The sequence below is a fragment of the Shouchella oshimensis genome (genome assembly GCF_002019765.1).
Classification (GTDB): Bacteria; Bacillota; Bacilli; order Bacillales; family Bacillaceae_D; genus Shouchella; species Shouchella oshimensis.
The window spans coordinates 762079-992764 of record NZ_KV917380.1 but is presented as its reverse complement, the minus strand read 5'-3'; the positions used below and the strand labels follow the sequence as shown (position 1 = coordinate 992764).

The 230686-nt window shown below is 39.4% G+C and carries 221 protein-coding genes, 12 tRNA genes, 3 rRNA genes, 3 pseudogenes and 5 riboswitches (1 of these 244 cut by a window edge); of the genes and pseudogenes, 87 read left to right on the top strand and 152 right to left on the bottom strand.

Annotated elements, in window-relative coordinates; all coding sequences use genetic code 11:
• The first annotated feature begins 67 nt into the window (after window positions 1–67).
• The gene (locus BK583_RS20635; RefSeq protein WP_160319292.1) at window positions 68–211 is read left to right on the top strand and encodes a hypothetical protein; all 144 of its coding nucleotides are present in this window, start codon (window positions 68–70) and stop codon (window positions 209–211) included.
• A gap of 26 nt (window positions 212–237) precedes the next feature.
• Here BK583_RS20635 and BK583_RS04855 read toward each other — a convergent pair whose 3' ends face one another.
• A complete protein-coding gene (locus tag BK583_RS04855) occupies window positions 238–570 on the bottom strand; it encodes a hypothetical protein (protein ID WP_055736515.1) in 333 nt (110 codons plus the stop codon).
• Between the two features lie 77 nt (window positions 571–647).
• A complete protein-coding gene (locus BK583_RS04850; RefSeq protein WP_055736516.1) occupies window positions 648–1016 on the bottom strand; it encodes a hypothetical protein in 369 nt (122 codons plus the stop codon).
• A gap of 483 nt (window positions 1017–1499) precedes the next feature.
• On the opposite strand from BK583_RS04850, the gene BK583_RS04845 reads away from it, so the two are divergent.
• Window positions 1500–1694 (top strand): hypothetical protein, encoded by a 195-nt coding sequence (locus BK583_RS04845; protein WP_055736517.1) that lies wholly within the window; start codon window positions 1500–1502, stop codon window positions 1692–1694.
• A 556-nt stretch (window positions 1695–2250) separates the two neighbouring features.
• Here BK583_RS04845 and BK583_RS04835 read toward each other — a convergent pair.
• From BK583_RS04835 to BK583_RS04800, 7 genes are all read right to left on the bottom strand, one after another.
• Complete coding sequence (locus BK583_RS04835) at window positions 2251–3684, bottom strand: caspase family protein (RefSeq protein ID WP_055736519.1); 1434 nt, start codon at window positions 3682–3684, stop codon at window positions 2251–2253.
• A 479-nt stretch (window positions 3685–4163) separates the two neighbouring features.
• Window positions 4164–7505: a DEAD/DEAH box helicase family protein gene (locus BK583_RS04825; RefSeq protein ID WP_055736521.1), complete on the bottom strand. Its 3342-nt coding sequence runs from the start codon at window positions 7503–7505 to the stop codon at window positions 4164–4166.
• Between the two features lie 34 nt (window positions 7506–7539).
• The gene (locus tag BK583_RS04820) at window positions 7540–8715 is read right to left on the bottom strand and encodes a restriction endonuclease subunit S (RefSeq protein WP_055736522.1); all 1176 of its coding nucleotides are present in this window, start codon (window positions 8713–8715) and stop codon (window positions 7540–7542) included.
• A gap of 12 nt (window positions 8716–8727) precedes the next feature.
• A complete protein-coding gene (locus tag BK583_RS04815; protein WP_055736523.1) occupies window positions 8728–10215 on the bottom strand; it encodes a type I restriction-modification system subunit M in 1488 nt (495 codons plus the stop codon).
• A gap of 119 nt (window positions 10216–10334) precedes the next feature.
• Window positions 10335–12266: an N-6 DNA methylase gene (locus BK583_RS04810; RefSeq protein ID WP_055736524.1), complete on the bottom strand. Its 1932-nt coding sequence runs from the start codon at window positions 12264–12266 to the stop codon at window positions 10335–10337.
• Between the two features lie 68 nt (window positions 12267–12334).
• Entirely contained in the window at window positions 12335–12637 is a 303-nt protein-coding gene (locus BK583_RS04805) for a DUF2325 domain-containing protein (RefSeq protein ID WP_055736525.1), read from the bottom strand.
• A 16-nt stretch (window positions 12638–12653) separates the two neighbouring features.
• On the bottom strand, window positions 12654–13112 hold the full coding sequence (locus BK583_RS04800; protein ID WP_055736526.1) for a hypothetical protein: 459 nt from the start codon (window positions 13110–13112) through the stop codon (window positions 12654–12656).
• Window positions 13113–13512: 400 nt separating this feature from the next.
• Between BK583_RS04800 and BK583_RS20630 the strand changes: the two genes are divergently transcribed.
• The 9 genes and pseudogenes from BK583_RS20630 (at window position 13513) to BK583_RS04770 (ending at window position 20789) form a co-directional block, all read left to right on the top strand.
• Entirely contained in the window at window positions 13513–13674 is a 162-nt protein-coding gene (locus BK583_RS20630) for a hypothetical protein (RefSeq protein WP_160319293.1), read from the top strand.
• A gap of 61 nt (window positions 13675–13735) precedes the next feature.
• Complete coding sequence (locus tag BK583_RS20625; protein ID WP_160319294.1) at window positions 13736–13891, top strand: hypothetical protein; 156 nt, start codon at window positions 13736–13738, stop codon at window positions 13889–13891.
• 20 nt (window positions 13892–13911) lie between these two features.
• Window positions 13912–14269, top strand: a pseudogene (locus BK583_RS21380) (recombinase family protein); the annotation flags it as partial.
• On the top strand, window positions 14270–15265 hold the full coding sequence (locus BK583_RS04790) for a serine integrase family protein (protein WP_245804413.1): 996 nt from the start codon (window positions 14270–14272) through the stop codon (window positions 15263–15265).
• A complete protein-coding gene (locus BK583_RS04785) occupies window positions 15262–16776 on the top strand; it encodes a recombinase family protein (protein WP_055736529.1) in 1515 nt (504 codons plus the stop codon). Before BK583_RS04790 ends, BK583_RS04785 begins: the two co-directional genes overlap by 4 nt.
• 566 nt (window positions 16777–17342) lie before the next feature.
• A complete protein-coding gene (locus BK583_RS04780; RefSeq protein WP_055736530.1) occupies window positions 17343–17567 on the top strand; it encodes a helix-turn-helix domain-containing protein in 225 nt (74 codons plus the stop codon).
• Between the two features lie 78 nt (window positions 17568–17645).
• Window positions 17646–17960 (top strand): annotated as a pseudogene (locus BK583_RS21145) (Arm DNA-binding domain-containing protein); the annotation flags it as partial.
• Window positions 17946–18794, top strand: a complete 849-nt coding sequence (locus tag BK583_RS04775; RefSeq protein ID WP_236702407.1) for a tyrosine-type recombinase/integrase — start codon at window positions 17946–17948, stop codon at window positions 18792–18794. The pseudogene BK583_RS21145 and the gene BK583_RS04775, both read left to right, overlap by 15 nt.
• A gap of 783 nt (window positions 18795–19577) precedes the next feature.
• A complete protein-coding gene (locus tag BK583_RS04770) occupies window positions 19578–20789 on the top strand; it encodes a site-specific integrase (RefSeq protein ID WP_055736532.1) in 1212 nt (403 codons plus the stop codon).
• Window positions 20790–20861: 72 nt separating this feature from the next.
• Here the strand turns inward: BK583_RS04770 and groL are convergent, their stop codons facing one another.
• Window positions 20862–22502, bottom strand: coding sequence for a chaperonin GroEL (gene groL / locus BK583_RS04765; protein ID WP_055736533.1), 1641 nt, complete (start codon window positions 22500–22502; stop codon window positions 20862–20864).
• A gap of 51 nt (window positions 22503–22553) precedes the next feature.
• Window positions 22554–22838, bottom strand: a complete 285-nt coding sequence (gene groES / locus BK583_RS04760) for a co-chaperone GroES (protein ID WP_035395350.1) — start codon at window positions 22836–22838, stop codon at window positions 22554–22556.
• A 226-nt stretch (window positions 22839–23064) separates the two neighbouring features.
• On the opposite strand from groES, the gene BK583_RS04755 reads away from it, so the two are divergent.
• Both BK583_RS04755 and BK583_RS20415 read left to right on the top strand, forming a co-directional pair.
• Window positions 23065–23979 carry a CPBP family intramembrane glutamic endopeptidase gene (locus tag BK583_RS04755; RefSeq protein WP_236702408.1) on the top strand — a complete coding sequence of 305 codons (915 nt, stop codon included), beginning with the start codon at window positions 23065–23067 and terminating at the stop codon, window positions 23977–23979.
• The gene (locus tag BK583_RS20415; RefSeq protein ID WP_124742477.1) at window positions 23976–24149 is read left to right on the top strand and encodes a DUF4305 domain-containing protein; all 174 of its coding nucleotides are present in this window, start codon (window positions 23976–23978) and stop codon (window positions 24147–24149) included. The genes BK583_RS04755 and BK583_RS20415 overlap by 4 nt, the downstream gene beginning before the upstream one ends.
• Window positions 24150–24170: 21 nt before the next feature.
• On the opposite strand, the gene BK583_RS04750 is transcribed toward BK583_RS20415, so the two are convergent.
• From BK583_RS04750 to BK583_RS04700, 11 genes are all read right to left on the bottom strand, one after another.
• The gene (locus tag BK583_RS04750; RefSeq protein WP_055736534.1) at window positions 24171–25262 is read right to left on the bottom strand and encodes an iron-containing alcohol dehydrogenase family protein; all 1092 of its coding nucleotides are present in this window, start codon (window positions 25260–25262) and stop codon (window positions 24171–24173) included.
• Window positions 25259–26080, bottom strand: a complete 822-nt coding sequence (locus tag BK583_RS04745; protein ID WP_055736535.1) for a MetQ/NlpA family ABC transporter substrate-binding protein — start codon at window positions 26078–26080, stop codon at window positions 25259–25261. Before BK583_RS04745 ends, BK583_RS04750 begins: the two co-directional genes overlap by 4 nt.
• 21 nt (window positions 26081–26101) lie before the next feature.
• Complete coding sequence (locus BK583_RS04740; RefSeq protein ID WP_038482971.1) at window positions 26102–26770, bottom strand: methionine ABC transporter permease; 669 nt, start codon at window positions 26768–26770, stop codon at window positions 26102–26104.
• Window positions 26748–27773, bottom strand: a complete 1026-nt coding sequence (locus BK583_RS04735; protein ID WP_055736536.1) for a methionine ABC transporter ATP-binding protein — start codon at window positions 27771–27773, stop codon at window positions 26748–26750. Before BK583_RS04735 ends, BK583_RS04740 begins: the two co-directional genes overlap by 23 nt.
• 69 nt (window positions 27774–27842) lie before the next feature.
• Window positions 27843–27948: riboswitch (SAM riboswitch) on the bottom strand.
• 81 nt (window positions 27949–28029) lie between these two features.
• Entirely contained in the window at window positions 28030–28944 is a 915-nt protein-coding gene (locus BK583_RS04730) for a glycine betaine ABC transporter substrate-binding protein (RefSeq protein ID WP_055736537.1), read from the bottom strand.
• Window positions 28945–28955: 11 nt separating this feature from the next.
• The gene (locus BK583_RS04725) at window positions 28956–29720 is read right to left on the bottom strand and encodes an ABC transporter permease (protein WP_038482977.1); all 765 of its coding nucleotides are present in this window, start codon (window positions 29718–29720) and stop codon (window positions 28956–28958) included.
• Window positions 29717–30712 carry an ABC transporter ATP-binding protein gene (locus BK583_RS04720; RefSeq protein ID WP_055736538.1) on the bottom strand — a complete coding sequence of 332 codons (996 nt, stop codon included), beginning with the start codon at window positions 30710–30712 and terminating at the stop codon, window positions 29717–29719. The genes BK583_RS04725 and BK583_RS04720 overlap by 4 nt, the downstream gene beginning before the upstream one ends.
• 13 nt (window positions 30713–30725) lie before the next feature.
• The gene (locus BK583_RS04715; RefSeq protein ID WP_051667764.1) at window positions 30726–31337 is read right to left on the bottom strand and encodes an ABC transporter permease; all 612 of its coding nucleotides are present in this window, start codon (window positions 31335–31337) and stop codon (window positions 30726–30728) included.
• Window positions 31338–31471: 134 nt separating this feature from the next.
• Window positions 31472–32224, bottom strand: a complete 753-nt coding sequence (gene tatC / locus BK583_RS04710; RefSeq protein ID WP_095151175.1) for a twin-arginine translocase subunit TatC — start codon at window positions 32222–32224, stop codon at window positions 31472–31474.
• Between the two features lie 7 nt (window positions 32225–32231).
• The gene (gene tatA / locus BK583_RS04705) at window positions 32232–32420 is read right to left on the bottom strand and encodes a twin-arginine translocase TatA/TatE family subunit (protein WP_035395357.1); all 189 of its coding nucleotides are present in this window, start codon (window positions 32418–32420) and stop codon (window positions 32232–32234) included.
• Between the two features lie 15 nt (window positions 32421–32435).
• Window positions 32436–33071 (bottom strand): redox-sensing transcriptional repressor Rex, encoded by a 636-nt coding sequence (locus tag BK583_RS04700; protein WP_038482983.1) that lies wholly within the window; start codon window positions 33069–33071, stop codon window positions 32436–32438.
• A gap of 167 nt (window positions 33072–33238) precedes the next feature.
• On the opposite strand from BK583_RS04700, the gene BK583_RS04695 reads away from it, so the two are divergent.
• On the top strand, window positions 33239–35158 hold the full coding sequence (locus BK583_RS04695) for an ABC-F family ATP-binding cassette domain-containing protein (protein ID WP_055736539.1): 1920 nt from the start codon (window positions 33239–33241) through the stop codon (window positions 35156–35158).
• 40 nt (window positions 35159–35198) lie between these two features.
• On the opposite strand, the gene tsaD is transcribed toward BK583_RS04695, so the two are convergent.
• The 6 genes from tsaD to BK583_RS04665 all read right to left on the bottom strand — a co-directional run bounded on the left by tsaD (window position 35199) and on the right by BK583_RS04665 (window position 38936).
• Window positions 35199–36206: a tRNA (adenosine(37)-N6)-threonylcarbamoyltransferase complex transferase subunit TsaD gene (gene tsaD / locus BK583_RS04690; protein WP_055736540.1), complete on the bottom strand. Its 1008-nt coding sequence runs from the start codon at window positions 36204–36206 to the stop codon at window positions 35199–35201.
• Complete coding sequence (gene rimI, locus BK583_RS04685; protein ID WP_371836651.1) at window positions 36184–36672, bottom strand: ribosomal protein S18-alanine N-acetyltransferase; 489 nt, start codon at window positions 36670–36672, stop codon at window positions 36184–36186. Before rimI ends, tsaD begins: the two co-directional genes overlap by 23 nt.
• Window positions 36644–37357 (bottom strand): tRNA (adenosine(37)-N6)-threonylcarbamoyltransferase complex dimerization subunit type 1 TsaB, encoded by a 714-nt coding sequence (tsaB, locus tag BK583_RS04680; RefSeq protein ID WP_055736541.1) that lies wholly within the window; start codon window positions 37355–37357, stop codon window positions 36644–36646. Before tsaB ends, rimI begins: the two co-directional genes overlap by 29 nt.
• Complete coding sequence (gene tsaE / locus BK583_RS04675) at window positions 37335–37808, bottom strand: tRNA (adenosine(37)-N6)-threonylcarbamoyltransferase complex ATPase subunit type 1 TsaE (protein ID WP_055736542.1); 474 nt, start codon at window positions 37806–37808, stop codon at window positions 37335–37337. Before tsaE ends, tsaB begins: the two co-directional genes overlap by 23 nt.
• Before the next feature lie 15 nt (window positions 37809–37823).
• On the bottom strand, window positions 37824–38801 hold the full coding sequence (gene thiL, locus BK583_RS04670) for a thiamine-phosphate kinase (RefSeq protein WP_055736549.1): 978 nt from the start codon (window positions 38799–38801) through the stop codon (window positions 37824–37826).
• A gap of 61 nt (window positions 38802–38862) precedes the next feature.
• Window positions 38863–38936: transfer RNA gene (locus tag BK583_RS04665), tRNA-Met, on the bottom strand.
• 212 nt (window positions 38937–39148) lie between these two features.
• Between BK583_RS04665 and BK583_RS20620 the strand changes: the two genes are divergently transcribed.
• On the top strand, window positions 39149–39292 hold the full coding sequence (locus BK583_RS20620; RefSeq protein WP_158318548.1) for a hypothetical protein: 144 nt from the start codon (window positions 39149–39151) through the stop codon (window positions 39290–39292).
• Window positions 39293–39326: 34 nt separating this feature from the next.
• On the opposite strand, the gene BK583_RS04660 is transcribed toward BK583_RS20620, so the two are convergent.
• From BK583_RS04660 to BK583_RS04650, 3 genes are read right to left on the bottom strand one after another with little or no spacing between them, the layout of a single operon-like run.
• Window positions 39327–40466 (bottom strand): trans-sulfuration enzyme family protein, encoded by a 1140-nt coding sequence (locus tag BK583_RS04660; protein WP_055736543.1) that lies wholly within the window; start codon window positions 40464–40466, stop codon window positions 39327–39329.
• Window positions 40467–40487: 21 nt separating this feature from the next.
• Window positions 40488–40844, bottom strand: coding sequence for a fluoride efflux transporter FluC (locus BK583_RS04655; RefSeq protein ID WP_055736544.1), 357 nt, complete (start codon window positions 40842–40844; stop codon window positions 40488–40490).
• Window positions 40838–41215, bottom strand: coding sequence for a fluoride efflux transporter FluC (locus BK583_RS04650; RefSeq protein ID WP_055736545.1), 378 nt, complete (start codon window positions 41213–41215; stop codon window positions 40838–40840). Before BK583_RS04650 ends, BK583_RS04655 begins: the two co-directional genes overlap by 7 nt.
• Window positions 41216–41330: 115 nt before the next feature.
• Here BK583_RS04650 and BK583_RS04645 point away from each other — a divergent pair, with 115 nt between their 5' ends.
• Both BK583_RS04645 and BK583_RS04640 read left to right on the top strand, forming a co-directional pair.
• Complete coding sequence (locus tag BK583_RS04645; RefSeq protein WP_078440044.1) at window positions 41331–42041, top strand: MgtC/SapB family protein; 711 nt, start codon at window positions 41331–41333, stop codon at window positions 42039–42041.
• Between the two features lie 71 nt (window positions 42042–42112).
• A complete protein-coding gene (locus BK583_RS04640; protein WP_055736546.1) occupies window positions 42113–42739 on the top strand; it encodes a DedA family protein in 627 nt (208 codons plus the stop codon).
• 974 nt (window positions 42740–43713) lie between these two features.
• Here BK583_RS04640 and rrf read toward each other — a convergent pair.
• The 7 genes from rrf to BK583_RS04600 form a co-directional block, all read right to left on the bottom strand.
• A 5S ribosomal RNA gene (gene rrf, locus BK583_RS04630) occupies window positions 43714–43829 on the bottom strand.
• A 199-nt stretch (window positions 43830–44028) separates the two neighbouring features.
• Window positions 44029–46965 (bottom strand): 23S ribosomal RNA (locus BK583_RS04625).
• Between the two features lie 407 nt (window positions 46966–47372).
• A 16S ribosomal RNA gene (locus tag BK583_RS04620) occupies window positions 47373–48921 on the bottom strand.
• Together the 16S, 23S and 5S rRNA genes with 4 tRNA genes alongside form the textbook arrangement of a ribosomal RNA operon.
• A 231-nt stretch (window positions 48922–49152) precedes the next feature.
• A tRNA-Ile gene (locus tag BK583_RS04615) sits at window positions 49153–49229 on the bottom strand.
• 17 nt (window positions 49230–49246) lie between these two features.
• Window positions 49247–49320, bottom strand: a tRNA-Gly gene (locus BK583_RS04610).
• A gap of 31 nt (window positions 49321–49351) precedes the next feature.
• Window positions 49352–49425: transfer RNA gene (locus BK583_RS04605), tRNA-Pro, on the bottom strand.
• A gap of 3 nt (window positions 49426–49428) precedes the next feature.
• Window positions 49429–49505, bottom strand: a tRNA-Arg gene (locus tag BK583_RS04600).
• A 213-nt stretch (window positions 49506–49718) separates the two neighbouring features.
• On the opposite strand from BK583_RS04600, the gene BK583_RS04595 reads away from it, so the two are divergent.
• Entirely contained in the window at window positions 49719–50576 is an 858-nt protein-coding gene (locus BK583_RS04595; RefSeq protein WP_055736418.1) for a polysaccharide deacetylase family protein, read from the top strand.
• Window positions 50577–50580: 4 nt separating this feature from the next.
• On the opposite strand, the gene BK583_RS04590 is transcribed toward BK583_RS04595, so the two are convergent.
• The 4 genes from BK583_RS04590 to BK583_RS04575 form a co-directional block, all read right to left on the bottom strand.
• On the bottom strand, window positions 50581–50931 hold the full coding sequence (locus BK583_RS04590) for a YuzC family spore coat inner layer protein (RefSeq protein ID WP_055736419.1): 351 nt from the start codon (window positions 50929–50931) through the stop codon (window positions 50581–50583).
• A 59-nt stretch (window positions 50932–50990) separates the two neighbouring features.
• Window positions 50991–52082 carry an ABC transporter permease gene (locus tag BK583_RS04585; RefSeq protein ID WP_055736420.1) on the bottom strand — a complete coding sequence of 364 codons (1092 nt, stop codon included), beginning with the start codon at window positions 52080–52082 and terminating at the stop codon, window positions 50991–50993.
• Window positions 52079–52786: an ABC transporter ATP-binding protein gene (locus BK583_RS04580; RefSeq protein WP_055736421.1), complete on the bottom strand. Its 708-nt coding sequence runs from the start codon at window positions 52784–52786 to the stop codon at window positions 52079–52081. Before BK583_RS04580 ends, BK583_RS04585 begins: the two co-directional genes overlap by 4 nt.
• A gap of 300 nt (window positions 52787–53086) precedes the next feature.
• Window positions 53087–53809, bottom strand: coding sequence for an SDR family NAD(P)-dependent oxidoreductase (locus BK583_RS04575; RefSeq protein WP_055736422.1), 723 nt, complete (start codon window positions 53807–53809; stop codon window positions 53087–53089).
• A gap of 515 nt (window positions 53810–54324) precedes the next feature.
• Here BK583_RS04575 and BK583_RS04570 point away from each other — a divergent pair.
• On the top strand, window positions 54325–55206 hold the full coding sequence (locus BK583_RS04570; RefSeq protein WP_055736423.1) for a GNAT family N-acetyltransferase: 882 nt from the start codon (window positions 54325–54327) through the stop codon (window positions 55204–55206).
• 132 nt (window positions 55207–55338) lie between these two features.
• On the opposite strand, the gene BK583_RS04565 is transcribed toward BK583_RS04570, so the two are convergent.
• The 6 genes from BK583_RS04565 to BK583_RS04540 form a co-directional block, all read right to left on the bottom strand.
• Window positions 55339–56127: an SDR family NAD(P)-dependent oxidoreductase gene (locus tag BK583_RS04565; RefSeq protein ID WP_371836650.1), complete on the bottom strand. Its 789-nt coding sequence runs from the start codon at window positions 56125–56127 to the stop codon at window positions 55339–55341.
• A 45-nt stretch (window positions 56128–56172) separates the two neighbouring features.
• Window positions 56173–57171 carry a helix-turn-helix transcriptional regulator gene (locus BK583_RS04560; RefSeq protein WP_055736425.1) on the bottom strand — a complete coding sequence of 333 codons (999 nt, stop codon included), beginning with the start codon at window positions 57169–57171 and terminating at the stop codon, window positions 56173–56175.
• A gap of 354 nt (window positions 57172–57525) precedes the next feature.
• Window positions 57526–58491 (bottom strand): 2-hydroxyacid dehydrogenase, encoded by a 966-nt coding sequence (locus BK583_RS04555; RefSeq protein WP_055736426.1) that lies wholly within the window; start codon window positions 58489–58491, stop codon window positions 57526–57528.
• 313 nt (window positions 58492–58804) lie between these two features.
• Window positions 58805–59449, bottom strand: coding sequence for an RraA family protein (locus BK583_RS04550; RefSeq protein ID WP_055736427.1), 645 nt, complete (start codon window positions 59447–59449; stop codon window positions 58805–58807).
• Window positions 59450–59588: 139 nt separating this feature from the next.
• Window positions 59589–60458, bottom strand: coding sequence for an NAD(P)-dependent oxidoreductase (locus BK583_RS04545; RefSeq protein ID WP_055736428.1), 870 nt, complete (start codon window positions 60456–60458; stop codon window positions 59589–59591).
• Window positions 60459–60478: 20 nt separating this feature from the next.
• Window positions 60479–60751 carry a YciI family protein gene (locus tag BK583_RS04540; RefSeq protein ID WP_038483041.1) on the bottom strand — a complete coding sequence of 91 codons (273 nt, stop codon included), beginning with the start codon at window positions 60749–60751 and terminating at the stop codon, window positions 60479–60481.
• Window positions 60752–60927: 176 nt separating this feature from the next.
• Here BK583_RS04540 and BK583_RS04535 point away from each other — a divergent pair, with 176 nt between their 5' ends.
• Window positions 60928–61782 carry a MurR/RpiR family transcriptional regulator gene (locus tag BK583_RS04535; protein WP_055736429.1) on the top strand — a complete coding sequence of 285 codons (855 nt, stop codon included), beginning with the start codon at window positions 60928–60930 and terminating at the stop codon, window positions 61780–61782.
• 274 nt (window positions 61783–62056) lie between these two features.
• On the opposite strand, the gene BK583_RS04530 is transcribed toward BK583_RS04535, so the two are convergent.
• Window positions 62057–62452 (bottom strand): hypothetical protein, encoded by a 396-nt coding sequence (locus BK583_RS04530; protein WP_055736430.1) that lies wholly within the window; start codon window positions 62450–62452, stop codon window positions 62057–62059.
• A gap of 805 nt (window positions 62453–63257) precedes the next feature.
• On the opposite strand from BK583_RS04530, the gene BK583_RS04520 reads away from it, so the two are divergent.
• Together BK583_RS04520 and BK583_RS04515 are read left to right on the top strand one after the other, a co-directional pair.
• Entirely contained in the window at window positions 63258–64106 is an 849-nt protein-coding gene (locus BK583_RS04520) for a CPBP family intramembrane glutamic endopeptidase (RefSeq protein WP_078440041.1), read from the top strand.
• A 17-nt stretch (window positions 64107–64123) separates the two neighbouring features.
• The gene (locus tag BK583_RS04515) at window positions 64124–64729 is read left to right on the top strand and encodes a TetR/AcrR family transcriptional regulator (RefSeq protein WP_055736432.1); all 606 of its coding nucleotides are present in this window, start codon (window positions 64124–64126) and stop codon (window positions 64727–64729) included.
• Window positions 64730–65220: 491 nt separating this feature from the next.
• Here the strand turns inward: BK583_RS04515 and BK583_RS04510 are convergent, their stop codons facing one another.
• The 10 genes from BK583_RS04510 to BK583_RS04465 form a co-directional block, all read right to left on the bottom strand.
• Entirely contained in the window at window positions 65221–66171 is a 951-nt protein-coding gene (locus tag BK583_RS04510) for an Abi family protein (protein WP_055736908.1), read from the bottom strand.
• Between the two features lie 179 nt (window positions 66172–66350).
• On the bottom strand, window positions 66351–67286 hold the full coding sequence (locus BK583_RS04505; RefSeq protein WP_236702433.1) for a hypothetical protein: 936 nt from the start codon (window positions 67284–67286) through the stop codon (window positions 66351–66353).
• Between the two features lie 399 nt (window positions 67287–67685).
• Window positions 67686–67770, bottom strand: a tRNA-Leu gene (locus BK583_RS04500).
• A gap of 30 nt (window positions 67771–67800) precedes the next feature.
• Window positions 67801–67883 (bottom strand) — tRNA-Leu (locus tag BK583_RS04495).
• 21 nt (window positions 67884–67904) lie between these two features.
• Window positions 67905–67981: transfer RNA gene (locus BK583_RS04490), tRNA-Asp, on the bottom strand.
• Between the two features lie 10 nt (window positions 67982–67991).
• Window positions 67992–68067, bottom strand: a tRNA-Val gene (locus BK583_RS04485).
• A gap of 167 nt (window positions 68068–68234) precedes the next feature.
• Window positions 68235–68309, bottom strand: a tRNA-Glu gene (locus BK583_RS04480).
• Between the two features lie 11 nt (window positions 68310–68320).
• A tRNA-Ser gene (locus BK583_RS04475) sits at window positions 68321–68411 on the bottom strand.
• Between the two features lies 1 nt (window position 68412).
• Window positions 68413–68487 (bottom strand) — tRNA-Asn (locus BK583_RS04470).
• A 76-nt stretch (window positions 68488–68563) separates the two neighbouring features.
• The gene (locus BK583_RS04465; RefSeq protein WP_038483055.1) at window positions 68564–69010 is read right to left on the bottom strand and encodes a SprT family protein; all 447 of its coding nucleotides are present in this window, start codon (window positions 69008–69010) and stop codon (window positions 68564–68566) included.
• 80 nt (window positions 69011–69090) lie between these two features.
• On the opposite strand from BK583_RS04465, the gene cmpA reads away from it, so the two are divergent.
• Window positions 69091–69228, top strand: coding sequence for a cortex morphogenetic protein CmpA (gene cmpA, locus BK583_RS20410; RefSeq protein WP_095150667.1), 138 nt, complete (start codon window positions 69091–69093; stop codon window positions 69226–69228).
• 42 nt (window positions 69229–69270) lie between these two features.
• Here the strand turns inward: cmpA and BK583_RS04460 are convergent, their stop codons facing one another.
• From BK583_RS04460 to acpS, 13 genes are all read right to left on the bottom strand, one after another.
• The gene (locus BK583_RS04460; RefSeq protein ID WP_055736907.1) at window positions 69271–71424 is read right to left on the bottom strand and encodes a Tex family protein; all 2154 of its coding nucleotides are present in this window, start codon (window positions 71422–71424) and stop codon (window positions 69271–69273) included.
• Between the two features lie 72 nt (window positions 71425–71496).
• The gene (locus tag BK583_RS04455) at window positions 71497–72093 is read right to left on the bottom strand and encodes a PP2C family serine/threonine-protein phosphatase (RefSeq protein ID WP_055736906.1); all 597 of its coding nucleotides are present in this window, start codon (window positions 72091–72093) and stop codon (window positions 71497–71499) included.
• A complete protein-coding gene (gene sigB, locus BK583_RS04450) occupies window positions 72093–72878 on the bottom strand; it encodes an RNA polymerase sigma factor SigB (RefSeq protein WP_038483064.1) in 786 nt (261 codons plus the stop codon). The genes BK583_RS04455 and sigB overlap by 1 nt, the downstream gene beginning before the upstream one ends.
• Window positions 72844–73323, bottom strand: a complete 480-nt coding sequence (rsbW, locus tag BK583_RS04445; RefSeq protein ID WP_035398802.1) for an anti-sigma B factor RsbW — start codon at window positions 73321–73323, stop codon at window positions 72844–72846. The genes sigB and rsbW overlap by 35 nt, the downstream gene beginning before the upstream one ends.
• Window positions 73320–73646, bottom strand: coding sequence for an STAS domain-containing protein (locus tag BK583_RS04440; RefSeq protein ID WP_035398804.1), 327 nt, complete (start codon window positions 73644–73646; stop codon window positions 73320–73322). The genes rsbW and BK583_RS04440 overlap by 4 nt, the downstream gene beginning before the upstream one ends.
• A 66-nt stretch (window positions 73647–73712) precedes the next feature.
• The gene (locus BK583_RS04435) at window positions 73713–74729 is read right to left on the bottom strand and encodes a PP2C family protein-serine/threonine phosphatase (protein ID WP_038483067.1); all 1017 of its coding nucleotides are present in this window, start codon (window positions 74727–74729) and stop codon (window positions 73713–73715) included.
• A 12-nt stretch (window positions 74730–74741) separates the two neighbouring features.
• Window positions 74742–75158 (bottom strand): anti-sigma regulatory factor, encoded by a 417-nt coding sequence (locus tag BK583_RS04430; RefSeq protein WP_035398808.1) that lies wholly within the window; start codon window positions 75156–75158, stop codon window positions 74742–74744.
• 2 nt (window positions 75159–75160) lie between these two features.
• Window positions 75161–75517, bottom strand: a complete 357-nt coding sequence (locus BK583_RS04425) for an STAS domain-containing protein (protein WP_035398810.1) — start codon at window positions 75515–75517, stop codon at window positions 75161–75163.
• 18 nt (window positions 75518–75535) lie between these two features.
• Complete coding sequence (gene rsbRA / locus BK583_RS04420) at window positions 75536–76354, bottom strand: RsbT co-antagonist protein RsbRA (protein ID WP_038483070.1); 819 nt, start codon at window positions 76352–76354, stop codon at window positions 75536–75538.
• A 152-nt stretch (window positions 76355–76506) separates the two neighbouring features.
• Complete coding sequence (locus BK583_RS04415) at window positions 76507–76857, bottom strand: type II toxin-antitoxin system PemK/MazF family toxin (protein ID WP_035398813.1); 351 nt, start codon at window positions 76855–76857, stop codon at window positions 76507–76509.
• Window positions 76858–76860: 3 nt separating this feature from the next.
• Window positions 76861–77067: an antitoxin gene (locus BK583_RS21255; RefSeq protein ID WP_206698938.1), complete on the bottom strand. Its 207-nt coding sequence runs from the start codon at window positions 77065–77067 to the stop codon at window positions 76861–76863.
• A 297-nt stretch (window positions 77068–77364) separates the two neighbouring features.
• Window positions 77365–78387: a LolA family protein gene (locus tag BK583_RS04405; protein WP_051667622.1), complete on the bottom strand. Its 1023-nt coding sequence runs from the start codon at window positions 78385–78387 to the stop codon at window positions 77365–77367.
• 115 nt (window positions 78388–78502) lie between these two features.
• Entirely contained in the window at window positions 78503–78865 is a 363-nt protein-coding gene (acpS, locus tag BK583_RS04400; RefSeq protein WP_038483073.1) for a holo-ACP synthase, read from the bottom strand.
• Window positions 78866–78958: 93 nt separating this feature from the next.
• Between acpS and BK583_RS04395 the strand changes: the two genes are divergently transcribed.
• Both BK583_RS04395 and BK583_RS04390 read left to right on the top strand, forming a co-directional pair.
• Entirely contained in the window at window positions 78959–79711 is a 753-nt protein-coding gene (locus tag BK583_RS04395) for a rhomboid family intramembrane serine protease (RefSeq protein ID WP_055736905.1), read from the top strand.
• A 98-nt stretch (window positions 79712–79809) separates the two neighbouring features.
• Window positions 79810–80421, top strand: coding sequence for a YitT family protein (locus BK583_RS04390; RefSeq protein ID WP_236702432.1), 612 nt, complete (start codon window positions 79810–79812; stop codon window positions 80419–80421).
• Between the two features lie 162 nt (window positions 80422–80583).
• Here the strand turns inward: BK583_RS04390 and BK583_RS04385 are convergent, their stop codons facing one another.
• Window positions 80584–82503: an LTA synthase family protein gene (locus tag BK583_RS04385; RefSeq protein WP_038483078.1), complete on the bottom strand. Its 1920-nt coding sequence runs from the start codon at window positions 82501–82503 to the stop codon at window positions 80584–80586.
• Between the two features lie 142 nt (window positions 82504–82645).
• The gene (locus tag BK583_RS04380) at window positions 82646–83404 is read right to left on the bottom strand and encodes a M15 family metallopeptidase (RefSeq protein WP_038483081.1); all 759 of its coding nucleotides are present in this window, start codon (window positions 83402–83404) and stop codon (window positions 82646–82648) included.
• 270 nt (window positions 83405–83674) lie between these two features.
• On the opposite strand from BK583_RS04380, the gene BK583_RS04375 reads away from it, so the two are divergent.
• Window positions 83675–83983 (top strand): hypothetical protein, encoded by a 309-nt coding sequence (locus tag BK583_RS04375; protein WP_055736904.1) that lies wholly within the window; start codon window positions 83675–83677, stop codon window positions 83981–83983.
• Window positions 83984–84066: 83 nt separating this feature from the next.
• Entirely contained in the window at window positions 84067–84699 is a 633-nt protein-coding gene (locus BK583_RS04370) for a YesL family protein (protein WP_055736903.1), read from the top strand.
• A gap of 10 nt (window positions 84700–84709) precedes the next feature.
• Here the strand turns inward: BK583_RS04370 and BK583_RS04365 are convergent, their stop codons facing one another.
• The 6 genes from BK583_RS04365 to BK583_RS04340 all read right to left on the bottom strand — a co-directional run bounded on the left by BK583_RS04365 (window position 84710) and on the right by BK583_RS04340 (window position 90901).
• Entirely contained in the window at window positions 84710–85630 is a 921-nt protein-coding gene (locus BK583_RS04365) for an MBL fold metallo-hydrolase (protein ID WP_055736902.1), read from the bottom strand.
• A gap of 18 nt (window positions 85631–85648) precedes the next feature.
• A complete protein-coding gene (locus tag BK583_RS04360) occupies window positions 85649–86995 on the bottom strand; it encodes a dihydrolipoyl dehydrogenase family protein (RefSeq protein ID WP_055736901.1) in 1347 nt (448 codons plus the stop codon).
• Window positions 86996–87159: 164 nt separating this feature from the next.
• Window positions 87160–87897 carry a sugar phosphate isomerase/epimerase family protein gene (locus tag BK583_RS04355; RefSeq protein WP_055736900.1) on the bottom strand — a complete coding sequence of 246 codons (738 nt, stop codon included), beginning with the start codon at window positions 87895–87897 and terminating at the stop codon, window positions 87160–87162.
• Window positions 87898–87914: 17 nt separating this feature from the next.
• Window positions 87915–88952 carry a Gfo/Idh/MocA family protein gene (locus BK583_RS04350; protein WP_038483096.1) on the bottom strand — a complete coding sequence of 346 codons (1038 nt, stop codon included), beginning with the start codon at window positions 88950–88952 and terminating at the stop codon, window positions 87915–87917.
• Window positions 88953–88964: 12 nt separating this feature from the next.
• Window positions 88965–89933 carry a sugar phosphate isomerase/epimerase family protein gene (locus tag BK583_RS04345; protein ID WP_038483099.1) on the bottom strand — a complete coding sequence of 323 codons (969 nt, stop codon included), beginning with the start codon at window positions 89931–89933 and terminating at the stop codon, window positions 88965–88967.
• A gap of 125 nt (window positions 89934–90058) precedes the next feature.
• Window positions 90059–90901: an SDR family oxidoreductase gene (locus BK583_RS04340; protein ID WP_055736899.1), complete on the bottom strand. Its 843-nt coding sequence runs from the start codon at window positions 90899–90901 to the stop codon at window positions 90059–90061.
• 118 nt (window positions 90902–91019) lie between these two features.
• Between BK583_RS04340 and BK583_RS04335 the strand changes: the two genes are divergently transcribed.
• Window positions 91020–91880, top strand: coding sequence for a PRC-barrel domain-containing protein (locus BK583_RS04335; protein ID WP_051667625.1), 861 nt, complete (start codon window positions 91020–91022; stop codon window positions 91878–91880).
• Here BK583_RS04335 and BK583_RS04330 read toward each other — a convergent pair.
• The 7 genes from BK583_RS04330 to BK583_RS04300 are packed head-to-tail and all read right to left on the bottom strand — an operon-like array spanning window position 91877 to window position 97721.
• Entirely contained in the window at window positions 91877–92278 is a 402-nt protein-coding gene (locus BK583_RS04330) for a Na+/H+ antiporter subunit G (protein WP_055736898.1), read from the bottom strand. The two genes, BK583_RS04335 and BK583_RS04330, sit on opposite strands and share 4 nt — an antisense overlap.
• Window positions 92256–92540 (bottom strand): Na(+)/H(+) antiporter subunit F1, encoded by a 285-nt coding sequence (locus tag BK583_RS04325; RefSeq protein ID WP_038483107.1) that lies wholly within the window; start codon window positions 92538–92540, stop codon window positions 92256–92258. Before BK583_RS04325 ends, BK583_RS04330 begins: the two co-directional genes overlap by 23 nt.
• A complete protein-coding gene (locus BK583_RS04320; protein ID WP_055736897.1) occupies window positions 92540–93022 on the bottom strand; it encodes a Na+/H+ antiporter subunit E in 483 nt (160 codons plus the stop codon). Before BK583_RS04320 ends, BK583_RS04325 begins: the two co-directional genes overlap by 1 nt.
• Before the next feature lie 38 nt (window positions 93023–93060).
• Entirely contained in the window at window positions 93061–94548 is a 1488-nt protein-coding gene (locus tag BK583_RS04315; RefSeq protein ID WP_055736921.1) for a Na+/H+ antiporter subunit D, read from the bottom strand.
• On the bottom strand, window positions 94541–94885 hold the full coding sequence (locus BK583_RS04310; protein WP_038483113.1) for a Na(+)/H(+) antiporter subunit C: 345 nt from the start codon (window positions 94883–94885) through the stop codon (window positions 94541–94543). Before BK583_RS04310 ends, BK583_RS04315 begins: the two co-directional genes overlap by 8 nt.
• A 3-nt stretch (window positions 94886–94888) precedes the next feature.
• Window positions 94889–95311, bottom strand: coding sequence for a Na(+)/H(+) antiporter subunit B (locus tag BK583_RS04305; RefSeq protein WP_038483116.1), 423 nt, complete (start codon window positions 95309–95311; stop codon window positions 94889–94891).
• On the bottom strand, window positions 95298–97721 hold the full coding sequence (locus BK583_RS04300) for a Na+/H+ antiporter subunit A (protein ID WP_055736896.1): 2424 nt from the start codon (window positions 97719–97721) through the stop codon (window positions 95298–95300). The genes BK583_RS04305 and BK583_RS04300 overlap by 14 nt, the downstream gene beginning before the upstream one ends.
• A 611-nt stretch (window positions 97722–98332) precedes the next feature.
• Here BK583_RS04300 and BK583_RS04295 point away from each other — a divergent pair.
• Window positions 98333–99019 carry a universal stress protein gene (locus BK583_RS04295; protein ID WP_035394715.1) on the top strand — a complete coding sequence of 229 codons (687 nt, stop codon included), beginning with the start codon at window positions 98333–98335 and terminating at the stop codon, window positions 99017–99019.
• A 24-nt stretch (window positions 99020–99043) separates the two neighbouring features.
• On the opposite strand, the gene BK583_RS04290 is transcribed toward BK583_RS04295, so the two are convergent.
• Window positions 99044–99628: a nitroreductase family protein gene (locus BK583_RS04290; protein WP_055736895.1), complete on the bottom strand. Its 585-nt coding sequence runs from the start codon at window positions 99626–99628 to the stop codon at window positions 99044–99046.
• Between the two features lie 74 nt (window positions 99629–99702).
• Entirely contained in the window at window positions 99703–100536 is an 834-nt protein-coding gene (locus BK583_RS04285) for a VOC family protein (RefSeq protein WP_055736894.1), read from the bottom strand.
• 125 nt (window positions 100537–100661) lie between these two features.
• On the opposite strand from BK583_RS04285, the gene BK583_RS04280 reads away from it, so the two are divergent.
• Complete coding sequence (locus BK583_RS04280; RefSeq protein WP_038483126.1) at window positions 100662–101003, top strand: winged helix-turn-helix transcriptional regulator; 342 nt, start codon at window positions 100662–100664, stop codon at window positions 101001–101003.
• A gap of 32 nt (window positions 101004–101035) precedes the next feature.
• Here the strand turns inward: BK583_RS04280 and BK583_RS04275 are convergent, their stop codons facing one another.
• From BK583_RS04275 to dppA, 10 genes are read right to left on the bottom strand one after another with little or no spacing between them, the layout of a single operon-like run.
• Entirely contained in the window at window positions 101036–101392 is a 357-nt protein-coding gene (locus BK583_RS04275; protein ID WP_055736893.1) for a DoxX family protein, read from the bottom strand.
• A 12-nt stretch (window positions 101393–101404) separates the two neighbouring features.
• A complete protein-coding gene (locus tag BK583_RS04270; RefSeq protein ID WP_055736892.1) occupies window positions 101405–102556 on the bottom strand; it encodes a CapA family protein in 1152 nt (383 codons plus the stop codon).
• Between the two features lie 19 nt (window positions 102557–102575).
• Window positions 102576–103580 (bottom strand): ABC transporter ATP-binding protein, encoded by a 1005-nt coding sequence (locus BK583_RS04265; protein ID WP_055736920.1) that lies wholly within the window; start codon window positions 103578–103580, stop codon window positions 102576–102578.
• Complete coding sequence (locus tag BK583_RS04260; protein ID WP_055736891.1) at window positions 103580–104497, bottom strand: C40 family peptidase; 918 nt, start codon at window positions 104495–104497, stop codon at window positions 103580–103582. The genes BK583_RS04265 and BK583_RS04260 overlap by 1 nt, the downstream gene beginning before the upstream one ends.
• Window positions 104498–104503: 6 nt before the next feature.
• On the bottom strand, window positions 104504–105430 hold the full coding sequence (locus BK583_RS04255; protein ID WP_038483135.1) for a S66 peptidase family protein: 927 nt from the start codon (window positions 105428–105430) through the stop codon (window positions 104504–104506).
• 55 nt (window positions 105431–105485) lie between these two features.
• Complete coding sequence (locus BK583_RS04250) at window positions 105486–107120, bottom strand: peptide ABC transporter substrate-binding protein (RefSeq protein ID WP_038483138.1); 1635 nt, start codon at window positions 107118–107120, stop codon at window positions 105486–105488.
• Window positions 107121–107139: 19 nt separating this feature from the next.
• Window positions 107140–108135, bottom strand: coding sequence for an ABC transporter ATP-binding protein (locus tag BK583_RS04245; RefSeq protein WP_038483141.1), 996 nt, complete (start codon window positions 108133–108135; stop codon window positions 107140–107142).
• Window position 108136: 1 nt separating this feature from the next.
• Window positions 108137–109078 (bottom strand): ABC transporter permease, encoded by a 942-nt coding sequence (locus BK583_RS04240; protein WP_055736890.1) that lies wholly within the window; start codon window positions 109076–109078, stop codon window positions 108137–108139.
• The gene (locus BK583_RS04235) at window positions 109078–110001 is read right to left on the bottom strand and encodes an ABC transporter permease (RefSeq protein WP_055736889.1); all 924 of its coding nucleotides are present in this window, start codon (window positions 109999–110001) and stop codon (window positions 109078–109080) included. The genes BK583_RS04240 and BK583_RS04235 overlap by 1 nt, the downstream gene beginning before the upstream one ends.
• 15 nt (window positions 110002–110016) lie before the next feature.
• Window positions 110017–110835: a D-aminopeptidase DppA gene (dppA, locus tag BK583_RS04230; RefSeq protein ID WP_055736888.1), complete on the bottom strand. Its 819-nt coding sequence runs from the start codon at window positions 110833–110835 to the stop codon at window positions 110017–110019.
• Between the two features lie 278 nt (window positions 110836–111113).
• Here dppA and rarD point away from each other — a divergent pair, with 278 nt between their 5' ends.
• Window positions 111114–112025, top strand: coding sequence for an EamA family transporter RarD (gene rarD / locus BK583_RS04225; protein ID WP_055736887.1), 912 nt, complete (start codon window positions 111114–111116; stop codon window positions 112023–112025).
• Between the two features lie 54 nt (window positions 112026–112079).
• Entirely contained in the window at window positions 112080–113135 is a 1056-nt protein-coding gene (locus BK583_RS04220) for a lactonase family protein (protein ID WP_055736886.1), read from the top strand.
• 105 nt (window positions 113136–113240) lie between these two features.
• On the opposite strand, the gene ald is transcribed toward BK583_RS04220, so the two are convergent.
• The 5 genes from ald to BK583_RS04195 all read right to left on the bottom strand — a co-directional run bounded on the left by ald (window position 113241) and on the right by BK583_RS04195 (window position 119061).
• Window positions 113241–114365 carry an alanine dehydrogenase gene (gene ald / locus BK583_RS04215; RefSeq protein WP_055736885.1) on the bottom strand — a complete coding sequence of 375 codons (1125 nt, stop codon included), beginning with the start codon at window positions 114363–114365 and terminating at the stop codon, window positions 113241–113243.
• A gap of 131 nt (window positions 114366–114496) precedes the next feature.
• A complete protein-coding gene (locus tag BK583_RS04210) occupies window positions 114497–115648 on the bottom strand; it encodes a PucR family transcriptional regulator (RefSeq protein WP_055736884.1) in 1152 nt (383 codons plus the stop codon).
• A gap of 66 nt (window positions 115649–115714) precedes the next feature.
• Complete coding sequence (locus BK583_RS04205) at window positions 115715–117136, bottom strand: cryptochrome/photolyase family protein (RefSeq protein ID WP_055736883.1); 1422 nt, start codon at window positions 117134–117136, stop codon at window positions 115715–115717.
• Window positions 117137–117198: 62 nt separating this feature from the next.
• Window positions 117199–118026, bottom strand: a complete 828-nt coding sequence (locus tag BK583_RS04200; protein ID WP_055736882.1) for a sulfurtransferase — start codon at window positions 118024–118026, stop codon at window positions 117199–117201.
• Window positions 118027–118125: 99 nt separating this feature from the next.
• Complete coding sequence (locus tag BK583_RS04195; RefSeq protein ID WP_038483167.1) at window positions 118126–119061, bottom strand: ABC transporter substrate-binding protein; 936 nt, start codon at window positions 119059–119061, stop codon at window positions 118126–118128.
• Between the two features lie 167 nt (window positions 119062–119228).
• Between BK583_RS04195 and BK583_RS04190 the strand changes: the two genes are divergently transcribed.
• The 3 genes from BK583_RS04190 to BK583_RS04180 all read left to right on the top strand — a co-directional run bounded on the left by BK583_RS04190 (window position 119229) and on the right by BK583_RS04180 (window position 122663).
• A complete protein-coding gene (locus BK583_RS04190; RefSeq protein WP_038483170.1) occupies window positions 119229–120560 on the top strand; it encodes an APC family permease in 1332 nt (443 codons plus the stop codon).
• An 84-nt stretch (window positions 120561–120644) separates the two neighbouring features.
• The gene (locus tag BK583_RS04185; RefSeq protein WP_055736881.1) at window positions 120645–121268 is read left to right on the top strand and encodes a M15 family metallopeptidase; all 624 of its coding nucleotides are present in this window, start codon (window positions 120645–120647) and stop codon (window positions 121266–121268) included.
• 135 nt (window positions 121269–121403) lie between these two features.
• Window positions 121404–122663 carry a helix-turn-helix domain-containing protein gene (locus tag BK583_RS04180; RefSeq protein WP_055736880.1) on the top strand — a complete coding sequence of 420 codons (1260 nt, stop codon included), beginning with the start codon at window positions 121404–121406 and terminating at the stop codon, window positions 122661–122663.
• Window positions 122664–122936: 273 nt separating this feature from the next.
• On the opposite strand, the gene BK583_RS04175 is transcribed toward BK583_RS04180, so the two are convergent.
• Window positions 122937–124073 (bottom strand): S8 family peptidase, encoded by a 1137-nt coding sequence (locus tag BK583_RS04175; RefSeq protein ID WP_078440037.1) that lies wholly within the window; start codon window positions 124071–124073, stop codon window positions 122937–122939.
• Window positions 124074–124267: 194 nt separating this feature from the next.
• Here BK583_RS04175 and BK583_RS20615 point away from each other — a divergent pair, with 194 nt between their 5' ends.
• Window positions 124268–124417, top strand: a complete 150-nt coding sequence (locus BK583_RS20615; RefSeq protein WP_158318550.1) for a hypothetical protein — start codon at window positions 124268–124270, stop codon at window positions 124415–124417.
• Between the two features lie 109 nt (window positions 124418–124526).
• On the opposite strand, the gene hflX is transcribed toward BK583_RS20615, so the two are convergent.
• On the bottom strand, window positions 124527–125789 hold the full coding sequence (gene hflX / locus BK583_RS04170) for a GTPase HflX (protein ID WP_055736879.1): 1263 nt from the start codon (window positions 125787–125789) through the stop codon (window positions 124527–124529).
• A 226-nt stretch (window positions 125790–126015) separates the two neighbouring features.
• Window positions 126016–126909, bottom strand: coding sequence for an alpha/beta fold hydrolase (locus tag BK583_RS04165; protein ID WP_055736878.1), 894 nt, complete (start codon window positions 126907–126909; stop codon window positions 126016–126018).
• Between the two features lie 133 nt (window positions 126910–127042).
• A riboswitch (yybP-ykoY riboswitch) is annotated at window positions 127043–127216 on the top strand.
• A 41-nt stretch (window positions 127217–127257) separates the two neighbouring features.
• Here BK583_RS04165 and BK583_RS04160 point away from each other — a divergent pair.
• From BK583_RS04160 to BK583_RS04150, 3 genes are all read left to right on the top strand, one after another.
• Entirely contained in the window at window positions 127258–128070 is an 813-nt protein-coding gene (locus BK583_RS04160) for a TerC family protein (protein ID WP_055736877.1), read from the top strand.
• Between the two features lie 114 nt (window positions 128071–128184).
• A riboswitch (TPP riboswitch) is annotated at window positions 128185–128284 on the top strand.
• 59 nt (window positions 128285–128343) lie between these two features.
• A complete protein-coding gene (tenA, locus tag BK583_RS04155; protein WP_055736876.1) occupies window positions 128344–129030 on the top strand; it encodes a thiaminase II in 687 nt (228 codons plus the stop codon).
• A complete protein-coding gene (locus tag BK583_RS04150) occupies window positions 129027–129620 on the top strand; it encodes a hypothetical protein (RefSeq protein ID WP_055736875.1) in 594 nt (197 codons plus the stop codon). Before tenA (BK583_RS04155) ends, BK583_RS04150 begins: the two co-directional genes overlap by 4 nt.
• Window positions 129621–129830: 210 nt before the next feature.
• Here BK583_RS04150 and BK583_RS04145 read toward each other — a convergent pair whose 3' ends face one another.
• Genes BK583_RS04145 through BK583_RS04135 form a run of 3 tightly spaced genes read right to left on the bottom strand, consistent with a single transcriptional unit; the run spans window position 129831 to window position 133528 of the window.
• Window positions 129831–130538: a TasA family protein gene (locus tag BK583_RS04145; RefSeq protein WP_055736874.1), complete on the bottom strand. Its 708-nt coding sequence runs from the start codon at window positions 130536–130538 to the stop codon at window positions 129831–129833.
• A complete protein-coding gene (locus BK583_RS04140) occupies window positions 130519–131082 on the bottom strand; it encodes a signal peptidase I (protein WP_055736873.1) in 564 nt (187 codons plus the stop codon). Before BK583_RS04140 ends, BK583_RS04145 begins: the two co-directional genes overlap by 20 nt.
• A gap of 55 nt (window positions 131083–131137) precedes the next feature.
• A complete protein-coding gene (locus tag BK583_RS04135; protein ID WP_055736872.1) occupies window positions 131138–133528 on the bottom strand; it encodes a S8 family serine peptidase in 2391 nt (796 codons plus the stop codon).
• Window positions 133529–133947: 419 nt separating this feature from the next.
• On the opposite strand from BK583_RS04135, the gene BK583_RS04130 reads away from it, so the two are divergent.
• The 5 genes from BK583_RS04130 (at window position 133948) to phnE (BK583_RS04110) (ending at window position 139257) form a co-directional block, all read left to right on the top strand.
• On the top strand, window positions 133948–135459 hold the full coding sequence (locus BK583_RS04130; protein WP_055736919.1) for an AbgT family transporter: 1512 nt from the start codon (window positions 133948–133950) through the stop codon (window positions 135457–135459).
• Between the two features lie 433 nt (window positions 135460–135892).
• Window positions 135893–136789 carry a phosphate/phosphite/phosphonate ABC transporter substrate-binding protein gene (locus tag BK583_RS04125; protein ID WP_035394790.1) on the top strand — a complete coding sequence of 299 codons (897 nt, stop codon included), beginning with the start codon at window positions 135893–135895 and terminating at the stop codon, window positions 136787–136789.
• A 110-nt stretch (window positions 136790–136899) separates the two neighbouring features.
• Window positions 136900–137700: a phosphonate ABC transporter ATP-binding protein gene (gene phnC / locus BK583_RS04120; protein ID WP_038483200.1), complete on the top strand. Its 801-nt coding sequence runs from the start codon at window positions 136900–136902 to the stop codon at window positions 137698–137700.
• Window positions 137669–138457 (top strand): phosphonate ABC transporter, permease protein PhnE, encoded by a 789-nt coding sequence (phnE, locus tag BK583_RS04115; protein WP_035394744.1) that lies wholly within the window; start codon window positions 137669–137671, stop codon window positions 138455–138457. Before phnC ends, phnE (BK583_RS04115) begins: the two co-directional genes overlap by 32 nt.
• Window positions 138454–139257 carry a phosphonate ABC transporter, permease protein PhnE gene (gene phnE, locus BK583_RS04110; protein WP_055736871.1) on the top strand — a complete coding sequence of 268 codons (804 nt, stop codon included), beginning with the start codon at window positions 138454–138456 and terminating at the stop codon, window positions 139255–139257. Before phnE (BK583_RS04115) ends, phnE (BK583_RS04110) begins: the two co-directional genes overlap by 4 nt.
• A 53-nt stretch (window positions 139258–139310) precedes the next feature.
• On the opposite strand, the gene BK583_RS04105 is transcribed toward phnE (BK583_RS04110), so the two are convergent.
• Entirely contained in the window at window positions 139311–140318 is a 1008-nt protein-coding gene (locus BK583_RS04105) for a zinc-binding alcohol dehydrogenase family protein (protein WP_055736870.1), read from the bottom strand.
• A gap of 130 nt (window positions 140319–140448) precedes the next feature.
• On the opposite strand from BK583_RS04105, the gene BK583_RS04100 reads away from it, so the two are divergent.
• The gene (locus BK583_RS04100) at window positions 140449–141963 is read left to right on the top strand and encodes a CocE/NonD family hydrolase (RefSeq protein ID WP_055736869.1); all 1515 of its coding nucleotides are present in this window, start codon (window positions 140449–140451) and stop codon (window positions 141961–141963) included.
• 33 nt (window positions 141964–141996) lie between these two features.
• On the opposite strand, the gene BK583_RS04095 is transcribed toward BK583_RS04100, so the two are convergent.
• Window positions 141997–142644: a peptidylprolyl isomerase gene (locus BK583_RS04095; protein ID WP_055736868.1), complete on the bottom strand. Its 648-nt coding sequence runs from the start codon at window positions 142642–142644 to the stop codon at window positions 141997–141999.
• Window positions 142641–143396: a hypothetical protein gene (locus BK583_RS04090; protein ID WP_038483215.1), complete on the bottom strand. Its 756-nt coding sequence runs from the start codon at window positions 143394–143396 to the stop codon at window positions 142641–142643. The genes BK583_RS04095 and BK583_RS04090 overlap by 4 nt, the downstream gene beginning before the upstream one ends.
• Before the next feature lie 167 nt (window positions 143397–143563).
• Here BK583_RS04090 and BK583_RS04085 point away from each other — a divergent pair, with 167 nt between their 5' ends.
• Entirely contained in the window at window positions 143564–144622 is a 1059-nt protein-coding gene (locus BK583_RS04085; RefSeq protein WP_055736867.1) for a DUF3900 domain-containing protein, read from the top strand.
• Between the two features lie 140 nt (window positions 144623–144762).
• On the opposite strand, the gene BK583_RS04080 is transcribed toward BK583_RS04085, so the two are convergent.
• Window positions 144763–145215: a flavin reductase family protein gene (locus BK583_RS04080; protein ID WP_038483221.1), complete on the bottom strand. Its 453-nt coding sequence runs from the start codon at window positions 145213–145215 to the stop codon at window positions 144763–144765.
• Window positions 145216–145460: 245 nt separating this feature from the next.
• On the opposite strand from BK583_RS04080, the gene map reads away from it, so the two are divergent.
• Together map and BK583_RS04070 are read left to right on the top strand one after the other, a co-directional pair.
• Window positions 145461–146228, top strand: a complete 768-nt coding sequence (gene map, locus BK583_RS04075; protein ID WP_055736866.1) for a type I methionyl aminopeptidase — start codon at window positions 145461–145463, stop codon at window positions 146226–146228.
• 379 nt (window positions 146229–146607) lie between these two features.
• Window positions 146608–147681, top strand: coding sequence for a PstS family phosphate ABC transporter substrate-binding protein (locus BK583_RS04070; RefSeq protein ID WP_055736865.1), 1074 nt, complete (start codon window positions 146608–146610; stop codon window positions 147679–147681).
• A gap of 248 nt (window positions 147682–147929) precedes the next feature.
• Here the strand turns inward: BK583_RS04070 and BK583_RS04060 are convergent, their stop codons facing one another.
• The gene (locus BK583_RS04060) at window positions 147930–149219 is read right to left on the bottom strand and encodes an aspartate aminotransferase type Ic (protein WP_055736863.1); all 1290 of its coding nucleotides are present in this window, start codon (window positions 149217–149219) and stop codon (window positions 147930–147932) included.
• A gap of 272 nt (window positions 149220–149491) precedes the next feature.
• Between BK583_RS04060 and BK583_RS04055 the strand changes: the two genes are divergently transcribed.
• Window positions 149492–149998, top strand: coding sequence for a GNAT family N-acetyltransferase (locus tag BK583_RS04055; protein WP_038483229.1), 507 nt, complete (start codon window positions 149492–149494; stop codon window positions 149996–149998).
• Window positions 149999–150023: 25 nt separating this feature from the next.
• Here BK583_RS04055 and BK583_RS04050 read toward each other — a convergent pair whose 3' ends face one another.
• Entirely contained in the window at window positions 150024–150380 is a 357-nt protein-coding gene (locus BK583_RS04050; RefSeq protein WP_038483232.1) for a hypothetical protein, read from the bottom strand.
• Window positions 150381–150634: 254 nt separating this feature from the next.
• Between BK583_RS04050 and BK583_RS04045 the strand changes: the two genes are divergently transcribed.
• From BK583_RS04045 to fni, 4 genes are all read left to right on the top strand, one after another.
• Window positions 150635–151024, top strand: a complete 390-nt coding sequence (locus tag BK583_RS04045; protein WP_051667766.1) for a MarR family winged helix-turn-helix transcriptional regulator — start codon at window positions 150635–150637, stop codon at window positions 151022–151024.
• A gap of 150 nt (window positions 151025–151174) precedes the next feature.
• Window positions 151175–151846: a nitroreductase family protein gene (locus BK583_RS04040; protein WP_055736862.1), complete on the top strand. Its 672-nt coding sequence runs from the start codon at window positions 151175–151177 to the stop codon at window positions 151844–151846.
• Window positions 151847–151929: 83 nt separating this feature from the next.
• Window positions 151930–152097, top strand: a riboswitch (M-box (ykoK) riboswitch).
• 195 nt (window positions 152098–152292) lie between these two features.
• The gene (gene mgtE / locus BK583_RS04035; RefSeq protein ID WP_038483238.1) at window positions 152293–153663 is read left to right on the top strand and encodes a magnesium transporter; all 1371 of its coding nucleotides are present in this window, start codon (window positions 152293–152295) and stop codon (window positions 153661–153663) included.
• Between the two features lie 146 nt (window positions 153664–153809).
• Window positions 153810–154859: a type 2 isopentenyl-diphosphate Delta-isomerase gene (gene fni / locus BK583_RS04030; protein WP_038483240.1), complete on the top strand. Its 1050-nt coding sequence runs from the start codon at window positions 153810–153812 to the stop codon at window positions 154857–154859.
• Here the strand turns inward: fni and BK583_RS04025 are convergent.
• Entirely contained in the window at window positions 154856–156481 is a 1626-nt protein-coding gene (locus BK583_RS04025) for a YndJ family protein (RefSeq protein ID WP_055736861.1), read from the bottom strand. The two genes, fni and BK583_RS04025, sit on opposite strands and share 4 nt — an antisense overlap.
• Window positions 156481–157368, bottom strand: a complete 888-nt coding sequence (locus BK583_RS04020) for an AraC family transcriptional regulator (RefSeq protein ID WP_038483245.1) — start codon at window positions 157366–157368, stop codon at window positions 156481–156483. Before BK583_RS04020 ends, BK583_RS04025 begins: the two co-directional genes overlap by 1 nt.
• A gap of 157 nt (window positions 157369–157525) precedes the next feature.
• Between BK583_RS04020 and BK583_RS04015 the strand changes: the two genes are divergently transcribed.
• The 4 genes from BK583_RS04015 (at window position 157526) to BK583_RS04000 (ending at window position 160875) form a co-directional block, all read left to right on the top strand.
• Window positions 157526–158827 (top strand): alpha-glucosidase/alpha-galactosidase, encoded by a 1302-nt coding sequence (locus BK583_RS04015; RefSeq protein WP_055736860.1) that lies wholly within the window; start codon window positions 157526–157528, stop codon window positions 158825–158827.
• Window positions 158828–159028: 201 nt separating this feature from the next.
• On the top strand, window positions 159029–159790 hold the full coding sequence (locus BK583_RS04010; RefSeq protein WP_236702429.1) for an L-2-amino-thiazoline-4-carboxylic acid hydrolase: 762 nt from the start codon (window positions 159029–159031) through the stop codon (window positions 159788–159790).
• Between the two features lie 258 nt (window positions 159791–160048).
• The gene (locus BK583_RS04005; RefSeq protein ID WP_055736859.1) at window positions 160049–160627 is read left to right on the top strand and encodes a sigma-70 family RNA polymerase sigma factor; all 579 of its coding nucleotides are present in this window, start codon (window positions 160049–160051) and stop codon (window positions 160625–160627) included.
• On the top strand, window positions 160624–160875 hold the full coding sequence (locus BK583_RS04000; RefSeq protein ID WP_051667631.1) for a hypothetical protein: 252 nt from the start codon (window positions 160624–160626) through the stop codon (window positions 160873–160875). The genes BK583_RS04005 and BK583_RS04000 overlap by 4 nt, the downstream gene beginning before the upstream one ends.
• A gap of 40 nt (window positions 160876–160915) precedes the next feature.
• On the opposite strand, the gene BK583_RS03995 is transcribed toward BK583_RS04000, so the two are convergent.
• From BK583_RS03995 to pepT, 7 genes are all read right to left on the bottom strand, one after another.
• Window positions 160916–161797 (bottom strand): carbohydrate ABC transporter permease, encoded by an 882-nt coding sequence (locus BK583_RS03995; RefSeq protein ID WP_055736858.1) that lies wholly within the window; start codon window positions 161795–161797, stop codon window positions 160916–160918.
• A 15-nt stretch (window positions 161798–161812) separates the two neighbouring features.
• Window positions 161813–162697, bottom strand: a complete 885-nt coding sequence (locus BK583_RS03990) for an ABC transporter permease (RefSeq protein WP_139366231.1) — start codon at window positions 162695–162697, stop codon at window positions 161813–161815.
• 77 nt (window positions 162698–162774) lie between these two features.
• Complete coding sequence (locus BK583_RS03985; protein ID WP_055736856.1) at window positions 162775–163962, bottom strand: response regulator; 1188 nt, start codon at window positions 163960–163962, stop codon at window positions 162775–162777.
• Between the two features lie 4 nt (window positions 163963–163966).
• Window positions 163967–165688: a cache domain-containing sensor histidine kinase gene (locus BK583_RS03980; protein ID WP_055736855.1), complete on the bottom strand. Its 1722-nt coding sequence runs from the start codon at window positions 165686–165688 to the stop codon at window positions 163967–163969.
• A gap of 100 nt (window positions 165689–165788) precedes the next feature.
• The gene (locus BK583_RS03975) at window positions 165789–167459 is read right to left on the bottom strand and encodes an extracellular solute-binding protein (RefSeq protein ID WP_236702428.1); all 1671 of its coding nucleotides are present in this window, start codon (window positions 167457–167459) and stop codon (window positions 165789–165791) included.
• A 174-nt stretch (window positions 167460–167633) separates the two neighbouring features.
• Complete coding sequence (locus BK583_RS03970) at window positions 167634–168476, bottom strand: GNAT family N-acetyltransferase (RefSeq protein WP_055736854.1); 843 nt, start codon at window positions 168474–168476, stop codon at window positions 167634–167636.
• 19 nt (window positions 168477–168495) lie between these two features.
• Window positions 168496–169722 carry a peptidase T gene (gene pepT / locus BK583_RS03965; RefSeq protein WP_055736853.1) on the bottom strand — a complete coding sequence of 409 codons (1227 nt, stop codon included), beginning with the start codon at window positions 169720–169722 and terminating at the stop codon, window positions 168496–168498.
• Between the two features lie 159 nt (window positions 169723–169881).
• Between pepT and BK583_RS03960 the strand changes: the two genes are divergently transcribed.
• Window positions 169882–171390 carry a Na+/H+ antiporter NhaC family protein gene (locus tag BK583_RS03960; RefSeq protein WP_055736852.1) on the top strand — a complete coding sequence of 503 codons (1509 nt, stop codon included), beginning with the start codon at window positions 169882–169884 and terminating at the stop codon, window positions 171388–171390.
• A gap of 208 nt (window positions 171391–171598) precedes the next feature.
• Here the strand turns inward: BK583_RS03960 and BK583_RS03955 are convergent, their stop codons facing one another.
• Genes BK583_RS03955 through BK583_RS03945 form a run of 3 tightly spaced genes read right to left on the bottom strand, consistent with a single transcriptional unit; the run spans window position 171599 to window position 174685 of the window.
• Entirely contained in the window at window positions 171599–172486 is an 888-nt protein-coding gene (locus BK583_RS03955; RefSeq protein ID WP_078440033.1) for a carbohydrate ABC transporter permease, read from the bottom strand.
• Window positions 172467–173348 (bottom strand): carbohydrate ABC transporter permease, encoded by an 882-nt coding sequence (locus BK583_RS03950; RefSeq protein ID WP_038483274.1) that lies wholly within the window; start codon window positions 173346–173348, stop codon window positions 172467–172469. The genes BK583_RS03955 and BK583_RS03950 overlap by 20 nt, the downstream gene beginning before the upstream one ends.
• Before the next feature lie 59 nt (window positions 173349–173407).
• A complete protein-coding gene (locus tag BK583_RS03945) occupies window positions 173408–174685 on the bottom strand; it encodes an ABC transporter substrate-binding protein (protein WP_055736851.1) in 1278 nt (425 codons plus the stop codon).
• Window positions 174686–174885: 200 nt separating this feature from the next.
• Between BK583_RS03945 and BK583_RS03940 the strand changes: the two genes are divergently transcribed.
• Together BK583_RS03940 and BK583_RS03935 are read left to right on the top strand one after the other, a co-directional pair.
• On the top strand, window positions 174886–175782 hold the full coding sequence (locus BK583_RS03940; protein WP_038483280.1) for a helix-turn-helix transcriptional regulator: 897 nt from the start codon (window positions 174886–174888) through the stop codon (window positions 175780–175782).
• 186 nt (window positions 175783–175968) lie between these two features.
• On the top strand, window positions 175969–177030 hold the full coding sequence (locus BK583_RS03935; RefSeq protein WP_055736850.1) for an acyltransferase family protein: 1062 nt from the start codon (window positions 175969–175971) through the stop codon (window positions 177028–177030).
• A gap of 38 nt (window positions 177031–177068) precedes the next feature.
• Here the strand turns inward: BK583_RS03935 and tenA (BK583_RS03930) are convergent, their stop codons facing one another.
• On the bottom strand, window positions 177069–177740 hold the full coding sequence (gene tenA, locus BK583_RS03930) for a thiaminase II (protein WP_055736849.1): 672 nt from the start codon (window positions 177738–177740) through the stop codon (window positions 177069–177071).
• Between the two features lie 71 nt (window positions 177741–177811).
• A riboswitch (TPP riboswitch) is annotated at window positions 177812–177915 on the bottom strand.
• A 169-nt stretch (window positions 177916–178084) separates the two neighbouring features.
• On the opposite strand from tenA (BK583_RS03930), the gene BK583_RS03925 reads away from it, so the two are divergent.
• From BK583_RS03925 to BK583_RS20610, 3 genes are all read left to right on the top strand, one after another.
• Window positions 178085–179161: a metallophosphoesterase gene (locus BK583_RS03925; protein WP_055736848.1), complete on the top strand. Its 1077-nt coding sequence runs from the start codon at window positions 178085–178087 to the stop codon at window positions 179159–179161.
• Window positions 179162–179306: 145 nt separating this feature from the next.
• Window positions 179307–180401, top strand: a complete 1095-nt coding sequence (locus tag BK583_RS03920; protein WP_038483287.1) for a Rap family tetratricopeptide repeat protein — start codon at window positions 179307–179309, stop codon at window positions 180399–180401.
• Window positions 180398–180535: a hypothetical protein gene (locus tag BK583_RS20610; protein ID WP_158318551.1), complete on the top strand. Its 138-nt coding sequence runs from the start codon at window positions 180398–180400 to the stop codon at window positions 180533–180535. The genes BK583_RS03920 and BK583_RS20610 overlap by 4 nt, the downstream gene beginning before the upstream one ends.
• A gap of 86 nt (window positions 180536–180621) precedes the next feature.
• On the opposite strand, the gene BK583_RS03915 is transcribed toward BK583_RS20610, so the two are convergent.
• The 4 genes from BK583_RS03915 to BK583_RS03900 form a co-directional block, all read right to left on the bottom strand.
• Complete coding sequence (locus BK583_RS03915) at window positions 180622–182184, bottom strand: BCCT family transporter (protein WP_371836658.1); 1563 nt, start codon at window positions 182182–182184, stop codon at window positions 180622–180624.
• Window positions 182185–182392: 208 nt separating this feature from the next.
• Window positions 182393–183457, bottom strand: coding sequence for a dual-specificity RNA methyltransferase RlmN (gene rlmN / locus BK583_RS03910; protein ID WP_055736846.1), 1065 nt, complete (start codon window positions 183455–183457; stop codon window positions 182393–182395).
• Window positions 183458–183620: 163 nt separating this feature from the next.
• Window positions 183621–184562: an NAD(P)-dependent oxidoreductase gene (locus BK583_RS03905; protein ID WP_055736845.1), complete on the bottom strand. Its 942-nt coding sequence runs from the start codon at window positions 184560–184562 to the stop codon at window positions 183621–183623.
• A 16-nt stretch (window positions 184563–184578) separates the two neighbouring features.
• Window positions 184579–185235, bottom strand: coding sequence for an MOSC domain-containing protein (locus tag BK583_RS03900; RefSeq protein ID WP_055736844.1), 657 nt, complete (start codon window positions 185233–185235; stop codon window positions 184579–184581).
• A 295-nt stretch (window positions 185236–185530) separates the two neighbouring features.
• Between BK583_RS03900 and BK583_RS03895 the strand changes: the two genes are divergently transcribed.
• Genes BK583_RS03895 through BK583_RS03880 form a run of 4 tightly spaced genes read left to right on the top strand, consistent with a single transcriptional unit; the run spans window position 185531 to window position 189501 of the window.
• Window positions 185531–185989: an RNA polymerase sigma factor gene (locus tag BK583_RS03895; RefSeq protein ID WP_055736843.1), complete on the top strand. Its 459-nt coding sequence runs from the start codon at window positions 185531–185533 to the stop codon at window positions 185987–185989.
• Window positions 185986–187170, top strand: a complete 1185-nt coding sequence (locus BK583_RS03890) for a hypothetical protein (protein WP_055736842.1) — start codon at window positions 185986–185988, stop codon at window positions 187168–187170. The genes BK583_RS03895 and BK583_RS03890 overlap by 4 nt, the downstream gene beginning before the upstream one ends.
• A 14-nt stretch (window positions 187171–187184) precedes the next feature.
• Entirely contained in the window at window positions 187185–188537 is a 1353-nt protein-coding gene (locus BK583_RS03885) for an MFS transporter (protein WP_055736841.1), read from the top strand.
• Between the two features lie 49 nt (window positions 188538–188586).
• On the top strand, window positions 188587–189501 hold the full coding sequence (locus BK583_RS03880; RefSeq protein ID WP_055736840.1) for a ketopantoate reductase family protein: 915 nt from the start codon (window positions 188587–188589) through the stop codon (window positions 189499–189501).
• Window positions 189502–189539: 38 nt separating this feature from the next.
• Here BK583_RS03880 and BK583_RS03875 read toward each other — a convergent pair whose 3' ends face one another.
• The 4 genes from BK583_RS03875 to BK583_RS03860 all read right to left on the bottom strand — a co-directional run bounded on the left by BK583_RS03875 (window position 189540) and on the right by BK583_RS03860 (window position 194232).
• On the bottom strand, window positions 189540–190973 hold the full coding sequence (locus BK583_RS03875; protein WP_055736839.1) for a four-carbon acid sugar kinase family protein: 1434 nt from the start codon (window positions 190971–190973) through the stop codon (window positions 189540–189542).
• Complete coding sequence (garR, locus tag BK583_RS03870) at window positions 190970–191875, bottom strand: 2-hydroxy-3-oxopropionate reductase (protein ID WP_038483317.1); 906 nt, start codon at window positions 191873–191875, stop codon at window positions 190970–190972. The genes BK583_RS03875 and garR overlap by 4 nt, the downstream gene beginning before the upstream one ends.
• A 94-nt stretch (window positions 191876–191969) precedes the next feature.
• Window positions 191970–193334, bottom strand: coding sequence for a GntP family permease (locus tag BK583_RS03865; protein ID WP_055736838.1), 1365 nt, complete (start codon window positions 193332–193334; stop codon window positions 191970–191972).
• Window positions 193335–193386: 52 nt separating this feature from the next.
• Window positions 193387–194232, bottom strand: coding sequence for a MurR/RpiR family transcriptional regulator (locus BK583_RS03860; protein WP_055736837.1), 846 nt, complete (start codon window positions 194230–194232; stop codon window positions 193387–193389).
• Window positions 194233–194392: 160 nt separating this feature from the next.
• Here BK583_RS03860 and BK583_RS03855 point away from each other — a divergent pair, with 160 nt between their 5' ends.
• The 6 genes from BK583_RS03855 to BK583_RS03830 all read left to right on the top strand — a co-directional run bounded on the left by BK583_RS03855 (window position 194393) and on the right by BK583_RS03830 (window position 200616).
• Window positions 194393–195229, top strand: coding sequence for a class II fructose-bisphosphate aldolase (locus BK583_RS03855; RefSeq protein WP_055736836.1), 837 nt, complete (start codon window positions 194393–194395; stop codon window positions 195227–195229).
• A gap of 104 nt (window positions 195230–195333) precedes the next feature.
• Window positions 195334–196842 carry a spore germination protein gene (locus BK583_RS03850; protein ID WP_055736835.1) on the top strand — a complete coding sequence of 503 codons (1509 nt, stop codon included), beginning with the start codon at window positions 195334–195336 and terminating at the stop codon, window positions 196840–196842.
• A 25-nt stretch (window positions 196843–196867) separates the two neighbouring features.
• On the top strand, window positions 196868–198070 hold the full coding sequence (locus tag BK583_RS03845; RefSeq protein ID WP_055736834.1) for a Ger(x)C family spore germination protein: 1203 nt from the start codon (window positions 196868–196870) through the stop codon (window positions 198068–198070).
• Window positions 198067–198288 carry a hypothetical protein gene (locus BK583_RS03840; protein ID WP_055736833.1) on the top strand — a complete coding sequence of 74 codons (222 nt, stop codon included), beginning with the start codon at window positions 198067–198069 and terminating at the stop codon, window positions 198286–198288. Before BK583_RS03845 ends, BK583_RS03840 begins: the two co-directional genes overlap by 4 nt.
• Complete coding sequence (locus tag BK583_RS03835) at window positions 198285–199415, top strand: GerAB/ArcD/ProY family transporter (protein ID WP_055736832.1); 1131 nt, start codon at window positions 198285–198287, stop codon at window positions 199413–199415. The genes BK583_RS03840 and BK583_RS03835 overlap by 4 nt, the downstream gene beginning before the upstream one ends.
• A 16-nt stretch (window positions 199416–199431) precedes the next feature.
• Window positions 199432–200616, top strand: coding sequence for a GerAB/ArcD/ProY family transporter (locus tag BK583_RS03830; protein ID WP_055736831.1), 1185 nt, complete (start codon window positions 199432–199434; stop codon window positions 200614–200616).
• 260 nt (window positions 200617–200876) lie between these two features.
• On the opposite strand, the gene BK583_RS03825 is transcribed toward BK583_RS03830, so the two are convergent.
• The 5 genes from BK583_RS03825 to BK583_RS03805 form a co-directional block, all read right to left on the bottom strand.
• Window positions 200877–203462 carry an ABC transporter permease gene (locus tag BK583_RS03825; protein WP_055736830.1) on the bottom strand — a complete coding sequence of 862 codons (2586 nt, stop codon included), beginning with the start codon at window positions 203460–203462 and terminating at the stop codon, window positions 200877–200879.
• Window positions 203459–204142 carry an ABC transporter ATP-binding protein gene (locus tag BK583_RS03820; RefSeq protein WP_038483343.1) on the bottom strand — a complete coding sequence of 228 codons (684 nt, stop codon included), beginning with the start codon at window positions 204140–204142 and terminating at the stop codon, window positions 203459–203461. Before BK583_RS03820 ends, BK583_RS03825 begins: the two co-directional genes overlap by 4 nt.
• Before the next feature lie 65 nt (window positions 204143–204207).
• Complete coding sequence (locus BK583_RS03815; protein ID WP_055736829.1) at window positions 204208–205227, bottom strand: sensor histidine kinase; 1020 nt, start codon at window positions 205225–205227, stop codon at window positions 204208–204210.
• Window positions 205227–205910 carry a response regulator transcription factor gene (locus tag BK583_RS03810; protein ID WP_055736828.1) on the bottom strand — a complete coding sequence of 228 codons (684 nt, stop codon included), beginning with the start codon at window positions 205908–205910 and terminating at the stop codon, window positions 205227–205229. The genes BK583_RS03815 and BK583_RS03810 overlap by 1 nt, the downstream gene beginning before the upstream one ends.
• Window positions 205911–206015: 105 nt before the next feature.
• Entirely contained in the window at window positions 206016–207056 is a 1041-nt protein-coding gene (locus BK583_RS03805; protein ID WP_055736827.1) for a serine hydrolase domain-containing protein, read from the bottom strand.
• 104 nt (window positions 207057–207160) lie between these two features.
• On the opposite strand from BK583_RS03805, the gene BK583_RS03800 reads away from it, so the two are divergent.
• Window positions 207161–207658, top strand: coding sequence for a GNAT family N-acetyltransferase (locus BK583_RS03800; protein ID WP_055736826.1), 498 nt, complete (start codon window positions 207161–207163; stop codon window positions 207656–207658).
• Between the two features lie 118 nt (window positions 207659–207776).
• On the opposite strand, the gene BK583_RS03795 is transcribed toward BK583_RS03800, so the two are convergent.
• A complete protein-coding gene (locus BK583_RS03795; protein ID WP_236702436.1) occupies window positions 207777–208397 on the bottom strand; it encodes a TetR/AcrR family transcriptional regulator in 621 nt (206 codons plus the stop codon).
• Between the two features lie 171 nt (window positions 208398–208568).
• Here BK583_RS03795 and BK583_RS03790 point away from each other — a divergent pair, with 171 nt between their 5' ends.
• The 5 genes from BK583_RS03790 to BK583_RS03770 all read left to right on the top strand — a co-directional run bounded on the left by BK583_RS03790 (window position 208569) and on the right by BK583_RS03770 (window position 213149).
• Window positions 208569–210047 (top strand): MDR family MFS transporter, encoded by a 1479-nt coding sequence (locus BK583_RS03790; RefSeq protein WP_078440031.1) that lies wholly within the window; start codon window positions 208569–208571, stop codon window positions 210045–210047.
• A gap of 453 nt (window positions 210048–210500) precedes the next feature.
• Entirely contained in the window at window positions 210501–210944 is a 444-nt protein-coding gene (locus tag BK583_RS03785) for a VanZ family protein (protein WP_055736824.1), read from the top strand.
• 73 nt (window positions 210945–211017) lie between these two features.
• Entirely contained in the window at window positions 211018–211710 is a 693-nt protein-coding gene (locus BK583_RS03780) for a metallophosphoesterase family protein (RefSeq protein WP_055736823.1), read from the top strand.
• 281 nt (window positions 211711–211991) lie between these two features.
• Window positions 211992–212618, top strand: a complete 627-nt coding sequence (gene safA / locus BK583_RS03775; protein ID WP_038483363.1) for a SafA/ExsA family spore coat assembly protein — start codon at window positions 211992–211994, stop codon at window positions 212616–212618.
• Window positions 212619–212717: 99 nt separating this feature from the next.
• The gene (locus BK583_RS03770) at window positions 212718–213149 is read left to right on the top strand and encodes a hypothetical protein (RefSeq protein WP_055736822.1); all 432 of its coding nucleotides are present in this window, start codon (window positions 212718–212720) and stop codon (window positions 213147–213149) included.
• Between the two features lie 304 nt (window positions 213150–213453).
• Here the strand turns inward: BK583_RS03770 and BK583_RS03765 are convergent, their stop codons facing one another.
• On the bottom strand, window positions 213454–214188 hold the full coding sequence (locus tag BK583_RS03765; RefSeq protein ID WP_055736821.1) for a hypothetical protein: 735 nt from the start codon (window positions 214186–214188) through the stop codon (window positions 213454–213456).
• A 164-nt stretch (window positions 214189–214352) separates the two neighbouring features.
• Here BK583_RS03765 and BK583_RS03760 point away from each other — a divergent pair, with 164 nt between their 5' ends.
• The 3 genes from BK583_RS03760 (at window position 214353) to BK583_RS03750 (ending at window position 216489) form a co-directional block, all read left to right on the top strand.
• A complete protein-coding gene (locus BK583_RS03760; RefSeq protein WP_055736820.1) occupies window positions 214353–215168 on the top strand; it encodes an MBL fold metallo-hydrolase in 816 nt (271 codons plus the stop codon).
• Window positions 215169–215262: 94 nt separating this feature from the next.
• Window positions 215263–215760, top strand: a complete 498-nt coding sequence (locus BK583_RS03755) for a L,D-transpeptidase family protein (protein ID WP_055736819.1) — start codon at window positions 215263–215265, stop codon at window positions 215758–215760.
• Window positions 215761–215844: 84 nt separating this feature from the next.
• Window positions 215845–216489 (top strand): SGNH/GDSL hydrolase family protein, encoded by a 645-nt coding sequence (locus BK583_RS03750; protein WP_055736818.1) that lies wholly within the window; start codon window positions 215845–215847, stop codon window positions 216487–216489.
• 81 nt (window positions 216490–216570) lie between these two features.
• Here the strand turns inward: BK583_RS03750 and BK583_RS03745 are convergent, their stop codons facing one another.
• A complete protein-coding gene (locus tag BK583_RS03745; protein ID WP_038483380.1) occupies window positions 216571–217170 on the bottom strand; it encodes a hypothetical protein in 600 nt (199 codons plus the stop codon).
• A 282-nt stretch (window positions 217171–217452) separates the two neighbouring features.
• On the opposite strand from BK583_RS03745, the gene BK583_RS03740 reads away from it, so the two are divergent.
• Window positions 217453–217656, top strand: coding sequence for a cold-shock protein (locus BK583_RS03740; protein ID WP_035395033.1), 204 nt, complete (start codon window positions 217453–217455; stop codon window positions 217654–217656).
• Between the two features lie 45 nt (window positions 217657–217701).
• Here BK583_RS03740 and BK583_RS03735 read toward each other — a convergent pair whose 3' ends face one another.
• The 7 genes and pseudogenes from BK583_RS03735 to BK583_RS03700 all read right to left on the bottom strand — a co-directional run bounded on the left by BK583_RS03735 (window position 217702) and on the right by BK583_RS03700 (window position 225896).
• Window positions 217702–218469, bottom strand: a complete 768-nt coding sequence (locus BK583_RS03735) for a nucleotidyltransferase domain-containing protein (protein ID WP_055736817.1) — start codon at window positions 218467–218469, stop codon at window positions 217702–217704.
• Window positions 218470–218575: 106 nt separating this feature from the next.
• Entirely contained in the window at window positions 218576–218965 is a 390-nt protein-coding gene (locus BK583_RS21375) for a pentapeptide repeat-containing protein (RefSeq protein ID WP_055736816.1), read from the bottom strand.
• Window positions 218966–219994: 1029 nt separating this feature from the next.
• Window positions 219995–220516 (bottom strand): annotated as a pseudogene (locus tag BK583_RS21125) (peptidoglycan recognition protein family protein); the annotation flags it as partial.
• Between the two features lie 464 nt (window positions 220517–220980).
• On the bottom strand, window positions 220981–221205 hold the full coding sequence (locus BK583_RS03715) for a hypothetical protein (protein ID WP_055736814.1): 225 nt from the start codon (window positions 221203–221205) through the stop codon (window positions 220981–220983).
• Between the two features lie 142 nt (window positions 221206–221347).
• Entirely contained in the window at window positions 221348–222700 is a 1353-nt protein-coding gene (locus tag BK583_RS03710) for an amino acid permease (RefSeq protein ID WP_055736813.1), read from the bottom strand.
• A gap of 95 nt (window positions 222701–222795) precedes the next feature.
• Window positions 222796–223023 carry a hypothetical protein gene (locus BK583_RS03705; protein ID WP_055736812.1) on the bottom strand — a complete coding sequence of 76 codons (228 nt, stop codon included), beginning with the start codon at window positions 223021–223023 and terminating at the stop codon, window positions 222796–222798.
• 119 nt (window positions 223024–223142) lie between these two features.
• Window positions 223143–225896 (bottom strand): 5'-nucleotidase C-terminal domain-containing protein, encoded by a 2754-nt coding sequence (locus tag BK583_RS03700; RefSeq protein WP_055736811.1) that lies wholly within the window; start codon window positions 225894–225896, stop codon window positions 223143–223145.
• Window positions 225897–226355: 459 nt separating this feature from the next.
• Between BK583_RS03700 and BK583_RS03695 the strand changes: the two genes are divergently transcribed.
• The 4 genes from BK583_RS03695 to BK583_RS03680 form a co-directional block, all read left to right on the top strand.
• A complete protein-coding gene (locus BK583_RS03695; RefSeq protein WP_055736810.1) occupies window positions 226356–227579 on the top strand; it encodes a glycosyltransferase family 4 protein in 1224 nt (407 codons plus the stop codon).
• Entirely contained in the window at window positions 227576–228607 is a 1032-nt protein-coding gene (locus BK583_RS03690) for a glycosyltransferase family 4 protein (protein WP_055736809.1), read from the top strand. Before BK583_RS03695 ends, BK583_RS03690 begins: the two co-directional genes overlap by 4 nt.
• Window positions 228600–229631 carry a lysylphosphatidylglycerol synthase transmembrane domain-containing protein gene (locus BK583_RS03685; RefSeq protein ID WP_055736808.1) on the top strand — a complete coding sequence of 344 codons (1032 nt, stop codon included), beginning with the start codon at window positions 228600–228602 and terminating at the stop codon, window positions 229629–229631. Before BK583_RS03690 ends, BK583_RS03685 begins: the two co-directional genes overlap by 8 nt.
• Before the next feature lie 802 nt (window positions 229632–230433).
• A protein-coding gene (locus BK583_RS03680) for a lytic polysaccharide monooxygenase (RefSeq protein ID WP_055736915.1) crosses the window boundary here: on the top strand, window positions 230434–230686 show its beginning. It continues 539 nt past the right edge of the window; only the first 253 of its 792 coding nucleotides appear in the window; the start codon lies at window positions 230434–230436; the stop codon falls past the right edge of the window.

The following is a 230686-nucleotide window of genomic DNA, read 5'->3' as shown; positions in this document are numbered from 1 at the left end:
ATTAAAAGCCGCCTAATTGGTGGCTTTATCATTAATAAGTTTGGTGAATCAATCTAAGGGGTACTAAATGACTAATTACATACGATGTTCCCTCATGCACGATCGTGTAATGACCGGCTTTATTAAGCCCCCTTTAGACCTCGCTGAGAAGCAGGGTTTTATTATGTACATTAAAGAAATTACACTTGCAATAGTGCTGACAACAAATTAAAAAGCCATCCCTAAGGATGACTTATATTATACTAAAGACTTAATTATTTCTTTGATCTCTTCTAATTCACTTTTTGCTGCTGATAAATTATGACTCCTGCCATCCAAATCCCTAAAATTTAAGTAATCTTCAGCCGACTTAATGACAGTGTTTAAAAATGTATTTAATTCAATAACACCTTTATTCTCTTTTTCAATTGGAAGATCAATGCCTTGGTTAAAAAAAGCACTACTCCTTTTTACCGAGAAAAAGACTTTTTTATCTTTAATAGGCTGAATAAGTTTTATACCCAATTCTAGACCATTACTAAAATGCTCAGTAGTTCCTTCTTGACCATTTTCTAAAAATTCAAGTGTCATTCTTTTAACGGCTGGCTTAGAAGAAGGCGAAAACTATGGTGGTTTTGATTTTGTCATAGAGATGTCATTGGCTTCAATTATAAAGATATCATCTTCTTTATAATCAATTGTGACGGCGCTGGTTTTGATGATCCTACACCTGATTTCCGGTTAACTTCCGCGCACACCTTCTCGTATTCGGCTGCACTGATTCCTAATGACTTACGACGGTTGTCGTGCCCGTTACCATGCTTTTGAGCGATTACTTCGTCCGCCATTTGAGCGATGGTTTTCTTCGACGGCTTAGGAGCAGGTTTATTCTCAACGATAATTCCACCCGTTTTGGTATCGTTCGGAATCGTCACTTTCCCACCAAGATAAGCAATCGCCCCCTTAGCAATTGCCTCGCCTTGCGCTTTCAGTTTGTCATCATCACGCATAACAGCCACATCGTGGCGAGAGTCCATGAAACCACCTTCTGTAAGGATTGCGGGCATTCTTTTCTATGGAAAGAGTCGGTCATGAAGATATCGAAACAACAATGAAAGTTTATACACATGTTACTAACAAAATGAAAAAAGACGCCCCCACAAAAGTTACAAACCTTTACGGGAACATCCTCAAAAAATTTCTTCTTGAAAAATGTTAGTTTTATGTTCGTTTTTCAAGAAGAATCATCTTAAATTACCTCATAAACCCTATTAAATCAAGGTTTCAGGGGGATGATTTACATCATGCCGCCCCTAAGATGATAGTGTGTAACATCGTTAATGAGAGGTGCAAAAAGTGCGGTAAATCAACGTTTTAGATATTGCTTACTGTAACATCTTTAACGGCGATTTACCGTTTGTTATAGGATTGCGTTAGCAAAATGTTAGCAAACTTAGTGATGTGACTGTTACTAAACCTTAGAAATAAAAATATATAAATTATACTTGGAGGCTTTGAAAGTGGCTTTAATCCATTATATAAATAATAAATTAAAGAGGCAGTTTGAAGACATCCATCATCTTATAAAGAAACAACAAAAACTTCTTGAGGAAATAAATGAGGCAATAAATGAAAAGGATACTTACGAAATTGATTTAGAAACGACTGTTAGAAAACTAATTGAGCATGGCCTTTCCAAAGATGAAATTCTTTAAATTACAGGAATCCCTCCTCAAAGACTTGACGATATTGTTGCTGCAAGAAAATATTATAACATTCCATATATACTTAAATGGAGATGAAGCAGATGAATATGAGCGACTCCTTTGGGAGATTCACCATTCTAATAATATAGATGAATTAATTAATACGCTTAAAGAACAGCAGCGAATCAATTTTATACACAAAGTATTGCTTCGATATAAGGAGGAGTATGATAACCTTACTAAATCCATGGACAGTGACAACTATGAAGAACTTATCCTAAATTACATTGATCGAACAGGTAAGGATCATGATGCTAAAAGAACATATTTATCTTTAGTTCGCAGGTTTAGGAATGAAATAAAAAGAATGCGGGAGAAGGTGCTTATAAAGATTCCCTAGTAAAAGTATGTATTTATATATTGTTGGTATATCTGTATGTCAAAAATAAGACATCTACTTTTCTGAACTGAACCCCTTACAGTTAGACACTATCTAACTGTAAGGGGTTCAGTTCAATTTAAATAGGTGTCTTATCCTTAAATAAAAGTTTTCCTTAATATATATTTAAATCGAAATATTTATTTCTTCATTAATTTCAATTCTCTTAGGGTCAACATTGGAATAATACTTTGGACGATATCCTATAAGGTGAACGTTAGTAATTACTTCGTTATCCAATGTAAGTGAAAGAGTTTCAATTTTATCAATTGTGCCAGTTAAAATAAGAGACCCCACAATCATAACTCGTATTTTCTCAGGTGTGTATCCTTGGCTAGCCAAGCTCGAAATGATATTTGGTATCACTTGAATTTTTGCATTTGTAGAATGACTAATCATCGATTCCACTAAAGTGTCTCCATAACCAGATGGTAATTCCTTTTCACCGAATAGTATACGTCTAATACGCAACATGGCTATATCTTCCGCAGTAAGTGTTTTACCTATTCCTCCACCAACTGACATTTCAGAAAAGATTGAGTTATTGCTTTCTCCTGTCCCTTTTAGGTTTACAACAATGTATGTTCCTTCTCGTGTAGATTTGATGTCAATATTTTCAATGGATACAATATCTGCCTCATCTTTTATAGCAAAAGGATATCTATCCCTGCCTCTCATGCCCTTTAAAGCTTGTTCGATTTTTGAGTCGGGATTAATAAGCGTTATCTGATATTCACCTTTATTTTTGCTATAGAACTCATCGTAATCGGTAGTTAAAGGACCTAGCCAGAAACTTAATCCGGATGAATTTATATCTTGAGTCATATTTTCTTTTTCTACAGTCAGTTCGCTTCTATTTATTGTTCTTTTTAATAACAATGGTGCTCCGTTAAGAGTACTTTTAATTACAGGGTTCTGATCCGCAATTTCCTCATTCAACTTTTTACTGACAAAGGAATATAAGTTATATACATCAATGTCACCATTTCTATCGGCAGCTTCTCCCTCTAAACCTCTAATTAGATAATCGGTGAACGCTCCGTGTCCCGCTCTATCCGCAGCATATTCACTTGCTGTACATGCAGCAATAAGCACCTTTCCTGATCCTTTAACTTCTAATCCTCGATGCATTTCCTGTTGAACACTTCGAGTAATCGCTCCACTATGGCATGTATCAAAAAATGATAAAACTGTATTAGCTGCGGTCTGGTCAATCAGATCTCTTACTTCGGACATTTTTATCATTGATATATTCGGAGAATAGATATCTCCATCAAAAGGAACAAAGTACCCTTCATTATCTATAAATGCACCGTGTCCAGCCCAAAAAAGGAATAAAACATCAGTATTAACTGCACTTTCAAAGAAGGATTTTATGGCAGATAATAAAATAGTTCTTCTTGAAATAGAACCTTGAAAAACTTGTACATCTTGTTCCTTAAAAAAGGAAGGAGACTCTAAAAGAAGACGTTTAACCTCTAAGGCATCATTTACTGTATTAGGCAGACTATTCGCACTGTTATATTGATCTACAGCTATAATTAAAGCTTTATAAATCATTCTTTTACCACCTATCAGGAGATTTTATTTTTGGACCATGTTCCTTTTTATTTTTCCCATATGGTACTCATAGTTTTTATTCGCTTTATCTGATCCATTAATTAAGCGTAAATTATACTCAATTTTCCTTAGACTATAAACACTGACGATAGATTGGATAAATTAATTTCCTCATCTAGAAGCCCCATTAACATTTCTGCCTCCGACGAGTACAACATGACATCACTTAAAGATTTTCCATTAAAATGATATCCCCTTAATTCAAAAGCGTATTTTTTAAATTCTCCGCAAATGCTTTGACCTTTTCTGTTAAGCTTATTCATTTTTGGAGCATCATGTCCTTTTGCGTTTTTATCATATTTGAACTCAACTGCATCATAATCGCTATAGCAAAGGTCTAATGTTTTTTCCTCATCAGAATCTCTAGTAATCGCAATTATGACACTCTATCTTAAATCAGTAACTTAGGGGGTTACTACTCAAGAAATCCCCTCAGCATTTCGATTAATCATATCAATTATATCCAAAATCCCTTTGGCTTTTGGCAGTTGCTCTTTAAACACGACTGTTATTCCACCTAATGTTGTAAAAGGATCCTGTTGTAATGCTTGGCGCTCAAGAGTTCCGTTTTTCACTATATAATCAATAATTAACTCGACAAATTGAGTTTGTTGTAGATTTAAATTTTCTTCTGATAAGAATGTAGAGAATGCCTCAACAGCAGCTTTTCGGTCTAGTCCAACAATTTTCCGAACAAGTTTTGTTATTGGTGTATCACCAAAATCTTTTTCATACTGTTCTTTAGAGCCTAGTTCATTCCATAGAATCTGCTCTAAATACTCAACATCTTGTTTAGTTAATGGCTTATTATTACGAAGTTTATAGATTCCTAATGTGTCTTCATGTTGATGCTCTTTTAAATAGTGTTCGACCTTTTTACGATAGCTTTGAAGATCATTCACATTTAAAATCGACTCGTTTTCTCTTACTTCCATTACTTCATCTTTAAAATCAGTGTAATAAATTTTCTGTTGGGTACGCTCAATATAGCGAATTAAATCACGTAAGGCCTCACGTACTTTTTCTAAATCTGCTATCAAGGCTTCTTGCCAAAATTCACTGGTTCGCACTTCATTTATTACCTCTTTTTTGGCATCTACTGCTGGAATTGTCGCTAATTTAGAAAGTGCCTCTGCTGTATCAACAACTCGACGAATAGATTTAGTAGCATTGTTTGACTGCAATTGTGCCAATTCAATTGTTAACATTAATAAGTCAAAACGCTTGGCTAATTCATCATCATCAATTGGTGCTATTAACGGTGAAATATTTTCTTTTACTTCGTTTGTCTGAACAACAGATAATGCTTGCCAGTTGTCTGCATTTTGATACTTATGCACGTATTGCAAATATTGACGCACTCGGAAATTTTCATCGTTCAATGCACGTATATCAGCCAATATTTCTTTTATTAGCCCCTGACGGTATTCAGAATAGGACTGTACTTGATACTGAACATCTTGCAACTCACGAACAATATCCACCTTTGAGTTAAACAACTTTTCTGTAAGTGTTTGTGTGACTTTCGATTCTTCTCCTTTTTCATTAGCACGAAAGTACTCAAAGTTTCGTAAATAATCAAAAATCAAGAAATACTCTTTATCCATTCCCGGACCAAATAAATCCTCACATAAACGTGTACCGCGACCAACCATTTGCCAGAATTTCGTTTTAGAACGAACTTTTTTGAAGAAAACGAGATTCACAACTTCTGGTACATCAATTCCTGTATCCAGCATATCAACCGAAATCGAAATTTGTGGCATTTTATTTTTATCTGAAAAGTCATCAATCAACGTTTGGTAGTATTCCACACTGTAATCAATAACTTCTGCAAAGCTGCCACCGTATTCAGGGAATTTCAAATCGAAACGCTCTTTAATGGCTAGGGCGTGCTTATGATTTTTCGCAAAGATAATTGTCTTTCCTAGTTTATCGCCTCCTTCTACTTTGATGCCGTGTTCCATAACATCTTGCAAAACGTGATCGATTGTATTTTTATTAAAGACAAATTGATTTATCGCAGCACTGTCGATATCTTTTACCTGTGGCTCATCTTCAAAAATTTCATCAAATTCTTCTTGCTCTTCTTTTGATAAATCATCATAGCGAATCCCATCATCTAAAATCTTCAATATTGTCTCACGTGTGCGATAATCAACTAAATACTCGTCTTCTACTGCTTTTGACAGCTCATAGGCAAAAGTAGGTACGCCGTTTTCTAAATCAAAAATCGTATACGTGTTTTTATCCAGTTCATCCTTTGGTGTTGCGGTTAACCCAACAAGCATCCCATCAAAATAGTCAAAAATGCTTTTATACTTTTGATAAATCGAACGGTGGGATTCATCGATAATGATTAAATCGAAATGACCCACCGTAAATAAACGGTTGCCATCTTTACTTTTTACTTCATCAATCGCGTTCATCATAGTTGGATAGGTTGAAAAGATCATCCGCACATCTTCTGGATTTGACTTTTTCTCCAGCATGTTACTTAGCGATAAGTTCGGCAATAATGTGTTGAAGTTGCGGAATGCTTGTTTCACAAGTGATTTGCGATCTGCCAAGAAAAGTACATTTTTAATCCAATGATGTCCGGTTAATACGTCCACTAATGAAATCGCAGTACGTGTTTTACCACTTCCTGTCGCCATGACAAGTAATGCTTTACGCGCGTTATGACTGAATGCGTCACACACCGCTAATATCGCTTCTTTTTGATAGTAACGGTTTGTTATATCATCATTGATTTCAATATTAACCAATGGTTTCTTTAGCCGGCGGCGATCTATTATAAGTTGCAATTCATCTTGTGTATAAAATCCAGATGTACGTCGAGCAGAATAATCATCGTGCCAAATATGCGTTTCAAAGCCATTTGTATAATAGACGACTGGACGTATTTGTTGGGCTTGTTCAATGCAATCTGCATACAGCTTAGATTGCTGACGTCCAGCTTTCGCATCTCTTGATGTGCGTTTTGCTTCGACAACTGCTAACACTTTACCGTTTGTTCCAAGTAACACATAGTCAACAAAGCCTTCCCTCGTGTTATTTGGCATTCCTTGCACTGGATATTCCTCAAGCACATTTTTACCGATTTCCCAACCTGCTAATTTCAAGTCTAAATCAATATAGCGTTTCCGTGTTTCAAACTCTGATATTTCATCGACTTGGAACTGATACTCTTCCTGTTGCATAACTCGGTTCGCTGTTAACTGCTTACGAAGTTCTTCATTTTGTTTACGCAACTCTTCTAGACCCTGGTCTTTTGCACTTAGCTTTTCATATAAATCGTGAAGTTCTTCCGGCCGTTCACGCTTATACTCCGATGTATAAAGAAGAGATTCATTAAATTCTGGTGCTGTATATTCCTCTGCATAACAATAATCAATCCACGAAATAAATTGGTGTAAATTGTGTAATGATAGAACCGCTTCGTCTCGTGTAATTACAACATTTGTATGCACAGCTGCATTTCCTAGCTTTACAATATATTTCAACATCGGCAACAATTCTTCATCAATAATGGCTAGGAAATGTCGATCATGAATCAAGCTTGATAAATTATCTTGATATGGGATCTTAACATCTTGGTCAAACTGATAAACCCATTTCACCGCTAACTCCAGCGCGCGGCGAGATAGTATCGCACACGTCGCTGGACTAACTTGCATTGCTTTCTCTGCTTCAATACAAGCATTTGCAAAACTACTAAACGTTTGCTTCTCCTGCAAAAACCCGAAATTTGACATCATATCAACTCCTTTGCCAGATAGATTCACTCAACTCTTATTGTTGAAATAGTTCACCTTTGAAAGCTTTTTGAAGTAGGGAATTATACAGAACATTCACCTCTTCTTGTGAACTTATTAAATTCTGTTTCATTTGCTGGATTTGTATAAATTTCTTACTAAACAATTTTTGTTTTTCAATTGAGGGTAAATTGATTTCTACTCCTTTAAATTTTTGCATTGAAATATTTAACATAGATCCACTAGTACCAGTCGCATTTTTAGAAAATTTATTTCGGACTTTCTTAGTGTTTATAGCTGTATGAAAATATTCCGATGTAATTATTTCTTTACGCAGATTAATTTTCCAGAGTTTATCAGGTAAAATTAAATCTCTATAATCTTTGGGAACAATAGCTGAGGCTCCAACTAGCTCTCTTGTATTTGCTCGACTGAATAAGATATCGCCCTTTTGAGGATAAACCGCCTTTTTTATTTCTATATTTGGATTTAAAACTTTATATTCCTTGTCATTAAAGTATCCTTTTGTTACAGCACTTATCTTTAATACTGCTATTTCTTTTTCCTTTTTTGCACGTTCTTCTCCTGAAACACTCCAACCAGCCTCAATCGAATCTACAACTTGCTCTATACTCACTTTGGAAGAATCTTTATTATCTTGAAACATCTCTATAAAAACACTTTGAGTTAATTCATCTAATGATGAAATTTGAGATTGACGTTTAATAATTATTTTTCCAACGTGGTCGAACAACTCTACTAACTTCAATTGCATTACAAAACTAGGAACTGGGATAACAATTTCTTTTAAATATTTAAAATGTCGATTATACCCTGTGTTAGGAATCTTAATAAAGGATAAGTAATAGTAAATGTATTTTGTTGATACTTTTTCAGGCATCTTATTTTCTAATACTTTTACTCCGTCTGCTCCAATATGGAAACTATCGAGATCTATATATTTCAACACTCTAGTGTGATCACCAAATATTATCTTTTCCCCTTCAATTGGTTTTTCTAAATTTGAATATCCAGCAATCAACTCTTTTCCCTGATCAATGACAGGATATAGACCGACTTCCTCATAATTTGAACTAGGAATCTTTGTACCTGTTCTTGTCACATCTTTAAGTAATTCATCGAAGTGTATTAAAGCCCACTGATTTGATAAATTGAGAAGACTATTAGCATTTTGATACTTACTAAATTGCAATTTAATCTCTCCCTATTCAAGCATCTTTTTTAAATCTTTTAAGCCTAATTGAATTTGCTCTTCAATATCTTGTAATTGATTTATAATTTCTGAAGGTTCCCTATACTCAACTTCCTCATATTCACTCTCTTTATACTTATTAATCGATAAGTCATATCCTTGCTCGCGGATTTCATCAACTGTTACAAAGAATGATTTTTCTGTCCGTTTGCGTTCTGCTTCCCCTTGTAAAGTACCGAAACGAGCGATAATCTCCGGAATATCATTTTCATCGATTGGCGTACGATGATCGTTTAAAGAGAATCCGTCCGCTTTCATATCATAAAACCATACGTTATCTGTGCCACCTGTGCCTGTCTTAGTGAAAATGATGATCCCAGTCGATACCCCGGCATATGGTTTAAATACTCCACTCGGCATGGAGATAATAGCCTCTAACTTATTGTTATCAATAATTGCTTTCCGAATTGCTTTATGAGCATTCGAGCTACCGAATAAGACACCGTCTGGTACGATAACTGCCGCTCGTCCACCCGGTTTTAGGATACGTAAGAACAAGGATAAGAACAGCAACTCTGTCTTCTTTGTTTTAGCGATCTTTAATATATCATTCGATACAGATTCATAATCAAGTGAGCCTTTAAACGGTGGATTGGCTAACACTAATGTATATTTCTCCGCCTCTTTATTGTCCTCAGATAAAGAATCACGATATTCGATGTTTGGTGCATCTACTCCGTGAAGCATCATATTCATTGCGCCAATACGCAGCATCGTTGTATCCATATCATTTCCATAGAACATTTTTTGGTGAAAGTGTTCTTTTAAGCCTTCGACAAGGAATAAGTCGCTGTGGTTTTTACGTAAGTATTCACTTGCTGATACTAAGAAACCCGCCGATCCCATTGCTGGATCAATAATTGTATCTTCCGGTGTTGGTTTCATCAATTCTACAATCATATTGATAATGTGGCGTGGTGTACGGAACTGACCATTTGTTCCTGACGTTTGTAACTTTGATAGTAAATACTCGTAGATGTCTCCTTGTGTATCACGATCTTCCATTAGAATACTATCAAGTGCTGTAACAACCTTTTGCAGTGTTGCTGGTTTATTAATCATGAACGCAGCATCTTTCATGTATTTAGAGAACGCAGAATCTTCTTTTCCGCCTAATGTTTTAATAAATGGGAAGATGGTCGTAATAATCACTTGATGCATCTCTTCAGCAGGAAGTTGTTTAAATTGAGTCCACCGCATTTTTGGCCAATGCTCTTTTTGTATATCTGTAAAATCAGCTGGCATTTCAGAAAAAAACCCTGCATGTTTTAAGCCTAAAAAAGCTGCATCCTTTTCTTTACGCAATTCGCTTTCATCTAATCCTTTAATGAACAGCAAATAAGTTAATTGCTCAATATTTGTTAATGGATTTGTATTCCCCTCTGTCCAAAGCGTTGTCCAAATCCCGTCAATTTTATTTTTAATTTCACCTGTAATCATGCTTAAACCCCCAGATAATTTCCATATCCATTATACCTTTTAATGATTATTTATAAAGCCCCACTAATTGGGAGAGAGTCAGCTCATATACCTAATAGATGAGCTGACTTAGACACAATTTAATCTAATCCCTCAATCACATTTCCAATTCCCATTTTCGTATATGCATTTACTTTACCTTGTTTTAAGATTTCCTGAGCTTGCTGGAGTAACTGATAGTATTTTTGTTCAGCATCTTTAACAGTCTCGACTATTTCCTGTTGCTCTTTTATTGCGATATCCGGGAACTCAATATCCTCAATATCACTTGTTGTTAAAGCTTTAACTGTACCACCTTTTTGCATTCCCTCTATGAGAGCGATACCTACTGGGCTTTCGAGGAAAGCCTTAATATATTCAGGTATATAGGATTGGTTCATGATTCTAATTCTTATAAACATATTTGACAGAACAAGTGATTCATCAAGTTCGGGGACTATTGCTACTTTAAATGCTGTTCCGCGGCTTGCAATAATAATATCACCGCTTTGAACCATGTAGCGCTCCGCATTTTGAACAGGAATTTCTTGAATATGATCCAAGTTAATGGTGCTATTCTCAACATCCTTTAATTGAATAATCTTGTATCCTGTTTTCCCTTCCGTTACCTTGCTTTTGGGTGGCAAGTTTACTCCACGGGATAACTGAGCTATCTCTTTCAATGCTCTTTTATTTTCAACCTTGCTATCGTATAAGGCTTTATTAAATACTACATTTCCAAACTCAGATTCGACTGTATGGCTTGTAAAGTACTGATTAGGATTTAGGTTGTAATCGTTCTGTCTTATTTCTTGAAAGTCAGCAATCTTAGCATCTTCAGTGTCTTCTGTGAATAGTTCATACCGTGAAACAATTGCCTCAATATGCTTCTGTTCTAAGAAATTTTGAGATCGTCCCGTACTTGTATATTGGTCCTCGGCATTAATAAAGAGAACTTTTTGTTTCCTAACCGCCAACTTGTTTTTATTTAACACCAGCAAAATGGTTTGAACAGCAGTCGCAGGTAAGATTTTATTCGGCAATAATACAACAGTTTCAATGATATCTGCGTTTACAATATACTCTCTAAAGGCCTTTTCAGCATATGAACTTCTTGTCAGTACTCCAGCTGGAATAACTAATGTTGCTTTTCCATGTTCATTCAAAGATGCAACTGCGTGTTGCAAAAATGCTAAATCTCCGTGTATTTTACTTGTTTTGCCCATTCTTCCACTAAAACGACCATATGGGTCATAATCCATATACTCCAAATTATTTATTTTCAAGCCAAATGGCGGATTCATTACAATGTAATCAAATTTCTTCAAGTCACTTCCGTTATTAGTAAACGCAGGTGAAAATAATGTATCACCTTTAGCAATAATGAATCTCGATAAGTCAATGCCATTAACGATTGCATTCATATATGCAATCGCGACACTTGAATCCATAATCTCCTGACCGTACATAAAAATGTGATTACCAAACTTATTAGCCTCAATTAACGAACTAGCTATTCCTGCTGCACCGTCGTAAACTTCTCCGTTGGTAGGTTTGAGAATTTTAACCATTAATTGATTTAAACCTTGTGGCGTAATAACCGATTGGTATTTATCCTTCAAGAAAAAACTTTCCATTAAAGATTTAAAATATAGTCCTGTCAGTTTAAAATCTTGGAACTCATTTAAAGTTAAAGAGTAATTGTCAATAATCATTAAGCAGTGATATAGAATATGGTCACCTGTTTGGGCTAATGGAAAAGTATTTAAAATGTGAAGATCCGCTTTGTTTTCATTAGCAATTTGGTAAAATAAATCATCAATTTGTTTTCCAATTCCATAATTTGATAAACTGATTCTTTCCCAAGTTGTATCTGCTGGAATTTTTAATGAGTGTTTTTCATTTGTTAAAAGGAATTTTGCTGTAAAAATTTTACTAGCTACCTCATGATATTGATAAGATTGCCATTCACCTCTTAAACGATCACTTATTTCCATGCTAGCTTTACTTGCCTTTATCTCGATATTCTCCACAGTAACCACTCCTAAAAATGAATTTATATTATCAGAAAAAGGTATTTAAAGTTCCTTTTATTTTAGTTTTAATAAAAAGCCACATTATCGTGGACAGCTTGTACTACACCAGATATTCCTTTACTTCGCTGATAGACCACTTTAATACCTAAATCAGTGGCAACTTCTTTAACTGCATACATGGTTCCGTGAGATACAGCAGATAGTATTAATATAACACAATCTACATCCTTTAATAAATTCCCAAAGTAATTTTTAACACCTGTTCGTTTCATTCTCCCATCATGGTATTTAACTTCACAATCAAATGCTTTAAATTTTTTATTATATCCCTTTTGATTATCACCGCCGATGATAGCAATTTTCTTCATACTAATCACTCCATTTTTAAATTTCTAAGTCTTTTAGTACGCTCAAATAAGAAGTTATCTGTCGTTGCTTGCTCTTTAATAAATCAGCCAGCAATTTTATATCGTCTGGTGTTACTTTTGCCATTCTACTAATATTTTGTGTTCGTCTATTTCCGTTTCTGTTTTGATTGCTTTGGAGGATCGACTCAAGTTTTCTTAATTTACCTCTAGGTGTAACCCTGTAATTACTTAATCCCATAACAGATAATAGAGAATTAAATTTTTCAGCTTTCTTTTCATGGTTAATGAATTTTACAAAAGGTGCATGAAGTTCTCTCGGATCGACCTCTACAGATTCAACAACAAAACCAATTTCAAGCAGTACTTCTTTAAGACATTCTAAATTCCTTTTTTGATCCAGCACAATTAGATTACGTTGGTTAATTGTCCTAGTATTAACTCCGATATTTCTTTCCACTATAGTTTTATTGTTCATAATATTACCTCCAATAAAGTATTCTAAATTCCTTTTTCTAAAATAAATTAATCTCTGTAAGATATTTATATCATAATCAAAGATTCTTGTAAAGAGAATTATAAATTCTTTTTTAGTTATCTTAGATTCTTTTTATTAGGAAGGACCCATTTAGAGTGAAAATCTTAATATCTAAAAAAAATCTCTCCAAAGGTCTTAAAATGCTTACAAACCGAAGCTATATTGTATTCCGTAAATGGCCATTTGCATGAGTAATAAACAGAAAGGAGGACTTCCACGGTGGAGGACAAGGAAACCAAACCGAAAAAGGACTGGATGCAATCATATCTAGAGCATTGCGAAACGCTTGGGATCTCTAAAACTATCATAAAATTGTTTATCCATATGCAGGAACAAAAGTATGAACAAGATCATAAAGAAGCTGCAAGTACCTGGATATGAAACAAAAGTGACTATCGTGCCTCGTAAGAATACATCAGCAAAAGTTGAAAAGGTTCCTGATGGCATTCAATTATCACTTGATATAGAGATGGAATCAACTAAGCAAGGTCAAGAAAAGTAACGTATATATCATTCCCCTCCCGTCAATGATGATTAGCAAACACTAGATAGGAGGGAACCATATGACCGAGGAATTTCGAGTCGTTAAAGTCAGTTACTCAGAGGAACTATCATTGGACTCAGAGCTATGGTTCAAACGTTTTATTGAGAAGGCACTGTTGGACCATATCACAAAAGATGATTACAGACTTCGGGCTTTACTGATAAGTAAAAAATAAAATTCTGAAAGGACCATACCATGAATGAAAAAAATTTAACTGTCAAATATGGCCGTGTTAGCTCAGCTGCACAAAGTCTTGTGCTACAGCTTTCTGCGGCTAAAAGATACCTTGAAGCACAGGGCCTAACTGGAAATGAGGACTTTGTGATTGAATTATGTGATCATGACGTTTCAGCAACAAAGCTGAAAATGAAAGAAAGACCAAAGCTGATGGAATTAATCGGTCATTGCGTATAAGCGGGATCGCTTCGCTAGAAACTTTTATGAGTTTGTGGATATCACAAGGATTTTTATTAAATATAACGTGGAAGTTGTTTATACAGCGAGTAACGAACCTCCCTTTCGCAACAAGTTAGCGCTAGAGGCGTTTTATGGAATGTTCGGGCAGATGGAAGGCGAAAATATTCGAACTCGTACCAAAGATGCTCGAAAGCAATATCCATCAAGCATCTTTGGCTATAAGCGTATGAAAGACGAGAAACAAGTGTATTTTGTCGTGAATGAGGACAAGCGAGATTCTATTGTTTCACTCTTTAACGAATTTAGTAAGGTGAAAGACGAAGAACAATTTTTTGATTTTTTAATGGCTCGCCGTAAGGGGTTAAATCAACCTGAGAAACTCCTCCGAATTTTAAGCAATCCGTTTTATGCTGCCCATTACGAATCGAAAAATAGTTATCAACCAATGGCTCATGTACGACCTATGATCAGCCTGGAACTTTATCTGGCAGTCAAAACTCAAATAGATGCATTTCTAGCTTCTTATAAAGAAAAGCTTAATGAAGTTAGCAATCTTTTCATCATCACACCATTGTGTGGGAAATGCGGAAATGAAATGAAGCATCGTAAACAAAACGCTCTTGATGAAGGATACTTCGTTTGCAGCAACCGCCATAAAAGACTAATGATTACATCCGTGGAATTAAATGCTTCAGTTAAACAGACGATTCTTGTTCATGTTCAGTCTATTTCTGCCCAGTCAGCCAATAAGATAATGTCCAAACATATTACTACTGCAAAGAAACGGTTGGAAAATGAAAAGGATATTGTCAAATCCGAATATCTTGATACTTCACTTGCGCTATGCATACTTGACCCAAATAGTAAATCAACCATTTCGAAATACTTGGATCGTATTCAAATGGTAAAGGATAAATTCAATAAGTTAGGGCAGGATTTAGCCGCTTTACAACTTTTGAGTAATGAGGTTATGAGTATCGATAAGATTTTGTCTCAGCAATATCTTAGTTTCTCGCAGCAAGATATTCAACGATTTATGGAATTGCTTGTTCATGAAGTTCTTGTTCATGAAACTTGTATAAGTATTGACTTATTTCTTTCAGCATTTGCAATGGAACTGGATGCATCATGAGGAAAATCAAATCATCTTCTTATTTACGTTATTCAGACAAAAAACAAGATGGCAATCATTCTTTAGAAATTCAGCAAAGCCAAATTCAACTCTTGGCTGAAAGAGAAAATCTAGAGATTATAGCATGGCGTGCAGACAAAGCCACGAGCGCATTTCACAATAATGCCGGAAAACGTCACGGTATGCAGTTGATTCTTGAGGATATTGAAAATGGTGCTGAAGCTGTCTGTTCCTATGAAGAATCCAGAATTACCCGCAGTATCACTGACTTTTATAATGACGTCTATGTCCCTGTTAAGCAGCAGTATCCTTATGTGAAGTTCTTTAGTACTCAGTATGATGGCGAGTGGAATCCAAACGATCCCATTGTACAGGCGAAACTCGTTTTTGCTGCAGAGGAATCTGAAATAAAATCCATCAGGGCAAAAGATGCTCAAGTTAGTCTACTAGGTAAAAATCAACGGCCCGGCTCTCGTGTGCCTGTTGGCTACGACATGATTGATGGTGTCTTATATCCAAATGAAGATGCCCCAATTGTAGAATTAATCTTTTATCTTGCTAGTTTAGGACATTCTCAGGATGTAATAGCGGAGTATCTAAATAAATGCAAGACAACAACTAGGTTGATTAAAAATTGGAATAGCAGCACCATCGGTTACGTTTTATCCAACAGAGCTTACTCTGGTCATTTGGCTTGGAATGTTAGAACGAGCTATGAAATCAGTAAGCCGAAGTCTGAAGCGAATATTGATTTATTCAAACATTCTCATGACCCGATTGTCAGTCCGACCCTCGCTCATTTGGTAAAACAAATCAGCGAATTGAAAGCTCAGTACGGAACAATGAGTACACCATATTATCTTCGCTCAATTGTAAAATGCAAGAAATGCAATTCCTCTCTTCAAGCGAAAGATAATTCTCCAAAAGGTAAACGAGGTCAATATATGGTTTATCGTTGTGCGGAATGCAAGAAAGCTGTCTCAATCATTCCTATTCACGAAACAGTATTAAATGATTTACAACGTAAGTGGATGACACAGCTTTCAACCTTTGCAACAATTGCTAAAGAGCAACTCCTGAGCTGGTCTTCCAAGCTTCAAAAGGCAAAAGACAAGCTAAAGGGACTTCTAGAAAAATCGCTCTATAATGAGAAAATGCTTGCTTCAGATATAGCAACCAACACACTGTTGGCTGAAGCTTTTACAGTTTCGCAAAAGCATTTGCAAGGTGAAATTGCTTATATCAACGCAACGCTAGATGAAATCAGTCGGTTACTGGAAGATGACTTTCTTGCTGTATTTATGAAAGAAATGATTCAGAAAAGCTTTTATGACTTTGCAGATACAGAGTTGCGCGTCTTCTTCCTTATGTACTTTGATGAAGTCATCATTGATTTTGAAAAGAATAACTATACCCAGATCAGCTATCGTCTCTCTCCTTTTGTTTCATTAGAAGCGACCACTGGTCAGCTAACCGAAAAAATTGGTAAAAGAGAGAATTTGACTGGGTAAGAAACCGAAATTCTTTTCAATAAAAAATTCAAATGTCATCGTTTGTAGTTCCCTACTCTCAAAAACCCTTGATACCAACGCTTTTTGGGAGTAGCCTTTCGGTTTACTGACCATCGAAGAATACTTCGATGGTTAAAAAATCGAACGTTATATTTACTTTATGGTCAAAAAACCGAAACTTTAAACTGAATAAATCATATTTTTTTAAGAAAAAGTCTTCGAATATCAAAATGAGAAGATACAATGTATCTCGGGTAGGGAATATGAGTTTTATTGTGCTATATAGCAAGGATTGTTCTCAGCATCAGAGAGTTGAAACCCAAGAATAAAAATAGGCAAGATAAATATATCGTAATCCAACAAAAAGCGAATCCCGCAGAGATTACTTAGCCGCTTAAACAGTAGTCGACTCTCGACTCTGTAATTCTGCGGGATTTTTATTTAAAGGAAGGTTGAATTGATATTTGGATTATCACTTTTATTTTTGAATGTGAGTAAAAAAAGTTAATATTTTAGAATTTAGCCAGCGACTCAAGAAAACAAATTTTTATTGGGGGTTAATTAAAGTGGATAACACACAAAAATATACAAATTGGGATTTACTACCCGATACTTTGACAGCACTTCATATTTCGCACTTTCTTGGGATTTCCAGACGAAGAGTTTATGAATTATTTCAAATCCAAGTACAACAAGGTGGTATTCCTAATTTTCAAATTGGGGCATCGAAGAGAGTGGATAAGGCAGATTTTAAGCAGTGGATTACACAGAGAAAAGAGGAAACAAAGTAAACTTTGAATTAGAAAGGTCATTTCACAAAAAGAGGCTGCAAGTGTGATTCGAATAATTGTACTTGTGACAAAAAATGGGCATTTGTTATAGACATAGGAAAGAATCCGAAAACAGGAAAAAGACATCAAGAGACTAAGGGCGGTTTTAAGACAAAACAAGAAGCTGAAGCAGCAGCATCGGCTCTAATTACTGAAGTAAACCAAGGTACGTTCGTTAAAGAATCAGATATTCTATTCAAGGATTTTGCGAACAACTGGTTACCCCTTTACATTGAAAGAAATGGTCCCAAGCCTGGCACTATACGTTTAAGACAGTATGGTATCAATAAATTGTCGGCCTACTTTGCTCATTTAAAACTTAAAAACATTACAGAAGAAATGTATCAAGCAGCATTGAATGATTTAAAAGATCAAAAACTTGCTAGAAGCACAATTGAAGGTATTCATACTACTGGAAAACTGCTTTTTAAAATGACTGTGAATAAGAAAATGCTTAAAATAGATCCAACAGTAAATGCTTATATAAAAAAAGACAAGCAAAGCATTATTGATTCAGATGAAGAAGAACTCCCGAAATACTTTGAAAAAGAAGACCTTGCACTGTTCTTGGATACAGTCAGTGAAAAGGGGTTATATATGGATGACCTCATCTTCACTACGTTATCCTACACAGGTATGCGTGTAGGTGAAATAGTCGCACTCAAGTGGAAAGATGTAGATTTCGATAAACATACTATCCATATCACAAAAACGTACTATAATCCTAAAAACAATACCACTAAATATCAATTAGTTCCGCCCAAAACAAGAAAATCTCGGCGTAAAATCATGGTAGATGAATTGGTCATTGAAGCATTTAAGAAACATAAGGAGGAACAAGAAAAGATTATTACTCATTTGGGGAACTTCTACTCTGACAATGGATTTATTTTAGCTAATGTTAATCGGCATCCCGGTTACCCTATCTTAATTAAGGTTGTTGAAAGTAGAATGGCTAGGTTACTAAAGCTTGGTAAGTTAAATCCGAAACTTACCCCACACTCTCTGCGCCATACTCATACATCGCTTCTTGCCGAAGCCAAAGTCGGTATAGATGAGATTATGGATAGATTAGGTCATATTGATGATGAAGTGACTAGAAAAGTATATCTCCATGTAACTACTAAAATGAAGAAGGATGCTTCTGACAAATTTAGCAACTTAATGCGAGGCTTTAAAAAGTATTAACGCTGAAAGCAAAATGTTCGCATTTTGCTTTCATGCTACATAGAATTTCACACGTTTCTATCCCTAATAAGTATCTTGTCTCTGTTAAATGATTCTGTTTAATATATAGTTTTAAAAAACCATTTAGTGATTTCTGATCACTAACTAACGTATATTTATTTCTTTAACAAAGACTTGTTATAATATAAGGGAAAATAGATTGCTAAAGGTGGTGTCAACTGTGGTAAAGAGCAGGAATCCTAAAGAAAGAAAAATTCGCTTGGGTTGATAAATGGGCGAAAATGACAGGCGAACGGGCAAGAATTGATGCAAAGGTGAACGACACATATATAATTTACAATACCAAAAATGGATGGGTTAAAGAGTTTCCAAATGGCCAAATCGTTCCACTGGAAAATGAAGATGAAAATCAATGACCTATAAATTAAATGATGTATGTAATGTAGACAATGAAGTGGAAATTAAAAATATTATTTAACAAGCCTTTTATAAAAACATTCTACGTGGTCTTAAATATTATTAACGTTGAAACAGAAGAATGTTGGCATTTTCGCTTCACCTACATAGCATTATTATAGGCTCTTATCCCTCATAAATATCGTAAGCCTCTTTAAAAATCCCCTTCCCACAACCTAAGCGAATAATCCCTTTAAGAAATTTAAGTCCCAAGACACAGAATTTATTTTCTTGCTTCCTCTTGTCCTAACGAATTGTTCATTTTAAAAATGGTCATAATAAAAATTTAGTAACAAAATATTTAGGAAAGCGAGGACATTCAATGAAATGAAAGGACATTTTTACAGACGCGGCTGTACTTGCAAAAAGAAAAGTTGCACCTGTGGTTCCAAATGGGCTTTTGTCATTGATATCGGGATTGATCCAGTAACCGGAAAGCGAAAGCAAAAGACCAAAAGTGGTTTTCCAACCAAGAAGGAGGCAGAAGTAGCTGCAGCCGCTCTGATTCATGAACTAGAGCAAGGAATCTACATCGAAGAATCCTGTCAGACCTTTAGTGATTTTGCGAAAGAGTGGCTTCCTATCTACAGTAAAGCAAAAGATGTAAAACCCGGCACCATTCGTGTCCGCCTTCATGAAATCGGGAAATTGCTCCCTTACTTCGGTCAGTTAAAGTTAAAGGATATTACCCCTAAACGATATCAAGAAGCCTTAAATGATCTAAAGGACCGAGGATATTCGGACAGCACAAGAGAAGGGATTCATCGGACTGGCAGGATGATTTTCCGGAAGGCGTTAGAATATGAACTCATCAAAAAAGACCCAACGGAATTTGCTTATCTCAAAAAAGATAAGAAGACCATCGAACAGCTGGAGGAAGAAGAACTTCCAAAGTATCTGGAAAAAGAAGAACTTGCCCTTTTTTTAAAAACAGCCAAGGAACATGGTTTGGAACACGATTACTTGGTGTATCTGGTTCTTTCGTATACAGGAATTCGAGTGGGTGAATTGGTGGCGCTCAAGTGGAAGGATGTCGATTTCATAAACCACACAATCAGCATCACGAAAACGTATTACAATCCAAGCAACAACGCGCTTAAATATCAACTGGGTACTCCTAAGACAAGAAAATCACGAAGGAAAATCATTGTTGATGAAGGTGTCATCGATGCTTTTAAGGAGCATAAAAAGGTTCAAGATGAGGCAATCAAGCGATTAGGAGATGCTTACTATAACCAAGATTTTATTTTCGCCAAAATGCAAAGACAATACGGCTATCCAATCGTGATTAAGAACGTTCGGGATCGAATGAAAAGGCTGCTTGCTATCGCTGGTTTAAATGAAGATTTAACACCGCATAGTCTAAGGCACACACATACCTCACTTCTTGCCGAAGCTCGTGTATCGCTCGAACAAATCATGGATCGTCTCGGTCATACCGATGACCAGATTACGAAAAATGTATATCTCCACGTAACCCAAGAAATGAAAAAAGAAGCCTCCCAAAAGTTCAGTGAACTTATGAGAAGCCTCGATTAAAATCCTCAATGTTAGCATTACACTCTCATCTTACTCATAAACCCTATTAAATCAAGGTTTCAGGGGGATGATTTACATCATGCCGCCCATACCACCCATTCCGCCCATGCCGCCCATATCAGGCATGCCGCCGCCTTCGTTTTCCTCAGGCTTATCAGCGATTACAGCTTCTGTCGTTAAGAACATAGCTGATACGCTAGCTGCATTTTGCAAAGCAGAACGTGTTACTTTAACCGGATCAAGAATACCTGTTTCCACCATGTTTACATACTCGCCTGTTGCTGCGTTGTAACCAACACCTACCGCTTCAGACTTTAATTTTTCAACAATGATAGATCCTTCAAGACCAGCGTTGTGTGCAATTTGACGAACTGGCTCTTCTAATGCACGTAAAACGATATTCACACCAGTTGCTTCGTCTCCAGCTGCTTCAACCGCTTGAACTGCTTTAATCACGTTAATAAGAGCCGTACCACCACCAGCAACAATACCTTCTTCTACTGCTGCACGTGTAGAGTTCAACGCATCTTCAATACGTAGTTTACGCTCTTTCATTTCTGTTTCTGTTGCAGCTCCTACTTTAAGAACTGCTACACCGCCAGATAATTTAGCTAGGCGCTCTTGTAACTTTTCTTTGTCAAAATCAGAAGTTGTTTCTTCTACTTGACCTTTTAGCTGACCAACTCGAGCAGCGATTTGTTCTGGGTTTCCAGCACCTTCAACAATTGTTGTATTTTCTTTCGTTACAACAACTTTGTTGGCACGACCTAGAGAATCAATTGTTGCTGATTTAAGATCAAGTCCTAAATCTTCCGTAATGACTTCTCCACCCGTTAGAATCGCAATATCTTCAAGCATCGCTTTACGACGATCACCGAATCCAGGAGCTTTAACAGCTACTGCATTAAATGTGCCACGTAATTTGTTCACAACAAGTGTTGCTAACGCTTCACCTTCAACATCTTCAGCGATGATAAGGATCGGACGACTTTGCTGAACAACTTGCTCAAGAACTGGAAGTACTTCTTGAATGTTCGAGATTTTCTTATCTGTAATAAGAATATAAGGGTTATCAAGAACCGCTTCCATCTTATCTGAATCAGATACCATGTATGGTGATGCATAGCCACGATCGAACTGCATACCTTCTACTACTTCAAGCTCTGTAGAGAAACCTTTTGATTCTTCAATAGTAATAACGCCGTCGTTTCCTACACGCTCCATTGCTTCTGCAATGATTTGGCCTACTTCTTCGTCAGCTGAAGAAATCGCTGCTACTTGCGCAATTGACTCTTTGCTTTCAATTGGCTTTGAAATGCTAGCTAGCTCTTTTACTGCTGCTGCTGTTGCTTTTTCAATACCTTTACGAATGCCCATTGGGTTCGCACCGGATGTAACATTTTTAAGACCTTCACGAATCATGGCTTGAGCAAGAACTGTAGCAGTTGTCGTACCATCACCAGCAATATCGTTTGTTTTGCTTGCTACTTCTGCAACAAGTTTCGCACCCATATTTTCAAATGCATCTTCAAGCTCAATTTCTTTTGCAATCGTTACACCGTCATTTGTAATCAGTGGTGAACCGAATTTTTTTTCTAATACAACGTTACGACCCTTTGGTCCAAGCGTTACTTTTACAGCGTTCGCTAATGTATCTACACCTTTTAGCATTGAGCGACGTGCTTCTTCACTGAACTTAATATCTTTAGCCATTGTATCTGCCTCCTGTATGTTGGTTCGTATTTATTCGTTCTTTATTAGCTTTTAGCCAATGATTGCTAGAACATCGCTTTCGCGAAGAATAAGATAGTCCGTACCTTCATACTTTACTTCTGTACCTGCATATTTTGAGAAGATGATGGAATCGCCTTCTTTTACTTCAAGCGCTACTTTTTCACCGTTTTCTGTTACACGACCTGTACCTACAGCTACGACCTTGCCTTCTTGCGGCTTTTCTTGTGCAGAGTCAGGTAGTACAATCCCACTCGCTGTTTTTTCCTCTGATTGGATTTGCTCAATAATGATGCGATCTCCTAATGGTTTTAACAAGGAAAACACCCTCCTTTGAAGACGTATGTAGTGATTATTATTAGCACTCGTTTATGATGAGTGCTAACACATTTCCTATGATAATCATTCTGCTCGCGTTTTGCAAGAGGTAAGCCTGACTTTTTTTTGGACAGTTTCTTTAAAAAGAGTCTGTAAAGGAAAACGAATGCATAATATGGTATGATGAGTGGGAATTTAGACTGATCACGTGTAAAGGAGTTCGCTTGTGAATAAGATCTATTATAGTTTTGGAATATTGTTTTTCGTTATTATGCAAATTGCTGTAGCGTTTACGCTTGTCGTTGTCTTTCAAGGTGTTTTTACTATGAATAGCGGACTAACCATTCTTCTAGCTCTTCCATTGACCATTGCCATTGCGTTTCTAACGTCACGTATGGTTATTCGAAATACAGTAACGATGCGATATGCACTCGTTGTACTTGCCTATATTGTGATGCAAACCGGACTTGCTTTGGTTGCTTCAACACTACTTGCATCGATTTTCAACGTCACAAATCAAGCTCTTTTAATCGGTCTATCGTCCATACTCTCATTTACTGTCGGTCTTGTTGTCATTCTGCTGATTTTGCGTCGAGATGAACAGCTAGATGGTGGGTTAAGAGGACCAAAAATGAAAACAGGCGAAACCGTTGCTTGGTCCATTATTGGTATTTTTCTAGTATTCGGGACACAAATCGTTGCTGGTTTAATTCAGTCTCTGTTATTTGGCATTGATCAAGGCTCTGAGAATACAGCGGATTTAGTCGCGATTGCACAAGAATTTTTACCGTTCATTGTTGTTATTGCTGTTATCGGCCCGATCATAGAAGAACTGGTTTTCAGAAAAGCGATATTTGGCTGGCTATATCGCCGTACAAACTTTTTCGTTGCAGGGTTAATTAGTTCTCTTATTTTCGCTGTCATTCATTTTGATTTTGAACATATTCTCATTTACGGAGCAATGGGCTTTGCCTTCGCCTTCCTTTATGTGAAGACAAAACGAATCATTGTTCCAATTATCGCCCACATTGCGTTAAATTCATTTGTCGTTGTTGTTCAAGTACTCTTCATTGATCAAATTAATGAGTTTATGGACACGGCTACTTTCATCTTTACTAGGATTGGAATGATATTATTATGAGGTTCTATGGTTTCTTCTACATTCTACTTGCCTTTCTTTTTGTCTATTTAACGTATATTCAAGTAGAAGCAAATGGGTGGGGGATCTTCCCAGTGATACTGGCTTTTGTAGCGGCAGTCGATTTCTATCTTGGCTGGCAAGCACTTAGACGTCCTACCAAAGATAAATAACATGTAAAAACCGACCGGTTTCTAAACCGGTCGGTTTTTATTTATTTCTTCAATTTGATCGATTGCTTTTCGTACGTCACCCGCATTCATGACGCCTGGCATAACATGAATGGACTCTCCTTCCATCGTCGCTCTTTTACATACCGCGTTTAAATCAGCAGAACCTACGTTAATACCTAAATCGACTAACGATGTAGGTAACTCCACTTTGTAATAAAAAGGTATTAACTGTTCGATTTCGTTCCATTTTTTTTCTAAAGCAAGTTGGACAAGAATGCCATAAGCTACTTTATTTCCGTGTAGTACGTCGTGTGTTTCCTTTATTGCTGTTAAGCCATTATGGATAGAATGGGCGCCTGCAATACGTCCGTATTTGTCTCCAAACCCTCCGACCATGCCACCTAGCATAATGATTGCTTCCACTACTTTACAAAAAGCGCTTGATCCTTTTTTGTCTGCTAACGACTTTATGCTTTCTTCACTTTTTTCAAGTAATACAGACTGACAAAGCTGTGCAGCATAATACGAGATATCGAGTGCTGCACGCTTATCTGTAATGGCACGAAGCTGAACGTCTGCCTCGTACCATTTTGCGAGCGTATCCCCTATTCCAGCAAGAAAAAAAGCTCTTGGTGTTGTAAGCAATACATGTGGGTCTACTAAGAGCAGACTTGCATTCTGTTCATACACATCAAAGTGAGTGTAAACCCCCTCCTCATTATAGATAACTGAAATAGGTGTCCACGGTGCACAATTAGAAGCAAGGGTTGGAATGAGTAGATAAGGCTGAGAAAGGAGATGCGCTGCTCCTTTTACAGTATCCAATAACGTTCCTCCACCAACTCCAATAAGTGCATCAAAGTTTCCGTCCAACGCTCTATCAGCTAATCGTTTCATCTCCGTTACTGTACATTGACCAGCGTAAGCCTCGTATGTTGCTTCAACTTCTTTCAATTCTGGCCAAAATGAGGCAATGGCTTGCCAAGAAGCATGACCATGAACGACAAGCACTCGCTTATACTTTCGTGCTAGTAGCCTTTCTTCTAACTCAGATAAGGCGCCTTCTGCAAAAACATATTCCTGTGGTGCACCACGAACGATGAGCGAGCTCACTGTTCCATCCAGTCTGGCTTTCCAAACCCTTCAAACTCTTCATCAATAACAGCTTCAAATTCCTCAGATTCAATAACCGCTTGAATATCTTGAGCAAGCTGTCCGTCTACGTCTTCAGAACGAACCGCAACCACATTTCGATATTGGTCAGCCATATTTTCCAACTCTAATGCCGTTGTTAAATCCAATCCTGCAGAAAGAGCAAAATTCCCTGGTACAGCAGTAAGTGGCTTTTGTCCTACTTCTCTTGGAAGCTGTGCCGCTTCGAGTTCAACAAATTGAAGATTATGTTTGTTTTCATCAACGTCTTGGATGGAAACCGTTAACGGGTCGATTTCGTCTTTGAATGTGATTAAGCCAGCATCTTCAAGCATTAAAAAGGCTCTTGCTCCATTGGTCGGATCATTAGGTATCGCTACTTCGATGCCCTCTTCAATGTCGTCTAACGTTTGATACGCTTCTGAATAAATCCCCATTGGGGCAGTCGGTACCGTTAGTAAGCTAGCTAAATCCAGATCATTGTTTTCCGCAAAAGCATCTAGATAGACTTGGTGCTGAAATAAATTGGCATCATCAGTGCCATTGGCAAGCTCACGATTAGGAATAATATAATCCTGGTACTCATTGATCGTGACAGAATATCCTTTTTCTTCAAGACCAGGAACAATCGCTTTTGTAAGCATATCGCTATACGGTCCTGCTGTGGCACCAAAACTTATCTCTTGACTATCCTCTCCTGCATTACTGTCACCACATGCACTTAATGTTACTAATGCTCCAAGTGTAGCTACACTCCATACCCAATTGGTTTTCTTCATTTGTCTCTCTCCTTTAGTTATCTACTTTCTTTTATCAGTCGTTTTTGCAATAGAGTCTCCAAGTAGTTGCAATACTTGAACAAACGCAATTAAAATCACAACCGTTGAAATCATAATGGTATTGTCGTATCGATAATGACCATAACGGATTGCTAAGTCACCAACACCGCCTCCACCAATCACACCAGCCATTGCTGAATAAGCAACAAGACTAATGACCGTTAAGGTTAATCCTTGAATCATTGAAGCTCTGCCTTCTAAAAACAACACATCTTTAATAATCATCCAGGGTGTGGCACCTGTTGCAACAGCCGCTTCAATCATCCCTTTATCAATCTCTCGCATCGAACTCTCCACGATTCGAGCAAAGAATGGGATGGCTGCTACTGATAGTGAAACACTTGCCGCAACAGGACCAGTTGTCGTTCCAACAATAAGATTCGTAAAAGGATATAACGCAACGAGTAAGATAATAAATGGTATCGATCGTATAATATTAACAAAGACACCTAATACGCTTTGCACCAGACGATTCTCCCAAAACAAGCCTCGGTCGGTAGCAAACAACACAACACCTAATGGGAAGCCAATCACAATGGCTACAGCGGTAGAGATACTAATCATCAACAAGGTTTCAAGAAAGGCACTCCACATTGTAGGCAACATCTCAATTAAGTGGGGAATGTCCATCACGAATCACCTCCACTTCAGCAGAACGTTTTTCAATATAAGTCATTGCTTGTTTAACTGCTCCCGCTTCTCCTTTTAGCTCAAGAATAAAAATACCTAATGGTTTGCCATCAATGTATTCAATTGCACCATGTAGGAAGTTTCCGTTTAATGAAAACTGCTGTAGCATATCAGAAATAATACCTTCTCCAGCAATCTCACCTTTAAACACCACTTTAGCAATCGTTCCCGAAAACTGTGCAAGGGTTCGCTCTGGAACGTTAAACGACACAACATTATCAATAAATTCTTTTGTTAATTCTTCTTTTGGTTCGGCAAATAGATCATATACCTTACCTTGCTCCACAATTTTGCCATCTTGCATAATAGCCATCTTATGACAGATTTCTTTCACAACGTTCATTTCATGAGTAATAAGGACAATGGTTAAACCTAACTCCTTATTCAGCGATTGAAGTAACTGCAAGATGGATTTCGTCGTTGTCGGGTCAAGTGCAGAAGTGGCTTCATCACATAACAGAACACGTGGGTTATTTGCAAGTGCTCTCGCTATACCAACACGTTGCTTTTGTCCCCCGCTTAGCTGAGCAGGGTATGCGTCTCGCTTATCGGAAAGGCCAACACGTTTGAGCAGTTCATCAACCCTTGTTGGGACAGCACTCTGTTCCACTCCTGCAGCTTTCAGGGCAAATGCGATATTTCCATATACAGTCTTCTGATTAATCAAATAAAAATGTTGAAAAATCATTCCAATTTTTAAACGAGCTTCCCGTAGTTTACTTGAATTTAGTTTCGTTAAATCGATACCGTCGACTTTAATAGTTCCGCTCGTTGGACGTTCTAGTAAATTTATACAGCGTAGCAGCGAACTTTTTCCTGCACCTGAATATCCAACAATACCAAATATCTCTCCTTTTTCGACTCTAAACGACACATCCTCCACACCGATAACCGTTCTTTTTTTGCTCTTATATACCTTTGTTAACTCACGCGCTTCAATCATCCACTCACTCCCAAATAAAAATGCTTCTTTCATGATGAAAGAAGCATCGAAAAACCGGTCTATTTTTTCGACTTATCTTCCAGAATAGAATGATTCTGTAGGATTTGGCACCTTCCAAAAAGTGGAGGTTGCTGGACGTCAACGGGCCTATTCCCTCAGTCGCTCTTGATAAGTGTAACGATTTAGTTGTCTTTGTATACTACCGTGTTGCGACTCTTTTGTCAAAACAAAATCTTACCATTTATTGAAAATCACTTTACCTCTCTTCTTCAATTAATCCCTCTTCAATGAGAAAGTCATAGGCAACGATGGCCACACTTTGCCTTTCAATATCAACTTGATAATTCAAGGCTCGCATTCTTTCACTATCCAGAATGTCAGCTAAAGGCTGCAACAGTTGTTCAATTTCTGGATTGTCTTCAAATACATCTAAACGAATTTGTACAGCTGCATTATAAGGAGCAAAAAAGGTGTGATCGTCTTCTAAAATTATTTGGTCATAATCGTCAATTCTTGCATCTGTTTCGTATCCCATTGCTACTTCTAATTCTTCATTGTATAAGGCTTCGTACAATAGCCCAGCATCCATATATTCAATATTCCCATTTCCAAAATCAAATTCATACGTCTCTTGAAGACCAGGAAGACCATCTGCCCGGTTGGCAAACGCGGCATCGGTCCCCATCCGAATCTCACCTGGATTGTCCTTTACATACTGAGCTAAATCGGATAACGACTGAATCTCTAGCTCTTCTGCCTGTGCACGATTCATGATGAGTGCATACGTATTGTTCACATTCGAAATATTCATCCAGTGAAGTCCATTTTCTCTGTCTACTTCTTGAAGTGTTTCGTATGCTTCCTCAGGGTCTGTGATTGGCTCCATATTTAAATACGTTGCAATGGCTGTTCCTGTATACTCCCAAGACACATCTACTTGACCATTTTCTAAAGCAGAGCGAAGCACATTACTTCCTAGATTCTCTACTTGTCGAACTTGATATCCTGCATCTTCGAGAATAAAATACGTCATTTCTGATAGAAGATATTGCTCTGTGAACGATTTAGCACCTATTGTGATACTGTCCCCGAAGCCTAAGTAGCTACAGCCGCTTAAGGATATGCCTAAGAGGACAACTGAACCACCTATATAACGTCGTAACTTGTTCATCTTTTTCCCCCTTATGCGGTTGCCGTCGTTTTTAAATGAGCTTGCTTTTTAGATACTCGCATACCTTTAGGCGTTAATAAGCGCTCAACGCCTCTTAGCAAATAATCAAAAAAGATCGCTAATAACGTAACTGGTACAGCACCAGAAATAAGGTAGGAATTATCGTACAGTTCTATCCCAGTAAAAATCCACAGTCCTAGTCCGCCTCCACCAATAAAATAAGCAAAAGCAGCAGTTCCAACATTTAAAACAATGGCCGTTCTTAAACCACCGATAATAGCGTATGCTGCATTGGGGACTTCAACTTTAAAGAAGATGTCGATCGGCTTCATCCCCATTCCTCGACCAGCATCGATAAGATCAGGATTTACCGAACTAAAACCGGCAGCTGCATTTCTGAAAATCGGAAGAACAGAATAAATGAATAAGGCAAATACCGCTGGAACAAAGCCAATTCCTAAAATCCCAATCATTAGTGCCACTACAGCTAAACTTGGAATGGTTTGAGCCAGGTTAGCGACATTTGACGTAATCCACTCTGCTCGTCGAAACTTTGGCCTTGTGACAAAAATAGCTAATGGTAGCGCTACTAAAACAGCTACGAACGACGAAACGAGGACAAGCGCCACGTGTTCCCCTAAAAGTCGAAAGAATTCGCCTGATGATTCGTACAGATGAACATACATACCTTCTGATGCTGTCCAGTAAAGAAAGACTGCCACTAGTGAAAACAATAGTATTCGTACACAGTTTGTGACGATGGCTTGTGTCTTCAAGCGATCACCGCCGCTTTGTTTTTTTGATTACCCAGTTTCTGGTGAAGGAATTGTTGGATTAAATCAATTGTAATGGCCCCATGTATGTTGTTTTCGTCATCATATACACAAACTTGTTCTGCTTCTTGATTTAATAAAATAGATAGAGTATTTTTCAAATCTGCTTCTAAATGAATTTGTTTTGAATCAGCGATATCTTCATGACATGCTAGTAAACCAATGTCTTCTTTTAACTCATCAACCGTATGAAGGCTAAGCATTTTAATGGCTCGGTCTTTCCCTATAAAATCAGAAACATAAGAGCTACTTGGTTTCATTAAAATTTCCGCTGGTGTACCGTACTGCATAATCTCCCCTTCACGCATCAAGACAATCTTATCGGCCATACGAATGGCTTCATCAATATCATGGCTAACAAACAAAATTGTCTTCTTCACTTTTCGTTGAATGTCTAAAAATTCATCTTGTATATGTTCACGAATCAATGGATCTAGCGCTCCAAATGGTTCGTCCATTAACATAATAGGTGGATCGGCTGCTAATGCTCTCGCTACGCCTATCCGCTGTTGCTGTCCACCTGACAGCTCATTTGGATAACGTTTGCGAAATTCTTTAGAATCGAGTCCAACAAGCTTCATGAGTTCATTGTACCGTTCTTTCTTCTTTTTGCTGCCCCACTTTAATAAGTTTGGAACAACCATCACATTGTCTTCTATTGTCATATTCGGAAACAATCCATTGCTTTGAATGACATAGCCAATCTTACGACGAAGTTCAATTGTATCTAGCGTTGAAATCGGTTCACCCTCTATTTCAATGTCCCCTTCACTTAGTGAAACCAACTTATTAACCATGCGTAATAATGTTGTTTTTCCGCACCCAGACGGTCCTAAGAATATGACAATCTCTCCTTCATTCACTTCAAAGGAAACATGATTAACTGCGTTTTTGTCCCCATTATATGATTTGGTTACCTCTTTAAATGAAATCATGTTTTATCCCCCTTTAATGAATTGCTCCTTTTGGTGTAAACCATTTTTGCAATAGGAGCAAAATGGTGTCAGCGATAATCGCAAGTAAAGAAACGAGCACAGCACCAGCAACAATGGAATACATATCTCCACGAGAAATCCCTTGTACAATCAACGAGCCTAGTCCTCCGGCACCAATGAATGCAGCTATGACGCCAATTCCAATATTCATGACAACGGCCGTTCGAATACCTGCCATCATAACAGGCAATCCGTTCGGTATTTCGACTTGAATTAAGCGCTGCATTTTTTTCATACCTAATCCATTTGCTGCATCAATAACATTTGGATCCACATGTTTAATGCCTGTATACGTATTACGAATAATAGGTAGAAGAGAGTAGAGTACAAGAGCTGTTAGTGCGGGGACAAATCCAATACCGTGCCCAATTATGGAAAAGAACGGAATCATAATTCCAAAGAGAGCTAAGCTTGGAATGGTTAAGAGGATTGAAGCTGCTGCTAAAACCGTTTCAGCTAACGTGTCGTTTACGGTTAAATAGATACCTATACTAACACCAATTACAATGGCAATAAGAATCGCCATTCCAACAAGAATGATATGCTCCATCGTTAGATTAAACATGCTTGTGGAATTAATCTTTACAAATTCAATAAATTCGTTCAGTTGAGTTCCCTCCTTTTTGTATAGCTTCTTCTTACCCCCTCTCAGCTTCTTTGAAACAAGAAAAAACGACAAAATCTTCAAGATTTCGTCGTTTATTGAGCTTTATTCGGTTGAGATTGAGCGGCTTGCTTATGGTGCTTTCGGTACGTTGCTCTTGAAATGGCAATACTAATCTCATACAAAATAAGCATTGGTAGCGTGACTAGTAAGTGTGACATCAGTTCAGGTGGTGTAATTAAACCTGCAATCACTAATAAAACGAAATACGCGTATTTTCGAATTTTTGTTAGCAACTGGGGAGTCACAATCCCAAGTCTCGTTAAAAACATAACCACCACTGGTAGTTGAAATAAGAAGCCAAACGGTATTGTGAGCTGAAATAAAAATGAAAAGTATTCGTTAATTCCATACATTTCATTAATGTCCAATCGATCTGCCATTGTACTCATAAAAGACATCACGTACGGAATGAGAATAAAATAAGCAAACGCAAAACCTGCTAACAAAAGAAAAAATGAAATAGGAATGTAGGCAAGCGTCGCTTTTTGCTCTTCTTCTTTTAACCCTGGTGCCACAAATGCCCAAAGCTGATACAAAATCACCGGTATAATTAAAACAAAGGCAACGAGCATTGCAAAGTTTACATAAATACGCAAAGGATCGGTTAGCCGAAAAGCGTGAAACGGCATATCTGCAGCTAATGGAGCAGCTTGTAAATAGGCTATTACAGGAACTGCCAGCATAAACCCTCCAATGAGGGCAATCACAAAAAAGACGAGGATCACAAGAACCCTGCGTCTTAATTCCACTGCGTGATCCATTATTGACATGTCTGAGAGAGGAATATTCTTTTTATGCTTTTTCTTTTTGAACATTTGCTGGTTTGTTGTCCTCATCATCATCGGCTAAACCTTTTGTGGCATTTTTAAATTCTTTTAGCGTACTACCTGCGGCTTTTCCGAACTCAGGCAGTTTTTTCGGTCCAAAAATAATTAATGCCACAATTGCGATGATAATTAGACTTCCTCCTGATAATGGCATGTATAGAGCCTCCCTTTAAAGTGGATAGTGTTTTAAAAAATATACAAGCGCTTGCAATTCAATCGCAAGGTCAATATGATGAACGCGAATATGTTCAGGTACGGATAATCGTACCGGTGTAAAATTAAGTATACCGCTAATTCCAGCTTCAACGAGCTTGTCCGCACTACTTTGTGCTTGGGAGGCAGGTACTGTTAAAACAGCAATTGATGTATCCTTAATCCCCGTTTCATCCAGCTTGTTCCAATCATAAATTGGAACTTCACCAATCGTTGTCCCGATCTTCTTTTCATCTACATCAAAAGCATGGGTCATGACGGTGCTATTATTCTTAGAGAAATTGTATTGCAACAACGCTGTCCCTAAGTTCCCGACACCAACGAGAATGACATTCGTTCTCTCATCTTGATCTAATGTGTCTCGAAAAAAAGAGAGGAGATACTGTACATTGTAACCATAACCCTTCTTTCCTAACGCACCAAAATAAGAAAAATCTCTACGTATTGTCGCTGAGTCAACTTTTAACGCTTGACTCAATTCCGTCGAAGATACTCGTTGCTTGCCTGATGTATGAAGATTCTCTAGAAACCGATAATAAAGCGGCAAGCGTTTTGCTGTTGCTTGTGGAATCTTTAGTTGGTCTGATTTCATGTCCGCCCCTTTCCGAGCATCAAGCTACATAAGCAACCTGCTTCCCCTCTATTGTACACCATTTTTCGTAAAATGAAAGAGCTGCTACCGAATGATTTGTTGTTGTTTGTTCATCACTTGATGTAAACTGGTGACAGATAGAAATCTGTAGTAAAGGTTGACGAACTATGATTGTATTGCAATGCGTAAACGTCTCAAAAGCATTCGGCGCTGAGCCGATTTTAGAAAATGTGAAGTTAGAAGTACAAACAAATGAACGTGTCGCTTTAGTAGGGCGTAATGGAGCCGGTAAATCAACGTTACTTAAAATGATTGTTGGTGAGATGAGTATTGATTCAGGAGAAATTGTCATCCCCAAAACCGTCGAGATTGGCTATTTATCTCAACATACCGATTTGCGAACAAGTAAGACCATTTGGGATGAAATGCTCAGTGTCTTTGCACCGCTTCTTAAAATGGAGCACCATTTACGCCATCTCGAAACCAAAATGGCAACGGACATGCCAGAGCATGAATATACGAAATTACTAAAAGAATATGATCAATTACAAAATGATTTTAAGGAGCAAGGCGGCTATCAATATGAAGCCGATATACGTGGCGTATTAGCTGGTCTTCACTTCCAGCAATTCGATTATGCAACGCCTATTTCTACCTTGTCAGGTGGTCAAAAAACAAGACTTGCTTTAGGAAAATTGCTCTTATCAAGACCAGAACTTCTCGTTCTTGATGAACCAACAAACCACTTAGATATGGTTACTCTTACGTGGCTAGAAAATTACTTGAATAGCTACCCTGGTTCAATTCTAGTCGTTTCCCATGACCGCTTCTTTCTGGACCGATTAACCACAAAAGTTGTTGAACTCTCTCGTAATCAAACAACGACCTATCACGGAAACTACACGTATTATTTGGATGAGAAAGCAAAGCGATACGAGCAAGAACGGAAGCAATATGAGAAACAGCAAGCTGAAATTGAGAAGCTTGAAACGTTTGTTGCCAAAAACTTAGTACGAGCTTCAACAACGAAACGAGCACAGAGCCGAAGAAAACAGCTGGAAAAAATGGAGCGTCTCGATCGACCTCAAGGAGACGAAAAATCGGCTTCGTTCGGTTTTGACATTATCCGTCAATCTGGTAACGATGTGCTATCAATTCGTGATCTTAAAATAAAGTACGAAGATCATACTGTCTTTTCACATGTTGACCTCTCGTTAACAAGAGGAGAATCAGTTTGTTTGTTAGGGGATAATGGAACTGGTAAAACAACGTTGCTCAAAGCGGTTACAAAGCAATTAACACCTAACTCAGGGGATATCTTATTTGGTAGCAATGTTTCTATCGGTTATTATGATCAAGAGCATGCCAAACTTCAAAGCAATAAAACCGTCTTACAAGAGGTGTGGGACGAGTTTCCAGGAACTATAGAAAAAGATATACGCAGTTTACTCGGGTTATTTTTATTTAGTGGAGACGATGTATTAAAGAGTGTTTCATCCTTAAGTGGTGGCGAAAAAGCACGGGTGGCTCTTGCTAAGCTCATGATGGTAAAAGCAAATTTACTTATTTTAGATGAACCGACAAACCACTTAGATTTGGATTCAAAAGAAGTGCTAGAAGAGGCTTTAATGGATTACCCAGGAACCATTCTTTTTGTCTCGCATGACCGTTACTTTATTAATCGTATTGCTTCTCGAGTGGTTGAACTAGATAAAGGAAAGACAACTAGCTATCTTGGTGATTACACGTATTATTCAGAGAAAAAGAAAGAAATGGCAGAACGTGCTGCGATAGAGGAAGAAAAAACAGCCCAATCACCACTTCGTACAGAACAAAAAGAAAAAACAAATTACCAACAAGATAAAGAAGCAAAACGAGCTGAACGACAAAAAGAAAGACGCCTAAGTGCAATTGAAGAACAGCTAGAAAAGCTTGAAGCAGCAAATGCTGAACTTGAAGCACAACTACTTGAGCCAGAAGTCTATTCTGATCATGTAAAAGCAAAAGCTATTCAAGATCAGCTTTCTGAAAATGAAATAGAAATAGAACAGCTTATGGAAGAATGGGAATCACTTGAACAAGAATGAGTAAAGGTATAAGGGCTTGGATGTAAATCCAAGCCCTTTTTTAAGCAAACGATTGTAACGGCATACCGGGGCGACCATTCATACTGAGATCCCCTCTTGCTCCACTAAGCCACATCTGATGTGCGCAAGCCCCAATCATAGCGGCATTATCTGTACATAAGTGTAACGGTGGGATAACAAGTTCTACTTTATTCGCTAAACGATTCTCCAACGCATGACGTAACCCTTTATTTGCCGCAACGCCGCCAGCTACCAGTACTTGCTTTGGTTGAAATTCATCATACGCTGTCACCGTTCGAGTAACAAGCACATCGGTTACACTCTCTTGAAAGCCTTTCGCAAGTGCAGCGAAGTTCGTATCAATTCCTTTTTGCTGGTCATTGTGAATTCGATTTAACACGGCTGATTTTAACCCACTAAAGCTAAAATCGTAACTTCCCTTTTCAAGCCACGATCGCGGCAATTTAATTTCTTCTGTCGCCTCTAAAGCTAACTTCTCCACATTCGGACCACCAGGATATGGTAGCTTCATTGCCCGGGCTGCTTTATCATATGCTTCACCTACTGCATCATCACGTGTTTGCCCAATAGGCTCAAACACCCCATCTTCTTTCATCAAAATGAGTTCTGTGTGTCCGCCAGAAGCAACAAGAGCCAGCAAAGGGAATTGCATCGGTTGTACAAGTTGATTAGCGTAAATATGACCTGCAATATGATGAACCCCAATTAACGGAAGTTGGTGGGCAAATGCAATCGCTTTTGCCGTGTGTATCCCAACAAGTAATGCACCAACTAATCCTGGTCCTTCTGTTACGGCAACTGCTGTTAAATCAGAAAATGTGACTTCTGCTTTTTCTAACGCTTCTTCCACAACTGCTGTAACAGCTTCTACATGATGCCTAGAGGCTACTTCAGGGACAACCCCTCCGAACCTTGCATGACTTTCCATTTGAGTAGCAACAACATTCGCTAGTATTGTCGTACCGTCTTTAATTACAGCAGCTGCGGTTTCGTCACAGCTGGTTTCAATTGCTAATATGATCGTCATTTAACCTCACCCACATTACCCATGCATCTTCTTGATTATCTGCATAATAATTTTTTCGTATTCCTACTTGTGAGAATCCTAATTTATGATAGAGCCCCTGTGCGATCTCATTTGATGCCCTTACTTCTAATGACAATGTCTGTGCATCTACAATCTTCAACCATTCCATAATGGAGCGAAGTAAGTACTCGCCATACGAATGGCCTCGATGCTTTTTAAGAATAGCGATATTCGTGATTTGCACTTCATCCAACACGTTCCAAAGCCCGCAATAACCAACAATCCGTTTGTTCACAACGAGCACAAAATAATGGGCATACTTATTTCGAACGAGTTCTGCTTCGAATGCTTCTCTCGTCCAAGGAGTCGTAAATGCTTCTGTTTCGATTGTTAATACAGCATCGATGTCTAAAACATTCATTCTCCTGACTTCGACATCAGGATTCATTTCTTTGTTGCTGTTCATGCTGCCAGTTCACCTCCGCTTCAGGTAAGCGGTGATAGTCTGGCGTGAACCCATGAATATTGTCCACAGGCTTTTTCTCTTGTGCAAGTGCACATAATGCCCCTGCACGCGCACTAGGTAATGACTTTTGTGCAAATTGTGCTAGATGCCCAAGCTCTGTTTCAATTTTTTCGCTATGGAGAGCAACATCTTCACCAACAAATAAAATGGTTTGATTTTGTGTTCTAAGCTTATCTAACAAAGCCGTTAATGTGATATGACTTTCCTCTACAACTTCTTCTAGTGAACCAGTAGACTTTGATTGGTAAACCGCAGAAAAGACGGTTCCTCTTCTTGCGTCAATTAGAGGCACAACCAGTCCATTAAAATATCTTCCGACTTGCGCCATCACTTCAAGAGTCGAAACAGCGATTAACGGTAGATTTAAAGACCATGCCAATGTTTTTGCTGTTGTAACGGCCATTCTCACTCCAGTATAAGATCCTGGCCCTTTTGCAACGGCAACTCCATCAAGATCATTTGGCTTAATGTCAACATCGTTTAACACCCTCTCCACCGTAGGCATTAAGCGAAGGGCATGGTTTTTCTTTAACATTGTCGAATATTCAGCGATTACTACACCATCTTTACTAACTGATACGCCTAGTCGGTAAGAAGACGTATCAATTCCTATTATCGTTGTCATTCATCCATTCCTCCAAACGCCTTAGATGTGATGACCCTTGCGCTTGTATGATAATATCACGCTCTGTCTCACTACTTTTTTTTATGGTGAAGGAAAAATACTGAGCTGGAAGTAAATCTTGGATAAGGTGTGCCCATTCAATGACAGTCACGCCACTTCCTTCTAGATATTCTTCAAGCCCAAGTTCGTCAGCTTCTTCTCCAACACGATACACATCCATATGATACAAAGGCAATCGTCCTTCATATTCTTTAATAATAGTAAACGTTGGACTTGTTATCATACGATCGACGCCAAGACCTTTTCCTAAGCCTTTTACAAAATGAGTCTTCCCTGCCCCTAAGTCACCTGCTAATAAAATACAGTCACTTGGCTGCAGAAAAGCAGCAAATGACGAGGCAAGAGTCATTGTCTCTTCAACGGAAAACGACTTTACTTCTATTAACTGCATTCTCCCCACACTCCACTAGCTAAAATGATTGTAGCCACCTTTTGCTAACAAGGTTTCTACATTCGCTGATTTCATTATGACGCTTGCGTTACCTGCACGAACAAATCCAATGTCAAACAGAGTGATTGATCCACTTTTTTGCAACTGTGCAAATGTTTCTTCCGACGTTGTTCCGATTAATTGAAAATCTTCTCCACCATTTAGTAGCCAATGAAGCTTTTGAGAATGATCAACATCTTGCAAGTCAGGTAAGATTGGATGCAATTTCTCTTGGTCCACTACAATTTGCACATTACTCGCCTCTGCCAATTCCATCGCTTCACTCGATAAGCCGTCGCTTACATCATTTAAAGCAATTCGCTTTCCCAAGCTAGCTAGGTATGTGCCACTACTAATTTGCGGCTCTGGCTCTTGATGAGCACGAATACAACTACGTTCCACATCTGTAAATGAGTTATCTATTTCCTTCTGCTGAAGTAGCTCTAGTCCAGCAGCCGACTTCCCGATCGGACCCGTTACGAATAGCACATCCCCTGGCTTCGCTGAACTTCTTTTTAACGCATGTCCTTCTTGAACATTGCCAATGGCTGTAACGGATAAGACAAGTTGGTCTTTACTCGAAACCGTATCGCCACCAATCAAATCCATTTTGTAGAGCTCTGCAAGCTCATTCATCCCTGCATAGATGTCTTGTAATTCATATTCTGACCAAGACTCCGGAACTGCGATGGTAACAAGATAATACATCGGATTAGCACCCATTGCTGCTAAATCGCTTATATTAATTGCCAACGCTTTTCGGCCAATTTGAAAGGGGCTTAAAGTATCTCTACGAAAATGAATTCCTTCCACCATTGCATCAACACAGACCACTTGTTCTGTGGCAGCTGACGTTTTGTAGACGGCAGCATCATCGCCTATTCCGATTGTTAGTTGCTGTTGGAAACGATTCGTAGGTGTAATGCTTCTTATAAAAGAAAATTCATCTCTCACTATCTGCACACTTCCCTTTGAATAAATAAAAAAACCGAGAGGGCATCTCGGTTCATTGGTATTGCGGGGGGCGGATTTGAACCACCGACCTTCGGGTTATGAGCCCGACGAGCTACCAGACTGCTCCACCCCGCGTCGTTATAAAGTTTAGAAGGTATCCTTCTCATCTAGAAAAGATGTCCTTTCTGTGTTGTTTGCTTTAGTCTTTCTAACAACAGAAATAAATATACCATATTCCTTTACATTGTACAAGCTTTTTTACAGAAAAAACTTCTTGTCATTTTTGTGAAAGAGGAGTATCATATGAAAAATAAACACATACTAGTAATCTTTGAGGAGATGTTCGTATGAAAAAAGCGTTTCGACTAATGGTTTTAACACCGATGGGACTGCTTTTAGGAGTACTACTATTGCCCGCATTTCTTGTTACGGACATAGCACTATTTTCACAGTTTATTGATTCTATTATTATTGGCAATCAAAAGTCATAATAAATCAGCACCGTTAAAACGGTGCTGATTTTTTTTATGCTTGATTCAGTGCTTGTAAAAAATCTGTTTCGATATCCCTGCTATCTTCAATACCAACTGAAATCCGAACATCTTGAGGACTTATGCCAAGGGCTTCTCTTTTCTCTTGAGGAACAGAACGGTGAGACGTTCCAACTGGATAAGAGATTGATGTCTCTACCCCCGCCAACGTCGGCGCAATTTTTACAAATGAAAAGCTCGAAAAGAATGTATCGACGTTTACCTCTTCCTTCAAACGCATTGTTACAATAGCGCCATTTCCATGTTCAGATAATCCTTTAGGGTAATACACGTGATCCACTTGTGGCTGTTTCTTCAAAAAAGCAGCAAGTTTCTCTGCATTTGCACACTGTCTCTCCATTCGTAAGCCTAACGTCTTTAGACCTCTACATGCTAGCCATGCTTCAAATGGGCTTAATGTAGCACCCATCGTAATAACAAGCTGCTTTACTCGCTCCATAAGAGCTTTACTACCAACCACCACGCCAGCTGTGACGTCACTGTGGCCACCTAAATACTTCGTTGCACTATGGATAACAAGATCAACATTTTGATGAACAGGCTTAATAAGAAAAGGAGTTGCAAACGTATTATCCACAATAACACGTAGTTGATGACCTTTTGAAAAGGTTACAACGTTTTCTAAATCCTCTATTCGTACATGAGGGTTTGTGACCGATTCACAAAAGAAAGCCTTCGTATTCGATCTCAATTCTTTTTTCCAATCTCCATTCGATTGAACAAAACTAACATCAATACCAAACGTTTGTAGCTCCTGTTCAAACAATGTATATGTACCACCATAAACATCAAGAGCAGCTAGAAGATGATCGCCTGCCTGACAAACTGATAACACGGCGCACATGATTGCAGACATACCTGATGATGTCGCAATACCATCTTCCATTTCTTCTAGTAACGCTACTCCTTTTCCTAAATCTTCAGTGTTCGGATTGCCGTAACGGGAATATAAGTAATCTTTCTCTCCTGTAAAGTAAGATTCCATATCATTTAAGTTCTCAAATACAAAAGCAGATGTTTGATAAATCGGTCTTGCTTTACTCTTATTTTTCGCTGTGTCTTTTTTTGTAAAATGAACCGACTGCGTATTAAAGTAACGCTCTTTTCCCTCCACACCATCAAGCCCTTTCTCTCTTTAAAATAAAATAACAAAACCTAGTCCAAATCCGAGCATTGAACCAATGACCGTTACAATAATGTAACTTATTCCTTTTATCCACTCCTTATCAAGAAAGCCTTGTAATGCTTCCAAACTAAACGTAGAAAAAGTTGTAAACCCGCCACAAAAATAAAGTATAAACAGCTCAAAAACTGAAGACGGTTTTGCTGCTACGGCAACACCTAAAACTGTACTCCCAACAATGTTTATGCATGCGATCACTGTAAAGCAACGAGACCACTTATAATGGAGGGTTAAGAATTCTCCGATAATAAAACGAAGAAAAGCACCGGTTCCCCCACCTATTGAAACAAGAAGAAGTGTTGTTAGCAAACCGCCACCTTCTTACCTACAACCATTCCTAGCCATGCTAAAAGAATTCCTCCACATACGGATGAAAAAACGTATACTAGTGCTAGAAGCCAATTTTCAGTCATGAATGAGAAGAAATCAGCTATAAATGTAGACATGGTCGTATAGCCACCAATAAATCCTACGGTTATTCCTTTCTTCACGAAAGATGGTACTCTTTTTCTTGTATTTAGCGCCTGTACAGCCCATCCCATTAGAAAACAGCCTGATACATTAGCCAATAGCACTCCTAACCATTCATGATGAGGAACGAAAAGAATAAGCATATATCTAGATATGCCACCTAAAGCACCACCTATTATAACGGTTATATATGTGAGAAATCCGTGCATGAAACACCACCTAGAAAAGTTAAACTGATTTTACTACAAGCAACACGTTTCCACAACATCTTTAGCATGCTCAACTGAAAAGAGAAATAGACTATAAAGAAAGGTGTGATCCTTAATGGGAATTGTTCTACTCAAGTTAAGTATTGCGTTATTTTCAGGTTTTTTAATTGGCATTGATCGCCAAATTAAACATAAGCCACTAGGATTAAAAACAAGTATGGTGATTTGTATTGCAAGTTGTTTAATTACCATTGTATCGGTTGAGGCTTATATATACTTCTCTAGCACCGACCAAGCAAGACTGGCAATGGACCCTATGCGATTAGCCGCACAGATTGTAAGTGGAGTTGGCTTTCTTGGCGCTGGGGTTATTCTAAGACGTAGCAACGACGTTATCTCAGGATTAACAACGGCTGCAATGATTTGGGCTGCGTCGGGAATTGGTATAGCAATTGGAGCAGGCTTTTACATAGAAGCTTTTCTATCGGTCTTGCTTATTCTAGTTGCCGTAAATGTCATTCCAGCCTTACTAAAAATCATCGGACCTACTTCTTTAAGCCAAACAGATGTCTCATTAAAAGTAGTCATGTCAGAAGAAGCAACTTCCACGCACCTCATTAAAAGCTTACAACACAGAGAGAAAAAATGGAAAAGCCGTAAAGAAAAGAATATTATTATTCACGATGTAAAGATTAGAGATATTGAAGAAAATAAACAGCAGCTTGATATCTTGCTGTCGATTCCACGCACAATGTATGTGACACAACTGTATGATATGGTAAAGAAAATTGACCATGTTCTATCTGTCGCCATTGAACAAAAATAATGGCTCTAGCTATAGAAAATTTTGTTTTCAATGTATATACTGTAACTAAAGTCTGATTTAGGAATGAAGATATGGACGTATTAAGAGAATTTATTATGCAATATGGCTATTTCGGCGTTTTTGTTTCATTAGTAGCCGGCATTATTGGCCTTCCTGTCCCTGACGAAGTATTATTAATCACATTTGGCTATTTATCCTATATTGATTATTTTCATATAAGTACCACAGTTCTTGTCTGCTTTCTTGGATCGGTAATAGGCATGTCAATATCGTATTTTCTCGGCATTAAACTAGGCGCTCCTTTTTTAGAAAAATATGGTCCACGATTTTATTTTTCGATTAAAAGGCAGCGCTCGATCCAGCAATTGCTGAATAAACATGGAAAATGGTTTATTTTATTGGGGTTTTTCATTCCTGGTGTTAGGCATTTAATGGGCTATTTATCAGGTATTGCAAAGTTCAGCTACAAATCCTACATCTGTCTCACATCTATTGGTAGTGCATTATGGGCATCGCTCTTCGTTTTTACTGGTTACGGATTAGGAGTCAGGTGGCTTTTCATACGTGAAGATATATATGCCCATAAGATGTTATACACATCGCTCTTTTCAACCCTATTTATCCTTTCACTTATAACGTATTTTATTTTTAAATCCATCTCTGTAAATAAGAAGAAGCTAGTAAGAAAAGAACACTAATTTTCTCCTGTAAAGTGAATGCTTATACCTGCATTCACTTTTTTATTCGCTTTTTCTAAAACTCCCTACCGAAGCGCAGCTCTTTTGCGCCTTTCTTTCTACGCAAAAAAGACACCTTTTCAGGTGTCTTTCTGATTGCCTGGCAACGTCCCTTGGCTCCAGGGTAATTTTCTTCGAGGGTGTTCCTCTCGTTGATTGATCTCCGATGCTTCCCATGAAGCTTTTACGAAAACAACCCTTTCGTCTCACTGGGGGATGCACGCTGCTTTCCTTCGATGCTTTTTCATGGTGTTCTTTTTTATTGTGCTCGTTTCATATGACTACTTTTTTGTTTGCCTCGCTTCTGCCGAAGCGCAGCTCTTTTGCGCCTTTCTTTCTACACAAAAAAAGACACCTTTTCAGGTGTCTTTCTCATTGCCTGGCAACGTCCTACTGCTCCACGGTGGTTTTCTTCGAGGGCGTTCCTCTCGTTGATGGATCCTCGATGCTTCCCATGAGGCTTCACGAAAACAACCCTTTCGTCTCACTGGGGGATGCACGCAGCTTTCCTTCGATGTCTTTTCATGATGTTCTTTTTTATTGTGCTCGTTTCATATAATTACTTTTTTGTTTGGCTCGCTTCTGCCGAAGCGTAGCTCTTTTGCGCCTTTCTTCTCTACGCAAAAAAAAGACACCTTTTCAGGTGTCTTTCTCATTGCCTGGCAACGTCCCTTGGCTCCAGGGTGGTTTTCTTCGAGGGCGTTCCTCTCGTTGATTGATCTCCGATGCTTCCCATGAAGCTTTTACGAAAACAACCCTTTCGTCTCACTGGGGGATGCACGTTGCTTTCCTTCGATGCTTTTTCATCGTGTTCTTTTTTATTGTGCTTGCATGTTAAAACGGTTTTCTTTGTTGGCTCGCTTCTGTCGAAGCGCAGCTCTTTTGCGCCTTTCTTTCTACGCAAAAAAAGACACCTTTTCAGGTGTCTTCTCATTGCCTGGCAACGTCCTACTCTCACAGGGGGAAGCCCCCAACTACCATCGGCGCAAAAGAGCTTAACGACCGTGTTCGGCATGGGAACGGGTGTGACCTCTTTGCTATTGCCACCAGACATTTTTTTACTTCAGATAAGCGTCGGGCTTTTTTGTCAGTTTTCTCTTTCCTTTTCAGTCACGTACGTGAGTACGCTCCTTCAAGTCCATCGTCACTTCCGCAAATCCCTTGCTTCTCTTTGTAAAATTCATTTGTTAAAAAGAATCGGTGATTCTTTCAAAACTAAATCATATCATCATACTCAAACTCAAGAAATTTAGGATAAGCCCTCGACCGATTAGTATCAGTCCGCTCCATGTGTCGCCACACTTCCACTTCTGACCTATCAACCTCATCATCTCTAAGGGGTCTTACTGGCTTACGCCATGGGAAATCTCATCTTGAGGGGGGCTTCATGCTTAGATGCTTTCAGCACTTATCCCGTCCATACGTAGCTACCCAGCGATGCTCCTGGCGGAACAACTGGTACACCAGCGGTATGTCCATCCCGGTCCTCTCGTACTAAGGACAGCTCCTCTCAAATTTCCTACGCCCGCGACGGATAGGGACCGAACTGTCTCACGACGTTCTGAACCCAGCTCGCGTGCCGCTTTAATGGGCGAACAGCCCAACCCTTGGGACCTACTTCAGCCCCAGGATGCGACGAGCCGACATCGAGGTGCCAAACCTCCCCGTCGATGTGGACTCTTGGGGGAGATAAGCCTGTTATCCCCAGGGTAGCTTTTATCCGTTGAGCGACGGCCCTTCCATACGGCACCGCCGGATCACTAAGCCCGACTTTCGTCCCTGCTCGACTTGTAGGTCTCGCAGTCAAGCTCCCTTATGCCTTTGCACTCTACGAATGATTTCCAACCATTCTGAGGGAACCTTTGGGCGCCTCCGTTACTGTTTAGGAGGCGACCGCCCCAGTCAAACTGCCCACCTGACAATGTCCCTGACCCGGATCACGGGTCGAGGTTAGAATGTCAGCACCATCAGGGTAGTATCCCACCGACGCCTCCACCGAAGCTAGCGCTCCGGCTTCCAAGGCTCCTACCTATCCTGTACAAATGGTACCAACACTCACTATCAAGCTACAGTAAAGCTCCATGGGGTCTTTCCGTCCTGTCGCGGGTAACCTGCATCTTCACAGGTACTATAATTTCACCGGGTCTCTCGTTGAGACAGTATCCAAGTCGTTGCACCATTCGTGCGGGTCGGAACTTACCCGACAAGGAATTTCGCTACCTTAGGACCGTTATAGTTACGGCCGCCGTTTACTGGGGCTTCAATTCAGAGCTTCTCCCTTACGGGATAACCCCTCCTCTTAACCTTCCAGCACCGGGCAGGTGTCAGCCCCTATACTTCGCCTTACGGCTTCGCAGAGACCTGTGTTTTTGCTAAACAGTCGCTTGGATCTATTCACTGCGGCTCTCTCGGGCTTTAACACCCTAATAGAGCACCCCTTCTCCCGAAGTTACGGGGTCATTTTGCCGAGTTCCTTAACGAGAGTTCTCCCGAGCGTCTTAGAATTCTCTTCTCGCCTACCTGTGTCGGTTTGCGGTACGGGCACCTGTATTCTAACTAGAGGCTTTTCTCGGCAGCGGAGGATCAGGGATTTCGGACCCTTGGGTCCTTCACGGTCACAGCTCAGCCTTCACGGAACACGGATTTGCCTATGTTCCAGCCTTGCATGCTTCGACGCGCACAGCCAGCGGCGCGCTCACCCTACCTTTCTGCGTCCCCCCATCGTTCAAACAAATACGAGGTGGTACAGGAATATCAACCTGTTGTCCATCGCCTACGCCTTTCGGCCTCGGCTTAGGTCCCGACTAACCCTGAGCGGACGAGCCTTCCTCAGGAAACCTTGGGCTTTCGACGGAGGGGATTCTCACCCCTCTTTTCGCTACTCATACCGGCATTCTCACTTCCAAGCACTCCACTAGTCCTCACGATCTAGCTTCACAGTCCTTGGAACGCTCCCCTACCCAATCCCTACTGGGATTGCCATAGCTTCGGTGATACGTTTAGCCCCGGTACATTTTCGGCGCAGAGTCACTCGACCAGTGAGCTATTACGCACTCTTTCAATGATGGCTGCTTCTAAGCCAACATCCTGGTTGTCTAAGCAACTCCACATCCTTTTCCACTTAACGTATACTTGGGGACCTTAGCTGATGGTCTGGGCTGTTTCCCTCTTGACTACGGATCTTAGCACTCGCAGTCTGACTCCCGAGTTAAAGTTTTTGGCATTCGGAGTTTGACTGAATTCGGTAATCCTGTGGGGACCCCTCGTCCAATCAGTGCTCTACCTCCAAAACTCATCACTCGAGGCTAGCCCTAAAGCTATTTCGGGGAGAACCAGCTATTTCCGAGTTCGATTGGCATTTCACCCCTACCCACACCTCATCCCCGCATTTTTCAACATGCGTGGGTTCGGGCCTCCAGTCGGTGTTACCCGACCTTCACCCTGGACATGGGTAGATCACCCGGTTTCGGGTCTACGACAACGTACTTACTCGCCCTATTCAGACTCGCTTTCGCTACGGCTCCGCCTCATCAGCTTAACCTTGCACGTTATCGTAACTCGCCGGTTCATTCTACAAAAGGCACGCCATCACCCGTTAACGGGCTCTGACTAGTTGTAGGCACACGGTTTCAGGATCTCTTTCACTCCCCTTCCGGGGTGCTTTTCACCTTTCCCTCACGGTACTGGTTCACTATCGGTCACTAGGGAGTATTTAGCCTTGGGAGATGGTCCTCCCGGATTCCGACGGGGTTTCACGTGTCCCGCCGTACTCAGGATCCACTCTGGAGGAAACGAAGTTTCAGCTACAGGGCTGTTACCTTCTTCGGCTTGTCTTTCCAGACAATTCACCTACTCCGTTTCTTTGTAACTCCGTATAGAGTGTCCTACAACCCCAAGAGGCAAGCCTCTTGGTTTGGGCTGATTCCGTTTCGCTCGCCGCTACTCAGGAAATCGCATTTGCTTTCTCTTCCTCCGGGTACTTAGATGTTTCAGTTCCCCGGGTCTGCCTCACCCTGCCCTATGTGTTCAGGCAGGAGTACCATCCCATTACGGATGGTGGGTTCCCCCATTCGGAAATCTCCGGATCAAAGCTTACTTACAGCTCCCCGAAGCATATCGCTGTTCGTCGCGTCCTTCATCGGCTCCTAGTGCCAAGGCATTCACCGTGCGCCCTTTCTAACTTATCCATTTTGACGTCAGATTCCCATCGTATCTCTTCGTCTGGTTCCTGTCTTTCTGTCAGTTACGTAGCGAACTACGCTCCTTCCATCAAGCATTCCCCATCCTTGATCTACTCGGGTCTCTTTGTCAATTGGTTAACCTAAAAGGTTTATGAATTCTTGACGTCTCGTTCAAACAGTTGTAACACCGATGAACAAAACTAATTTGAGTTGATTGATTATGATTTAGTTTTCAAAGAACCATGCCTACAGGATGTAGGTACCAGGCGTTGCCACAGGACGTGGCGTTCTTAGCGTGGTATCCATTACCTTCGCATTTTCAATTGGAAGAGGAATTCTTCCAAAACTGAACAAAAGATCCAAAGCGCTATATGACCCGAGGTCATACATCGACTAGAGTAAATACTCCATAGAAAGGAGGTGATCCAGCCGCACCTTCCGATACGGCTACCTTGTTACGACTTCACCCCAATCATTTGTCCCACCTTAGGCGGCTGGCTCCAAAAGGTTACCTCACCGACTTCGGGTGTTACAAACTCTCGTGGTGTGACGGGCGGTGTGTACAAGACCCGGGAACGTATTCACCGCGGCATGCTGATCCGCGATTACTAGCAATTCCGGCTTCATGTAGGCGAGTTGCAGCCTACAATCCGAACTGAGAATGGCTTTATGGGATTGGCTCCACCTCGCGGTTTCGCTGCCCTTTGTACCATCCATTGTAGCACGTGTGTAGCCCAGGTCATAAGGGGCATGATGATTTGACGTCGTCCCCACCTTCCTCCGGTTTGTCACCGGCAGTCACCTTAGAGTGCCCAACTAAATGCTGGCAACTAAGATCAAGGGTTGCGCTCGTTGCGGGACTTAACCCAACATCTCACGACACGAGCTGACGACAACCATGCACCACCTGTCACTTTGCCCCCGAAGGGGAAGCTCTGTCTCCAGAGTGGTCAAAGGATGTCAAGACCTGGTAAGGTTCTTCGCGTTGCTTCGAATTAAACCACATGCTCCACTGCTTGTGCGGGTCCCCGTCAATTCCTTTGAGTTTCAGCCTTGCGGCCGTACTCCCCAGGCGGAGTGCTTAATGTGTTTACTTCGGCACTACGGGCATCGAAACCCCTAACACCTAGCACTCATCGTTTACGGCGTGGACTACCAGGGTATCTAATCCTGTTTGCTCCCCACGCTTTCGCGCCTCAGCGTCAGTTACAGACCAGAGAGTCGCCTTCGCCACTGGTGTTCCTCCACATATCTACGCATTTCACCGCTACACGTGGAATTCCACTCTCCTCTTCTGCACTCAAGCTTCCCAGTTTCCAATGGCCGCTCGGGGTTGAGCCCCGAGATTTCACATCAGACTTAAGAAGCCGCCTGCGCGCGCTTTACGCCCAATAATTCCGGACAACGCTTGCCACCTACGTATTACCGCGGCTGCTGGCACGTAGTTAGCCGTGGCTTTCTGGTGAGGTACCGTCAAGGTACCGGTAGTTACCCCGGTACTTGTTCTTCCCTCACAACAGAGCTTTACGACCCGAAGGCCTTCCTCACTCACGCGGCGTTGCTCCGTCAGACTTTCGTCCATTGCGGAAGATTCCCTACTGCTGCCTCCCGTAGGAGTCTGGGCCGTGTCTCAGTCCCAGTGTGGCCGATCACCCTCTCAGGTCGGCTACGCATCGTCGCCTTGGTAAGCCGTTACCTTACCAACTAGCTAATGCGCCGCAGGCCCATCCCTTAGTGACAGCTAGACGCCGTCTTTCAAAAGAGAATCAGGTGATTCTCTTTATTATCCCGTATTAGCTCCGGTTTCCCGGAGTTATCCCAGTCTAAGGGGCAGGTTACCTACGTGTTACTCACCCGTCCGCCGCTAACGTCCGGGAGCAAGCTCCCTTCTGTCCGCTCGACTTGCATGTATTAGGCACGCCGCCAGCGTTCGTCCTGAGCCAGGATCAAACTCTCCGTTAAAAGTGTTTACTTACACACGGATGTGTTGACTTCGACGTTGCAACATGGACGTTGCGATCTTAGTCGAAGATCCTAAGCTGTTGCACAATTTAAAGCTGTGTCTAACTTCATTGACGAGATACCTTGTATCTCTTTTTACGCTTGGCTTTTGTTCAGTTTTCAAAGAACCACATTGGTTTTAGCAACTTTTCTATCATAATAAACGAAAGATAAATTGTCAACACTTTTTTATGGTGGGCCTGAGTGGACTCGAACCACCGACCTCACGCTTATCAGGCGTGCGCTCTAACCAGCTGAGCTACAGGCCCATTAAGTTCGTATTTAATGGAGCGGGTGATGAGAATCGAACTCACATCATCAGCTTGGAAGGCTGAGGTTTTACCACTAAACTACACCCGCATTAAAAAGAAAAAAATAATCTATGTAAGAGTCGGGAAGACAGGATTTGAACCTGCGACCCCTTGGTCCCAAACCAAGTGCTCTACCAAGCTGAGCTACTTCCCGAAATGGCGCGCCCGAGAGGAGTCGAACCCCTAACCTTCTGATCCGTAGTCAGACGCTCTATCCAATTGAGCTACGGGCGCATTTTTCAATTCATTCAGCAACTCGCTGACGACAAATAGTAATATAGCATAAATATTTTAGAGCAGCAATAGTTTTTCAAAAGAAAATTATTGACGGAATTTTCATCTCATTATCAAAAACTTATTAACCCCCTATTATATAGCTGTTCTTAGCTTGTTTATTCAGAAGGTAGCCATTAAAATATAAGAAACGGAACAGGAAGGATAGAATTTATGCGAGTCCACCACAAACTGTTTTTACCTATTTTTCTTTTTATCTTAGTAGGTTGTATGAATCACGAGTCTACTGCCGTCACTTTCCATCCGCAAAAAGAACTCTCTGAACATTTGGCTAAATCTAGTGCTATTTCTTCTGTTACAAATCAACATCAACTCGACCTTACGATTTATGAGCATCAAAAGCCGACAGAATGGGGGGAATTTATAAGCGGCGTAAAAACAAAAATGGAAACCAATGAAAAGGCAATGGCATTAACATTCGATGCTTGTGGTGGTGAGCATGGCTCTTTATACGATGAAGCGTTAATGAACTATCTTATTGATCATCAAATCCCAGCCACTCTTTTTGTTAATGCACGCTGGATAGAATCGAACGAACCACTTTTTCTTGAATTAGCGGAAAATCCTTTATTTCAAATCGAAAATCACGGAACTGAACATAAGCCACTCTCTGTCAGCGGAAAAAGCGCTTGGGGGATAGACGGAACTAAATCAATTGAAGACGCCTATGAGGAAGTGCTAGTAAATCATAACCTTATAACCGAACTAACAGGAGTAGAACCGACGATGTTTCGCCCAGGTACAGCCTTTTTTGACAATATTGCTGTGAAACTGCTCGATGACTTAGAAATTGAAGCTGTTAACTATTCCATCTTAGGAGATGCAGGCGCCACCTTTACACCTGAGCAGGTGACGAATGCACTTGTTGACCATGCAGAACACGGAGCCATTGCCCTTTTGCATATGAACCAGCCAAGTAGCGGAACTGCAGAGGGCGTTAAACAAGCCATCCCCCTTTTAATGGAAGCAGGTTACACATTTGTTCGTCTTAGTGAGTTCCCATTAAAATAAGTATTTAAGCCCACTTTAAAACAATGGATACATGACAACACTTTACCTCATCACTTACGCCTGGAGATTGCAATTGAAACACTACACCTGTGGGGGAATAATGAATTTGTGTAACAGCCGTTAAACCTGGAATGGACTGAATGAAGTGATCGACAGCTTGTTGGTCACTTTTTTGAGCAGCGTCCATAAGTTGATACGAAAACGGTTGATTCTCAAGTTGCTTCATTAATAGTTGACTTTGTTGTAAAAGGAATTCAACTTTACCAACTGATTGTATAAATGTTGTTGTATCAACAGCAGGAAACGATCTACTGTGCTGTTGATACGTAAACGGATAGTGGTAATAAGGATACATCAATTCTCCTCCTTACAAATCTACCCTATCTTATGCAGTTAAACCATGAAGTGAGCTTATTACTGAAAAAAGGTTATCTGAAGAAATAAAACAACTATATAAATGGCTAATTGAATGAACACACCTCTCCTTTTAATATGATTTACCGCATCGTTTATCATTTGGTCATCAATAGGAAAATGGTATGGAATTAACTTTTTCCCTAATTTAATTCCTTGAGAGAATTGCAATGTGTTCAAATAGATCAATACAGCTAGCACTGGAACAAGAATGAATAAATTTTTAAAATAAACGATAATAAAGACGGTTAAGAGAATGACTCGAACAAAGTTTCGGCCACTTTCCGTTCCTCTAATGGTTGAACGCACGAATAGATAAACTAGTGGATTGTTCTTTTTTTCAAAAAAAGCTAACGGTATGATCGTGCTAGAAGACGACTGATTTAACTTCAGATCAATAAAACCGCTTAAAAAAACCTGCCCTAGTTTTCTCGTTCTCTCTTCAGACTTCATTAATCTCTTCCAAGAATGAATAGGAAAGACCATCATTTTAGAATAGAGTATGCCAATAAGGACGATCCCTATCATAACGATAAACCCAAAAATGATCGGAGCTTTTAGTAATAAAAGAAAACAACCTGCCATACAAGCATAGTGAAAGCCAACGAATAGCACTGGTTTTATTGTACTCCTGCTTATTATCATAACGAGAAACAAAATATGGAGAATACCTATAAGCTGTAGAAAAAGAAAAAGAGGCACCAGCTCCCTTGTGTTTAAAGAAAGAGCATATAGTAAAAACAACGTAAATAACGTACCCTTTATAAATTGAATCGTTAAGTTATATAATAAACAATGACGAAAATAACCCTCCATCTCTTTTACTTTAGGAGCCAAATAAACCTCATCAAACTCATTAATAAAGCTAACGATCCCTCTATTTAGTGTAAAAAAAAGAAAGAGGCCAGTAAGAATGAGTGTTTGATAGAATGAATGAAGGTTGCCATCTTGAAGTACCATAATAAGCCCATAAACCACTACCATCAAAAATGGTATTAACGCAAACATACCGCTATGTCCCAACACTTTAAACAGCATTTTTTTGTTTTGTAGCATCAAATCATGGAATCGGCGCACAAATAAACCCTTCATCTTTTATCCTCAATCATGGAAAAGAAAATATCCTCTAACGATCGATCTTTAAAATCATCAGTAGACAAGTAAGAGCGACCTTTATAATATTGTTGATTCCCTTCATGTAAAACAATAATTCGATCACACAAGTCTTCCGCTATAGTTAACATATGAGTTGAAAGGATAATTCCTACACCCTCTCTTTTAAGTCTATTAAGATCCTCCGTAAAGTATTTTAAACCTCGAGGATCTAGGCCCATAAAAGGTTCATCAATAATAAGAAATGTTGGATTTGCGATCATTGCACTAATAATTGATACCTTTTGCTGAGTACCTTTTGACAAGGCGAAGGGATATTTGTTTAAGTGGGATCGAATTAAATAACGGTCTAGTAAAGCATTTAAATAATTGTCCGTATTGATTCGATAAATGCTTTTTATAAACTCAAAGTGTTCATAAACAGTAAGATTTGGATAGAGATACGGTTTATCAGGTATTAGAGCAAGTTTATCTCTTTGACTATACCAATCTTTATTGTTAATGGTAACTTCCCCGTCCATAGGTTTTAACGTGCCTGTCATATGACGAAGAGTTGTGCTTTTTCCAGCTCCATTCAAACCAACTAAACCAATAATTTCTCCAGTGTGAATACCAAACGTAAGATCTCTAATAATTCTTCGGGTAAGATAGCCACCGCTTACATGGTTTAAACTTAACATCATCCACCTAACTCCCTTATTGCTTGATTTCCACTAACGATTAGAATATTCTAACTTTCTCATAAGTATATCATTTATCACGTTATTGGTACTGTCTCTATTCATCCCTATTCAAAAACGAAGATTACGTTTTCCCTCTATCCTCTTTATGTACAATACAATACATTACCTACTTTGTTAGTCTAGCAACTTTTAAACACACCAAAGTCATATGCCTTGATGTGTTTAGTATACAATTCAAAATCACGACCATTTATATGTTTTCTAATAAGAAGTGCATCCTTCTTTAAGAAAGAATAGTATTCAACAGTTTTCGTCTGTCATAGCTGGTATATTTACCTCTTTAACACATGAAACAGTAGACAAACCCACTATACATTTGACAATTGACACAATATCTTGAACTGGGATTCTTGTGCCTTGATATTCTGTTATAGCCTTTTCAGCTCCATCTTCATAAGGAATTTCGGCAGCCAATTCACCTGGATTAATACAAGTAACTGCAATTTGATCTTTCCTTAAATGTTCTCTTAATGCACTTGATAACCCACGTAGTCCATATTTGGAAGTGACAAAAGAAACCTGTGAACTGCTTGTATTATCTAATCCAGCCGTTGATCCAATTAAAATAACCTTACCATTTATTGATCTTCTTATATTTGGTAACAACGCTTGAATAAAAGTTATTGTTGAGGTCAAGTTAATATTTAACATAGTAGCAATGTCTTTTGGCTTATCGTTATCAAAGTCATAATAATCTTCAAATCCATCCTTCTCCCAAACACCAACATTATAGATAAGCACATCTATTGTTTTATCTTTTAATGCGCCTTTAACCATACCTATTTTATCTTGTTGAGATAAGTCTATTTCTAACCAATATCTTCGAACGCCATCATTCAAGTCTAAGGCATTAGGCCTGCTTCTTGAAATAATCCATACGGTATCTCCATTAGTAGGCAACCCTTTCACAAATGCATCCCCTAAACCTTTACTTGCCCCAAAAATAATGAAATTTCTACTCAAATTACCTCAGCCTCTCTACAAAAACTAGTCATGATGTGAATCATTTTCTAGTAAAGATTAACACCGTACCCTATAGTAAGACACCTCTTAAAGTCCAATAATTACTACGACTTTCGTTGTAGAGAAAATAAGGTTGTATATTGTTTATTATTTTAACAGTCTTTATCTATGCTATAATGCGGTTAATTAACTAACGAGGAGATTAGATAAAGATGCTAAAACTTATTATCGCAAACTAAATTCTATGAATTTAATAGGGGTCGCATCTATAAATTTTTAAAGGAATTTATAGCTTATTCATGTTACCCTTTTGCGAAATAAGAGAAAAAACTTTGTCTAACAATGAGTGTATTTACTACTATTACTAAATCTTTTGTACGAGTAGTATGCTGTTTTACACACTAAAAGACTTTATGAGCTCATTCTCATAAAGTTTTTTTGTTATTCGAAAAGGGGGTTGTTCAAATGAACTAAATTCATAACAACTAATAAATCATTTTCAGGAGGATTAAATAATGAAGAATGTAAACTTCATAACGGATTACCGAGAGGACGAAAAACATAGAAATAGCTTTAATCAATTAGCACAAACGACTTTTCAAATTGATTTTAGTAAGTGGTTTAACAAAGGGTATTGGAATGATAAATATGTTCCTTATTCATTTATGAATAACAATGGGGAAATCATAGCAAATGCTTCGATTTTTAAAATGAACATTGTCATTGATAATAGATCTTATAACGCTATTCAAATTGGAACGGTTATGACTGCTAATCGATATCGTCAAAAGGGTCTATCTAAAGTACTAATGAATAAAATAATTGATACTTTGAAGGATGAGTGCGATTTTTTCTACCTTTTCGCGAATAAATCTGTCCTCGATTTTTACCCTAAATTCGGCTTTTCTAGAGTTGATGAAAGTGAGTATCGTTTGACTACTAACTGGTCATTAAGAGAACGTACTAAAAATAATGTAAGAAAACTAAGCGTTGATTCTGATATCCAATTACTTGAAGCAATGGCCAAAAATCGCTATCAAAATAAGAGTAAAATTAGTGTGCTAAATAATGATGAGCTATTGATGTTTTACTTTTTAGTTGTATTCCCTGAATCCATTTATTATATTGCAGAACTAGAAGCCGTTGTCATAATGGAACACGAAGAGCATACCCTGCATATTTTTGATATTATCTCATGCAAAGCACAAGACATTTACACGGTGTTAGGTAACGTATTAAAGGAGGAGACTGAACAAGTTGTCTTTCATTTTGATCCAGGGAATGTAGAAGGTTTACAAGTGAAAAAAATTCCTTCAGATGATGATGCCCTGTTTTACTTATCGAATGCTACTATATTTGATGGTCATTTCAAATTCCCTCTTACATCGCACTGTTAAATTCAAATTTTAGTCCTCAATCATGGGGACTTTTTTTGTTCGTACTCGAAACTATTTAGGAACACGCCAAACTTTTTCTCCTTCACTATACGTCGAATGACCCTGGCCTGCATATAACACTACCCTTTTCTATTAAAAAATGGTTGGAACCATTCCCCCATCCATGCGAATAGGTGAACCTCTAAAAGCAGATGCATATGGACTACATAAAAACGAAGCAAGCCTGCCTATTTCAGATGGCCTGATGAACCTCTGTATTTCAGATTGTGGCAGATGCTGAGCCATGAATTTTTTCTCTTTTTCTGAAAATACCATGCTCTCATCGTTGTACATACTATCTATTATTGATTGAACATTCTCCGATAGTGTAGGTCCAGGCATAATTGTATTGACGGTCACTTCAGTTCCTTTGGTGAGTAGAGATAAACTTTTCGCCAGTGATAACAGCATCGACTTTGTCATACAGTACTGTGGCATTTGTCCAGAAGGCATTACTGCTTCTTCACTTGCTATAAAAAGAATACGACCATCATTACTTTCTAGCATTTTAGGAAGATAGTGTTTACACAATCCATTTGCAGCTAATACATTCGTTTCAAAGTATGTTCTCCATACATCATCCGTAACATCTTCATACTGCATAATCTCATAAATTCCCATATTGTTAACTAAAATGTCTACAATGGGATATCTTCTAATTAGTTCATCTCTTTCTTGTACGTTGACAATATCCGCTGTAGCATTTTTTGGGGACGTTAAAGGAAATTCTAATTTAAATTCCTGTACTGTTCGCTCTACTTCCTCATGATTACGTCCATTTATAAGAACATTAACTCCTTCTCTAGCCAGTTCTTTCGCAATGGCTTTACCAATTCCTTTTGTTGACCCAGTAACTAAAGCCGTTTTATTTAATATGTCCAGTTTCAAGATACTTTTCCCCTTTTCATTTTACTTTCTTTGTGATTATTACTTTAAGTGTCTAGCACGCCACTTCAAAGGAGTTTCTCCTTCCCAATCCCGGAATGCCCGATAGAAGGAGCTCTGATCTTTATAACCAACAAGAAACGCCACTTCCCTAATCTCTAGTTTTGGATTAGCCAAGTACAATCTTGCTTGTTCATGACGCACATTCTTTAACACTTCTTTATAATTTGTATGTTCATCAACTAACCTTCTCTGTAAAGTTCGTTCGCTCATGCCTAGCTCAAAGGAAATGTGATGAATGTCCAGTTTATCCCCAGTTAAATTGCGTGTTAACAACCATTTAACTACTGCTGTTATTGATTGATTACTCCGCTGTTCTTCCAACGTTTGCTCTAAAACTGGAGTTAAAACCTCCAGTAGCTCAGCGTTATATGAACTAAAGGGACGATCTAGGTCTTCCATATGCAACGTCAGTCTATTCCTCTTTGCCCCGATTTGGATCGGGCACCCAAAGTACTCTTTTAGTACATTTACTTGAGCAAATGAGTGAGTAAACTCTACTCGTTTAGCTTTTATGGGATATCCAGTTCCACGTCTTCCTAGTTCTAGTAAAAACGTAATGGTTGTGCCAACAAGCAACGCCGGTTCAATTAGCCCCTTATCAAAACTCTCTAGTTCAATCGTACAATTCGAATGTTCTTCTATAATGTGTAGTGTTTCAGGAGGACACATTTCTTTATAACGTGCCATTCTCTTAAGAGCATCTCGATAATCACGAGCATGATAAGCAGCTAATACAGCTGGGGGATATTGTGCTGTTTCGAATACAGTTGGAAGTTGTACCATCCCAAATTCTATGTCATTGATGATATCTGAGTATGCTTGCCATAGTGCATAATAGTGTTCAATGGTAACAAACGATTCATTAATGACACGTAAAGGTAATCCTGCTTTTCGAACCAAATTGGGTGCTTTAACCCCAAGTTGCTTCAAAGCATTCCAGAGCCCATCAGGTATTCTAATTCGAGCATTCGTAGTCATAATTCACCTCTCTATCAGCACATTAACAGTCTTGGATAAGTTGTTAACGGGACAGCTATTTCATATTATCTAACTTTTAATCGTTTGTAATTCGTAAGGAACGACATCTGATTCGCCAAAAACGACAAATTTACTTCGTAAAAATTATAGCTACTATTTTACTCTTAAAGCTACTCCTATATAGAACAAAAAGCACTAAATCTCTGAAAGACCTAGTACTTCAACATTTTTTCTATATGTTGTTAAGAGATTCGAACCTAATTGACCTCACTTGAGCCTCCATACCATGGGATACGAATTCATTCTTTTAACCACTTTTTTCGTACCTTTGAGCGAAGCCATATAGAATTGTTATTATAACCATACACTATTAGGTGGTGTTCCACCTTCCAATGCTGTTGTAAGATTTAATGCAGCAAGCTCCCACATTTTCATTCTAGTTTGTACACTTGCACTTCCAATATGAGGAAGTGCAACAACAGTTGGAAGTGATAGAAGCGGGTGATCGAGCGGTATTGGTTCCTGTTCATACACATCTAAACCTGCCCCAAAAATCATGTCTGATTTGAGCGCAGCAACTAGATCGTTTTCGTTAACAATATTTCCTCTTGAAGTATTGATGAGAATGGAGGTTTTTTTCATCATTTTTAATTCGTTTAACGTAATCATATTCTTTGTCTCTGGGGTTAAAGGTGTCAGTATACTAACAACATCTGAAGTTTGTAGTAACTCATCTAAATTGGTATAAATCATTCCATGCTCTTCTTCCAAGTGTTTCTTTCTCGTTCGATTATAATAAAGTATTTTCATTCCAAACCCTTTTGCTCTTTTAGCTACAGCTAATCCAATTTCTCCCATGCCTATTATACCTAATGTGGAGGAATGCACATCTCTACCAGCTAGCATAAAAGGAGACCATGTTTTCCACTTTCCAGTTCTTAGCTCATTTGAAGCCTCAATGATCCTTCTTGCTGTAGTGAGCATTAATGCAAAGGTAAGGTCAGCTGTCGTTTCAGTTAAAATGCCTGATGTATTCGTCACTTGAATACCTCTTAATTGAGCATTTTTCACATCAATGTTATCGTGGCCAACAGCTAAATTACTAACGACTTTTAGATGATGACTTTTTTTAAATAAATCGTTATCAATCGTATCGGTTAAGAGACAAAGCAACCCCTCAATGTTATCGATCTTTTGTAAAAGTACGTCCCTTGGAATAGGCTGGTCTTCAAAATCCCACGTTTCAACATCAAACTTTGCAGAAAGCTGTTCCAATAAATAGGTTGGAGGTCTTCTTGTAATCAATATTTTTTGTCGCATTGTCTATCTCCTCTCATTAGTATGAGCTACAAAGAGTAAGAACCGCCAATCATTACTTTGTGCGGCTCTTAGCTTTACCTATTACTCTGAGACATGTATTTTACTCAAAACATCTTTCCAGTTGGTAGGAGCACTTTCCCATATGTCCGCATTTAGGTTTGCTAGCTTTTCGAATCTATCACGTGCTGCCGTACTCATAGTTGCTTCGAGTCCAGCTTCGTTCAAAAGATGCTTCTCCATAACCAATGAAACCAATTCTCATAAGATTTCTCCTTTTAACATCTTTTTCTTTAAACAAAGCTTCCTCTTTTACCTATTTTTGTTTAAGCCATTTTGGCCTAATATTGCCTGCAGCAATATCTTCAAGTCGCTTCACTTCATATTCTGCTTTCTTTTCAGCACGTGTCAGAGCCTCTTCAACTTGATCTACTGGAATGACAATGACGCCATCGGCATCACCCATAATAAAATCTCCAGGGTTAACATGTAGCCCTCCACATTTTATAGGTGTATTAATTGAACCTGGTCCATCTTTCTTTGGTCCAGATGGAATGGACCCTTTACTAAATACCGGGAAATCAGAAGTTGCAAGTGTTCCTGCATCCCGAATTAACCCATCTATTACATAACCGTTCAACTGTAGTGCCTGTGCAGCTGCAACCATTAATTCTCCAGTTACTGCTCTATCCGTAGAACCGTTCGAAGTTATAACCATTACGTGTCCTGGTTCTGACGCGTACATAGCTTCATGTAAAGCTAAATTATCCCCCACTGGCAGATCAATCGTTACTGCTGCCCCTACTAGAACACTATTAGGATTAGAAGGTTTTATATCCGCTGTCATTACTGATAAATTCTCCAATCCATCACTTATTAAAGTGGTACTTAATTTTTTAGCTCTCGTAACCCAAGATTCTTTTAATACAGTTGGTGATTCTTCAATTCTAATGGTCGTCATTTTTACAATCTCCTTTAGCATGTTAATTTAGCTCCAACAGGGAAGAAATATATATAACTAAAAAAATAAAAAAGGAAAAAATATTCCTTCATCGCTATAAAAAAAGTCAATCTGCGGTGACGCAATTGCTGTGCTGTTCCTATTGCTTGCTTTGATTATACAAATACATAGCCGACATATCGTTATGTGCATAAGGACTTTGATTTGCATCTAAATAGAGCGAAACGATTAAGTCTTTTAATGGCAACTTACAATCATTATCCTCCATCATCTTATTTACAAGTGAGATGTCTTTAGTTAACAACTCTAGAGAAAACCCCGGAGAGTAACGGTTCTTAGAAATAAACTCTTGAAAATGCCTATCGTAAATTTTGCTTTGGGCAAAACTATTTGAAAGAATGGAGAATAACTGATCGTGATCAATCCCCATTTTTTCACTAATTACTAACGCCTCACTAACAACTTGAGTGTGCACACCTACTAGATATTGATTAATCAATTTAATAGTAGTACCAGAGCCAACTTTTCCTGTGTGAAATAATTGAGAACCTAGGACAGTTAAAATAGGCGTAACTTCATCATAGACTTTTTTATCCCCACCAACCATAATACTCAATGTTCCATTTTCAGCTCCAACTGTTCCACCACTTACAGGAGCATCTAGATAACTCACTTGATTTTTCTGAGCTTCTCGATCAAGTATTGTCGTTAAATCAGGTGAAACTGTACTAAAATCTATAAAGATTTGCTTCGCGCGTGAATTTTTGAACAACCCTTTATCGCCTAGATAAACGCTATTTACATCCTCAGGTTTTGGGAGACACGTCATGATTACATCAGATTCTTCGAGTAAACGTTGAATGGAGTACCCAGCCTTACCACCATTCTTACTAAACGTTTCTTCTTTTTCTTTACTTCGATTTAACCCTTTTACGTCAAATTTAGCTTTTACTAAGTTTAAAGCCATGGGCATCCCCATGTTTCCAAGGCCAATAAACCCTACATTCATTTTTCTCACATCCTTGTAGGTTAGTCTTTTTGTAATCCAACCATTTCCCATTCATGAATTTCATACCCTCTTGCTTTCTCAATAACGTAGGGATCTTCATGGACCAATTTAGTAACTTCCTCAATAGTCTCTACATAATAAATGACTAATCCACCTGCTCCATCTGAGAATTTCCCATTTAAGAAGATTTTTCCTTCTTTTCTTTTCGTTTCTAAATAATCAAGATGATTCTCACGGTATTTCTGACTTTTCTCTTTGTCTAACATAGGCAAAAAAACGGCAAAATATTTCATTTAATCCTCTCCCTCTACTGTCAGAGTTTTCATGAATTCAGATATAGTATATAAGTAATCCCCTTTAAAGTAAACGCTATCAGAAAAAATATTTCTTTTTTAAAAATAATGTTATATTTTTTCCTTGTTTTTGATACTCTATTTTTAAGTAATTAATAAATAGGAGTGAACATACAGTGAACCCATTAAAACGTTTAAAATCTAAAGGTAGTTCATTAACTAAATCACAGAAACTAGTTGTAGATTATATTTTAAACCATTACCAAGAAGTGGGTTTTATGACAATAGAGCAATTGTCAAAGAATGTTGGTATTAGTCCTACAACGATTATGAGACTCATGGTGAACGTAGGTTTTTCCGGTTACTCTGAATTTCAAAGACATTTACATGCTACTCTTAAAGAAGAAACATCTCTCCAAAGCAAATTAATGTATAATCTTTCTATTATTTCTAAAAATGAAAGCTGGACACATCATTATGATTTACACATGAAACAAATTGAAAAAGCAATTGAGGATAATAGTGAAGATCATTTGATACAAGTTGTACAAATGATTAGCGAAGCCGACAATATTTACTGTACGAGCGTTCGTGCCGGTTTACCAGTTGCGCACTACTTGTCACAGAACATAAATAGAGTATTAGGAAATACAAGATTATCCCTTGCTGACTCTAGTGATTGGGCAGATGATGTCATCTCATATAGTGAAAAAGACGTATTAATTGTAGTTAGTTTTTCAAGATATGGAAGAAGAATTATTGATTATGTGGAACAAGCAAAAAAAAGAAAAGTAAAAGTAATCGTCTTAACAGATAAATTTTCATCACCAGTCATTCCTTATGGAGATGTCACATTAGTTTGCCCAACAAACAGTATTGCTTCACACAACTCGATTGTCTCAGCTATTTTTGTTTCAGACTATATTATCAGCCAATTGTCCATACTGAATCAGGAAGTATTAGCAGGAAGATTAACAGAAATAGATAGTATGTTGAAAGAAATAGATTACCATGTGAACAAGAAGGACTAAAAGGGATTTGAGCTTTTATGCGTTAGGACCTGTCAAAATCTACTACCCTAAAATGTATGATTGCCTTTATTCAATTAAGTAGCAAGCAACAGCTACTATTTCCGAACATTTCAGCCATTTCTTACTATGTGGAAAAAGTGCTTCGACTTCCGTTAATAACCTACATAGTATAAAAAAGTACCAGCGCTTTAATAGCCTTGGTACTAATAATTATGCGGCTATGAAGACTCGTTGGTTGATCATTGGAACATTTTGTAAATAACCGTATTCATGTTCATTTTTTTAGGTGGTACGACTTTATCTCCTTAACTAAACCTTTATTCGAAGCACTAGTAAATACAAATACATCACAAAAATAAAGGGAGCTTCCATCAGTATAGTGAACAACACCATCAATTGATGCAAACTTACCGTGTGTAATGACTGACTCGATTTTGATGTCATTTGGTTTCTGATAGTTATTATCTGCGGCAATGACAATTTTTTTCACACCCGCTATTTCCTCGTTTGTTGCAAATCGTCTCCAAATAGAAGAAGGGCTTAAAGTTTCTGATATAAAATTTGCATCGTTTGCTATAAATGCTAAAGTTAGGTCAATAAGAATCTTTTTACGCGGTGCATTATCACAGCCAGTAGGCACTTCGATGTTTACATTATTTAACAGATTCATTTAACATGACCTCTTTCTTTTGAGAAGTTTTTCATCCTCAATAAAACATATCATTGGGTAAGCCCTACTTCAAATACCTTACTAAAGTTTCTGTAGTAACGTTAAAACAAAAAAAGCGCATAGATAAATAAATCTACTGCGCTCCTATATTGATTTCTCATCTTTTTCTGCTACTACAGATTTACTATTCTCTGTAACATCCAGATAGATGATGTTTTGTGGAAAAAGAGTTTGGAAAGAATCCCGTCGATCACCTATATAAGTATAAAAAAGCACCAAAGCTCTGAAAGCCTTGGTACTACTGATGCGGTTGAGAAGACTCGAACTTCCACGGGATTTAACTCCCACTAGGCCCTCAATGACGTGGAAATGTGTTATCTCCTGCAAATACGCACACCACTTGCACTCATTTGCGCCCATTTCATATAAAACCGTCCATTTTCAAATATCGTGGTGAAGAATTGGTGAATCATAAATACCCCTACTATTCAGGACTTCGAGACCTCTTATAATTATTTCACAGCATATAAATACGAACATTAACTATAAATACTGAATAAATATTCGTAATTTATACCTCTGCTCTAAACCTTGATTTTCTTACTCTAAATCCAAATACATAACCTTAATTTCATTTTTCCTTACTCTAATCCACTTTTCTCTCATCCAGAGTAAATGGTATTAATATTATAGAGTTCAGGATGCATTAAAAATTAAATGAGAATAACACTTGCTTTTTAAAGGCGATTATATATATAATTATACTGACTGATCAGTCGGTATAATTATATAAGGAGAAGATAAAATGAATAATAGACGTTATGGGGTTGAACCCAAAATAGGGTTAAGCTTAAAATCTTTGTTTGGTTTATTTCTAATCTTAATTTTTTGGCTAGGAATGAGCGTTGTATTTGTTACGTTAATGAATAATTTGTTTCCTTCTACAAAGGAAGGTTTATTAAGTTTAATCGTCCTATACTTAAGTTTTGTCTTTCTCATTATCCCAGTATTTTTTGTAGTTCATTTTATGTTTAAAATACCAATTAAAATTTTTCTATTACAAGATAGAAACAGACCGAATTGGAAGAAAATATCAATCTATTTTCTTGGCACTATCATTATTGGTATAGCAGTAATATTAATAGATCTTTTGCTTTTTCCAGAAGCTTATAGTATTTCTTCAGATTTTATCCCATGGATATTAGGAACAATTCTTATTGCACCTTTAATTTATATAGCTGCATTCGCAGAAGAATTACTTTTCAGAGGATATCTATACCGAATGTTTAGACCCGTTAAATGGGGCAAAATCCTCGTTATAATTATTCCTGCAATACTATTTACTGCCTTACACGGATTAAATCCAGAGATGACTGCTTATGGAATATTAGGTCCCCTTTTTTATCTCGTGATAGCGGTCTTACTTAGCTTAGTTGCTTATTACTCAAATGGGCTTGGGGCTCCAGTTGCTCTCCATTTTGCATATAATATTCTGCTTGTAAACGTACTTTCTTTTGGGTCAGCATCTACCCTTGAGGGAAAGGGCTTAGATACTATTCTCCATAGAGAGACGTTAAATATTAACCTTGTTTTTTCAGCAGGTTTTGTTACTCTTTTAATATATATATTCTATCAGCGCTACCAAAAAAAATAATCTTGCTGTGAGGTCTTATGAAGAGAAGAAGATTATCTGCCCAAGAAGCTAAAGAAATGATTTTGTTACATGCACATAAATTATTCGTTCAAAAAGGGTATGACAAAGCTACCATGGACGATTTATGTGTGATGGCTAATATGAGCAAGGGTAATATTTACCATCATTTTAAAAATAAAAAAATGATATACCTTCAATTATTGAAAAACTATGTTGATAATTATCTTATTAAGGTTACTCCAAAAAGTGATGTCACATCGCCACCAGAAAATCTTATAATGATTGCAGAACAGTTGGGCAAAGATTGTAAAAATCCAATTTTTAATTCCATAGGAGAATTTGCTAAGACTTTAGAAAATGATTTAGAAACTTTAGAGGAAGTCAATCAACTGATTAATAAGACCCATAATAGTGTCAGAGACACGGTGGAAAAGGGTATTAAAGAAGGCTATTTTATTAAGCAAGATAACCTTGATTTAAGTCTTACTGTTATTTCAATGCTAGCAGGTGTATCTCAATATTGTCTATCTATGCCACAATTAAGTGAAAAGGATTATATCCAATCTCACATAAATGCAATTAAATTGCTTATGTCCGGTATTCTAGTGGATAAAGATTATTAAGCGCACTTAGTAGCAAAAACCTGGTTATACATCTATTAAATCCAATATTGATTTCAAAAAAGTGTTAGAAGATATTTTAACCTTGCTAAGCGATACAAAAATAGATATTTAAGCCCTTTCTTCTGTGGTGAAGATCGTGTTCAATTCTAAAATTAAAAAAGCACCAAAACTCTGAAAGCCTTGGTGCTACTGATGCGGTTGAGGCCTCATATACTTAAATAAAAGCCTTTATTCTTACACCTATTTCAGTTTAAATCGTATGGTTATGGAAAGAATTTGGAAAGAAAGAAAACGAAAAAATACGAACACTATTTTTTTCGTAAAAAATATTCGTATTACGAGAGTGTTAATTGAAATTTTTTATTAAAAAAGAAGCAAAACATATAGTTCTGCTTCTCCCATAAATGGAATATTTGGATTCAGGCATTACCCTTGCCTTCCTATGGTTACTTATAATATATGTTTAACTCTTATATTTATTCGTATTTTATTTATAAGTGATTAGTGCGATCATAAATGTCTTCCCAATTGTTGGGCAATATACTAAATGTGTATACATCAAACTTACTTCTTTTAATTATTTTTTTTAAGTCATTTTTTAGCGAATCGCTGTCTTCTGTGTTTAGTAATTTTTTTAATGCATACATACGTGATAGTAAATCTGTATTACTAGGTAAAATTCCAGGAGTATCTTCTTTATCCAACAGTACAACAGAAGAAGTTTTCCCTACTAATTTATTATGATGAGAGCAAACGTTCCTTAAATTTCTAATTGCGTCAAGCCAAGTATCTACTTGCTTAGTTACTTCTTTTCCATATCTTTTTTTTGAATATCCATAAATTAAAACATCTTTCCGTAAATCTCCTCGAAGGTATGCGTACATATTTGTAATTGTACCAAAATCAAAATAAGCAAAAGCAGCCCAACAAGGCAATTTTTTAGAAGACCTTGCTCCACCTCTTCTATATTCTTTAAACTCTGGATATTTGTTTGTCTGTGTCCTAATTTTATTTTCTTCAGCTAATAAGATCTTCTTAAATTTATTGAAATGTTTTTTATTTGAAAGCCTCTTTTGTTTATCTTTTTCACCACGTGTTTCTGTGTAATAAATTCTTTCTAAATACCAACTTTGGTTACCCGTACTCAAAGATATCGAGTTAGCTATGTGGCTTTTAAACTGTAATTCAGCTTTTTTACAATATGTATAGAATAATTTCCTTAATTCAATATCTAAATTATAAAGATCATAGAGCAATTGTTGATCTGGTTTTGTTTTAATTACACTAGTGAATGATAAAAGATATTTGCCATATCTACTCACCCGAAAATAGCCTGCATAATTTAACAACCTTCTTATTTTAGTTCTTTTTCTAAAAACAATATATTTCTTCATGGAATCGATTTGTTCTTCTATATCAAAAGGTTTATCAGAATTGGACATATTTACCTCCTTAAGACAAAAAAAAAGAATGGTATACCATTCTTAATCCCGCAAATGGAATATTTGGATTCAGGCATAACCCTCGCCTTCCAACGGTTAACTTCATTATACTATAGCCTAAAAGAAAATCAATATTTTTTTGATATATTATCCATTTAGACACAATTACCATATATTAACTAGTCCAAATTAAGCAATTCGGTCTTTTCTTGGCTAGTAAGTTTATTGAACTTTTTAAATCCCTCTGTAAGGTCATTAAGTTCGTCTCTTGATTTTATGTCATTAAAATCAAATTTTTTATTTGGAATGATATATTTATCAACTACGTACCTTAATTGTCTATCATTAAGTTTTCCATTGAATTTATAACCTATAACATTGGTCTTAACAAGATCAATAACCTCTTCGGATATGTTTTCTACAGGAAGCAAAGAAACTTTGTTTAATCGAGGATTAAAGATACCTAATCTCTTTATTCTTTCAAATTCAGAATGTATAGAATGGATTCCCAGTAAATAATACATAAGCAATTGTAGTGTGTGCTTATTAGTGGGTTTTGATTTAGAAACTTTGAAATCCCATAATGTATCTTCCGTTAAAAAATCACCATCACCTGAATTAACAAGATTTGTGTATCCTCCTTTAAAAGTAAAACCATCTTTTATAATTGGACCGTAAGAATTAATAAAAATCAATGATCGATCAATCATTATTCTAATGTTTGAAATAGTTTCTCCATTAGGATTAATTAATTCTACTGGTTTATAACCCATTATCCCTGAACGATACACTACATCAAACCCTGCCAATTTGCATGCATTTTTTACCGAGATATCATCGGTACCACTTATTTCAGATAATAAATTAGTTGCTAATTCATCCTTTTTGATAGCTGAAGCACCCACCAAAGAAATCCTGAAAACCTCTTCTAATGGTGCTCCATTCATAAGTCTTGTTAGATAATCTACAGCTAGACCAACTAGAGTACTATGTATGTTTTCACTTTCATTTAAAACATTTTCATCTTGTAAATCTGTGATAACAAATTCTTTTGGCTTTATATATCCTTCTCTTGGTTGTTTAATCTCAGAAATCCTTCGAGTAACTGACACCATAAAATCCCCTCTTTATCCGCTTTATTAAAAGGCTAATCTGAAAATAAATAGCTACAAATTTGAATTTTTTAGAGCATATATATTTAGAGTAAAACTAAGCCTTAATACAAAAAAATTAGTTTCATCTTTTCCCTAATAAACAACAAGAAACAGCAGATAAATTTAATAATATGTTTTAAGCCAAGCGGAATCCCTTGCTCTGTTTGGTTTTTTTCTATTATAAACACAAAACACGAACTATGAACATTCAGTGAACATTTACAAGTATCAGCCAAAATCATTATTTTACTCCAGCTTCACTCCCGTTTTTCTACTCTGTGGTGAAGATGTGGTGAAGATCGTGTTCAATTCTATCGAAATTAAAAAGTACCAAAGCTCCGAAAGCCTTGGTACTACTGATGCGGTTGAGAAGACTCGAACTTCCACGGGATTTAACTCCCACTAGGCCCTCAACCTAGCGCGTCTGCCATTCCGCCACAACCGCTCGTTGAATAAAAAAAGCACTTTTTAAAAGTGCGGGTGAAGGGACTTGAACCCCCACGTCATAAAGACACTAGATCCTAAGTCTAGCGCGTCTGCCAATTCCGCCACACCCGCGAAAACAGAAAGAAAACATAATGGCGGTCCGGACGGGACTCGAACCCGCGACCTCCTGCGTGACAGGCAGGCATTCTAACCAACTGAACTACCGGACCATTATGAAGATGGTGGAGGATGACGGGATCGAACCGCCGACCCCCTGCTTGTAAGGCAGGTGCTCTCCCAGCTGAGCTAATCCTCCAAATGTGACTTCAGATAACCTTTGTACTTTTTCGTCCAATTCATGTCTTTCAGTCAGTCATGTACAAATGTACACTCTTTCCTTCAAGCATCTGTTGTCCTCAAATTACTCGATTCTCTTTGTCAATATAACTTCAGATAACCTTCGTACTTTTTCAATAAACTAAATGGTGACCCGTACGGGATTCGAACCCGTGTTACCGCCGTGAAAGGGCGGTGTCTTAACCGCTTGACCAACGGGCCTAGAGTAAAAATGGCGGAGAAGGAGGGATTTGAACCCTCGCGCCGCTTACACGACCTACACCCTTAGCAGGGGCGCCCCTTCAGCCACTTGGGTACTTCTCCGTGGCTCCACAGGCAGGATTCGAACCTGCGACCGATCGGTTAACAGCCGATAGCTCTACCACTGAGCTACTGTGGAATATGTATAAAACGTTCTTGTCTCCTTAGCGACTTCTATAATATATCATAAGCTACCAATTCAGTGCAAGAGTTTTTTAAGACAAAAATTGAAGTTTCCCTCTACATACACCACATACATATTTGGATTGATTTACTTTCCGTTTACGGTAGTATTTTTGCTCGCACGATGAGCATTGATACACGTAATATATTTGTGCCTGACTCTCTTTAACAGAGCGACAGTAACGGGGAGCACCAACTTTTTTTAGTAACTGTTTAAAATCTTGGTCCTTATGGCGGTAGCCCTTGCCTAGAAGGTGAAGGTGATAATGACATAGCTCATGCTTAATAATGCCAATCAGTTCCTCTTTTCCGTACTTGGCATAGTGCTTTTCATTTAGCTCAATATTATGGCTTGAGAGCAAATAGCGCCCTCCAGTTGTCCGTAAACGAGGGTTAAAGATGGCTGTATGCTGAAAGGGTCTGTCAAAATAAGAGTCAGAAAGCGCTTCGGTTAAAGCTTGTAATTCTTTATTCGTCATAATCCCTCCAAAAATTATTCATCAACACTGACAACCCCGCTGGCATATACTATTTGAAAAACGAAGGGAGCGACAATCCTTTGCCTACTTGGCTTCAGAATCAATTAAAAAAGGCTTATAGTGAAAAGAATCGCCACCAAGTAAAAGTACTTAATCAGTGCTGGTTTTATTATAGATCTACTGTCCAAAGTCGCTTTAACAATAAAAAAACCATTTAAATTTTAACACAAAAAAGGAGAGGCGTCATGCTCTCCTTTTCATCATTGTGGTTGCTTCATCGTTAAGGCAATTCGTTCTTTTTCGAAGTCGATTGTTTCTACCCATACGGTTACAATTTCACCGATTGAAACAACATCAAGTGGGTGCTTTACAAAGCGATTGGCTAACTTAGAAATATGAACGAGTCCATCTTGTTTAACACCGATATCAACAAAAGCACCAAAATCAACAATGTTCCGTACCGTTCCTTGAAGCTCCATTCCTTTTTGTAGATCTTCCATCTTTAGGACGTCTTGCTTTAATTGGGGCGCTGTGACCTCATCTCTTGGATCACGGTTTGGCCGCACAAATGCGTCAAGTAAATCTTGTAACGTATGATGACCAATCTCTAGCTCTTCTTCAAATGAAGATGCTGTTTGTCCCGTTATTTTCACTTTCAACTGCTCGCTTCCAATATCCTGTGGTGTCATTGCTAACTTCTCTAGAATAGCTGTTGCTTCCGCATAGCTTTCCGGGTGAATGGCTGTTGCATCAAGCGGATTCTTCCCACCCGCAATACGTAAAAAGCCAACTGCTTGTTCCAACGATTTTTTACCAAGGCGAGGCACTTTTTTTAATTCATTCCTACTCGTGAATGCACCATTTTCATCACGGTATGCAGCAATATTCGTTGCTTGCGTTTTGTTAAGACCTGCTACATAAGACAGTAATGACGCAGAAGCCGTATTCACGTTGACTCCAACTCGGTTGACGACTGTTTCGACGGTAAAGCTTAACGATTCATTTAACTTCTTTTGTGTTACATCATGCTGATATTGACCAACACCAACAGATTTTGGATCGATTTTCACAAGTTCCGCTAGTGGGTCTTGTAACCGTCTGGCAATAGAGATAGCACTTCGTTGCTCGACTTGTAAGTCTGGAAACTCTTTTCGCGCAAGTTCGGATGCTGAATAAACACTGGCACCTGCTTCATTCACTATCACGTAATATACGGTTTGATCCATTTCTTTTAGAACGGTTGCGATGAACTGTTCAGTTTCTCTTGAGGCTGTACCATTTCCAATTGCAACCATTTTCACATCGTGCTTCTTCACGAGTTTTCGAATAACGTCCGCAGCTTCTTTTTCTTTATGATGGGGCGCTGTTGGATAGATGACACCAATATCAAGAGGCTTACCTGTTTGGTCAATAACTGCCCACTTGCAGCCTGTTCGAAACGCGGGGTCCACCCCTAATATAATTTGCTCTTTCATTGGTGGTTGCAACAATAACTGCTTTAAATTCTCTGCAAATATTGATATAGCTTGTTCTTCAGCAACTTCCGTAAGTCTATTACGCACATCACGTTCAATGGAAGGTTCAATAAGTCTCGTATAAGCATCGCTTAAAGCCTTTTCCATTATTGGCACAACAGGAGAACGCTTCTCCCCAATATATAGGCGTGTCAGTTTGAGAATAAACGCTTCTTTCGGGAACGTGACAGCGACTTTAAGAATTTGTTCTTTCTCCCCTCGGTTTAGCGCCAACGTTCGATGCGGTACAATCGTTTTAACGGATTCCTGATACGCATAATAATGGCTAAAAACACCTTTCTCATCTTCTGCGCCTTTTTTCAGTTCAGAAGTCATTAAGCCCTCTTTCATCGCTGCATTACGAAGGCTTTCACGTACTTTCGGATCTTCCGCAATGACCTCGGCTATAATATCATTCACACCAGCGAAAACATCTTCTACTTCATGTAACCCATGTTCGTCGCTAAAATAATGCGCTGCTTCCTCCTCCATATTAAAATCAGAAGGAAATGTTCGTATTTTTTGTGCTAACGGCTCCAAACCTTTTTCTTTTGCAACCGTTGCTCTTGTACGGCGCTTTTGCCTAAACGGTCGATACAAATCTTCTACTTTCTGCAATTGAGTCGCTGCAGTAATTTTTGCTGTTAATTCTGGTGTTAGTTTATCTTGTTCATCTATTAACCGAATGACTTCTTCTTTTCGCTCAGACAAATTCTTTTCGTACTCATATGTATCGGCGATTGTTTTAATTTGCACTTCATCTAGTGCACCTGTCTGTTCTTTACGGTACCGGGCTATAAAAGGGACTGTATTGCCTTCTTGCAACAATGATACGACATTCTTTACTTGTTTATACGTTAAGTTTGTTTTTTGAACCGTTTGCTGAATCCATTGTTCCATTGTGTGTTCCTCCTTTTTTCCACTTCTTCTCATCATAACATAAAAAAATAAGCAGCCACTTCTCAGCACTGCTTACTTGAAATTGCCTATCATTAAGGTTGCATCATCTTTTTGACTATAAAACTTGCCATTTAAAAGTTTCTCACTAACAGCTTTTGCTGTTGCTGAATACTCACGTACTTTCGGCAATTGCTCCACGCCATCGGAATACATAATGAACGATGAGCCAGGTTTATAGCGGAATTGTTCGCTACTGAGCTTTTGAACACGACCACATAGATAGCCTCTCTTAGGCATTGGTTGTTCCACTGTGCCGTCAGGATGATATAAAATAAACCCGATGTTACCAAAATTAGAGTACGTCACTGTAGAAGCTTTATAGTCAATGCGGAGCAACGTAATAACGGCACCTCTTTCATTTGCGAGGTACTGATTACATCGCTCTAGTATTTGTTCAGCATCCTCGTCGTGATGGTCTTGAATAGCACGAATGGCTTTTTCAGCGGAAAGATGCGCTCCTTTTCCACTGCCAAGACCGTCAATGACTGCACAAATCGTGTACGCACTACTCTGAAATACGATATGGCCATCTCCACACACCGCATTTCCAGGTTTTGTTTTTTGAACCGTTGCTACATCAATGTGCTGATCCTTATAGAGTGTAACCATTAAAAGATCTCCGTAGGCTCTATTCGAATAGAATCACGAAGTTTTTGTAACGCCCTTCGTTGCAACCTTGATACGTGCATCTGAGAAATGCCTAGCTTCTCACCTGTTTCTTTTTGGCTTAAGTTCTCATAATACGTACACTGTAAGATCTCTTTCTCTCTCTCATTTAAAACCTGAAATGCTTTTTCTAATAACATTCTTTGATCGGCTTGTTCATAGCCAGTATCATCGTTCCCTACCAAGTCAAGGAGTGTTACTTCTCCTCCTTCTTGGTCTGCTTCCAACGAGCGATTGACTGAAAGCGCTTGGTAACTCTTGCTCATTTCCATTGTCTCTAGTACTTCTTCTTCCTCAACTTCCAAGTACTGAGCAATTTCATGAACGTACGGAGAACGTTGCAATTCGATGGTAAGAGCATCGGCAGCTTTTTTGATTTTAGGACCCAGTTCTTTTATTCGTCTTGGAACGTGTACGCTCCACGTCTTATCACGAATAAAGCGTTTGATTTCACCAACTATAGTCGGAACCGCAAAAGATTCAAAGCTTCGTCCAAATTCCTCATTATAACGGTTTAATGCGGCAAGTAAGCCAACCATTCCCACTTGAAAGAGGTCTTCGTCATACTCTCTTCCTTTCGAGAATTTTCGTGATAGAGAGCGAACCAGCGCTTCAAAATGCTTTACGAGACGTACTTGAACTTCTTCGGAACCTGTGCGCTGATATTCTTCAATCCATTGATAAATGTCATCCTTATTCTGATTGTAAGGAAGAGATTCCGTCGACACTTTCCTTCACCCCACTCTCGTAAAGGTACTTTGTCATAACAAGCATTACACCGTTATCTTCATTAATTTCTACTTTATCCATTAACGTACTAATGAGGAATAAACCAAGCCCTCCTTCCTTTAAATCTCCTACAGGTTTTTTCGCATCAACTGGTCCGAGACGACTTTCCACTTCCGCAATGTCGAAGCTTTTGCCTTGATCTGCAACGACAATTTGAATGCGATCTTCGTAAATATAACATGCTAAAGAAATAAAACCGTCTTCTGAATACGCATGTTCAACAACATTTGTACATGCTTCTGCAACAGCAATCTTCAAATCTTCAATATCATCATAAGAAAAGCCTAATCGGTTCGCAATACCTGAGACAGTTAAACGCGCAATGCTCACATATTCTGGTTTAGCAGGGAGCTCAAGATGGATTCGATCGTTTTGTTCCATCACCCTTGTCCCTCCTTCGATTTGATTGAAATAACTTCGTCTAAACCAGTAATTGAAAATAGACGTTTAATGCGAGAAGTCATTCCTAATAACGTTAATTCACTGTTCGTTGCATCCGTTGCTTTTAATACGCCAACAAACACACCTAAGCCTGTGCTATCAATATACTCCACTTCATCAAAGTGAATATTAATTTGTTGATTTTCTTTTTCTGCTAATGGGAGCAGCGATTCTTTTAATTGAGGTGCTGTGTAGGCATCAATTTCTCCCGCCAAATGTATATGATAAGTGGAATCCACTTGTTCCGATTTTATTGAAAGGTTCATACTTGTTACTCCTCCTCAAAGACCATTTCAGTTCCATTGTACTCTCTTACCACGTAACAAACTTTGTTAAACCTTTCTCCGCAAAATAATTAGGGTGAAATCATCACGTAAGGTGAAATCTTGTAACTTCATTAACTCTTCATACACATGATCGACCATTTCCTGGGCACTTAAATGCATGTATTTGCGAATGAGATTTGTTATTTCTTCTCTTTCAATAAATTCATCACCAATTCTACATTCAGTTACACCGTCAGATAAAAGAACAACGAAATCTCCTATCTCTAAATGTCGAATGTATTCACGGTATGTGGTTTTTCTAGAGACGCCTAGAACTAATCCTTTTGCACGAAGTTCTTCAAAAGAATCTTCTTTTTCATTGTAAAAAAAGCCCGGTTCATGACCAGCTCCAGAATAATGAAAATCAGACGTTGTTCTGTTATAGTATCCATACATCATCGTAATAAACATACTATCGTCAACATTTTGTTCGACTACCCGGTTTAAGTTCCCCAACAAAACAGACGGTTCCAGCTGTTGTTCAGACGGTAAACTATCCATAGCATATTTAATCATCGACATACATAAGGCGGCTGGGACACCTTTGCCGATAATATCAGCTATTGCCATGCCTAACCCTCTATTGTCATCGTGGACATAGTGATAGTAATCACCACTCATTTTTTTAGCTGGAACAGAAACAACCCCAATATCAAGAAAATGCGCTTTTGGCTTTTCTTGTGGCATGAGGGTTTGCTGCATACTCGCCGCAACATCAATCTCTAACTCTAATTCTTGCTGACGGTTTCTCAATATTTGATGTTCTTGATAAGCTAAGCCATAACCCATCATGACTTCTAAGAGTAAATCAAATGAATCCTTTACTTTCTTATCAATAGTAGGCAACAATTCTGTTAATAATTTAAAGTGAATGCTCACAAATTCTTCTGGAGAAATTTGTTGCTCCAGAAGAAATTTGCTTATTTTTTGCGCTTCATAAAGACTTTCTTCTGATTGTTCTTCAAGAAATTCTTTAAGAATTCGCTTATAGGAGAGTTGCAGTTTATGATCGGTTAGTCGCATTCACTCCCCTCCTTATCTTGTCCATTTTGTCGCGGTGATTGTCGTGCCCACTCCTACCTCAGAATCAATGGTGAATTCATCCATTAATCGTTTCACGCCAGGCAAACCCGCACCTAAGCCGCTAGAAGTTGTGAATCCATCAACCATCACTTGTCGAATATTTTGTATACCTGGTCCTTCGTCTTTCGCTGTTACACGAATTCCTTTACGCGGTCTAGCGTTGTTTAAATCTTCCACAATTTCAAGGATAATTTCTCCTCGGTTTGCGTATAAATAGATATTCCGTGCTAATTCAGAGATAGCTGTTGTAATGCGCGCTTGATCGACATTGCCAAAACCAATTTGGCGAGACAGGTCACGTCCTGCTTGTCTAGCTGCCACAATACCCCACTCATTATTTACTTCAACAGCGGATTGGAGATTATCCATACTTAACCCTCCAATTCCTGTTGCAAACTTGCGAGTCCTTGTTCAAGGTCCAGAGCAGTTGATACGCCCTCTAATTTAATTCCCATGTCAATAAGAGTAATCGCAACAGCAGGTCGAATGCCTGTTAGTACGACTCTTGCCCCCATTAAACTTGACATATCAACTACATCACCTAAAACCTTTGCAATAAAAGAGTCAATCATATCAACACTTGTTAAATCGATAACAACACCGTTAGAGCCTTCCTCATGAATTTTACCTAATAAATCTTCTTGAAATTGAAGAGCGGTTTGATCATCAAGTTCGGTTTGTATACTAATTAACAAATACTGATTCAATTTCAGAATTGGAATTCTCATATTCCATTCTCCTTCCAATTACATATCCGTTAATTGTTTCCCAGTTAGTTCTAAAGCGGTAACAACGCCTTTTCGTAATGTACTCTTTGTAGGGAATTTCGTTAAATCAATACCTAAATTAACAATGGTTTGTGCGATTTCAGGTCGAATTCCTACAAGTATACACTTAGTACCTACAAGTCGTACAGCTTCTGATGCTTCAATAATATGATGCGCTACCATTGTATCTACAACAGGGACACCTGTAATATCTATTAATACGACTTTTGAACGATTTTCTATAACACCCTCTAAAAGGTTTTCCATAATCAGTCGCGCCCTGGCTGTATCAATACTACCAATGAGGGGCATGACGGTTATGCCTTCAAAGACAGGGATTAGGGGTGCAGATAACTCTAACAAAGAGAGTTTTTGAAGTTCAATCGTTTTTTCCCATGCTTCCGAATAATCTTTAACAATTCGATTCATCCGTTTATCAATCCACTCATCAAGTTCAATTAAAAACTCAAGCGCTTCTTTTTTTTCAAACTCTGATTCGAGAACGAGTGTTTGACACGCTTTTCGAAGTAGTTGAATGGATTGAGACAAAAAATGAAGAGTACCCCCATTTTGGATATAGCGAAGAACGTAATTATTAATTTTATTATTTAATTTGTCGTTGCGCTCGTCGGCTGTTTCCAGCATTAAGTCTAGAAACTCTTGATTCGTCTCATGAAATGATTTATCGGTAAGGGATTGTAAGTAGTTTTCAGATCGAAGTTCCGCTAGCTTCTTTCCCCAATCATCGAGTAGTTTACCCCTATTCTTCTTTAGATACGAGACAATATAGGACTGCATCGCCTTGTCTCCTCCTCCCACTAAAAACATCCTTACCCCTATTATTTCATGAGTTTCGTTTGGTTGCAAAGAATTATATTTGGGAATCGTCGACTAATTTTTGCTGATCCAGCTTTTTAGACATAAAAAAAACCCCTTTTCAGCGAGAGGGGTTAAAAATCAATTAATCCTAAACTAATTGTCAATGCCTTGTCTACCGACTGCATCATCTTTTCATCTAAGTGCGTAATTTTATCTGTCAATCTTTGTTTATCTATTGTTCGAAGCTGCTCAAGTAAAATAACAGAATCTCGATCAAATCCGTACTTGCTTGCATTAATTTCAACATGCGTAGGTAATTTAGCTTTTTGTATTTGTGCCGTTATCGCTGCAACAATTACCGTAGGACTAAATCGATTTCCAATGTTATTTTGAATGATGAGAACTGGTCGTACCCCACCTTGTTCTGATCCTACAACTGGAGATAGATCAGCAAAATAGACATCTCCCCGTTTCACTATCAAAGGCTACACCCCGCTAACGAGACGTGTCAGCGTATGATTAGCTTCCTCCTCAGCAAGAAAAGCTTCAGATGCAATGGTTAGATTAATCTTTGCCATTTCCATATAGCCTTGTTGCATCGATTCGCGAATTTCAGCCTTTAGTTCAGCACGGTCTTTTAATCTTGGATCATTCCATTTTTCTTGTTCAAGCACAATGTCCACCTCATTCAATCAGTGTATGGCTTAAGACAGCCGAATTAGTCCATTTCCAACTCAAGTAATATACATGTTTCATCATAGCATCCCCACCATTACTTTGCAAAGCCTCTTTTTAAAAAAGATGAGTAATCGTGTAATTTCAACGGACATCACGTTTATCTTAAGCCTATCTTTACCCACTCTTGTTAATCTATGCAGTGAACCAAACATTTAGATGTCTTCCGTAAAAAAAGCCGGAAAACAGAGAAACAACCAGGCATAGAGTCTCCTCCACACCTGGTCGTTTTCACGATCTTCATAAGTGGTCAATTACTTCTCGCCAACAGCTACAACCGAACGTGCTACTTCAATCAGCTCATCCATCTCCATATCTTGTGATAATAAGGAGAAATCTGAACCATTATGGGACCACATAATGGTATCATTCACTTGAATTCCTACAGCAAAGCCGAGATCGACTACTTTCGCCGACACTAGATTCTGCGGAGTAGATGCAGGAACGACTTGCGCTTGCTCTTGAATGAGTGTAAACGACTTATCACCTGTATATTGTTGTACAAATGTCGTACGATCGCCTGTCTCGACTTGATCCTCTTCTGGCTGATCATTAATACCATCTGGTACAAATTCTGGGTAGTAAATGCGGAACTCTTCATTTAACTCTTCATCAGGATCAGCCATCGTCGGCTCTGACATTTGGGCACCTGTCATGACTTTTTCTGTTTCAAATTCTTCTGCTGCAACAGTAGGATTTTTTTCAAATTCCGTGAACGTTAAATCTACAAGTACTTTTTCATCTGCGTCCATAATCTTAACTGAAGCCGGCTTCAAATCCTTTTTGTGTAAACGGATTTCTTGGCTATTTAGATTCTTATTTTGGTACATGGTTGCCGTCTTAAAAATATAAAAGTCATCGTCTTGTGAAAATTCCATGTCAGCACCTAGGCTAATGTCTTTTAACAACGATTCATACAAATACGCTTGACTGCTTGTTTTTGGCCAGTCGCTTTGAAAGCGAAACACTTTGTTTAAAGCAGGTGTAAGAACAAAGACACCCTCATCATTTTTTAAAATAATTTGGCTTTGATCGTTGGTTGTATTCTTTAAGTCCACCTTGTAATACGATTGATCTTTTTGCATGACTTCGACGTCATATGTTTGCGGCTCTTGTCCTGTTGCTAGCTGCATCGTTGCTTTTGATGTGTAGCTTGTTGTTTCTTCCAACGCCTTATCAACGTCATTCAATACATCTTCTTGCGATTTCTCTCCACACCCTACTAAAATGACCACCATAAAAGCAGCCACTAGTGAAAGCCACATCTTTTTTCTCATCTTACCATTCACCCCTTCAGCTCACATTCGGCGATTGGACAAAATCCAATACCCCTGTTGCTGTAAACTATATGAGCGGGGTCCAAGCAATATGCAGACAAGTCGTGACAAGTTTTTAGAAATCTTCGAGAATGACTTGAGCAAAGGCGTATTCTTTCGAATGAGTAATGGATAAATGGCATTTATTTTTTTTTTGTTGTTTAAACCAAATCTCAGGCTTTCCTGTCTCACTTGCTAAAATTTCGATGTCTTGAAAAGAGAGATGACGCCCTATTCCAGAACCAACAGCTTTAGCATATGCTTCTTTTGCAGCAAACCGTCCAGCAAGATATTCAATTTTTCTCGTTTCACCGGCAGTAGCAATTCGCTTATATTCTTGCTTGGTTAAAATACGTTCAATAAAACGCTCTGGATGACGGAGCACTAGCTTTCGTATACGATCAATCTCAATAATGTCGATGCCTGTTCCGATGATCATTTTTTGCACCCCTTCTTTGTGTTGGTCTTAGAATGAAACTGGTATAATAGCAATAGGATAAGGATGACGATTTTATGTAAAAGGAGCTTGCCTATGTTTTTTAGAAATGAAACTTTTTCTTCCTATACGAGAAATTATCCGGTTGTCACAACCATTATTGCGTTAAACCTACTTATTTTTATTTTGATGATGATCTTTCCTATTATTCGTGAAAGAGGGGTTGGTTTTAATTTAGCGATTGAATATGGAGAGTATTGGAGGCTCATCACCCCTATTTTTCTCCATAACGACCTTTTTCACCTTGCTTTTAATATGGGCGCACTGCTCATTTTCGGACCGGCTCTCGAATCAATGATAAAGAAATGGAAATTCGTTTTACTATTTCTACTACCTGGTATTTTAGCAAACATTGTTACCTTTTATTTGCAACACAGCTATTACATGCATCTTGGTGCTTCAGGCTCTATTTATGGCTTATTCGGCGTTTACTTGTTCATTTACTTGTATCGTGAAGATCTCATTAGTAGACAAACGTCTCAAATTATCGTGCCTCTTGTTATTATTGGCGTTATTATGACCTTCCTCAACCCTAGTATAAGCATAACTGGTCATATTTTTGGTCTTGTATCCGGTGGTTTACTTGCACCGTTGTTTTTAAAAGGCGCATCAACGCCATTTATCTATCGAACACGCACTCGAAAAGCTTATTTTGATGATGATAAAGTTTCGTTTAATCCAGATCGCTGGAAAAACCGTGAACGTAATCGAAAAATAAAAAAAGCACTTCTTATTCTAGGTATTATTTTATTTTTAGGGTTTGTCTTCTTGCAGTCCCTTCCTCAGTAATCATCCCGCATTCCTCACACACGACGGATCAGCATAGACATAGAGTTGTCCGCATATGTATAGATGAGCTTGGCTAATTGTTGTGTGAGGGTGATAAAGTGGGAAAAGGATTACGTTATGTACTAGTGTTATTTTTAGGCTGTCTTCTAATAAGTGTAGGGATTAATTTCTTCTTTGTGTCTTATCATCTTTTAGATGGCGGCATAATTGGAGTCGGATTAATTGCTCATTATTTGTGGAACGTTCCAGTGGGAATGACGATCATCGTAGTCAGTATCCCTATTTATATTTTAGCATGGATGTATTATCGACCATTTTTTTTCAATTCATTGGCAGGTGTCATTGTTTCATCTCTTATGATCGATTTCTTCGCTGCATTTATTCCTGAAACACCTTTACTGGGTCCATTAACTAGTGCTATACTCGGTGGTTTGATGCTCGGTGTTGGTGCAGGCATTATGTTTTTGCTCGATATTAGTACAGGCGGCTTTGACCTTCTAGCACAAATGATTTCAGCGAAGACCACTTGGAATGTTGGTGTCCTCATTGTTGGCTTTGACCTCGCCGCAGTTGTCGCCGGTATACCCGTCATCACAGTGGATGAAATTATTTTGTCTACGATTGCTGTAATTGCCACAGGTACCGCAACAACCGTTATTACAGCCGCTGGAGGAGTAAACGCACACCCGAGACCACCTTTACGTATTTAAGGAAACTGCAAATCACCTGAAAAAATCCAATACAGTGCACCGTATACTACTGCTATGCTAGCAATGAGAATAAACCAAAATCGATTGCTTTTCTTCATTTAACAACACCTCTTTTCAAACCATATTGTACAAAAAAGCCGTCGCAATTGCGACGGCTTTTTTTTATTCATCTTCTTCGTTCTCATTTTGACTGTTTTCATCATCTGTGAGGTTTTCGTTATTTGGCTCAAAGAAACGTAATAAATCGCCGTAAATAACTTTATCAGAGTATTCAAGATCAGACGTGGCACGTTCAGCGTATTCACCACACGCGTCTACTCCCTCTTCGTCTTCAATCGGTTCTCCTGTCTCTTTGTTATAGCAAGTGTTATTCGTCCAAACAACATCGTCTGTTATAAATGAACCGTTCCGCAAAACAGCAAACGAATCTCTTTCAGGAGCAAACAAATCTGAACCAAATTGAATATCTTCCTTGGTATTCATACCTAGCAAATGCATAAGCGTTGGTTGAATATCAATTTGTCCACCAACTGTATCAATCGTTTCACCTTCATGACCTGGTATGTGAATAAACAACGGTACACGTTGTAATTGAATTGTATCAAAAGGCGTAATTTCTTCTTTACCTAAATACTCAGCCATGGATCCGTTATGATTTGTAGAAATTCCATAGTGATCCCCATATAAAATAAAAATAGAATCCTCATACAAGCCAGCTTCTTTAATGTCGTTAAAGAATTGTTCTACCGCGTAATCCATATAACGAACTGTTGGGAAATAACGGTTTAAAGTCCCGCTTCTGAATTCCCCTTCCGCGATCATTTTATCCTCTTCCTCTAATTCAAACGGAAAATGGTTTGTTAATGTAATAAATGTTGTGTAGAACGGATTCGGTTGCTCTTGTAAATGCTCAATGGACTGTTCAAAGAATTCACGGTCTTTTAATCCCCAACCAATTGAATTCTCTTCCGTTACATCATAGTATTCTACATCATAAAATTTATCGTACCCAAGCGAATCATACACAATATCTCGATTCCAGAATGACCGATTATTTGCATGCATAACAGACGTATAATAGCCATTTTCTCCTAAGATATTTGGGGTTGCATTGTATTCATTTTGTGCGTGAGTAAAGAAAACAGCACCACTACTACGCCCAAACATTGAATTTGCTACAATGAATTCTGAATCAGACGTTTTCCCTTGTTCGGTTTGGTGATAAAAATTCTCAAAGTAATAACTATTCTCCTTTAGTTCATTTAAAAATGGCGTAATTTCTTCTCCATTTAAATCATTATCAATAACAAAGGACTGCAACGATTCTAACGAAATCATAAAGACATTTTTGCCTTCCGCTGTACCAAACATATCAGCATCAGGTTCTTTATGGTTTGCTTGTACATAGTTTTGAACTTCAACTATATCCGAGCTATCAGCTAGAACACGCTGAGCCCTTGACTGTGACTGCAAAAACACATCATACAAATGAAAATTAAACACACCAATGTTTTTGACTAACATATCACGATCGAACGAACGTGTTAAAAGCTGCGGTCTTTCCGTTTGAGCTAATGTTAAATTCCCTAAAAAAAGAAGAATTGAAAGAGAGAACAACAAAATTGGTTCACGCTTTAAACGTCCAACGACAGGCACTTTTTGTCTAAACACAAAATAAGCAAGAATAAATACATTTGAGAAGATAAAGAGATCCCAAATGTTCATTAATTCAAATACACTTGATGATAAATCTTGCATATTATTTGTTTGGAACAATACAGGTAATGTTAAAAAGTCTGAATAAAAACGATAAAACATTAGATTACCGTACAAAATAAAAGAACCAATAAAAGAAAGCACAACGATCATAATATTCCGTGCTCGATTCTTAAATAGTAAGGCAATAGCTAAAAGGAGTATGGATGAACTAATCGGGTTTATAAACAATAAAAACTCTTGCATCATATTCTCAGTTGGAATTGTAAATGATATTTTATAGAGAATATACGTTGTTAGCGACAATAGAACGACGGCAAGCCAAAAAAACTTTAATCGTCTAAAGCCCGCTTTAATCTTGGTCATATCGTTAGTCTCCTCTCATAACACGAGTGTGACCCTTATTTTCTTTTTTTATCTAGTTGTTGGGTTCTACAAAGAATAAGTTTATCAAAATTCATTCACCTTGAATACCATTCCACGGACATAAGAAATTTTCACACTGGTTTTACATTTTCTTTACATTTTCAATAAATTCTTCGTATGAAACGCCTTGTTCGTATATTTCATTGGCAATGGTGCCTACATAGCGTAAATGCCATGGCTCATAACTATAACCTGTTATGTCTTGCTTCCCTTCTGGGTAACGTACAATAAAGCCAAATAAATGAGCATTTTCCTCAACCCAAATACCCTCTTCTGTATCTCCAAATGTCTCTGTCAAACCGAAATTTACACTAGAAGACGAAACGTCCATTGCTAAACCGGTTTGATGTTCACTAAAACCAGGTTGTGCAACCAACGTTTGGTCAAGCCCACTTTGAATTTGTTGATTTTTAAACAATTCATATTGGCGTTCAAACGAGCGAAATCCTGAGTTTGCATAAAGGATATGTCCATCCAATTCAGCTTCATAGAAGAGTTGTTCAAGGGCATCTGCTGCTTCTTCTCGTAAATACGAACGCTCTTGTATACCTTCATACGGTCTTCGAACATCAGGAACGACCAAATCAGCTGGCTCATAATCAACTGGTAAGCGATTGTTTAAATTTACATTCGCTTCAATATTGTCCGGGTTTTGTATAATCGGATCACCTTGTACAGTAATCACTTCATTTAATTCAATTATACGGTTATCGCCTTCAACAAGTTCCGCTTCTGGCGGTTTTTCTTCTTCTTCAATCACTTGCTCTGCCTCTTCTTGTGAAGAAGAACACCCTGCTAATACAGCACTAAAAACGACTGCAGGTATCCAATAATTTTTCATCCCACTCATCCTTGCTCTCTATTCTTATCGTCTAATAGTAAAGGACTTCTTGGGTTTTTTCAATCTTGTCCACCATATTATTCTATCTAGGATATGCATGAAGAAACGACTTTATGAAGAGATCGAGGTTGATTTTTTAGCCAGTTTAAGGGAATCGGCTTTTCCTTTCGATACCCTTGTTTTTAAACCCTAAACCTCTTCTTTTATGTGTAGGTGCAAAGGAAAAGGGGTAAAGAATTGAAACAACTAGTAAAAATGAGGTGAAGTATAATGAAACGAGAGCGTTTTTATGTAACCGTTGATATGGCTGTGATGAAAATTGCAAAAGAAAAAATACCTGATAATACCATTCAGTACGAAATTTATGCGAACCAAGAAGAAGTTGACCGCATCCAAGCAATTATTGAGCAATTAAAGTCTGAAGATTTTCGCCAAGAAGAAATATTTCAACGTCCTTTTCAAGAAAAAAAAGCCGATGAAGACAAAGAAATGACCGATAACGAACTTCAAGAACTCTATACGATTATTTATGACCTTGGAACGGTGGAAACGAAAGAGGTTGTCAAAGACTTGAAGTAAAAGAGCGAAAAGAGCGCGTACGCGCTCTTTTTTTGTGATACAATAACGATAACGCTTTCACAAATAAAGAGGTGGTTCTTCAGATGGAAATGAATGGACTTATGGGTGGCGTCTACCGTATCGCTGAATGGATTATGCGATTAGCAGCCATTAATTTACTTTGGATTCTATTTACTGTAGGGGGACTTGTTGTTGGAGGCTTATTTCCAGCTACTCAAGCTGCATTTGCAGTAACAAGACAATGGATTCGAGGCGAGACAGATCTTCCAATTTTTAAAACGTTTGTTCACTATTTTAAAAAGGATTATTTGAAAGTTCAAATAATGGGTCTCTGCTTAGCGATTATCGGCTTCGTGCTATATATTGATTTTGTTTTTATTTATCAGTCGACTAATCCTTACGTACAGCTATTAGCGTTCCCTTTGCTCATTTTGACGTTTATTTATATTCTCACCTGCTTCTATGCTTTTAGTGCGTTCGTTCACTACGAACTTCCCGTCTTTAAATTGTTAAAGCATGCCGCTTTACATACGGTTGTGCGACCGTTTTTAAGTATTGGCATGCTCATCAGTTGTGCTGGTGTTGTCTTTTTAATGTTTCAATTTCCAGGTGTCCTTCCGTTTTTCGGAGTCTCGATACCCGTCTTCTTGCTGATGTGGTTTTCTCACACTGGATTTATTCGAAATGAAGAAAAACAAAAAAGTCAGGCAGCTTAATAGCAGTGGTTTATAGACGAAGCGTACCGCCAATTGGTAGGACGCTTTTTTTCTTTGCAGCTAATCCTTGTTCTTCCCATGCTTGATCAAACCGTTCGAGAGCTTCTGGTCCCGTATCATCTGCAAGTCGAAAGGTTCCATAGTGCATCGGCACCATATGGCTAGCTCCTAAATCAATAAAAGCTTGTACTGCTTGTTCCGGGTTCATATGATCAAGCTCCATAAACCACTCAGGTTCATAGGCACCAATTGGAACTAATGCATAATTGATTCTTTTTACGCTTTGTAGTTGTTTGAATCCTTCAAAATAACCACTATCTCCTGCAAAGTAGAGCGATTGATCTGTTGACTCTAAGACCCAACCACCCCACCGTGAAGTATTCGTGTCAAATAAGCCTCGCTTCACCCAATGTTGGGCTGCTACAAACGTAAACGTAACGTTTTGAATGCAATAATGTTGCCACCAATCTAATTCTATCAGCCGATCTTCTAAAAACCCTCTCTTCTTCATAAAAGCCTTTAACCCTTTAGGTATTAAAAAAAGTGGATCACCAGGTAAATTTCGTAATGATGGGAGATGCAAATGATCATAATGACCGTGTGAAATAAGGACAACATCTATTTCTGGTAAATGATCAATAGGAATCGTAACCGGCACATTTCGCTTCGTTGTACCCATAAAATTCGTCCAAACAGGGTCCGTTACAACAGTTAGTCCATTTATACGGATGAAAAACGTCGCATGGCCTATCCATGATAGACTATCTACGTTGGCATTATGGATGTTACGATAATCTGGCTGGTGCTCAACAGCGATTGTCTTCCTTAAGTCTTTTTTCTTGCTCATTCGTTCTCGATACCAATTTATAAAATCCCTTACTCCATGTTGATTCTTCACACCATTTAGATTTTCAAACCTTTGTTTTTTCAACTCTCACCAACACCTACTTTATTTAATTGGCAGTACATTCCCACTATCACCTAAAACAGATGGATACGTATAGTGAACTGAAGTGAGCTGTTCTGTCGTTAACTCTAACTGAATAGCAAGTGAAAGTAAATTGATCCATTGATCTGCATAAATGGTCAAAAAGTCAGCACCTAGAATTTTTCCAGTCTTTTTACAAACATACACTTTTGCTAAAGCTTGATCTTCTTTTATCATTGAATACGTTAGCCAATCTGTCATCGTTGTGTTTTTAACATCGTACGCTATCCCCTCCTGATCAAGCAGTTCCTTTGTTTTCCCAACTTTAGCTAGCTTCGGTATTGTGAAAACAACAGATGGCATTGCCCCTTGTTGAAGAGTTTGCTTTTGTTCCTCTAAAATATTGTGTACAACAACTGAACCTTCATGACTTGATAACGGTGTAAGTGGTAATGAGTGGGTTGCGGTTACATCACCCGCTGCATACACTCGTGGATTTGAAATACTTTGCAACGTGTTGTTAACATGAATACCTGCTTCATCATAATGAATATTAGCGGCTTCGAGATTTAATTTCTTTATATTCGGCGTTCGTCCAGCACCATGAACGGCTTTGTCAACAGTAAGTGTTTGCTTATCTGTTTTTATTGTGACATCATGAGCGTTTGATTCAATGCTTGAAATTTCCTCATTCCAATGAAATGTAATGCCAAGTGCTTCTGATTGTTTTATTAAAGCTTGGACATGATCTTGATCAAATGCTTTTAAACCACGATGACCAGAATCAATAATATGAACGTTCGAACCTGCTCGAGCTGCGAGGTGAGCGAACTCAAATGAAATGTAACCTCCACCGATGAAAGCAATTGACTTCGGTAATGAAGGAAGATTTAAAAACGCTTCATTTGTTAGAAGGGTCTCGGCCCCTTTAAACGGTAGAGGGGATGGCATAAGCCCAGTTGCAATAATGAACGTTGTGGCTGATAAAGTAATATGGTCAACTTGCACAGTTTCTTCGTTAATAAAAGACGCATAACCGTGATACGTATCGATGTTGGCTTTTTTCAACGATTGTTCAATCTCTTGATAAACAGAATCTGTATATGTGTTTTTTTCTTTCATCGCATCTTCCCAGTTAAAGGAAATCGTTCCTTCTATACCGGTACCTCTTAATTTCCCAGCTTGCCATGCTGCTTCACTTCGCGTGTATAGCATTTTTTTAGGGTCACATCCGAAATTGGGACACGTTCCTCCAAAACGGTTACCTTCTATAACAGCAACACGCTTAGTCGCTTCTGCTAACGGAAAGGCTGCGGCCATTGCTGCCGGCCCGCTTCCAATAATGATAACATCATAGGCTTGTACCATCTTAACTCCTCCTCTGTTAGCCTTCTTATTCCCTAATACCTTTATAAAAAAACAGAGGATTGATGCATAGAATATAAACTTACGTTCCCTTATTGTGCTCATGATCCCTCTTTCACATAACAAAAAAACAGGTAAGAAGTCAGAAGCTTCTTACCTGTTTTCTACTACAAAGACTGGATATTTTTAAAACTAATTTCTATGCTTTCAAGCGGTGATCGCTCACTCACATCTTGCTCAACGATGAAGTATTTTGTTCCGACCGCTTTTGCCGCTTCAATAATTCCTTTAATATCAAGCTTTCCTTCTCCTACTTCAGCAAAAGGGATTTCTCCATCTTTCATATCTTTTACATGGATAATAGGGACACGATTTTCATGGACGGCTAAATACTCCGTTGCCTTATGGCCAGCATATTCAACCCAAAAGGTGTCACATTCAAGAGCCATATTGCACGTGCGAGTATTGCGCAACAATATGTCCAACCCAAATTCATCGTCAAACGTATCAAATTCAAAATCATGGTTATGGTACAACAATACCATTCCTGCTTCTCTAACCTGATTACCAATTTCCTCAAGTTCTTCCGCCAGATCAAAGTAATTTGTTTTCGTTTGACGCTCTTCTTCTGTTAAATACGGGCAAACAATATGAGGTATGCCTACTTCTTTATGATACGTGATAACGCTCTGTAACTCGTTACGCAGCTTCTCAAGAGGGACATGACTAGACCAAGGCTCTAGGCCAATTTCTTCAAGCATCGCTTTCACTTCTTTAGAAGAGTGATCCCCAAAACCTGCGAACTCAACGCCTTGATAGCCAACTTGCTTAACCTTTTCCAAGGTTCCTTTAAAATCTTTTTCCATTTCATCTCGTAATGTATACAACGCCAGTCCGACATTCATGTTAGTATTCCTCCTTATTAGACTTCTTTCACTGCAACAAACGCTTTTGTTTCCGATGATTGAAGTGCTGCTAAAACAACTTGTAACGATTTCATTCCTTCTTCTCCTGTTATGGCAGGCTCTCGATCCTCAATAATTGACGTTACAAACTCATCAATCACACCGCTGGCTACTTGACCACCAGCTTCATTTGTTGCAATTGCGCCAACAGAGTACTGTTCCACACTGCCGTCTGTTAGCTTTACTACGACTTGGACTTCTGGATGATCGCGAATCTCAAGAACACCGTTTTCTCCATAAATCGTTGTCGTATTATCTTCACCTTTATAATAGGTCCAGCTCGCTGCCATCGTACCAATAGCGCCGCTTTCCATTTTCAATAATGTTGTTGCATTGTCATCAACATCCGCTTCTTTATGTAATGTATTAACGAATGCAGCCACTTCAGATACTTCTTCACCTAATAACCAACGAATGAGGTCGATTTTGTGCACACCTAAATCGCCCATGGCACCGACAAACGCTTTATCCTTTTTAAGAAACCATGTATCTTTTCCTTGTATACTCCAGGAGTCTGCTCCACCGTGTCCAAACGTTGTTTTAAACGTCAGCGTTTTACCGAGTTTTCCAGACAATAAAATTTCCTTTGCCTTCACATGAGGTGGCATTAACCGTTGGTTGTGACCAATCATTAGCTTAACGTTGTTTTCACTGGCAGCTTTAATCATGTTCTGTGCCTCTTCTATTGAAGTAGCCATAGGCTTTTCACATAATACATGACAACCTGCATTTGCAGCATCAATGGAAACACTAGCATGGTCAACGTTTTGTGTACATACACTAACAGCGTCAACATCAACTTCCGCTAGTAACTCCTTGTGAGACGTAAAGACATTTGTAACGCCATACTGATCAGCCATTCTTTGAGCGACCTCTTTGTTTAAATCGCAAAAGGCAACCAATTCAACGTTTGGGTTAGCAGCATACTCTGGTACGTGGCGGTGTATGGCAATGGATCCACAGCCAATAACCGCAACTTTTAATGGTTTATTCATGTTGTTTCCTCCTTAAAGCCACCACATCTTTGGAGCTGGCTCTTTCATTAAGACTTGTTGTAAATTGCTAACTGCTTTTTGGAACCCTTCATCAATTGACATTAATCCATCCTCATGTTCAATACTAATAGCACCATCATATCCAACTAAGCGTAGTGCACTAATAATATCTGACCACGTTTTTAAATCATGTCCGTATCCAACCGATCTAAAATACCAAGCGCGATCTTGAAGATTCGCATAGGATTGCATATCCAAAACACCATGCATGTTCATATTGTCTTGATCCATGTACGTGTCTTTTGCATGGAAGAAGTGAACAGCGTCTTGTTTCCCAAGAATTTTAATCGCCGCAACTGGATCAATACCCTGCCACCATAAGTGACTTGGATCAACATTTGCACCAATTGCCGGGCCACACGCTTCGCGTAGTTTTAGTAGTGTAGCAGGCGAATGCACAAGGAAACCTCCGTGTAATTCTAAAGCGATCTTAACACCATGTTCTTCTGCAAACGCTGCCATCTCTTTCCAGTATGGAATTAACTTTTCTTCCCACTGCCATTTTAAGATGTCACCATACTCATTCGGCCAAGCAGCAACCGGCCAGTTTGGTTGTTTATCTCCTTCGTAAGCTCCTGGTGTTCCTGAAAATGTTGTAACAGTTGGAACTTGTAGTGCCTTTGCTAATTTAACCGTCTGCACAAACGATTCATGGGATGCTTTTGCAAATGCTTCATCAGGTGATAGGGCATTTCCGTGACAACTTAAGCTAGATATAGTTAAACCACGGTCATCAACTGCTTTTTTAAACGCTTTCAATTTCGCTTCGTCTTCTAACAACTCAGCAGGATTACAATGGGCTGTGCCAGGATAACCCCCTGTTCCAATCTCTACTGTTTCAAGCCCTAATTGTTTTACGTGGTCAAGCATTTCCTCAAAAGGCTTTTCAGAAAATAAAACAGTAAATACACCTAGTTTCATTTTTAGTTCCTCCTATGAAATCGATTTCATATTTCGTTAGTAAGATTCCTCTTTATTGTACTGTTTTTACGGCTGTTTTTTAACCCCCTTTTTAAAAAAAGTTATGAAAACAGCAAAAGCCGTCCTCACAACTGATGTAAACCTGTCTGTTTCTCACTCCAGCTCCAGCACTTTAACGTCACTTCTCGACTCAATGCTGTTCTTGCGGGTTTTGACACCTTTCTTTTAATAAAGTAGTTTCCCGCATCCTTTTTTACTCTATCTGATAAAGCCAAATAAATCATCGTATCAGCCCCTTCTCTAGGTGTTAAAAAGAATGGACGAAGTAATGTATGGATCGCTTTACCGAAACCTGACCCACGATCAACTCCTAAATTCGTTGAAACAGCACCTGGATGCATAGCGAATACCGAAACATTGGTTCCTGCTACCCTTTCTTTTAATTCATTTACAAACAATAAGTTACAAAGCTTCGATTGCCCATATCCTTTTGCAACATTGTATCCTTCGTGTAAATGAGGATCCTTTTCATAGAAATGAGCCCATTCATGTGCACCAGAAGATACAACAATAATGCGACCATCTTTTGACTGCTTAATGTGGTCTAGCAGAAGATTCGTTAGCAAAAAGTGACCTAAATGATTTACACCCATTTGCATTTCAAAGCCATCTTCCGTTTCCTGACGCTTAGGACAGACAACCCCCGCATTATTAATAAGTACGTCAATTGTAGAATGCTTCTGCTTTAGTGCTTCAGCTGCTTGCTTGACACTACTTAATGAACCGAGATCGCATAGTTGTAGTTCGACACTGCCATTTTTTTTATGTTGTTCTATATAAGACAGCGCTTCTTTTCCTCGCTTTTCATTTCGACAGAGCATCACAACGTGCATCCCACTATTCGCTAAAACGAGCGCAACACTTTTGCCCATACCAGAATTTGCTCCTGTTACTGCTGCAACCTTCATGTGTATCCCTCCTACTCAGGTTATTCCTTCCTTTATTGAAAACAAAACTATAAAAGTCCTGGTTTTACTTTTCTGAAAACGGTTATAGCAATAGTACTACAATACTGGAGGTATGAACATGTTAATTCATGCAAAGAAATTAAGTACGTTTACGATGAACGCTACCGATGGTGAACTTGGTCAGCTTGACGACTATTATATTGATTCCAATACCTTACATGTTCGCTATTTTGTCGGTGACACTCGCACCTGGTTTTTCGGTGGAAAAGTTCTTTTAAATGTGGATGCGTTTACAACCATTGACGAAGAAAAAAAACAGATTAGCATCGATGCCACAAAGGAACAAATTAAAAATAGCCCTAAGCCTGATGAAACTGCTCCTATCCATCGCCAGTACGAACGTGAATTAAGTGACCACTATGGCTGGCCAACTTATTGGGCCGTCCCAGCTCATCCAGTTGCAGCTGGCTACGGAACCCATACTGCTGCAGGAGCTCCACTTGTGCCACCCGTATTTGTACCATCTGATAACCAAAATATCGAAGGGACAAAGAATGCCGTTCGTACCGGTTCAGAGGAACAAGAACTCGAGCGGAACCAGCAAGAAAACGTTCATCTTTTTAGCCTCGACGAACTAAAAGGCTATCACGTTCACGCTAAAGGCGGTCAAGTAGGAAAAGTCATGGATTTTGTTCTCCATTATAACCAAACCATTGAAAGTGGAAATTGGAGCGTACGCTACATCGTAATTGATACTGGAGGGTTTATGCAAAAAGAACCTGTTATCGTTCCCGTTCAGACGATAAAAGAAGTAGCATGGTTTGATAAAAGCCTTATTATCGATCTTGAGAAAGATAAGATTGAATCAGCCGAAGAACACCCAACTGATCAAACCATTACTCTAGGGACAGAGCAAGCCATATTTGAGCACTACAATCTAACCCCTTACTGGCATGACAAAAAAGAAGAAGGCCGCTAGCCTTCTTCTTTTTGCTCTTCTTGACCTTTAGTAGGGTCATGATAATCTTTTTGCTCTAATGCGTCTTTTAATTCGTCTTCAACACTTGTTTCTGTTAGAGGTACTTTCGAGCGATATGCAGCTCGCGCAATTAAATGACCTGCTACTGGTGCTGTTAAAAAGACAAAAACAATCCCTAAAATTAATCGAATACTGATATATTGATCCGTTAACCAAAAATAAAAGAAAGTACCGGTTAAGGTTAATAACACAGCTAATGTCGCACTTTTTGTTCCTGCGTGGGACCTTGTGTATACATCAGGAAGGCGAATAATACCTACTGCACTAATAACAGCCATAATCGCTCCAGCGAGTATTAAAATGGCCCCGATCGCTTCACCTGTCGCGCTTGCGTTCAATGATGACCCCCCTCTCAATAAACTTAGAGAAAGCAATGGTACTAATAAACGCTAATATCCCAATAATCAAGATGACTTCCAAAAAAGCTCGTGTATTTAAGACAATTGAAACAACAGCAGCAACTGAAATAAGGTTTACTCCGATGGCATCAAGAGCGACAACCCGATCTGGCATACTTGGACCTTTGATGATGCGAAATGCTGCAATACCTATCGCTGTAGCGAAAAGGAACAAAGCAATAATTAATAGGACTTGAAACATTAACGCGTCACCTCCATAATTGCTTTTTCAAACTTGGTCAATGCCCTCAAAACAGCATTTTTTGATTCTGGAACGTCCATTGCATGGATGTAGAAAACGTTATTTGATGGCGATATCTCAATAACTACTGAACCAGGTGTAAGCATTAATAAAAGCGAAAGAGCGGTAATTTCCCAGTCTCCTTTTAACTTTGTCTCATATGTGAAAATACCTGGCGTTACCTTTAATTTCGGTGAAAGGATTTGACGAATAATTAACATACTCGAACTAATCAGTTCACGATTAAAGATCAAAAGTAATTTAAATGCTGAATATGCACGTTTCAAATAGAATTCTTTAAAGAAGAACCTTCTCATGACATAAATAATCCCAAGACCGATTAGAAAACCGCCAAAGAACGTCGAAAATTCGAATGTATCTTCATCTTGTAGCAAGACCCACAAGAAGGCAATTAAAATATTTAATAAGAGTTGGCCAAACATCCATCCATACCCCCTCTTTTACTTAGAAACAAACTCATTTAAGCGCCTCCTTGATTTAGAACTGCTTCTATATAGATCGTCGGGTTCATTAACGTTTCAGCAGCATCACTTACCACTCCAGCAATTCCTTCAACTCCAAAACCTAAAGCAAAGGAAGCAGCCACAAAAATGATACTCGGGATCATCATGGCTTTCTTCATTGGAAGCATATCTTCTTTACTAATTGTCGATTCACCAAAGAAAACAGCTCTGAAGATGCGCAGTAGCGAATAAAGAACAAAGATACTCGAAATGAGTGTGAAAGCAAGTAAAACATAAGCACCAGATTCAATTGCTCCTTGAGCAACATACACTTTACCAATAAAGCCACTTAATGGTGGAATACCAGCGAGTGATATCATTGTAATAAAGAACATCCAACCAAGAAGTGGGTAGTTGCGTATCATACCACTAACGCGATCGAGCCTACCAACATTTGATAAATAAATGGTAGCACCAATTAACAGGAATAATAGCGCCTTAACGATCATGTCGTGAACAAGATAGAAGATAGATCCTTCGATAGCGGCTTGATTGGCAATCGCTAGTCCACTCAAAATAAAACCAACTGCTATGACAACATTATAAGCAATGATTTTTCTTAGATCATTATAGGCTATGGCACCGATTGAACCTCCAATCATTGTCAAAATAGCCATTATGCCAATTAACGTGTGCGTAATATCAGGCTCATGGTAGAACAACAGGGTAAATACACGGAACAACGCATAAATGCCTACTTTTGTTAGAAGAGCGCCGAATAAAGCAGCAATGCCCATCGGTGGCGCACCATACGAACCCGGTAGCCAGAAATATAATAGCAAGCCTGCTTTGAGACTGAATACAAGCAGAAGAACAATGGCAATCGTTGTTAGAAGTGCAGGTTGTCCTGCTTCTGCCACTCGAAGTGAAAGCTGGGCAAAATTAAGAGTTCCTAACGTACCATATAAGAAAGCAATCGCTATAAGGAATACAAAAGAAGAAAATACATTTACGAGCACATATTTGATGGATTCCCTTAATTGTCCTTTTTCCCCGCCAAGAACAATTAATGCATATGACGCTAATAACATGACTTCAAAACCTACGTATAGATTGAACAAATCTCCAGTTAAAAATGAACATGCAACACCGGCTAAAAGTAAGAGAATTAATGGATAAACAAACATTTTTTCTTTCTCTTCACCAATCGTCGCAAACACATAGATTAACACAGTGGCTGCAATAAAATAAGCTGTTGCTGTTAATAGTAAAGAAAAACTATCCCCTACAAATGTAATACCATACGGAGCATCCCAGCCCCCGAAATCAAGGGTTTGAATACCATTTCGCTGTACTTCCACTAATAGATAGGTGGAGACACCGAATGTTAAAACCATCGTTAGAAAGCTAATCACTCTTTGAGTCCTAACAAATGGGCGTAGGAAGATCAATATGATTCCAACAATTAATGGGAGGACCATTGGGATTACTAATAAATTACTCATCATTATCATGTCCCCTCAATTTTGTAAGATCATCAGTTTTTAATTCTTTATAGGTTCGATAGGCTAACACGAGAAAGAATGCTGTTACACCAAAGCTAATAACAATCGCTGTCAAAATAAGTGCTTGTGGCAACGCATCCGTATAAGAAGCTGCATCTTCACCAAGTAAAGGCGCACTAGAATCTCTCGAAAACCCACCCATAACAAGAATAAGCATGTGAACCGCGTGTGACATAATCGCCGTTCCTAAAATAACACGTAGTAAACTTTTAGAAAGGATTAAATACGTGGCAACAGTGACTAAGATACCAACTAAAATCGACATCATTGTTTCCATAAGTTATACATCCTCACTTATACTAATAATGATTGTAACTACGGTTCCGATAACAGCAAATGCCACTCCTGCTTCGAACAATACAACTGAAGCAAGTGGAATTTCTCCTAAAATAGGTAAAGTAGCAGATACTTCGGTTTGACTTAAGAACGGGACACCGAATGCAAGTGCAGCTAGACCTGTACCTACTGACAAAAATGCCCCTACTGCTGCTAGTAATTTAAAATCAATTGGCATTCCTTTTCGAACCGTGTCAATATCGAACGAGAGTAGCAGTAAGACAAACGCTGAGGCAAGAACTAACCCGCCAACAAAGCCACCACCTGGTTCATAGTGACCTGCAAGAAACAAGTGCACACCGTACGTCAAAATAATAAACACCGCTACTTTAGAAACGGTTTGAAGGATGACATCATTCGCCTTCAACGTCCTGCCCCCTCTCCTCTTTTTTCGGTTTCAATTTTATTAACACGTACACACCGAGACCAGCAATAAGGAGTACTACAACCTCTAACATCGTATCAAAGGCTCTAAAGTCACCTAAAATCGCGTTCACAATATTTTGAGCTCCAGCAAGCTCATACGCGTTTTCATAAAACGATGAAATGGAATCGAAAAATCGATTGTTTTGAACCGATAAAGCTAATAATGTAACAAGCGTTCCAACAGAAACAGCAATGATAGCATTCATCACTTTAATTCGTGGTTTGCGCGCTTCTTTTTCCCATTCCGGTAAAAAATAGAAGCATAACAGGAATAATGCTGCTGAAACAGTTTCAACAACGAGCTGTGTCAATGCTAAATCTGGTGCCCGGAAAAAGACAAAGAATAGTGCAAGCAAGTATCCTAATACGCCATTTAACAAAATTGCTGTTAATCTTGATTTTGCAAATGGAATAGACAGAGCTGTAACAGCCATAACGGCAGCGATAAACCCTTCGTAAATACTAATTGGTGCATCATTAGACGAATCAATGGAAATGGCACCTGTGTGAGCGACAACGCCTGTAACGATGACAAGAATGGCGATAAAAATATACACCATGTAATGGTACATGTTTCCAGTCATGTATCGGTTTGTAAAATTAGTGGATTGGTTTTCAAGTGTTAGCAACGAACGGTTGTATAAATTATCAAGTGTCCATTTTCTAGGAAAAAGAGCATAGACTCCTTCCCACTTCGGCCACAGTTGATAGAGCACAACTCCGAAACCAACAACACCTAACGTCATTAACAATTCAGTATTAAAGCCGTGCCATGCAGATATATTAAATTGTGTGTCGTATCCCTCTACCCCAACAAAGGTTGGCATGACTGCTGCATAACCCGGTTTAATTAGGTATTCTCCTAAAAGGTTCGGGAAGAAAAAGAACACAATGACCAAGCTTGCTAAAATAACGGGCGAAATCAGCATACCAATTGGCGCTTCATGCGCTGTTTTTTCAAGTTTTTCTGGTTGATGCTTTCCAAGAAAAGTTTTGAACACAAGAATCATGCTATAGACAAAGGTGAATACACTTGCGATCCAAGCGACAATTGGAAACAGCATCCCCCATGTATCAATGGAGAAGAACGAGAGTTGTGTTACATCAAGAACTGCAGTGAAAAACATTTCTTTACTTAAGAATCCATTAAATGGGGGCAAACCTGCCATTGCAAAACTACCAACAACGGCTAACGTAAACGTAACTGGCATAATCGTCATAAGTCCACCCAGCTTACGAATATCACGTGTCCCTGTTTCGTGGTCGACAATTCCAACAACCATAAAGAGCGCACCTTTAAACGTTGAGTGATTGACTAAATGAAACAGCGCTGTAAAAATAGCGATAGAATACATGGCTGATGCTGCATTTGCTGCATCGAAGTAAAGAGCCGCTGATCCAATGCCTAGTAAACTCATAATTAAACCAAGTTGACTAATCGTCGAATAGGCAAGAAGGGCTTTAAGATCTGTTTGACGTACCGCATTAAAGGAACCCCAAAACAATGTCATCATACCGACAAGGCTGACGACCCAAAACCATACAGCATCCCCACCAAATACCGGTGTAAAACGAGCCACTAAATAGATACCAGCCTTTACCATCGTTGCTGAATGTAAGTACGCACTAACAGGCGTCGGCGCTTCCATCGCATCCGGTAACCAAATATGAAACGGAAACTGTGCTGATTTCGTAAATGCTCCTAATAGCACGAGTAGCATAGCAGGAATAAAGAGCGCGTGATCCGTATACCCTGCTACATTCGCGATGATTTCACGAATACTGAACGTGTCCATCATCGTTGACAACATGATGAAACCAGCCAACATCCCTATCCCGCCAGTAACCGTGATTAACATGGATTTCTGTGCCCCATAGCGAGATTGACGTCTGTGGTACCAATAAGCAATTAATAGAAAGGATGAGATGCTCGTTAATTCCCAGAATAAATAAAGAACCATTAAGTTATCTGAAAAGACAACACCTAACATTGCACCCATAAACATAAGAAGGTAAACGTAAAAATGGCCTAAAGATTCTCGTTCCTTTGACAAATAATAAATGGAATAAAGAATAACAAGGCTTCCTACTCCTGTAATGAGTAAGGCTAATATTAAGCTCAACCCATCAAGATAAGCAGTGAAATTTATGCCAAGTGACGGAATCCAGGGAACTTCATAAATATATACCTCTCCACTAGCAACACTTGGAATAAACTGAACAAGATAAAGAAAGAGTACAATCGGTACAATCAAAACAAACCAGCCTGTATGTACACGCTTTAGTGATTTATACAATAACGGCACAATAAGCGCTATAATAAAAGGCGAAACAATTGCAAGATTTAACATGTACAAAAAAACCTCCTCTGCACGAACTTTGAATCATCTATGGAACATACATATCGCTATAAATTCCTTACAAGTTTACCCTTAGAAAACGAAGCTAACCAAAACTTGTGCTACTTATATTATGGGTGTATGATGGGGTCAATGGCTTATGGAAAACGGTACGACAAGCCAAAATCGCGCAGCATCACGAACCTCACTGCGCGCCTAACTATAATGGATATAGCCTAGATTCTTGCACATCTATCATGGTTAATTGGAAGGTTTTTATTGAAGGGAATCGATTACATGCCTAATTAAATGATTACTTTCTAAAGAAAAGTATATACTATTTTTAGTTAACATGCATTGAATATGCCTTCGCTTTCACTAGTTGTGTCCAAATCGTCACATTTTCAAGCGTCCAGTCAAATTGGTTTTTTGTGCATTTACTATAGAGTAAAAAAACTTTCATTTATTTAAAGATATGGATTGATATTTTTTGTACAGCGTTATATAATTATTTGGTTTCAAAGCCTCAGTCGCTAAGGGCAACTGGGGGAGTGTGGGAATACGTCACATACACAATTTCTTTGTTCTTAGATTTATACTATTAAGCTGAGGTGAACTCTTTCATGAAAAAAGCAAAAGGACGTATGGATGAGAGCATTTTAGTTTGCGTCTATTATGGTCCAAACGGAGAGCGTCTAATTAAACGAGGTGCAAAAATTGCTACTATGCTTGATTGCCCACTTTATGTTTTAACTGTTGATGCACTTCCTTATGATGAATTGGATGCTGAGAAATCAGCATATGTTGATCGCTGGAAAGAACTTTCTGAAGAATACGATGCTGAAGAATTTATTGTTCGAGACAATGAAAAGAAACCAGCTGTTAAAGTAATCGCAGAAGTTGCCAGAGAGCACCACATTACGCAAATTATTATCGGTCAAACGGCTAAAAGCAGATGGGAAGAAATTACAAAAGGATCGTTTATGAATGTTCTTTTAAGAGAGATTCCATTTGTTGATTTCCACGTTGTTTCGTGTGATCGTGCCATTAAAGGACTTGAAGGTCATTTTGAGAAGGGCTGTCGTGCTTATCTTGTTGAAGATGAGGAAGGCTATGCCATTATGTTCTCCCATACAAATAAAGCGAAGTACGAGGGTATTTTCTTTAAAGAAACAGGTACGGATTTTAACAACGGTATCTTCAAATTCATGAAGCATAACCGTATGATTCAAGTACACGTGACTGATGATCGTGTCACTGAACCTACGAAAATCTATCCTACATTAAAAGAAGAAAAACTCCAGAAATAAAACCGGAACAGCGTTGTTCCGGTTTTATTTATTTCCATATACAACCATGATTTTGTCGGAATCCAGTTCGATTTCCTCTAAAGGGGCGCCATTTGGTTTTCCAAACGGCAGCTGTGCTTTTAGTTGCCACCCTTCAGGTACACCCCACTTTTCTTTCTCTTCCAAACTCGTTAGCATTGGATAATGATATAAATTGCCACCAAATCCTTCTACCTGTAATGCATTCCAAGCGGCTATTTGGAGCATCCCTGATGAATGATCTGACCATGATGAGAAGTAATCAAGTTTTTTTGGATATTGTTTTTTTGCGTCGGTAATGACTTGTTGATCTTCAAAGAAAAGAACCGTTCCAAAACCAGCTTTATGCTGTGGCAAGTAATCAAATGTATCTGTAGACTCCTCTTTCATCTTCGTAGCATCCGTCCAAAATTGCCGATGCTTCTCTCCTAAAAGTAGGAGCAATTTACCAGACTGAATGTTAAAGGGCGTTGGGACATACGTCACGACATGCTCAAGAACAGTAACAAGACGCTCTTTTGAGACGACTGCGTCCGCCGCCACATTTTCATACGAATGTCTAGTTTGAATAGCCTCAAAAAAGGTAGTCATTTCACTTCCCCTTTCAACAAATGGTTACAATTAAGTTTACAGAGTAGCGGTTATTTCCTCAAGGAAACTGCCTATTATGAATGACTCTTAAACTTAATGTACATCTCAGAAGGATCTTGAACGATAAACCATGCTTCCCCTTGATCGACAATGTTTTTATTGGCTCTGTTCCGTACCTTGTTAAATGTCTCTTCATTATTTACATGAATGGTGTACTGTTCCATGCCTACGAACGCTTCTTTTGGCTTTTCTTTGTTTCTTACCCACGTATTAAAGCCAAAATGATGATGGTAGCCTGCCCCTGACATAAACAACGCTTGCTGTCCAAAGTACGTCATCACATCGAATTGAAGAATGTCCTTATAGAAAGCCTCTATATCAGCCAGGTTTTTCACATGAGTATGAATATGCCCCATCGTCAACCCATTGGGCATACCGTTCCATTCACCAGCTACTGCAAGCAACCCCGTTACGTCTAGAGGTTTTGTGTCCATAACAATCATACCATTCTCTTCATATGACCAATTCGTTCGTGGTCGATCACGGTAAAGCTCAATTCCATTTCCATCTGGATCATGAATATAGACCGCTTCACTGACAATGTGATCAGCACCACCCATTTCAATGTTATGAGCAAGTAAGTGTTTGATTTGTGTGCCAAGAGATGCACGATCTGGGTATAATAACGCAATATGGTAAAGCCCTACATATAACTGACCAGGATTCTTTTTTGCTTCTCTATTCTCTCTTAATGTAAGAAGAAGCTTCCCTTCATTTGAAAACATTTTTGCTTCTTTTTCGCTTAATTCAATATGCGTAAACCCAATAATATCCTTATAAAAGGAAACTGACTCATTGACATTCGTTACGGTTAAGATCACTTCACCTAATGTTACATGTTCATACATGTAAAAACGCCTCCTTCATATACTAATTCTATATAGAAATTGTATAATGGCGATTCAATAATTGGAAGTACGCACTAATTTGTACTATAGTATATAAAAAGATACTTTATTGCGAGGTGGATTAAATGGAATCATCCTGTCAAGTCGATACAGCGCTCGAAATCTTAGTGGGAAAATGGAAGCATAAAATCTTATTTCAATTAATAAATCATGATGTGATGCGCTTTAACGAATTAAAACGATCTATCCCCGGCATTACACAAAAAATGCTCACATCCCAATTGCGTGAGCTAGAACAAAACGATATTATCCAACGACAAGTTTATCCTCAAATCCCTCCAAAAGTTGAGTATTCGATGACGCCTTACGGAGAAAGTTTAAAACCCCTCCTTGATGCTATGCACAGCTGGGGATCTAATCATATCAAGCATCTAGATCAACTATTCCCACAGACAAATGAACAATAAAAAAAATTCAAGCGCGTGTCGCTTGAATTTTTTTATGGCTTTGTTACTTTAAGAACCCACCAAATAAGGACAAACTGTAGTGGCAACCGAAGCCACAGTGCATAGGCTGGTACATCATATTGAGCAGGGAAGAGCGCCATATAGACGTTTACTGGAAAAACAAGTAACAAGAAGAGCGTTGTCCAAATACCCGCTCTAGAACGAGTTGGTTTGTAGAGAAGGAAAATAGCGAGAGCGATTTCAACAATCCCTGATACATAGACAATAAAAGGTCGAAATGGTACCCATTCTGGCATTGCTTCAATAAAAAAGCCATCCATAACAAAATGCCCAACCCCAGCTAAAAAAAACAAAAATGAAATCAAATAAAGTCCAATGACTCTGAACATGACGATGTACTCCTATTCTTTAGTAACAATTAATTCTGGTAACCACTGACTCATATGTGCTTCAACGTCGTTAAGATGTTTTTCTAATTCTGGCAACTCAGCATCCGTTAAATCTTTCATTGGAGTCACTCGATAATGTTTGTCACCTTCATCGAATTGAACATAGGTTGGCATGAAGGAAGGATTAATAGCTTGCGCCTTTTCACCAGTAGATTTCTGCAAATCAAAAGTAAAAATACCTCCTACGCGCCTTGAATGATCATACTGACCCGAAAGAAAATTGCCGAGTGAATAAACCGCAAGCATATCGTGGTCATGCTTGCCTTCTACCCATTCACTTGGTTGGAGTACATGAGGATGATGACCAATGACAGCAGTAGCACCACTATCTGCGGCTACTTGTACCCAGTCACGTTGTTGTTGATTCGGTAAATCAACGTACTCTTCGCCAGCATGCAGGGCAACAATCACCGCATCAGCTTCTTTATCTGCTTCCCTGATTTGCTCTGCCATAAACGATGACTCTGAAAGGTTCACTAAATAATCCCTTCCGTCTGGTACCGGGATGCCGTTTGTTCCATATGTATAGCTTAGTATCGCAATAGAGATACCTTGACTCTCAATAATACGTAATTCGGTAGCATCTTCTTTATTTCGAAAGGCTCCTGTATACGGCATATTTAGTTCATCCCAATAATCTAAGGCATTCATGATCGATTGAGGACCGCGGTCAAGAGTATGATTATTCGCTAACGTTACAACGTTAACACCAGCTTCTTTCAACGCATCACCCACTTCGAACGGCGAGTTAAAAGCAGGGTAGCCTGACAGACCAAGGGCTTCACCACCAATCATGGTCTCTATATTCGCAATGGTCACATCTGCCGCTTGTAAGTATGGGGCAACATTAGTCAGCATGGGTAAAAAATCAAATCCCCCCTCAACCCTTGCGTCCTCATACACACGATCATGTATCAGCACATCCCCGACTGCACTTATCGTCGTAGTCAAATGAAAACGATTTGAATGAGCTGAACGCTCACCCACCTCTCGCTGTTTCATCTCTCCTAAGAACAATACATCTTTCTCAGTCGCTTCCACTTCTGCCTGACAACCACTCATTAGTAGCAGAAGCAATCCAAAAGTAGGAATGGCTCGTCTCATTTCCTTGACTCCCCTCAGACTAATCTCCTGTCACAGCAGCTTCTTCCTTCCCTCTACTTTCTACTTCATCGTGTAAATGACAAGCAGCATAATGACCAGGCTTATATTCCTTCATCTCTGGTTCCATAATAGCACATTTTTCCATTACCTTGGGACATCTCGTTCGGAATACACAGCCACTTGGTGGAGAAATTGGACTAGGAATCTCTCCTTCTAGTAAGATGGTTTCACGCTTGTCTTCCAGATCAGGGTCAGGAATAGGGATTGCTGACAGCAATGCCTCTGTATAAGGATGTAGGGGTGTTTTATACAGTTGCTCACTGGTTGTTAATTCAACGAGCTTACCTAAGTACATCACTCCAATTCGATCACTAATATGCCTCACCATTGATAGATCGTGAGCAATAAACAAAAACGTCAAGCCTTGTTCTCGTTGAAGCTTTTGTAATAGATTTACGACTTGCGCCTGAATAGAAACATCCAATGCAGAGATTGGTTCATCCGCAACAATAAATTCGGGGTTTAGCGCAAGTGCTCTAGCGATGCCGATACGCTGCCGCTGTCCTCCACTAAATTCGTGGGGATAACGATTTGCATGCTCTTTGCTCAAACCGACTGTTTCCAGAAGTTCAAAAACTCTTTCCTTTCTTTGTTTCCCTTTTAAGCGCCCGTGTACATCTAAACCTTCTGCAATGATATCCATTACCATGGAACGAGGATTTAACGATGCATATGGATCTTGAAAAATCATCTGCATACGTTGATCAAGTTCTTTCTTTTGTAATGCAGATGCATGGTGAATATCTTGGCTTTTAAAGAGTATGCTCCCTGAACTAGGTTGATAGAGACGTAACATTGTTCGCCCAAGCGTTGATTTTCCACAACCCGATTCTCCTACTAATCCAAACATTTCCCCTTTTTTTATGGCAAAGGATACACCATCTACTGCTTTAAGCGTTTTGTTCTTTTTTAATTGAAAATATTTCTTTACATTCTTCACTTCTACCATTACATCTTCAGTCATCATGTTGTCTTCATCTCCCATAGTGAAGAATTTAAAAAACGCCTCACACCGCACCACTCTTTCTCGTAAACCGTATCGGTTAATGGTATCTCTTCCACTACCTTCCCGGTTTTTGGCGCATGAATGATGTTGCCATTCCCTGCATACATGGCAACATGATGAACCCTACCTTTCCCTTCTTCATAGGCAAAATAAAGAAGATCTCCTCCCTTCATATCTTGTTCAGCTATAATGTCTCCTGATCGAAATTGATTGGAAGCATCTCGAGGAATCGTTATCCCACATATTTGATGAAGGCGATAAACAAAACCAGAGCAGTCAAAACCAAAACCACTCATTCCTGCCCATAAGTATGGCAAACCTAGAAAGCGTCGTGCTTCTGCTACCATAGATTGCCCATTATTTTTCTTGAATGAAAATTGAACATTCTTTCGTTTTACTAAGGCATGGCCAAGGGGTGTTTCTACTTTAATCCAGTCGTTCAATTCATCCAAAACAGTTAGCTCTGTTCCATAGCTCACTTGTAGCCATGCTTTCTTTTCTTTAGTAAAGAGCCACGCCGTTTGTTCGACAATGATTGCTCGAACTGTCGATTGTTCGTTAGGATGGGCTACTACAAGATGATGGCTTGGTACCCAGCCTGGATATCCGTCTTCGTTTTTACTTGTTGGCTGACTTGGAATGAGAATTTCTTTCCAACCATCTACTTCTTGAACTACATAAACAGATTCATTAAAAAGAAGCTGTGTTTGCGCAAGGTCGTTCGAGCAAAGCTGGAGACGGTCGTCATAAGTCATTTTTTCTAAATAACGTTCTAATTGATAGGGTTCTCGTGTCATAAGAGAATCAATGGAGCGAGGTGACGCTTTCGTCGTCCATACAGTTGAAACTGGTACACTTACACATTCTATATTCATCCCGCTTCACTCCTTTACACCAGGTTCAATGGATACGATTTTCTTCTCTGTATCTAATGTAGCTTGAGCACCATAAGGAACCGAATAGACTGGCATGCAATGACCAATTGAGAAACCTTTCATACAAGGCTTTCCATCTTGATTTAAATAATGATCAAACACTTCATCTAACGCTAGAGAACGATGGCGTTTTTTCGGTGAACAGTTATTAAAATTGCCGATTACAAAACCACTTGCATCGTCAAGAATACCTGCGAGCCTCAGTTGATTCAGCATGCGATCAATACGATACGGCTCTTCTTCAATTTCTTCAATAAACAGAATAGACCCTTTTGCATTGAGCTGGTACTGACTTCCGACTAAGCTGGATAACAGAGTTAAATTTCCACCGACAAATGGGCCGCTCACACGTCCACTTTGCAGAATCGAAAGAGGTTCTGTCTGCTCCGTCAACATAAGAGGGGTTGGCTTTACAATTTGATTCAACCCTTGTTCGGTTACCGAGTCAATCTCACCTGTTAAGTCTGAACTCATCATCGGACCATGAAAGGTCACAAGACCTGTTTCTTGATGAATCGCTGTGTGTAAGCACGTAATATCACTGTATCCCCAAAATACTTTTGGATGTTTTGCAATTAGCTGATAATCAATTTGATCGACAATACGCGGTGTACCGTAGCCACCACAAGCACAGAAAATCCCTGCAATATCTTGATTTGTAAACATATCTTCTAACGCTTTTACTCTATGAGAATCAGCAGCACTTAAATAGCCGTACCCGTCCGTTAAGTGAGGAGAGGTCACAATCGAGATCCCCATTTTTTCATACAGGTGTTTGCTTTTTTCAATATTCTTCATTAATGGTGTACTAGCTGGCGCGATAACGCCAATCGTATCTCCTGCCTTAATCGGTTTTGGATAAATGGTTTTCATTCATTTGACCCTCCAAATAGAAAGAAGGAGAGAGACAATAGCTCCCTCCCCTAGCTTATTCGTTTAAATCTGCCCATTTTAATTCTGTATACCCTACTGGGTGGCGAACAATGCCAGATACAGATTCATGTTGTAGAACCGGTTGATTGTAGAAATACAATGGAAAGAATGGCATTTCATCTAAAACGAGTGCTTCTGCTTCATGCAAAAGCTCGAATCGGCGCTCTTCATCAGCCTCCGCTTTTGAATCTGCAATCAACTGATCATATGTTTCATTTGACCATGCTGTTCTGTTCATTGAACTATCAGTAATAAAACTCTCCAAGAAATTAATAGGATCGGCATAATCAGCTATGAACGACGAACGGGACATTTGCATTTCTAATCCACGTTGACGATCTAAAAAGACACTTGATTCAACGACTTCAAGGTTCACATCTACCTCCAGATTTTCCGCGTACATTTGCTGGAGGCTTTCCGCAATACGCTCATGTTCTGCAGGGCCTGAGCTATAAGAAATCGTTACATTCGGCAAGGTTTCGTACCCTTCCTCTTCCATTCCTTCTCTTAAAAGTTGTTGGGCCTCTTCAACATCATATGCAAATAAGTCTCCGCCGACTTCTCTAAAATCCTCTCCGGATGGCTCTGGGAAACCGTAAGCAACAAATCCTCCAGCTGGTCGTTGATTTTGACGAATGACACTTTCCACAATCGTTTCACGATCAACCGCTTTTGCAAACGCTTGACGGATCTTTTTATTTTGAAACGGCTCTTCTGTTGTTAAGAAACGATAGAAGTATGTTCCTGCTTGGTCATATAAATCCACTTCCCCACTAGCAATTAACTCTTCAGCTAGATCGGCAGGAGGTGTTGTCGTATGCAGACCACCTTGCTCATATAAGCTGTATGCTGTATTTTGATCTTCTAACATTAACCATGTGGCACCATCCAGCGCAACACTTTCTGCATCCCAATAGTGATCATTTCGAGTCATTCGCAGCTCGGTATTATGATCCCAGCCTGTTAAAGTAAACGGTCCGTTCCCAACGTACGTGCTCGCTTCTTGATGCCATGACCCGTCTTCCTCAACTGTGTCTTTATGGACAGGGAAGAAGGATGGATTCGTAATAAGATTTAAGAAATATTGTTGCGGGCTATTCAAAACAACTTCTAGCGTCTTTTCATCTAGCGCCGTAACCATAACATCTTCTTCAGTGCCTTCCCCTTCATAAAATTCAGTGGCGCCTTCAATTAAATTTGCTAAAAATGCCGCCGGGGACCCTGTTTCTGGATCAACTAGTCGCTTCCACGCGTACTCAAAGTCTTCTGCTGTAACTGGATCACCGTTAGACCAATTTGCATTTTCACGTAGATAGAAGGTATAGGTTAAGCCATCTTCAGAAACCTCATAACGCTCAGCAGTGGCTTCTTCAGGTACGTGCTCAGCATTTAATCTCATCAACCCTTCCATAATATTGTTAAGAGGTGCACTCGATACCGATTCGAACGCTATTTGCGGATCAAGGCTTACTGGCTCCGCACCATTATTCACAATTAAAATCTTGTCTCCCCCGTCCGAATCATTCGTATTATCATTACCGCCTGGCTCTGCATCATTTGACGTACCTGTTGTACATGCCGCTAACATCATTGTTGCTGCCATTGTTCCTACTAACCATTTCTTTTGCATGGAAATTCCCCCTTTTGTGTTATGCAAGCTCTTCAAAAACACCCTTTGATCTAGGATCAAGTAACCAGCAAGCTGCTTTATGAGTCGCCGTTATTGCTGTTGTTACTGGCATATGGTAACGACAAACATCCATTGCATAGTGACAACGTGCAGCAAACGGACACCCTGCCGGTGGAGCAAATAAATCAGGTGGTGTTCCAGCGATTGGAATAAGCTCTTCTTTTGCATCATCCAATCGTGGAATGGATTGTAGTAACCCTTTTGTATAAGGGTGCGTTGCTTGATAAAACAACTCTCGACGATTGCTTTGTTCAATGACTTTTCCTGCATACATAACGTGCACACGATCTGCTAGCTGAGCAACCACCCCAAGGTCGTGCGTAATTAGAATAATCGCGACACCTGTTTTACGTTGCACTTCTTTAAAAAGCGCTAAAATCTGTGCTTGAATGGTGACATCTAGTGCCGTTGTTGGTTCGTCTGCAATTAAAATATCTGGCTCACAAATAAGGGCCATTGCAATCATGAGCCGTTGTCTCATACCACCGCTAAACTCATGTGGATATTGCTTCAACCGCTCTTCCCCATTTGAAATACCGACAATGGTTAGCATCTCAAGTGCCTTTTCGTTCGCTTTAGCAGCAGAAATAGATGTATGTTTCCGAATACCCTCTGTTAATTGTGTACCAATTGTCAACGTCGGATTAAGTGATGTCATGGGATCTTGAAAGATCATCGCTAGATCATTACCTTGAATTCGTCTCATTTTCTTATCAGACAACTTCAACAAATTCTGACCTTTAAACCAAATTTCACCACTTTTCACTTTCGCAATTCCTTTTGGCAATAAACGCATCAAACTTTGTGCAGTGACGCTTTTTCCACAGCCACTCTCTCCAACAATGGCAAGGGTTTCCCCCTTTTCTAACGTTAGATCTACACCTCTAACGGCCTGAACCTCACCACCATATGTTTTAAAATGAATATGTAAATCTTTCACTTCTAATAACGGCATGTTATTTCCCCCTTGTTTTCGGATCAATGGCATCCTGCAACCCATCACCAAATACATTAAAGGCATACATCGTTAGCGAAATAAAGAAAGCTGGGAAAAACAAACGCCACCAGTTACCAGTTAAGATGGACGAAAGACCGTCTTCTGCAAGAGAGCCCCACGATGCATAAGGAGCAGAAATGCCTAAGCCAAGAAAGCTTAGAAACGCTTCTGCAAAGATAGCCGTTGGAACCGTCAGTGTCATTTGAATAATAATTGGTCCCATTGTATTCGGTAATAAGCTTCTGCGAATAATATGATTTGTACTAGCACCGAATACTTTCGAAGCAAGCACGTATTCATTTTGCTTTAGGGAAAGGACTTGACCACGAACAATACGCGCCATGCCTACCCAGCCGGTAATCGTTAAAGCAATTATGATCGTTAATAGACCCGGTCCCATAATGACCATTAGTAAAATGACGACGAGTAAATAGGGAAGCCCATAAAGGATTTCGACTATACGCATCATCACAGAGTCTGTGCGCCCCCCTTTATAACCAGAAACGCCACCGTAAATAATCCCAACAATGCAATCAATAAGTGCAGCAACCAATCCGACAAATAAGGAAATTCTTGCCCCATACCATGTTCGGGCAAACATATCCCGTCCAAGGGCATCTGTACCAAACCAATACTCAAGGGAGGGAGGTTGATTGACCATACTGTAGTTCGGTGTTGCGATAGAATGAGGCGAAATCCACGGCCCAATGATTGCCATAACGGTTAAACCCATCATCGTAAACAGACCGAACATAGCGAGCTTATTCTGTCTTAACCGAATCCAAACCGACTGCCAATAAGACAAGGATGGTCTCGAAACAAGCTCCGCGTTTAGCTTTTCACTACTAGGTTTAAATAGATGATCCTCAACAGATTTCCCATTTGAATTAAGTAAGGCCATCAGCTCGCCTCCTTTTTATCAAGGCGTATCCGCGGGTCAAGAAAGCCATAGACAATATCGACAATTAACAGCATGACGAGTAAAATCGCACTATAAAAAATGGTTGTTCCCATTATGACCGCATAATCACGATTGTTTATACCTTCCACAAAATAGCGACCAATACCAGGGATGGCGAAAATTTTTTCAATGACAAAACTACCTGTTAAGACACCTGCTACGAGGGTTCCAAGTATCGTGACTACCGGCATGAGCCCGTTCCGTAATGCATGCTTAGTCACAATGACAAATGGAGATAACCCCTTTGCTTGCGCTGTTCTTATGTAGTCTTGTGTTAATACATCAACCATCGTTGAACGAGTTAACCGGGCAATAATAGCCATTGGTGATGTTGCTAATGCAAAGACAGGCAAAATCATATGTGTCCAGTCGTGCCACAAGGCAACCGGTAAATAATCTTTAAACGATTGAATAAGCAACGCTGCTAGTATGAAGTTCGGAACAGACAAACCGAGCACCGCTAACGTCATTAAGAGGTAGTCAATCATTCCATTTCTTCTCAACGCTGCTAACACACCCAATGTTACTCCTGATAATAGAGCAAACGCTAAAGCGAACAGACCTAACTCTAGGGATACTGGGAACCCTCGAGCAATCAAATCGTTAACCGACACAGCCGGTTGAGAAATAGAAGGTCCAAAATCGAACTGTAAAATGGACCCTAAATAATCGACATATTGAATAACAACAGGTCGATCTAGCCCATAATATGCTTCTAAATTTGCTTGAACCGCTTCACTCGTATTATGTTCACCATTCAAAGGTGAACCCGGTACACTATGCATAAGAAAAAAAGTCGCTGTTACAATGATCCACAGCGTGACAATCATCGCTAAAAAACGTCGACTAACGTATTTAAGCATCGCCTTCGCCTCTCTTTAACAAAACGTTGTTTGCATCGCAAGCTCTGTCATTACAAGCATAGCTTGGTAAGCTTCCTTGATGTCTTTTGCCTCAAATGCCACAGTCGTTCCTGATTCTATTGAAGCACCTGGCATCAATGCTGCCCATTCGGCTTGACCATAATTCGCAAATTCAATATGTAATAAAGGCGCACCTTTAAGCTTTAAAGGAGAATGATTTTTCTTCAAAAGAGCTTCTTCAGTCTTTAGTTGGAGTAGCTGTTTACTTTCTTCTAGCGATAAACATAAAGCTGAAGAACGGGATTGTGCGGTTTTTACAGGAGCGGTTACCACATTTGGAAGAAGCGCTTCTGCTTCTTTGCAAGCGCCTTCATCACCAGCTACAAGTGTAACGGGAACATCGTAGTAACCAGCAAGAAACGCATTAAGTCCTAATTCACCGATTAACTCGTTATTTAACCACATGTTTCGAACACCAAAAATCATCGTATGACTCATGACACCTGGCATTGAAGCTCTTGCATGGTACCCAATAAAGAATACCTGGTCAAACGATTCATCTACACCTTGCATCATTGAATAGGGCTTCACTTCACCAGAGATTAATTGCACACGATGATGAAGCTTTTCAATTAAAATATTATTCATTTTCCCATGTGAATCATTCGCAATGAAATTGGTACAGCCATGTGCAAAAGCAGCTTCTGCAACATGATTAACCTCATTCGTCATCAGCTCTTGACCACGTTGGTAAAATCGCTCTCCTGGAGTGACAAATTGTCGATCCACTAAGCCCGTTATCCCTTCCATATCTACTGAAGCAAACACGTTCATATGACTCAACACCTCTCTACAAACAGTTCTTGATGTATCCTTACTCTATTCGTAGTAAAAAGCTATTTTCCTGCTGATTTTGGAATTTATACTGAAAAAATTGTAAACTTTCCTTACATTCTGTCATTTTTTTGAGACAAACACGATTGATGCCCGCCCGATTGATCAGCTTATACGTAATGGTCAGTCAACACTTCTTTTAGCAAAAGTCAAAATCATGTTATTTTTTCAAGAAATCAACTAGAATAAAGGGACTATTAAGAATGGGAGAATGATGTATGCAACAAGAACAAAATTTTCGAATGGGGGTAACCACGACCCTGTCCTCTTATTTCATTTGGGGGTTTTTACCACTTTACTGGGCATTGCTTTCTTTTATACCTGCTTTAGATGTGTTAATGTATCGGATTTCATTTGCGTTTTTTTTCATGGTTCTTTTGCTCTTTTTTGCGAGACGAAAAGCTCAATACATAAGTGAAATAAAAACCGTTTTTACCCAGTCTAAGCTACTTATGCAAATGATTTTTGCAGCCATCTTTATTAGCTTAAACTGGTTTTTATTTATTTTTGCGGTTAGCAGCAATATGGTATTAGAAGCGAGTTTAGCTTACTATATTAATCCTTTACTTAACGTAGTACTTGCAACTGTTATTATTAAAGAAACATTAAGTCGCGCCGAAATTTTTGCAGTCAGTGCAGCAGGGATTGGTGTCCTTATCTTAATTGTATTTAATGGAACGATTCCTTGGGCGGCATTTGGGATGGCGCTAAGCTTCTGCTTTTATGGCTTTATTAAACGTTCTGTTTCCATCTCTGCTACGGCTGGATTGTTTATCGAAACCGCATTAGTTACGCCTATAGCACTCCTATACTTACTCTTTTTCACAACGTATTCAGTCTTTTCTATGGATAACTCGACGATCATATTACTTTCAGGTGCAGGTATCTTCACCGCCGTACCCCTTATCTTATTTTCGTTTGGGGCAAAGCACATTCCCTTTTCCCTTGTTGGGTTCTTTCAATATATTGCACCGACGACGATGCTTTTTCTAGGAATTTTCATTTTCAAAGAGCCTTTCTCTCTAGTGCAATTTATTGCGTTTTTCTTTATTTGGACTGGATTACTCACATTCACGTCATCAAAAATTTTAAACCGTAGGAAAGGAAAAGAACCTCTTACACATGAATGATCCATATTGTTCATGTATACTAGCAGTGATCGAAATGAAGAAAGGAAGGATACAATGACACAATACCGTGGCTATATTGGTACGTATTCAAAAGGAGATAGTAAAGGTGTATATACATTTACATTAGACACCGAAACAAATAAGATAAGCAATCAGCAGTTAGCTGCCGAACTAAAAGATCCTACTTATGTGACGATAACAAACGAGAACAAGTTATACGCTGTAATGAAAGAAGATAAGAAAGGTGGCATTGCTGCATTTGAAATGAACCCTAAGAGCGGCTCATTGCAACCAATGAATCAGCAAATTACGGCAGATGGTGGTCCTTGTCATGTAACCGTCTCAAAAGACCAAACAAAAGGGTTATCTGCTAATTACCATAGTGGTACAATCCTTTCTTATGCTATTGAAGAAGATGGATCTATCGGCGACATTTTATCAAAAGTGACGCATGAAGGTAGTGGTCCTAATAAGGAAAGACAAGAAAAAGCTCATGCCCATTTCTCTGGCTTTACACCTGATGAGCACTACGCAGTGGCGGTTGACCTTGGGACAGATGAAGTGATTCTTTATATAAACAATAACGGAGAGCTAGATAAACATTTCACCCTAAAGGTAACGCCAGGTGCAGGACCACGGCACATTGCCTTTCATCCACACGAGGCCTATGCTTACATTATGACCGAGCTCTCGAATGAAATTATTGTTTGCGCGTACAACGCAACAGTAGGTGAACTTCATGAAATCCAAACGATCTCTACATTGCCTGAAGGCTTTGTAGAAGAAAGCTTTGGCAGTGCTATTCACGTCTCTCAAGATGGTAAATTTGTATACGCAGCGAATCGAGGGCATAATTCAATCGCAAGCTTCGCCGTAAATGATCTCTCTGGAGAACTCACGCTTGTAGAAATTGTTTCTACAGAAGGCAATTGGCCTAGAGATTTTCACATTGACCCTTCAGGTGGATACCTACTCGCATCTAACCAAGAGTCGAGCAACTTGACTTTATACAGTCGTAATAAAGACACAGGCAAACTATCACTTCTTGAAAGTGAAATTCCAATGCCCTATCCAGTTTGTGTTGTGTTCGTTTCAGACTCCATTCAGTAAACAAAACCTGTTTATCTGTATACAAATAATAGAGGCTGTTTCGTTAGCATCAAGTCTGAACGAAACAGCCTCTTTCTTTTCTAAAAGCACTTTTCCATCGTACGATTAGTAGAGTAACGGAATGGCTTCATCTACTTTTTTATAATCAAATCCTAAATCTGTAGCCACTGCTTCATAGGTTACATATCCGGCAGCTGTATTTAACCCTTTTGCTAGCGATAGATTTGAACCCAATGCTTTAATAATGCCAAGGTCTGCAATCTGCTTTGCATATGGAATCGTAACATTGGTTAGAGCGATGGTTGACGTTCTCGGTACAGCGCCTGGCATATTGGCAACTGCATAGTGAATAATTCCATGTTTCACATATGTGGGCTGGTCGTGAGTTGTCACCCTATTTGCCGTTTCAACAATTCCGCCTTGATCTACCGCTACGTCTACTACTACACTCCCTTCCTTCATTGTTTTAATCATCTCTTCTGTAATCAGCCTTGGCGCTTTGGCCCCTGGTATTAGTACTGCACCAATAACCAAATCTGCTTCTTCCACCGCTACAGCAATGTTAAGAGGATTGGACATCATCGTTTGTATGTCATGTCCAAATAAGTCATCGAGCTGGCGTAGACGCTCTGCACTAACGTCAAGTAAAGTAACTTGAGCACCTAGTCCAATGGCCATTTTTGCGGCATTGGTTCCAACTACACCACCACCAACGATCGCTACCTTCGCTCGCTTAACCCCTGGTACACCTGATAATAATATACCTTTTCCTCCATTTGTCTTTTCAAGAAATCGTGCACCCATTTGGGTTGCCATTCGACCTGCGACTTCACTCATTGGTGTTAGAAGTGGTAAGGTTCGATTGTGTTCAACGGTTTCATATGCAACCGCAATAACTTCCTTCTTCACAAGGGCTTCTGTAAGCGCTGCTTCTGCTGCTAAGTGTAGGTAGGTAAATAGAATTAACCCCTTTCGGAAAAAGCTAAATTCGGATTCAAGAGGCTCTTTTACTTTTATAATCATATCTGCTTGAGCCCAAACGTCAGCTGCTTGCTGCATCATTTTCGCTCCGGCTTGCTTATACTCTTCATTCGTGAAGCCACTTCCATCCCCTGCTCCAGATTCAATCAAAACCGTATGCCCGCTTGTCGTTAGCGTGACGACACCGGCTGGCGTCATTGCTACGCGATTTTCAAAACTTTTCACTTCTTTAGGCACTCCAATAATCACAACAATCACCTTCCTTTGGCGCATCTTAATTGTAGTATATCCACGAAAGCAACTTTTCTCTTCATGAGTTGGGGCTAAAATTCTTCCTTCCCATTTGTGTGAAAAACACAAATGATCAGACTATTGAACAGTTAGTGTTCACCTCGCAAATCTAAATATAAACCCGTCCGTTCATTTGGATCTTTTAAACGTATGTTAGTAATTTCCGTTATTCGTTTTATACGATACTGTAAAGAGTTAGTGTGAATATGCAACGCTTTTGCTGTGGTGACTAGGTGACTATCATTTTTTAAATACTCATCTAAGGTTTTCAATAAATTGGTTTGATTTTGCTGATCGTAACGCTTTAATTGTTCAATAGCCGGATGCTTACTACTTACATAGGCTTTTTCCTCGTAAGGTCCGACGTAGCGCATCGCTCCAGCCTGATAATAAAATAACAGACTGTTTAATTCTTCTTTAAAACGATTTTTTAATGAAAGCATTTCTTTTGCTTGCTCATATGACTTTGCCATACCTTCTAGAGAACGATCAGGGTTTCCACAAACTATTGAAAGGTTTGAAGGCATTGCGGTTTGAATGGTTATAAGAGGATCGGCTATAGAAGCATGCGCTACCAAAGCAATAAAGTATCGTCCATCAAACATATAGAGTGGTGCAAGCGGTTGTAAAAGTTGCTCGACTTTCATTAGATGCTCCGTTTTACGATGTAAATCAATCATTAGCATACATTTTTCATTTGTTTGGTCCATTAGAGACGCTGGTAAGTCGGTAGGGCTGTACGTGTTCGTCATTACTTTCCAAAGCTTTTCTTCTTTAGTAGGGGCTAGCTGCTCACGATCGTACATAGAAAAATAAGTGCTTGCTTTAACCGCTACTTTTTTTAACCATTGTTGTTCGAATACCGTTAGTGTTCGGGTTGTTTCTGATATCCAAATGTAGCCAATTACTCCATTTGAACCATCTCTAATGGAAAGAGCAACACGCTTTCCTAGTCCGAACTCTTCTATTCCAGCAATTAATAATGGCTCCGCTGATTGATTGAGTGCAGTCATCACACCATCTTTCCAAAATCGATGAATCAGATTATCAGGAACTTTTCGACCAATAATGGTTGAAATTCTTGCCGAATCTGTTCCCTCACCGTGTTCAGAATAAGCAAGCAAGTGATGGTGCTTGTTCTCAATGGTAATGGGGCAAGCAAGCAATTTACCTAAACTTTCGACGAACGCATCTAAATGTGTATAGGTTTTGGTTAAAAATAGTTTGTATGCATCTGTCACGACAAACCCTACTTTCTCTTCATTCACTCATCTAAGTATAGCAAATTCTTGCTTGCATTTCTCTATTTAATCGTTGTTGCCAAAGGCTTGAAGCGCTCGTTTTCTCGCCGACTGATGATCAACAATTGGCTTCTCGTAAGCAGTGCAACCATACTCTTCCCGTTCCTCTTCACTCAAATCATGAGGCATATGAATTGCTTTGGTCGGCACATCCTTTAATTCTTTGACATACGAACGAATAAAGCGTCCATACGGGTCAAACCGCTCTGACTGACGATATGGATTAAAGATTCTAAAGTATGGTACCGCATCGGTACCTGTTGATGCTGCCCATTGCCAACCGCCAATATTTGAAGCTGGATCATAATCTATCAGGCGTTCAGCAAAATAGCGCTCTCCTAAACGCCAGTCAATCAACAAATGCTTCGTTAGAAAAGAAGCAACCACCATTCGTAGTCGATTGTGCATCCAGCCGGTTTCGTTCAATTGCCGCATAGCTGCATCAACGAGAGGATAGCCGGTTTTACCCTCCTTCCAAGCCTGCAGTTGCTCTTCATCTGAGCGCCAGTCGAGCCCTTGATAGGCTGATTTAATTTCCAAGTTATCACTTTTCGGGTAATGGACATAAATCATATTATAGAAATCGCGCCACGCTAATTCCTGTATGAACGTTTCAACACCTGAATCGTCTTTAAGTTGATCTCTTTTTTCTTCCGCCATTTGATAAACTGTTCGAATAGATAAAGCACCTGTTCTTAAAAATTTTGATAAGCGACTTGTCCCTTCTATTTCTGGGTAGTCACGATCTCTCTTATAAGATTCGATAGTATCGTCAATAAAGGATTGGAGATATTCTCGCCCATATTGCTCTCCAGCCTCCTGCTTCCATTTGCCTGTTTTTTGCTGCATCATTTGTTTATACGCATGCTCACCAGCTTCATGCTTCGGCTTTTTAGAAAGACTTTTTTGCTGTAAAAGAGATTCGTCTATGCAGACTGGATCTGGTTTATGAAGCTGTCGCCATTTTTTATAATAAGGCGAGAATACTTTGTAATGAGTATCATCTTCTTTTAAACTGTCATAGGCCCCATGCAAATGGTGATCTATAAAGGATTTTGTTTTTATTTGCGCAGACTTTGCCCATTTCTCAAAAGCTTGATCTCGCTTCTTGCCAAAGCCGACTTCATCTCGATTGTAATAAATGGTGTGGATAGGATCCGTTTTTGCCTTTAATTCATCAAAACTCGCTTCTAGTTCACCATACAAAAATAAAATAGGGAATGACAATTCGTTTGCATGATCATTAAATGCCTTTAACGTTTCATAGAAGTAATCGTGACGAACAGTAAAGGATTCTGTTAATTTTGGGTGAATATGAAAGATACCCATTATTGAATCGTTTTTTGAACAAGCTGCGAGCGCTGTGGCAAGTGCTTGATGGTCTTGTAATCGCAAATCTCTCCGAAACCAAACAATGTGGACAGCCATTTCGTTTTCTCCTTTTCATTCAATTGTAAAAAGACGCATTGCAAAAGCAACACGCCTTACTTCTATTCCCCTTTTTCAATTGGGTAATCATGTGTAATCCAGTCACTCCAAGATCCTGGATACAGTTTTACGTTTGTAAAGCCAGCTTGTTCCAATCCTAAATAAAGTGGACAAGCAGAAATGCCTGATCCGCAATAAACAATCACTTCTTTGTTTTTGTCTCCTAATAGCTGAAATTCTTGCTCAAGCTGTTCTTTATTCTTCCACGTACCATCTTCATTTAGCACTTGCTTCCAAAATAGGCTCGTAGCCCCTGGTATATGACCAGACTTTGCATCATGCTCTTCCTGTTCTCCAAGAAATCGTTCGTAGGCCCGTGCATCTAATAAATGCGTAGCTTTTGACCGCTTGGCAACATCATAATGGGCTACTTTCCTTTCTGTTCGAATCGTTGCAGAGAAAGACGATCGTGTAGGGATGCTTCGTTCATCTGTTGTTTGATACCCTCTTGATGTCCATTCATTAAAGCCACCATCTAAAATGTACACAGATGCATGCCCGATATACGACAGCATCCACCAAGCTCTCCCAGCAGCCATTCCACCACTACCTTCATCATAAATCACAACTGGAGTAGCCTCATCAATTCCTTTACGCTCAGCCATCTCAATCATTGCCTCATCAGAAGGCATTGGGTAACGTCCACCTTCTAGTAAGGTTCGATCTGCCATCTCCTCCACCATATCAATAAAAATTGCACCAGGGATATGAGCATTGTTGTACAGACGTTTCCCTTTTTGTTCATCTTTTAAGTCATGTCTTGCATCTAACAAACTAAACGTTTTGCCTTGTTTCATCCATTGCTGGAGTGTATCGACTGAAAGAATCATTTCTATACCTCCTGTTTCTTTTCAACTTTACCGAGCAACCAATTGAAAATCAATAAAAAAGCCTGTCAGCATAAAATATAGCCAACAAGCATTCATGAGTTACTGATTTAGTAAAAACTCGGTGATTTCATTTAGATGTTGTTCAACTGAGATAGGATCATTGAAATAATAACCAATTGGGTCCATTTCAAACACACGATCATTCTCTACAGCTTCAAGCCCTTCCCAAATAGAGCTTTCGTAGAGAAAGTTCCCGTCCATATTTACAGTCCATGGAGCCGTTAAAATATAATCACCTGCGTAATCAGGAACTACCTCTAAAGACAAGTTATTATAGCCATCGTTTTCTACAGCTTCAACAGCGGCTTCAGGCATCATTAAATCCAATTCCTCATACATGATTTCGCCTCCGCGACCCCAACCGCTTCCATACAGGTAAACATCGCTATCTGTCGGCTGTAAAATGGAAATGGTCCCATCACCTACTGCAGCTTGTACATCAGGCTTAAGCCCCTCTACTTGAGCGTCCCATTCGTCAATCCAGCTTTGAGCTGCTTCTTCCCGACCAAACATCTCTCCAAATTCCATCAGTTGATCTTTATAGCCTAATGAGGCGTAATCAACAGCAACTGTTGTTGTAATACTTTCAAGCTGATCTAAAATTTCGGATGAACCATAAGCAATAATTAAATCTGGATCTAACTCAAGGACTTGTTCAACTGATACAGTGTTTGCATCACCTAAATTCTCAACACCTTCTGTATAGTCTTCTAAAAATGGGCTTTCAAACACGTAATCAGTTGTGGCAGCAACGTCAATCCCTAGTTCTTGTAAGTAGCCAAAATAAACATCGGCTAAAAGTACGACTCTCTCGGGATTTGCAGGTATCTCTTGCATACCATTCATCGCTTCGTATGGAATCGTCTCTGTTGTTGACCCACTATCATTTTGCTCATCCGCTCCGTTTCCACAAGCTGCTAACACCAGTGCACTAAGGGCAAACGTTCCAAAAGACCATTTATGGATTTGTTTCATGTATATGTACCTCGATTCTATTGATAAAGATTTTCATTTTCAATTAAAAGTATAATATGAAACCAACTAACGTGCAAATATTATCTATAAATGAATATTTTTTTCATCTTTTTATACGTACATATTGCGACAGTCTTCGGAAGACATTAAAATAAACGGTAGATTTTATGGGGGTGGTTCACTTGGAGAAAGAACACGAAACAAAATTGAAACGTACGCTTACGCTGGTACCGCTTCTCGTTATTGGCTTAGCTTATATGGATCCGCTAGTCGTTTTTGATACGTACGGTATCGTTGCACAACTTACGGAAGGACACGTCGCAACGGCTTACTTGTTTACAATCGCAGCGCTTCTTTTAACGGCCTATAGCTACGGAAGGATGGTACAAGCTTTCCCTAAAGCGGGTTCAGCGTATACGTATGCGCAAAAAAGCATTCATCCAAATGTTGGGTTTGCAGCTGGATGGACGCTCCTACTCGACTATTTATTTCTTCCAATGGTCAACTTCGCCATTGGCATGGTGTATTTGCAAGCCGCTTTCCCGCAAATACCTGCTTTTATTTGGGTTGTTCTATTAGCAACCGTCATAACGACAATTAATATTCTAGGCATTCGCCTTACCGCAAATGTTACTGGCTTATTTGTCACTTTTCAAATTCTTGTGGCAGCCATCTTTATCTTTTTTGTTATAAAGGGGTTAGCGAATGGGTTTGGAACTGGTGAGCTCTTGTCCATGATGCCTTTTTACAGTACATCACTTGAGATGACAACGGTTTTTACTGGGGCAGCCATACTCTGCTTTTCATTCTTAGGCTTTGATGCCATTTCAACCCTTTCAGAAGAAACAAAAAACCCAAAAAGAACCGTGCCCTTGGCCATTATGTTAGTTGTTCTTATCGGTGGTGGGTTGTTTGTTGGTGTATCCTATTTACTACAACTCGTATACCCACAGTACGATTCGTTTGTTTCAGCAGAAGCAGCTTCTTTAGAAATTGCTCAATATGTCGGTGGTGCTTTTCTTTACTCACTATTCTTAGGAGGCACAATGGTCGCAGTTGTATCGTCATCTATGTCTTCTCATGCCAGTGCCTCACGTCTTTTATTTGCAATGGGTAGGGATAGTACGTTGCCTAAACGCTACTTTGGGTATTTACATCCTAAATTCAAAACACCGGTTTTTAACATTGTCTTAATTGGCGTACTCTCACTGACCGCCATCTTTGGAGAACTTGAAATTATCTATTCCTTTATAAGTTTCGGCGCCTTAATCGGTTTCACAAGTGTAAATGCTTCTGTTATTGCGCACTATTATATACGACAAAAGCAACGCTCTTTGAAAGGAACTATACTCAATCTGATTATTCCTTTATTAGGAGCTACTTTCTGCTTATCTCTTTTGTATTCAATTGAAACAAACGCATTAATTATTGGTTTAAGCTGGATGTTCTTAGGGCTCTTGTACTTTATTTATCGTAGGAAAAAATTTGCATCTGAATAAAAATTGATTTATTGATTATGAGCAAGTAAGATTAAGGGTGATGCAAAAGGAGCATATATTGGTCCAACTGCTTAGGGGGTATATGTGCGACAGTTTAAACGATCACTTTTATTCATTTTTGCTTGCCTCATGACGATTTCTTTCCTCGTGTTTTACCTTTACACATCGGAAAATAGTCGTTTTTCCATCGACCATCTGGAAGAAACTCTTGGTACAATGATGCGAGGAGACCATCCAGATGTTCCTATAGAAGAAATTATTTATGCTGACGAGCTCCATCCGATTGTAGCAGAAAAAACCGAGCAATTAATTGAACAAGCGTCGCAAATCGGCATTGCCATTATCATTACTGATGGGTTTCGGACTATTGAAGAGCAGGACGCTCTTTACCAGCAAGGTCGTTCAACAAATGGTAGCATTGTTACACATGTTGCCGGTGGCGAATCCCTCCACAATTACGGTCTAGCTGTCGATTATGCATTACTAAATGAAAATGGACAACCTATTTGGGACTTAGAGTATGATGGAAATCACAACGGTGAAAGTGACTGGATTGAAGTTGCAGACATTGCAAAAGACCTAGGATTTAATTGGGGTGGCGATTGGAAGCATTTCGTTGATTATCCTCACTTAGAAATGACGTTCGGCTATTCTATGAGCGATATTCAACGAGCATTAAACGATTCTACTTCATCTACCGATTCATAAAGGAGTGACCGTTATGTAATAAGGATAAGGTCACTTCTTTTTATACTTTTAGCAGGAAAACTAAGAAAAAGCGAGAACTATTTTAAAGGAAGAAATCTTTATGATCGATATATTAAAAGAAGTGGGTTGATAACCGTGGAACTAGGTAGAACAATTAAGTACTACCGGATAAAACATAACATGACACAAGCTGAACTCGCTGATGGTATATGTTCTATTCCACATTTAAGCAAAATTGAAAATTCAATATATAATGCCAATTTCGGGACTGCAGCACTACTTTTAGAACGACTCGGAATTAATATTGAAGAAGAATATGCCCAGCATTCAGAAATCAAACATACGCTTGATGCGTTTATAGAAGCTATTCAATTCGCTGATGAAGAGAAAGCAACTGAATACTATGAATTGCTTCTCGATAAAGAAACCGTTATACCGCGAACCAACTACCGCAATATGTACCATTTGTACATGATGCGCTATCATTTAATGAACGGTCATTTAACACTCGCTTTTAAAGATTGGAGTATTGTCGACAAAAACAGGAGTAACCTTGATCCTGTTGAAGAACTTTCCGCCGAATTGTTTTATGGTATTTATCTAGTAGAACTCGGACGACTGAAAGAAGCTAAACAACTACTGCTAAGTATTAAAAATGCAGAACATTCATCACATTATCTTTTCACTCGAGAAATTGCATTTATTTTATCCCATTGTTATACCGAATTAAACCAGCCTGAGAAAGCCATTATTTATGCAAAAGAAGCACTTTACCTATTTAAACAAGAAGATAACTATATACGCACTGCTCAATCACAAATGCTGTTAGGCATTAATTATACACAGTTAAATATGCTGGAAGAATCACAACGGGTGTTTAAAGTCCTCTTGCGCAATTCGCGATTATTTGGTCAACAATCGCTTTATTTTCAAGCAACATACAATTATGGCATCTTATTAAAGAAAAATGGTGAGTACGAAGCCAGTCACGATTGTTTCTTGCAGTGCACACAATTTTATGAACCTTCTAGCAAAAACTATCTCTATGCTCGTTTAGCTGATGTAGAAGTGTTGTTCCTATTAAATGTCGATAAAACGCGTATTCGCGACATATTGATTGAAATTATTGAGCAAAGCGTTTCCCAGTCCCACGAACGGTTAGAGCTTCAAGCGAGGTATTATATGTATCGCCTTGAATCGTCTGAACAACTTTATCATTTTATTGAAACTGAATTGTTGCCCCACTTGGAGCAACTTGAAAGCCATGCGGAATTATTGCCTTATGCCCGCGAGCTAGCTCTTTGGTACCAACAGAATGGTCACTACGAAAAAGCCAATGAGTATTTACAGAAATACTCTTCTATTACGACAATAAAAGATTTATCCATGGTCTAATCTAGTCAAAATTAAAAGCTTATGTAACCGCATATATGCGCTTCATAAGCTTTTTTTCATTTAACAGGTTCTTTAAATGAAGGAGAATCAGTTGCTTCACATAAAAAAACAACAAAAAAGCGCACGACCGTGCTTTCACCGCATCAACCATTGCCTGAAAATCGAGAATCATTTTCTCAAAAAGGCTAAAGTGATGCTAGCGAAAGCGGCAGTCCGTAACGCTTTTTTACTAGATTACTAGTTCGAGTAGGTCTCTTTTGCAGGAAAGACTAATTAACGTGTTGCCGCTTCTGCGTTAACAAGACCACTTCCGAATTGAGTCGTATTTCCTAAGTTTGTTGCCGTATTTTTAAGGTGGTTACGAATTTGAACATTTGACCAAGAAGGATTCTTTTGCTTCACTAACGCAGCAACACCAGCAACGTGCGGTGTAGCCATAGATGTACCATTGAAGCTTGCGTATCCATTGCCAGGAACCGTACTTTGTACACCTACACCTGGTGCGACAATGTCAAGACCTGCTCCGTACTGAGAAAAGCTAGCGCGGTTGTTGTTTTGATCTGTTGCACCAACAGCCATCGCATTTGCATAGCGTGCCGGGAATCCAACATTTCCTGCACCTGAGTTACCAGAAGCTGCGACTACAAGAACGCCACTTGCTGTTGCTTGGTTAACAGCTTGTTCCATTGTAGCAGATCCAGCACTACTTCCTAAACTCATGTTAGCAATATGCATGCCATTATTTGCAGCCCATTGTAAACCTTGTGCAATACCACTGATTGACCCAGAGCCACTTGCTCCTAGCACTTTAACCCCATATAAATCAACGTTAGGTGCTACGCCAAGTACACCGATTGAATTGTTTAACGCTGCAATTGTACCAGCAACGTGGGTACCATGACCGTTTCCATCACTAATGTTCGGCTCTCCTGGTACAAAACTCGCACCGCCACGAATCCTTAAATCAGCGTGATTTGAGATCCCTGTGTCTAAGACAGCAACACGAACTCCAGTACCTGTGAATCCTCTGCTTTGGGCAATCGGAGCTTGTACACGGTTAATGCCCCATGGAACAGTTTGCATTGTCGTTACCTCAGCATCTTCCTCAATATAGGCGATTGCTGGATCAAGCTCTAAAGCATCGACATCTTCTGGATCAAGTTCAACGGATAAAACTGGAATAAAATCAAATTCATGAAGGAGATCAATTTCAACATCTTCCGCTTGAGAAGAAATAGAATACTCATCGCCATCAATTTGGTCAACAAATTGAGACATAACTTCTTGTTCTTTAAAGCCAATGAGGTATTTTTCCTTTGCTTCCTCGGCTGCTTGTGCGATCGATGAACTAAATGCTACTGATATAATTAGTGCTGTTCCGGCAACAATTTTCCCCATTTTCTTATTCAATTCGTTATACCTCCTCAAAATGTTCCAACCTGCGCAGCTGGTAATCTAAAATTAACAAAATTTTAACTCTTTTGGTATTGGGAAACCTTTTTAGCTATTGGGAAATATACGTAAATTAATAGTTAACTTTTTTGTTAGCGGATGATTAAAAAAGCATGTTATTGCTCATAATGGTAAAAAAAGGAGGAGAATAGATGGAACTACTTCACCGTGTAAATCATGAGGATAAATCGATCAAACTCCCTACAAATAAACGCTTATCCCGCCACATTCTCACATATAGTCATTGGTACGATCAATCAACGATCGAAAAAGCCAAAGCAGATTTAAAACAATTACTGTAACACTTCTATTTTCCATCATCAAGAAAAGAGACCGGTTTCCCGGTCTCTTGCTTTGTCGAACGAATAAAAAACGACTCGTTCTTTTGCTCTCTATCATTCTACTTTATTCTCATTTTTCATATTGCGTTACCAGAGAAGCATGCTTTTCATGCATCATTGTTTCCACATACCAGCCTGTGTCTTCTTCTAGCTGTTCTAAAATATGCGTATGTTCATTTACATAAGCAAACGCTTTGCTGTCTTCATATGGGATATGCAACGCTTTTTTAATGTAATGAGTGAATACGTTAGCCTGTATGCTTTCAACGAGACGATCCAACCCTTCTCCTGTTTTTGCCGATAGAAAAATCTCGTCTTTTTCAGTTGACCATTCCCTTGCCTCAACCCGATCCATTTTGTTATAAACCGATAAAAGAGGTTGGTCTATTTCCAATTCCTTTAACGTGTTTTCCGTTGTACGCATCATTTCTTTATAATAACTACTGGAGTAATCTACAACATGAAGCAGTAGATCTGCTTCGCGAGCCTCTTCTAGTGTTGAACGAAAGGCTTTTACTAAATGAGTTGGTAATTTTGATACAAACCCGACTGTATCCGCAAGAAGAAAAGGCATATTCTTTTGCATTTCAACACGTCTAACCGACGTATCTAGCGTCGCAAACAGCATGTCTTTTTCAAATACTTTTTTCTCCTGCTTTTCAGTGACAAACGCATTAAGTAACGATGACTTCCCTGCATTCGTATACCCAACTAACGCTACAACTGGGATACCTTCTGTTTTTCTTTTTTGCCTTTGAGTTTGACGGCGCTCGACCACGACCTCAAGCTCTTTTTCTAATGCACTAATTCGACTTTCAATTTTTCTTCGGTCCAGCTCAAGCTTCGTCTCACCTGCACCTCGGTTCGCAAGACCAGATCCACTTCCGCCTTGCCTACTAAGCGAAGCCCGCATTCCAACAAGACGTGGTAGTAAGTATTTTAACCTCGCAATTTCAACTTGGAGCTGCGCTTCGTTCGTCTTTGCGCGCTCTCCAAAGATATCTAAGATGAGCATCGTTCGATCATAAACCGTTACTTCAAGTTCTTTCTCCAAGTTTCGGATTTGCGACGGCGTTAGCTCATCGTTGAAAATAACTAAATCAACGTCAAAGGAAGCAATTAATCGGGATAGTTCAGTCACTTTGCCACTCCCAAGATAAGTTGCTTGATTGGGTGTTTGAAGCTTTTGTGTGAGTGAAGCAACCGGATTTAAGTCAAGTGCTCTAGTTAAATTTTCTAATTCTTCCATCCCGTAATCAAAGTAGGTGTCTCCTTGTCGTTCAACACCTACCACAATACTATCTTTAATGGTTCTTGTTACTGTTTCATGCATGTATTTAAAAACCTCCATCTCTTTTGTTGTTACACAAAAATGACACACGACTCAGCCTATGTGTAAACGAAGGTTCGTTCATGCCATCGTCAACAGGTGATGCTGCGCATCATTCCATTCCACTGCGCTTTGTAACGGTTAAATCGATCACGATGACGATTCCTCCTTTAAGCTTCTAGCTTTAGAGTACCATTTGTTCGATAGACGTGTAAATTAGGCTGTGTAACTATTTAAGTGAACGCGGTGTTTCATGCTTTGTCTTCTTTAAACTTTTTAGAATTAAATGATTCACAATCTCAGGATATTCATGATGAACCCAGTGTGTGGCGTCATCGATAAAAATAAGTTCTCCATTTGAGCAACGTTTCAAACTTTCTTTTGCCAATGTTTTCGACAAAAACGGGTCGTTCCATCCCCAAAGAATTGTTGTTGGTACAAGAATGTTTTGTCCAAACGACTTAGGACCATTCCGAAAATCCAACCGAATAGCTCGATACCAGTTTAACATCGCTGTCAGTGCACCAGGCTTTAACCAGGCATTTCGATAATGCTCTAAATCCTCTTTTGCAAATGCGCCCTCTCGTCCTGTCATTTGTAAGCCTTTTGCCATATATTTAAATTTCTTTGTTTGCATAATTTTTTCTGGTAAAAAAGGGATTTGAAAAAAGGCCATATACGAACTACGGACAAGCTGCGTTGGATTTTTCACCATTCCTTTAGGCATATCTGCTGGATGAGGGATATTAATTGGAATAAACGTTTTAACTCTTTCTGGTCTAGTTGATGCTAAATGCCACCCTACCGCTCCTCCCCAATCATGTCCGATAACAATAGCTTGTTCTCGCTGGAAAGCATCGATAAGCGCAACACAATCATCCCTTAATGCATCAAGACTATAAGCCTCTATTTCTTGTGGTTTGTCACTTTCATTATACCCACGCTGATCTGGTACTACGACGTAATAGCCTTGGGTAGCTAACGCGGTTAATTGATGCCGGAATCCATACCAAAACTCAGGGAACCCATGTAACATAAGAATAAGTTCGCCTTCTTTTGGACCAGCACAAACCACGTGAAAGGTATGCTCGTTCGCTTCAATTAGTCGATGTTCAAACCTCATTATTCTCACACCTTTCTTTTCGGTAGTCTTCTCTACCCGTATTCTTTCGCCTTTATGCCAGTACTTTCCTGTTACCGATATTATGTCTTGACGTGCATGAAGACTTCGCATATACTAATTTTACAATCACATACATTCCTTCAAAGGGGAGTAGCTGCAAGTGATTTTTACTTGAACCAAAGTCGTCATTACGTGGATTATTTCCACCGGCTTTGTTTGGCATGATACATAAATGTCTAGCAAGACCTTTGCCTCGTTCGTACACAAGGCAGGGGTCTTTTTTGTATTCATAAAGATCCCTCATTTTGTCGAACCTAAGGGGTGCAAAAAAAGAGAGGCGTGTTGTTTATGGATGCAGCTTTATTACTTGAATACAGCTGGGTATTACTTGTTTTAATTGCTTTAGAAGGAATTCTTGCCGCTGATAATGCTTTAGTCTTAGCCATTATGGTGAAGCATTTGCCAGAAAAAGAGCGAAAGAAAGCCTTGTTTTATGGCCTTGCTGGAGCATTCGTTTTTCGTCTTGCTTCTCTATTTGTTATTTCGTTCCTCGTAGACGTTTGGCAAGTACAAGCGCTTGGAGCCGCTTATTTATTATTTATTGCTCTAAACCATTTATTTCGAAAGCATGTTGTTAAAAAGCAAGAACAAGCTGCCGGTATAACAAAAGTAAAAAAAGGTAGCGGCTTTTGGACCACGGTCTTTAAAGTCGAAATTGCCGATATCGCGTTCGCTGTAGATTCTATTCTCGCTGCAGTCGCCTTAGCAACTGCTTTAACACCAACAGACTTAGGAACAGTCGGAAGTATGGATGTTGGTCAGTTTGTTGTCGTCTTCTTAGGTGGGTTTATTGGGCTACTCATTATGCGGTTCGCAGCATCTAAGTTTGTTATTTTGCTACAGAAACGGCCCGGATTGGAAACCGCGGCGTTCGTTATCGTTGGCTGGGTGGGTGTAAAATTAGCTGTTCAAGTTCTTGCTCATGACGCCATTGCCGTTATTCCACATGAATTCCCACATTCCACTGGTTGGAAATTATTCTTCTATACCGTACTTGTACTCATTGTTCTTGGTGGCTGGTTCTTCTCCAAACAACCGAGCGATGGGGATGAATCAAAGTCGGAAATAGAAAAACGAGCAGAAAACAAAGTTGAAGGGTAAGGAATTAAAACAATGGAAGCTTGCGCAAAAATGCGCAAGCTTTTTTAACTACAGTAAATTCCCCTTTTATCATTGTAAGGATTGAATATTCTGCACATCTATGTTTCACTTAAATAGAACCACTAGGGGCGTCTTTTGACTGAGAAAAGCGTAGCTTTGACCCTTTGAACCTGATCTGGTTTATACCAGCGTAGGGAAGTGGAGATGCTAGTTATTGATTCAATAGCTCTCCGTGAGGGTCCTCCCTTTGTGTAAAAAAAGGAGGTTATTGTTATGAGTTTTAGCAACGAATTACGTGAACACGCCAACCCCGTATTTGAAGCCATTTTACAACATCCGTTTGTTCAAGGTATCGGAAAAGGACAACTCCCACCTGAAGCATTAATCCATTATGTTAAGCAAGATTTCGAATATCTAAATACGTTTATGCAAATTTACGGATTAGCCATCCATAAAAGTACGACAAGAGAAGACATTGCGCTATTTAATGAACAAATTACCTTTATTCTTCATAGTGAAATTCACCCACATAATAATTTCTGTCAAGTGGCAGGGGTTTCTTACGATGAACTTCATTATGAGCCACTCGCACCAACCGCTCATCACTATACAAGACATATGCTTGATGTGGCTCAGAAGGGCTCATTAGCAGAGATTTTAGCCGTGCTCCTTCCTTGCCCTTGGACGTATCAAGTTATTGGTGATTACCTTTATGAAACGTTTAATCCAACAAAGGAACATCCTTTTTATGACTGGATTTCTTTCTATCGTTCGAATGGTGAAATGAACGTCACTGCTTTATTTTGCCAGCGTTTAGACGAGCTTGCTAAAGACGCAACCCCTGTTCAAAAACAACAGATGATGGATCACTTCGTAAAAAGCTGCCAATTAGAATTAGCGTTCTGGGAAATGGCGTACACAAACGAAACATGGCCTGTTTCATTAGAGCCTGTTACATGAAGTATGTATGGTATGCAAGCTACGGATCAAACTTGTTAGAGGAGCGTTTTCTTTGCTACATTCGAGGTGGTCAACCCTTTGGGTCAACAGAAAGCGAACCAGGAGCACGTGATCCGTCCCTTCCACTTCGATCTATTCAGTTCCTCATGCCTTATACGCTTTATTTTGCAAAAGATCGAACAAAATGGGGTGAAGGTGGCGTTGCTTTTATTCGCAATAAGCGGGATAAGCAAGCACACACATTATCAAGAGCCTATCTTATTACTCTCGAACAATTTATGGATGTTGTGCGACAGGAAAACCGAGTAGAAACGATCGCCATCGATTTTAAGACATTGTTTAAAGAAGGGTCAGTTGAATTAACGGAGGGCTGGTACAATAAATTACTTGTTGCAGGCTATCAAGACGATCTTCCCGTTTTAACGTTTACGTCCCACCAAGATTGGCCTATAGAAGAGGAAAAAGCTCCTTCTTTTTCATATGAAGAAACATTGCTCAACGGATTAGCCGAACTAGGGTTAACGAAACCAGAAGCGAAGCACTATCTAACATCTCATTATCCTGACGGAGATAGCTCAAGAAGTGACTAACAGGTACACAAACCAAAAAAGCACACTAGACGGTGCCCTCGACTCATAGCCAAAGAGTTGCCTATGGCTAGTTGACACGGTAACTGCGATTTGCATCATGCGGTTACCGATGTCACACACAAGCCTATAGAGTAAGCATCCGTCAGGTGCGCTTCTATAAAGAACCATTCTTCTTACGTCATTCGCTACTTGAAAACCTTCCTACTATTCTTAGTAGTTAGCACCATTATCCGTTTGTTTAGCTAACACTTCTAGAACTGCTTGATATACCGCACCTTGATACTCATTTCCAGCGTTTTCATCAAGCTTTACACCGAAGTTAAGATCAATATATTGACCTTCATCTAGCTGCCAGAATTCGTTATCTCGACCTGTTTGCGATCCATCCCCTAAGAAAAGTTCGCCAGTATTTTGATCGTATTCACTTTCATCGACAATGGCTACAAGCACTTCTACATCATCCGATCCAGCGGTAGATGCCGCCGAAAACGTTTGTACTTCGTTTGTAACACCATTAAATAGTTGATCTAAACGATACTGAGCATCTTCATATACATCTCTTCCAGGAGCTACTGTGTATTTCAATGCGATATAGCCAACTTTATACGCATCAATCGGTACTTCAAGATCAACTTGATGTCGATAAGTAGCCTGTAAATGTGTATCAAGTGTTCCTGTATTTTCAACTGACAACCAGTCCCCAAAAATAAGTTGGGATGGTGCAAAGTTAGATGCTTGTACAATTGAACCATCAATGTCCTGTCCATTGTTCAATTCCAATGTACCACCTTGAATTTCCCCAGTCGCTTCTACAGAGTCCGTAAACCATGCAAATGAACCAGTTGAAGTGGCTGTAAACACCAATGCACCTGCAAAGGCTGTGCCGAGTAATGACAGTTTAAGGGCTTTCTTTTTCATAAAGTTGCTCCTCCTTCGGTTTGTTCCGTTTTTTTTGTATCATTTCAACAATCGTTAGGATAAAAAAAAGCATTAAAGGAATAAATACGACATAACGCATATCGATATTTTTTTGTATAGTTTCTGCCACAAGGCCTACTTTTGGAATCGTAAAACGGTGTACCCCTACAATTTGTTCGTTTACGATAGGAAGACGATCTTCAATCGAGTTATTGTCCCCTTTCGTAATGTAGGATTTGCTCCCCTGTTCGATCGATTCGTTTACAATACGGTGCGTGAACAAGCGTCGTTCTGGTGTCATATACGTCACAACATCGCCTACCTCTGCATTTTCTACTTGTTCAATAATAATGACGTCACCAGCAGAAAATGTTGGTTCCATACTATTGGAGAGTACGGTAAAGGACGTATAACCAAACAATTCTAAACCGCTATTTTCTTCTTCTCCATTCAGTTGTAAAAAAAGCAATAAGACAACAAAGAATAGGAAAGAAAACAGCGTCATGACCACTAAGCGTATGCCTGTCCATACTTTTTTCGCCATTCGTTACACCCTTATTATTAGTAAGAAGGGGAGTTCACCTCCCCTCTTGGTCGTTTTATGATGCAGGAGTTCCTGCAATAACCGGCTGACCGATTGGCAAATCTGCAATAGCCTGCTCCGATACATACGTTCCAAACGGAACACGGTAGACTTCAGAAGAGTCATCCTTATTGGTGAAAATCATGTAGCCGCCATATAGCCCTTGTAAAGCTGTTTTTGGTGCGACTAGAAAACTATTGCTTGTAATGGTTTCTCCTGCTGGAACCGAAATAGAAGCATTCGTCTGCAACGTCATTCCGCTTGCACCAGCTGGTAATGTCCCATTAACTGCTTGAAAACTTGTTTGCACATTAAACGATTTTGCTTCGTCACTAGCATTTGTCACTCGTAAGCTCTGAAGTTCGCGAATATTGCCAGTAGCTGTACTAACTGGTCCGAAGCTAATTGCACCCGTACGATCAGGAATGAGCGTCAATAGACTGTCTTCAACATGAAGGCCGTCCATAGTTGATTGAAACATCATCGTAGTATCGATGGCTGCTTGTGGATTCACTCGTCCTGCTCCTACTTCAAAAACATTGTAATCGTTTGTCATTGGCACTGCTGTATTCATTAACTTTGTTTTTACATCAGCAGGAGTAAGCTCAGGATTCGCTTGAAGCATCAGTGCAGCAATTCCTGCCACATGAGGAGATGCCATTGACGTACCAGAAGAACGACCATAGGAGTACTCGTACTCTCCAATGTATTCTGGTCCTGCCATGTAGCTCGGAATAGTCGAAAATACGTCTACTCCTGGCGCAACTACTTCTGGTTTAATCGCTGCCGTGTAATTAACCGGACCACGTGAACTAAAGTCTGCAAGCGTATCGCCTATTGTCGTAATCGCACTCATATCACCGAATGTAATTGTTGACTCTTCATCCAAAAGATCGGCAATAACTTGTCCTTGCTCATACGTTAAAGAGAACGATGGAATATAGGAATGACTTGCACCTACATAGACTGGATTATGTCCAGCACCTGCTATATTGTTGTAGATAACAATTCCAGCAGCACCTGCATCCTTAGCATTAGCAATTTTGTCTACAAAGGCAATCTCTCCACGAGCAACAAACGCCACTTTGTCTTTGACATCAACGTTTTCAAAATCCTGCACTCTACCTAAGCTTGCAGATACAACTGGTAACGTCTCTCCAGTCAAACTTGCAAGATCTGTTTCAAATGATTCTGCAATGACACGTAAGTCGCCAGCTAATGTCTCACCACCAACAGCGTATTGACTTGTGAATTCGGGAACTTCAATTGGTACATTACTCGCTCCTACAGAGATCGGTAATGCCGCTGAGCCAGGTGCACCAATGGTGTAAAGTCCACTTCTCCCGCTATTCCCAGCAGATGTAACCACTGTAACCCCTGCTAAAGCAGCGTTATTTGTTGCTATACCGGTTGGAGCAATAGGGTTATTTGTTGCACTTCCTAGAGATAAGTTTATGACGTCCATGCCATCTTCAACAGAACGTTCAATACCAGCAATAACACCAGACGTAGCACCAGACCCATAAGGACCAAGCACGCGATACGCATACAATTCTGCATCAGGCGCCACACCAGTGACCGCATATTCTGATTCATTTTCTCCTGTTCCATTCGTTGTACCACTTACATGTGTACCATGGCTTGTATAATAAGAACGGTTAGCTGAATCGAACTCAGGTAGTCCAGATGCTAACCAGTCTTCATATGTCGCTTCCATTGGATCATCATCGTTGTCAACGAAGTCATATCCACCTTTATAAACACCTTTTAAATCTGGATGGTTGTAATCGACTCCTGTATCTAGTACACCAATTTTTATGCCTTCTCCAGTTAAACCATCAATATGTAAATCACTTATTCCTAAGAAGGGAATGCTATCCACCATGGTTGCATCAACAGGCTCGTCGTAGCCCTTTTCATCAACAGGGTGAATTAATTCAACTTCTTCATCGTTATAAATGGCTTTAACTTCTTCATATTGAAGTAAATCCTCTACTTTATTTGCTGGTAATGTAAGAGCTACTCCGTTAAATATAGTTGTATACGTAAAATTTACAGTGTAATCCACTTCTTTTTCAGGTGATTGAGCAAAGACATCGTCTAAAATGTCTTCAAACACTTCTTGTGATTCGGTAACAGTCGCTTGTGCCTCCGCTTCCGTTAATACATTTCCCTCTTCTTCAGCTAACGCCAAAGCTACTTGTTCGGGTAGCTCATCAAGCTCTACAATAATGGAAATCTCTTCATCACTACTAAGATTAATAGAATCCGGTAAGAGAAGTTTTGTATCCGTTTGCTCCTCCGCTTTTACGTACTGCACGGAAGTAAAAGAACTTGCCACCATACAAAATGATAGCGCGACGACAGATAGTGATTTCGTACAGTTAAGATTTGTCGTTTTTTTCAAATGCATTCACCCTTTCAGTCGAAATATGACGTGCTTATAGGGATTATACCGAAAATACAGAAAACAAAAAGTATTATTTTCTATTGTTTTACTTTTTTACCAACTATACTTCATATGCGACCAAAGTCTGAATTTAATAAAATTCAGACAGTTAAATTACATATTATTTCACCTTTTTTTGAATTCCTTAAAAAATAGAACCACTCCTTAACGAAAAAAAAACGATTCTATATACTCACTTTTTTGTAGAACGAAATTCCCTACAATTTTGGAAGGAAAAGTAAGCTCTTTAGTCATACTTACTTATCTAAACAATCGGGTATTGTAACCTTTGTTAATTATGATAGACTTGTTCATTTAGATTACTTGAAAAGAGGGAGATCGTGGCACAACAACAAAAGACAGGGTTCTTCTCACGCATGTTTAATCGCTTGTTAAACCGTGTTGAGTGGCTAGGCAATAAACTACCTCACCCCATAACGCTATTCGCCATTCTAGCAGTACTCGTTATTATCGCTTCGGCGATTCTTTCAGCTTTTAACATTTCGGTAGAAGACCCTACTCAAGCAGGAGAAACTCTTGAAGTTCAAAACTTATTAAGTGCTGAAGGCATTCAGTATTTATTTACGAGCATGGTTGACAATTTTATAAACTTTGCACCCCTTGGCGTTGTTCTCGCTACCATGATTGGAATTGGCGTGGCTGAGCGAAGTGGACTTATTGGTGCAGCGCTTCGAGGCATTGTTACCTCTGTTCCTAAACAACTTGTCACTGCGGCACTCATCTTTGCTGGTGTTCTTTCCAGCATGGCTGTTGATGCAGGCTATGTTATTCTACCGCCACTCGGCGCATTAATCTTTTTATCTTTAGGTCGGCATCCGTTAGCTGGGCTTGCTGCAGCTTTCGCAGGTGTGTCAGCTGGATTCGGGGCAAATCTTTTTATAACCTCCCTTGATCCCATGCTAGGCGCACTGACGATAGAAGCTGCTGCCACAGTAGACCCTCAATACGCTGATGGCTTAAACTACTTAATGAACTATTACATCATGGCAGTGTCTATTTTGCTATTAACGGTAGTTGGTACCCTTGTAACGGAAAAAATAGTGGAACCAAGACTTGGGAGCTTTAATGGAAAAACAGATAAAAAAGATCAGATTACGTATCTATCTAAAGTAGAAAAAAAAGGACTAACCTACGCTGGACTAACCATTGTCGGATTAATCGTACTTGCTCTGCTTCTTGTTGTCCCGGAATGGGGACCACTGCGAGGCGAAGGAGATAGCCCGATTTTGAATTCACCATTTATGGATTCATTAGTTGCCATTCTCTTATTCTTTTTCCTTATACCAGGTATTGTTTATGGAATTGTGACAAAAGAAATTCGCAATGACAAAGATGCAGCACAACAAATGTCAGACACAATGGCTTCGATGGGCATGTTTATTGTCCTTGCCTTTACAGCTGGACAATTTGTTGCTTACTTCGCTGAAACGAATATTGGTACAGTCATCGGTGCATTCGGCGCTGAACTACTTGAGACCCTCCAAATTGGCGGAATCCCATTATTACTAGGATTTATGATCGTGTGTGGCGTTATTAATCTCTTTATTGGGAGCGCATCTGCAAAATGGGCGATTATGGCTCCTGTCTTTGTTCCATTAATGATGGAATTTGGTTTTTCACCGGCTTTAACACAAGCTGCTTACCGAATTGCGGACTCTACGACAAACATTATTACACCAACGATGACGTACTTTGCCATGGTTATTGCTTTTGCACAAAAATACGATAAGAAAATCGGTATTGGTACACTCATTTCCATGATGCTACCGTATACAATTTTCTTCTCTATTGCGTGGACGGCGATGCTCATTATTTGGATGCTCCTCGGTATTGATTTAGGACCAGGTGCACCAATTTATTATGAATAAACGATGAAAAAGGTAGAAATGAGTAGATTTCTACCTTTTTTTCAACTCAAAGTTAAAGGCAGTCTTGTTTATTCCTATTTAACTAGCTATACGTTGTAAGAAAATATGCCATTCTTTTTTGAAATTCACTTTAAAAAATTATTTTCTTCATACACAGTTTACAAAAATCAATTATACTAGACTTGTTTCTTTCGTAAATTGTCGAAATAGCATCGTTTAACACATTCTTTTGGCAAAAAATTAGCACAGCTAAAAAGAGATGGAATTCGTCAAATTCATTGATAGTGATACGTTTTTCGCTTCATTCGTGCAAAGCGCTAAACAGAAGTGTTAAAAACGGTTATTGACGGTTTTACAAACTATATCTACAATTATCGAGGAAGCTACATTTTTAACCAACTTTTAGGGGGATCTACAATTGAAAAAAAAGGTGATGGGTTCAACGCTTGTAGCAGCAACAGCGCTTATGTTAGCAGCATGTGGAGACGGGGGAGACGAGGCTTTTGAGCCAACTGACAAATTACGAGTTCAGTTCGTTCCATCTCAAAATGCAGAGACACTAGATGTCATTGCTCAGCCGCTTGAAGACTTACTTTCAGAAGAATTAGACGGTATTGAAGTAGAAGTGTCCGTGTCAACGGATTATCCATCTGTAATTACAGCGCTTGGTTCAGGATCAGTGGATGTTGGGTTCTTACCTCCTAGTGCATACGTAACGGCTAAAGAAGAAGGCTTTGCAGAGGTTATTCTTCAGTCATTACGCTACGGTGTAAACGAAGAAGATGGTACACCAACAGATGAGCTTGTAGAAGGCTACAAATCACAATTCCTTGTTCGCGCAGACTCTGATATTGAAACACTTGAAGATGTTGAAGGTAAAACAGTTGCTTTCCAAGGTCGCTCATCATCTGCCGGGTACGTATGGCCAGCAGCTAGCTTACTCGATATTGGAATTGATCCTGAAACAGATGTTAATGCAGTTGAACGTCAAGGACATGACCAAGCTATTTTAAGTTTACTTGATGAATCTGTCGATGTAGCCGTGACTTTCCAAGACGCTCGTAATACTGTTGCAAATGATTTCCCTGACGTATGGGAAACAACGCGGGTTATTGCGACAACAGAAATGATTCCAAATGACACAATCTCAGTTCGATCAGATATGTCAGAAGAATGGCAAGAAAAATTACAAACGGCCTTTATTAACATTGGTAAAAGTGAAGTAGGTCGCCAAATTATCTTTGATGTGTATTCACATGAAGGCTATATGGAATCAGAAGATAGCAACTTTGATATCGTTCGTCAATATGAGGAAGAAATCGGAGAATAAATTTTAGTTATTTACGACTATACGCTCTTTGAGCCCGTTCATCTTACATGTACGGGCTCTACTACTCTTAATACTGTTAGATTATGATTTATGTAGAAAGTTGGGACGTAATGATCGAAATTAAGAATGTGTCTAAAGTTTATCCAAACGGCACAAAAGGATTACAGAACATTAATTTAACGATTGAACAAGGTGAATTCGTCGTCATTGTTGGTTTATCAGGCGCTGGAAAGTCAACTTTGCTTCGTTCTATCAACCGATTAAATGAGATTACTGAAGGCGAAATTTTAATTAATGATCAATCTATAACCACAGCAAAAGGTCGCACCTTACGCAAAATACGTCAACAGACGTCTATGATTTTCCAAAGCTTTAACTTAGTAAAACGTTCATCTGTTTTGCGAAATGTCTTGTCTGGTCGAGTTGGTTACCATGGTACATTACGAACGACCCTTAATCTATTTCCAAAGTATGACGTAGAACTAGCGCTACAAGCATTAGATCGAGTCAATATTGTTGAGAAAGCCTATGCAAAAGCAAGCGATCTTTCTGGTGGACAGCAACAACGTGTGGCCATTGCCCGCGCTCTTGCTCAGCAGCCAAGCGTTATATTAGCCGATGAACCGACTGCTTCTCTTGATCCATTAACAACAAAGCAAGTAATGGATGATTTGAAACGCATTAATAAAGAAGATAAGATTACGACCATCGTTAATCTGCATTTTATAGATTTAGCACGTGAATATGCGACACGCATTATTGGATTACGCGCAGGTGAAGTTGTATTTGATGGACCTGTTTCTGAAGCGACTGATGAGAAATTCGCAGAAATTTATGGTCGACCGATTCAAGAGGATGAGCTTTTAGGGGAGGATTTACATGAGCCAGCCACTCCACCAACAACTAACTAAGCCACCTAAAACAAAGCTTTACACTACGCTCGCCTTAATAGCAGCAGTTATTTTAGCAAGCGCTTGGTACATCGATGCCAACCCTCTCACGTTGATTGAGCGCGGTGATCGGGCATTTGATATTATTGGTCGTATGTTCCCTCCTGATATGAGCTTTTTTATTAGCGCAACGCCTGCGATGCTTGAAACCATTCGTATGGCATTAATCGGAACTACTTTCGGTGCCATTCTCGCAATCCCGATTCTATTCTTTTGTGCTGCAAACGTTGCAACACCAGTTTGGATACATCAACCTGCAAGAATCGCATTAAATGCATTGCGTACGGTTCCTGATATTCTACTAGCGGCTATTTTTGCTGCCATTTTAGGGTTTAATACATTAGCCGGGATTGTTGCTTTAAGTATTTTTTCCATTGGTGTTATTGGAAAACTTTCCTATGAAGCCGTTGAAAACATTGATAAAGGTCCACTTGAATCAATGACTTCAGTAGGTGCAAACAAGATCCAGTGGATTGTTTTTGGTGTTGTCCCTCAAGTGCTGCCACAGTTTACTTCCTTTGTGCTATATACATTAGAGATTAATGTACGAGCAGCAGCTATCTTAGGAATCGTTGGAGCCGGAGGGATCGGGCGCCTTTATACCAATTCACTAGCATCCTATTCATTCGACCAAGTATTTGCATTAATTTTGTACACCCTTGTTGTCGTGCTTATTATTGATTTTATTAGTTTAAAAATTCGGGAGCGCCTAATATGATTGATTTAAGAAGTAAGGTTCAGAAACCGAAAAAGAATCGTATTAAAAACGCATTCATTATTCTCATACTCATCCTTTTGTACGTGTGGGGTTTTGCAGGCATTAACTTTTCAGGGATTTCTCCAAATGCTGGGACCGTTACATCTGCTATTCTTGATGGGTTTCTTAATCCAGAATGGGATTACATCTATCGTCCTGGTCAAGAGGATTTAATTCAAAACTTGCTTGAGACATTCGCCATTGCCCTCGTTGGTATTACTTTATCCATCGTGCTTTCGTTTCCGATTGCTTTCTGGGCTGCTCGCAACTTAAGCGTAAAACGCATCATTTCTGGTTCTGGAAAATCATTTTTAAGCTTCTTCCGTACATTCCCAGACATCGTCATGGCATTAATCTTTATTGCAATTGTCGGTCCTAGTCCTTACGCTGGGATGCTCGCCCTTGGTGTTAGTGCAATGGGGATGCTCGGTAAACTCTACGCAGAAGAAATTGAAGCAATCGATCCTGGACCGTCTGAAGCACTTGTTGCCGCTGGTGCAAATAAACTGCAAGTACTGTTATTTGCAGTCGTTCCTCAAGTGTTACCAGGCTTTATCTCCGCTACGCTTTATCGCTTTGAAATTAACTTACGTTCTGCCGCCACTCTTGGAATCGTTGGGGCTGGTGGGATTGGAGCACCACTTATCTTTGCGATCAATGGACGTAGCTGGGATCGAGTAGCGATTATTTTAATTGGCCTTGTCGTTTTTGTCCTTGTTATTGATTTAATTTCTAGTGCGTTACGTAAGAAAGTGATTTAATCAACAAAGGAGCGCTACCGGTATTAAACCAGTAGCGCTTTTTTTATGTTCATTTACTTCTGTTCTATGACAAGCTTTCCAATCATTTTCCCATCTTCTAGCTGTTGATGGGCTTGCTTGAGCGTCTCTGCAGTTAACGGTGATAGAACACTCGTCATCGTATGGCGAAGCTTCCCTTCATCGAATAGTTCGCTCATTTTCGTTAACATATGGTGTTGTTCAATTTGATCTTCTGCTTGGAACATCGAGCGAGTAAACATAAATTCCCATGCAAATGTCACGCTTTTTGCGCGAATTTTTTGCATATCTAAACTATCTTTATTCTCTACGATGGCACAAATCGTTCCTTGGGGTTTAATGCAGGCAGCCATACCGTCCCAATGTTGATTTGTATCAGCCAAACATAAAATATAATCAACGCCTTCTAATTGATTCGCTTGTAGCTGTGTGTATAAATCTTCGTAATGATTCACAACAATGTCTGCTCCGAGTGATTGACACCAATCTGTTGTTTCTTGTCTAGACGCCGTTGCGATAACCGTCAATCCTTGCAAAGAAGCAAGCTGAATGGCAATGGAACCAACACCGCCTGCGCCTCCAATAATAAGGATTGACTTTCCTCTGTCTTTTTCCGTTATCTTCATACGGTCGTGTAGGGATTCCCATGCTGTAATAGCTGTTAACGGCATCGCGGCAGCTTCAGCAAACGATAGATGTTTCGGTTTCTTTCCTACAAGCCGTTCGTCAACAAGCTGATATTCAGCATTTGATCCATTTCGAGTTACATCTCCCGCATAGTAGACCTCATCACCAATTTGAAACAGTGTACATTTGTCACCGACGGCTTTTACAATACCAGCTCCGTCAAAACCGAGAATACGAAATGCTTCTTCATTTGACTTTTTCGCTTTTCGTTGCTTCGTATCCACAGGATTGACAGATACAGCATTCACTTCAATCAGCAAATCGTACCCATTTGCTATAGGTGTTTCGACTTCTTGTTCCACTAAACTATGTTGTTCTTCAATTGGTAAGGCTTTGTAAAATCCAATCGCTTTCATTTTCTTCCTCCCTTTACATCCTTTCCTTAAGAGTAATCAATTTTGCACTTCCCTGTCTACTCTGTTGCAATTACGAGTTAAAATTAGTACCTTTAAGAAAGACATACTATAGAAAAGCAGGTTATAAACGATGGCGAATACCATACTTATTGAAAAGAATGTCCCCTGTTTGATGCGTGATGGGGTTACACTATACGCTACTATTTATCGCCCACAGGATGAAAAGCGTTATCCAGTTCTTCTAACACGAATCGTAGACGGGAAGGACAGACATACTTTTCGTCCAACGAACATTTTTCAGTTTGTTCAAGAAGGATACGTTGTCATTGTTCAAGATGTGCGTGGGCGATATGCATCTGAAGGTGTTTTTGAGCCTTTCGTTCATGAAGAAGAAGACGGCTTTGATACGATTCATTGGATTAACGACTTACCGTATACGAACCAAAAAATTGCGATGTTTGGGGATCAATACAGTGCGTATACACAGTTTGCAGCTGCTAAAACCGCTTCTACGTTTCTTTCAGCACTATTCCCCATCCATTTGTTTGATTCTATGCATGCCTTTTCTTATCGAGAAGGGCTACTAAAAAGTAAAACCTTACTTGATACAACATTAGCCTACGCTGAGAATATCATTGAAAAGCGAAACATACGTGCAGAAGATAAAAAAGATCAACAGTTTCACCTAGAGGCTTACCGAGAGCGTAAAGATCAGCTTTACCGCTTCAAATCAATGACCAACCTTCCTGTTTTTAAAATGCTCGGCGTCCAATCATTGTTTCAATCATTTCTAGAGGCAGAGATACCTTCTGAATCCAATGACCTAGAGAGCTGGCCCGCATCTCATTTCGTAACAGGTTGGTTTGATGAACATGCTGCCCACACATTAGCCGCTTTTCAATCAGCACGACAGCAAGATGAAGAAAAGCATCTCCTCCTCATTGGACCGTGGAAAAATGGCACATTCTCTATGCCTACTTTGCCGCATCCATTTGGCTATACTGCGAACAATGAGTCGCTCGCAAACGGAGGCAGCTTGACCGATTTTCATTTACGTTGGTTCGACTATTGGTTAAAGAACGAACAAAATGGCGTAAATAAAGATGCACCTGTCTTATTATTTGTAATGGGGATTAACAAATGGCGTAAAGAGCGCTCATGGCCGCTAGAAGAGGAAGATGTTCGCCATACTTCGTTTTCATTTTTGGCTTCTGAACAGGATGCAGCTTATACTTTCTTTCTTCAGGAGGAAGGTTCATCTATGATGACCTTTACCCATGCACCTTTTACCGAGGTTCACGAACTAATTGGTTCTCCTACTTTACGGATCCCTACTACTGAACGAACAAGTCTCTATGTACGTCTCTCTGTCTTAAATGAAAACGGCGAGGCGTTTCTGCTATCAGATGGACTCGTAAATCGGTTGGATGCGGATAACGAAGGAGTCACCATTACCCTTTCACCTGTTGCGTATCATTTTAAAAAAGGAGAACGAATTTCTATTGAATATTCGACTGTTCCTTTAGACACGTATCGTAGTCCTACTAACGGGTTTGAAGAAGAGAGTCTATCCGCTATGCTCCCATTCCTGTTGAATCAAGCAACTCAGCTTACATTGCCATTTGCTAAACAACCTTTACGTTAAAAAACCAGCCTCTAGTAGGGGGCTGGTTTTCTTTTATCGTTCAATTGTTATGGATTGAATCACTTGTTCTTGACCTGCTACTGGGCTCTCACCTTGCTTTTCCACAGTGGCGATTTCATCCACAATGTCCATACCGTCTATTACTTTACCGAAAGCAGCGTAGTCTCCGTCGAGGTGAGTCGCATCACCATGGACAATAAAAAACTGTGAGCCGGCCGTATCCATCCCTTGTGATCTCGCCATTGAAAGAACACCTGGCTCATGACTAAGGTCATTTTCAACACCATTGCGTTCAAATTCACCTTTAATGCTGTATCCAGGTCCGCCAGTACCATTTCCATTTGGGTCTCCACCTTGAATCATAAAACCTTCAATGATACGGTGAAAACGTAATCCGTCATAAAAGCCGTCTTCTGCGAGAGCAACAAAATTATTAACGGAAATTGGAGCGATATCGGGATATAGTTCCACAACTATCTCTCCACCATCCTCCATTTCAAATGTCGCAATAGGTGTATCGCCAGCTTCTACAGGCACTTCCGGTACCCCTTCAGCTGCTGTTTCATTTGGCACCTCTGGCGACTGTGCACCACCGTCAATGTCCCCACCTTCACTAGAGCCACATGCTGAAAAGACTAGTAAACTAAAAACAATCAAAAACCCATATTTCAATGCTTTCACTCCTCGTTCGCTGTCTCTAGATCTCCATTCTCTTCTTCAACGCTCTTCTCTGCTATTCCTTCGTTTTCTTCTTCATGAATAATAACGCGAGCAGTATCCGACTGAGCTGGAATCCCTTCTGTTACTTTACTCCGAGGAATGACTTCCACGACTAACCCAAGTGTTAAATCACCATTAAAGCGCTCGTATTCTTGATTTTCATTCATAAGCAATACTTCAGTAGCCGGGTCATAATTAAAACGCGTGCCTGATTCATAATGACCGTCTTCACCAGACACAAAGAAAGTCTGTTCTTCTTCGTTTACGTTTGAAATTTTGCCCGTAATGGACATATCTTTAGATTGAATAACAATTTTTGTCGCGACGGTTTCATCGCTACCTTCGTCATTTAATTCTTCATATACTGTGACATCAATATCATTTTTTAAATAAGACTGGTTCACTCGTAAGTAAGACGACAAGTGTTTAATATACACTTCTGTTCGATTACTTAAATGAACCGATTTCTGAGGATCGCCATTCACGTCAAACGATTCAATGCTCGGTAATTCTTCCACATCTTCAGTTGATATGTGAGCGTTTAAGCCGGCTACCGCATGCTCGTTCCCTTCGTACTCTATATTTGTGATCGTACCATCAGTAGCAACCATATCGTCGTCCGTTATAACGTTTTGTTGTTCACTACAAGCTGCTAAGATGGCGAATAATCCCGTCGCTACAGCAAAAAAAAGGGCTTGTTTCAATGAATCCACACCTCTCTTGCTCCTTTTTACCTAGTATAACCCAAATTAAATCATTACGCTTTCCTAACAAGTGCATTTCAATAATATCACACAACCCGTTTGACAAATGTCCATACTTTTAAAAAAATGTGTGCTATACTCCTCATAGAAAAATGGAGCGGAGAAAGGATTTGTTTATGGAGTTTTCGATTTCTTATTTATCTTTTTACGTCATTGAGATTGATCAGCAAAAAGACCAACGAACCTACAGTCATTATCAAACATTGGATGAAGCAACGTTTGATAATAGTGCTCTTTCCCAGTTTTTAGAAGGGGAATTAAAAAGAGTGGTAAAACGGAAAGCACAGTCCCACCCCAACCATGCACAAGCACCAACGAAACTAGGGGAATTCGTAACGGAAGGCAGCCATCCTTTGGAGTCAAATCCAAATTATGCGCTTTTTCAACGAGCTCTCCATGCACAAACCAGTGCTGATTTTAAAAAAGAAAGTGAAGCATTTGTCGAAACGTATGTTCAAACGAGTGCCGTACGAGGAGGCGTTTTTCTCGTTTGCCAAGCAAAACCAAAAAAATACTTTGATGACTTGTTTCTCTTTCTATTAAAATGTGATTTTCAGGATGATGTTGCCGTCCTTAGCGATGCCAATACATTAGTTAAAAAAGTGGAAAGAGCCATCACGACGAAAAATATGAAATCCATACAATATCCTTATATGATTGAAGAAGGCATGCTCGAATACAATAAAGTAAAAATTCATCAGTCTTCTCATGCACGATACTTTGAAGATTTCCTTCCATTCGTTACATACGGAGATCCTATGCCAGAAGTAATCAAATCCCAAGTACAAACAATGGTTCAAGATCATGTCAATGAAACCTTTTCTTCTGAGAGTTCAGAAAGACAAGAAATGGAGGAACGCTTAGAGTCTTGGTCGGCTAGTGAGACGAGGGAATTGCAAGAACAGTTAAATCATCATCAAGTCGTAGAAGCAACAGCAGCTATTACGGCTCATATTCCTGATTCAAAGACAACGATTAAACTAGGGGAAGTTGTTGTTAAATTTCCGCTAGATGCATACGGGGATAACGTTCACCTTGCAAAATTTAATGATCGCTATGTGCTTGTTGTTGATGCCGAACAGGTTACGTTTGATAAGAATGCTTCACCTATCGAGTTTTTAAAACCTGACCACCTAGAAGCTGTTATTCAACGAATGCAAGCTGGTGACGAGTAAGTGCATGCGGTTGTCAACCTTTTTACCATAGCCATAAAGGGTACTGTTGATGCATCCGACTCCACTAGAAAAAGCGCTAATAACGACCATTTCTCGAGTAAACGGTGTTGTCGTTAGCGCTTTTTTTAGACTAGTCTACACTAGATCTTTTTGTAACTACCTTGATAATAAACGAGTGGGCTTTGATCTGTTACAGCTACATCCTTTACCCTTCCAATAAAAAGCGTATGATCTCCTTGCAAACTTGTATCGTGGAGATCACAAACAATTGTAGCGATTGCGCCATCAACAGTTGGCACACCAGCAAAAGTGGTTAATGCTAAATCTTCCTTTTCTTTTTGGCGAGCAAAGTGCATAGAGACATCTTCATGGCCTTCTGCTAAAATACTGATGGCAAATGACCCCGACTGCTCGATAACAGCTTTCATTCTTGCTTTATTATCTATAGAGACTAAAATTAGTTTAGGATCAAGTGAAACTGACATAAACGCATTTGCTGTCATTCCGTGAACCTCATTTTCCCATTCTGTTGTCACGACCGTTACACCTGTTGTAAATTTACTCATTGCGGTTTTAAACAAACGATCATCCATTGCTTCCCCTCCTCTTTCTTATTTATTATCCATATGTGTGCACTCAGTTAAAATAATACCTACATTCAAATCACGTTGCAACAAGTTGAACTTGCAACAATTAGCGTTAACATTCGTATGCTACTATCTAGGATCTGTTGACATTCTTGACTTTGTTTACACGGAATACTACATTTAATTCAATCCCCCTTTATTTTGTTCAACACTTATCAACTCTGCTTATTTAAAGAAAGAAGGCGGTTTAGGTGATTACATTCAAATCAAAACGAGAACAGCAAATGATGCATAAAGCAGGACAACTGCTTGCAGCTTGTCATAAAGAAATTGCTAAGCGAATAAAACCAGGCGTAACGACAGATGACATTGATCGTTTTGTAGAAGGTTATTTAAAAGAACATGGTGCAACACCAGAACAAAAAGGATACAACGGCTATCAATACGCAACATGCGCGTCTCTCAACGACGAAATATGCCATGGCTTTCCAAGAAAAACTCCTTTGAAAGATGGAGACATCATTACCATTGATTCCGTCTTTAACGTAAATGGAGCGTTAGCAGATTCTGCTTGGACGTATGCAGTTGGACGTCCCTCTCCTGAAGCGGAAGCGCTAATGAACGTAACGCATCAGGCTTTATACGAAGGGATAAAGCAAGCTAAGGTCGGAAATCGTCTTGGGGATATTGGTCACGCCATTCAGTCTTTTGTTGAGCCTAAAGGATACTCCGTTGTGCGAGACTTTACTGGACACGGCATCGGCCCGACTCTTCATGAACCTCCTCAAATCCTGCATTACGGCTCACCAGGTAAAGGAATTCGCTTAAAAGAAGGAATGGTGATTACCATTGAGCCGATGGTGAACATAGGTGCATATCAGAGTAGACTAGACTCCAACGGTTGGACAGCTCGGACTGTAGATGGCTCATTGTCTGCTCAATACGAGCACACTCTTGTTATTACTGCTAATGGCCCCCTTATTTTAACCGATCAAGGGGACGCCGACACTTACCTATAAAATGAGTTTTTCTCTGACTCTATTCCATTAGTGCGAGGCTGGGACAAAAGTAGATCGACAGACTAAAATGACGAACATCCCTGAAAATAGGAACGTTCGTCGTTTGTTTTATATGAACATGAGCGGAAGGAGAATCCGAAGACTCCTGGGGGATCAGCACGTGTCTGAAGACTCTGGAGTGGCGGTTTTCCACGGAGGAGGCTGAGGCCGTGTCCCCAGAAAGCGAAGGATTCTCCTGTAGCGGTGCTACTCAACATATTTTAGACTACTCGTCTTTTCAAATACTACTTTTCGTTATGTCCCAGCCTCGTTTTTTCTATGAAATAAAAGCGTTTTATTTAGGAAAATAGGGAAATGAAACATGTAGGAGGTGGTTGGGTTGTTTGTAACAAAGATGATTCGAATCATTGTTTTATCTGCCATTGTTATGTTTGGATTAGCAATTGTTCTCATTTGCGCTTTTTTAGGTCTATCCATTTTCTACTTATGGTTTCTTTCAGCTGCAACGATTTGCATCGTCATTTATGTAACATTAATGTTTTATCAATGGCATTTACCGGGGTTTCGACGCATGTTTTTTCTTAGTATGGTTATTGTTGGATTGGTCAGTATTTATACATACGAGCAACGAAACCATGCTTTAGAAACAATAGAAGAGCCATACGTGTCATTAACGTTATGGGAACCATTCCATCCTAATCGTCCAATTGAAATCGAGAGAGCAGAAACTGCCTTATCACTTGATTCAATCAAAGTTACCGGCCAGAGCTTCTTATATCCACTTTATAGTTCATTTGTTGAAGCTACCTTTTCAAGTGTCGATCCTTCTTATGCTCGACAAGTGCTAGATACGGCATCCCGTCCATTAGATTCTTTAGGTAATGACATGATTGCGTTCGTTCCAGAATACCTCCTTCCGCTTAACCAATCAATTGATGCCGTTCCCATTGCAAAAGATGCGCTTGTGTTTTTCACGCATCAAGAACAGGAAGTAGAAGCCATTAGCCGGGATCAAGTTCAATCTATTTACACCGGTTCGCTAACTAATTGGTCACAGATCGGTGGAGCAACTCAAGCGATTCGTAAGTATCAACGAGAAGAAGAAGATAGTCAAGAGGCGTTTGAGTGGTTTATGGAATATACGAGCCAATTAGAATCAACAACTCCCTATGAAAATATAGAAAATGCTATTGGGTTTACGTTTTATAGTAATTATCAATTCGTTGAAAACACAAACCAAACCAAATTGTTAGCGATTGATAACGTAGCACCATCTCAACAGTCACTTGAGTCACAGGAGTATCCAATTCCTGTAACCATTTACGCTGTAACAACTATGACACCAAATGAGGATGTAACCGAATTTATGGAATGGATTCAATCAGAGGAGGCACAAACTATTATCGAATCAGTCGGGTTTTCGCCTATTCAAGAAGATGAGCGTGTACACTAAAAAAGAGGCTGGGACAAAAGTAGATCGACAGACTAAAATGACGAACATCCCTGAAAATAGGAACGTTCGTCGTTTGTTTTATATGAACATGAGCGGAAGAAGAATCCGAAGACTCCTGGGGGATCAGCACGTGTCTGAAGACGCTGGAGTGGCGGTTTTCCACGGAGAAGGCTGTGGCCGTGTCCCCGGAAAGCGAAGGATTCTCTTGTAGCGGTGCTACTCAACATAGTTTAGACTACTCGTTTTTTCTACGCCTTGCTCTTCTCAATCTTGCCTTCAATTGCAGCAAGTTCTACACAATCACAAAAAACATTCATGGCTTTCTGTAATTCTTCTAAAGTCGGGAAAGATGGAGCAATACGAATATTACGATCAAGTGGGTCCTTTCCATACGGATAGGTTGCTCCTGCGCCAGTTAGTGTTAACCCAACTTCTTTACATAGCGCTACCACTCGTGCTGCACATCCATTTTCTGTATTGACACTAATAAAATACCCACCATTCGGTTCCGTCCATGTGGCGATGTTTTTGTTTCCTAATTTCTGTTGTAGCGTGTCAATAACTAAATCAAATTTCGGTTTAATAATCGCTGCATGTTTCTTCATTAGCTCTTCCACACCACCAATTTTTTCAAAGAAACGAATATGTCTTAATTGGTTAATTTTATCAGCACCAATGGTTTGAAAACTAAGCTGCTTTTTTGTAAACGCGATATTATCAGGAGAAGAAACAAACGCAGAAATGCCTGCTCCTGGGAATGTTACTTTCGATGTTGATGCAAAGACGTATGGGCGGTTTGGATAGCCAGCTTTTTTTGCTTCTTCAAGGATAGGTACGAGTGAATCAGGTGTATCTGTTAAATGGTGAATCACATAGGCATTGTCCCAGAAAATGCGAAAATCAGTCGCTTTTGTCTTCATAGATGCAAGTCTTTTTACTACTGCTTCAGAATACGTCACACCTTCAGGATTGCTATATTTCGGCACACACCAAATTCCTTTAATCGTTTCATCTTCTAGAACAAGGGCTTCCACTTGATCCATATTAGGACCTTCACTCGTCATGTCGACTGGAATCATGTCGATCCCAAGAAATTCACAAATGGCAAAGTGCCGGTCGTATCCAGGAGACGGACATAAAAATTTAATAGATGGATAGGAAGACCATGGTTTAGCTTCTTCCTCTACCCCCTTTAGCAACCCACGTGCAACCGTGTCGTGCATTGTGGATAAACTAGAGTTTCCCCCAACAATGACTTGACTAGGCGCTACTTCAAGAATGGAAGCAAACCAAGATTTCGCTTCAGGGATACCATCTAGCTGACCATAATTTCGCGTATCTAAGCCGTCGTCAGTAATAAGCTCGTCAGCCGTTAATAAAGCTAGCATTTCTTCTGAGAGGCTAAGTTGATCGGGACTCGGCTTACCTCGAGACATATCTAACGTCATATTTTCACCTTTGTAACGTTCCAATTGCGCTTTTAGCTGCTCATATCGTTGATAAAGCTGTTCTTCTGTTAATTCATTTACATTGGACACTGTTGATCTCTCCCTTAGAAGATTAAGAAGATCCATACTTCCTTCTCATTCATTTCACCTCTCTAGTTTAAGCTAGATGATAGGGTGCGAGCAAGTATCCACTTATGACCTACAGTCAGCAATTGTAAAAATTCATGTGCTTCTCTTTCTTTTCTGGCTACAAGCATCTTTCTTGCATTCTGCCTAAAAGATATGCTAAAAAATGAAGGTGTTTTTTATTGTATAAGGCAACATAACGAAAAAGAAATTTCGTTCTTGGAGGGATAATTCATATGATTCGCAAGGCAATGAAGCAGGATTTAGTTAAAATAGAGGAAATGGCAATTCGAGCGACTAAGAAAATGAATGCTGAAGGAAGTGACCAGTGGGACAAGCACTACCCTACTATTGCCCATTTTACAAAAGATCTTCAGTTAGGCACATTATTCGTGTATGAACAAGACGGGATCGTAGTCGGTTCTATTACAATTGATCAATCATTCGCACCAGAGTATGCAAATGCGTCACTACGATGGTCAGAACAACAGCAGTTTGCAGGAACATTTCATCGCCTTTTAGTAGACCCTAATGCAAGAAAAGCAGGCATTGCTGGAGCACTTATTGCTTTTGCAGAAAACCTTTCTCATCATAAAGGGTTAACAGCCATGCAAGTAGATACGTACTCGTTAAATGAAAAAGCCCAACAGCTTTTTGAAAAATACGGCTATGAAAAAGTCGGTACACTTCAATTTCCTGAGAAAGAAGCCATCTTCTTTGGCTTTGAAAAGCAGCTCATATAAAAAAAGAGGGGGATCCCCCTCTTTTTTAATGTTGATTATCTACGCGACTCATATCCAATTCGTAATCGCCATCTTCTTTCTTCACTGCAGTTGGCTTAGTTCCAAAAATACTGTTGCGATTAATATTTAATTTCTCAGCGGCACGATCAGCGTAAGGATCCGCTAATTGGCTATCTTCGTTTAATACAAATTCTAATGCATTGATTTGAGTACGTAACCGCTGCATCGTACGATCAAGATAAATATAAACTTGCTGCTCATGCTGATCCATTTGTTTAAATGACTCTTCATTCACTTTCATTTCTTTTACCTTATTAATACACTTGCCTAATTCTTCACGAAGTATGTTACGTTGTTCTTTAACAATCGATACGTCTCTCATTCCATGTCATCCTTTCAATTCTAAAGAAGATTTATACTAATCTATTTACCTCTTTTCTAGTATAAAGGTTTCAGTTGAAAATATCAGCAAATTCCAATGAATTCACAAAATTAATCACGACACTCCTTTGATTGACAGTCTAAGGGACTATCTTTTATAATTAATTCAAATTCGAGATAAATGATTTCGAGGTGTTCACATTGAAGGAAACAGATCAAGATTCATTAAAGCTATTTACTGTGTTATCAAGAGCCATGCAAACCGTTAAATCCCACGTTGAAACAGATATACGCAAACATGGGTTTAACCCTACAGAATTTGCGGTACTTGAATTGCTTTATTCAAAGGGCGATCAAACCGTACAAAAAATTGGTCAAAAAGTGCTTATTGCTAGTAGTAGTATCACCTATGTCGTTGATAAACTTGAAAAAAAAGAAATGATTGTTCGAAAACCAAGTCCAACCGATCGTCGTGTTACTTATGTTTCTATTACATCAAAAGGAATAGACTGGATGGATGCGGTCTTCCCCCAACACGCTAGCGCGCTTAGCTCCATTTTCTCCCCACTAAATGACCAAGAAAAGAAAGAAATGATTACGTATTTAAAACGTGTCGGTTTGCAAGAGAACCGCTTATCTGACTAGTCTTAACCACAATCGTCCTTATGTTTCAAACAAGGATCTAAGGGAATAGTAGCTCTACCTAACAGAACATCACTAAACATTGTCTAATCGAATCCTAGCGTTCTTATCACGTCAATCTATTACAATACAAGAAAGGAGTCACTCATCTTCGTGAAAAAATGGTCTCGTTTTTTTCAAAAAGAATCTCAACCTGTTAGAAAAGAGAATCCTGTTCCTCCTGCTGTTCAAAAATTTGGAGCGGATAAAGATGATGATGAATTTTACCAGTCGATTGAAAATAGACGCTCTATATACGTTTTAAGTAAGGATACGGTTGAAGATGATTCAGAAATTCTACGTTTAATGGAGCTCACCATTCGCTCCATGCCAATCAGTGCACATGCTCCTTCTGCCCGAATCGTACTATTGCTCCATGATGAGCATGATGCCTTCTGGCAGTTAACCCGTGAAAAAATGAAAAGCATTATGGATTATGCTGATTTTACTGACACCCAAGCAAGGTTAGAAATGTTTGAACATGCTTATGGCACTATTTTGTTTTTTGATGACCATAAGACATTTTCTCCTACTCATACAAAGTCTATTGCCGGACAATACAATGGGATGCTTCAATATTTAATTTGGGTTTCCCTTGAAGCAAAAGGTTTTGGTGCTTCTTTACAACATTATAATCCTATGGTTAATGAAGTAGTAAAAAAACGATGGGATCTTCCGAGTAACTGGGATCTTGTTGCGCAAATGCCGTTTGGTAGGCCCCATGAATATCCAAACCCAAAAGAAATAAAACCACTTAAAGATCGTGTGGTAGTGAAAGATTCGTAAGGAAGCGAGTCTTTTTCTTTACAACAAAAATTAAGGTTTGACAAGTTGTCTTATGCATTGTAAAGTGAAATTTGCAAGAAATTATATGCCCTCGTTAGGTGAGGCTCCTGTGCTGGAGATACGCTGCTACCCAAAAATGTCCAAAGACGCCAATGGGTCAACAGAAACCATCGACATAAGGTGGTTTTTAACGTAGCTGGATATGTATTCCTATGCCGCACAGTGCTAAAGCTCTACGAATGGAGGAGAGTTTACTGATACGATATGTTTCTTTAGTATGCGTTCAAACCGCCTCCCATTTGCTGAGGCGGTTTTTTATTTTTCTAAAAGGTGGTGGTGTGGGATGGATAGTTTACCCAAACCGAGGATAGGCTTTAACAGTATAAGAAGGGGGCCATTCCACACGTTTAGTTTGGTTCTCTTCTAGGAAGTAGGAGGAGAGCATGATGGATAAATTAAAGACCGACCGGAAACGGAATGAATATAAAAACGAAATTGTAAAGCATCTTGTTTCAAGGAATTTAAAGGCTTTTAGAGAAACTTTTTTAGAGCTTCACCCAACGGACCAGGTGGAATTATTTCATGAAATTGAACGTCCTCTTCAAAAGCAAGTGTTGTTATTTCTTAGCCCTGCTGAATTTGCAGACCTATTCGAGGGGTTAGATTTAGAAGATCAGCTTATTGTCTTTGAAGGATTAAGCTATCAATATGCCGTATCCATGTTTAACACCATGTCAGCCGATGATGTTGCTGACTTTTTAGCAGAAATTAATACAGAACGCGCCGACGATATTTTAAGCTCAATGGATTTGGAAGAAGCGAAGCGCGTAGAAGAATTAATGGCTTATGCACCAAAAACTGCCGGTGCGATTATGACAAAAGAATTTGTTCGCTTATCAGTTGAGTCTTCTGCTAAAGAGGTTATTGCTGAACTACGAGAAAGCGCCCCTGATGCAGAAACGATTTACTATTTGTATGTCGTTGATCAACAGCAGAAACTTGCTGGTGTCGTTTCGCTTCGTGACCTTATTATTGCTACACCCGAAATGACGGTTGAAGACATTATGAGCACACAAGTGGTATCTGTAAGTGAACATGAAGATCAAGAAGATGTTGCTCGCTTAATTAAAGAGTATGACTTTCTTGCGGTTCCTGTTGTAACACCTGAAAAGCGACTTGTCGGGATCATTACCGTCGATGACGTCATTGATGTATTAGAAGAAGAAACAACAGAGGATTTCGATGAATTTGCTGCAACACGAGGAGCGACGGACTTATCATTAACTGCCGTAACTGCTGCAAGGAAGCGTGCACCTTGGCTCATTTTACTCATGTTTTTTGGTTTGATTACTGCAAATATTATTGGTCAATTTGAATCGACTTTGGAACAAGTGGTACTGCTTGCTGCATTTATGCCGCTCATTATGGGGACAGCAGGGAATACTGGCACCCAATCACTAGCAGTTGCCGTACGGGGTATTGCAACTGGCTCATTTGACCGTGGTGGTGTATGGAAAACCGTAAAAAGAGAACTTGGGACAGGGATTATCCTCGGTATTGTTTGTATGGTTGTGTTGATGGGTATTATTTATCTATTTTACAACGGCGATTTTATTTTGGCATTTACTGTTGGATTCTCACTTTTTGCAGCATTAAGTGTGGCGGCAGTCATTGGAGCAACTGTTCCTGTCGCTATTAATAAGTTAAAAATTGATCCAGCGGTGGCCTCAGGACCTTTTATTACAACACTAAACGATATTATTAGTTTAATGATTTATTTTACAATCGCAACAACACTTCTTGACCAGCTATTATAAAGAAAGAAAGCTTATCGATGTTCATGTCGATAAGCTTTTTTTATCTAGTTCTTGTCTTCCTTGCGAAACCTGCGTGCTGTATGGTTAAATTCAAGTAAACCGGGTATAGAAAATAAGAGAATGAACTAGTAGAAAGGAGCACGTCTTTGTCTAGAGAACAACGTAAACATGACCATATTCAACAAGCTATTCAGCAGGAACAAACGCGCTCCCCTTTTGAGGACATCCAATTTATCCATCAAACGCTCGCTACCTCGTCCTTTCATCGCTGCCAGCTTGAAACCACTTTTCTTCATAAATCCATATCCTTGCCACTGCTCATAAACGCAATGACAGGCGGTGGAGGTAAGCAAACAGCCCGTATCAATCAGCAGCTTGCAGAAGTGGCGCAACACTTCTCTATTCCAATGGCCGTTGGGTCGCAAATGGCAGCGATAAAAGATCAAGAGCAAATACATACGTATCAAATTATTCGCGATACAGCACCAGACATTGTTTGCTTAGCTAATTTAGGAGCCGAAGCAACACCATCGGACGCCTTGCGTGCGATTGATATGATTGAAGCGGACGGTCTGCAAATTCATTTTAATCATATTCAAGAGCTAGCTATGCCAGAAGGTGATCGGGACTTTTCTATGCGTCTACGCAATTTGGAAGCAATTGTGGCAAAAAGCCCTGTACCGGTTATTGCGAAAGAAGTTGGTTTTGGCATGACGAAAGAAGCAGTGAAACGTCTATATGAAGCTGGCGTTCATGCCGTTGATGTGAGTGGCACCGGTGGAACCAATTTCTCGCAAATTGAAAACGCCCGCCGGCAACTCTCACTGGGCTTTTTTAATTCGTGGGGGGTTCCTACACCCATTGCATTACTCGAAGCCCGTTCATTAGCACTTCCCCTCCCATTCATTGCTTCAGGCGGGATAACATCAAGCGTTGATATAGCTAAAGCTCTTTCATTAGGCGCCTCCCTAGTAGGCATGTCAGGTTTCTTCATTAAGACATTGCAGAATGAAGGCATTGATGCCGTTATCGCTTCTGTTACGCGCATGCAGGAAGAGCTACGCTACATGATGACTGCCTTGAATGTTCACACTGTAGAGGAGTTAAAAAACGTCCCCCTTATTATAAAAGGAGAGACGCATCATTGGTTGAATGAAAGAGGTATTGATACAAAAGCATATGCTTCACGTTCTTAAAGGCCAGACTGCGGTGACTTGTCTTCATTCATCACATATTTAATGGTAATCATCTCTTTACGAAAAAAGGAAATGGCGTGCTTCGCATGAAGAGTGCCTTCCTTTTCAACTAAATGAAACGTTTCTCGTAGTGGTGTTTTCCATGTCCACTTCCAAAAAGACAAATAAACACCTGTGAAAGGATCTGTTTGATCTCCCATTAAATAAAGACCGTCCCCTTCATCATTCAATGGTAATAATAAACCTGTTAATACACCAAACGGTAGCGGTAACTGAATAAAGTTGTACCGTTTGCTTCCTAACCAGTTTGAATAATACGCGGTAAAAATCGGCTCTTTCGTTTGTGCATGTTTGCGAACCCAGACCGTTGTATGCTGTTGATCAGTCGAAACTAGAGTATATGTATTCCCCTCCATTGGTATCTCGCCAGCTGGCAGATGAAGTTGTTTTAATTGTTTTGTTACAAACAAAAGGATGAGCAACAGCCATCGGAATGGAGGTTGCCACTTAATGGTTGCTTCTAACGAGTAACGACTAGTCTGTTCGTGAAACTGTAAAACGTTTGGATTTACTTTTTCAATCTGAAACTGCTCATGCTCATATTCACGCCACTTTTTTATAAGTGCGTTCGTTGGCTTGAGCTCTACATGATTAAACAGCTGATCTTGTATGTACTTCTTCCCTCTCATAGGCTGAAGTGGCATTCTAAATGTATGATCCGCAGTTGGTCTAACGACAATCCAAACCATTAGTACAAGCAATGCATAACCAAATGCATTCGCCATGCCATGAAAACGAACCATATCAGGAATGGTTAATCGCTGAGGGGCCCAAGCAAGCCCTGCACTATACACATAAGACAACACCATGGTCATGAATAAAACGACATGTGCAAGAAGTAAGAACCATCGTAACCAACCCCTTAGTACAAAGCTAAAACGAATGGCAATAAGAGCAAGCCAAAACACAAAGAAAATATAAATGAGCACAAGAACAGGCTCTAGAGGCGGTCCAAATTCAATTCCAAGTGCTACAAGAATAGGACCTACAAGGATACCTGCTGCTAAATAAGCAAACCCAGTTAATGGAATAGATTGACGCTTCAACCAACGTCCTAGCATACCGCTGGCAATAGGTAGTACAAAGGCAGAGTAATGAAAATGAATCGCCGTTAATTCGATAATCGTTTGACTATAGGACAGAAAAGTTGTTGCTTGTACTGCCGATAAAACAAACCAACCACCACCGATAGCAAGATAGATACATCCAACATTTATGAGTACTTCCTCCGCATCTCGAAATCCTTGTAAACTTAAACGAAAAAAACCATAACAGGCAATAACCAAGGTTGCTCCTAACCATACGATTGAAAACAACGTCCCTACCCATACAATCTCAACCGTTATCGATGCTAAACCAGCTACCGAAAAAAGGTACATCCACCTCTGTAGCCACGTCATAATAAGTATGTACGGTGTATCTTTATTTGTCTTCGTAATAAGAACTGTCGCTAACGGAACAATGACCATAACAGCGAAACCAAGACCGAGATCAATACCAGTCGGCTTAAAGAAAAACGCCCATAGTAGAAAGACGGCGCTATTTACTAAGTAAACGTGCATTATTCCCACTCCGTTATAATGTAGTCAATAAGATGAACATCTTCATTCTTACGAAATTTACTAGCCGACACACCGACTGTCTTTTTAAATAGCTTCGTAAAATAATTCGCATCGTCTATACCGACTTGATGAGCCACCTCCGCCACTGTTAAATCGGTTTTAGAAAGCAAATAAGCGGCTTTTTTAATGCGTAGAATGGAAACATACTGCATTGGTGTAATGTTCAATTCATGTTTAAACTGTTTAATAAAATAATATTTAGACAGACCGACATGATGAGCAACTGTTGCCAAGTCAAACTGGTCACTCATATGATCTTTCATATAAGTGATCGCTTGTGTAATTGGTTCTTTCAGTTTTTTCTTCGGTGGAACCGCAAGAAAGTGAAACAACGTCATCAGAAATTCATATGCGCGCTGCGAGCCACTATAAGAGTTCGTAATTTCTCCTGACGCGGTTTCCGATAATATGCGTAAAAGCAAACGGATAGGTTCTGCCTCTTTCTCAATAACAAGTATGGGTCCATACTTCTCTACCATATGATCGTGTATCGATAATGCTTCTTTTCCTTCTAATGTAATATAAATAAATTCCCAATCAGTAGTAGCCTCTTTTGGGTAAAAATAATGATGATTACTTGGGATAGAGACAAAAAAAGCTTGTCCCTTGCCTAATGAATAAGTCTTTTCTTCATACACTAAAGCACCTTGACCAGCTAGCGTGTATTGAAACACAATTTTTTCTCTATCCATTCGGGTTTGCCCGTTCCATGAATACGTAGGGCTCTTGACAACTTCCCAACCTATATTCCAAAGATTCACTTGAAATGGATACGGATGTTCTTGAAAGCGAAATCCATATGAACCTTTAAGCCCTTGTTCTTTCATGATTCTCTCCCCCTTGACCCACAGTATAACGTAGAATGCTTGTTGCGCCTAGACTCTCTTGAAAGCGCAATAATTTCCATAAAGTAAACAGCAATTTTCTACTACTTTTAAAGTAACAATTACTATACTGTGAATAACAATAGTAGGGGGTTACACTATGAAGAAATTAACATTTATTGGCGCAGGTAGTACCATCTTTGCAAAGAACGTTCTTGGAGACTGTATGCATGTTGAATCTTTACAAGGATTTGAATTTGCTTTATTTGATATTAACCCAGATCGTTTGCAAGAATCCTATTCTCTTCTCACTCAATTAAAAGAAAATTTATCGTCTACTGTAACCATTAAAAAATATGACAACCGCAAAGAAGCCTTACGCGGTGCTAGCTATATTATTAACGCTATACAAGTTGGTGGCTATAAACCGAGTACCGTTATCGACTTTGACATTCCTAAGAAATATGGGCTTCGTCAAACCATTGGCGACACGATTGGCATCGGCGGTTTATTTCGTTCTTTACGAACGATTCCAGTCATGCTTGATATCGCAAAAGATATTGAGGAAGTCGCACCTGACGCATGGTTTCTAAATTATACCAACCCTATGGCTGCGCTTACTGGAACGTTGTCACGCTTTACAAATGTTCAAAATGTCGGTCTATGCCATAGCGTTCAAGTATGTACACGCGACTTATTTAAGCATCTAGACATGGACCATACGGGAATTCAAGAAAAAATTGCCGGTATTAATCACGTGGCTTGGTTACTTGAAGTCACAAAAGACGGTGTTGATCTTTATCCAGAAATTAAAAGACGAGCAAAGGAAAAAAGCAAGGAAAAACATCACGATATGGTGCGTTTTGAACTGATGCAGCGTTTTGGCTATTACGTAACGGAATCATCAGAGCACAATGCTGAATACCATCCATATTTTATAAAATCAGCTTATCCAGAGCTCATTGATCGCTTTAACATTCCTCTAGACGAATATCCAAGACGTTGTGTAAACCAAATCGAAGGCTGGGAGAAGATGAAGCAGTCATTGATGAATGACGGGGATATTACACACAAACGTTCAATTGAATATGGCTCTCGTATTATTGAAGCTATGGAAACAGGTGAAGCATTCTTATTTGGAGGCAATGTTCTAAATAAAGGTGGTCTTATTTCAAACTTGCCCACAAACGCTTGTGTAGAAGTTCAGTGCATAGCCGACCGTTCAGGCGTAACACCGACATTTGTTGGTGATTTACCAGAGCAACTTGCTGCCGTTAACCGTACAAATATTAATACACAGTTACTTACTATTGAAGCAGCGATCACTAAAAAGAAAGACCACATTTATCATGCGGCGATGCTCGACCCACACACATCAGCAGAATTATCTATTGATGATATCGTAGCCCTTTGTGATGATTTAATTGCGGCACATGGAGACTACCTGCCAACGTATTCGTAAGCTCAAAGAAGCTTTTCACGCCATTCGTTATGAACAGGCGTAAAAGCTTCTTTTTTATTTGTTCAAGCTATGGCTCTCTCCTTCTAATAGGACTCACTTTACTGAACAACGATACGAAGTATGATAAACTAGCTGAATAATCACCATCTGTTAAGGTCCATTTTTCAGCTAAAAGACGGAATAAGAAAGGATGAAGCTCTTATGACCTTGAGAAACGATGTACCTGATGTTCCAGTAACAATGGATCAGATCACGTCAAAGTTATATGCTTCACTCGTAAAGGCGGTCCATGAACAATTTGGAGATGAAGGATTAAAAGAAGTCGAGCAAGGGGTTCAAGCCTTACTTGATGAACAATTGAATGATTTAAATCAACGATCTGATCTTTCCTATAAGCAGCTTGACGAACGTGCACGTTATTCTATTCCACATTTAGCCAATGCTTCAGAAGTCAAAGAAACTCAGCGTGCTTATGAACACATTCAAAAAGAGGCAGGAATTGAACCCTATACGATTTACGCTATGATGGCAAAGCTTTTTGCCCATATCGCGAAAGCCGTTGTTGATCGTTTTGGTGAAAGTGGTAGAAAAGCAATTAAAGAAGGCGTTCGACAATTTGGTGAAGCCCGTGGTCGAGATATCGCCAGACGAGCAGCAGCAAAAGGATTGCCCAACACAGCTGAAAACTATTTAACAAATTATGATATGGGTCGTAGTGATTTGTTCGAATTTGAGACCACCTATCATCCCAAAGAAATCGAGCAAACCTTTACGGTTTGCGCCTTCGGAAACCAATGGAAAAAGGACGGAACAGGTGAACACGGCATTCTCTACTGTCAAATGATCGATCCTTCTATTGCAAAGGGCTATAACCCAAACTTCGATGTTATTCATGATCGCTATGTGTTAAAAGAAGGCGACTGCCATTTTCGCTTTCAAATGAAAGAGGATGAATCCGATTAGTCTATATGAACAAAAGCTACTTCAAATAAATTTTTTTATAAAATGAACGACTTAAAGGTCCTTCTTTTTCGCTACTTCTAGTCATTTGAAGTAGTCTTTTTTTTGCCTTCTTTCAATCTCTATCATATTTCCCAATGTACAAGCTCTTGATTAGCGAACAATTGTTCTGTATACTTTTTTTATACGAAAATATGTTCGTGTTTTTATTTTTTCTACGAACGTTCTCTATTATAAAAAGAGGTCAAGGAGGTCATTTATGTGGATGTAGCCCATACAAAGAGAAAACAGTCCGTCCGATTAATGATTGAATTATTCCTAAAAGAGCGTGAGCATCAGCAGCTTTTTTTAACTGCGCAACAATATCCTACTCCAATGAATCAGCTTGCACTTGATGATGCGTTTCGTCGTTTTTTCACACGTATTAAAACGGTTCAATACATTAGTAAACTTATTAAAGGGTATTCAGTTGATTTTGATAAGCGTGTACGAAATCAGCCTTTAACTGTTTCTATAGACGAGAAACAAACGGAAGATGGCTATTCTACTTTTATTGGAATGATTCGCGCTGGTGATGTTCTAGGTGATCTTGAACAGGCATTGGATGAAGAAGGTTCTACTACTGAATTATTTGCAGATAAGCATATTTCTCAAGCATTTTCACAGCTTAATTCCATGCAACAAACCATTTTAATCTATTCTTATTTTTATGGCTATCAAAACAAAGAAATTGCCCTTTTCCTAGATGCATCGGAACAACGAATTTCTTACAACAAGAAACGCGCACTTGAACGGTTAAAAGCAAGCGTTCCAAATAACAACGAGGTGACTATACAATGAGTTTTCAATATGAAAAGATTTTAGAAGATTTTCAACCGAAAATTAAAAAAAGCCTTTACCAAACCGCTCCAGCAAACAGAGAGGATTTGGAACAGGAAATAAAGATGAAAATCTATGAGAAGATGGATGTTATTCAGAATATCGATGCGCCAGGGTTTTACGAGTTTGTTAGCGGTCATGAAGAAGTAGCGGAAACCATTGGTTTATATTTACAACGTCACGAAAAGAAAAAGAAAGAATATAAGTAGAATCGCTCTATTTCAAAAGAACAGCGATTCTACTAAGTCATTATTCTTTAACAGAACCTAACACAATCCCTTTTACAAAGTACTTTTGAAGAAAAGGGTAAACGAGAATAATTGGTAATGCACCAATAAAGATTTGAGCGGAGCGGACCGTTCGTTCTGATAATGCCCGAACTTCGTCAGGGTTCACATTCATTTGCGAATAATCATTTTGTACAATAATTGTTTGCAAAAACGTAGATAAAGGGTATTTAGACGAGTCGGTTAAATAAATAAGCCCATCAAACCATGAATTCCATTGGCCTACCATTGTAAACAGACCTACTGTTGCAAGTGCTGGTAAGGAAATCGGTAGGGAAATACGAAAAAGGATTTTAAAGTGACCGGCACCGTCTATTAAAGCCGCCTCTTCTAACGATTTAGGCACTCCTGTTCGAAAGAAATTCAACAGTAAAATCATATTAAACACATTTACTGCTCCTGGTAGAACAAGTGCCCAAATCGTATTAATCATTCCGAGGTTTTGGATTAAAATATACGTTGGAATTAATCCCCCGTTAAACAACATAATAAAAATAAGTGTATATACATACCACTTTCGACCGCGGAATTCATGATCTTCTTTTGACAATGCATAGGCCGCCAGTGTCACAACCGTTAAGCTAATTAGCGTTCCAAGAACCGTTCGAAAAACACCATTCCAAAGGGCTCTTAAGAAATTTTCATTTCCAAGAGTTTGCTCCCAAGCAGCAAATGTAAAGTCAATCGGAAAGAAACGAACCAAATTTGCATTTGCCGGGGCTGAAGCGCTAAACGATACAGCTAAAATATGAATAAGCGGCAAGATACATAGAATTCCAAGAACAAGAAGAAAGATATTATTACATAATGAAAACAGTTTATACGAACGACTTCGATGATGCATAGCTCCTCCTCCTTTTTAAAAGATGCGATAGTTTGCGTACTTGTAAGCTAAGCGATAACCGGTCACGATCAAAATAAAGGCAATAACCGATTTAAATACACCGACTGCTGTTGCGTAACTGAAATTCCCGCCAAGTAGGCCTTGTCGGTAGACATAGGTGTCAATGATGTCTCCTTTATCGTAAACAAGAGGGTTATATAAATTAAAGATTTGATCGAATCCTGCATTTAAGATATTTCCTAGTGCGAGGGTTGCGACAACAATGGTAATAGGTAGTAAACTTGGGAGCGTAATGTGCAAAACTTGTTGCAAGCGATTCGCTCCATCAACGATTGCAGCCTCATACAAACTGGGATTAATCCCTGCTAATGCTGCTAAAAAAATAATTGCTGAAAACCCGAAGTCTTTCCATACATCTGATACGATAACGGTTACACGAAACCAATCACTATCTCCTAAAAAGAAAATTGGATTTATACCGAAGAAGCCAATAAATTGATTAATTAAGCCACCATCCACCGATAACAGATCAAGTAAAATACCGCCTAAAATAACCCATGACAAAAAATGGGGCAAGTAGACTAACGTTTGGATAGAGCGCTTGTAAGCAATAATTCGAACTTCATTCAATAGTAAAGCAAACACGATTGGCACAATAAGCTGAAAGATTATTTTAAAGGTGGAAATGACAAGTGTATTCCAAATCACTTGCCTACCTTCTTGAAATTCAAAAATGCGGGTAAACTGATCAAACCCAACCCATTCTGATCCTAGAAAGCCTTCCCATGGCTTAAAGTTTTGAAATGCCATTATAATACCTGCTAAAGGAATATAGTTAAATACAAGTGCAAAGAGAATCGCTGGTAGCACAAGCACGTGTAGTGGCCAATTACGCTTCATATTCCAAGGCTGCTTTTTCTTTTTCACAAGAGGCTGTATCGTCTCATTTTTTAGTTGAGCCACGCTTCTTTCCCTCCTTAGCGCTGCCTAAATTCATGGGGCGTCTGCTTAAATTCTTTTTTGAATACGCGTATAAAATAAGATGCATGCTGGTACCCTAATTCTTCTGATATTAGACTCACCTTCATATTCGTTTCTGTTAATAACGTAACTGCGCGATTCATCCGCAAGCGGTGAGTATAATCTGTTACTGTTTCCCCGGTCTCTTCTTTAAAACGCTTTGATACATAGGATGGATTTAAATACAAGTTCGTTGCTATGTCCTGTAACGATGGCTGCTTCATAAACGAAGCATCAATAAATTCCTTCACTCTCTTTGCTAACGAATCTTGTTGGATTTCTTTGTTGGTTGAATCCATTAGTGGTTTATGAAGATACCGTTTTGCCTGTTTCCAAAAGATTAATGGCTCTCCCACTTTAATGGTCACTCCATAAAAAAGATCTTTTTTTAATGCTTTTCGCAATCGAATCGCACGATCGTGAACATCTTTTTCTACTACTAGCGGATCGTTATGATGTACAGGATAAAGAAGATACGAGACCGTATTTAAAGCGATATGCTTTTCGAGTAGCACATAAGCTTCTGCAAGTTCTTCATCAACCATTAGCTTCCATCCATGGCTTACATTCTTACTATCATCAACACGAACAGTAATCGGAATGGTACGAATATCACGATGGTGAGCAATGCCGTAATGCAGAAGCTCTGCTTTCAGCGTTTCCTCCCCCTTTTCTCCCCTGATCCATGGTTGAAAGACAGAGTCCGCTAAAAAACTTACGTTCTTTTTTATTGCAGCAACTGTTTGCTCTTGCATATACCGTTCCTTTTTCTCTTCACTCTTTTTAACTAATGCTCGTTCAACAGCATGAAGTAGCTCTTCATCCCTAACTGGTTTTACTAAATAATCCACTGCTTGGGCCTTTATGGCAGCTTGCGCGTAGGTAAAATCTGAATAGCCAGAAAGCAGAATACATTTAGGTTGTATAGAAAAATCGGTTACATCCTGTAATAACTCAAGACCTGACCTGCCTGGCATACGGATATCAGTTACCATAACGTCTATAGGAAACGCCTCTAAGATTTCATGGGCTTTTCGAACGGAGTGTGCACAGTGAACCTGGCTAATCATAAGTTGACGCCATGGTAAGCTTGCTAATCCTTGTAAGGTCGCGTCTTCATCATCCACAACTAATAGCTGGTACATACCATCACTCCCCTTTTTGATCAGCTTTGTCCCCTTTACATAAAAGAGTAACGTTTAAACCTCCAAGCTTAGAATAGTTAACAACTACGCCTGATTTTGCACCAAAACGATTGCGCATACGTTGATGGACATTTCGTAATCCATAATGATTGGTTGCCTCTTCTTGAGATTCTAGTAGCTTATGGATTCTCGTTACTGTTTCGGCTGAAACAGCTTGGCCATTATCGTCAACGCTTATTTGCCAGCCCTCTTCTAAAACCACTCCATCTATTCGAATCTCTGCCCTTTCTTCTACGTCAGCTATCCCATGAACGATGGCATTCTCCACAATAGGTTGAATAAGTAGTGGCGGAATAGGTTGCTTTAAAAGTTCGTCTGGTAGATTCATTGAATAACTTAAATCACGCTTTCGCAAAGAATGAATAGCTAAAAAATTGTTTACTAACTTCAATTCTTCTTCCACAGTCGTTTCTTCCTTTTCTACCTCTGTTCGATAGCGGAAATAGTCACCTAAATGAAGAGCCATTGCTTCGACAGCATCTGTATTGTTAATTTTCGCCATGTTCTTAATATAGAAGAGGCAATTATATAAAAAGTGTGGATCGATTTGCGCTTGCAGCAATTTTAATGTTGCTTGCTGAGAACGAATTTTCTCTTCATACACTTCTTCTATTAACGTTTGAATTTGATCTGCCATATCATTAAACCCACTCATTGCAATAGCAAATTCCTTTTGGTCTGGAACCGCCATCCGCGTATAGTAGTGCCCTCTTTTAAAATGGAGAATGGCATCCTTTAATGTTCCAATAGGCTGCAATAGTTGCGTATTTAATAACCAAGCTGCAGCGACACCTAGAAGAAGTAACACAAGTCCAGTTGCATAAAACCATGTTCGTGTTGTCGCAATAGGACTTAACACATCTTCTAGTGGAACCAAATCGACGAGAACCCAATCTAAACTCGTAGAGGAAATATAAGATAATGTGTAATCATCTTGACCTAATGTAAACCGTTCCGTTCCTCTCTCTTCGTTATTTAATTGGAGTGAAAAATTGTAATCCAGTGGAAACTCGTGATTGGTGCCTACTGGTTTAATTAATTCGTGATGTGGATGATACAAAAAAGAATAGCCATCATTTGCTAGAGCTAAATCATTTAAATGATGCTGAAAAGCTTCAATGTAAATCCTTGCCTCAACAATAACAGCTTGATTCTCATTATGATGCGTGATCGAGTCTTTTACGTGCTGAACAAAATAAGGTCGATCCGAATCATTTCCTTTTCCGTCTGCAATATAAGTCCAAGAAGGAGATAGAGTCTCTGGTCGTTCTGGGGATTTCATCATGGTGGATAATTGTCTTTCTCCATCTGGAAAGAAGATCGTCACATCCACTAAAAAGGTACTAAGCTGCTGGTAAAGCAATAGCTTCTCCTGAATGTCCCCCTGAAGCTCTATTGAATCGTACGGACTAAGTAGATCAATATTTCTGAGTCGATTTGTATCTGAATCAATGCTCAACGCTACAAGAAATTGCGACACTTGCCAAAGATCCGCTTCCAGTCGATTCATTGAGACATCAAGTCGATTCATATTACGCGTATCAATTTCTTCCCGGACGACTCTTTCACTAACTATGTTTGAATACGTATAGACAATGACAACAGGTACAAGCAATAACATAATGCTTACGACCATCTTGTAAAATAAACTTTTTTGTTTGAACATAACGCTCCCCCCTAAGCGTTATTGTAAAGTATAAATAACGAGCTGGTACGATGGTTCAGAGAAAAAGACAGCGTTTTCTTTTCACGCTGCCCTTTTTTGCTCATTCACTGGCATTTACAACGTCAAACCACTCATTTACTTCTTTCATAACATCGTCGCCACCTTGACTTTTCCATTGATCAACAAGATGATCAAATTCATCAATTGGTATTTCATCATAAATTATTTTATTAAAGCCTTCGCTTAATAGCGTATCAAGTGCATCACCCCGGCTAACCATTGTTTCTGTCGGTCGACCTGTAAACATACTTGGAATTTGCGCATCCGCACTATCAACAACAATGCGTGCACCCTCCCATGCTTGTTCCGGGTATTGAAGGTAAACTTTGCGCTCAAACGGGGTTTGTGGCTCTTCTCCTCTTGCAAAATCCGCAAGCGCGTTAATGTAAAGACTTGGGATTCGCGCACCATCAAATGTAAGTGTATATTTTACCGGATCGATCCGCCCACCTGGGATGTCATCTTCCCCATATTTCACATCATTACCTTCGAAGACATAGTCGTATCCTTCAGCAAATCCATATTCAAACTCGCTTCCTTCGTCTGGATTGGCGAAGTTCTCAAATAAATAGTTTTGATAGACAAAAAATGCTTGAATCTCATCTTCTGTCGCATTTTCATTAAACATCACCGCCCCATTTTGCGATGTAATTCCTGTTGAACGGCCTTTTTGTCCATTTGGTCCAGTTGGAATATCATACGCTTTATACTCCGCACCTTCTACATTTTCCAACACTTCCGCTAATGGCCAATCTGGCATCCAATGTGGACCTGCAATGATTCCAGCACGACCAGCCGTAAACAATTCTGCAGCCTTACCTTCGTCCCATAAACCAGATTCTGGGTGAAGGTAGCCTTCATCCATCCACTGTTTTAGCGTCTCTAAACCATCTTTTATTTCTGGCTGGATATCTCCGTTTACGAGGCTGCCATCTTCAGCAAGGTTATACTGATTTGGCATCCCACCATGTGCACCAAAAACCCAGTCTACCGTTGACATCCACGTGTTTAATTGGTTGGTAAAGCCTGCAGCAAGCCCGTATACTTTTTCCCCGGTTCCAGTAGGGTCACCATTCACAAATGCATCCATGATTTCTTCGATGTCCTCCAACGTTTCAGGAGCGTCAAGACCTAGATTGTCCATCCAATCTTGTCGAATGAACAGAACGGTATCACCATTCATTTCATAATCTAGTATGGGAATGGCAAATCGCCCTTCTTCTCGCGTATAGGGGTCCCATGCATGTGGATCAGCTGCCATTGCCTCTTTCCACGTATCGGATGCATATTTATCAAACAATTCTCCGACCTCTTTTACCCGTCCAGAATCAATTAAATCCTGTGTCAGAGGACTTCTTAACGCTAAAATAGACGGTAATGGTTGATTTGAAGACATCTCTAGTTGAAGCTTCGTTTCAAATGTCTCACCAGGTCCACTAGTAGTCCACATATAGTTTAAATCAATGTTAAACGTGTCTTTTACCCATTCTGTATGAACATTATTTTCAATTGTTTCACCGTCTCGAAAAAATATATCACCTGAGACATGTTTAATTAAGTCTAACCTTACAGGCTCTTCAAATCGCTCTGGCAATTCATCAGCAGATGCTACAGCTTCCACCGTGCTCTCTCGGTCGTTAGACGTATTGCTACAAGCTGCAAGCGCTATCACAGCAACACTGGTCATTAAAATTGATCCATATCTTTTCACTTCTTGCTCCCCCTTACCTTTTTGTGTAATTAGGCTTCTTCCTACCCTTTTTTGAAAGCCCTTTCATTTTACTATATCGCTTCTATTACACTTTTAAAATAATACTTCTTTTAGATTTATAACACTCTGTTGTCATCCTTTACAGCAACTTTTGTTCACAACAAAAAAAGGCCATTAATCGACCTTTTTCACTTCCATTACAACGGAATCACTAACTGGCTCAAACCCAATTTCTTGGTAAATATGATTAGAAGTAGGGTTACCTAAGTCTGTATACAGTAACACAACGGAAAACCCATCTTTTATACACTGATGGCATAAAGCAGTGACGCAACTGGTAGCGTATCCTTTTTTACGAAACGGTCTTGGTGTGTATACTAAATTAATTGTCACACTTTGACCCATTTTTCTCGTAGCATTTGCCATCGCTACAGGAATGCCATCCACTTCTAATAGATATAAACCACCTTTATCCAGCTGCTGTCGTGCGGTTTTTTCAGCTTCCTTTACCGTAATGCGCTTCTCTGATAGATTCGCTTCATCGTCAAATTCTTGAATCCATTTTGCAACAAATGGAAGATCTTCTCGATTCATCTTTCGAATCGTTCCGCTAGTTAAAGGAATTAAAGATGCATGATTTAATTGATACAATCGCTGTTTCATTACCGTCAGCACAGAACTTGATCTCACTTTAGCTAGTAGGTGAACCAGTCGCAGGACCGGTTCCTTGACACCGATAAAGCGAGTAATGGGTCGATCCTTTAGCGCTTGAACGAGCATATTCATTGTGGAAGCTGATGGTTGGCGCGTTTTAAAAGCTAAGACGGCTTGGTTCGGTATTGTCTGCAAGCAAAACACATCATTTTCAGCTCTACACATAAACAATGGAAGGTTGTTCCCTCTTATTGTTTGTTGTAATAAACCTAAGAATAAACTATTTTCGGCGCTGTTCTCCTTTAACGCTCTTACAATTTCGTTGTAAAAAACGTCACTGTCTCTATACAGATGAACCTTCACCTCACCGCCTCCTTTCTGTCTACGCTCTCTGTTCTACCATTTGAGCAATGTTCACAATGACTTGGACTGCTTTTTCCATATCGTCAACGGATATATATTCATAACGCCCGTGATAATTTTGTCCTCCAGTGAATATATTTGGCGTTGGTAATCCTTTATAAGACAGCTGGGAGCCATCGGTACCACCACGTATTGGTCCAACAATTGGGTCAATGTCGCATGCTTTCATAGCATCTAATGCTACATCAACAATCTCTGGATTAGGCTCGATCTTCTCTCTCATATTGTAATATTGGTCCCGAATTTCAAGTGTGACATTGTGATCACCGTGTTTTCCTTGCATCTGCCTTACAACAGATTCCATTTTTGCTTTTCGATTAGCGAATGCTTTACGGTCAAAATCACGAATGATGTAATGCAATTCCGCATAATCCGTATCACCCTTCATTGATAGAAGATGATAAAAACCCTCGTAGCCTTCCGTAAATTCAGGCGCCTCATCTGCAGGCAATTGATCATTAAATTCCATGGCACGCTTCATGGCATTAACCATTTTATTCTTTGCTGTGCCTGGATGGGTGCTCACACCTTGAAAACAAACCTTCGCTGCTGCCGCATTAAAGCTCTCATATTGAAATTCACCTAGCGGTCCCCCATCTAACGTGTAGGCAAAATCAGCGTTAAAAGCTTCAACATCGAAGTGATGTGGCCCTCTTCCAATTTCTTCATCTGGTGTAAACGCCACTCGAATCTTGCCGTGCTTAATAGAGGGGTTGTCGATTAAATACGCCATTGCTGTAACGATTTCAGCAATACCAGCTTTATCGTCTGCGCCAAGCAACGTCGTTCCATCTGTTGTCATGAGCGTGTGACCAACGTAGTTTGCTAATTCTGGGAATTGTTTTGGCGACAGCGTAATCGTTTCGTTGAGCTGAATGTCGCCTCCACTGTAGTTCTCATGCACTTGTGGTTGTACACCTTCACCTGTAAAGTCTGTCGCTGTATCCGTATGTGCTAAAAATCCAATTGTCGGAGTTGATTTGTCGCTAGTTGCTTCAAGTGTCGCCATTACATACCCATTCTCATCCATACTCACGTCGGTCATACCAATCTGTTCTAACTCTTCTACCAGTAACTGCCCGAGCTCAAGCTGCCCCTTCGTTGTTGGCACCTCATGACTTGCTTCTGATGACTGCGTATTTATTTTTGCATAGCGCATTAAGCGTTCAATAAGTTGTTGTTTCAATGAGCTAACCTCTTTTCCAATTGTATTAGCTTTAGTATAGCGATCTTTTTTTACAATGCACAGAAAAAAATGATCGCGCCATTTGATAAACTATGATATATTCATATCTATGCATATTTATTAAATTATTCAATTTACAGAAAGTGTAGGAGGATACGAATGGAACACATGGGCTTCATCTCGCTCATTCCCCCGCTTATAGCGATAGGATTAGCGATTACAACTAAGAACGTACTCGTTTCTCTGTTTACCGGATTGTTTGCTGGCGTTCTTTTACTTACTAGCGGCAACCCAATAACAGCGACTACAGAAACAATAGGTGAATATTTATTCCCTCAATTAACAGATAGCTACAATGCTGCCGTCCTTGTTCTACTCTTATTTATCGGTGGATTTGTTGGATTGATTGAGAAATCAGGTGGATCAGCCGCGTTAGCAAAGCGAGTTGTCCGCTTTTTAGATACAAAGGCTAAAACACAGATGGCAGCTTATGTCGGAGGTTTAACGATCTTCTTTTCTGATTTAGGCTCTCCTTTAATTGTTGGTCCCATCTTTGAGAAGATTTTTGATAAAGCAAAATTATCTCGAGAAAAATTAGCGTGGATTATTGATTCTACCGCTTCCCCACTTGCCGTTATGATTCCTTTTATCGGCTGGGGTGTTTACATCATGGGGTTAATTCGTCAAGAGTTTGATAACATTGGTTCGGACATGTCTGAATTTACCGCTTTTCTTCAGGCCATTCCGTTTCAGCTTTACCCGATCTTAGCTGTCGCGATTGTTCCGTTTATCGCTTTAACCAAATTAGATTTTGGCCCAATGGCACGAGCAGAACAACGTGTTGAAAAAACTGGTGAATTGTACTGGAAGACCTCTCGTCCCCTTCGTTACAGTGAGCCAGTTGATGAGAACCAAAAAAGTTATGCAGTGTTGATTTGGTTGCCATTATTAACACTCTTCGTTACATTATTTGGCCTTTTGCTAACCCATGGCTTTCCATTTGAACCTGTTGCCGGCGGTGATTTTCGGGTTGCTTTAAGTACGGCTTACTTGTTTGCTAGTATTGTTCTTATTGGCTTAATGGTTCTATTAAAAGTAAAACGGTTCTCTGAAGCATTTGAGCTTTATTCAAAAGGAATGCAGAAGATGGTTTTTGTATTAGCAACACTTGTATTAGCTTGGGCATTAGGAACCGTTATGAGTGAAATGGGGACGGCAAACTATGTGATAGAGTTATTACAAGACAGTGTTCCTGGTTACCTTGTTCCTGCAATTCTCTTCCTTGTGGCAGTCTGTATCTCGTTGGCAACTGCAACGTCATGGGGAACATTTGCGATTATGATGCCGTTTGCGATACCGATGGCTTTTGGACTGGATGCCCATCTCGCGATTTGTATCGGAGCGGTTCTCTCAGGAGGCATATTCGGAGATCATTGTTCACCTATTTCTGATACAACCATTCTTTCATCTACTGGTGCAGGTTGCGATAATGTCGATCACGTTAAAACGCAATTCCCGTATGCTTTGTTAAATGGTTTCATTGCATTTATCGTCTTTATTTTTGCTGGTATTACAGGAAGCTCACTCGTCTTTTTAGCTGCATTAGCTTTCATGATGATAGCCGTCTTCCTCATAGGAAAACGAAAACCAAAACATGCTCAAATCTAAAAAGACAGTTGCTATTTCAAAAGTGATCATAGCTGTTACCGATGTAATCCGTACCCGATCAACCGTTATGTTCATGAAGATGACTGCGCACGCAATTAATTGAGGTGAAACCATGACCACATCGTCCCTTTTGTTTAGGGATGGTGTGGCTCTTTTTATGATCGTAAAAAAAGCTTATTGACCTTTTTTCGTCAATAAGCCCTCGTAATTAACCCTTTACACCTGTTAATGCAATTCCTTCGATAATTTGCCGTTGTGCGAAGAAATAAACAATCAATACAGGAACAACAGATATTGTAGCGCCTGCCATTAGTAAAGGCCATTGTGTAACATACAATCCTTTGAACATGGCCAGTAAAAGGGGAACCGTGAACAACTCAGTACTACTTAGAAAAGTAAGGGGCTGGATAAAGTTATTCCAGATGCCGATAAACGAAAAGATTCCAAATGCTGCTAAAGCAGGTTTTATTAGCGGCAACATAATCCGCAAATAGATAAAAGCAGGGTTGGCACCATCCATTACTGCTGCCTCTTCCATTTCTTTTGGAATCCCAAGCATAAATTGTCTAAGTAAGAAAACGCCAAATGCATTAAAAAGTGCATTAGGAACAATAATGGATAAATGGGTATTTACCCATTGAAGCTGATCTAATATGAGATAAAGCGGAATAAGCGTTACTTGCATAGGCACCATCATCGTTGCTAAAAAGGCAATGAACAACACTTTGGAACCTGGAAACTTTAATTTGGCAAAAGCATAAGCTGCCATCGAGCACGTAATAATCTGACTAAGCACTACAATAGTTGAGATATAGAAGCTATTCCAGTATGCTCGCCCAAACGGCATTGCATTTAGGGAATCAACAAAATTACTCCACATAATAGGATCTGGAATAATAGTGGGGGGAATGGAAAACATTTGCTCAAACGACTTTAAACTGCTCAATCCCATCCAAATAAACGGTCCTGCCATAACAATAGAACCTAAAATGAGTGCAAGATGAAGCAAAACCGTAGAGGGTTTCACTCTTCGCTTCACTGCTGGTTGAACAGGAGGTTGTAATTGGCGCTGTGCGTTATCTGCCGTTGTCTTCATAGTGCACCCACTTTCTTGAAACCGTAAACTGGATTAAAGTAAAGATTAAAATAATGACAAATAATATCATTGCCGCAGACGTACTCGTACCGAACGAACTTCGCGTAAAGGCTTCATCAAAAATATGAAGCACGAGTGTATAACTGGCGTTTCCTGGTCCTCCTTGTGTCATTACGTATGCTTGGTCAAACACTTGGAATGAACCGATTACTGTCATAATCGCAACAAAGAACGTTGTTGGAGATAATAATGGCATCGTAATGTTTCTAAATTTCTGCCAAGCGGAAGCGCCATCAATCTCGGCCGCCTCATAATAACTTCTTGAAATTCCTTGAAGTCCAGCTAAGAAAATAACCATATTCGTTCCAAGTCCCCACCAAATACTTAGCATTGCGATTGATGGAAGAACAAAACGTCGATCTGTTAACCAATTTGGTCCATCAATACCAACAGACGCAAGCACTTGATTAATCAATCCAAAATCACCGTTTAACAACCACATCCAAATGACGGCGATAGAAACTGAGCTTGTGACGACAGGCATAAAAAAGAACATTCGATAAAAATCTTTTCCTTTTACTTTATTAAGGGCTAAAGCAGAAAGAAGTGCAGCAGCTATCCCTCCAGGTATGACAATGAGAGAGTAGATCGTTGTATTTCGTAACGCCGCTCTAAAATTAGTATCTTGAAATTGTGTAATGTAATTTTCAAGTCCTACAAAGGTTCGTTCTCCAAACCCGTCCCAATGCATAAAGCTTATACCAAAAGCGAATAGTAGCGGTAATAAAGAAAAGAGAATCATTCCAATCATCTGTGGTGCAATAAACGCGTACCCCCACCACTTCTCACGTTTTGTAAACAAAACAACCCCTCCTTTGAGAAAGAGGAGGAGACAAGCTCCCCCTATCCATGTTTCTCTATTTATTCAACCGCTGCTTTTGCTTTTGCTGTTGCTTGCTCTAACGCATCCCCTGCATCAATATCGCCAAGCATCATTAATTCATATATATCTTCTAAATCTTCACTTAACCCTGGAGATGTAAATTCAAGACCAATGACTCGCCCCACACTACGAGCATCTAGCAAATATTGACCATGTTCCGGACGATCCTGGTTTAAGACAATTTCATCAATACCAACAACCGAAGGAACCGCATTCCCTTCCCCATCCAAACGTACTTCCTGTCCATCTGTGGATGTGTAGTAGGAGATGAATTTCATTGCTTCTTCTACGTGATCTGATTTTGAGTTTACCGCCATATAGGCAGTAGCAATATTTGCTGTTTCAATTTGTTCATCTGTATTAGAAGGAAATGGAATGTAGTCAAAATCAATACTTGTGTCTAAAAACATTGGCGTTAACCAACGACCAGCTGAAACGAATCCAACTTGGTTAGACATAAACATCGCTTCAATTCCTTGACCTTCAGGCATCGTTCCTGCATAAGTAAAGTTCCCCTCATCTATCATTCGATCAACATATTCAAATGCTTCCATCGTTTTTCCATCAGTGTCTCCAACAATAGCATCCTCAGTCGCAAACTCCCCGCCATTTGTCCAAATCCAGTTTAGCATCGCCCCATGACCACTTTCTTGCATGTACCCATGATTACCAGATTCATTTAATTGACCCGTGATGTCTTCAAATGTGTCCCAATTCCATTCACCGTTCTCATATAATTCTTGAGGAGACGGAATATTGTTCTCTTCTAATAATGCTTTGTTGTAGTACATGAGAATAGGGTTACAATCAACTGGTAATCCATAAACAATGCCATCGTTTCTTGAAGCACCCCAGATATCTTCAGTAAATTCATCTTCCGTAACGTATGAATCTCCACTTTCTAAAAAATCTGATAATGGTTCAATTGTGCCATTTGACATAAGAGTAGAAATATTCTCGGCACCGACATAAAACACATCTGGTGCTTGACCGCCTTGTAAACGAGTTGTTAACGTTTGGAAATAATTATCGTTTGGTAAGCCTGTTAACGTCACTTGAACGTCATCCTGCATTTCATTAAACGCCTCTACCGCCCGGTTGTATACATCCAGTTCAGCAGGATTGCCCCATGCAGAAAACGATAACTCAACAACATCTCCGTTAGTTCCGGTAGATGAGTCTGACCCTGATCCACACGCAGCCAATGTCGTGATAGCTAATGCAGAAACGAAACCAACGCCAAAAACTTTTTTCATTTTTTTCACTCCCCCGATTGATTGAAAACGTTTACAAGTTGTACTATTAAAAAAATGACGAAAACGATTACGTTGCGTTTAAAAAAGGTTCATATCATTATTATAGAACAGATTCCACTTTTCGTTGTCTGTAAAATTTTTTATGACAAGGGTAATTTTTTGCGGTCTATACCATGATTCCATTCTAGGAGGATTTTCTTATGACTGATCACTCAGCCTTTATTAGAGGTACACACTCATTCACGTTTCAGTTCTTACCTGAAACCGGTTTACTCAGTTTATGGAATATTGGGTGGGAAGTACGATCAGATCCTTCTTATTATTGGGATGGGCAAGCAAGAAATGTAGATCATAATACACTAATCTTTCAATATACCATTGCAGGTTCAGGTAAGTTAGAAATTGATGGTCGAACCTTTACAGTTCATCAGCATGAGGCCTTTATCATTGCTGTTCCTGGTGATCATCGTTACTATTACCCTGAAGATGGGAAAGAGCCGTGGGAATTTATTTACATTGCGTTGCAAGGCCCGACAGTCGAAGATATTTGGTCACGTCTCATTCAAGAAACGGGGCCAGTTGTCCCACTTTCACCAGATAGCTATTTAATTCGCTCGTTGTTCTCTATATATGCGGAAACAAAAGCCGACCGACTTCGGGACCCTTACCTAGCGGCAGCCCAAGGCTATCAATTTTTACTTGAATGCTTTCGAACGCTGCACTCTCATACGCCAAAAGGGGATTCCTATTATTATCAGCAAGCCTACTCCTATATCGAATCCAATTTTCACAAACAGATTTCTTTAGATGATGTAGCTGAACAGATTGGGTTATCACGCTATAGTTTGACACGATTGTTTAAAAAGCAAACCGGGGCAACACCAATGGAATTTGTTCGCGAACTCCGAATTCGGAAAGCCTGTTCTATGTTAATACACACGAACCGTCCCATTAAAGATATTTCTTTCGAGGTGGGCTTTCTCGATGTAAATTATTTTCATAAAGTTTTCCGACGTTACACTGGATCCAGCGCAAGTTTTTTTCGCAAAAAAGGCGATTTCTCACAGATTTATTTACGAAAAACGAAACATGAGTAACATGACAAATGTAACAATACGATATCTTTTTTCGTAATACTATTCAAAAATAACCGCAAAGCTTCCGCAATAAACCGCACTCCCTTAAAGGTATGTGTAAAGTTGCGTTTATCCCTTCTCATCTGTTCGTTCTTACGTATACTAACTTGTACAAGAACATGAACAGAGAGAAGGCGGTGAACAAAAGTGGAAAAACGAATTCATTGGATTGATGCAGCGAAAGGACTCGGTATTATTCTCGTTATTATGAGTCATGCACCGATGAATCCAGAGCTCCGCGCCTTTTTATTTGCTTTTCATATGCCCTTATTCTTCTATTTATCTGGCGTGGTATTCAAGCCTAGTCGCCAAGCACCACTTACTTTTGTTAAAAAGAAAGCGCGCGGACTACTGCTACCCTATTTTATCTTTTCAGCCATAACCTATTTGACTTGGTTTGTCCTTTTTCGTCACCTCCCATTTACACCTGGCGAGAATGTTGATCCAATCCACCCTTTTACCGGGATCTTTTTATCGACACCAGAGAACTATCAATTAACTTATAATCCTGCAATTTGGTTCTTAACTTGCTTATTTTTAGTTGAACTCTTATTCTTTTTCTATTATCGTTTGAGCCGAGGAAAATGGATCGGACTATTTTTGCTGACGACTGCTGTATTAGGTTATGGTTCAACCTTTTTGCAATTTGCCCTCCCTTGGAACGGATTTGTTGCTCTTACTGCCGTTGTTTTTTATGGACTTGGATTTTTAACAAAAACATTCTGGAAAACGTACTCTTGGAAAATCGTTGCTCCTATAGCAGTCAGTTTCTTTAGCATCATGTACATTATTCAATCGTTTAATGAACGCATTGATATGCGTGGGAATATTTTAGGAGAAGCGTACTTGTTTTATCCAGCAGCTATCTTAGGCATGATTGCTTTTCTCATGTTGATTCAAAAACTTCAACATACAAAAGGGTTGCTCTATTTAGGCTCAAATTCCATTATTGTATTGCTCGTTCATATGCCCGTTTTGAATTTGGTAAAAGCCATGATGCACTATGGATTTGGGGTCAATCTTGATACGGCTAATACGCTTCCTTGGACCCTTCTATTCACTGGCTTAACGCTTTTATTAACAATACCGTTTATCGTCTTTTTCAACAAACATCCATGGTTCCTAGGTAAGAAAGAGATGAATAAGAAGACAAAAATGAGAACCCCTCAAGTCTCATTTCGAGAGAAAAGCTACCCTAAAAGTATCTAAGAAAACCCCGTTACGAATAGATCGTAACGGGGTTCTTTTTACGCTACTGGCCAACTTTCTTGTTTATATGCCATATCCCAAAACATATATTCGTAACGGCTTGTATTTATGAAAATCGCTTCTAAACGATCAAGCTCTTCAGCTGATTTTGATTCAGCAAGCTGGTCAAGAGTAGCAATTAACCAGTCGGCAATGGATCCAAAATCCTCTGATGAATACATTCTTACCCATTCTCCATAGTACTCATGATCCAGTGCCCCTGGTAAAGCTGCAAGGGCTTTTCCAATTTCATAATAACTCCAAGCACACGGTAAGATTGATGCAATTAATTCAGCCAGAGACCCTTTTTGTGCTTCTGCTAGCATTGCACTACTGTAAGCTAACGTAACTGGCCCTGGTACAGTTGCTTCTAATTCCTCTCGACTTACACCCAGTCGTTCAGCGTATGTACGATGAAGCTCCATCTCTGTATTTAATGTTTCCTCAAGAGCTGTAGCAAAGCCAGACATTGTTTTTAAATCAGGGGCAAGTACTGCTCCCATTGCCATCACTTTCGAGTACTCAATTAAATACTTATAGTCTTGCTTCATATAATACTTGAACGATTCTTTTGGTAATGTACCATTACCAATGCCTTGAACAAACGGATGGTCATGACTCGCTTTCCAAATGGCATCTGCACGTAAACGAATACGCTGTGTAAATGACATACAATCACTCCTTAGTTAAAAATAAAAAACCACTTTCTGAATAAGGAAAGTGGGTACACGTCATCTTAATAACTGATTCGTATACACTTCCCTCCGCTAGTCCAAACTAGATCAGGTTATAAGGGTTAAGGTTCATTACCTCTCTCAGCCGTTTATGGCACCCCTAGTGATTTTAACTTACTCGTTTCATCTTAGAACATCAAGAAGGTTTGTGCAAGACAGGTCCTTGCACATCCCCACACTCCTTTCCATTCTTTCTACTACGTGATTGACTTTAAATTGTTGCTTTTGCAGTGTTCATGCTATGCTTTTGATAATTCTAGATGCAAGGAGTATCGCCCATCATGATGTACGTTTACTTTTTTCTTTTTTTATGTCTCTACGGCCTTGCTTGTTACTACGTAGCCTTTAACGGGTATCGATGGCTTAAAAGGAGTTTTGGTTTCGGTTACAGGAGATCTTATACGATAATCATTGTCTTTTTATCTGTTGCATTCATCGCCTCATTTATTGTTTCATCAAGGCTATTGGAACTTATAGGAGGCTACTGGCTCACTATTGTTGGGTACAGCTTACTCCTTCTTCCTCTCGTGAACCTGATCTATTTTCTATCTGGAAGAAAGCCTCTTATTCATCTGCTTTCTGGTTATATCCTATCGTTTTGCTTTTTGTGCATTCTTATTATTGGTTCCTTTAACGCTTGGTCACCAACAATTCGCCACTATGATGTTTCACTTACAGAGGAACCGACTCAAGAAATTCGTTTTTTACTTGGTGCGGACTTTCATTTTGGCACTGTTATCGGCATGAACCATTTTGAACGCTTCCTTCAACTTGTTGAACAAGAATCCCCTGATGCCATTTTTCTTGCTGGAGATATTATTGATGACAACATGGACGCTTTTATTGAAGAACAAATTGCCGATGGTTTTTTACAACTTGATGCACCACTCGGTGTCTATGCGGTCCCAGGGAATCATGATTATTACGGGGGTGACCTTTCTTTACTAACACAAGAGCTTCGTTCTAACGGAGTTACTGTCTTGTTAGATGAACACATACATGTAGATGGACTTTTCACCGTCATTGGACGTAAAGATGAAACTGATTTTGACCGAAAGAGTATAGCAGAACTAATGGAACACGCGAACGAACAGCTTCCAATTATTATGATGGATCACCAGCCACACGAAACGGTTGAAGCTGCTACTTACAATGTGGATATGATTTTTTCTGGTCATACACACCGTGGACAACTCTTTCCTGGAAATTTACTTACTCAAGCAATCTATGAGAATGATTGGGGATACAAACAAATCGATCAACTCCACTCTTTTACAACGTCTGGATTTGGGTTTTGGGGTCCTGCCCTTAGAATTGGTAGTCGCTCTGAAATCATTATGATAACCGTAAAACTTTAAGAATTGGCTTCTTTGTACTGCATAAAAATAGACAACCTGCCTCTAATCCTTCATAGAAATTTGGGAAATATCTGTCTTCTCTATTCAACTGCTGTTATACACGTTATAATGAAACAACTACCAGGTAGGAAGGGAGGCTGCACAAATGTCTTCAACTGTAGCCGCACCAGAAGTCGGAGCTAAAATAGTCGAGTGGTATAGTTGCATCATTTCCTATGATCGGGAGCAAGCCATTCTTTCCAAACATGAAGTCAATCAGTTGATGAACCGAATGGTTCCTGATGAAAAAGTAAAGTCCTATTATGAATTAGTAAACTTTAGACATCAATTATTTATTGAACCAAATGCAAGCGAGCAAAAACAATTTGCAGCAATTGCGATTGCTGACAAAGCAACCGATGAGTACATGCAGTTTATGTACTACTTTATGTACGGGCAGAATGAATTTCATAACGGACGTTATAAATCTGCTGTTCGCTCCTATAAAATAGCAGAGAGACTTTTAGAACAAGTACCTGATCAAATTGAAAAAGCAGAATTTTATTATCGATCTGCTATTAGCTATTATCGAGTAGACCAATACATCTTTGCTGTTTCTTATTTTGAGCAAGCACTTGAAATCTTTGAGAAGAAACCCGATCATGAAGAAATTGTGCTCAACATCCATATTTTCTTAGGTGGAATTAGTACGGAACTTCATAAATTTGAAGAAGCAGAAGATTTACTGCAACATGCCTTTAGACGTTCTAAGCCGTATCCTGTTACACGAGCGCTTCTCTTGAGAATTCTCGGTTTAAATCGAGTCAAACAAAACCGACAAGATGAAGCGATCCAGTATTTTGAAGAGGCACTTCTAATTAAAGAACATAGAGATTCGGTAGTCGGAGCAAAAACAGAATACAACCTCATTAATGTGAAGCTAAGAAAAGAGCCGAATAAAAAAGAAAATCATGACATATTAAATACCATATCACATAAAGTTCAGTCCCTTCATATGACTGAATATGTCATCCGCTGTAAAGTAAGCCTCGGTCTTTACGTGTTAAATGATACAGAGATGATCAATGAAGGGCTTGAAGCATTACAACAAGCCGAACTATACTTTGAAGCTTCTGAACTAGCAGAAGAAGTAGTTGACGTGTATTCAAAGCTTGGAGAGTTTGAGAAAGCATTGCACTTCATGAGAATGGCACATAGAATGCGCATTCATCAATCTTGTATAGGAGTTGAACAAACATGAAAAAGAAAACGTTTCTTCTTGTTACACTAGCAGTTGCTTTGTCCATTGGTAGCTTCAGTTTAGACGCTAGTCACTCTGCTGACAAAGCAGACGGTCGTTCTATCACAGCTTTAGATAAAGCCGATGGTAGATAGTCCATCGTGCCTTATGAAAAACGTATCCCTCATTCTAAGGGATACGTTTTTTTATGCTGGAAGCAAATTTCGTCACATACGTCTCTTTACTTACTATCCTTGCTTTCTCCGTCACCTTGAATAGATTCTTCGGGGATGTTCTTATCAAATTCTTCCTTCATTTCTTCTAATTCTTGATGGGATTCTTTTTGATACCTTGGATCCCAATCTCGATGTTTCCTTTCCAATTTTAAAATATCGTACTCACTACCTAAAGCTTTGAGCAATGAAAAACACATTAACAGCACAACGATCACAAAAGGGAATGCCGCTATTAACATAGCCATCTCTAACGCTTCTAATCCTCCGGATAGGAGAAGGGCTGCAGCAGTACCTGCTAATATAACACCCCAAATTAATTTCACCTTTAATGTTGGGTTTAAACGTCCACCAGATGTTAACATTCCCAGAACGAATGTAGCTGAATCTGCCGATGTAATAAAAAATGAGGAAATTAATAATATCGCAATTCCCATAATAATAGGTGCCATTGGGTAGGACTCAAGAAACGCGAATAAGGCAACCTCATTCCCTTCTTCGCTCATGAGATTGAAGATTTGTCCGCTTAGCTCCTCATCCATTTCAATTCCTGCTACACCAAATATTGAGAACCAAAGTGCACTAAACAAGACAGGAACCGCCGTTACACCAACCACAAATTCTCTAATTGTTCTCCCTCTTGATACTCTAGCTATAAATGTTCCAACAAACGGTGCCCAACCAATCCACCATGCCCAGTAAAATAAAGTCCAGGAATCAAGAAACTCTCTATCACCTGTAAAAGCATTCATTCCTAGCGTCATGCTAGGTAAATTCTGAATATAGTTTCCTAATGTCGTCGTAAAGGATTCAATCATTTGAACACTTGATCCCAACATAAATACGAATACCATAAGAGCAATAGCAACAACAATATTTGTCCAACTTAAGTATCGAATCCCTTTATCAAGCCCTGTTATAGATGAAATTAAGAATAAGACAGTAACAACAGCGATCACAATTAAATTTACAGTTGTTGTGTTATTAATTCCTTCAAAACTAAAACTTAATCCTGCTGTAATTTGTGATGCACCTAAGCCTAACGATGTTGCAATTCCAAAAACGGTTGCAAATACAGCAAGTACGTCAATACTATGTCCTATTCCACCCTGTGCACGCTTCCCTAGTATAGGCGTAAAAGCAGATGAAATTAAAGCTGGTGCTTGGTGCCTAAATTTAAAATAAGCCAGTGAGAGTGCAACTACCGCATATGTAGCCCAAGGATGAAATCCCCAATGAAATAGTGTATACATCATTGACTGTTCAATAGCCTCAATCGATTGCCCTTCGGCACTAGGAGGGTTGTAATAATGCGTTAAAGGCTCCGTTACTCCGAAAAAAACAAGACCAACCCCCATTCCTGCTGTAAACAGAAAAGCAAACCATGTAAAATAACTATATTCAGGTCTTTCGTCAGGTTTACCTAAGCGAATTTTACCGTAAGGTCCAAAAATAAGAAAAATAGCTAATAAAACAAAAGCTGTTGTAGCAATGATATAAAGCCATCCAAAATTTGTTGAGATCAAGCTATCGACTGCCCCTAGCACATTTTCAACGTTCGTAGGAAACATTATTCCCCACAAAATGAAAACACTTGATATGGCTAGGGAAACCCAAAAAACGAGTGTTAATGAATTTTTTTTCAACAAATCTCCTCCTTAAAACAAAAGTTTCGACACATTTCTGTAACATAGTTCTTATTTCCTAATCTTCATCGATTTAAACCTGCTTTAAAAGTTAATAAAAAAGACTATGGATTGTATCCATAGTCTTAAAAGATTAGCCAACTCGCTTCTTTTCTTGTTTACTTCGTAACTGACCACAAGCGGCATCAATATCTGTTCCTTGCTCTAAGCGAACACCACAGTTAATCCCTTTTTTCTTAAGAGTTTGGAAGAACTCTTGAATAGCTTCAGGCTCACTTCGTTGGTATTGACCATGCTCATCAACTGGGTTATAAGGAATTAAGTTCACGTATGAAAGATGACGCTTATCTCCTATTAACTCTGCTAATTGTAGCGCTTCTTCCTTATGATCGTTCACATCTTTAATCAAAATATATTCGTACGTAACACGTCGATTGGTCTTGTCCAAATAATAGTTAACGGAATCCATAAGCTTCTCAATCGGGAACGCTTTATTGATTTTCATAATCTTTGAGCGGAGTTCGTTGTTCGGCGCATGTAAAGAAACAGCTAAGTTTACTTGACTCTTTAGATCTGCAAATTCTTTAATCTTATGAGCAAGTCCACTTGTCGATACAGTGATGTGGCGCGCTCCAATGGCAAGACCTTTATGATCTTTAATGATATCTAAAAAGTCGACCGTATTGTCAAAGTTATCAAATGGCTCTCCAATCCCCATAACAACAATATGACTAACACGCTCTTCTTTCTTACGCTCATCAAGGAAGAATTGAACATTCATGATCTGTTCAACAATTTCCCCACTTGTTAAATCACGATTCTTTTTAAGCAATCCACTCGCACAGAAGCTACAGCCAATGTTACACCCTACCTGAGTTGTCACACAAACAGAAAATCCATATTTATGGGTCATGAGTACCGTTTCAATTAAATTGCCGTCACTCAGTTGGAATAAAAATTTCACAGTACCGTCTTTCGATTCCTGACGAATGTGCTCCTTTAATGATCCGAACACAAAATGCTCTTCTAATAAAGAAACCGTTTCTTTATTTAGGTTGGACATTTCTTCAAAACTTGTTACACGCTTACGATAAAGCCAGTCCCATACTTGCGTTGCTCTAAACTTTTTATGGCCTTGCTCAACAAACCAGTTGGCTAATTTATCCATCGTCAGACCATAAATTGATTGCTTTTGCATATGATCCCTCTTTTCTATCAATTTCGTTCTTCATTTATATTAATGCTACACATAGTTAAATAAATACATTCTACAATCCTTTATTCTATCATACTTTTTATAAAAAAGAAAAGAAAGATCAAAAAAAGCTTATTGATCGTATGATCAATAAGCTCTCGACTGTTTACCCAATAGGCGTTAATGCCATGCCTTCTTCTAAGTAAGAGGTAATATTCCCTGCAGCAAGTCGTGCCATCTCCTCTCGTGTTTCAACCGTTGCATTCCCTATATGAGGAGTTAAGACAACATTCGCTAAAGTCTTTAATTCTTCATGGATAAGAGGCTCTTTTTCAAACACATCAAGTGCTGCACCTGCAATTTCTTGTTGTTTTAACGCATGTACTAACGCTTCTTCATGAACAACAGGACCCCTCGATACGTTTAAAAGAATGGCACTGTTTTTCATTTGCTTAAATGTTTCTTCTTTAAATAAGTGATGGGTCTCTTTTGAATAGACTGTATGTATAGAAACAATGTCCGCTTCTTGAATCAATTGGTTAAATGGTCGGTAGTTTATATCGTTTTCCGTTTCTTTATTTGATCTCGCCGTATATAAAATGTTCATTCCAAATGCTTGTGCACGCTTGGCAACCGCTTGTCCAATCTTTCCATAGCCCACAATCCCCAACGTTTTCCCTTTTAGTTCTCTTCCTAAAAAGAATAATGGTGCCCACCCATTGAACCCTACTGTGCGACAAAGTTGATCGCCTTCTGGAATCCGACGCATTAAGCTCAGCATTAACCCTAATGTTAATTCAGCCGTGGCATCCGTTGATACTTTTGGGGTATTGGTGACTACAATTTCTCTTTCTTTTGCTGCCACTACATCAATGTTGTCAAATCCAGCACCATAGTTTGCAATAATCTTAAGAGACGGCGCTGACTCAATTACTTTTCTTGTTACCTTTGTAGATAACGGGCAAAGTAAAGCTGTAGCTTCTCTTACACCTTTAATCAAATCATCTTCACTAATTACCCCCTCATTCTGATAAACATTAACCGAATACGTTTTTAATGCTTCATATCCACTAACCGGAATTTCGCCTGAAATAAAAATATGTGTCATTCCGTTACTTCCCTTCTTATGATTGCTGTTTTAGCCGATCCATTCGTTTTGCTAAACGCCTCTTCCAGTCCTCAGCCAATGGTTCAATCGAAGCAATCTCTTCCATTGCTTTCCAATCTTCATTTGCAAAATAGACCTGGTTACAAGTAAGGATTGACATCTTCTCTGGATGTTCTTCCACTAACTCAATAGTCGATTTCGATGTAATGGTTCCTTCTTCAAGCACTCGGGCTAAATACCCTGTAAAACCAGTCTCAATTGTTCGTTTCAGTAGTGTGTCAGCCTCAGTATACTGGTCAATTGTACTGCATGGAATCCGTCCTTGTGTAATTTGAACAAGGGCAGTGCCTACCTTGTAAATATTTCCTATGTACACGTTCTCTTCTAGCATATTCGTCACCGTAAGGTTTTCTCCAAAAGCCGCATTCGGAAGTACTCGACCCAATTCTTCTTCCCATTTTTTATAATGCTCCAATGGGTAAAAGCAAACTGCTCGATCTGGTCCGCCGTGATTTCTCTTGTCTGCCACATCGTCTCCTTTAAACCCATCTTTCGTTAAAAATACCTCCTCTACACGGTCTTTTTTTATTCCTGTAACAATGGAACGCTTCATCCCGTCCTTCTTCATTTCCTTTGGCAAACCTGTAGATAATGCATGGATCATTTTTCCCATCCGTTTATTCCCCCTTATAAAAAGTACCTGTCGTTTACACAAGTACAATACGTTATCATTATCATGCCACATTCATTCATAATTGACGAGGTTGGATTGATCTAATTTCACTAAAAAGCTCGAACAACTGCTTTAAAATGAATAGGAGCCTATAATCTCTTTAGAATGGACGCTCAAAACACCTCCGCGGTAGTGTGTTCCTGTTTCATAAAAAAGATTTCTTATTTTGCCAACAGTTCTTGTTCGTTAACCGTTATCTATGTGAAGACAATTGAAAGGAGGGAGTGCTAAATCTATGATTGTTCACAAAGCGTTAGAAAGAGACATACAATCCTTTGCGCTTTCTATCGCCGCAAATGAACATGAAGCGAACGATTTAATCCAATATGCGTGGGAAAAATCCCTCTCCTATAAGGAGCTTCATGAATGGCCTTATTATAAACAAAAAGCATGGTTTTATCGGGTTATGAAAAACGAACTTATTGACCTGAGAAGAAAACACAGGCGTGAAATTGGTCTGGATGAAACGAAAGAACCCGTTTTCTTTCCAACAGAATTTAACAATCTCGAAATCATTGAGCTTCTTAATAAACTCCCACCTAAACAAAAAGACCTTGTTTTCAAACGCTACTGGCTAGGGCTATCTAGCACTGAAATCGGCAAATCATTAAATATTCCTTCAGGAACCGTTCGCTATCAACTTACTAAAGCAATTGGTTTCTTAAGACAACTAATTCAGGAGGCATACGAATGAAAAAAACCATCGGCAACGTAGGAACACTTAATTTGACAGAAGCAACAGAAGAAAGTATTTCAGCGATCCAGCATATTAACAACGTCGGGTTGTTGCTTTATTCCACTGAAACAGCTTCCCTTGTACCTAAGCTTTCAATTGGCAACCTAGGCTATTCTCTTAGAATACCGAAAGACGCTCAAGTCATTAACGGTTTATTCACTGTAGATAATGAACTATTAACGTATGCTAAACCAGATCAAACGATCATTATCAACGGGTTATTAACGTTTTCAAATGACTTGCGCCTTGAAACGATCTTAGAGACAGAACTCTCGTTTATCGTAAATGGCATTGTTTACGTTCCATCTGCACTTAAAGGATCAGTAAATAGACTTATAAAAAAACACTCTGGCGTGTCAGTAGACTACACAGGAAGTGAACCTAAGCTTTTATCAGGAGATACTCTACTAACAAACACATTGGTAGATAGTTATTCGCCTAAAACAAATGTAGCACTAAATGGAATCCTTACATTGGCAGCTGACCTTGATTTAGAACAAATACGCCATAAAATTGAATCGATACAAATTAACGGGATAATTGAGCTTTATGAACATCAAGTGGCAAGCGTCATGTCAAAAGTAACAATAAATGGAACAACAAGAATCATTCCTACTGATTACAAACAGCTAAAAAGCGTGTTTCAACTCTCAAGCAAGTCGATCAGACGATTTAAACAAGAGCGTGTCTATACAACAAAACCACTTGTGTTTGATAAATCGATTACAAGAGAAGCGTTTCAAGATGCGTTCACTTCAATTCATTCTCACTCATTTATTCTTTGCTCCGAAGACATTGAGGACCTTGTATACGAAGTATTAAACCGCTTTGAAACAGATGTCTATACGTACAAGGACGATTTTCGATTCATTACAAACGAAACATGGAAATCGGAAACATTACAGCAGCTCGAAAGTCCAACAACCATTGTAGTCTACCGTTATCTGCGTTTTGACGATCCCTTATCGCCTGAAATCATAAAGGACCATTCAATCGTTCTCTTAGGTGAAATATCGGTTCCTAATGAACAATCAAAACACGTTATTCAACAACGAATGATCGAAAATAAAAATGGACTCATTCACACGTCTGATCAACAAGAACGAGGACTATCAAACTATGGTGAATTAAGTTTATAAGAAGGAGTCAGAAAATGTACTTACCACCAAAGGATCGTCTTGATCGACTATACAAAGAAGCAGAGACTCATCAATTGGACAAATCATTAAAAAGAGAACAACCTCCCAAGACCATATGGGGCATTCGTGGATACCCTGCTTTGTTCACCTCTTACAGTATTTCTGTTATTGGTCAATGGTTTGACTCCATTGCATTAATGGTTTTATTCGCTTATATTTGGCAATCAAGCCCCATTTATTTGGGCTTGATTCCAGTAGCATTGGCACTGCCACACGTTCTTTTCTCTCAGTTCGTAACGAACTTACTCAAACGTTTTCATAAAATTCGGTTAATGGCATTTGCCGACTGTTTAACAGCCTGCTTCACCATCGGACTCTTTTTTTCACCAACACCATGGCTTGCACTCATTTTACTAAGTTTACGTAGCACGGCAAACGTTGTTCATTACCCTATCCAGCAAAGCCTTGTTCGAGAACTTATACCTGAGCACCTTCGACTGAAAGCAGTGTCATGGAATGGTCTAGTTAGTCAAGGCGCCAAAATAATTGTTCCTTTTCTTGGAGGGCTCTTTCTAACCGTACTTGCTCCACAAACATTGTTACTCCTTAATGCAGCTGCTTTTCTTATTTCTGCAGCCATTTTATTTTCGATTCAACAACTGGTTCCGTCAACGAATACAACTAAAACAACTAAAACAACTAAAACATATGCTAAAACTTCCTTTTATGAACAATGGAAATCAGGTTGGCTAGCCCTTTTCTCTTACCCTTTACTTCTTTCATTATTTAGTCTGTCTTTAATCGGTATATTTTGCATTCAATTTGTTGATTCCCAATTCCCTATCCTATTTAGGGAAATCTCAACAGATCCGCAATCTCTTACGATTGTTATATCCGCTATTGGTTTTGGGGCGGTAACCATTATGTCCATTCTTAACAGGTTGAAAAAACTTACCCATTTGCTTTTTTGGATTAGTCTATCACTCGTACTTATTGCACTTTCATTTATTGGCTTTAGCCAAATTCAAGCTCATCATTCAGCTCATTTTCTACTTGTCCTTGGTTTTATATGTGGAGTCGGTACAGGTTTGTCAATAACAACCATAAATTATGCGATACAGACCATTCCACGAGATGAAGAGGTAGCAAGTATTGCCTCTATCTCACAGTCACTTACAAGCCTTGTTGTTATTGTTGCACCACCGACTGGAGCCATCCTTACTCAAGTAGTCGGAGTTCAAACCATGTTCGCTTTGTCTGGCATCGTGCTAATCATCTGCTTGTCATTACCTGTTTTAGTAAAAGTGAAGCAGAAGAGACTCTCTACGAAAAAGAAAAGAATCCATTACGATAGCTCAGGCTTATGAGGAAAAAACGTACCTTTTGTTTTATACTACAAAGGAAAGGAGAATGCATATGCGAATATTAACAGTTGGTGCTGGAGGCGTGGGTGGATACTTTGGCGCAAGACTTGCAGAAAAAGGAGAAGATGTTACCTTTTTAGTAAGAGAAAAGAAAAAGAAAAAGCTTATTGAGCAAGGTTTACGTGTCAACAGTATTCACGGAGACATTCAGTTAACGCCATCACTTATAACGTCAAACGATAAGGCACCCCCCTTTGACCTTGTGATTTTTACGACGAAAGCATACCACCTTGAACAAGCTATTCAAGATGTTCGTCCTTTTATAGACGACCAAACTTTGATTTTGCCATTGCTAAACGGTGTTGCGCATTATGAAACCCTCGATAAAGCATTTGGCGAGAATGTGATAGGCGGTCTTTGTTTCATCGAAAGCGCCATCGACTCAACCGGAGCAATTCGACAAACTAGTCAAGCTCACCGTCTCGTTTATGGAAGTCGCTCGAATCGCCAAAGAGATCGGATTGAGCAGTTACAAGCACACTTATCAGGAACAAAAGCAGATTTTCTTTTTTCCACTACGATCGAACAAGAAATTTGGCATAAGTACTTGTTTATCACGGTGGCTTCAGGCATCACAACCCTTTTTCGATCAAGTATTGGCCCCATTATCAGTAGTGAAGAGGGTAGAACCTTTATAAGAAGATTGTTAACAGAATGCGTTACGATCATGAAGGCGGAAGAGGCGCCTTTGTCCCCAACGATTATTGCGGATCATATGCGAACCTTTGAATCGGTTAACGATAATATGAAGTCGTCCATGCTCCGTGATATGGAACAGGGGTCAACAACAGAAGCCCACCATCTTCAAGGGTATTTGATGGAACGGGCTGCAATACACGGAATTGAAGTCCCAACACTTTCAACTGTTTATACAAATGTAAGCCTTTACGAAGCAAGCCTTACATAAACAAAAAGAAGGCATGGATGTACCACGCCTTCTCTTGTTTACTCTTTTCCTTCAAGAATGGCAACAGCTTCTTTTAATGTCTCAGGTTGCCCTACATTTCCTGGGAAGATTACATATGCTTTTCCTGGGAACTTACTTTCTTGTCCTGTTTTCCAAACAGGAATCCCTGGTTTGATTTGACCGGCTACGACAGCTCGCTCCACACTTAAACCAATTGTACCAATACTACTTGAGGTAATGCCGCCTTTTGCGACAATATAACTCGGTTCAACTTCTAGCTCTTTTACAATGCTTGTAACGGCATTAGAAATTTTAACCGATTGTTTCAATTCCTCTTCTTGCATATTGTCGCCTAAATCTAGTCGTTCTCTACGTGTATAATAAACAACTGATTCACCATTTTTAATGGCCTCTTCACATGCAAGCCGTACGCGCTTCGTTTCCTGTGCAAATTTCTCGTCATCTTGCACAAGATGAACATCAAACTCAATTCCTTTTACTAAGCCACTTTCAAGAAGATGCTTAAGTTGCTCCGTTGTTTTTTTCACATGGGAGCCTACGGCAATTAATCCACCATGCCGACTTCCTTTTGTTACCATATCTTCACGTTTAAGTAACGGTTTATCAGCAATTCCACCAATAACTTTTGTTAAAGCAGCAGCACTACGAGCTATATAATGCTTTCCTTGCTTCAACGCTTTTAATAAAGCTGTTGCAAACACTTCAACATCTTCATAGCCAACTGCATTCACAACAATTTTTTGAAAATCAGTCGCTGCTGTTAATTGTGCTGTAATTTTTTCAATGGCAACAGCTCGTAAATCTTCAAGAGAAATGTAGATTGTCTCCCCTTTTTGGTAACGACCATTTGTTTTTTCTTCAATGTACTCACCTAGATGGGAAGCAGCAAAGCCAAATGTACGGTCATTTGCAAATTCGGTTTCTCCAGCAGGCACAAGCACTTCGCCATTCTGAACGTAATGGATATTATGAATGGTAAAGCGTCCACCTTCTTTAAAGAAAGGAATGATAATTTCACCATCAAAACGTTTTTGTCCCATTGATTCAATTTTTGTTTTAATGGTTTCCGTTTCTAATGGATAATGACCACGTAATGTTGAGTCACCTCGGCTAATGAGCAAGTATGGAAGATTCTCTTCATCCGCTACTTCTTGTACACGTTCTGCAATTTCTTCATGGCATTTAACGGTCTCCTCTTCAGTGAAACCTCGTGAATTCGTTAATATAAAGAACATCGATTGCTCTTCTTTAAAACCAGCTTGAATCGATGCTTTCGTCCAATCTGTAAATACAGAAACACCGTGAACAGTTTGAATGCCTGTTGGATCATCATCTAAAACGACGATTTTGTAGGGAGAAGCTTGTTGTTCCGCTTTTAACAGTGCCTGTATTTCATTGCGATTGACAGCCTTAATGCTTGCAAACGTCTCTTCCGCATTTAACTGTTTCATTCTTTATCCTCCTTACGCTGAACGATGACATTGGCTAGCTTCTCATAATGCTGAACAATGCCACCGTGATCGATTGCTTGTTTACCATCAGCACTTAACGAATGGAAAATTTCAAGCAGTTGGCTAGAAAGTGGTAATGGAACGTGCATCTCATGGGCTGTATTCATAACATTCGTTAAATCCTTCATATTTATATCAATCCGACCACCAGCAACAAAATTGCGATCTAAAATCATCGGTATTTTTGCGTCCATGACGGTGCTGCCAGCTAGCCCGCCTCGAATGGCTTGGTACATCTTTTCAATATCAATACCTGCCTTAGATGCCAACACAAGCGCCTCCGAAACAGCTGCAATGTTCAAGTTCACAATAATCTGGTTTGCTAGTTTGGCTGTTGTTCCACAACCAGCATCTCCAACTAGAACAATGTCAGTTCCCATTGCTTCTAGTACAGGTTTTGCTTGGGCAAAAACGTCTTCTTCGCCACCAACCATAATAGCAAGCGTCCCATCTATGGCTTTAGGTTCTCCACCACTTACAGGGGCGTCCAAGAAATGTACACCTTTTTCTGCTGCATGTGCTGCCATTTGCTTTGAATCAACAGGCGATACAGAGCTCATATCGACAATAATTAACCCCTGTTCTGCGCCTTCCATTACCCCATTTACGCCAAAAACAGCTGCCCGAACATGTTCACCTTTTGGTAACATCGTAATAATCACATCGCTGTTTTGAGCAACTTCTTTCCCTGACGAAGCTGCAACAGCACCTTCAGCAGCGATAGCCTTTACTGCTTCTTGATTCAAGTCAAAAGCCGTAACGCTAAAACCAGCTTTTAGTAAATTCCGCGTCATTGGCATACCCATAATACCTAATCCAATAAATCCTACACGTTTGTTCATATTTCTTCTCCACCTTTATCTCTGTTGTTAATGGTTCATTTCTGTAAGAAAACCTGGAAAAAACCAACTAAGTAGTCGGTTTTTCCATTGTCATTTAAAGTCCTGGCAAAAATCCTGCGATTGCACTTAAGAAGAAAATAAAGGCAAGCGCTGTTACTCCAGCGATGAATCCGCCTAAACTCCAAACTCGTAGCGTTTCTGCAACGGACAATCGACCAAATTTAGAAACAACCCAAAAGCCCGAGTCATTCGGTAATGAAAGACCGATACCTCCTGCACAAATGGCTAGTCCCAGTAAAACTGGCGACACACCTAGATCCAACGCCATTGGCCCTAAGATGCTTGCTGTTGTAACAAGAGCGACTGTTGCACTACCAAGAGAAGCTCTTAAGATTTGCGCAAAAACAAAACCTAATAAAAGCGCAGGCATGTTCATTCCCTGCATAACACTTATTAATAAATCACCTAAACCTGTTTCTTGTACAACTCGTCCAAAAGCTCCACCAGCACCTGTAATTAAAACGACCATACCAGAAGCTTCAAATGCTTGACGAAAGACTGTCGGAGTTGATTCTTTAATGTATTTAGGCAAAACAAACATTGCGACAACAACACTAATTAAGAGTGCCATGTTTTTGTCACCAATTGTGGCAAAGATTGTCGGAATGATTTGCTCTTGATCATTTCGATAGATGACGTTATTAATTAATGTGTTCGATAATATAAGTACAATTGGTAATGCAAGCATGGCATATGAAAGCCAAGTTGGGATTTCACGTGATACTGTGTTATCAACGTTTTCGATATCTTCAACTGCATCATCTAAACGATTGCCATTCGGAATTCGTTTTCCGATAAATCTCCCATAAAGAACACCGCCTACTAACGTTGCAGGAATAGCTACAAGGAGCCCATAGAGAAAGAATATGCCAATGTCTGTGCCCATTTGGTCTGCAACAACTAAAGGACCAGGAGTTGGTATAATTAAGCTATGGGACACAATCAAGCCAATAGCAAGAATAGCTACAAAGGTGGCCAAAGAGATTTTTGTTTTAATCGATAAGCTTTGTATGAGTTTATTTAAAATAATAAAGGCTGCATCAAAAAATACCGGAATTGCCACTGTTGTAGCTGTAGCAGCCAACGCGTATGGAGAATTTTTTATACCGAATGCCCGCAACATAGAACTGGCAATTTTTTCAATTGCACCAGAAGCAGCAAGGAACTGTCCAAAAATAATTCCAAGACCAATTAAAATCCCAACTCCTGTAAGCGTAGCCCCAAATCCTTCTGCCACAACAGTCGGTACATTTCGTGTAGGAATCGTCGAAACAAGACCTAGTCCAACAGCGATAACGAGCAATGAGATAAATGCATCCCATTTAAATTTCATAATAAGAATAAAAAGAACGATAAGAGCGACAACAAATCCGATAATTAATCCATTGCCAGTTAACATGAGCCCACCTCATTAGATTGTGTTTTTACTTTTGTTTAACGTTTGTACATTGTTATTTTTTCATGCGTGTTACGGCTAAACGTGATTGATTTATTTTTTTCTTCCCATCATCTCCCGCTTCAGCTGCAACTCTTGTATAGATCGTATCCATTAAGACGAGTTGAACGAGCCTTGAAATCATGGCATCCGATTGATGCTTTGTTTCATGAGCCTGAGTTAGTAAAACATTGTCTGCAACATTGGCAATACTAGAATGTTCATTTGCCGTAATGACAATAAGATAAGCCCCATGTTTTTTTGCCATCGTTAACACTTCATATATATTCGTCGTTTCTCCAGAATGAGAAATCGCCACAATGACATCTTTGTTCGTCATGTGACTTGCATAGATCGCTTGATAATGTGGATCTTTCACTGAAAGAACATTCCCACCTAAGCGCATAAATTTGTGCGCACCGTCTTCAGCCATTGTGGCAGATAATCCCTGACCAAAGAAGTAAAGTCTGTTTGCTTCAATAATGGCTTGAACTGCTTCTTCTACACGTTCATTTGAGAGCTTTTCTTTTGTTAGAGCCATGGCTTGAAAAACTTGATCAGCCATTTTTTCGAAAATGGTTTCTGCCGTATCTTCCTTCGCAATATCAATAATTTCTAAAGAAGACGGTTTCATATCAGCCATTTCTTGCGCTAAAGCAACTTTAAGCTCTTGATAGGATTGATATTCGAGCTTTTTATACAGGCGAACAACACTCGGTTCACTTACTTCACTTAGCATTGCTAATTCTCCCATAGACAGAAGAAATGGTTTGTCCTGCACTTTTAACTGATGAATGATTTTTTCTTCAGTTGCCGTAAGCGATTTCTTTTTAAGCGTAATGCGTTCTTCAAACCGAAGCATTCTCTTCCCTCCTCATTTCTGTAGTAATATTACTACATATACAACGCTTACACAACAGGATATTTTTCTTTTTCTACATATTTCGACTTGATTTGTACAAACTAGAGGCTTATTATGTGCTTAACATGTAGTTTTAACTACAAAACAGGAGGAATTGGTAATGTTTACTACAACAAAAGACGTTCTTATTTATGCGGAAAAAACAAATACAGCTATTGCTGCATTTAATTGTTACAATGCTGAAACCATCCAAGCTGCTGTTCAGGCAGCAGAAAATCAACAGCAACCAGTGATCATCGCGTACGGTGAACGATACAAGGATTATATGAGTTTAGAAGCATTTGCTGCATTTACAAAGGTGATTGCCGAACAAGCTTCCGTTGACGTAGCTCTTCATCTGGATCATAGTTATGAGTTTGAAACGATTCGTCGCGCCGTTCATGCTGGATTCACATCGGTTATGTTCGATGGATCAGCTTTATCTTTGGAAGAGAACATTAAGCAAACAAAAGAAGTCGTTGATTTTGCTCATGATCATGGGGTTAATGTTGAAGCAGAGATAGGTTCTATGCAAAAAGGCGCGTTTTCGGATGAAGAAGAAGGCGACGGTCGCTTAACAGATCCTGATGAAGCAGCCGATTTTGTTCGAAAGACAAACGTCGATTTTCTTGCAGCTTCTATTGGAACGGTTCATGGTATGTATGACGGTGACCCAGAGATTCGCTTAGATTTACTTGACGCATTAAAAGAACGAATTGAGACGCCACTTGTTTTACACGGCGGGTCCGGAACGCCTGAAAAAGAAGTACTTCAAGCTATTGAAAAAGGGATTCGCAAAATCAACGTTAATACGGAAATTTCTCTAACGGCTGTAGAAAGCATTGCTAAAACAGTAAAAGAAAATTCAAAAGCACACTTAAGTGTCGTCATGGAAAACGCTCAACATGCAATGGTCGATCATATGGAAAAAATTGTGACACTTTATAAAAATAAATAAGATCCAAAGATGGAGCGGCCTAAAAGGGTCGCTTTTTTTATGTATGTTTTCTTTTCGGTTCGACATAATAAGCTATATTCAGGAAAAGAAAGGGGGGCATTCGTATGAGTAAAACAAAAGATTCGAACTCGGTCTATCTGCAGCCTGCTAAAGCTTTAGATGAAAAGATTGCATACATCGAACAGGTTATAGGAAAGAGTGATGATCTTGTTCAGCGTCCATTTTCTTTTGGTAGAGATCATACAATATCAGCTTCCCTTCTATACATAGATGGCTTAGTCGATGATCGTGCCTTACAGAAAATGATGGCCGGAGCGAAACATACAGAGCCTTCCGTAGATAACCCGATGGAGGATATCCAGCTTAGCTTAGAAGAAATTGGTCATACAGAAAAAGCGTTAACGTATACCACTATCTTGGAAAAACTGTTAAAGGGGAATGCGATTTGCTTAACAGAAGGTTCATCAATTGCAATCGCTATTGCCATACCGCAATTTTCAGAACGCACCGTCGCAGAACCAACAACTGAAACCGTCGTCAGAGGTCCTAGAGAAGGATTCGTGGAAAATATGAGAGTCAACACCTCATTAATTCGACGGCGACTATCCGATGAGAATCTATGGATTGAATCCATGACTTTAGGCGAGCGCTCCAGAACCACGATATCCATTGCTTACGTAAATGGCATTGTCGATAAAACATTAGTAGAAGAACTTTATAGTCGCTTAAAAAGAATTGACACTGACGGCATTCTAGAAGATGGCAGCTTAGAAGAACTAATACAAGATTCTTTCTATACGCCGTTCCCTACTGTTTACACTACCGAGCGCCCTGATACTGCCGCTGCTCATTTATTAGAAGGGAAAATTGCCATTATTGTGGACGGCACGCCAATGGTGATGATCGTTCCAGCATTGTTTGTTCACTTTTTTCATAATACTGAAGACTACACACAGCGATCCGATATTAGTACGTTAATTCGCATCCTTCGATTTGGTTGTATTTTAATCGCATTATTAGGACCTTCATTGTATATTGCTGTAACCACTTTTCATCAAGAGCTCATTCCCACTGGTTTATTAGGAAACTTGGCTGCTCAAAGGGAAGGCACACCTTTTCCTACTTTTATTGAGACATTGTTGATGGAATTAACGTTTGAAATTTTACGAGAAGCTGGGATTCGAATGCCTCAGCCTGTGGGGCAGGCTGTCTCGATTGTAGGTGCCATTGTTATTGGTCAAGCAGCTGTACAAGCTGGGATTGTATCTGCCGCAGTTGTTATTGTTGTTTCCATTACTGCGATTGCTGGTTTTGTATTCCCAAGCTACAACATTGGCATTCCCATTCGTATTTTGCGTTTTGCTTTCATGGGACTTTCTGCTTCTTTTGGATTAGTCGGAATTTGCGTTGGTTTTACAGCACTTCTTCTGCACCTGTCTAGCTTAAAATCATTCGGAATTCCTTATATGCAAGGTTTCACACCGTTTGTTTTAAAAAATCAACAAGACATGATTTTCCGAGCACCTAAATGGATGATGAAAGAACGTCCTACACCAGGAGATTCCCTTGACCGAGTAAGAAACCGAAACAAGCGTCCAAGCCCAGAACAATAAAAAAAGAAAAGGAGGTGCGTGTACAATGTCTTCTTTAAAATCATTTTTCATAATCCTTCTTGTCATGTGCCTCCCACTTTCGGGATGTTGGGATCGTTGGGAACTAAACGAATTATCGTTAATTGTAGGGATGGCCATTGATAAAGATGAAGATGAGTACATCTTAACCATGCAAGCGATGAATCCAGCGGAAATTGCTTCTCAGGAAACTGGTAGAGGTTATGCCCAGGCGATGAATGTCCAGGAACGTTCAAAGACCATTCATGAATCCTTAAGAAAAATGGTACAAAAATCACCACGCCGTGCATTTATCTCTCAATTAAAAGTGCTAATTATAAGTGAAGAAGTTGCAAAAGACGGTTTAGAAAAAGTGCTTGATTTCTTTTATCGTGACCACGAGTCCCGTTCGGATTATTACATCGTCATCTCCTATGACAACAAAGCATCTGATGTCCTAGATATTATTACACCTTTAGAAAATTTACCTTCACAAAACGCCTTTGATTCCATTACGTTTTCACTGCGTTCTTATGGTGGCACTAAAGCGGTTACAATCGACGAACTCTACCAAGAATTGATGGCAGAAGGAATTGAACCTTCCATTATGGGCATTACCGTTTCAGGTGATTTAAAAAAAGGGCGAACAAAAGCAAACGCAGAAGTCAATTCTCCTCTTTCTATGCTTCATATTAGTAAAACCGCATTATTTAAAGAAAATAAGCTTGTTGGTTGGCTTGGTCAGAAGGATAGCAAAGGCCTTGATTACTTAACTCATGATGTAAGTGACAGTGTAGGAAGTTTCACATGCCCTGGTGGTGGGCAAATTGCTCTTGAGGTAAAGGATGTACAAAGGCAGCTAAAGACAAACATTGATAATGATCAACCGAAAGCCACGTATAAGTTCGAAATCGAAGCGACCATCTCCGAAGTGGATTGTACAACGTTAAACCTTGCCCTGCCCTCTTCTTATAAGAAAGTGGAGCAGCTCGCGAGCGATGAATTTAAGCTAACGCTAAACAGCACCATTGAGAAAGTAAAAGAACTTAACACAGACGTGTTCGGTATTGGCCAAAATATTTACCGAAACCATCCTGGTTTTTGGGAAGCACATAAAGAAGAATGGGACGAACTATTTAAAGAAACCGAAATTGATGTTGAGGTTAATATCCAACTGACTGACAGTGGGAGTATTGTCAATTCATTTTTAAAGGTCGGTGATCAAAAATGATTGTCTTTCAATTATTTCTTTTGGCAAGTGCCGCCTTTCTTATTTATATCAGTCAGAGAAAGAAGTTAACAGGTGATAGAAAGATGTCGATTTTCTTTTTCACCATCCTTGGCATTGGTCTTTTTTATGGGTCTACTTACATTTTACAAATTGATATTCCAAGCTTCGCTAATAAGATGACCTCCATTGTAAAATCGCTTCAAGGAATTAAGACATGAGCAAAGAAAAATTAACAACCAATCAGTTTCGCATGCTTGTCTTATTTAGTACGTGCAGTACATCTCTTTTAAGCATGCCTTTAATTTTAGGAACGATGGTCGGAAGAGATGCTTGGTTAATTGTTCTTCTTGGAACTCTTATAGGAATACCCCACATCGCATTATTCAGTTTAATGGCACGACGGCACCCTCATAAGGATGTATTCGAAATGAGTCGAGCCATTTTAGGAAACAAAATTGGTACGATTGGCATGATCATCGTGACGGCTTTGCCGCTCCTTACTGTTTCAACTAAGTTACACTATTCTCTCTCGTTCATCACGAACCATTTGTTGCCTGAGACACCTCCCGTTATGGTGATGTTTATTAGCATGTCTATTGTTGCAATGGGTGTTTATTTAGGCATTTGCTCACTTGGACGCACAGCAGAAATGCTAAGTATCTTCTTTTTTGTTCCTTTGCTTATGCTATTTGTGCTAAAGGCATCTGATATTCACCTTGAATTCGTTTTACCCTTTTTTCGTGGAGAACAAAATCAATATATTGAAGCCATTCTATTTTATTTAGCTATAACATCATGTAACAATTTTCTTATTTTAAGTATTTTTCCAAAGTATGTTGCTGACAAGAAGAAAGCAAGTCGCGCATTTTGGCAAGGTCATCTCCTCGCCTGCCTGATTTTATTCTTCGTTACTCTTCTTTGTATTTCTGTACTAGGGCCAGAGTTAATGACCTCTGCCTTTTTCCCATTATTCACATTGGCGCAACGGGTTTCATTCGGCAATTTCGCAGAACGTATCGAAGCCTTGTTAACGATCCTTTGGTTCATTACCATTTTTTTCAAAATTTGCTTGTACCTCTATGTGAGTGTTAAAGGAATTGGTCACACGTTTCAATTAAAAGATACAAAACCTCTCGTGCTGCCACTTGCCCTTATTTTCGTCTTCATACCGCTTCAAGCATTTGAAGATGCGGCAGCTGATTATGAGTTTTACATCGGACCAGCCATGTGGCTTTCTCTCGGTATTGGTGGAGTCTTGCCCATCATTCTTATCGTTATCGATTTCATTCGAGCTAAACAGAAACAACGAATAAGCGACCCACCTAAGCCAAGTCAGGGAATATAAAGGAGGAACGAATAAAATGAAATCGAATCATACGTTCACCGCTGTTGCGTATACGTTTATTGTTATTTATGCAACTTGTAGTACGGCTCTCCTTGGTATCCCTGCTACGCTGGCTTTTTTCGTTGGACAAGATGCGTGGTTATTCCCGATAATCGGAAGCCTTATCGGGATTCCGATCGTGTTTCTTTACACCATCCTTGCACGCTGGAATCCTAAAGGCACCATTTATCATATGAATGATTGGGTGTTCGGAAGAAAAGCTGGAAGAGTGCTGACTGCGCTATTTTTACTTTTTCCACTGTTTCATTTCCCTGCCATTGTTTCTTACAATGTTGGCTTTATTGGTAATTTCTTGCTACCAGGCACACCAGCATTTGTCATTTACCTCATCAGTATTCTTATTATTCTTTACGGAGTGTACTGCGGCATTGAGCCAATTGCTCGGACAGCTACATTAATTAGTGTATTTTTTATACCACCTTTACTCCTACTAATTGGTTTAAATGTACCTGATGTTGATGTAAAAATGTTGCAACCAATTATGCAAACAAACTTGTCTGACGGCTTGAATGCCCTTTCTTTTTTTATGGGCAATGTCGTTTGTAACGTTGTTATACAATTGACCATATTCCCTAGATACCTCACCTCAGCTAAAAATGGAGAGAGAGCTCTTTGGATTGGTTATTCGATTGGGTGTGCCATCCTGATCATTATGACTTTTCTTTGTATAACGGTTCTGTCTCCTGAAGTAACGAGCAGAGATTTTTACCCGGCTTTATCACTCGCGCAGCGAATTGAATTAGGTGAGTTTCTTGAAAGGATTGAAGCAACGATCACCATCTTATGGTTCATTTCCATCTACTTTAATTTGTTGCTCTACCTATTTGCGATAATGGAAGGCATTTCGCATTTATTTAAGTTAAAAGATAGTAAAGCACTTTTAATGCCTATGGGAATGTTACTTTTATTCATTGGTGTCACGATGTTTGATAGCGTTGTGCAAGAACGAGAATTCTATCGATTTGTCAGCATTCCACAGTCCATCCTCTCCGGCTTCGGTATTCCCTTACTTCTTGTTTGTATTGGAATCATAAAAAGAAAAAGAAAAAATTTACCTCTCTATCCAAGGTACTCAAAAAAACCCAGATCCTCAGGGACTGCTTCAACAAACATAAAAAGGGGCTGGGACAAAAGTAGATAGACAGACCAAAACGACGAACATTCCTGAAAATAGGAACGTTCGTCGTTTGTTTTATATGATAATGGGTGGAAGGAGAATCCGAAGACTCCTGGGGGATCAGCACGTGTCTGAAGACTCTGGAGTGGCGGTTTTCCACGGAGGAGGCTGAGGCCGTGTCCCCGAAAAGCGAAGGATTTTCCTGCAGCGGTGCTACTCAGCATAGTTTAGACTATTCGTCTTTTCAAATATTACTTTCAGTTATGTCCCAGCCTCTTTTTCACTTAGCTATTCTCTTGCTTCAGACCGTCAATAATACTTTCCTTCTTCATTTTCGATGAAGCATACATCATTGCAAGCGTAACAATCGCAAAAACCGCTATAATAACAGACACAATGGCGATCCATGGAAGTGTAAATGGATACGCAAAGCTTCTTACCATCGTGTGATACATGGCATACATAATCCCAAAACTAAGGGGTAAGCCAATCATTAACGAATGAATTCCATAAAACAAACTTTCATAACGAATCATTCTTCTAAAGGACTGTGGTGTCATACCAATGGAACGATACATGGCTAACTCTCTTTTACGTAAACCTACACCTGTTGAAATCGTGTTGATAATATTTGCAATGGATATGAGCGTAATGAGGGCGATGAATCCGTACGTAAATACACTAACGACAACTACCATCTGCAAATCACTTTCAACCCGTTCATAAAAATTGTATATCTGCCATTGGCCGTCACCTAGGGATTCAATGGCCGCTGTCGTTTCATTTGGTTCATCACTTTTCAAATAAAGAGTCTCGTAACCCACACTCTCATCTTCTATGTCTGCCAACAGCAATTCTACTGTTTCCGTTTCCATCATTAATACGAGATTCCCTAAATATACGTTACCAACACTTAACGGTCGTTCCGCAGTCAAACCAATTACTTCAACTGGCGCAAGCGGAGTCGTTACATTTACGTCATCCCAATCTTGATGAACCAATTGAATGGTATCTCCGATTGACGTATCGATCGCATTCGTCTGTACATATTGCCCTGCCTCATCGTCAGGGTATTGGATCGTTTCCAGCACGATTGCTGGCACCGTACTATCACCTCTCTGCTCACCAGTTTCAGTAGCGTTATCAAGAATGGCTTTATAAGACTCTTTATCTAAGCCAATTATGTCAACAGTATAATCAAATTCCTGAATTGTTTGTCCCCAGCTCTCGATGTCACTTTTCAATCGCTCAGGTAGTTGCTCTTCCCGTGCATCGCCTATAACTGTTACCGATGTAATGAATTGAGCAGCTTGAACATGCGCCATTACCTCTCCGTCCGTCAGTATATTCTCATAATCACGTTCCTCTGAATATACCGAGATATCGAATTGTGGATCTTGCTGGGTCATCATCATTGACTGTGTCATAGTTGAAGTGAAGAAGGTAACGGAAAGGAACAATATAATGCTCACAATTAATGAAAACACAGTAATATAATAGCGCTTTTTGTTTCGCTTTAAATTTTTTAATGCAAGCTCAGCCTCCGTGCCAAATAGCCATTTTGTTAGCTTAGAGGTTTTAAGCACTTTTTTCGTTAACTTTACATCATGCGTTTGACGAATGGCATCAATGGCAGTAATTCTCGATGCTCTTCTTGCCGGTACGTAACACGAGAAGAAAATCGTCACAATGGATATAGCCACTGCTGCTAAAATTGCTGTAGGGGTAACGACAGCATATAACTCTTGACTAATACCTAAAGTCGATTGAAACATGCCGTCAATGAAATGAAACGTAATAGCAATTCCCGTATAGCCTGCTATAAGACCAATTGGAATACTCATTGCCCCAATTAAAGCCCCTTCAAAATAAACAGAATTGCGCTTTTGCCTTTTGGTTGCCCCAACACTTGATAACATTCCTAGCTGTTGCGAACGTTCAGACACTGAAATGGCAAACGCATTAAAAATAAGCGAGATGGATCCAATGACGATAATGACTAAAATGATGGTGATGGCTGTATAAAGTGTTACTTGCAATTCATCGTTAAGGGTCAATCCATAATAGCGCAGCAGCTCATCATTAAAGCTTGCATCCTTCCCCAGCTCTTTGCTTAGGGTTTTCACATCTCCATAAAGAGAGCGATTGACATGGTCTGCAACAATAAGCCCTGCAGATGCCGTTCCAGCGACTAGCTCTTTCTCATCATACAAAGTGACGGCTGTATGAGCTCGTCCCCATGGTGATTCCCAAGAAGGCACTTCAATAAAACCCACGATTGTAAAATTACGTTCTCCTGTAATCTCTAAGGTTTCTTCATTGGGAATGTATTCACCGTCCGCACCATACGTTCCCTCAGGTAAAGAGTGCTCATCTAAGAAAATTCCCTGTTCATCAAAGCGGTCTCCGTACGTTAATGTGACTGTTTCACCAAGAGAAAACGCTTCTTCTACTGCTGTAGAAAGCACTAATTCTTTCGAGGAATGAGGTAACCTCCCCGATGAAAGCTCCATTGGAAAATAGTTCAACCCAGCTTCATTAAATTCATTTATAAATAGAAAAGGTTTATTTTCATCCGTCGATCTTGCGTCTTCCTCTACAAACCCTAATCGGTTATGAAGAATTAACTCACTCGTACGCTCAAATGTTCGTAGCGCTTCTACTTCGGGCCCACTCACATCTTCATACGCCACATGCCATTCACCAGTGTTTGATATTGCATTCCGTTGCAACAAATCCATCATAGAAGCAGCAATCGTTGTAACAGCAAAAATCATTGCCACAGAAATAATCGTTCCAAACAAAGTGATAATGGTACGTTTTTTGTTTTTTTGTAGATTTCGGATCGTTAGTTTATTAACGATGTTCATCGACCAGTCACCTCGTCACTGGCAATCGTTCCATCTTCAATTGTAATAATCCGATCTGCTTGTAAAGCGATCCGTTCATCATGAGTAATAACAATTAAAGTTTGCTTTAGTGAGCGATTAAAATATTTCAATAAGTCAATAATCTCTTTACTGTTTTTACTATCTAAATTTCCAGTTGGTTCATCGGCGAGCATAATCGCAGGATTGCTTACCAACGCTCTACCAATTGATACACGCTGTTGCTGACCACCAGATAGTTGATTCGGCAAATGATGCAATCGTTCCTCAAGCCCAAGACGACTAACCATCTCATTTAAACGTTCAGCTTCTACTTTATGCCCGTCTAGTAAGATCGGCAGCGTCATGTTCTCTTCAACCGTTAGAATAGGGATAAGGTTATAAAATTGATAAATTAATCCGATCTGTCTTCTTCGAAAAACTGCAAGCTGAGTTTCATTTAATTCATACATATTTGTTTGATCAACAAGAACGCTACCACTTGAAGGCCGATCAACACCACCTAATAAGTGCAAGAGTGTAGACTTACCAGATCCAGACGGCCCGATGATAGCAACAAATTGACCTTTCGTTACTGAAAACGACACATCATCAAGTGCCTTCACTGTGGTATCACCTTTTCCGTATACTTTAGACAAATTTTCTACTTTTAACATCTCCACGTTCATTCCCCCAGTAAACTTGTTACTCCAAGTATAATTGTCTAAAGTGACGGAAGCGTGACAGGTTAAGTGACAGTTTTGTCATGTTCACGGTGATGATAAAAACGAACAGTAAATACGGTCCCTTTTCGACTGGCCGATTCCACATGAATAGCCCCTTCTTGCTTAGTCACAATATGATAAGATAAAGCCAAACCAATCCCAACGCTTTGTTTCTGAGCGTTTGAACCTTGATAAAACCTTTTGAAAATATGAGGAAGATCCTTGTCCTTTATGGGCTCCCCACTATTATGAATCGCGATCTCTGTATACAGGATTGTATCTGTAACACTAATGGTTATAACCCCTTTTGTATCTGTATGTTCGACTGCATTTTTTACAATATTAATCAGTGCTTCCTTCGTCCACCGAACATCGACAACGATCTTTGCTTGGTAATCGCCAACTTTTTTTACAGCAAGCTGTTTATCTTGTATTTGAAAAGCGAGCGGGGAAATGGTTTCGTCTACTAAACGTTGAACCTCTACTGGCTCCTTTGAAAATGTTATCGCTCCTGCATCAATTTTTGATAGCTTAAGCAAAGACGTAACGAGCCACTCCATTCGAATCAACTGACTCGATACATTCCCTAAAAATTCTTCTTTTTTCTCCTTTGGGACGTCTTCCTGCGCCAATAAATCTGTCATAACAGTCATTGCTGTGAGAGGTGTTTTTAATTGGTGTGAGACATCGGCAAGTGCTTCTGCGAGCTTTACCTTGCTTTCATCAGCCTGTGCTTTTTTTTCCGATAACATTTGTGTCATTTTATAAATTTCGTTTTTTAAAATACTTAACTCGCCTTCATCATTATCACGAACATCAAGAGAAAACACCCCTCCAGCCATCTTTTGCAAGTAAAGAGAAAGGCGCTCCATTTCCTTATACCGCTGCCATGAATAGAGTAGATGAATAAATGTTACAATTCCTATGACCATTCCAGTAATCACAGCGAGAAGAATCGATTGTCGACTTACAACAATCGTTAAAACCATCCCTAATCCAACGATCCAACATGTACTATGTCGCAACTTTTTATTACGAAACATTACGAGCCTACCCGATACCCTAAGCCTCGAACGGTTACAATGAACGTAGGCTTTTGTGGGTCGTCCTCAATCTTTTCTCGTAATCGCTTAATACTAACTGTTAAAGTATTATCATGAACAAATTCACCGGCTGAATCCCAAATCATATGAAGCAATTGATCCCGAGATAATACTTGACCAATATGTTTAGCAAAAATCATGAGCAGCCGAAACTCTAGAGCCGTTACATGAATTTCCTGCTGCTGTTTATATACTTTCCCTTCTAGCGGATAAATTTCAATAGGTCCAAATGGATACATTTCTGTTCTCATGCTTTGACGTTCATACCTTCTTAACACCGTTCTTAAACGACTGACTAACTCCTTCACACGAAAGGGCTTGGTTATATAGTCATCTGCCCCCATATCTAACCCTTTCACAACATTCCCTTCATCATCGATTGCCGTTAAAAACAAAACAGGAATGTCACACTTTTGCTTAACTGAAGCACAAAGGTCATATCCTGATCCATCTGGAAGATTTAAATCAAATAGACAAACATCGATTGTCTTCACATGATGTTGGATAAATGAAGATGCTTTTTCCACTGTATGAAAAACGATGACGTCATATCCCTCTTGTTGAAGCGTATACTCTAACCCTGACACAATAATGAGATCATCTTCTACTAATAATAATTTCACTTAAAACGCTTCCTTTTTTGAAAAATGATGTCTCTTTCTTCATTATCCTATTACATCTCAACGATTACTACAATAACGTAAAAAGGACATAAAGATAAAGGCTCTTTACATCCCAATCGTTTCCGTTTTAATCAAATCATGTAGATCAGCTCGAATACGGCGAATCTCTTGATTCTCTCTACCAAAATGAACCCGATTCGTTAGCAAGATCACACGAAGACCATCTAGCGGGTCAAACCACATGCTTGTACCGGTAAAACCTGTATGTCCATACGAAAAGGATGTAAAATCCTTGCCACATGAAGCGTATCCGTAGTCTTTCATGATCCAACCTAATCCTCGACGCTCATTTAGCCCTTCTGTGCGACACTGCTTTGAGTCCTTTAGAATCTTCTCGCTAATGATGCTCGTTTTACCGACTCTACCATTCCCTTCAACCATACTCGCATATTTCTCGAGGTCCTCAATCGTTGAAAACAGGCCGGCGTGGCCACTCACCCCCCCAAAGAAACGAGCATTTTCATCATGAACGATCCCCTTTAAATAACGATTTGTAGTACTGTCCCATTCTGTGGATGCAAAGTGTCCTCCTGTAGGGTTGAACGAAGTCTGATTCATTGAAAGAGGTCGGAATAGTTGTTCATTCGCGAATGTGACAAGATCCGTTTTCGTCACATTTTCAACCAACTGTTGAAGGATTATAAAATTTAAATCGCTATAAATGACTCGTTTTCCTGGTGGGTTTACAAGAGCCATTGCGCCCACTTCATCAATAATCGTCTTAGCTTTCCCTTCATAAAAAGGAAAATGTGCCTGAAAACCAGATGTATGGGTAAGAAGATGTTCTAAAGTCATCAACTGTTTGTCTTCTGTAAAAGAAGGAAAAAAACGACTTATTTTTGTATCTAGACGTAGAAATTGCTTATCTATCAATCGAAGAACTAACGGTAGCGTGACGACTACTTTTGTTAAGGAAGCTAAATCAAAACGCGTCTGTATCGTCATTTTTTCTTTAACAGGACCATACGATGCATAGCCAAATGCCTCACGAAAAAGGGTGCGATCTTTTTTTGAAATGCTCAATACAGCTCCAGGTATCGCCTGATTATCAACCTCTTTTTGTAGATACCGTCTAACGTTCTTCATCCTACCACCTCTTCTTTTTAATGTTTACGCTTCACGTGTGTGAACAAGTAAAAGGAATTTAATGATTTTTACCGAATAATAAGTATGAGAAAGGCGGGATACATATGAGTGACATGCTTGTAGCTCTTTACTCTTTACCCGAGGAAACCATTCCGGCAAACCTTATTGTTCGTCGCGCTTTAGCACCAGAAAAAACAGTCGTCTTAGATTGGATTAAAGCGAATTTCAGTCAAGGTTGGGCAGATGAATGCGACGTCGCATTTAGTCGCGTGCCAGTATCATGCTTCCTCGCAATTCAACATGAACAATTAATTGGTTTTGCTTGTTATGACGCAACGCTAAGAAATTATTTTGGGCCAACTGGCGTCCACGAATCAGCAAGAGGAGCTGGAGCTGGTAAAGCTTTACTTGTGCGTACACTCCATACTATGAAGGACGCTGGCTACGGGTATGCCATTATCGGAGGCGTTGGACCAGCAGAATTTTACGAAAAAACCGTTGGTGCTATGCTTATCAAAGACTCTAGTCCAGGTATGTACAAAGGGATGTTAAAAAAACAAACGATTTCATCCATTCATTCGAAAAACTCGAACGTAAAATAGTGTGTTTCTTTCGTTTGAAAAACGCTCAAAGACAGATGGTTTATAAACCGTATCATTCATTGAATGGTCACGTACACCACTATTCAAAAAGCTCACCAACATAACTGCTGGTGAGCTTTTACTCTTGCTTCATTAATGGTGTAAGAATAGGCATCATTAGCGTATCAACAATACGTTCAATATATGCCCGATCAAATGGTTTTCCGATTAAGAAAATTCGATACGTAATTAAAGCGGGCCCAATATCAGCTAATAAATCTAAGTCCGTTTGTTTTAATTCGCAGCCTTCTTTAAAAAAGGGATTTACAATGGATTCAATCGTACGCCGATGGCGCTGGTAGAAATCATTGTGAAGCCCTTTTTCTAGTTCTTTGTTGTGGGGAATGGCCGACCCAATAGCAGTTAATGCTTTTTGATGATGCTCGTGATCACCTCGAAATACAAAACATAGTAAATCAATTAATTGATCACGTAACGTTTTAGTGAAATCTAGTTTTTGGCATAATGTCTTAAAAGGACTAATTGAAGCAGAGGCATCAATCACTAAAGCTTCCTTAGAGGACCAACGTCTATAAATCGTTGCTTTTCCTACTTTTGCTTTTGTTGCAACTGCTTCTATTGTTAAACCGTCATAACCGACTTCCGCCAGCATGGTAAGAGTTGCCTCCAATATCACTTGGTTTCGTGATAAATCCATTGGTCTGCCTCTTTTTATTTCTTCGTTTACATCCTCCGGCATCGTCAAGTTCTCGCTCCCCTCCCTTTCTAGCCTCTTCTGTTTCTTAGTGTAGCATTCAAAAATTCCCATGACAATTATTTATGAAACTGTTGCGTTTCGTAATTGTTGATGATAAGCTAATTTAGCTGAACAAAAGGGTTCAACTATTTATTTCATTAAGGGGGTATCATTATGGCAAGCGTTACTGAGGGTTCTGGTACAGCAAATGAATCAAACAAGCAAGCTATCAACCCAATACCTATTATTGCTGTTCTTCTTTCAGGTGCATTCGTTGCCATTTTAAGTGAGACGATACTTAACGTCGCATTAAATGCTATTATGGCTGACTTTGGCATTCAATCTAGTACAGCCCAGTGGCTTGTGACAGGATATATGCTTGTCATTGGGACGCTGATTCCTATATCCGCCTATTTTATGCAGCAGTTTACAACAAGGCAATTATTTATTACAGCAATGACATTGTTTTCTGCAGGAACATTGATTGCTGGTTTAAGCCCCTTCTTCCCTCTCTTACTTATTGGGCGCTTAACCCAAGCTGTGGGTACAGCTATTATGATCCCACTTCTTATTAACATTATTTTAGCTGTTATTCCAATCGAAAAACGTGGTGCCTCAATGGGTATGGTTGGCTTGGTGATCATGTTTGCACCGGCAATCGGCCCGACAGTATCAGGTGTCATCGTAGAAAATCTCTCTTGGCGCTGGTTATTTTTCATTATTCTTCCTATTGCATTAGGCTCTCTCTTATTTGGGATGAAGGTGTTAACCAACATAGCCGAAGTATCAAAACCCAAACTAGATATTCTTTCATTTTTACTATCGACACTCGGTTTTGGAGGAGTTGTTTACGGCTTTAGTGCCGCAGGAAAAGGAGATGCGAGCTTTGCAGACCCAGCTGTATTTACCTTTTTAATCGTCGGGTTTGTTTCTTTAGGAATTTTTGTCTTGCGACAGCTTAAACTTGAATCACCGTTATTAGATGTACGGGTATTCCGGTACCCTATGTTCACCATTGGTCTTCTTATGGTGATGATGGTCATGATGACGATGTTTGCGATGATGCTCGTTATGCCCATTTATATGCAAGGAGCTTTAGCATTTACGCCAATTATTGCAGGGCTTGTTATGCTTCCAGGTGGATTATTAAATGGGGCAATGTCACCTATCATGGGACGCTTGTTTGACAAATTCGGACCGCGTCCATTATTAATACCAGGAACAATTATTTTAGCAACAATTGTCTTTACGTATCGGTTTACGGTTCCTGGTGTACCGGTGTGGATCGTTATCGTCCAGCAAGCGATTCTTATGGTTGCTGTAGCGATGATTATGATGCCTGCGCAAACCAATGGCTTAAATCAAATCCCAGAGAAGCTGTATCCTCATGGAACAGCTATAATGAACACCCTCATGCAAGTATCTGGTGCTATTGGTGCGGCGCTTTTTATTTCTGTCATGGAGACAGGTCAGCAAAGTTATTTAAACGACCAAGGGACAACACCAGCTGAAGCGACAGAGGGTCAGGTTGTAGAAGCCTTAACATATGGATCACAACAAAGTTTTTCTACCGGGTTTTATTTAGCGATTCTGACCGTCATATTGGCCCTACTCGTTAAAAGAACCGCTCAAACAAAAAAGACAAATGCATAAGCATTTGTTTTTTTGTTTGTATAACAAATAAAACACCACTTCCATCTAAAATGGAAAAATAATTAAATTCCTACGGAAAGAAAAAAGAAACTGATTTGAACTAGACAGACCTTATACAGAAAAAGAAGGTAACGTTGTTCTTACAAGAAACCTGTAATGTTTATGTTACATGAAGACGTTAGTTACTTTACTATAGGTTTATGAGCAAAAATCATGACGGCTCAACCTATCGGAAGAAACGCTAGTTAGACGCATAACGCTAAGCTCGTCCAACAAACAATAGCTTCTCTAACAAGAAAAAAGCTATTTCTCAGGTTTTGGCGAAATGATTGTTTATTGCGAGAAATTGCTCATTTATTTCCTGGGGAATACCGTCGAACAGATTAACAAAGCGAGCTTCTCCGACAAAGTTTGTTATCATCCTGTCGTTTAATTACTTGAAAGGTGTTTTTTATGAAAAAAGTTAGTAGCTGGTGTGCTGTCGTTGTTTGGATGGCTGTCATTTTCTACCTCTCTCATCAACCTGGAAGCGAATCTTCCCATTTGAGCGGTGGAGTTCTTGAATTCATCCAAGCATTCATCCCTCTAGTTGATTTGTCTACAAATGAATGGATTCATACATTGGTAAGAAAAGGCGCACACCTTAGCGCTTATCTTATTCTTGGTGCGCTTTTTATGATTGCTCTTCATCATAGTGATCAAGGTAGACTGGGCAAACGAGCCATTGTAGCCTTTCTTTGTTGCTTTCTTTATGCTATTTCTGATGAAGTTCATCAATTGTTTATACCTGGTCGAAGCGGACAAGCTACTGACGTACTTATTGATAGCTTAGGTGCAGCAATAGGAATTGCGCTTTACTTAGCTATTTCAAAGGTCCGCAGAAGAAAAGCGTTTTAGCTAACAACCCATTTAGAACTACATGGTTCGAAATGATTTTTGCTATAATGAAAAGAAAAAGGACGGGTTCTATTTGAAGAATGTATTTGTGGTGGGGGATATTCACGGTTGCTTTGACGAACTCATTGAATTGCTACAGCATTGGGACAAGACTGAAGAGCAGCTCATTTTCTTAGGTGATTATATTGATCGCGGAAAAGACTCGCGAAAAGTACTTGAGTTCATTCAAAACCTTGTTCAAAAAGATGATGCCATTGCGTTAAAGGGAAATCACGAGCTAATGTTTATTGATTGGCTTAACGAATGGCAATCAGACCGTTTCGTACGTAACGGAGGAAAAGAAACCATCTACTCACTTCTAGGTACTGATACAGAAATTGATGAACGTCGTGCTGTTGCAGAGGCGTACCCTCAAACACTTCACTTTTTAAAAAATCTCCCCCTTTATTATGAGTGGGGTAACTATTTATTTGTTCATGCAGGAATTAATCCAACCCTATCCAATTGGAAACAAAATACTGAACATGACTTTCTTTGGATAAGAGATGACTTTCATTTTCAAACAAACCCTACTAATAAAGTTATTATTTTTGGACATACTCCAGTCCAAATGCTTCATCCTGAACCTATTAGTCAACCTTGGATCTCACCTTGCGCTACGAAAATCGGAATGGATGGTGGTCTTGTGTTTGGCGGGAAACTCTTTGGTCTTCGCCTATCTTCAGATGGTACATGTAAATGGTTTGAACAACAAAAACACGAATAGTTTTTTCTCAAGAAGCTTGGGTATTTCCTGAGCTTTTTTCACTAAAGGTAAAACTTAATTCATGCGCGCGAAAATAATTATTTAACTATTATGACTATAAGCTTTAATCTGGTAGTATCTTGTAAAAACAGACGTTAGACGTCTTTTTATAATTCGTATGTTACACTATTGTAAAGAAACTGAAACGAAACATCCTTTCTTCTCCATTTATACACATTCTTTCATAATCACCCAGCTCTCACCTCTTTTTTTTCTTATTATCCCCCCTTATAGTAAAGCTTATGAAAACATTACTTACTTTTTTCACAACCCTTTTATTGTCTGTCACTTTAGTCTATGGTTTTTCATCAGAAGCAAAAGCAGCGTCTACTCACACTGTTCAATCTGGTGATACAATGTGGAAAATTGCGGTTCGCTACCAAGTGGGGGTTCAAGAGATTATTGATGCGAATCCACAGCTTTCCAATCCAAATGTGATTCATCCAGGTCAAACGATTCAATTACCTAGTCAGCAATCACAAGGACAATCCATTGAAAAAGAAGTCGTTCGTCTCGTTAATGAAGAACGCGCTAAGCATGGTTTGCAACCTTTAAAAGAAAACTGGGAGCTTTCGCGTGTTGCTCGTTTTAAATCAGCTGATATGCGAGATAAGAACTATTTCAGTCACACATCTCCTACATACGGAAGTCCGCATCAAATGATTCGAGATTTCGGCATTCAATACCGTGCTTCTGGGGAAAACATCGCTGCTGGCCAAACATCCGCGCAAGCTGTGTTTCAATCATGGATGAACAGCTCGGGACATCGACAAAATATTCTATCTCCAACCTATACTGAAATTGGTGTGGGGTACGCAGAAGGAGGTTCTTATCGTCACTACTGGACGCAAATGTTCATTAGTCGATAAACAAAAGCGATTGTGGTCAACCACATCGCTTTTTTTATTTAGCTACATTGACGCATAGTCTTAATAGAATAGGAAAGAGTAAACAATGAGGTGGTAAAGATGCATTCTCAAATAAAAAGTGTACTTTTATTAATCGTATGTATATATATGGTTTGGCAGCCAGTTGCTATGGCAGCAACACCGATAGACGTTTTTTCCATAGACGAAGAAAAAGTCGTTTATCAAACAGAGGGAACCCCTCAAGCCCAGCATACAGCTCAACAATTGATTCAATCCATTGACGGCCTAGTAACGGCCATTAACCCCCTTCCCGCGTCAGGGTATTTAGTGAAAGTCACGTTTGACAAACCTTATTACGTGAAGAATTACTGGTTTCATGCAGCGGTTACGCAAGCAATCTTTGTGTATGACAAGGGTAATCCCAGCTCTGTTATGTTGATAAATGAAGAGAATCAATCTATATTCTTTACACTTAGTCGAGATGTTGAAGAACTTTTTGCTCTTATCCAGTTTAAACCTACTCTATCTTAAAATGATCAGTGTTTTAGGCGCTTGTCTTATTTTTCGAAATAGTAGGTGTTTGGTTGCTCAAAGCGTCTTCTCCTTACATATAGTGCTATTGTGAGCTTGACTTATTGCTCACGTGGATGAACAAAACTGCCAGCGTGATGAAAGTCTAACATGATAGAAAAGCCTGAAATCATTCCCCTCTTTTTATTGAAAAAGATTCCTTCTCGCTTTTATGTTATGTTGGAGCTTTTGACTATGCTACCCATCTTGCAAACTCATGTTAAAGGACCTCCTCAAAAAGGAAGCGAACCGCCTTCGCTTCCTTTTAATTTTGAACTCCTTCATGGTCAATCGCTTGAAGAAGGGTGACCTTTCGCTTACCATGTTTCAGGACTTTAAGACGACGAAATAAAGGGTGTTCAATCAAGGTGAATTTGTCGCTTACAACTGCCACAACGCCATCATGAGCTAAGACACTATAAACATTTTGAAGCATCTGCTTTACAGGTGAGAGGACATTTGTATCCCAGCTAACGAGCTCACCATAAGGGAGGTCGGTCATAACGATATGAATCTCTTCAAGCTTCGGTACATCTTTGGAGGCAATATTAAATTGAAAGATCTCTCCTTTTACTTCTCCTGTTTTGTCCAAATAGCTTTTTAAACGGTCAACACTTTTAAGTGCCTCTGCATGAGCACTCTTGTTAAATAGCAAGTAATCCTTTTCGAGCTTTCTTTTCCGTTGTGCTAACCCTTCATACGTAAGTAAACGGAGGTTTGATTGTCCTGTTTCAATAATCGTTTCATTACTGTCTGATCCATATAACGTTTGAATAGAACCACCATGTAAGAATCCAATACCAGTAAGAAGATGCGCGCCACCACAACAAGGGTCATACACGTTTAACTGGGAGGGCCTTTGAAGATAGGAACGGCTTATTTGGAAAATCTCGCTTGTTAAGCGTATCGGAAATCCTGTTGACCCTGGCGCATTATAGAGAACACGGCCACTTGAAAAATCACTAAAATCTCTTTTAATTGTTTCGTAAGTAAATTGCATCGTTGCTCAAAACTCTCCTCTTCACTCATTTCATTTTTTACGGTAGCTTTTTCTTTCCGTTCATCTTTATGTATTTGTAAAATCGAGTAATTTCGGCTATAATCCCACTATAAAATGAATCATTGTTCATTTTTGATTTTATAAAAGTGGGGTTGTCTTTTTTCATGTTTAAAAAAAGGATAAACGAACAATTTAGGAACAATGTCCATATAGCAGAAGGAAACGTAACGTTCCATCAGATACAGTTAAACACAATCAGTTTCGCTACAGACGGCATTATCATTGACGCCGCCGCCGCTTCTGTTAAATCCCTCTTTACGCCATTTTGGGAAAAACACAAAGTCGATGGGCTGTATTGTACCCATATACATGAGGATCATACTGGATGCGCATCTTGGTTTGAAAAAGAAAAAGGTGTTCCAATCTTTTTAAGTGATCGCTCGGGATCAGAAGCAAGACGAAAAGGCTCCTACCCGCTATACCGACGCTTTTATTGGGGTACCCGCCTATCTTTTAATCCCATTTCTATGCCAGAAAGCTTTGAAAGTAGGACGTCTAAATGGCGAAGCATCCCTACTCCAGGTCACTCTTATGATCATATGTCACTTTTAAATGAATCAACAGGCCAACTTTTTTCAGGTGATTTATACGTGCAAACAAAAACAAAAGTCGTTATGAAAAGCGAATCCATTCCAACAATTATTGATTCTTTAAAAAAGGTTCTTCAATTTGATTTTGACGACGTTTTTTGTAGTCATGCTGGCTATTTGCCAAGAGGAAGAACTCAACTCCTTAATAAACTACAGTATTTGCAAGAAATTCAAGAAAGAGTATTAACGTTACATAAACAAGGTCTTACTGCTAAAGACATCCAAAGACGTTTATTTTCACGAACATACCCCATCACGTTTTTTTCCTACGGTCAGTGGGACTCAAAGCATATTATTACATCTATATTAACAGAAGCTTCTTCTTCATAAGTCTAAATAAAAAGATCTACACCTCATTTAATTTGTCGTCTTTTCCATATAAGCAACATACATTGACTAAAACGTTTCAATGAGGTGATCTTTTTTGTATACACATATCGTTCAACCTGGAGAAACTTTATACACGATAGCGAATGATTTTCGAATTGATCTTACTACGTTACTAACAGCTAATCAACTACACCCTTCTAGTCAGCTTCTTATTGGGCAAACAATCGACATTCCTACATTGCCAGACCCACAATCCATTTCTTACAGCATACACGTGTCCTTAAACCAGCACACGCTATCACTTTACCACAATGGGCAACTCGTACAACAGTATCCAATTGCAGTAGGTAAAATGCTCACGCAAACCCCCACGGGCACTTATGTCATTGTAAATAAAGCACCAAATCCAGGAGGTCCATTCGGTGTGATGTGGATGTCTTTATCAAAACAACATTACGGAATTCATGGAACAAACGATCCGTCTTCCATTGGGCGATCGGTTTCTCACGGCTGCATTCGAATGTACAATCAGGACGTAACACAACTAGCCGCAACAATTCCAATAGGAACACCTGTCACGATCTCACCTTAAGTAGTCTTATTTTCACGATCTATGATTGAGTTTTACCTTTCGTTCTATTAAAATTATTCTAAAAAATAGAAGTGAGGGGAACTTATGTCGGCTATCCAAAGCGAACGCATTCTTTTTATTGGTGACTCGATTACAGAGTGTTATCGAAGCGAAAAAGAACATCACTCTAACCAATTAGGTTACGGCTACGTTTCTTTTATTTATGCCCTTTTACAAGCAACATACCCTAGTAAGCATTATAAAGTATCCAATAAAGGCATTGGTGGCAACACCATTCGCGACTTACAAGAGCGCTGGCAGAGGGACGTTTTATCCGTTAAACCGGATTTACTCTTTATCATGATTGGTATAAATGATGTTTGGCGTCAATTCGACCAACCTTCTACTATTTCTGAACATGTATACCCAGACGAATTTATCGAAACCTATCGCCATCTCGTCCAGCAGTCATCAGCTAAGAAGATTTTTCTATTGTCACCCTTTTATATTCAAAGTGAAAAAGGTGACCCGATGCGAAAAATGATGGATCATTACGGAACGCTGACAAAGTCAGTTGCCCAATCATGCAACATCTCATTTATTGACCTGCAAAAACAAACATTTGATCCGTTAATGCAGGGACTAGACGACATTGAAATTGCTCAAGATCGTATCCATCCTTCCTCTGTGGGTCATATGGTGATAGCGAGAACGATTTTAACGCATTTAGACTATAAATGGGACAATTAAAAAACGTTGAAGTACTCTCATGGTGGGAGTACTTCAACGTTTGGCTTTTTAAAGAAATAACGGCATCATCAATAGGCTATTTTAGCTTGCTAACTTGAAAGAGAGTTCGATCTCCTCCGATAGTTGATCGCCACCTAAATCGGTGCTTGGTCCATTCATAGTTAACGTTAGTTCATTTACGCCTTGAATAGATTCGAGTGGGAATAACAAACGAACTTCCTTTGTATCACCCTCTTCAAAATGAGGCTCAATATCATCACTCAATACAAGACTTGCTGTTTCAACCGCTTCCCCAGTATTCGCTTTTAAACTCGCTTCTCCATATGGGACATACATCGACTCATCAGAAGAATTCTCTATTGTTATCATCATTTCTACATAGTCAATCGTTTCATCTCCTGTTGTTGCTGCAACAAAACCTTCTAAATCAGCCATACCAACATCAATTTGATTTATTGTCATTTCAACTGGTCCATCTGCGTTGGCTGTAACATCGGTAAAGCGTTCATAAATCGAAAATGTTCCCTCTTCTCGCTCTTCCTCCTCTAACACCGTTTCATACTCCGTTTCGTTTTCATTACTTGTGTCTTGTTCTGTTTCTTCTTCGAGGGTACCCTCACTATTACAAGCAGATGCCATAAGAAGTGCAGCAGTGATACCACTAAATAACCACTTATTCATTTGAGAAACCTCCATAAAAAACCGTTTGTACATGATCCTAACACACTAAAAAGAAGCTTGTAATGCCAGACACGTAAATGTTAATTAATCGTAAATGGTTTATTATAGAAAGGTGGTTTTTTCATAAAAATACCGAAAAGGCTTGCAAAAACAGAAACCATCTGGTAAGATTAAGATTGCTTATTTTTGTTCGTGTAATAGCTTAAGTCTTTCGTCTTGAGTTTCGCTTTGAGCAAGGATAGGAATACAATTGTGCGAATAACGCACTAGGAGGCAACAACAATGGAAACAGGTACAGTTAAGTGGTTCAACGCAGAAAAAGGATTCGGCTTCATCGAGCGCGAAGGTAACGACGATGTATTCGTTCACTTCTCAGCGATCACTGGCGAAGGCTTCAAGACGTTAGAAGAAGGTCAAAGAGTTTCTTTCGAAATCGAAGATGGCGCACGTGGCCCTCAAGCTGCTAACGTAGTTAAAGAAGGTTAATCTTCTTTCTATAAAAACAGACTCGGACATCCGAGTCTGTTTTTTTTATGTTAATTCATTTATCATACGCTCCCAAAAACGGATGACTTGACTGTTGTATCCAAATTCGTTATGTAGCCAAGGCAATTCTTGTTCCATGATGGACAACATAATCTCCACTGCTTTTTGATGGTCTTCTGGTGTGGAACAGTCCATCGCTTCAATAAAAGGTTTTACAATCGTGACTGGCGCATCCCGTTCTAAAGCTTTTATACCAAGCTGACCTCGTTCTGGCGCATAATGATGAAGCAACACTTTTGCCAATCGTGCGTGGACATAACTGAGCAGATGGGCTGCCCAAGCATGACTCCCTCTTTGGTTCGCTTTATAATATTGAAACAAGAACCAAGCAACATCATACGCTTCATCATAAAATTCTTGTTCCGTTAACACTAATGTTTGGCTAATTTTAAACTTATCCATAAGATCGTTAGGATCATAGACAACCGTAAAAAAGTCTTTAGTCACAAATGATTTTTCTGTTACAGTGTAAAGATCCACGTGCAAGAGATCATCATAAACCGCTATAATCTGTGGCGCGATAATAAAGAGATCCTCATGAAACAGCAGCTCTCTATAGGCCGATAAATGGTTTAACCGATCTTCCATAAATGCCTGTTGATCTTCTTCTCGAACAAGAACATATAAATCAACATCAGAATGCGCATCATGTTCGCCCCTTCCCATCGAACCCTTTAAAAAGACCGCTTCCACTCGCTTATCTGCTTTAAGACTTTCCGTAATCGTATTTACAGCCGTTTCTTGCCTATCCATTTCATCCCTCCTGCTTGCTTTACTCTACCCAATGATTCGGTCTTACCAAATAGCTTGGTACGATCGTTTCGTTATCGCCTATCGCAGCATTTAATTGAGACTGTGTTTAAAAAAGCGCATCTGATAAATCAGCTCTTTTTACTTGTGTATCTCGCATATCTGCGCCAAGAAAATCAACACGATGAAAGTTTGCATCGTTTCCGTTAGCACCGATAAGCAACTTTCCACGAAGCGATTGTCCTGCTAACGAGCCACTAATGCGTATGCCAATATAATTCGATTTTAACTGTTTTTGTCTATATGCTTTTCGATAAGTAAGGCTCACTTCTTCTAAAAGAATTCCCACGCGATCACGATAATCAGATATGGTAAAGCTTCGAATGAATAGTGAATGACTTGTTTGTTCAAGCAACTCATCCTGTAAGGTTGAAAGCGGATGTTTATGCTTATCCTCTGCCACTTCCAATGTTTGTGCTAAATAAAAAAATTTCCACAAGGAACACCGCTTGGTTTATCTTTTGGAAAATCAGCAGATTCGCCGTAAGGCAATGCGACACAACATAAACCAAAGCATCGACTACAATCTGATGACAACACTCTTTCCATTATGCACACCCTCCCTTTAGACGATGAACTGCTAATTTCCTTATTATAGCATTGCTCTCTTCTTAACCGTTAAAAACAATGATCCTATACAACAAAAAAAGGCTTAAGTAGAGTCAAATGACTTCTTAAGCCAAAGCACCATTTACCTTGAAACACGATCTAACAATTCCGAATTCTGCGCTGCTGTGCCTCGGTAGTTGCGAATTCCGTATTGTGCTGCTAAGCGGGAGCGATTTGAGTAAGATGAATCCACACCAATTCTGTTTAAATAATTCACAATCCCTTCACCTTGACGTGGTTTTGGTCTCGTGTTCGGTTTTGTCGGACCACCACTTCTGAGAAGTTGCAGTAATTGTGTATTCTGAGCAGCCGTTCCTGTGTAATTAGAAATGCCATTCTCTCTTGCTAAACGCCCTCGATTATCGTAACTAGAGTCAACACCAATACTATTCAAATACGTGACAATACTTCCAGTAGTCTGATTTCCACCGCCTGCAGGTGGTCGGTTTGATGCATGATCACGATCACGAAGTAGTGATATCAGTTGCGTGTTCTGTTCAGACGTCCCACGGTAATTCGTAATTCCATACTGCACGGCCAAACGAGCTCGGTTTTGAAAACTTGAATCTTCTCCAATACTATTTAAATAGGTGACGATACTTCCTGTTGTTTGATTTCCGCTCCCACTCGATGGTGGTGAAGCCGGTGACGGAGTTGGCGTACTTCCGCTAGACTCTTGTCCATCTCTAAGTAGCACAAGTAGTCGAGTATTTTCTGCCGCTGTTCCTGTATAGTTTTGGATACCATTCTGACGTGCTAAACGAGCTCGGTTATCGAAACTCGAATCCACTCCAATACTGTTTAAATAGGTAACGATACTTCCTGTTGTTTGATTTCCACTTCCGTTTGATGGAGGTGGTGTTGGGGCAGGTGCATTGTTTTCTTCTTCTACTGGGATCGTGCTTGAAGAAGGAATGAGTGTACGAAACGTTTCAATTCCACCTGCATTGATAATATTCGCCGGGCAACGTTTTCCACTCCAATGTTGGTGTGCCACAACACGATCAAGAGGAACCTGAAACTGATCCATTAATTGGCGAGTTAATTGTGCAGCATTTCGCATGGCTTGTTGGAAGTCACCATCCCGGTTTACACAAATTTCAATGCCAATTGACTGACGGTTTCCAGTTCCACTACCACCATCACCTGCGTGCCAACCGTTTTCATTTAACGGTAAGTGTTGGTAAATCGTTTGCCCATCATCAACTGTAAAATGCCAACTTACTGCCGTAGTAGGGTTTTTCACATATCTAGCGTGCATTGCAGCATCGGCTCCGGCACTAGTATTAGCTGTTTCATGAATCGTAATATAGGTTGGAGTTAACGCATAACCAGGTCGATTTCCATTAGAAGCAGGGATAAAGTCTTGAATGATATTCATACCAATCTCCTTTCGCTATTATTAAATACTTTATTCACTTATTAGAGAAAAGAGAAAGGCATATGCTGAAAATCAAACGAAATGTACGAATGTCTTTAGATTTTGTCGAGACAAAGCTATAACTTGGTGTTTTACACGATGGTTTATACTTTGTGACACTAAAGTTTGGTCAATAGATTTAAAGCCTGTTTCGTTGATTGAATGAGCGCTTCATCCTTTTTTCGTACTCTTAATGCATAAGCCTCCTCAAAACACCATTGGGCCTTTCTTATTTTTTTCATTTCCCACAAACATTTACCCTTGTGTTGTAGAATAAAATCATCATATTCATTCATACTTAATTGACGAGCCAATTCAGATGCTTTTTCAAACCATACGAGCGTTCATCATGTAAGTTTGCGTACTTAAGAACGTCTCCATATCGTATTGAATTGATTAGTAAAGCTTGATTATTTCCTTTTTGTTCAGCTTTTTTTTAGACAGAGCTGATAGTGGTATGATGCTTGTTCTGTCTTTCCGAGTATGCGGTAAAAATACCCGAGCAAACCATGGTCTCGATCCTCAACATAGTCTTTTAAATAACTGATTGCCGCTTCCATCTTTTTTGGGTCAGTTGTTTGCTCTCGTAAATAATTGGAGCGATCAAAATAAATGGTGGCGTTCGCTTCTTTTAGAATCATGTCGTTCATTATTTCACCTCTATAAAAATGGACTTCAAAAGACTTCTAGCCATAGATGCTAAAAGCCTTTAAATCATTCTCATTCTTATTCTTCATCGTTTGCCTTTCAGACAGGATTCACGCTTATCTCTTGAACGTCTATTGCCAACTGTTATTTACGGGGATAACCATTCCACACTTTTGGCTTATAACGTTTTTTCTTTACAATAAACGTCACTACGATGATGGCAAAAAGAAATGCTAGACTCACATACAAACCGGGTCTACCTGTTTCTTCTAAAGCGATTCCTGTAATCGCGAAAAGCATGAGCAGGAATCCAATAATATGCCCACAGATTCGCCAAAGCGTAGGCTGAAGTAAACGCCAATTAGACAGTAAAATAATCATCCAATTAACTAAAATTAAAATGCCAGCTGCCGTTGTAATGTATTCAAATAAACGCCCTGGCAACAGCAATGCGGCAACTACAGCGAAGATTAATCCACAAGTGGCAAGTAGCAGCGAATAGAACGGTAAATCATGAAACGAGACACGCTTTTGAAAGAAAGACGGTGCGTGTTTCTGCTTGGCCAACTGAGCTAATAATGTCGTTACTCCAAACAACGACGCTGTCATTGCGGAAAAACCAGCGATAATGATTGCACCATTAAATACATGTGGAAAGAAGGCTAATCCGTACGCTGACATAGCTGTTACGAAGGGGCTCTCGGAGTCATTAAATGCAGTATAGGGGACGAGACTTATTGCGAACCCTAAAGAGAGTGTATACAAGACGGTAACGCCAATGAGCAACACTTTACCTGCTTTGGGTGCCTCTTCCTTTTTCTTTAATTGCATGGCCATTAGACCAATGACTTCAATTCCCCCAAATGCATAAAAGGCATATATGAGCGATCCCCAGAAGCCGGGAAAACCGCGGGGAAACCATTCCTGTACATTCGATGGTAACATTGGCTCTTGACCTGTATGATTAATTAGGTGGAAAACTGCCAGTATCCCTAACACCACGAACATGAAGATTGCTGCTACTTTAATAACTGATAGTACGTTTTCAACAGAGTCAAACCCTTTTGTCCCTAAAATGACAACAAAGATCCCTAAACTAGAATAGAGCGATGCAAACACCCAAAGTGGCGTACTTTCAAACCAAAATTGCGATAAGATTGATAAAGCTGTAAGTTGACTCCCTATGATTAATATATTTGACACCCAATAATTCCAACCAGAGGCAAATCCAAGTTTTTCACCAAACGCTTTTTCTGCATAAACACTAAATGAACCTTCCTGAGGATCGTTAGCGGTCATTTGAGCCAGTGCAATAAAAACAAAGTATGTGCCAACAGCAGCAAGTAAAAACGAAGCGACGATAGCAGGACCTGCTAAAGAGATTCCAATACTCGAACCTAGAAAATAGCCTGTTCCAATTGTACACCCAATTCCAAGAAGAGAGAGTTGCCACCAAGCAAGACCCCCTTTTGCTTTTAACTTCTTTTGTTTAGCCATAAACGCTCCTTTTTTATAGCTAGTGTGCGATAAGACTGGCTCGTTTATCCAATAAAAAAGCTACAGTAAGGTTTGGTCCTTACTGTAGCCTAGCTCTAATTTGATTTGTACTGCTTATTCAGTTTAATCTCATCATCTGCAATACCAAGGGTTCCAACTTTATCAATAACACCTTTCTGCTTCAGGTCCATCATGACATCGCCAATAACGTGAGCTGGGTACCCATTAAATCCATCGAGACTTTTCTCAAATTTAACGCTTGATACAGTCTCTACTTTTTCTAATTCTGCGATGATTTTTTCTTCAATTTCTTTTTTGGCCACTGCTGTCTCCTCCTCTTGATCCTCTCTTCTTTCTTTTGATATTCCACCGTTGCTTTTTTTTAATCATGCATTTTAGTACAAAAAAACAGAGATATGGAAATCCATATCTCTGTTTTTTATTATTCGGTTACTTTTTTCCATACATCCCATTGCCCGGAACGTCTTGGGTCTTCTCCTTGTGTCCACCACTTCGCTTCATAAAGCTGTCCTTCTACAAGAACTTGATCACCGGCAACATAAATTTGGTCTTTGATCCATTCTTGAGGACCTTCAGGAACCTCATAGCAATCAGCTACTTTTTTCCATACATCCCACTGACCAGATTGGCTTGGATTTTCTCCTTGCGTCCACCATTTTGCTTCATAAAAGTCACCATTGTACTCAACACGATCCCCTGCCGTATACACTTGGCTGCCACTCCATTCGTCAAACGAACAAACTGGCGGTTCAGGTTCTACAGGGCCTTCCTCTTCTATCCATTCATACGTACTAGGCGCTCTCATACCAGGAGTAGAAAAATAAGCTTCCAAAGAACCAGTGATACGTACTGCTTTACCTAGATTTGTTGGATTACTTTCTAAATTTAACCCGTTTCTCACTGCTGTACCATTCACAAGCTGTACAGGCAGCATCTTACTACGATCGGTTTCATTCGGTGAATCCGCCAGTAACAGATTCGATGCAGCATGAGTTCCTTCACCAATCACAGGACGCTGGTTTACAATTGATCCGATAATGTATCCTTTTACAGGGTAGACTCCGCTATTGTTTCCAATTGCTTCAGCTACCGTTCTCGTACCAGTCGGATCACCTGGCTCTGAACCTTCTATCGTAATTCTGCTTCCTTCTTCATAATTAATCGGCTCTGTTTGATCCATTACATAATCAACAACAGCTTGCCATACTGGCCCATAAGAATCGTCCAGCACAGTTCCTAATTGATAAAAGTTCGTCCCATGCATGTAGTCATTATATGCAACCGTATACGTCTCTTGAGACTCTATCGGCTCTCCGTGCACGTTCACATTTGCTAGTTCATAACGATTTCCATCCGGTATAAGTGTATATGTTAAACCTGAAGCTTGTAGATCCACACCATTGTGATAACGGGATTGTTCTACTAACACTTCCATTATCCGTTCACCTGTTGTTTCCACAACAACAATGGCATTGCCAAACGAATCTAATGCTTCAATTTGGCGATCCGTTATACTTCCAGGAGGAATTTCTCCTGTAATTGAACTTCGATTTAAAAGCCCAATGTCGCTTCCTGTTTTTGCTCGAATGGCATCTGTGTATAGATTTCCGATACCAACATCTTGTGTACTTTTATTAGCAGAATAGAGACCCGTTTCAGTAGAACCAATAATGTCACCTGGGTTTGGTCCAGAAGGATCTACTTTAATGGCTATACGTCCTTCTCTATAGTAATTCAATTTTTCACCAGCGTCGGTTAAACGAAGAGCGTACTGCTCCATCGCTGCTGTCATTAAGCCAACTGTCTCGTGAATCACTTCACCTTCAAACTGATACCCAGAACCACCTGTTCCAATATAATCAGCAACAGCAACCATGTAAGTCTCGTTCTCATCAACGGCTTGTCCGCCTATTGTTAAGTTTACGTCTAAGTAATTTCCTGTTGTTCCTGTAATAATCTCATAGTGCAAGCCAGATGTTTGAAGATCTATTTGATTTCGATTGTCTCTAGAATAAGAAAACGCAATGACCTCTTCAATCGCTGCACCTGTCATCTCTATAACCATTATCTCGTTAGCAAATGGTTCAATGGAATACAGATCATTCAATGTAACTTCTCCCGGAGAAATACTGTCTCGTAATCCCCCGTTATTCGTTAACGCTACATCTGCATCAGCAAAGTCACGCATGGCATCAGTCCAGAAATTTCCTAAAGGAGCATCGCCATTAAAACGTCCATCTCTCGTTAACCCTGTATCGCTATAGCCAACGACCTTGCCTAACACGTCTTCCATTTCTTCAACGTAGCCATCAATTACAGCTTGAACCTCTTCATCAATGCTTGTCATAGAAGATACTGCCGTTAAGCTACCCGTTACATTCGTCACGTCTTCGGTCTCATCATTGTAAGTAAGCGTAAGCTCACCAAGATTGGCTAAATTCGATCCAGTTTGTACGATCGGTGTGCCGTTCACAACAACAGGTTGACGTAACGTTGTATGGGAATGTCCACCGATAATAACATCAAAATAGTCTACCGCTTCTGCTAAGCGACGATCTTGATCATGACCAATATGTGTTAATGCGACAATCACATCTGCCTGCTCCTCTAGCTCATCCTGATAGGAAAGAGCTGTTCCCACATAGTCTTGATCAAACGTCATGCCGATTACATTCGCTGGAGCCGTGGCAGGTGGCGCTTGTGTAATACCAAGAATACCGACTGCTATGCCATCCACATCAATGATTGTATAAGGTTCAGGATTTTCTACACCTGTGTCCCCTGTACTCATATTTGCACCAAGCCATGGAAATAAGGAATCTTCCATATTTTCTTGTAAATAAGTTTGTCCGTAGTCAAATTCATGATTGCCAATCGTAAATGCATCAAGACCTGCTAGGTTAAAAACATCTACCATCGGTTTTCCAAAATTTAAATCAACAACAGGGTTACCACTTGCAAAGTCACCTGCATCAACAAATAACACATGTTCAAGCTGATCTCGCTTCTCTTTTACATAAGCAGACACTTTTCCGTATTCTTCAAACGATGCATGAATATCATTCGTATGAAAAATATTCAGTGCTTTTTCTTCTGCTTTCGCCTCTCCATTTACACTAAACGGGAGAGTCAATGCGACGAGACTAGCACCTACCCACTTTTTCCATTTCTCCATCCTTGATGTTCCTCCTCAATGAAATCGATACTTAACACTTGTCCGTAGACTCTTTAAGAGTAGCAAAAAATGACGACCAATATTGTCGAAATCACTAATATTTTTGTAAAACATGTAATAAGGTAAAAAAGATCTATAATTCTGTTGTGAATGAAGTGAAAAAATGGGAGAAAACATCTTTTATAGTCCTAGATTCCTTCCTATTCTTTAGAAAAATACGGCTAGAGTCGTATGCACATTCATTCTTCCGCTCGGTTCAGCTGCATGATCATCGTGATAACGTTAGTAACGAACGAACAAATTGACTCTATTTCTTAAGTTTTTCTAAAGAAATAAGCCAATACCCATTTACTTGTAAGAAACCTCGTATAATTAAATACATTCTTCTACTTTCGTTTAGCCAGCATGAATTCGCCTTGCTTTTATTCATAATCATCATTAAAGACAGGAGGGGTTACTGTGAATATTGGAATTTTTACTGACACTTATTTTCCACAAATTAGTGGCGTTGCTACTTCTATTGCAACACTTGATCTTGAATTAACGGCTCGTGGTCATAACGTCTTCATCTTTACTTCTGAAGATAAACAAGCAAACATAGAAACAGAATCTGGGAAAGTCTTCCGTTTTCCAAGTGTATCATCCACCATTATTCCAGAGAGACATCTTGCTTACCGTGGAATAAGAAAAGCATCAAAGCTTATTAAACGCTATGACATTGACCTTATTCATACCCAAACCGAATTTACAATGGGCTATTTAGGAAAATACATTGCTCACAAACATAAGCTTCCTTTCTTACACACTTATCACACGATGTATGAGGATTACTTACATTACGTTGCTAGAGGAAAGCTGTTAACGCCTAAAATGGTCGGTTGGATGACAAAATGGTTTTGTCACAAAGCGGATCGTGTCATTGCACCAACGAGTAAAGTAAAGCGAACGTTACATGGATACAACGTCCAATCTCCTATTGGGGTTATTCCTACGGGGATTAATGTCGACAGGTTTAAACGAACGGAGGAATCCATGTTTCAAGCTGCTATTCTTCGTAAAAAACTGAATATCTTGCCCGAAGATCGGGTCATCGTCTCCGTTGGTCGTTTGGCAGAAGAGAAGAATATAGACGCTTTACTCCATGCTGTTCATCATTCAAAAAAGTGCCATTCACCCATTAAACTCCTTTTGGTTGGTGATGGTCCGCATAAGACATCCCTAAAGAAGCTGACAAAGACTCTCGCTATTGAAGATGATGTTCAATTCGTTGGTGCAGTTTGTTGGGAAGAGGTTCATATTTATTATCAACTCTGTGACCTTTTCGTTAGTGCATCCACTACTGAGGCTCAAGGTTTAACCTATTTTGAAGCAATGGCAGCAGGATGTGTTGTTGTCGCCAAAGCAGATCCAAGTATTCAACAGGCGATTGTGCACAACGAAACAGGCTACATCTTTGAAAATGACGATGACCTAGCTCCATTGCTAGACAAAATCTTTCAACAAAAAGGTGAGCGGGTAGCTGTTCAACTGAAGAGTGGTCAATTTGTTGAATCGATTTCTGCCAAAGCATTTGGTAAAAAAATCGAAGCGATTTACCGCACCCATTTATTCGCCAACACATTGCAGCAATCTACTGATAAGAAAGCGATATCAGCGTTATATCGAATGAGGAGGTCATCATAATGAAAGTGACTATGCTATCATCGGCAGAGAAAGTGAAAGGGCAAGGAGTTGCCTCGGCGTATCGAGAGTTGATTAACCTCCTCCAATCCCAAACGGAGCAAAGTTACGATCTAGCAATTAATCGATTTCGACGTTCTGATATTACGCATTATCATACGATTGATTTTCGCTTTTTCTTAACCACGTTCTTCAAGAGAACCGGGGTTAAAGTTGGCTATGTTCATTTTCTACCTGAAACAGTAGACGAAAGCCTTTCATTGCCTAAACCGATACGCGCTCTTTTTTATCATTACATGGTGTCATTCTACAAAAGAATGGATGATTTGATTGTGGTGAATCCAAGTTTTATACCAAAATTAGTAGCTTTAGGATTGGATCAAAACAAAATTCACTACATTCCTAATTTCGTTTCTAGAAGCTCTTTTTCTGCGAGTAAAAAAAGCACCGTTCGAACTGAACTTGGGATACCCGAAGATGCATTCGTCGTTTTAGGGGCAGGTCAAATCCAACATCGAAAAGGAGTAAAAGATTTTCTAGATGTAGCAAGCCAACGACCAGACATTCACTTTATTTGGGCAGGCGGCTTTTCATTCGGTAAGTTAACAGCTGGATACCACGAATTAAAAGCCTATGTCGATCAGCCACCTACCAACGTCCATTTTCCAGGAATTGTACCTAGAGAAAGCATGCAAGCGTATTACAATGCTTGTAATTTATTTTTCTCGCCATCTTACAATGAACTTTTTCCGATGACGATTTTAGAGGCAATGAGCTGCGAAAAGCCTCTTTTATTAAGAGATTTAGCATTATATGAAGACATCTTATTTGACTACTATGTTACCGGTGACTCTAACAAGAGCTTTATTGAACAAATAGACCGACTTCGAGAAGATAACCACTATTACCAACACGCGCGGAACTTATCTAAAAAAGGAGCTTATGTCTATTCCGAAGAACGATTAACAACTGTTTGGAACCAGTTTTACAGAGATGTACACGGAGTAGTTGCCTCCTCCTCTCATGCCTAAAAAACAAGCTATTCAGCTCAGCATTGTTTTGTTTATTAGTATTCTGTCGGTCTGGTTACTTGCAAAAAATATTGATCGGTCGGTTTTGTTAGTAGGACTTCAAAATATGAATAGCATTTGGCTTCTACTTGCGTTTTTATGTATGGGTCTAAGCTGGCTATTTGAAGCATTGAGCCTTATTTGGCTGTCAGCATCTAATAAGCAAGCACTATCCTTCAAAACAGCTATGCATACAACGTTAATCGGTCAGTTCTTTAACCAAATAACGCCTCTTGCAACTGGGGGGCAACCTGCACAACTGTATGTATTAGTAAAGCGAGGTCATCACAGCGGGAGCGCTACCTCTCTATTATTAATGAAGTTTTTATTATTTCAGATTGGGCTTGTCTTGAGCTTTACTCTGTTTTTAAGTTTTGGCTATAAAAGCCTGTTTTCTACTTTACCAAGCATGGGGTATTTTATTGTTATTGGCTATATTGTTCATGCAAGTATCATAATTGGGTTAACCCTTGTGCTATTTCACCAACGAACAGCAAGAGTGTTAGGCGAGTTGCTTCTTAAGCCTGTTGGATGGGTGAAAAAAGAAACGGCACATGTGTGGCAGCAAAAATTAGATCAATTTTTAGAGCAGTTTCATCTACAAAGTCTCTATTTCATCCATCATAAACAAGCCCTTATGATAGGAATGCTCTATACATTCATGCAACTAGGCTTTTTTTTCATCATTCCCTATTTTGTGTTTCAAGCATTTTCTATCCGTCTCTCTCTTTTTACTAGCTCTACTTTTCATTCGTTTGTGATGATGTTTGCGTCTATTATTCCAACACCCGGAGGAAGCGGCGCAGCTGAAATGACGTTCTCAGCCGTCTTTCGTTCGTTTATGGATGAAGAAAAATTGATTTTAAGTATGTTATTTTGGCGTATAATCACTGCCTATAGTTCAGTCGTTATTGGGGTTGGCTTGACAATGAGAGGGATACGCAGAAAGAAGACGCGCGCAAAAGAGGTCTTGGATCAGCCATAATCCCTTCATTTGTTGGAGGGATTTTTCCATAAAAAATACTCTGGTATCTCCAGAGCATTCCAATAAGGGGGGATGACAAATGATTCGTTCGTTCGAAAAACATTCTGCATTAGCTTTTCGTTATATTTATTCTAGCATAGGCTTCGATAAGATCGTATTGGGATATATTTAGCAGTACACTCCTTGCATCTATCCTTTTTTCTTTAGTACGTTACTGTACTCAACTGACCAACCCTCATTTTAAAATTGTTTTTGTCGAAATTTAGGTGATAAATGTCGAATAAGCGCTCATTTCGCATGATCTTTGTTGGGAAAATGGTGGTTCATTTAAAAACAATCATTGATACTCACATGTAAGCGCTCTATTTTTTCTGACACACGTCTTTATTTCTAGTTAGTGAGGGTTTTTAATTTATTTTTCCACTGAAAAAATAAATTATTTGTCCCTTTCTTTAAAACTGTCAATTTTTTTGAAGTCATTTCCCAACATGAAAATTTCTTATAGAAGAAAATAAGATAGGCTGCTCTTTTGACCATAAACGAACATTACTATGTCTTCTAGTCAGATTAATTAAGAAAAATCGGTTTTTTGCTTCCCTATTTACGAATGAAAAAAGCACTTTCTCACCGGTCATTCGCACTTTATTATCGGATTATTCTATTAATTATTTGCGATTTACTTCATTTTTTCCTCTTTTCCTTAAAAAGTGACTAGCTCATTTCCCAATTTCTTTTTAAATACACATCGTTACAATGAAGGTACGCAAGCAGAACTTGCGAACAAAAAGGAGGAGTTCGTTTGATTGGTAAAAAGAAAGGTCACTCGTTTCTTCAGTCAATTGGTTTCACTGTACTTGCATCTGCTTTGTTTGTTTTCGCAAACGCAGAATCGGCAAGTGCACATGGCTACATTGAATCTCCCAAGTCTAGAGCGTTATTATGTGCCGAACGCGTAAACACAGATTGCGGTGGCGTCATTTATGAACCGCAAAGTTTAGAAGCGCCGAAAGGATTCCCTGGTGCAAGTATTCCAGATGGACAGATTGCATCTGCTG

What these genes read in the sequence shown, in the direction of transcription:
- BK583_RS04405 (WP_051667622.1), bottom strand. Translation starts at nt 78,387, where the DNA reads ATGAGAAAAAAGATGTGGCTTTCACTAGTGGCTGCTTTTATGGTGGTC.
- BK583_RS04295 (WP_035394715.1), top strand. Translation starts at nt 98,333, where the DNA reads ATGAAAAAAGCAAAAGGACGTATGGATGAGAGCATTTTAGTTTGCGTC.
- BK583_RS04335 (WP_051667625.1), top strand. Translation starts at nt 91,020, where the DNA reads ATGTTAATTCATGCAAAGAAATTAAGTACGTTTACGATGAACGCTACC.
- BK583_RS04375 (WP_055736904.1), top strand. Translation starts at nt 83,675, where the DNA reads ATGAAACGAGAGCGTTTTTATGTAACCGTTGATATGGCTGTGATGAAA.
- BK583_RS04255 (WP_038483135.1), bottom strand. Translation starts at nt 105,430, where the DNA reads ATGAAAACCATTTATCCAAAACCGATTAAGGCAGGAGATACGATTGGC.
- BK583_RS04350 (WP_038483096.1), bottom strand. Translation starts at nt 88,952, where the DNA reads ATGAATAAACCATTAAAAGTTGCGGTTATTGGCTGTGGATCCATTGCC.
- BK583_RS04105 (WP_055736870.1), bottom strand. Translation starts at nt 140,318, where the DNA reads ATGAAAGCGATTGGATTTTACAAAGCCTTACCAATTGAAGAACAACAT.
- BK583_RS04355 (WP_055736900.1), bottom strand. Translation starts at nt 87,897, where the DNA reads ATGAATGTCGGACTGGCGTTGTATACATTACGAGATGAAATGGAAAAA.
- tsaB (WP_055736541.1), bottom strand. Translation starts at nt 37,357, where the DNA reads ATGACAACGATAATAGGAATTGATACGTCTTCTTACCGACTAGGCGTA.
- BK583_RS03880 (WP_055736840.1), top strand. Translation starts at nt 188,587, where the DNA reads ATGCGAATATTAACAGTTGGTGCTGGAGGCGTGGGTGGATACTTTGGC.
- BK583_RS03995 (WP_055736858.1), bottom strand. Translation starts at nt 161,797, where the DNA reads ATGCATCATCGAAGTCGTTCGTATAAACTGTTTTCATTATGTAATAAT.
- BK583_RS04360 (WP_055736901.1), bottom strand. Translation starts at nt 86,995, where the DNA reads ATGGTACAAGCCTATGATGTTATCATTATTGGAAGCGGGCCGGCAGCA.
- BK583_RS04020 (WP_038483245.1), bottom strand. Translation starts at nt 157,368, where the DNA reads ATGAAAGAACAAGGGCTTAAAGGTTCATATGGATTTCGCTTTCAAGAA.
- BK583_RS03770 (WP_055736822.1), top strand. Translation starts at nt 212,718, where the DNA reads ATGCATTCTCAAATAAAAAGTGTACTTTTATTAATCGTATGTATATAT.
- BK583_RS03905 (WP_055736845.1), bottom strand. Translation starts at nt 184,562, where the DNA reads ATGACACATATTTTTATTTCAGGCGAAATTCCGGTTAGTGGATATGAA.
- BK583_RS04550 (WP_055736427.1), bottom strand. Translation starts at nt 59,449, where the DNA reads ATGACGACCATTAGAATTGAAGAATCACCAACTGTATTAAAAGAATCT.
- phnE (WP_055736871.1), top strand. Translation starts at nt 138,454, where the DNA reads ATGATTGATTTAAGAAGTAAGGTTCAGAAACCGAAAAAGAATCGTATT.
- BK583_RS04435 (WP_038483067.1), bottom strand. Translation starts at nt 74,729, where the DNA reads ATGCGACTAACCGATCATAAACTGCAACTCTCCTATAAGCGAATTCTT.
- BK583_RS04220 (WP_055736886.1), top strand. Translation starts at nt 112,080, where the DNA reads ATGACACAATACCGTGGCTATATTGGTACGTATTCAAAAGGAGATAGT.
- BK583_RS04385 (WP_038483078.1), bottom strand. Translation starts at nt 82,503, where the DNA reads ATGACCAAGATTAAAGCGGGCTTTAGACGATTAAAGTTTTTTTGGCTT.
- BK583_RS03790 (WP_078440031.1), top strand. Translation starts at nt 208,569, where the DNA reads ATGGCAAGCGTTACTGAGGGTTCTGGTACAGCAAATGAATCAAACAAG.
- BK583_RS04770 (WP_055736532.1), top strand. Translation starts at nt 19,578, where the DNA reads ATGAAAGGACATTTTTACAGACGCGGCTGTACTTGCAAAAAGAAAAGT.
- BK583_RS04080 (WP_038483221.1), bottom strand. Translation starts at nt 145,215, where the DNA reads ATGGATGATCGTTTGTTTAAAACCGCAATGAGTAAATTTACAACAGGT.
- tenA (WP_055736876.1), top strand. Translation starts at nt 128,344, where the DNA reads ATGAGTTTTAGCAACGAATTACGTGAACACGCCAACCCCGTATTTGAA.
- BK583_RS04825 (WP_055736521.1), bottom strand. Translation starts at nt 7,505, where the DNA reads ATGATGTCAAATTTCGGGTTTTTGCAGGAGAAGCAAACGTTTAGTAGT.
- BK583_RS04280 (WP_038483126.1), top strand. Translation starts at nt 100,662, where the DNA reads ATGGAATCATCCTGTCAAGTCGATACAGCGCTCGAAATCTTAGTGGGA.
- BK583_RS04100 (WP_055736869.1), top strand. Translation starts at nt 140,449, where the DNA reads ATGGCGAATACCATACTTATTGAAAAGAATGTCCCCTGTTTGATGCGT.
- BK583_RS04590 (WP_055736419.1), bottom strand. Translation starts at nt 50,931, where the DNA reads ATGTATCCTTATTACCACTATCCGTTTACGTATCAACAGCACAGTAGA.
- BK583_RS04310 (WP_038483113.1), bottom strand. Translation starts at nt 94,885, where the DNA reads ATGGAAACAATGATGTCGATTTTAGTTGGTATCTTAGTCACTGTTGCC.
- BK583_RS04395 (WP_055736905.1), top strand. Translation starts at nt 78,959, where the DNA reads ATGTTTTTTAGAAATGAAACTTTTTCTTCCTATACGAGAAATTATCCG.
- BK583_RS04850 (WP_055736516.1), bottom strand. Translation starts at nt 1,016, where the DNA reads ATGGACTCTCGCCACGATGTGGCTGTTATGCGTGATGATGACAAACTG.
- BK583_RS20620 (WP_158318548.1), top strand. Translation starts at nt 39,149, where the DNA reads ATGAAAAAAGCGTTTCGACTAATGGTTTTAACACCGATGGGACTGCTT.
- BK583_RS04800 (WP_055736526.1), bottom strand. Translation starts at nt 13,112, where the DNA reads ATGAACAATAAAACTATAGTGGAAAGAAATATCGGAGTTAATACTAGG.
- BK583_RS04440 (WP_035398804.1), bottom strand. Translation starts at nt 73,646, where the DNA reads ATGAACCTTTCAATAAAATCGGAACAAGTGGATTCCACTTATCATATA.
- BK583_RS04465 (WP_038483055.1), bottom strand. Translation starts at nt 69,010, where the DNA reads ATGACGAATAAAGAATTACAAGCTTTAACCGAAGCGCTTTCTGACTCT.
- phnE (WP_035394744.1), top strand. Translation starts at nt 137,669, where the DNA reads ATGAGCCAGCCACTCCACCAACAACTAACTAAGCCACCTAAAACAAAG.
- BK583_RS04805 (WP_055736525.1), bottom strand. Translation starts at nt 12,637, where the DNA reads ATGAAGAAAATTGCTATCATCGGCGGTGATAATCAAAAGGGATATAAT.
- BK583_RS04140 (WP_055736873.1), bottom strand. Translation starts at nt 131,082, where the DNA reads ATGGCGAAAAAAGTATGGACAGGCATACGCTTAGTGGTCATGACGCTG.
- BK583_RS03900 (WP_055736844.1), bottom strand. Translation starts at nt 185,235, where the DNA reads ATGGGAAAAATGATCCATGCATTATCTACAGGTTTGCCAAAGGAAATG.
- BK583_RS04695 (WP_055736539.1), top strand. Translation starts at nt 33,239, where the DNA reads ATGATTGTATTGCAATGCGTAAACGTCTCAAAAGCATTCGGCGCTGAG.
- BK583_RS04300 (WP_055736896.1), bottom strand. Translation starts at nt 97,721, where the DNA reads ATGTTAAATCTTGCAATTGTTTCGCCTTTTATTATAGCGCTTATTGTG.
- BK583_RS04235 (WP_055736889.1), bottom strand. Translation starts at nt 110,001, where the DNA reads ATGCTTAAATACGTTAGTCGACGTTTTTTAGCGATGATTGTCACGCTG.
- BK583_RS03960 (WP_055736852.1), top strand. Translation starts at nt 169,882, where the DNA reads ATGGAACACATGGGCTTCATCTCGCTCATTCCCCCGCTTATAGCGATA.
- BK583_RS04815 (WP_055736523.1), bottom strand. Translation starts at nt 10,215, where the DNA reads ATGATTACAGGTGAAATTAAAAATAAAATTGACGGGATTTGGACAACG.
- BK583_RS04585 (WP_055736420.1), bottom strand. Translation starts at nt 52,082, where the DNA reads ATGAAGGGTTTATTTGTGCGCCGATTCCATGATTTGATGCTACAAAAC.
- BK583_RS04515 (WP_055736432.1), top strand. Translation starts at nt 64,124, where the DNA reads ATGAAGAGAAGAAGATTATCTGCCCAAGAAGCTAAAGAAATGATTTTG.
- BK583_RS04025 (WP_055736861.1), bottom strand. Translation starts at nt 156,481, where the DNA reads ATGCACGTTTACTTAGTAAATAGCGCCGTCTTTCTACTATGGGCGTTT.
- BK583_RS04160 (WP_055736877.1), top strand. Translation starts at nt 127,258, where the DNA reads ATGGATGCAGCTTTATTACTTGAATACAGCTGGGTATTACTTGTTTTA.
- BK583_RS20615 (WP_158318550.1), top strand. Translation starts at nt 124,268, where the DNA reads ATGGAACTACTTCACCGTGTAAATCATGAGGATAAATCGATCAAACTC.
- BK583_RS04285 (WP_055736894.1), bottom strand. Translation starts at nt 100,536, where the DNA reads ATGTATGAACATGTAACATTAGGTGAAGTGATCTTAACCGTAACGAAT.
- BK583_RS04055 (WP_038483229.1), top strand. Translation starts at nt 149,492, where the DNA reads ATGATTCGCAAGGCAATGAAGCAGGATTTAGTTAAAATAGAGGAAATG.
- BK583_RS03750 (WP_055736818.1), top strand. Translation starts at nt 215,845, where the DNA reads ATGTCGGCTATCCAAAGCGAACGCATTCTTTTTATTGGTGACTCGATT.
- BK583_RS04315 (WP_055736921.1), bottom strand. Translation starts at nt 94,548, where the DNA reads ATGAGTAATTTATTAGTAATCCCAATGGTCCTCCCATTAATTGTTGGA.
- BK583_RS04520 (WP_078440041.1), top strand. Translation starts at nt 63,258, where the DNA reads ATGAATAATAGACGTTATGGGGTTGAACCCAAAATAGGGTTAAGCTTA.
- BK583_RS04545 (WP_055736428.1), bottom strand. Translation starts at nt 60,458, where the DNA reads ATGAATGTAGGGTTTATTGGCCTTGGAAACATGGGGATGCCCATGGCT.
- BK583_RS03795 (WP_236702436.1), bottom strand. Translation starts at nt 208,397, where the DNA reads ATGCCGGAGGATGTAAACGAAGAAATAAAAAGAGGCAGACCAATGGAT.
- BK583_RS04570 (WP_055736423.1), top strand. Translation starts at nt 54,325, where the DNA reads ATGAAGAATGTAAACTTCATAACGGATTACCGAGAGGACGAAAAACAT.
- BK583_RS04700 (WP_038482983.1), bottom strand. Translation starts at nt 33,071, where the DNA reads ATGAAATCAGACCAACTAAAGATTCCACAAGCAACAGCAAAACGCTTG.
- BK583_RS04540 (WP_038483041.1), bottom strand. Translation starts at nt 60,751, where the DNA reads ATGAAATATTTTGCCGTTTTTTTGCCTATGTTAGACAAAGAGAAAAGT.
- safA (WP_038483363.1), top strand. Translation starts at nt 211,992, where the DNA reads ATGAAAACATTACTTACTTTTTTCACAACCCTTTTATTGTCTGTCACT.
- BK583_RS03845 (WP_055736834.1), top strand. Translation starts at nt 196,868, where the DNA reads ATGTCTTCTTTAAAATCATTTTTCATAATCCTTCTTGTCATGTGCCTC.
- BK583_RS04460 (WP_055736907.1), bottom strand. Translation starts at nt 71,424, where the DNA reads ATGGAACAATGGATTCAGCAAACGGTTCAAAAAACAAACTTAACGTAT.
- rlmN (WP_055736846.1), bottom strand. Translation starts at nt 183,457, where the DNA reads ATGCAAAAGCAATCAATTTATGGTCTGACGATGGATAAATTAGCCAAC.
- BK583_RS04715 (WP_051667764.1), bottom strand. Translation starts at nt 31,337, where the DNA reads ATGTTTAATCTAACGATGGAGCATATCATTCTTGTTGGAATGGCGATT.
- BK583_RS04530 (WP_055736430.1), bottom strand. Translation starts at nt 62,452, where the DNA reads ATGAATCTGTTAAATAATGTAAACATCGAAGTGCCTACTGGCTGTGAT.
- BK583_RS04345 (WP_038483099.1), bottom strand. Translation starts at nt 89,933, where the DNA reads ATGAAACTAGGTGTATTTACTGTTTTATTTTCTGAAAAGCCTTTTGAG.
- acpS (WP_038483073.1), bottom strand. Translation starts at nt 78,865, where the DNA reads ATGATCATCGGAACAGGCATCGACATTATTGAGATTGATCGTATACGA.
- BK583_RS04145 (WP_055736874.1), bottom strand. Translation starts at nt 130,538, where the DNA reads ATGAAAAAGAAAGCCCTTAAACTGTCATTACTCGGCACAGCCTTTGCA.
- rimI (WP_371836651.1), bottom strand. Translation starts at nt 36,672, where the DNA reads ATGAACAGCAACAAAGAAATGAATCCTGATGTCGAAGTCAGGAGAATG.
- BK583_RS03710 (WP_055736813.1), bottom strand. Translation starts at nt 222,700, where the DNA reads ATGGCTAAACAAAAGAAGTTAAAAGCAAAAGGGGGTCTTGCTTGGTGG.
- BK583_RS04790 (WP_245804413.1), top strand. Translation starts at nt 14,270, where the DNA reads ATGTTCGGGCAGATGGAAGGCGAAAATATTCGAACTCGTACCAAAGAT.
- BK583_RS04425 (WP_035398810.1), bottom strand. Translation starts at nt 75,517, where the DNA reads ATGAGAATTCCAATTCTGAAATTGAATCAGTATTTGTTAATTAGTATA.
- hflX (WP_055736879.1), bottom strand. Translation starts at nt 125,789, where the DNA reads ATGCATGAAACAGTAACAAGAACCATTAAAGATAGTATTGTGGTAGGT.
- mgtE (WP_038483238.1), top strand. Translation starts at nt 152,293, where the DNA reads ATGGATAAATTAAAGACCGACCGGAAACGGAATGAATATAAAAACGAA.
- BK583_RS04240 (WP_055736890.1), bottom strand. Translation starts at nt 109,078, where the DNA reads ATGGCCTTACTTAATTCAAATGGGAAATCTGTTGAGGATCATCTATTT.
- BK583_RS04370 (WP_055736903.1), top strand. Translation starts at nt 84,067, where the DNA reads ATGGAAATGAATGGACTTATGGGTGGCGTCTACCGTATCGCTGAATGG.
- BK583_RS04740 (WP_038482971.1), bottom strand. Translation starts at nt 26,770, where the DNA reads ATGGACATTCCCCACTTAATTGAGATGTTGCCTACAATGTGGAGTGCC.
- BK583_RS03915 (WP_371836658.1), bottom strand. Translation starts at nt 182,184, where the DNA reads ATGTTTCCTACGAACGTTGAAAATGTGCTAGGGGCAGTCGATAGCTTG.
- BK583_RS20635 (WP_160319292.1), top strand. Translation starts at nt 68, where the DNA reads ATGACTAATTACATACGATGTTCCCTCATGCACGATCGTGTAATGACC.
- BK583_RS04855 (WP_055736515.1), bottom strand. Translation starts at nt 570, where the DNA reads ATGACACTTGAATTTTTAGAAAATGGTCAAGAAGGAACTACTGAGCAT.
- BK583_RS04730 (WP_055736537.1), bottom strand. Translation starts at nt 28,944, where the DNA reads ATGAACAAGTTACGACGTTATATAGGTGGTTCAGTTGTCCTCTTAGGC.
- BK583_RS04775 (WP_236702407.1), top strand. Translation starts at nt 17,946, where the DNA reads ATGTATCAAGCAGCATTGAATGATTTAAAAGATCAAAAACTTGCTAGA.
- BK583_RS03760 (WP_055736820.1), top strand. Translation starts at nt 214,353, where the DNA reads ATGTTTAAAAAAAGGATAAACGAACAATTTAGGAACAATGTCCATATA.
- BK583_RS03940 (WP_038483280.1), top strand. Translation starts at nt 174,886, where the DNA reads ATGACTGATCACTCAGCCTTTATTAGAGGTACACACTCATTCACGTTT.
- BK583_RS04720 (WP_055736538.1), bottom strand. Translation starts at nt 30,712, where the DNA reads ATGATTTCATTTAAAGAGGTAACCAAATCATATAATGGGGACAAAAAC.
- BK583_RS04645 (WP_078440044.1), top strand. Translation starts at nt 41,331, where the DNA reads ATGGGAATTGTTCTACTCAAGTTAAGTATTGCGTTATTTTCAGGTTTT.
- BK583_RS03805 (WP_055736827.1), bottom strand. Translation starts at nt 207,056, where the DNA reads ATGAAGAACGTTAGACGGTATCTACAAAAAGAGGTTGATAATCAGGCG.
- BK583_RS04130 (WP_055736919.1), top strand. Translation starts at nt 133,948, where the DNA reads ATGTTTAATCGCTTGTTAAACCGTGTTGAGTGGCTAGGCAATAAACTA.
- BK583_RS20415 (WP_124742477.1), top strand. Translation starts at nt 23,976, where the DNA reads ATGAGGTTCTATGGTTTCTTCTACATTCTACTTGCCTTTCTTTTTGTC.
- BK583_RS20610 (WP_158318551.1), top strand. Translation starts at nt 180,398, where the DNA reads ATGAAAAAGAAAACGTTTCTTCTTGTTACACTAGCAGTTGCTTTGTCC.
- BK583_RS03835 (WP_055736832.1), top strand. Translation starts at nt 198,285, where the DNA reads ATGAGCAAAGAAAAATTAACAACCAATCAGTTTCGCATGCTTGTCTTA.
- garR (WP_038483317.1), bottom strand. Translation starts at nt 191,875, where the DNA reads ATGAACAAACGTGTAGGATTTATTGGATTAGGTATTATGGGTATGCCA.
- BK583_RS04270 (WP_055736892.1), bottom strand. Translation starts at nt 102,556, where the DNA reads ATGAGACGAGCCATTCCTACTTTTGGATTGCTTCTGCTACTAATGAGT.
- BK583_RS04010 (WP_236702429.1), top strand. Translation starts at nt 159,029, where the DNA reads ATGACCTTGAGAAACGATGTACCTGATGTTCCAGTAACAATGGATCAG.
- BK583_RS03925 (WP_055736848.1), top strand. Translation starts at nt 178,085, where the DNA reads ATGATGTACGTTTACTTTTTTCTTTTTTTATGTCTCTACGGCCTTGCT.
- BK583_RS03895 (WP_055736843.1), top strand. Translation starts at nt 185,531, where the DNA reads ATGATTGTTCACAAAGCGTTAGAAAGAGACATACAATCCTTTGCGCTT.
- BK583_RS04505 (WP_236702433.1), bottom strand. Translation starts at nt 67,286, where the DNA reads ATGGTGTCAGTTACTCGAAGGATTTCTGAGATTAAACAACCAAGAGAA.
- BK583_RS03785 (WP_055736824.1), top strand. Translation starts at nt 210,501, where the DNA reads ATGAAAAAAGTTAGTAGCTGGTGTGCTGTCGTTGTTTGGATGGCTGTC.
- BK583_RS04250 (WP_038483138.1), bottom strand. Translation starts at nt 107,120, where the DNA reads ATGCAAAAGAAATGGTTAGTAGGAACAATGGCAGCAACAATGATGTTA.
- BK583_RS04745 (WP_055736535.1), bottom strand. Translation starts at nt 26,080, where the DNA reads ATGAAGAAAACCAATTGGGTATGGAGTGTAGCTACACTTGGAGCATTA.
- BK583_RS20630 (WP_160319293.1), top strand. Translation starts at nt 13,513, where the DNA reads ATGAACAAGATCATAAAGAAGCTGCAAGTACCTGGATATGAAACAAAA.
- BK583_RS03920 (WP_038483287.1), top strand. Translation starts at nt 179,307, where the DNA reads ATGTCTTCAACTGTAGCCGCACCAGAAGTCGGAGCTAAAATAGTCGAG.
- BK583_RS04325 (WP_038483107.1), bottom strand. Translation starts at nt 92,540, where the DNA reads ATGTTTCAAGTCCTATTAATTATTGCTTTGTTCCTTTTCGCTACAGCG.
- BK583_RS04125 (WP_035394790.1), top strand. Translation starts at nt 135,893, where the DNA reads ATGGGTTCAACGCTTGTAGCAGCAACAGCGCTTATGTTAGCAGCATGT.
- BK583_RS04455 (WP_055736906.1), bottom strand. Translation starts at nt 72,093, where the DNA reads ATGGTTACACTCTATAAGGATCAGCACATTGATGTAGCAACGGTTCAA.
- BK583_RS20625 (WP_160319294.1), top strand. Translation starts at nt 13,736, where the DNA reads ATGACCGAGGAATTTCGAGTCGTTAAAGTCAGTTACTCAGAGGAACTA.
- BK583_RS03715 (WP_055736814.1), bottom strand. Translation starts at nt 221,205, where the DNA reads ATGAACGACATGATTCTAAAAGAAGCGAACGCCACCATTTATTTTGAT.
- BK583_RS03855 (WP_055736836.1), top strand. Translation starts at nt 194,393, where the DNA reads ATGTTTACTACAACAAAAGACGTTCTTATTTATGCGGAAAAAACAAAT.
- BK583_RS04835 (WP_055736519.1), bottom strand. Translation starts at nt 3,684, where the DNA reads ATGATTTATAAAGCTTTAATTATAGCTGTAGATCAATATAACAGTGCG.
- BK583_RS04580 (WP_055736421.1), bottom strand. Translation starts at nt 52,786, where the DNA reads ATGATGTTAAGTTTAAACCATGTAAGCGGTGGCTATCTTACCCGAAGA.
- BK583_RS04510 (WP_055736908.1), bottom strand. Translation starts at nt 66,171, where the DNA reads ATGTCCAATTCTGATAAACCTTTTGATATAGAAGAACAAATCGATTCC.
- BK583_RS04050 (WP_038483232.1), bottom strand. Translation starts at nt 150,380, where the DNA reads ATGAGAGACGTATCGATTGTTAAAGAACAACGTAACATACTTCGTGAA.
- BK583_RS03850 (WP_055736835.1), top strand. Translation starts at nt 195,334, where the DNA reads ATGAGTAAAACAAAAGATTCGAACTCGGTCTATCTGCAGCCTGCTAAA.
- BK583_RS04265 (WP_055736920.1), bottom strand. Translation starts at nt 103,580, where the DNA reads ATGACTGAAGATGTAATGGTAGAAGTGAAGAATGTAAAGAAATATTTT.
- BK583_RS03800 (WP_055736826.1), top strand. Translation starts at nt 207,161, where the DNA reads ATGAGTGACATGCTTGTAGCTCTTTACTCTTTACCCGAGGAAACCATT.
- groL (WP_055736533.1), bottom strand. Translation starts at nt 22,502, where the DNA reads ATGGCTAAAGATATTAAGTTCAGTGAAGAAGCACGTCGCTCAATGCTA.
- BK583_RS03765 (WP_055736821.1), bottom strand. Translation starts at nt 214,188, where the DNA reads ATGCAATTTACTTACGAAACAATTAAAAGAGATTTTAGTGATTTTTCA.
- BK583_RS03685 (WP_055736808.1), top strand. Translation starts at nt 228,600, where the DNA reads ATGCCTAAAAAACAAGCTATTCAGCTCAGCATTGTTTTGTTTATTAGT.
- BK583_RS04260 (WP_055736891.1), bottom strand. Translation starts at nt 104,497, where the DNA reads ATGAATATAGAATGTGTAAGTGTACCAGTTTCAACTGTATGGACGACG.
- BK583_RS04015 (WP_055736860.1), top strand. Translation starts at nt 157,526, where the DNA reads ATGAAGAAATTAACATTTATTGGCGCAGGTAGTACCATCTTTGCAAAG.
- BK583_RS03740 (WP_035395033.1), top strand. Translation starts at nt 217,453, where the DNA reads ATGGAAACAGGTACAGTTAAGTGGTTCAACGCAGAAAAAGGATTCGGC.
- BK583_RS04150 (WP_055736875.1), top strand. Translation starts at nt 129,027, where the DNA reads ATGAAGTATGTATGGTATGCAAGCTACGGATCAAACTTGTTAGAGGAG.
- BK583_RS04430 (WP_035398808.1), bottom strand. Translation starts at nt 75,158, where the DNA reads ATGGATAATCTCCAATCCGCTGTTGAAGTAAATAATGAGTGGGGTATT.
- rsbRA (WP_038483070.1), bottom strand. Translation starts at nt 76,354, where the DNA reads ATGCAGTCCTATATTGTCTCGTATCTAAAGAAGAATAGGGGTAAACTA.
- BK583_RS03745 (WP_038483380.1), bottom strand. Translation starts at nt 217,170, where the DNA reads ATGAATAAGTGGTTATTTAGTGGTATCACTGCTGCACTTCTTATGGCA.
- BK583_RS03875 (WP_055736839.1), bottom strand. Translation starts at nt 190,973, where the DNA reads ATGAAACAGTTAAATGCGGAAGAGACGTTTGCAAGCATTAAGGCTGTC.
- BK583_RS03990 (WP_139366231.1), bottom strand. Translation starts at nt 162,697, where the DNA reads ATGAAGCGTAATTGGCCACTACACGTGCTTGTGCTACCAGCGATTCTC.
- BK583_RS04735 (WP_055736536.1), bottom strand. Translation starts at nt 27,773, where the DNA reads ATGATTGAAGCGCGTGAGTTAACAAAGGTATATAAGAGCAAAAAAAGA.
- BK583_RS03885 (WP_055736841.1), top strand. Translation starts at nt 187,185, where the DNA reads ATGTACTTACCACCAAAGGATCGTCTTGATCGACTATACAAAGAAGCA.
- BK583_RS04290 (WP_055736895.1), bottom strand. Translation starts at nt 99,628, where the DNA reads ATGACTACCTTTTTTGAGGCTATTCAAACTAGACATTCGTATGAAAAT.
- BK583_RS04275 (WP_055736893.1), bottom strand. Translation starts at nt 101,392, where the DNA reads ATGTTCAGAGTCATTGGACTTTATTTGATTTCATTTTTGTTTTTTTTA.
- BK583_RS04195 (WP_038483167.1), bottom strand. Translation starts at nt 119,061, where the DNA reads ATGAAACAAATCCATAAATGGTCTTTTGGAACGTTTGCCCTTAGTGCA.
- phnC (WP_038483200.1), top strand. Translation starts at nt 136,900, where the DNA reads ATGATCGAAATTAAGAATGTGTCTAAAGTTTATCCAAACGGCACAAAA.
- tsaE (WP_055736542.1), bottom strand. Translation starts at nt 37,808, where the DNA reads ATGCAGTTAATAGAAGTAAAGTCGTTTTCCGTTGAAGAGACAATGACT.
- rarD (WP_055736887.1), top strand. Translation starts at nt 111,114, where the DNA reads ATGCAACAAGAACAAAATTTTCGAATGGGGGTAACCACGACCCTGTCC.
- BK583_RS04085 (WP_055736867.1), top strand. Translation starts at nt 143,564, where the DNA reads ATGGAGTTTTCGATTTCTTATTTATCTTTTTACGTCATTGAGATTGAT.
- BK583_RS04380 (WP_038483081.1), bottom strand. Translation starts at nt 83,404, where the DNA reads ATGAAAAATTATTGGATACCTGCAGTCGTTTTTAGTGCTGTATTAGCA.
- BK583_RS03980 (WP_055736855.1), bottom strand. Translation starts at nt 165,688, where the DNA reads ATGTTCAAACAAAAAAGTTTATTTTACAAGATGGTCGTAAGCATTATG.
- BK583_RS04650 (WP_055736545.1), bottom strand. Translation starts at nt 41,215, where the DNA reads ATGCACGGATTTCTCACATATATAACCGTTATAATAGGTGGTGCTTTA.
- BK583_RS04205 (WP_055736883.1), bottom strand. Translation starts at nt 117,136, where the DNA reads ATGGCTGTCCACATTGTTTGGTTTCGGAGAGATTTGCGATTACAAGAC.
- BK583_RS03985 (WP_055736856.1), bottom strand. Translation starts at nt 163,962, where the DNA reads ATGTACCAGCTATTAGTTGTGGATGATGAAGACGCGACCTTACAAGGA.
- BK583_RS04595 (WP_055736418.1), top strand. Translation starts at nt 49,719, where the DNA reads ATGCGAGTCCACCACAAACTGTTTTTACCTATTTTTCTTTTTATCTTA.
- BK583_RS04045 (WP_051667766.1), top strand. Translation starts at nt 150,635, where the DNA reads ATGCAAACCGTTAAATCCCACGTTGAAACAGATATACGCAAACATGGG.
- BK583_RS04000 (WP_051667631.1), top strand. Translation starts at nt 160,624, where the DNA reads ATGAGTTTTCAATATGAAAAGATTTTAGAAGATTTTCAACCGAAAATT.
- BK583_RS04200 (WP_055736882.1), bottom strand. Translation starts at nt 118,026, where the DNA reads ATGATTCTTTCAGTCGATACACTCCAGCAATGGATGAAACAAGGCAAA.
- BK583_RS03955 (WP_078440033.1), bottom strand. Translation starts at nt 172,486, where the DNA reads ATGAAGACAACGGCAGATAACGCACAGCGCCAATTACAACCTCCTGTT.
- dppA (WP_055736888.1), bottom strand. Translation starts at nt 110,835, where the DNA reads ATGAACGTGTTTGCTTCAGTAGATATGGAAGGGATAACGGGCTTAGTG.
- BK583_RS04785 (WP_055736529.1), top strand. Translation starts at nt 15,262, where the DNA reads ATGAGGAAAATCAAATCATCTTCTTATTTACGTTATTCAGACAAAAAA.
- BK583_RS04555 (WP_055736426.1), bottom strand. Translation starts at nt 58,491, where the DNA reads ATGCGACAAAAAATATTGATTACAAGAAGACCTCCAACCTATTTATTG.
- BK583_RS04640 (WP_055736546.1), top strand. Translation starts at nt 42,113, where the DNA reads ATGGACGTATTAAGAGAATTTATTATGCAATATGGCTATTTCGGCGTT.
- BK583_RS03945 (WP_055736851.1), bottom strand. Translation starts at nt 174,685, where the DNA reads ATGAAAAAAGTTTTTGGCGTTGGTTTCGTTTCTGCATTAGCTATCACG.
- BK583_RS04165 (WP_055736878.1), bottom strand. Translation starts at nt 126,909, where the DNA reads ATGAGGTTTGAACATCGACTAATTGAAGCGAACGAGCATACCTTTCAC.
- BK583_RS03735 (WP_055736817.1), bottom strand. Translation starts at nt 218,469, where the DNA reads ATGGATAGGCAAGAAACGGCTGTAAATACGATTACGGAAAGTCTTAAA.
- tatA (WP_035395357.1), bottom strand. Translation starts at nt 32,420, where the DNA reads ATGCCATTATCAGGAGGAAGTCTAATTATCATCGCAATTGTGGCATTA.
- BK583_RS03865 (WP_055736838.1), bottom strand. Translation starts at nt 193,334, where the DNA reads ATGTTAACTGGCAATGGATTAATTATCGGATTTGTTGTCGCTCTTATC.
- BK583_RS04245 (WP_038483141.1), bottom strand. Translation starts at nt 108,135, where the DNA reads ATGCCGTTATTAGAAGTGAAAGATTTACATATTCATTTTAAAACATAT.
- BK583_RS04560 (WP_055736425.1), bottom strand. Translation starts at nt 57,171, where the DNA reads ATGACTACGAATGCTCGAATTAGAATACCTGATGGGCTCTGGAATGCT.
- BK583_RS03840 (WP_055736833.1), top strand. Translation starts at nt 198,067, where the DNA reads ATGATTGTCTTTCAATTATTTCTTTTGGCAAGTGCCGCCTTTCTTATT.
- BK583_RS04320 (WP_055736897.1), bottom strand. Translation starts at nt 93,022, where the DNA reads ATGTTTGGCCAACTCTTATTAAATATTTTAATTGCCTTCTTGTGGGTC.
- BK583_RS03860 (WP_055736837.1), bottom strand. Translation starts at nt 194,232, where the DNA reads ATGCTTCGGTTTGAAGAACGCATTACGCTTAAAAAGAAATCGCTTACG.
- BK583_RS03830 (WP_055736831.1), top strand. Translation starts at nt 199,432, where the DNA reads ATGAAATCGAATCATACGTTCACCGCTGTTGCGTATACGTTTATTGTT.
- BK583_RS03825 (WP_055736830.1), bottom strand. Translation starts at nt 203,462, where the DNA reads ATGAACATCGTTAATAAACTAACGATCCGAAATCTACAAAAAAACAAA.
- BK583_RS03815 (WP_055736829.1), bottom strand. Translation starts at nt 205,227, where the DNA reads ATGTTTCGTAATAAAAAGTTGCGACATAGTACATGTTGGATCGTTGGA.
- tsaD (WP_055736540.1), bottom strand. Translation starts at nt 36,206, where the DNA reads ATGACGATCATATTAGCAATTGAAACCAGCTGTGACGAAACCGCAGCT.
- BK583_RS04340 (WP_055736899.1), bottom strand. Translation starts at nt 90,901, where the DNA reads ATGAAGGTTGCAGCAGTAACAGGAGCAAATTCTGGTATGGGCAAAAGT.
- BK583_RS03700 (WP_055736811.1), bottom strand. Translation starts at nt 225,896, where the DNA reads ATGGAGAAATGGAAAAAGTGGGTAGGTGCTAGTCTCGTCGCATTGACT.
- BK583_RS03890 (WP_055736842.1), top strand. Translation starts at nt 185,986, where the DNA reads ATGAAAAAAACCATCGGCAACGTAGGAACACTTAATTTGACAGAAGCA.
- tenA (WP_055736849.1), bottom strand. Translation starts at nt 177,740, where the DNA reads ATGTCATTTACACAGCGTATTCGTTTACGTGCAGATGCCATTTGGAAA.
- BK583_RS04190 (WP_038483170.1), top strand. Translation starts at nt 119,229, where the DNA reads ATGGGGGTGGTTCACTTGGAGAAAGAACACGAAACAAAATTGAAACGT.